Annotated in this window: 241 protein-coding genes, 4 tRNA genes and 7 pseudogenes (1 of these 252 only partly in view); 172 read left to right on the forward strand and 80 right to left on the reverse strand. The window is 63.0% G+C overall.

Annotated features, from left to right (window positions below):
• Window positions 1–293: 293 nt before the first annotated feature.
• Together ACWHYV_RS02025 and ACWHYV_RS02030 are read right to left on the reverse strand one after the other, a co-directional pair.
• A complete protein-coding gene (locus ACWHYV_RS02025; protein ID WP_447978997.1) occupies window positions 294–503 on the reverse strand; it encodes a hypothetical protein in 210 nt (69 codons plus the stop codon).
• 345 nt (window positions 504–848) lie between these two features.
• Entirely contained in the window at window positions 849–2,792 is a 1,944-nt protein-coding gene (locus ACWHYV_RS02030; protein ID WP_447978998.1) for a PAS domain S-box protein, read from the reverse strand.
• 122 nt (window positions 2,793–2,914) lie between these two features.
• On the opposite strand from ACWHYV_RS02030, the gene ACWHYV_RS02035 reads away from it, so the two are divergent.
• The 4 genes from ACWHYV_RS02035 (at window position 2,915) to ACWHYV_RS02050 (ending at window position 5,986) form a co-directional block, all read left to right on the forward strand.
• Entirely contained in the window at window positions 2,915–4,024 is a 1,110-nt protein-coding gene (locus ACWHYV_RS02035; protein WP_447978999.1) for a lytic transglycosylase domain-containing protein, read from the forward strand.
• A gap of 269 nt (window positions 4,025–4,293) precedes the next feature.
• Window positions 4,294–4,614, forward strand: a complete 321-nt coding sequence (locus ACWHYV_RS02040) for a hypothetical protein (protein WP_447979000.1) — start codon at window positions 4,294–4,296, stop codon at window positions 4,612–4,614.
• Between the two features lie 178 nt (window positions 4,615–4,792).
• Window positions 4,793–5,278 (forward strand): response regulator, encoded by a 486-nt coding sequence (locus tag ACWHYV_RS02045; protein ID WP_447979001.1) that lies wholly within the window; start codon window positions 4,793–4,795, stop codon window positions 5,276–5,278.
• 240 nt (window positions 5,279–5,518) lie between these two features.
• On the forward strand, window positions 5,519–5,986 hold the full coding sequence (locus ACWHYV_RS02050; protein ID WP_447979002.1) for a hypothetical protein: 468 nt from the start codon (window positions 5,519–5,521) through the stop codon (window positions 5,984–5,986).
• A gap of 433 nt (window positions 5,987–6,419) precedes the next feature.
• Here the strand turns inward: ACWHYV_RS02050 and ACWHYV_RS02055 are convergent, their stop codons facing one another.
• Window positions 6,420–6,911, reverse strand: coding sequence for a hypothetical protein (locus ACWHYV_RS02055; RefSeq protein ID WP_447979003.1), 492 nt, complete (start codon window positions 6,909–6,911; stop codon window positions 6,420–6,422).
• Window positions 6,912–7,187: 276 nt separating this feature from the next.
• Between ACWHYV_RS02055 and ACWHYV_RS02060 the strand changes: the two genes are divergently transcribed.
• The 16 genes from ACWHYV_RS02060 to ACWHYV_RS02135 all read left to right on the forward strand — a co-directional run bounded on the left by ACWHYV_RS02060 (window position 7,188) and on the right by ACWHYV_RS02135 (window position 20,077).
• Window positions 7,188–8,729 (forward strand): sigma 54-interacting transcriptional regulator, encoded by a 1,542-nt coding sequence (locus tag ACWHYV_RS02060; protein WP_447979004.1) that lies wholly within the window; start codon window positions 7,188–7,190, stop codon window positions 8,727–8,729.
• Between the two features lie 367 nt (window positions 8,730–9,096).
• Window positions 9,097–9,564 carry a hypothetical protein gene (locus ACWHYV_RS02065; protein WP_447979005.1) on the forward strand — a complete coding sequence of 156 codons (468 nt, stop codon included), beginning with the start codon at window positions 9,097–9,099 and terminating at the stop codon, window positions 9,562–9,564.
• Between the two features lie 54 nt (window positions 9,565–9,618).
• Entirely contained in the window at window positions 9,619–10,095 is a 477-nt protein-coding gene (locus tag ACWHYV_RS02070; RefSeq protein ID WP_447979006.1) for a hypothetical protein, read from the forward strand.
• Between the two features lie 247 nt (window positions 10,096–10,342).
• Window positions 10,343–10,915, forward strand: coding sequence for a hypothetical protein (locus ACWHYV_RS02075; RefSeq protein ID WP_447979007.1), 573 nt, complete (start codon window positions 10,343–10,345; stop codon window positions 10,913–10,915).
• A 169-nt stretch (window positions 10,916–11,084) separates the two neighbouring features.
• A complete protein-coding gene (locus ACWHYV_RS02080; protein WP_447979008.1) occupies window positions 11,085–12,116 on the forward strand; it encodes a PAS domain S-box protein in 1,032 nt (343 codons plus the stop codon).
• Between the two features lie 375 nt (window positions 12,117–12,491).
• Window positions 12,492–12,656 carry a hypothetical protein gene (locus tag ACWHYV_RS02085; protein ID WP_447979009.1) on the forward strand — a complete coding sequence of 55 codons (165 nt, stop codon included), beginning with the start codon at window positions 12,492–12,494 and terminating at the stop codon, window positions 12,654–12,656.
• Between the two features lie 53 nt (window positions 12,657–12,709).
• Window positions 12,710–12,874, forward strand: a complete 165-nt coding sequence (locus ACWHYV_RS02090; RefSeq protein ID WP_447979010.1) for a hypothetical protein — start codon at window positions 12,710–12,712, stop codon at window positions 12,872–12,874.
• 95 nt (window positions 12,875–12,969) lie between these two features.
• Window positions 12,970–14,055, forward strand: a complete 1,086-nt coding sequence (locus ACWHYV_RS02095; protein WP_447979011.1) for a hypothetical protein — start codon at window positions 12,970–12,972, stop codon at window positions 14,053–14,055.
• A gap of 380 nt (window positions 14,056–14,435) precedes the next feature.
• Window positions 14,436–15,641, forward strand: a complete 1,206-nt coding sequence (locus tag ACWHYV_RS02100) for a transketolase C-terminal domain-containing protein (RefSeq protein ID WP_447979012.1) — start codon at window positions 14,436–14,438, stop codon at window positions 15,639–15,641.
• Window positions 15,642–15,719: 78 nt separating this feature from the next.
• A complete protein-coding gene (locus ACWHYV_RS02105; RefSeq protein ID WP_447979013.1) occupies window positions 15,720–16,610 on the forward strand; it encodes a thiamine pyrophosphate-dependent enzyme in 891 nt (296 codons plus the stop codon).
• 230 nt (window positions 16,611–16,840) lie between these two features.
• Window positions 16,841–17,029 (forward strand): hypothetical protein, encoded by a 189-nt coding sequence (locus tag ACWHYV_RS02110; protein ID WP_447979014.1) that lies wholly within the window; start codon window positions 16,841–16,843, stop codon window positions 17,027–17,029.
• Between the two features lie 48 nt (window positions 17,030–17,077).
• Entirely contained in the window at window positions 17,078–17,365 is a 288-nt protein-coding gene (locus tag ACWHYV_RS02115) for a hypothetical protein (protein ID WP_447979015.1), read from the forward strand.
• A 42-nt stretch (window positions 17,366–17,407) separates the two neighbouring features.
• A complete protein-coding gene (locus tag ACWHYV_RS02120; protein ID WP_447979016.1) occupies window positions 17,408–17,749 on the forward strand; it encodes a hypothetical protein in 342 nt (113 codons plus the stop codon).
• A gap of 46 nt (window positions 17,750–17,795) precedes the next feature.
• The gene (locus tag ACWHYV_RS02125; RefSeq protein WP_447979017.1) at window positions 17,796–18,059 is read left to right on the forward strand and encodes a hypothetical protein; all 264 of its coding nucleotides are present in this window, start codon (window positions 17,796–17,798) and stop codon (window positions 18,057–18,059) included.
• Window positions 18,060–18,167: 108 nt separating this feature from the next.
• On the forward strand, window positions 18,168–18,962 hold the full coding sequence (locus tag ACWHYV_RS02130) for a substrate-binding domain-containing protein (RefSeq protein ID WP_447979018.1): 795 nt from the start codon (window positions 18,168–18,170) through the stop codon (window positions 18,960–18,962).
• Window positions 18,963–19,282: 320 nt separating this feature from the next.
• Window positions 19,283–20,077, forward strand: coding sequence for a class I SAM-dependent methyltransferase (locus ACWHYV_RS02135; protein ID WP_447979019.1), 795 nt, complete (start codon window positions 19,283–19,285; stop codon window positions 20,075–20,077).
• Between the two features lie 60 nt (window positions 20,078–20,137).
• Here the strand turns inward: ACWHYV_RS02135 and ACWHYV_RS02140 are convergent, their stop codons facing one another.
• From ACWHYV_RS02140 to ACWHYV_RS02150, 3 genes and pseudogenes are all read right to left on the reverse strand, one after another.
• On the reverse strand, window positions 20,138–21,751 hold the full coding sequence (locus ACWHYV_RS02140; protein WP_447979020.1) for an efflux transporter outer membrane subunit: 1,614 nt from the start codon (window positions 21,749–21,751) through the stop codon (window positions 20,138–20,140).
• A complete protein-coding gene (locus tag ACWHYV_RS02145; protein ID WP_447979021.1) occupies window positions 21,748–23,013 on the reverse strand; it encodes an efflux RND transporter periplasmic adaptor subunit in 1,266 nt (421 codons plus the stop codon). The genes ACWHYV_RS02140 and ACWHYV_RS02145 overlap by 4 nt, the downstream gene beginning before the upstream one ends.
• Window positions 23,010–26,214: pseudogene (locus ACWHYV_RS02150) on the reverse strand (efflux RND transporter permease subunit). Before ACWHYV_RS02150 ends, ACWHYV_RS02145 begins: the two are co-directional and overlap by 4 nt.
• A 392-nt stretch (window positions 26,215–26,606) precedes the next feature.
• Between ACWHYV_RS02150 and modA (ACWHYV_RS02155) the strand changes: the two are divergent.
• From modA (ACWHYV_RS02155) to ACWHYV_RS02195, 9 genes and pseudogenes are all read left to right on the forward strand, one after another.
• Window positions 26,607–27,401 carry a molybdate ABC transporter substrate-binding protein gene (gene modA, locus ACWHYV_RS02155; RefSeq protein WP_447979022.1) on the forward strand — a complete coding sequence of 265 codons (795 nt, stop codon included), beginning with the start codon at window positions 26,607–26,609 and terminating at the stop codon, window positions 27,399–27,401.
• A 517-nt stretch (window positions 27,402–27,918) separates the two neighbouring features.
• Complete coding sequence (locus ACWHYV_RS02160) at window positions 27,919–28,257, forward strand: type II toxin-antitoxin system RelE/ParE family toxin (RefSeq protein ID WP_447979023.1); 339 nt, start codon at window positions 27,919–27,921, stop codon at window positions 28,255–28,257.
• On the forward strand, window positions 28,254–28,607 hold the full coding sequence (locus ACWHYV_RS02165; RefSeq protein ID WP_447979024.1) for a helix-turn-helix domain-containing protein: 354 nt from the start codon (window positions 28,254–28,256) through the stop codon (window positions 28,605–28,607). The genes ACWHYV_RS02160 and ACWHYV_RS02165 overlap by 4 nt, the downstream gene beginning before the upstream one ends.
• 257 nt (window positions 28,608–28,864) lie before the next feature.
• A pseudogene (modA, locus tag ACWHYV_RS02170) lies at window positions 28,865–29,509 on the forward strand (molybdate ABC transporter substrate-binding protein).
• A gap of 444 nt (window positions 29,510–29,953) precedes the next feature.
• Window positions 29,954–30,400 carry a hypothetical protein gene (locus tag ACWHYV_RS02175; RefSeq protein WP_447979025.1) on the forward strand — a complete coding sequence of 149 codons (447 nt, stop codon included), beginning with the start codon at window positions 29,954–29,956 and terminating at the stop codon, window positions 30,398–30,400.
• A 255-nt stretch (window positions 30,401–30,655) separates the two neighbouring features.
• A complete protein-coding gene (locus ACWHYV_RS02180; RefSeq protein ID WP_447979026.1) occupies window positions 30,656–31,330 on the forward strand; it encodes a hypothetical protein in 675 nt (224 codons plus the stop codon).
• Between the two features lie 110 nt (window positions 31,331–31,440).
• Complete coding sequence (locus tag ACWHYV_RS02185) at window positions 31,441–32,862, forward strand: hypothetical protein (protein WP_447979027.1); 1,422 nt, start codon at window positions 31,441–31,443, stop codon at window positions 32,860–32,862.
• Window positions 32,863–32,887: 25 nt separating this feature from the next.
• A complete protein-coding gene (locus tag ACWHYV_RS02190) occupies window positions 32,888–33,379 on the forward strand; it encodes a hypothetical protein (RefSeq protein ID WP_447979028.1) in 492 nt (163 codons plus the stop codon).
• Complete coding sequence (locus tag ACWHYV_RS02195; protein WP_447979029.1) at window positions 33,376–34,065, forward strand: hypothetical protein; 690 nt, start codon at window positions 33,376–33,378, stop codon at window positions 34,063–34,065. Before ACWHYV_RS02190 ends, ACWHYV_RS02195 begins: the two co-directional genes overlap by 4 nt.
• On the opposite strand, the gene ACWHYV_RS02200 is transcribed toward ACWHYV_RS02195, so the two are convergent.
• From ACWHYV_RS02200 to ACWHYV_RS02220, 5 genes are all read right to left on the reverse strand, one after another.
• On the reverse strand, window positions 34,050–34,940 hold the full coding sequence (locus tag ACWHYV_RS02200) for an AbiTii domain-containing protein (RefSeq protein ID WP_447979030.1): 891 nt from the start codon (window positions 34,938–34,940) through the stop codon (window positions 34,050–34,052). The two genes, ACWHYV_RS02195 and ACWHYV_RS02200, sit on opposite strands and share 16 nt — an antisense overlap.
• A gap of 101 nt (window positions 34,941–35,041) precedes the next feature.
• Entirely contained in the window at window positions 35,042–35,518 is a 477-nt protein-coding gene (locus ACWHYV_RS02205; protein WP_447979031.1) for a hypothetical protein, read from the reverse strand.
• A gap of 92 nt (window positions 35,519–35,610) precedes the next feature.
• Window positions 35,611–36,471, reverse strand: coding sequence for an AlbA family DNA-binding domain-containing protein (locus tag ACWHYV_RS02210; RefSeq protein WP_447979032.1), 861 nt, complete (start codon window positions 36,469–36,471; stop codon window positions 35,611–35,613).
• 302 nt (window positions 36,472–36,773) lie between these two features.
• Window positions 36,774–37,670 carry an AbiTii domain-containing protein gene (locus tag ACWHYV_RS02215; protein WP_447979033.1) on the reverse strand — a complete coding sequence of 299 codons (897 nt, stop codon included), beginning with the start codon at window positions 37,668–37,670 and terminating at the stop codon, window positions 36,774–36,776.
• A 31-nt stretch (window positions 37,671–37,701) separates the two neighbouring features.
• Window positions 37,702–37,860 carry a hypothetical protein gene (locus ACWHYV_RS02220; protein ID WP_447979034.1) on the reverse strand — a complete coding sequence of 53 codons (159 nt, stop codon included), beginning with the start codon at window positions 37,858–37,860 and terminating at the stop codon, window positions 37,702–37,704.
• A 614-nt stretch (window positions 37,861–38,474) separates the two neighbouring features.
• Here ACWHYV_RS02220 and ACWHYV_RS02225 point away from each other — a divergent pair.
• From ACWHYV_RS02225 to ACWHYV_RS02260, 8 genes and pseudogenes are all read left to right on the forward strand, one after another.
• On the forward strand, window positions 38,475–39,092 hold the full coding sequence (locus ACWHYV_RS02225) for a hypothetical protein (RefSeq protein ID WP_447979035.1): 618 nt from the start codon (window positions 38,475–38,477) through the stop codon (window positions 39,090–39,092).
• 122 nt (window positions 39,093–39,214) lie between these two features.
• Window positions 39,215–39,418 (forward strand): hypothetical protein, encoded by a 204-nt coding sequence (locus ACWHYV_RS02230; protein WP_447979036.1) that lies wholly within the window; start codon window positions 39,215–39,217, stop codon window positions 39,416–39,418.
• A pseudogene (locus tag ACWHYV_RS02235) lies at window positions 39,415–39,585 on the forward strand (primase-helicase zinc-binding domain-containing protein); the annotation flags it as partial. The gene ACWHYV_RS02230 and the pseudogene ACWHYV_RS02235, both read left to right, overlap by 4 nt.
• A 57-nt stretch (window positions 39,586–39,642) precedes the next feature.
• Complete coding sequence (locus ACWHYV_RS02240) at window positions 39,643–41,823, forward strand: DUF3987 domain-containing protein (RefSeq protein WP_447980676.1); 2,181 nt, start codon at window positions 39,643–39,645, stop codon at window positions 41,821–41,823.
• Between the two features lie 191 nt (window positions 41,824–42,014).
• Window positions 42,015–42,227, forward strand: a complete 213-nt coding sequence (locus ACWHYV_RS02245; RefSeq protein ID WP_447979037.1) for a hypothetical protein — start codon at window positions 42,015–42,017, stop codon at window positions 42,225–42,227.
• Window positions 42,224–42,538 carry a helix-turn-helix domain-containing protein gene (locus tag ACWHYV_RS02250; RefSeq protein ID WP_447979038.1) on the forward strand — a complete coding sequence of 105 codons (315 nt, stop codon included), beginning with the start codon at window positions 42,224–42,226 and terminating at the stop codon, window positions 42,536–42,538. The genes ACWHYV_RS02245 and ACWHYV_RS02250 overlap by 4 nt, the downstream gene beginning before the upstream one ends.
• Window positions 42,539–42,557: 19 nt before the next feature.
• Window positions 42,558–42,785 (forward strand): helix-turn-helix domain-containing protein, encoded by a 228-nt coding sequence (locus ACWHYV_RS02255; RefSeq protein WP_447979039.1) that lies wholly within the window; start codon window positions 42,558–42,560, stop codon window positions 42,783–42,785.
• Between the two features lies 1 nt (window position 42,786).
• The gene (locus tag ACWHYV_RS02260; RefSeq protein ID WP_447979040.1) at window positions 42,787–44,145 is read left to right on the forward strand and encodes a tyrosine-type recombinase/integrase; all 1,359 of its coding nucleotides are present in this window, start codon (window positions 42,787–42,789) and stop codon (window positions 44,143–44,145) included.
• A gap of 96 nt (window positions 44,146–44,241) precedes the next feature.
• Here the strand turns inward: ACWHYV_RS02260 and ACWHYV_RS02265 are convergent, their stop codons facing one another.
• The 5 genes from ACWHYV_RS02265 to ACWHYV_RS02285 all read right to left on the reverse strand — a co-directional run bounded on the left by ACWHYV_RS02265 (window position 44,242) and on the right by ACWHYV_RS02285 (window position 47,928).
• Window positions 44,242–45,177 carry a hypothetical protein gene (locus tag ACWHYV_RS02265; protein WP_447979041.1) on the reverse strand — a complete coding sequence of 312 codons (936 nt, stop codon included), beginning with the start codon at window positions 45,175–45,177 and terminating at the stop codon, window positions 44,242–44,244.
• Window positions 45,167–45,736, reverse strand: coding sequence for a DUF6932 family protein (locus tag ACWHYV_RS02270; RefSeq protein ID WP_447979042.1), 570 nt, complete (start codon window positions 45,734–45,736; stop codon window positions 45,167–45,169). Before ACWHYV_RS02270 ends, ACWHYV_RS02265 begins: the two co-directional genes overlap by 11 nt.
• Window positions 45,737–45,848: 112 nt before the next feature.
• Window positions 45,849–47,033 (reverse strand): tyrosine-type recombinase/integrase, encoded by a 1,185-nt coding sequence (locus ACWHYV_RS02275; RefSeq protein ID WP_447979043.1) that lies wholly within the window; start codon window positions 47,031–47,033, stop codon window positions 45,849–45,851.
• Entirely contained in the window at window positions 47,020–47,415 is a 396-nt protein-coding gene (locus ACWHYV_RS02280; protein ID WP_447979044.1) for a hypothetical protein, read from the reverse strand. The genes ACWHYV_RS02275 and ACWHYV_RS02280 overlap by 14 nt, the downstream gene beginning before the upstream one ends.
• A 108-nt stretch (window positions 47,416–47,523) precedes the next feature.
• Entirely contained in the window at window positions 47,524–47,928 is a 405-nt protein-coding gene (locus ACWHYV_RS02285) for a helix-turn-helix domain-containing protein (protein ID WP_447979045.1), read from the reverse strand.
• 98 nt (window positions 47,929–48,026) lie between these two features.
• Here ACWHYV_RS02285 and ACWHYV_RS02290 point away from each other — a divergent pair, with 98 nt between their 5' ends.
• The 52 genes and pseudogenes from ACWHYV_RS02290 (at window position 48,027) to ACWHYV_RS02545 (ending at window position 85,677) form a co-directional block, all read left to right on the forward strand.
• Complete coding sequence (locus tag ACWHYV_RS02290; RefSeq protein WP_447979046.1) at window positions 48,027–48,254, forward strand: helix-turn-helix domain-containing protein; 228 nt, start codon at window positions 48,027–48,029, stop codon at window positions 48,252–48,254.
• A gap of 22 nt (window positions 48,255–48,276) precedes the next feature.
• The gene (locus ACWHYV_RS02295) at window positions 48,277–48,501 is read left to right on the forward strand and encodes a helix-turn-helix domain-containing protein (RefSeq protein WP_447979047.1); all 225 of its coding nucleotides are present in this window, start codon (window positions 48,277–48,279) and stop codon (window positions 48,499–48,501) included.
• Between the two features lie 77 nt (window positions 48,502–48,578).
• On the forward strand, window positions 48,579–48,809 hold the full coding sequence (locus ACWHYV_RS02300; protein WP_447979048.1) for a hypothetical protein: 231 nt from the start codon (window positions 48,579–48,581) through the stop codon (window positions 48,807–48,809).
• Window positions 48,810–48,811: 2 nt separating this feature from the next.
• Window positions 48,812–49,237: a helix-turn-helix domain-containing protein gene (locus ACWHYV_RS02305; protein ID WP_447979049.1), complete on the forward strand. Its 426-nt coding sequence runs from the start codon at window positions 48,812–48,814 to the stop codon at window positions 49,235–49,237.
• A 28-nt stretch (window positions 49,238–49,265) separates the two neighbouring features.
• Window positions 49,266–49,640 (forward strand): conserved phage C-terminal domain-containing protein, encoded by a 375-nt coding sequence (locus ACWHYV_RS02310; RefSeq protein WP_447979050.1) that lies wholly within the window; start codon window positions 49,266–49,268, stop codon window positions 49,638–49,640.
• Window positions 49,637–50,158: a hypothetical protein gene (locus tag ACWHYV_RS02315; RefSeq protein ID WP_447979051.1), complete on the forward strand. Its 522-nt coding sequence runs from the start codon at window positions 49,637–49,639 to the stop codon at window positions 50,156–50,158. Before ACWHYV_RS02310 ends, ACWHYV_RS02315 begins: the two co-directional genes overlap by 4 nt.
• Window positions 50,151–50,690, forward strand: coding sequence for a hypothetical protein (locus ACWHYV_RS02320; protein WP_447979052.1), 540 nt, complete (start codon window positions 50,151–50,153; stop codon window positions 50,688–50,690). Before ACWHYV_RS02315 ends, ACWHYV_RS02320 begins: the two co-directional genes overlap by 8 nt.
• The gene (locus tag ACWHYV_RS02325) at window positions 50,687–51,079 is read left to right on the forward strand and encodes a RusA family crossover junction endodeoxyribonuclease (RefSeq protein WP_447979053.1); all 393 of its coding nucleotides are present in this window, start codon (window positions 50,687–50,689) and stop codon (window positions 51,077–51,079) included. Before ACWHYV_RS02320 ends, ACWHYV_RS02325 begins: the two co-directional genes overlap by 4 nt.
• 18 nt (window positions 51,080–51,097) lie before the next feature.
• Complete coding sequence (locus ACWHYV_RS02330) at window positions 51,098–51,394, forward strand: hypothetical protein (protein ID WP_447979054.1); 297 nt, start codon at window positions 51,098–51,100, stop codon at window positions 51,392–51,394.
• A 41-nt stretch (window positions 51,395–51,435) separates the two neighbouring features.
• Window positions 51,436–53,448, forward strand: a complete 2,013-nt coding sequence (locus ACWHYV_RS02335; RefSeq protein ID WP_447979055.1) for a ParB/RepB/Spo0J family partition protein — start codon at window positions 51,436–51,438, stop codon at window positions 53,446–53,448.
• A complete protein-coding gene (locus ACWHYV_RS02340; RefSeq protein WP_447979056.1) occupies window positions 53,445–53,621 on the forward strand; it encodes a hypothetical protein in 177 nt (58 codons plus the stop codon). The genes ACWHYV_RS02335 and ACWHYV_RS02340 overlap by 4 nt, the downstream gene beginning before the upstream one ends.
• Window positions 53,622–53,631: 10 nt before the next feature.
• Window positions 53,632–53,955: a hypothetical protein gene (locus ACWHYV_RS02345; RefSeq protein WP_447979057.1), complete on the forward strand. Its 324-nt coding sequence runs from the start codon at window positions 53,632–53,634 to the stop codon at window positions 53,953–53,955.
• Window positions 53,952–54,182, forward strand: coding sequence for a hypothetical protein (locus ACWHYV_RS02350; protein WP_447979058.1), 231 nt, complete (start codon window positions 53,952–53,954; stop codon window positions 54,180–54,182). The genes ACWHYV_RS02345 and ACWHYV_RS02350 overlap by 4 nt, the downstream gene beginning before the upstream one ends.
• A gap of 289 nt (window positions 54,183–54,471) precedes the next feature.
• Window positions 54,472–54,684 carry a hypothetical protein gene (locus ACWHYV_RS02355; protein WP_447979059.1) on the forward strand — a complete coding sequence of 71 codons (213 nt, stop codon included), beginning with the start codon at window positions 54,472–54,474 and terminating at the stop codon, window positions 54,682–54,684.
• A gap of 64 nt (window positions 54,685–54,748) precedes the next feature.
• Entirely contained in the window at window positions 54,749–55,843 is a 1,095-nt protein-coding gene (locus ACWHYV_RS02360; protein ID WP_447979060.1) for a hypothetical protein, read from the forward strand.
• A 5-nt stretch (window positions 55,844–55,848) separates the two neighbouring features.
• Window positions 55,849–56,268, forward strand: a complete 420-nt coding sequence (locus ACWHYV_RS02365) for an ASCH domain-containing protein (RefSeq protein ID WP_447979061.1) — start codon at window positions 55,849–55,851, stop codon at window positions 56,266–56,268.
• A complete protein-coding gene (locus ACWHYV_RS02370) occupies window positions 56,268–56,504 on the forward strand; it encodes a hypothetical protein (RefSeq protein WP_447979062.1) in 237 nt (78 codons plus the stop codon). The genes ACWHYV_RS02365 and ACWHYV_RS02370 overlap by 1 nt, the downstream gene beginning before the upstream one ends.
• On the forward strand, window positions 56,497–57,459 hold the full coding sequence (locus ACWHYV_RS02375; RefSeq protein ID WP_447979063.1) for a DUF5131 family protein: 963 nt from the start codon (window positions 56,497–56,499) through the stop codon (window positions 57,457–57,459). The genes ACWHYV_RS02370 and ACWHYV_RS02375 overlap by 8 nt, the downstream gene beginning before the upstream one ends.
• Window positions 57,456–57,830, forward strand: a complete 375-nt coding sequence (locus ACWHYV_RS02380; RefSeq protein WP_447979064.1) for a hypothetical protein — start codon at window positions 57,456–57,458, stop codon at window positions 57,828–57,830. Before ACWHYV_RS02375 ends, ACWHYV_RS02380 begins: the two co-directional genes overlap by 4 nt.
• Before the next feature lie 400 nt (window positions 57,831–58,230).
• Window positions 58,231–58,437: a hypothetical protein gene (locus ACWHYV_RS02385; RefSeq protein ID WP_447979065.1), complete on the forward strand. Its 207-nt coding sequence runs from the start codon at window positions 58,231–58,233 to the stop codon at window positions 58,435–58,437.
• 13 nt (window positions 58,438–58,450) lie between these two features.
• The gene (locus ACWHYV_RS02390; protein WP_447979066.1) at window positions 58,451–59,272 is read left to right on the forward strand and encodes a hypothetical protein; all 822 of its coding nucleotides are present in this window, start codon (window positions 58,451–58,453) and stop codon (window positions 59,270–59,272) included.
• A complete protein-coding gene (locus tag ACWHYV_RS02395) occupies window positions 59,245–59,754 on the forward strand; it encodes a hypothetical protein (RefSeq protein WP_447979067.1) in 510 nt (169 codons plus the stop codon). Before ACWHYV_RS02390 ends, ACWHYV_RS02395 begins: the two co-directional genes overlap by 28 nt.
• 293 nt (window positions 59,755–60,047) lie before the next feature.
• Window positions 60,048–60,311: a hypothetical protein gene (locus tag ACWHYV_RS02400; RefSeq protein ID WP_447979068.1), complete on the forward strand. Its 264-nt coding sequence runs from the start codon at window positions 60,048–60,050 to the stop codon at window positions 60,309–60,311.
• Window positions 60,312–60,412: 101 nt separating this feature from the next.
• Window positions 60,413–60,550: pseudogene (locus ACWHYV_RS02405) on the forward strand (transcriptional regulator); the annotation flags it as partial.
• A gap of 364 nt (window positions 60,551–60,914) precedes the next feature.
• Window positions 60,915–61,724, forward strand: coding sequence for a DNA-methyltransferase (locus ACWHYV_RS02410; protein ID WP_447979069.1), 810 nt, complete (start codon window positions 60,915–60,917; stop codon window positions 61,722–61,724).
• A 50-nt stretch (window positions 61,725–61,774) separates the two neighbouring features.
• Window positions 61,775–62,278 carry a hypothetical protein gene (locus ACWHYV_RS02415; protein WP_447979070.1) on the forward strand — a complete coding sequence of 168 codons (504 nt, stop codon included), beginning with the start codon at window positions 61,775–61,777 and terminating at the stop codon, window positions 62,276–62,278.
• Window positions 62,271–64,169 carry a terminase gpA endonuclease subunit gene (locus tag ACWHYV_RS02420; protein ID WP_447979071.1) on the forward strand — a complete coding sequence of 633 codons (1,899 nt, stop codon included), beginning with the start codon at window positions 62,271–62,273 and terminating at the stop codon, window positions 64,167–64,169. Before ACWHYV_RS02415 ends, ACWHYV_RS02420 begins: the two co-directional genes overlap by 8 nt.
• 70 nt (window positions 64,170–64,239) lie before the next feature.
• The gene (locus tag ACWHYV_RS02425; protein WP_447979072.1) at window positions 64,240–64,668 is read left to right on the forward strand and encodes a hypothetical protein; all 429 of its coding nucleotides are present in this window, start codon (window positions 64,240–64,242) and stop codon (window positions 64,666–64,668) included.
• Window position 64,669: 1 nt separating this feature from the next.
• Window positions 64,670–64,873, forward strand: a complete 204-nt coding sequence (locus ACWHYV_RS02430) for a hypothetical protein (RefSeq protein WP_447979073.1) — start codon at window positions 64,670–64,672, stop codon at window positions 64,871–64,873.
• A gap of 8 nt (window positions 64,874–64,881) precedes the next feature.
• The gene (locus ACWHYV_RS02435) at window positions 64,882–65,169 is read left to right on the forward strand and encodes a hypothetical protein (protein WP_447979074.1); all 288 of its coding nucleotides are present in this window, start codon (window positions 64,882–64,884) and stop codon (window positions 65,167–65,169) included.
• A gap of 81 nt (window positions 65,170–65,250) precedes the next feature.
• Window positions 65,251–65,466 (forward strand): hypothetical protein, encoded by a 216-nt coding sequence (locus ACWHYV_RS02440; RefSeq protein ID WP_447979075.1) that lies wholly within the window; start codon window positions 65,251–65,253, stop codon window positions 65,464–65,466.
• Window positions 65,466–67,148, forward strand: coding sequence for a phage portal protein (locus tag ACWHYV_RS02445; RefSeq protein ID WP_447979076.1), 1,683 nt, complete (start codon window positions 65,466–65,468; stop codon window positions 67,146–67,148). The genes ACWHYV_RS02440 and ACWHYV_RS02445 overlap by 1 nt, the downstream gene beginning before the upstream one ends.
• On the forward strand, window positions 67,145–68,293 hold the full coding sequence (locus tag ACWHYV_RS02450) for a hypothetical protein (RefSeq protein WP_447979077.1): 1,149 nt from the start codon (window positions 67,145–67,147) through the stop codon (window positions 68,291–68,293). The genes ACWHYV_RS02445 and ACWHYV_RS02450 overlap by 4 nt, the downstream gene beginning before the upstream one ends.
• A gap of 53 nt (window positions 68,294–68,346) precedes the next feature.
• A complete protein-coding gene (locus ACWHYV_RS02455; RefSeq protein WP_447979078.1) occupies window positions 68,347–68,994 on the forward strand; it encodes a cytoplasmic protein in 648 nt (215 codons plus the stop codon).
• Window positions 68,995–69,055: 61 nt separating this feature from the next.
• Entirely contained in the window at window positions 69,056–70,006 is a 951-nt protein-coding gene (locus ACWHYV_RS02460) for a Mu-like prophage major head subunit gpT family protein (RefSeq protein ID WP_447979079.1), read from the forward strand.
• Between the two features lie 60 nt (window positions 70,007–70,066).
• On the forward strand, window positions 70,067–70,375 hold the full coding sequence (locus tag ACWHYV_RS02465; protein ID WP_447979080.1) for a hypothetical protein: 309 nt from the start codon (window positions 70,067–70,069) through the stop codon (window positions 70,373–70,375).
• Complete coding sequence (locus ACWHYV_RS02470) at window positions 70,375–70,725, forward strand: hypothetical protein (RefSeq protein ID WP_447979081.1); 351 nt, start codon at window positions 70,375–70,377, stop codon at window positions 70,723–70,725. Before ACWHYV_RS02465 ends, ACWHYV_RS02470 begins: the two co-directional genes overlap by 1 nt.
• A complete protein-coding gene (locus ACWHYV_RS02475; protein WP_447979082.1) occupies window positions 70,722–71,237 on the forward strand; it encodes a hypothetical protein in 516 nt (171 codons plus the stop codon). The genes ACWHYV_RS02470 and ACWHYV_RS02475 overlap by 4 nt, the downstream gene beginning before the upstream one ends.
• Window positions 71,238–71,705 (forward strand): hypothetical protein, encoded by a 468-nt coding sequence (locus ACWHYV_RS02480; RefSeq protein ID WP_447979083.1) that lies wholly within the window; start codon window positions 71,238–71,240, stop codon window positions 71,703–71,705.
• A gap of 22 nt (window positions 71,706–71,727) precedes the next feature.
• On the forward strand, window positions 71,728–72,156 hold the full coding sequence (locus ACWHYV_RS02485; RefSeq protein ID WP_447979084.1) for a phage tail tube protein: 429 nt from the start codon (window positions 71,728–71,730) through the stop codon (window positions 72,154–72,156).
• Window positions 72,157–72,206: 50 nt separating this feature from the next.
• The gene (locus tag ACWHYV_RS02490) at window positions 72,207–72,566 is read left to right on the forward strand and encodes a hypothetical protein (protein ID WP_447979085.1); all 360 of its coding nucleotides are present in this window, start codon (window positions 72,207–72,209) and stop codon (window positions 72,564–72,566) included.
• 66 nt (window positions 72,567–72,632) lie between these two features.
• A complete protein-coding gene (locus tag ACWHYV_RS02495) occupies window positions 72,633–73,076 on the forward strand; it encodes a hypothetical protein (protein WP_447979086.1) in 444 nt (147 codons plus the stop codon).
• A 56-nt stretch (window positions 73,077–73,132) separates the two neighbouring features.
• Window positions 73,133–73,354 (forward strand): phage tail assembly protein T, encoded by a 222-nt coding sequence (locus tag ACWHYV_RS02500; RefSeq protein ID WP_447979087.1) that lies wholly within the window; start codon window positions 73,133–73,135, stop codon window positions 73,352–73,354.
• Complete coding sequence (locus tag ACWHYV_RS02505; RefSeq protein ID WP_447979088.1) at window positions 73,347–76,532, forward strand: hypothetical protein; 3,186 nt, start codon at window positions 73,347–73,349, stop codon at window positions 76,530–76,532. The genes ACWHYV_RS02500 and ACWHYV_RS02505 overlap by 8 nt, the downstream gene beginning before the upstream one ends.
• A complete protein-coding gene (locus ACWHYV_RS02510) occupies window positions 76,529–77,962 on the forward strand; it encodes a hypothetical protein (protein ID WP_447979089.1) in 1,434 nt (477 codons plus the stop codon). The genes ACWHYV_RS02505 and ACWHYV_RS02510 overlap by 4 nt, the downstream gene beginning before the upstream one ends.
• Window positions 77,959–78,450 carry a hypothetical protein gene (locus ACWHYV_RS02515; protein WP_447979090.1) on the forward strand — a complete coding sequence of 164 codons (492 nt, stop codon included), beginning with the start codon at window positions 77,959–77,961 and terminating at the stop codon, window positions 78,448–78,450. The genes ACWHYV_RS02510 and ACWHYV_RS02515 overlap by 4 nt, the downstream gene beginning before the upstream one ends.
• On the forward strand, window positions 78,450–79,544 hold the full coding sequence (locus ACWHYV_RS02520) for a hypothetical protein (protein ID WP_447979091.1): 1,095 nt from the start codon (window positions 78,450–78,452) through the stop codon (window positions 79,542–79,544). The genes ACWHYV_RS02515 and ACWHYV_RS02520 overlap by 1 nt, the downstream gene beginning before the upstream one ends.
• A gap of 20 nt (window positions 79,545–79,564) precedes the next feature.
• Window positions 79,565–79,903 carry a hypothetical protein gene (locus ACWHYV_RS02525; RefSeq protein WP_447979092.1) on the forward strand — a complete coding sequence of 113 codons (339 nt, stop codon included), beginning with the start codon at window positions 79,565–79,567 and terminating at the stop codon, window positions 79,901–79,903.
• Between the two features lie 32 nt (window positions 79,904–79,935).
• Window positions 79,936–80,826, forward strand: a complete 891-nt coding sequence (locus ACWHYV_RS02530; RefSeq protein ID WP_447979093.1) for a hypothetical protein — start codon at window positions 79,936–79,938, stop codon at window positions 80,824–80,826.
• An 11-nt stretch (window positions 80,827–80,837) separates the two neighbouring features.
• The gene (locus ACWHYV_RS02535) at window positions 80,838–81,461 is read left to right on the forward strand and encodes a hypothetical protein (protein ID WP_447979094.1); all 624 of its coding nucleotides are present in this window, start codon (window positions 80,838–80,840) and stop codon (window positions 81,459–81,461) included.
• A gap of 11 nt (window positions 81,462–81,472) precedes the next feature.
• Window positions 81,473–82,231 carry a hypothetical protein gene (locus tag ACWHYV_RS02540; protein WP_447979095.1) on the forward strand — a complete coding sequence of 253 codons (759 nt, stop codon included), beginning with the start codon at window positions 81,473–81,475 and terminating at the stop codon, window positions 82,229–82,231.
• Window positions 82,168–85,677, forward strand: coding sequence for a hypothetical protein (locus tag ACWHYV_RS02545; protein ID WP_447979096.1), 3,510 nt, complete (start codon window positions 82,168–82,170; stop codon window positions 85,675–85,677). Before ACWHYV_RS02540 ends, ACWHYV_RS02545 begins: the two co-directional genes overlap by 64 nt.
• Here the strand turns inward: ACWHYV_RS02545 and ACWHYV_RS02550 are convergent.
• Window positions 85,609–86,205, reverse strand: a complete 597-nt coding sequence (locus ACWHYV_RS02550) for a PEP-CTERM sorting domain-containing protein (RefSeq protein WP_447979097.1) — start codon at window positions 86,203–86,205, stop codon at window positions 85,609–85,611. The genes ACWHYV_RS02545 and ACWHYV_RS02550 overlap by 69 nt on opposite strands.
• Window positions 86,206–86,290: 85 nt before the next feature.
• On the opposite strand from ACWHYV_RS02550, the gene ACWHYV_RS02555 reads away from it, so the two are divergent.
• The 8 genes from ACWHYV_RS02555 to ACWHYV_RS02590 all read left to right on the forward strand — a co-directional run bounded on the left by ACWHYV_RS02555 (window position 86,291) and on the right by ACWHYV_RS02590 (window position 89,546).
• A complete protein-coding gene (locus ACWHYV_RS02555) occupies window positions 86,291–86,818 on the forward strand; it encodes a hypothetical protein (RefSeq protein WP_447979098.1) in 528 nt (175 codons plus the stop codon).
• Between the two features lie 11 nt (window positions 86,819–86,829).
• Window positions 86,830–87,075 carry a hypothetical protein gene (locus tag ACWHYV_RS02560; RefSeq protein WP_447979099.1) on the forward strand — a complete coding sequence of 82 codons (246 nt, stop codon included), beginning with the start codon at window positions 86,830–86,832 and terminating at the stop codon, window positions 87,073–87,075.
• 11 nt (window positions 87,076–87,086) lie between these two features.
• The gene (locus ACWHYV_RS02565; RefSeq protein ID WP_447979100.1) at window positions 87,087–87,434 is read left to right on the forward strand and encodes a hypothetical protein; all 348 of its coding nucleotides are present in this window, start codon (window positions 87,087–87,089) and stop codon (window positions 87,432–87,434) included.
• Window positions 87,435–87,436: 2 nt separating this feature from the next.
• Window positions 87,437–87,745, forward strand: a complete 309-nt coding sequence (locus ACWHYV_RS02570) for a hypothetical protein (RefSeq protein ID WP_447979101.1) — start codon at window positions 87,437–87,439, stop codon at window positions 87,743–87,745.
• Window positions 87,746–87,759: 14 nt separating this feature from the next.
• Window positions 87,760–87,999: a hypothetical protein gene (locus tag ACWHYV_RS02575; protein WP_447979102.1), complete on the forward strand. Its 240-nt coding sequence runs from the start codon at window positions 87,760–87,762 to the stop codon at window positions 87,997–87,999.
• An 87-nt stretch (window positions 88,000–88,086) separates the two neighbouring features.
• A complete protein-coding gene (locus ACWHYV_RS02580; protein WP_447979103.1) occupies window positions 88,087–88,278 on the forward strand; it encodes a hypothetical protein in 192 nt (63 codons plus the stop codon).
• A 76-nt stretch (window positions 88,279–88,354) separates the two neighbouring features.
• Window positions 88,355–88,792, forward strand: coding sequence for a hypothetical protein (locus tag ACWHYV_RS02585; protein WP_447979104.1), 438 nt, complete (start codon window positions 88,355–88,357; stop codon window positions 88,790–88,792).
• A gap of 4 nt (window positions 88,793–88,796) precedes the next feature.
• Window positions 88,797–89,546 (forward strand): hypothetical protein, encoded by a 750-nt coding sequence (locus ACWHYV_RS02590; RefSeq protein WP_447979105.1) that lies wholly within the window; start codon window positions 88,797–88,799, stop codon window positions 89,544–89,546.
• Between the two features lie 295 nt (window positions 89,547–89,841).
• Here the strand turns inward: ACWHYV_RS02590 and ACWHYV_RS02595 are convergent.
• Window positions 89,842–89,917: transfer RNA gene (locus ACWHYV_RS02595), tRNA-Lys, on the reverse strand.
• 451 nt (window positions 89,918–90,368) lie between these two features.
• On the opposite strand from ACWHYV_RS02595, the gene ACWHYV_RS02600 reads away from it, so the two are divergent.
• Window positions 90,369–91,211 carry a hypothetical protein gene (locus ACWHYV_RS02600; protein ID WP_447979106.1) on the forward strand — a complete coding sequence of 281 codons (843 nt, stop codon included), beginning with the start codon at window positions 90,369–90,371 and terminating at the stop codon, window positions 91,209–91,211.
• Complete coding sequence (locus tag ACWHYV_RS02605; protein WP_447979107.1) at window positions 91,192–92,544, forward strand: hypothetical protein; 1,353 nt, start codon at window positions 91,192–91,194, stop codon at window positions 92,542–92,544. The genes ACWHYV_RS02600 and ACWHYV_RS02605 overlap by 20 nt, the downstream gene beginning before the upstream one ends.
• A gap of 36 nt (window positions 92,545–92,580) precedes the next feature.
• Here ACWHYV_RS02605 and ACWHYV_RS02610 read toward each other — a convergent pair.
• The 3 genes from ACWHYV_RS02610 to ACWHYV_RS02620 all read right to left on the reverse strand — a co-directional run bounded on the left by ACWHYV_RS02610 (window position 92,581) and on the right by ACWHYV_RS02620 (window position 93,879).
• Window positions 92,581–92,656, reverse strand: a tRNA-Arg gene (locus ACWHYV_RS02610).
• Window positions 92,657–92,719: 63 nt separating this feature from the next.
• Complete coding sequence (locus ACWHYV_RS02615; protein WP_447979108.1) at window positions 92,720–93,334, reverse strand: YkgJ family cysteine cluster protein; 615 nt, start codon at window positions 93,332–93,334, stop codon at window positions 92,720–92,722.
• A 5-nt stretch (window positions 93,335–93,339) separates the two neighbouring features.
• Window positions 93,340–93,879 carry a hypothetical protein gene (locus tag ACWHYV_RS02620; RefSeq protein WP_447979109.1) on the reverse strand — a complete coding sequence of 180 codons (540 nt, stop codon included), beginning with the start codon at window positions 93,877–93,879 and terminating at the stop codon, window positions 93,340–93,342.
• A 249-nt stretch (window positions 93,880–94,128) separates the two neighbouring features.
• On the opposite strand from ACWHYV_RS02620, the gene ACWHYV_RS02625 reads away from it, so the two are divergent.
• The gene (locus ACWHYV_RS02625; RefSeq protein WP_447979110.1) at window positions 94,129–94,416 is read left to right on the forward strand and encodes an HU family DNA-binding protein; all 288 of its coding nucleotides are present in this window, start codon (window positions 94,129–94,131) and stop codon (window positions 94,414–94,416) included.
• Window positions 94,417–94,520: 104 nt separating this feature from the next.
• Here ACWHYV_RS02625 and ACWHYV_RS02630 read toward each other — a convergent pair whose 3' ends face one another.
• On the reverse strand, window positions 94,521–94,793 hold the full coding sequence (locus tag ACWHYV_RS02630; protein ID WP_447979111.1) for a MoaD/ThiS family protein: 273 nt from the start codon (window positions 94,791–94,793) through the stop codon (window positions 94,521–94,523).
• Window positions 94,794–94,909: 116 nt separating this feature from the next.
• On the opposite strand from ACWHYV_RS02630, the gene ACWHYV_RS02635 reads away from it, so the two are divergent.
• Window positions 94,910–95,311 carry a hypothetical protein gene (locus ACWHYV_RS02635; protein ID WP_447979112.1) on the forward strand — a complete coding sequence of 134 codons (402 nt, stop codon included), beginning with the start codon at window positions 94,910–94,912 and terminating at the stop codon, window positions 95,309–95,311.
• A 99-nt stretch (window positions 95,312–95,410) separates the two neighbouring features.
• Here the strand turns inward: ACWHYV_RS02635 and ACWHYV_RS02640 are convergent, their stop codons facing one another.
• Both ACWHYV_RS02640 and ACWHYV_RS02645 read right to left on the reverse strand, forming a co-directional pair.
• Entirely contained in the window at window positions 95,411–95,617 is a 207-nt protein-coding gene (locus ACWHYV_RS02640) for an allantoinase (RefSeq protein WP_447979113.1), read from the reverse strand.
• Window positions 95,618–95,700: 83 nt separating this feature from the next.
• Window positions 95,701–96,486: a cyclase family protein gene (locus ACWHYV_RS02645; protein ID WP_447979114.1), complete on the reverse strand. Its 786-nt coding sequence runs from the start codon at window positions 96,484–96,486 to the stop codon at window positions 95,701–95,703.
• A gap of 96 nt (window positions 96,487–96,582) precedes the next feature.
• Here ACWHYV_RS02645 and rfbC point away from each other — a divergent pair, with 96 nt between their 5' ends.
• The 7 genes from rfbC to ACWHYV_RS02680 all read left to right on the forward strand — a co-directional run bounded on the left by rfbC (window position 96,583) and on the right by ACWHYV_RS02680 (window position 101,340).
• Entirely contained in the window at window positions 96,583–97,137 is a 555-nt protein-coding gene (gene rfbC, locus ACWHYV_RS02650) for a dTDP-4-dehydrorhamnose 3,5-epimerase (RefSeq protein ID WP_447979115.1), read from the forward strand.
• An 83-nt stretch (window positions 97,138–97,220) separates the two neighbouring features.
• A complete protein-coding gene (locus ACWHYV_RS02655; protein WP_447979116.1) occupies window positions 97,221–97,739 on the forward strand; it encodes a Fur family transcriptional regulator in 519 nt (172 codons plus the stop codon).
• Complete coding sequence (locus tag ACWHYV_RS02660) at window positions 97,736–98,164, forward strand: rubrerythrin family protein (RefSeq protein ID WP_447979117.1); 429 nt, start codon at window positions 97,736–97,738, stop codon at window positions 98,162–98,164. The genes ACWHYV_RS02655 and ACWHYV_RS02660 overlap by 4 nt, the downstream gene beginning before the upstream one ends.
• A gap of 7 nt (window positions 98,165–98,171) precedes the next feature.
• On the forward strand, window positions 98,172–99,452 hold the full coding sequence (locus ACWHYV_RS02665; RefSeq protein WP_447979118.1) for a heterodisulfide reductase-related iron-sulfur binding cluster: 1,281 nt from the start codon (window positions 98,172–98,174) through the stop codon (window positions 99,450–99,452).
• Window positions 99,449–100,060, forward strand: a complete 612-nt coding sequence (locus tag ACWHYV_RS02670) for a DUF3501 family protein (RefSeq protein ID WP_447979119.1) — start codon at window positions 99,449–99,451, stop codon at window positions 100,058–100,060. The genes ACWHYV_RS02665 and ACWHYV_RS02670 overlap by 4 nt, the downstream gene beginning before the upstream one ends.
• Before the next feature lie 54 nt (window positions 100,061–100,114).
• On the forward strand, window positions 100,115–100,435 hold the full coding sequence (gene erpA, locus ACWHYV_RS02675) for an iron-sulfur cluster insertion protein ErpA (RefSeq protein WP_447979120.1): 321 nt from the start codon (window positions 100,115–100,117) through the stop codon (window positions 100,433–100,435).
• A gap of 71 nt (window positions 100,436–100,506) precedes the next feature.
• On the forward strand, window positions 100,507–101,340 hold the full coding sequence (locus tag ACWHYV_RS02680) for a 6-carboxytetrahydropterin synthase (protein WP_447979121.1): 834 nt from the start codon (window positions 100,507–100,509) through the stop codon (window positions 101,338–101,340).
• Between the two features lie 15 nt (window positions 101,341–101,355).
• Here the strand turns inward: ACWHYV_RS02680 and ACWHYV_RS02685 are convergent, their stop codons facing one another.
• The 4 genes from ACWHYV_RS02685 to typA form a co-directional block, all read right to left on the reverse strand.
• Complete coding sequence (locus tag ACWHYV_RS02685; protein ID WP_447979122.1) at window positions 101,356–101,688, reverse strand: thioredoxin family protein; 333 nt, start codon at window positions 101,686–101,688, stop codon at window positions 101,356–101,358.
• 88 nt (window positions 101,689–101,776) lie between these two features.
• Window positions 101,777–102,250: a peroxiredoxin gene (locus ACWHYV_RS02690; RefSeq protein ID WP_447979123.1), complete on the reverse strand. Its 474-nt coding sequence runs from the start codon at window positions 102,248–102,250 to the stop codon at window positions 101,777–101,779.
• A gap of 147 nt (window positions 102,251–102,397) precedes the next feature.
• Entirely contained in the window at window positions 102,398–103,168 is a 771-nt protein-coding gene (locus tag ACWHYV_RS02695; RefSeq protein WP_447979124.1) for a hypothetical protein, read from the reverse strand.
• Window positions 103,165–105,051 carry a translational GTPase TypA gene (typA, locus tag ACWHYV_RS02700; protein ID WP_447979125.1) on the reverse strand — a complete coding sequence of 629 codons (1,887 nt, stop codon included), beginning with the start codon at window positions 105,049–105,051 and terminating at the stop codon, window positions 103,165–103,167. The genes ACWHYV_RS02695 and typA overlap by 4 nt, the downstream gene beginning before the upstream one ends.
• A 241-nt stretch (window positions 105,052–105,292) precedes the next feature.
• Here typA and ACWHYV_RS02705 point away from each other — a divergent pair, with 241 nt between their 5' ends.
• From ACWHYV_RS02705 to ACWHYV_RS02715, 3 genes are all read left to right on the forward strand, one after another.
• Window positions 105,293–106,048, forward strand: a complete 756-nt coding sequence (locus tag ACWHYV_RS02705) for a hypothetical protein (RefSeq protein WP_447978212.1) — start codon at window positions 105,293–105,295, stop codon at window positions 106,046–106,048.
• Window positions 106,049–106,091: 43 nt separating this feature from the next.
• Window positions 106,092–106,604 (forward strand): hypothetical protein, encoded by a 513-nt coding sequence (locus ACWHYV_RS02710; protein ID WP_447978213.1) that lies wholly within the window; start codon window positions 106,092–106,094, stop codon window positions 106,602–106,604.
• 141 nt (window positions 106,605–106,745) lie between these two features.
• Window positions 106,746–109,136 carry a penicillin-binding protein 1A gene (locus tag ACWHYV_RS02715; protein WP_447979126.1) on the forward strand — a complete coding sequence of 797 codons (2,391 nt, stop codon included), beginning with the start codon at window positions 106,746–106,748 and terminating at the stop codon, window positions 109,134–109,136.
• Window positions 109,137–109,170: 34 nt separating this feature from the next.
• On the opposite strand, the gene iscX is transcribed toward ACWHYV_RS02715, so the two are convergent.
• The 7 genes from iscX to ACWHYV_RS02750 form a co-directional block, all read right to left on the reverse strand.
• Complete coding sequence (gene iscX / locus ACWHYV_RS02720) at window positions 109,171–109,383, reverse strand: Fe-S cluster assembly protein IscX (RefSeq protein WP_447979127.1); 213 nt, start codon at window positions 109,381–109,383, stop codon at window positions 109,171–109,173.
• Between the two features lie 58 nt (window positions 109,384–109,441).
• Window positions 109,442–111,262 (reverse strand): molecular chaperone DnaK, encoded by a 1,821-nt coding sequence (dnaK, locus tag ACWHYV_RS02725; RefSeq protein WP_447979128.1) that lies wholly within the window; start codon window positions 111,260–111,262, stop codon window positions 109,442–109,444.
• Between the two features lie 43 nt (window positions 111,263–111,305).
• Complete coding sequence (gene hscB, locus ACWHYV_RS02730) at window positions 111,306–112,037, reverse strand: Fe-S protein assembly co-chaperone HscB (RefSeq protein WP_447979129.1); 732 nt, start codon at window positions 112,035–112,037, stop codon at window positions 111,306–111,308.
• 76 nt (window positions 112,038–112,113) lie between these two features.
• Window positions 112,114–112,470 (reverse strand): HesB/IscA family protein, encoded by a 357-nt coding sequence (locus ACWHYV_RS02735; protein WP_447979130.1) that lies wholly within the window; start codon window positions 112,468–112,470, stop codon window positions 112,114–112,116.
• A 13-nt stretch (window positions 112,471–112,483) separates the two neighbouring features.
• The gene (iscU, locus tag ACWHYV_RS02740; protein ID WP_447979131.1) at window positions 112,484–112,882 is read right to left on the reverse strand and encodes a Fe-S cluster assembly scaffold IscU; all 399 of its coding nucleotides are present in this window, start codon (window positions 112,880–112,882) and stop codon (window positions 112,484–112,486) included.
• A 31-nt stretch (window positions 112,883–112,913) separates the two neighbouring features.
• Window positions 112,914–114,131, reverse strand: a complete 1,218-nt coding sequence (locus ACWHYV_RS02745) for an IscS subfamily cysteine desulfurase (RefSeq protein WP_447979132.1) — start codon at window positions 114,129–114,131, stop codon at window positions 112,914–112,916.
• Window positions 114,128–114,601 (reverse strand): RrF2 family transcriptional regulator, encoded by a 474-nt coding sequence (locus ACWHYV_RS02750; protein ID WP_447979133.1) that lies wholly within the window; start codon window positions 114,599–114,601, stop codon window positions 114,128–114,130. The genes ACWHYV_RS02745 and ACWHYV_RS02750 overlap by 4 nt, the downstream gene beginning before the upstream one ends.
• A 201-nt stretch (window positions 114,602–114,802) precedes the next feature.
• Here ACWHYV_RS02750 and ACWHYV_RS02755 point away from each other — a divergent pair, with 201 nt between their 5' ends.
• The 4 genes from ACWHYV_RS02755 (at window position 114,803) to ACWHYV_RS02770 (ending at window position 117,002) form a co-directional block, all read left to right on the forward strand.
• Window positions 114,803–115,219, forward strand: a complete 417-nt coding sequence (locus ACWHYV_RS02755) for a 2Fe-2S iron-sulfur cluster-binding protein (RefSeq protein ID WP_447979134.1) — start codon at window positions 114,803–114,805, stop codon at window positions 115,217–115,219.
• Between the two features lie 91 nt (window positions 115,220–115,310).
• Complete coding sequence (gene gltX, locus ACWHYV_RS02760) at window positions 115,311–116,732, forward strand: glutamate--tRNA ligase (protein ID WP_447979135.1); 1,422 nt, start codon at window positions 115,311–115,313, stop codon at window positions 116,730–116,732.
• A gap of 37 nt (window positions 116,733–116,769) precedes the next feature.
• A tRNA-Gln gene (locus ACWHYV_RS02765) sits at window positions 116,770–116,843 on the forward strand.
• An 81-nt stretch (window positions 116,844–116,924) separates the two neighbouring features.
• A tRNA-Glu gene (locus ACWHYV_RS02770) sits at window positions 116,925–117,002 on the forward strand.
• 597 nt (window positions 117,003–117,599) lie between these two features.
• On the opposite strand, the gene ACWHYV_RS02775 is transcribed toward ACWHYV_RS02770, so the two are convergent.
• Window positions 117,600–117,938 (reverse strand): PilZ domain-containing protein, encoded by a 339-nt coding sequence (locus ACWHYV_RS02775; protein WP_447979136.1) that lies wholly within the window; start codon window positions 117,936–117,938, stop codon window positions 117,600–117,602.
• 284 nt (window positions 117,939–118,222) lie between these two features.
• Here ACWHYV_RS02775 and ACWHYV_RS02780 point away from each other — a divergent pair, with 284 nt between their 5' ends.
• Window positions 118,223–119,989, forward strand: coding sequence for an ATP-binding protein (locus ACWHYV_RS02780; protein WP_447979137.1), 1,767 nt, complete (start codon window positions 118,223–118,225; stop codon window positions 119,987–119,989).
• Between the two features lie 497 nt (window positions 119,990–120,486).
• Window positions 120,487–120,792 carry a hypothetical protein gene (locus ACWHYV_RS02785; protein ID WP_447979138.1) on the forward strand — a complete coding sequence of 102 codons (306 nt, stop codon included), beginning with the start codon at window positions 120,487–120,489 and terminating at the stop codon, window positions 120,790–120,792.
• A 130-nt stretch (window positions 120,793–120,922) separates the two neighbouring features.
• Here the strand turns inward: ACWHYV_RS02785 and ACWHYV_RS02790 are convergent, their stop codons facing one another.
• Entirely contained in the window at window positions 120,923–121,384 is a 462-nt protein-coding gene (locus tag ACWHYV_RS02790; protein WP_447979139.1) for a response regulator, read from the reverse strand.
• Window positions 121,385–121,996: 612 nt separating this feature from the next.
• Between ACWHYV_RS02790 and ACWHYV_RS02795 the strand changes: the two genes are divergently transcribed.
• A complete protein-coding gene (locus ACWHYV_RS02795; protein ID WP_447979140.1) occupies window positions 121,997–122,986 on the forward strand; it encodes a response regulator in 990 nt (329 codons plus the stop codon).
• A gap of 8 nt (window positions 122,987–122,994) precedes the next feature.
• Here the strand turns inward: ACWHYV_RS02795 and ACWHYV_RS02800 are convergent, their stop codons facing one another.
• The gene (locus tag ACWHYV_RS02800) at window positions 122,995–123,669 is read right to left on the reverse strand and encodes a Crp/Fnr family transcriptional regulator (RefSeq protein ID WP_447979141.1); all 675 of its coding nucleotides are present in this window, start codon (window positions 123,667–123,669) and stop codon (window positions 122,995–122,997) included.
• 195 nt (window positions 123,670–123,864) lie between these two features.
• Between ACWHYV_RS02800 and ACWHYV_RS02805 the strand changes: the two genes are divergently transcribed.
• Together ACWHYV_RS02805 and ACWHYV_RS02810 are read left to right on the forward strand one after the other, a co-directional pair.
• Window positions 123,865–124,239: a response regulator gene (locus ACWHYV_RS02805; protein WP_447979142.1), complete on the forward strand. Its 375-nt coding sequence runs from the start codon at window positions 123,865–123,867 to the stop codon at window positions 124,237–124,239.
• Between the two features lie 693 nt (window positions 124,240–124,932).
• Window positions 124,933–125,058, forward strand: a pseudogene (locus ACWHYV_RS02810) (winged helix-turn-helix transcriptional regulator); the annotation flags it as partial.
• Between the two features lie 293 nt (window positions 125,059–125,351).
• On the opposite strand, the gene ACWHYV_RS02815 reads toward ACWHYV_RS02810, so the two are convergent.
• The 4 genes and pseudogenes from ACWHYV_RS02815 to ACWHYV_RS02830 all read right to left on the reverse strand — a co-directional run bounded on the left by ACWHYV_RS02815 (window position 125,352) and on the right by ACWHYV_RS02830 (window position 128,988).
• Window positions 125,352–125,699 carry a 4Fe-4S dicluster domain-containing protein gene (locus ACWHYV_RS02815; protein WP_447979143.1) on the reverse strand — a complete coding sequence of 116 codons (348 nt, stop codon included), beginning with the start codon at window positions 125,697–125,699 and terminating at the stop codon, window positions 125,352–125,354.
• 159 nt (window positions 125,700–125,858) lie between these two features.
• Window positions 125,859–125,993, reverse strand: a pseudogene (locus ACWHYV_RS02820) (iron-sulfur cluster assembly scaffold protein); the annotation flags it as partial.
• A gap of 652 nt (window positions 125,994–126,645) precedes the next feature.
• The gene (locus ACWHYV_RS02825; RefSeq protein WP_447979144.1) at window positions 126,646–127,458 is read right to left on the reverse strand and encodes an IS1595 family transposase; all 813 of its coding nucleotides are present in this window, start codon (window positions 127,456–127,458) and stop codon (window positions 126,646–126,648) included.
• Window positions 127,459–127,587: 129 nt separating this feature from the next.
• Entirely contained in the window at window positions 127,588–128,988 is a 1,401-nt protein-coding gene (locus tag ACWHYV_RS02830) for a sigma-54 interaction domain-containing protein (protein ID WP_447979145.1), read from the reverse strand.
• 459 nt (window positions 128,989–129,447) lie between these two features.
• Here ACWHYV_RS02830 and ACWHYV_RS02835 point away from each other — a divergent pair, with 459 nt between their 5' ends.
• From ACWHYV_RS02835 to ACWHYV_RS02875, 9 genes are all read left to right on the forward strand, one after another.
• Window positions 129,448–132,111 carry a response regulator gene (locus ACWHYV_RS02835; protein ID WP_447979146.1) on the forward strand — a complete coding sequence of 888 codons (2,664 nt, stop codon included), beginning with the start codon at window positions 129,448–129,450 and terminating at the stop codon, window positions 132,109–132,111.
• 222 nt (window positions 132,112–132,333) lie between these two features.
• On the forward strand, window positions 132,334–133,440 hold the full coding sequence (locus ACWHYV_RS02840) for a deoxyhypusine synthase family protein (RefSeq protein ID WP_447979147.1): 1,107 nt from the start codon (window positions 132,334–132,336) through the stop codon (window positions 133,438–133,440).
• Between the two features lie 34 nt (window positions 133,441–133,474).
• On the forward strand, window positions 133,475–133,852 hold the full coding sequence (locus ACWHYV_RS02845) for a peptide chain release factor-like protein (RefSeq protein WP_447979148.1): 378 nt from the start codon (window positions 133,475–133,477) through the stop codon (window positions 133,850–133,852).
• 45 nt (window positions 133,853–133,897) lie between these two features.
• Window positions 133,898–134,542, forward strand: coding sequence for a DsbA family protein (locus tag ACWHYV_RS02850; RefSeq protein ID WP_447979149.1), 645 nt, complete (start codon window positions 133,898–133,900; stop codon window positions 134,540–134,542).
• A 29-nt stretch (window positions 134,543–134,571) separates the two neighbouring features.
• Window positions 134,572–134,841 (forward strand): hypothetical protein, encoded by a 270-nt coding sequence (locus ACWHYV_RS02855; RefSeq protein ID WP_447979150.1) that lies wholly within the window; start codon window positions 134,572–134,574, stop codon window positions 134,839–134,841.
• A gap of 1 nt (window position 134,842) precedes the next feature.
• Entirely contained in the window at window positions 134,843–136,297 is a 1,455-nt protein-coding gene (locus ACWHYV_RS02860; protein WP_447979151.1) for an aldehyde dehydrogenase family protein, read from the forward strand.
• 159 nt (window positions 136,298–136,456) lie between these two features.
• Complete coding sequence (locus ACWHYV_RS02865) at window positions 136,457–137,035, forward strand: pyruvoyl-dependent arginine decarboxylase (RefSeq protein WP_447979152.1); 579 nt, start codon at window positions 136,457–136,459, stop codon at window positions 137,033–137,035.
• Between the two features lie 27 nt (window positions 137,036–137,062).
• Window positions 137,063–137,992, forward strand: a complete 930-nt coding sequence (gene speB, locus ACWHYV_RS02870; protein ID WP_447979153.1) for an agmatinase — start codon at window positions 137,063–137,065, stop codon at window positions 137,990–137,992.
• A gap of 136 nt (window positions 137,993–138,128) precedes the next feature.
• Entirely contained in the window at window positions 138,129–138,845 is a 717-nt protein-coding gene (locus ACWHYV_RS02875) for a pseudouridine synthase (RefSeq protein ID WP_447980677.1), read from the forward strand.
• 35 nt (window positions 138,846–138,880) lie between these two features.
• Here ACWHYV_RS02875 and ACWHYV_RS02880 read toward each other — a convergent pair whose 3' ends face one another.
• The 4 genes from ACWHYV_RS02880 to ACWHYV_RS02895 all read right to left on the reverse strand — a co-directional run bounded on the left by ACWHYV_RS02880 (window position 138,881) and on the right by ACWHYV_RS02895 (window position 144,510).
• Window positions 138,881–139,654 carry an MCP four helix bundle domain-containing protein gene (locus ACWHYV_RS02880; protein WP_447979154.1) on the reverse strand — a complete coding sequence of 258 codons (774 nt, stop codon included), beginning with the start codon at window positions 139,652–139,654 and terminating at the stop codon, window positions 138,881–138,883.
• A 54-nt stretch (window positions 139,655–139,708) separates the two neighbouring features.
• The gene (locus tag ACWHYV_RS02885; protein WP_447979155.1) at window positions 139,709–141,388 is read right to left on the reverse strand and encodes a peptidase domain-containing ABC transporter; all 1,680 of its coding nucleotides are present in this window, start codon (window positions 141,386–141,388) and stop codon (window positions 139,709–139,711) included.
• Between the two features lie 81 nt (window positions 141,389–141,469).
• Window positions 141,470–142,960, reverse strand: a complete 1,491-nt coding sequence (locus tag ACWHYV_RS02890; RefSeq protein ID WP_447979156.1) for a TolC family protein — start codon at window positions 142,958–142,960, stop codon at window positions 141,470–141,472.
• A 116-nt stretch (window positions 142,961–143,076) separates the two neighbouring features.
• Window positions 143,077–144,510 (reverse strand): HlyD family secretion protein, encoded by a 1,434-nt coding sequence (locus tag ACWHYV_RS02895; RefSeq protein WP_447979157.1) that lies wholly within the window; start codon window positions 144,508–144,510, stop codon window positions 143,077–143,079.
• Window positions 144,511–144,736: 226 nt separating this feature from the next.
• On the opposite strand from ACWHYV_RS02895, the gene purE reads away from it, so the two are divergent.
• The 3 genes from purE to ACWHYV_RS02910 are packed head-to-tail and all read left to right on the forward strand — an operon-like array spanning window position 144,737 to window position 146,868.
• Complete coding sequence (gene purE, locus ACWHYV_RS02900) at window positions 144,737–145,300, forward strand: 5-(carboxyamino)imidazole ribonucleotide mutase (RefSeq protein WP_447979158.1); 564 nt, start codon at window positions 144,737–144,739, stop codon at window positions 145,298–145,300.
• Entirely contained in the window at window positions 145,297–146,475 is a 1,179-nt protein-coding gene (locus tag ACWHYV_RS02905) for a 5-(carboxyamino)imidazole ribonucleotide synthase (protein ID WP_447979159.1), read from the forward strand. Before purE ends, ACWHYV_RS02905 begins: the two co-directional genes overlap by 4 nt.
• Before the next feature lie 12 nt (window positions 146,476–146,487).
• Entirely contained in the window at window positions 146,488–146,868 is a 381-nt protein-coding gene (locus ACWHYV_RS02910) for a hypothetical protein (protein ID WP_447979160.1), read from the forward strand.
• Window positions 146,869–146,924: 56 nt separating this feature from the next.
• Here ACWHYV_RS02910 and ACWHYV_RS02915 read toward each other — a convergent pair whose 3' ends face one another.
• From ACWHYV_RS02915 to ACWHYV_RS02925, 3 genes are read right to left on the reverse strand one after another with little or no spacing between them, the layout of a single operon-like run.
• Window positions 146,925–147,647: a rhomboid family intramembrane serine protease gene (locus tag ACWHYV_RS02915; protein WP_447979161.1), complete on the reverse strand. Its 723-nt coding sequence runs from the start codon at window positions 147,645–147,647 to the stop codon at window positions 146,925–146,927.
• A gap of 57 nt (window positions 147,648–147,704) precedes the next feature.
• The gene (locus tag ACWHYV_RS02920) at window positions 147,705–148,586 is read right to left on the reverse strand and encodes a phosphoesterase (RefSeq protein ID WP_447979162.1); all 882 of its coding nucleotides are present in this window, start codon (window positions 148,584–148,586) and stop codon (window positions 147,705–147,707) included.
• A gap of 48 nt (window positions 148,587–148,634) precedes the next feature.
• A complete protein-coding gene (locus tag ACWHYV_RS02925) occupies window positions 148,635–149,732 on the reverse strand; it encodes an LOG family protein (protein ID WP_447979163.1) in 1,098 nt (365 codons plus the stop codon).
• Window positions 149,733–149,841: 109 nt separating this feature from the next.
• Here ACWHYV_RS02925 and ACWHYV_RS02930 point away from each other — a divergent pair, with 109 nt between their 5' ends.
• The 6 genes from ACWHYV_RS02930 to ACWHYV_RS02955 all read left to right on the forward strand — a co-directional run bounded on the left by ACWHYV_RS02930 (window position 149,842) and on the right by ACWHYV_RS02955 (window position 154,764).
• Window positions 149,842–151,317, forward strand: a complete 1,476-nt coding sequence (locus ACWHYV_RS02930) for a multinuclear nonheme iron-dependent oxidase (RefSeq protein WP_447979164.1) — start codon at window positions 149,842–149,844, stop codon at window positions 151,315–151,317.
• On the forward strand, window positions 151,314–152,480 hold the full coding sequence (locus tag ACWHYV_RS02935) for a tRNA dihydrouridine synthase (protein WP_447979165.1): 1,167 nt from the start codon (window positions 151,314–151,316) through the stop codon (window positions 152,478–152,480). The genes ACWHYV_RS02930 and ACWHYV_RS02935 overlap by 4 nt, the downstream gene beginning before the upstream one ends.
• Window positions 152,471–153,106, forward strand: coding sequence for a Maf family protein (locus ACWHYV_RS02940; protein ID WP_447979166.1), 636 nt, complete (start codon window positions 152,471–152,473; stop codon window positions 153,104–153,106). The genes ACWHYV_RS02935 and ACWHYV_RS02940 overlap by 10 nt, the downstream gene beginning before the upstream one ends.
• A gap of 85 nt (window positions 153,107–153,191) precedes the next feature.
• On the forward strand, window positions 153,192–153,851 hold the full coding sequence (locus tag ACWHYV_RS02945) for a hypothetical protein (protein ID WP_447979167.1): 660 nt from the start codon (window positions 153,192–153,194) through the stop codon (window positions 153,849–153,851).
• On the forward strand, window positions 153,848–154,201 hold the full coding sequence (locus tag ACWHYV_RS02950) for a hypothetical protein (protein WP_447979168.1): 354 nt from the start codon (window positions 153,848–153,850) through the stop codon (window positions 154,199–154,201). The genes ACWHYV_RS02945 and ACWHYV_RS02950 overlap by 4 nt, the downstream gene beginning before the upstream one ends.
• A gap of 146 nt (window positions 154,202–154,347) precedes the next feature.
• Window positions 154,348–154,764 (forward strand): hypothetical protein, encoded by a 417-nt coding sequence (locus ACWHYV_RS02955; protein ID WP_447979169.1) that lies wholly within the window; start codon window positions 154,348–154,350, stop codon window positions 154,762–154,764.
• An 84-nt stretch (window positions 154,765–154,848) separates the two neighbouring features.
• Here the strand turns inward: ACWHYV_RS02955 and ACWHYV_RS02960 are convergent, their stop codons facing one another.
• The 3 genes from ACWHYV_RS02960 to ACWHYV_RS02970 form a co-directional block, all read right to left on the reverse strand.
• Complete coding sequence (locus ACWHYV_RS02960; protein ID WP_447979170.1) at window positions 154,849–156,591, reverse strand: ABC transporter ATP-binding protein; 1,743 nt, start codon at window positions 156,589–156,591, stop codon at window positions 154,849–154,851.
• Window positions 156,592–156,689: 98 nt separating this feature from the next.
• On the reverse strand, window positions 156,690–156,920 hold the full coding sequence (locus ACWHYV_RS02965) for a DUF6812 domain-containing protein (RefSeq protein WP_447979171.1): 231 nt from the start codon (window positions 156,918–156,920) through the stop codon (window positions 156,690–156,692).
• A gap of 29 nt (window positions 156,921–156,949) precedes the next feature.
• Window positions 156,950–157,045 carry an AURKAIP1/COX24 domain-containing protein gene (locus tag ACWHYV_RS02970; protein ID WP_447979172.1) on the reverse strand — a complete coding sequence of 32 codons (96 nt, stop codon included), beginning with the start codon at window positions 157,043–157,045 and terminating at the stop codon, window positions 156,950–156,952.
• Window positions 157,046–157,227: 182 nt separating this feature from the next.
• On the opposite strand from ACWHYV_RS02970, the gene ACWHYV_RS02975 reads away from it, so the two are divergent.
• Window positions 157,228–157,722 (forward strand): hypothetical protein, encoded by a 495-nt coding sequence (locus ACWHYV_RS02975; protein ID WP_447979173.1) that lies wholly within the window; start codon window positions 157,228–157,230, stop codon window positions 157,720–157,722.
• Window positions 157,723–157,757: 35 nt separating this feature from the next.
• Window positions 157,758–159,479: an L-aspartate oxidase gene (gene nadB, locus ACWHYV_RS02980; protein ID WP_447979174.1), complete on the forward strand. Its 1,722-nt coding sequence runs from the start codon at window positions 157,758–157,760 to the stop codon at window positions 159,477–159,479.
• Between the two features lie 70 nt (window positions 159,480–159,549).
• Here nadB and ACWHYV_RS02985 read toward each other — a convergent pair.
• The 3 genes and pseudogenes from ACWHYV_RS02985 to ACWHYV_RS02995 all read right to left on the reverse strand — a co-directional run.
• A pseudogene (locus tag ACWHYV_RS02985) lies at window positions 159,550–160,032 on the reverse strand (lytic transglycosylase domain-containing protein); the annotation flags it as partial.
• 55 nt (window positions 160,033–160,087) lie between these two features.
• A complete protein-coding gene (locus tag ACWHYV_RS02990) occupies window positions 160,088–160,951 on the reverse strand; it encodes an aminotransferase class IV (protein WP_447979175.1) in 864 nt (287 codons plus the stop codon).
• A complete protein-coding gene (locus ACWHYV_RS02995; RefSeq protein ID WP_447979176.1) occupies window positions 160,948–162,423 on the reverse strand; it encodes an anthranilate synthase component I family protein in 1,476 nt (491 codons plus the stop codon). Before ACWHYV_RS02995 ends, ACWHYV_RS02990 begins: the two co-directional genes overlap by 4 nt.
• 236 nt (window positions 162,424–162,659) lie before the next feature.
• Here ACWHYV_RS02995 and ACWHYV_RS03000 point away from each other — a divergent pair, with 236 nt between their 5' ends.
• The 4 genes from ACWHYV_RS03000 to atpF are packed head-to-tail and all read left to right on the forward strand — an operon-like array spanning window position 162,660 to window position 164,487.
• The gene (locus ACWHYV_RS03000; RefSeq protein WP_447979177.1) at window positions 162,660–162,899 is read left to right on the forward strand and encodes an AtpZ/AtpI family protein; all 240 of its coding nucleotides are present in this window, start codon (window positions 162,660–162,662) and stop codon (window positions 162,897–162,899) included.
• 46 nt (window positions 162,900–162,945) lie between these two features.
• Window positions 162,946–163,701, forward strand: a complete 756-nt coding sequence (locus tag ACWHYV_RS03005) for a F0F1 ATP synthase subunit A (protein WP_447979178.1) — start codon at window positions 162,946–162,948, stop codon at window positions 163,699–163,701.
• A 33-nt stretch (window positions 163,702–163,734) separates the two neighbouring features.
• Window positions 163,735–163,965: an ATP synthase F0 subunit C gene (atpE, locus tag ACWHYV_RS03010; RefSeq protein ID WP_447979179.1), complete on the forward strand. Its 231-nt coding sequence runs from the start codon at window positions 163,735–163,737 to the stop codon at window positions 163,963–163,965.
• A 15-nt stretch (window positions 163,966–163,980) separates the two neighbouring features.
• Window positions 163,981–164,487: a F0F1 ATP synthase subunit B gene (atpF, locus tag ACWHYV_RS03015; RefSeq protein ID WP_447979180.1), complete on the forward strand. Its 507-nt coding sequence runs from the start codon at window positions 163,981–163,983 to the stop codon at window positions 164,485–164,487.
• A 62-nt stretch (window positions 164,488–164,549) separates the two neighbouring features.
• Here atpF and larE read toward each other — a convergent pair whose 3' ends face one another.
• The 4 genes from larE to rlmN are packed head-to-tail and all read right to left on the reverse strand — an operon-like array spanning window position 164,550 to window position 169,240.
• Window positions 164,550–165,362 (reverse strand): ATP-dependent sacrificial sulfur transferase LarE, encoded by an 813-nt coding sequence (gene larE, locus ACWHYV_RS03020; protein WP_447979181.1) that lies wholly within the window; start codon window positions 165,360–165,362, stop codon window positions 164,550–164,552.
• Window positions 165,363–165,364: 2 nt separating this feature from the next.
• A complete protein-coding gene (locus ACWHYV_RS03025; RefSeq protein WP_447979182.1) occupies window positions 165,365–166,735 on the reverse strand; it encodes a M16 family metallopeptidase in 1,371 nt (456 codons plus the stop codon).
• A complete protein-coding gene (locus ACWHYV_RS03030) occupies window positions 166,735–168,132 on the reverse strand; it encodes a M16 family metallopeptidase (protein WP_447979183.1) in 1,398 nt (465 codons plus the stop codon). Before ACWHYV_RS03030 ends, ACWHYV_RS03025 begins: the two co-directional genes overlap by 1 nt.
• Window position 168,133: 1 nt before the next feature.
• On the reverse strand, window positions 168,134–169,240 hold the full coding sequence (gene rlmN / locus ACWHYV_RS03035; protein ID WP_447979184.1) for a 23S rRNA (adenine(2503)-C(2))-methyltransferase RlmN: 1,107 nt from the start codon (window positions 169,238–169,240) through the stop codon (window positions 168,134–168,136).
• Between the two features lie 129 nt (window positions 169,241–169,369).
• Here rlmN and ACWHYV_RS03040 point away from each other — a divergent pair, with 129 nt between their 5' ends.
• The 9 genes from ACWHYV_RS03040 (at window position 169,370) to ACWHYV_RS03080 (ending at window position 178,532) form a co-directional block, all read left to right on the forward strand.
• Window positions 169,370–171,583, forward strand: coding sequence for a lytic transglycosylase domain-containing protein (locus ACWHYV_RS03040; protein ID WP_447979185.1), 2,214 nt, complete (start codon window positions 169,370–169,372; stop codon window positions 171,581–171,583).
• Window positions 171,584–171,656: 73 nt separating this feature from the next.
• Window positions 171,657–171,911: a cell division protein ZapB gene (zapB, locus tag ACWHYV_RS03045; RefSeq protein ID WP_447979186.1), complete on the forward strand. Its 255-nt coding sequence runs from the start codon at window positions 171,657–171,659 to the stop codon at window positions 171,909–171,911.
• Window positions 171,904–172,200, forward strand: a complete 297-nt coding sequence (locus ACWHYV_RS03050) for a cell division protein ZapA (protein WP_447979187.1) — start codon at window positions 171,904–171,906, stop codon at window positions 172,198–172,200. The genes zapB and ACWHYV_RS03050 overlap by 8 nt, the downstream gene beginning before the upstream one ends.
• 505 nt (window positions 172,201–172,705) lie before the next feature.
• Entirely contained in the window at window positions 172,706–174,271 is a 1,566-nt protein-coding gene (rny, locus tag ACWHYV_RS03055; protein ID WP_447980678.1) for a ribonuclease Y, read from the forward strand.
• 32 nt (window positions 174,272–174,303) lie between these two features.
• Window positions 174,304–175,083, forward strand: coding sequence for a TIGR00282 family metallophosphoesterase (locus tag ACWHYV_RS03060; protein WP_447979188.1), 780 nt, complete (start codon window positions 174,304–174,306; stop codon window positions 175,081–175,083).
• Between the two features lie 28 nt (window positions 175,084–175,111).
• Window positions 175,112–176,455 (forward strand): exodeoxyribonuclease VII large subunit, encoded by a 1,344-nt coding sequence (gene xseA, locus ACWHYV_RS03065; protein WP_447979189.1) that lies wholly within the window; start codon window positions 175,112–175,114, stop codon window positions 176,453–176,455.
• A gap of 55 nt (window positions 176,456–176,510) precedes the next feature.
• The gene (gene xseB / locus ACWHYV_RS03070) at window positions 176,511–176,768 is read left to right on the forward strand and encodes an exodeoxyribonuclease VII small subunit (protein WP_447979190.1); all 258 of its coding nucleotides are present in this window, start codon (window positions 176,511–176,513) and stop codon (window positions 176,766–176,768) included.
• 49 nt (window positions 176,769–176,817) lie between these two features.
• Window positions 176,818–177,600 (forward strand): TlyA family RNA methyltransferase, encoded by a 783-nt coding sequence (locus tag ACWHYV_RS03075; RefSeq protein WP_447979191.1) that lies wholly within the window; start codon window positions 176,818–176,820, stop codon window positions 177,598–177,600.
• Complete coding sequence (locus ACWHYV_RS03080; RefSeq protein WP_447979192.1) at window positions 177,597–178,532, forward strand: SDR family oxidoreductase; 936 nt, start codon at window positions 177,597–177,599, stop codon at window positions 178,530–178,532. Before ACWHYV_RS03075 ends, ACWHYV_RS03080 begins: the two co-directional genes overlap by 4 nt.
• 7 nt (window positions 178,533–178,539) lie before the next feature.
• On the opposite strand, the gene ACWHYV_RS03085 is transcribed toward ACWHYV_RS03080, so the two are convergent.
• Window positions 178,540–178,863, reverse strand: coding sequence for a rhodanese-like domain-containing protein (locus ACWHYV_RS03085; RefSeq protein ID WP_447979193.1), 324 nt, complete (start codon window positions 178,861–178,863; stop codon window positions 178,540–178,542).
• 128 nt (window positions 178,864–178,991) lie between these two features.
• Here ACWHYV_RS03085 and cutA point away from each other — a divergent pair, with 128 nt between their 5' ends.
• From cutA to ACWHYV_RS03100, 3 genes are all read left to right on the forward strand, one after another.
• A complete protein-coding gene (gene cutA, locus ACWHYV_RS03090) occupies window positions 178,992–179,327 on the forward strand; it encodes a divalent-cation tolerance protein CutA (RefSeq protein WP_447979194.1) in 336 nt (111 codons plus the stop codon).
• 99 nt (window positions 179,328–179,426) lie between these two features.
• A complete protein-coding gene (locus tag ACWHYV_RS03095) occupies window positions 179,427–180,407 on the forward strand; it encodes a M23 family metallopeptidase (RefSeq protein WP_447979195.1) in 981 nt (326 codons plus the stop codon).
• Between the two features lie 174 nt (window positions 180,408–180,581).
• Window positions 180,582–182,225, forward strand: a complete 1,644-nt coding sequence (locus tag ACWHYV_RS03100; protein ID WP_447980679.1) for a formate--tetrahydrofolate ligase — start codon at window positions 180,582–180,584, stop codon at window positions 182,223–182,225.
• Between the two features lie 26 nt (window positions 182,226–182,251).
• On the opposite strand, the gene hflC is transcribed toward ACWHYV_RS03100, so the two are convergent.
• From hflC to ACWHYV_RS03115, 3 genes are all read right to left on the reverse strand, one after another.
• Complete coding sequence (hflC, locus tag ACWHYV_RS03105; RefSeq protein ID WP_447979196.1) at window positions 182,252–183,112, reverse strand: protease modulator HflC; 861 nt, start codon at window positions 183,110–183,112, stop codon at window positions 182,252–182,254.
• Window positions 183,109–184,149, reverse strand: a complete 1,041-nt coding sequence (gene hflK, locus ACWHYV_RS03110; RefSeq protein WP_447979197.1) for an FtsH protease activity modulator HflK — start codon at window positions 184,147–184,149, stop codon at window positions 183,109–183,111. Before hflK ends, hflC begins: the two co-directional genes overlap by 4 nt.
• Before the next feature lie 90 nt (window positions 184,150–184,239).
• Entirely contained in the window at window positions 184,240–184,839 is a 600-nt protein-coding gene (locus tag ACWHYV_RS03115; RefSeq protein WP_447979198.1) for a VOC family protein, read from the reverse strand.
• Window positions 184,840–185,096: 257 nt separating this feature from the next.
• On the opposite strand from ACWHYV_RS03115, the gene ACWHYV_RS03120 reads away from it, so the two are divergent.
• Complete coding sequence (locus ACWHYV_RS03120) at window positions 185,097–186,629, forward strand: sensor histidine kinase (protein WP_447979199.1); 1,533 nt, start codon at window positions 185,097–185,099, stop codon at window positions 186,627–186,629.
• 19 nt (window positions 186,630–186,648) lie between these two features.
• On the opposite strand, the gene ACWHYV_RS03125 is transcribed toward ACWHYV_RS03120, so the two are convergent.
• Genes ACWHYV_RS03125 through soxC form a run of 4 tightly spaced genes read right to left on the reverse strand, consistent with a single transcriptional unit; the run spans window position 186,649 to window position 189,412 of the window.
• A complete protein-coding gene (locus ACWHYV_RS03125) occupies window positions 186,649–187,197 on the reverse strand; it encodes a DUF488 domain-containing protein (RefSeq protein WP_447979200.1) in 549 nt (182 codons plus the stop codon).
• Window positions 187,198–187,224: 27 nt separating this feature from the next.
• Complete coding sequence (locus ACWHYV_RS03130) at window positions 187,225–187,539, reverse strand: TfoX/Sxy family protein (protein WP_447979201.1); 315 nt, start codon at window positions 187,537–187,539, stop codon at window positions 187,225–187,227.
• A 54-nt stretch (window positions 187,540–187,593) separates the two neighbouring features.
• Complete coding sequence (locus ACWHYV_RS03135) at window positions 187,594–188,163, reverse strand: c-type cytochrome (protein ID WP_447979202.1); 570 nt, start codon at window positions 188,161–188,163, stop codon at window positions 187,594–187,596.
• Entirely contained in the window at window positions 188,156–189,412 is a 1,257-nt protein-coding gene (gene soxC / locus ACWHYV_RS03140) for a sulfite dehydrogenase (RefSeq protein WP_447979203.1), read from the reverse strand. Before soxC ends, ACWHYV_RS03135 begins: the two co-directional genes overlap by 8 nt.
• Window positions 189,413–189,654: 242 nt before the next feature.
• Between soxC and ACWHYV_RS03145 the strand changes: the two genes are divergently transcribed.
• Entirely contained in the window at window positions 189,655–190,029 is a 375-nt protein-coding gene (locus tag ACWHYV_RS03145; RefSeq protein ID WP_447979204.1) for a response regulator, read from the forward strand.
• Here ACWHYV_RS03145 and ACWHYV_RS03150 read toward each other — a convergent pair.
• Entirely contained in the window at window positions 190,012–190,767 is a 756-nt protein-coding gene (locus tag ACWHYV_RS03150; RefSeq protein WP_447979205.1) for a 5-formyltetrahydrofolate cyclo-ligase, read from the reverse strand. The two genes, ACWHYV_RS03145 and ACWHYV_RS03150, sit on opposite strands and share 18 nt — an antisense overlap.
• 69 nt (window positions 190,768–190,836) lie before the next feature.
• Between ACWHYV_RS03150 and ACWHYV_RS03155 the strand changes: the two genes are divergently transcribed.
• From ACWHYV_RS03155 to ACWHYV_RS03165, 3 genes are all read left to right on the forward strand, one after another.
• Window positions 190,837–192,060: a diguanylate cyclase gene (locus ACWHYV_RS03155; protein WP_447979206.1), complete on the forward strand. Its 1,224-nt coding sequence runs from the start codon at window positions 190,837–190,839 to the stop codon at window positions 192,058–192,060.
• Window positions 192,061–192,120: 60 nt separating this feature from the next.
• Window positions 192,121–192,360 carry a BolA/IbaG family iron-sulfur metabolism protein gene (locus ACWHYV_RS03160; RefSeq protein ID WP_447979207.1) on the forward strand — a complete coding sequence of 80 codons (240 nt, stop codon included), beginning with the start codon at window positions 192,121–192,123 and terminating at the stop codon, window positions 192,358–192,360.
• A 134-nt stretch (window positions 192,361–192,494) separates the two neighbouring features.
• Window positions 192,495–192,824, forward strand: a complete 330-nt coding sequence (locus ACWHYV_RS03165) for a glutaredoxin family protein (protein WP_447979208.1) — start codon at window positions 192,495–192,497, stop codon at window positions 192,822–192,824.
• Window positions 192,825–192,839: 15 nt separating this feature from the next.
• Here ACWHYV_RS03165 and ACWHYV_RS03170 read toward each other — a convergent pair whose 3' ends face one another.
• The 8 genes from ACWHYV_RS03170 to ACWHYV_RS03205 all read right to left on the reverse strand — a co-directional run bounded on the left by ACWHYV_RS03170 (window position 192,840) and on the right by ACWHYV_RS03205 (window position 199,911).
• Window positions 192,840–193,574, reverse strand: coding sequence for an SDR family NAD(P)-dependent oxidoreductase (locus ACWHYV_RS03170; RefSeq protein ID WP_447979209.1), 735 nt, complete (start codon window positions 193,572–193,574; stop codon window positions 192,840–192,842).
• A gap of 3 nt (window positions 193,575–193,577) precedes the next feature.
• A complete protein-coding gene (locus ACWHYV_RS03175) occupies window positions 193,578–194,378 on the reverse strand; it encodes a TIGR04282 family arsenosugar biosynthesis glycosyltransferase (protein ID WP_447979210.1) in 801 nt (266 codons plus the stop codon).
• A complete protein-coding gene (locus ACWHYV_RS03180; RefSeq protein ID WP_447979211.1) occupies window positions 194,378–195,079 on the reverse strand; it encodes a TIGR04283 family arsenosugar biosynthesis glycosyltransferase in 702 nt (233 codons plus the stop codon). The genes ACWHYV_RS03175 and ACWHYV_RS03180 overlap by 1 nt, the downstream gene beginning before the upstream one ends.
• A gap of 84 nt (window positions 195,080–195,163) precedes the next feature.
• Entirely contained in the window at window positions 195,164–195,571 is a 408-nt protein-coding gene (locus ACWHYV_RS03185; RefSeq protein ID WP_447979212.1) for a hypothetical protein, read from the reverse strand.
• Window positions 195,568–196,749 carry a 2'-deoxycytidine 5'-triphosphate deaminase gene (locus ACWHYV_RS03190; RefSeq protein WP_447979213.1) on the reverse strand — a complete coding sequence of 394 codons (1,182 nt, stop codon included), beginning with the start codon at window positions 196,747–196,749 and terminating at the stop codon, window positions 195,568–195,570. Before ACWHYV_RS03190 ends, ACWHYV_RS03185 begins: the two co-directional genes overlap by 4 nt.
• 123 nt (window positions 196,750–196,872) lie before the next feature.
• Complete coding sequence (locus ACWHYV_RS03195; protein WP_447979214.1) at window positions 196,873–197,991, reverse strand: KamA family radical SAM protein; 1,119 nt, start codon at window positions 197,989–197,991, stop codon at window positions 196,873–196,875.
• Between the two features lie 52 nt (window positions 197,992–198,043).
• The gene (locus tag ACWHYV_RS03200; RefSeq protein ID WP_447979215.1) at window positions 198,044–198,340 is read right to left on the reverse strand and encodes a glutathione S-transferase N-terminal domain-containing protein; all 297 of its coding nucleotides are present in this window, start codon (window positions 198,338–198,340) and stop codon (window positions 198,044–198,046) included.
• A gap of 92 nt (window positions 198,341–198,432) precedes the next feature.
• Window positions 198,433–199,911, reverse strand: a complete 1,479-nt coding sequence (locus ACWHYV_RS03205; RefSeq protein WP_447979216.1) for a hypothetical protein — start codon at window positions 199,909–199,911, stop codon at window positions 198,433–198,435.
• A 228-nt stretch (window positions 199,912–200,139) separates the two neighbouring features.
• Here ACWHYV_RS03205 and ACWHYV_RS03210 point away from each other — a divergent pair, with 228 nt between their 5' ends.
• Window positions 200,140–201,708 (forward strand): phosphatidylglycerol lysyltransferase domain-containing protein, encoded by a 1,569-nt coding sequence (locus tag ACWHYV_RS03210; RefSeq protein WP_447979217.1) that lies wholly within the window; start codon window positions 200,140–200,142, stop codon window positions 201,706–201,708.
• A gap of 126 nt (window positions 201,709–201,834) precedes the next feature.
• Here the strand turns inward: ACWHYV_RS03210 and ACWHYV_RS03215 are convergent, their stop codons facing one another.
• Window positions 201,835–202,041 carry a hypothetical protein gene (locus tag ACWHYV_RS03215; protein WP_447979218.1) on the reverse strand — a complete coding sequence of 69 codons (207 nt, stop codon included), beginning with the start codon at window positions 202,039–202,041 and terminating at the stop codon, window positions 201,835–201,837.
• Window positions 202,042–202,222: 181 nt separating this feature from the next.
• On the opposite strand from ACWHYV_RS03215, the gene ACWHYV_RS03220 reads away from it, so the two are divergent.
• The 4 genes from ACWHYV_RS03220 (at window position 202,223) to ACWHYV_RS03235 (ending at window position 206,958) form a co-directional block, all read left to right on the forward strand.
• Window positions 202,223–205,255, forward strand: a complete 3,033-nt coding sequence (locus ACWHYV_RS03220) for a PAS domain S-box protein (RefSeq protein WP_447979219.1) — start codon at window positions 202,223–202,225, stop codon at window positions 205,253–205,255.
• 101 nt (window positions 205,256–205,356) lie between these two features.
• Window positions 205,357–206,187 carry an AAA family ATPase gene (locus ACWHYV_RS03225; protein ID WP_447979220.1) on the forward strand — a complete coding sequence of 277 codons (831 nt, stop codon included), beginning with the start codon at window positions 205,357–205,359 and terminating at the stop codon, window positions 206,185–206,187.
• Window positions 206,188–206,198: 11 nt separating this feature from the next.
• On the forward strand, window positions 206,199–206,519 hold the full coding sequence (locus ACWHYV_RS03230) for a DUF167 domain-containing protein (RefSeq protein WP_447979221.1): 321 nt from the start codon (window positions 206,199–206,201) through the stop codon (window positions 206,517–206,519).
• 1 nt (window position 206,520) lies between these two features.
• Entirely contained in the window at window positions 206,521–206,958 is a 438-nt protein-coding gene (locus tag ACWHYV_RS03235; protein ID WP_447979222.1) for a glycine zipper family protein, read from the forward strand.
• 83 nt (window positions 206,959–207,041) lie between these two features.
• Here the strand turns inward: ACWHYV_RS03235 and ACWHYV_RS03240 are convergent, their stop codons facing one another.
• A complete protein-coding gene (locus ACWHYV_RS03240; protein ID WP_447979223.1) occupies window positions 207,042–208,316 on the reverse strand; it encodes a M28 family metallopeptidase in 1,275 nt (424 codons plus the stop codon).
• A 16-nt stretch (window positions 208,317–208,332) separates the two neighbouring features.
• A complete protein-coding gene (locus ACWHYV_RS03245; RefSeq protein ID WP_447979224.1) occupies window positions 208,333–208,746 on the reverse strand; it encodes a ferredoxin-thioredoxin reductase catalytic domain-containing protein in 414 nt (137 codons plus the stop codon).
• Between the two features lie 188 nt (window positions 208,747–208,934).
• Here ACWHYV_RS03245 and ACWHYV_RS03250 point away from each other — a divergent pair, with 188 nt between their 5' ends.
• The 5 genes from ACWHYV_RS03250 to ACWHYV_RS03270 all read left to right on the forward strand — a co-directional run bounded on the left by ACWHYV_RS03250 (window position 208,935) and on the right by ACWHYV_RS03270 (window position 215,361).
• Window positions 208,935–211,916, forward strand: a complete 2,982-nt coding sequence (locus tag ACWHYV_RS03250; protein WP_447979225.1) for a VWA domain-containing protein — start codon at window positions 208,935–208,937, stop codon at window positions 211,914–211,916.
• Window positions 211,917–212,010: 94 nt separating this feature from the next.
• Window positions 212,011–212,415, forward strand: coding sequence for a hypothetical protein (locus ACWHYV_RS03255; RefSeq protein WP_447979226.1), 405 nt, complete (start codon window positions 212,011–212,013; stop codon window positions 212,413–212,415).
• 335 nt (window positions 212,416–212,750) lie between these two features.
• Window positions 212,751–213,695, forward strand: coding sequence for an IS110 family transposase (locus ACWHYV_RS03260; RefSeq protein WP_447976880.1), 945 nt, complete (start codon window positions 212,751–212,753; stop codon window positions 213,693–213,695).
• A gap of 43 nt (window positions 213,696–213,738) precedes the next feature.
• Window positions 213,739–214,680, forward strand: a complete 942-nt coding sequence (mdh, locus tag ACWHYV_RS03265; RefSeq protein ID WP_447979227.1) for a malate dehydrogenase — start codon at window positions 213,739–213,741, stop codon at window positions 214,678–214,680.
• A gap of 75 nt (window positions 214,681–214,755) precedes the next feature.
• On the forward strand, window positions 214,756–215,361 hold the full coding sequence (locus ACWHYV_RS03270; RefSeq protein ID WP_447979228.1) for a urate hydroxylase PuuD: 606 nt from the start codon (window positions 214,756–214,758) through the stop codon (window positions 215,359–215,361).
• A gap of 69 nt (window positions 215,362–215,430) precedes the next feature.
• On the opposite strand, the gene ACWHYV_RS03275 is transcribed toward ACWHYV_RS03270, so the two are convergent.
• On the reverse strand, window positions 215,431–215,808 hold the full coding sequence (locus ACWHYV_RS03275; protein WP_447979229.1) for a DUF2294 domain-containing protein: 378 nt from the start codon (window positions 215,806–215,808) through the stop codon (window positions 215,431–215,433).
• Between the two features lie 430 nt (window positions 215,809–216,238).
• Between ACWHYV_RS03275 and ACWHYV_RS03280 the strand changes: the two genes are divergently transcribed.
• A protein-coding gene (locus ACWHYV_RS03280; protein WP_447979230.1) for a proton-conducting transporter transmembrane domain-containing protein crosses the window boundary here: on the forward strand, window positions 216,239–216,332 show its start. It continues 2,483 nt past the right edge of the window; 94 of the gene's 2,577 nt are visible here — the first part of the coding sequence; its start codon is at window positions 216,239–216,241; its stop codon lies beyond the right edge, outside the window.

Consider the following 216,332-nt stretch of genomic DNA (forward strand, 5'->3'; position numbering starts at 1 on the left):
GGATGGTTGAGAAGGTCACGGGCGCCGCTCCAGACCGGCCGACCGAGCGGGCGCCTCGTCGCCGCCCCGGTTCCCGGAGCCTGGCTCGGTTCTATCTGCGTCTGGTCTGGGTCCCGGCTTCTTCATCGAGCGGTCGGACACGTCTGCCAGAATCATCAGTGCAGGACTGAAAAATCTTTTCATCGAACCCATCTCCTCTTCATCGTCTCCCCGTCGGAGCCTGACGGATCGTCCGCTCCGCATCGGTTGGAGGTCAGGTGTTCCATGCGCCGCGCGGTAGCGAAAGGTCCGGTTCAGGCGGCGAGACCGTGTGCCGGAGACAACGTGTAGACGCCGCGACGCACCAGTTGCAGGCGAACGCTTCCCGCCCGGCTCAAGCGGTCGACTTCGAGGAAGACCTGACTCCAAGACCATTGCGGGCAGGCGGCGACGACGGCTTCCAGCGGACACCCCGGGTCCTCCGACACGATCGTGATGATGCGTTGCCTCAGTGATTCCGTCATGGTTGACCCTCCCGTGTTCCGACCGTTGGTGGACGGTCAATGCGCTGCGGGGAAGGGCGAAATAAAAACGCCCTCGGTCCCGTTATGCCGGACGGAGGACGTCGTTGTCCGCCGAATCGATGTCGTCGAGCTGCCCGAGGACGACCTTGTCCTCAGGACCGGCGCCCTTATACCACTTTTGGGGAATCGACGCGCATCCTAGTCTGATCGAAATCGATGTAGTACATGCACGACAGGGGTGACCGGGTCGGTGAAGAGTCGGGAAGGAATCGGTGGGCCGGGTTGGCGAGGAGCGGACGAGTCGAACGGCACGCTCGGCCGTCAGCACCGCCGGGGTATGCTGCGTCAGTCCTCGGGCCCGGCACGTGAACCGTCCGGGAGTGCTTGAACGATGCCCCCGATGTAACGCTGCCCCGTGCCGCCGTGGATCGGGAACTTGACGACGAGCCATTGGCGTGCGGTTCCATCGGAGCGGGGCTCGGTCTCGATGCTTTCCGTCACGCGCCCAAGCTCAAGGACGAGTCGGTCGCTCGCCCCGCAGGCCGCCGCAAGGTCGGGCGGCAGCAGGTCCTCGTCAGTCTTGCCGCTCCATTGCGCAGAAGTGAGCTGCGTGTGACGCTCCCACTGCCGGTTCGCGTAGACGTAGCGGAGGTCTTCGTCCTTCATGAACGCCAAGACCGGGCTGTGATCCATGAAGGCCCGAAAGCGGGCTTCGCTCTCGAGGAGAGCCTCCTCCGCCTGCCGTCGGGCGGTGATGTCCTGCGCGAACACGAGCACGCCCACCACCCGGCCCTTCGGGTCCCGGTAGGGGACCTTGTCCGTCTGCACCCATCGTTTGACCCCGGACGCTCCTTGGTACTGCTCGACGATGCCGAGCTTGGGGGCGCCGCCCCGGATCACCGCCAAGTCGTCCTGGTAATATTGCTCCGCCTCCTCGGGGTAGAGCTCGTACGTGCTCCGGCCTTCGACCTCGGCGATGGGGCGGTTGATCGACTCGGCGGCCAGGCGATTGGCGCGGATGATTCGATTGTGGCAGTCCTTGAACCAGACCATGGCCGGGATGAGGTCCAAGAGGACCTGCTGTTCGATCTGCTGCTGGAGCAATTGGACTTCGGCCCGCTTACGGGCCGTGATGTCTTGGACGGTCCCGAGCAGGCGGACGGGGCGACCCTCGGGATCGCGCAGTGCGCGGCCTTTGCATCCCAGCCAGCGGACCTCGCCATCGGACCGCACGATCCGGTGCTCCACGTCGTACGGCGCCCCTTCTTCGACGGCGAGCCGGAGGTGTCGATGGACGGCCGAACGATCGTCGGAATGCACCAATCCCAAGAACGCGGCGGAGGTGCCTCCGAAGGCGTCCGGTGAAATCCCGAAGAGGCCGAACACGTCCTCGGACCAGGTCACCCGGTCCGTGGCGACGTCCCAGTCCCAAATCCCCATGTTCGCCGCGGTCAGCGCGAGCCGGAGCCTCGCTTCACTCTCTTCGAGGCGAGCCTGCGCCTCCTTCCGCTCCGTGACATCCCGAATGATCGCGCTGTAGAACAGCCCATCGCTGCCCTTCCACAACCCAAGACTGAGCTCGGCGGGAAACTCGCTGCCGTCGCAGCGCCGGCCGTGGAGCTCCACGGTCCGCCCGATGACGGTGGAGTCGGTCGGCGTCGTCAAGTCGTCGACGCGGTAGGCCCCGTGGTAGCGTGCGGGGAGCAGAACCGTGAGCGGCCGGCCGATGATCTGCTCGGCGGGATAGCCGAAGAGCCGTTGAGCCGCGGGGTTCCAGGCGGTGACGCTGCCATGAGGGTCGGCGAGGATAATCGCGTCGGTCGCCGACTCCATCACGGATTGCAGGCGGCGTTCACTGTCGTTCAACGCCCGTTCGATCCGTTCGGCTTTCGACGCGAGCTCGCTGGCGCCGACCGCACGGGCGAGCGTCGCTTTCAGTTGGTCTCGGTTGTACGGCTTCGTGAGGAAGGCATACGCCCCTTGCCGCAGAAGTCCGACCGTGCGCTCCTCGCTCGTGAACGCCGTCAGGATGATGACTGGGAGGTTCGGCTGGCGGGTGGTCAAGGCGCGGAGCACGTCGGCCCCATCGCCGTCCGGCAGCCCGAGATCCAGAATCACGGCGCCGAACCGCGCTTCATCGGCCCGGCTCAACGCCGCCCGCGCCGTCCCCACCGCCTGAACGGCATAGCCGGCGTGCTCGAGGAAGTCGGAGAGCGCAAAGCAGATATCCGGGTCGTCATCGACGATCAGGACCGATGGGCGCCGGGCGTCGACGGGCTCGGTGGTCATCAGAACCTCTGGGGAAGCTCCTTCATACACGGTTACCGTGCGGATTGGAAGTGGTCGCGGTGCCGGATGACGAAAGCGTGCGCATGCTTCCAAGGAATCGCTGATCCACAGGGAGCGTGGACTTGCCGCTTCGGCTCTTTCTTGCTAGCTTTCTCTCCATGCGCTATCGACTTTTTGGGTGGCAAGACTACTTTACTCAGCCGCTCCGTCTCGTCGTGCTGGCCGTCGCGTGCTCCATCCTCTCGGGCGTGCTCGTGGGGGCGGTCCTCACCTTCAAGAACGGCGCGGGCTCGGTGAGGGCCGGGAAGACGGCCGCCTTGCTGCCGGGAGCCGGTGAGGAGCCGGAGATGAGCGACGATCCTGAACAGGTGGTGATCCTGCCCGAAGTGCAGCGACCGGGCCAGCGGCTCTTCCTCAGCTCGTTCAAGCTTCCCGACACGCTCACCTTCGCCGGAGAGCCCGTCCCGGTCGACCACTGGCAAGTGCGGGAGCGGATCGAATATGAGTTCTATCAGTTCCTGGCCGATGAAGGCGAGGCGATCATCCTGGCGAAACGGACCGGGCGGTGCTTTCCTCCGGTGGAAAAAGCGCTTGCCGAGGCGGGGCTGCCGGACGATTTGAAATACGTCCTCCTCGTGGAGAGCAAGTGCATCGCGGCCGCGTATTCCCGGGCCAAGGCCTCCGGCCCCTGGCAATTCATCAACTCCACCGGGAAGCAGTACAAGCTGTATACGACCACATGGCGGGACGATCGCCGCAACCTCGAGATGTCCACGGAGGCCGCGATCAAGTACCTCCGGTACCTGAAGGAAGAAATGGGGGATTGGTATCTGGCCCTCGCCGCCTACAACGCCGGGGAGGATCGGATCCGAAAGCTCCTCAAGGAGCAGCAGGTGACGGATTATTGGCGGCTGTCGGCGGTGCGCGAGACCATGCGGTACGTCCCGCGCATCATTGCCGTGAAGGAGATCTACTCGCAGCCGCAGAAGTACCTGGGCCTCACCAAAAAAGATCTCTACGCCCCCCTCGAGACCGAACAGGTCACCGTGCAGGTGAAGGAGCCTCAGCGCCATCTCGCCGCGATCGCGCATGACTACGGCACCTACTACTTGGAATTGAAGCTCCTGAATCCCGAGATCACCAAAGAATATCTCCCCCGAGGCACCCACCAACTCAAGGTTCCCAAGAACCCGTGCGCCGTTGGCTGCTTCAAAGCCGCGAAAACCTCTTAGCGACACCACGCCGCTCATCCCTCACTTCGTGCGTCGAGAGCCTGCCCGTCGCGACGGACCTGTAAGAGCTCGTAAGAATTCGCCGACCGGTGAAGCGAGCGGCGGCCGATACGCCCTCGCAAGGCGGCTGATAGGGCCGCCGCGGAGCCCAGTGCGACAATACGACCAGAGGCCGGCAGGACCAATGACGCCGAGGCGGATATCCTCGGCAGAGTGGGATCACATGCCGGCCTCTTTCTTTTTTGAAGAGAACCAGAAAGGAGGTCACCATGAGGAGAACATCCCTTCCGGCAATGCTCGCCTTGACTGCCCTCTGCAGCCTCGGGTCCGCGGCCTATGGCGCGATCGAGGACGAACCCATCGCGCAGCAAGGGAAAGTCCTCAGGGGCACGGTGTACGGAGAAGTGAAGAAGGTTCAGCCCGATGCGGTGATCGTGAAGGCGGACGGAGAAGAGCAGGAAGCCCGCTTGACGCTGCATCCGAGCACACAGATGGGACCGGTCAAGGAGGGCGACCGGGTGTATGCTTTTGTGACCCCGGGCGGGACGACGACGTCGATCCAGCCCGTTGATGCTCGGTGGTATCGGTAGCAGCAGCGGCCGGGGCAGGGCTCCTGCCCCGGCCCGTTCGGGGTCACCAGCATCACACGCGCCAAGCCCAAAGGGAATGGCGTCTTCGTTCCGTTCACGGACGTAACGGACCAAACGGACTCAACGGGTTTTTTCTGTAAAAGAAGCATGGTCCTCAGCTATGGCAATGGAGAGGTACGTGCGGCTGTTAATCGTTGAAGATCATCACCCGACGGCGATGGCGTATGAAGCCGTGCTGGCGCAGGAGTGGCCGGGGAGCGTGATCGATGTCGTGTCGTCGGCGGAGACGGCCCTGGTTGCGCTGACGGAGCATCAGTACGACGCGATCGTCTCGGACGTCAAGCTGCCTGGGCTCGACGGATTGGGCCTCTTGATAGCCGGCCGGTTGTTACAGCGCCGGGTTCCGTTCATCTTGGTGTCGGCCTATGGAGACCGAGTCCTGGAGGAAACCGGCGTCCGTCTGGGCGCGCATGCCGTTCTGCACAAGCCGGTTCGGGCGGAAACGCTGCGCGACATCCTCCACGGAGCACTCGAGCAATCGGGGCGCTCCGCCCTTGCAAACCCGTCTCTTCTCGAGGTGCCCCCCACGGTCCGCTCCCAACCCGGCGAAGCACGACCCTCCGAGTACCGGCTTTACCCCGACAGCAACCCGCCGCCTCGATAAGCCCTGACGGTGTCGTGATCCTTCGTGGTCCACCGTTGTATTTCCCGGTGAGCGCCTCCCTCCTCTGATCCTTCCGATCTTCATCTGTCCCTGCCGGATCACAATGACTTGTCCCACTGCAGCTTATGGCTGCCTTACACGGATGGTGCGGGCGCGGCCTCCTGGCACTGCCCTTGCTCACCCAGCCGGCATACAGCCGGCGGACGTTCCCATGCCGGTCTCACACCTAAGGAGGCATTCATGCAGAGATCTACGTGCGTAGTTGCCGCCCTCACCGGGCTGGTGCTCTTCAGCGCCGGCGAGCTGTCCTGGGGGAAGGACGTGCACTTCGTGGCCCGGGAGTTCGAAGGGGATCGCTCCGTCTGGCACACCGATACGGTGCTATTGGACCGTGCCGTCGACGCGACGGAGGACCTCACGTTCATCCTGGAGAACCCGACCCAGACGGAGCACGCCTTCGTCATGCCGGGAGTCGAGCGGATCGTCCGTGAGCAGGTGCTCACCCCCGAGCAGTCGGTCGACATTCCGGAGGCAATCCGGATCCCTTATGTGGAGCCGTTGACCGTGACGGTGAAACCGGGTGAGCGTAAGCACATCCGGATCCATGTGACGGATCTCCTCGCGGCCAAGTCGACGGGCAAAGCCTTTCGTTTCTTCTGCACGATTCACAAGGACGTCCATCAATCCGGCTCTCTGTACGTCATGTGATCCTGTCCGGGCCTGCGCCAGGGCGCGAAGTCGGGGGTCGTCGCGGCTGGCGGCGGCCCCCGTGTGCTTCGAGCCTCTCGACTTTTGCCGTCACCGCGATGCATGGCCTCATTGACAGTCCGGCGGGTGTCCCAACCGTGGCCACGACGGGGATCGCGTCGCTCTCTCAGGGCCTTCCCGCCGAGACCCTCTCGGAAGCCGAACCAGCAAGCGAGGCGACGTAGGCAGTCCATGCGGCATGGGGTGATCCCGGGAAGGCCGACGAGACCCTCTGTGTGCACGGGCGGGTGCCCGGTTTCGCCGGCCTGGGAGCGGTGTTCCTTCTTGAGGGGTTCGTTGGCGACCGCCGTCACACCACGGCCCGCGCGATGGAGCCGTGCTCAGCTTGCGGCCTCTGGCGAGGGCATGCGATAGTCCAGTGAGGCCGCGCGGATCAGAGGACGTACAACGGTCGTGCGAGATGGATGTCTTTATGGATCGAGCAGAAGTACCTAAACGCCCTGCCCACCGACCTCCGAGCGAACAGGTCCACGGCGTGCACGCGGACCTGCTTACGCTCGCCGGGGTTGATGGTGACGATCAGCGGCTCGACGTAGGCGACTCGGATGGGCTCCGGGATGTCGACCGACTGCTCGGGCCGCAGGACACGCTCGCGGACGATGCGCTGCACGTCGGGCATGACGAACGTATGTACCGTCTCCGTCGGGTTGTCGAGCACGAACACCAACCCCTCTTCAGGATCCACGGACCGCTCGAGGAGGATGGTGTCGGTGTGCCAGACCGAGTCAGCGCCCTGGAAATCGCGGGCGACGAAGTGCACGGCTTTGTTCCGGTCGAGCTCGTCGACCGGCCACTCTACTCCCAGACAACCGGACGACAGCAGACACGGGATCGTGACCAGCGCGGACAGTGTGAACCTCGGCATGAGAGAGGCCTCCTGTATGATAACGTGAGGCCAGGCATTCACCTGGCTCTGGTGCTCCACGGAATCAGCAATGGGGGTGCCAGGCGTGAAACTCGACACGCGGCCGATCGAGGCGTCGAAGTCGGCGTGAATACAAGGAGTGGTTGAATCGTCGAGGCGAGCAGGACCGGGCGATCGAGCGGTCCCGCCGAGAAACCGCGAAATCCAACGGTGGATCACGAACCCGTCACGGTTCAACGAGAAGGCGTTCCATCACGTGAGAGTAGGGTCGTCATCATGACCAAGGCAGAGCTGAACTATGAGGTGCTTCTCGAAGTCACGAACGTGCTGAACTTGCAGCGTGACTCCGAAGGTCTGTGGAAGGCGATCACCCGCCAGATCCAGCGCGTCGTCCCGTGGGACCGCGCGGGCATCCTGCTCTATGATCCGGTTCACGACGGCTTTCGCTTCTATGCCGTGGTGACGAACGTGGAGCGGCCCGCGTTGAGCCGGGAGACCATCATCCCGCGGGTCGGGAGCGCCATGGGCTGGGTCTACGATCGGAAGCAGCTCCACGTCCGCCCCAATTTGCATCAAGAGCAAGTCTTCCTCGAGGACAAGTTTTATTTGGAAGAAGGCTTGGGACGCATGATCAACTTCCCCTTGCTCGTCCAAGACGAGTGTCTCGGCACGCTGAACATCGGCAGCCGAGAGACGGGAGAGCCGGATCCCGAGGATCTCAAGTTCCTGCAACAGGTGGCGACGCAAATCGCGTACGCGATCGCCCACGTGCGGGCGTACGAGCACATCAAGCGCTTGAGCGAGCAGCTCAGCCGCGAGAACGAATACTTGGCGGAGGAAGTCCGGGTCAGCCGGAACATGGGGGCCCTGGTCGGTCGATCCCAAGGCTTCCAGCATGTCCTGGATCTCATCCGCGCCGTGGCGCCGACTCCCACCAGCGTGCTCCTGCTGGGCGAGACCGGTACCGGCAAGGAGCTGCTGGCGCGCGCGGTCCACGATCTGAGCCCGCGCCGTCACAAGCCGTTCATCCGGGTGAATTGCGCGGCGCTTCCGAGCGGGCTCGTGGAGAGCGAGCTGTTCGGGCATGAGCGCGGAGCGTTTACGGGCGCAAGCTCCCAGCGTCCGGGGCGCTTTGAGTTGGCGCACGGGGGCACATTGTTTTTGGACGAGATCGGCGAAATGCCGTTAGAGGCGCAAGCGAAGCTCCTCCGTGTCTTGCAGGACGGCATGGTCGATCGCATCGGCGGGACGACCTCGGTGTCCGTGGACGTGAGGATCGTGGCCGCGACCAACGCCGACCTCGGCGAAGCGATCAAGAAAGGGACGTTTCGATCCGATCTCTTTTACCGGTTGCACGTTTTCCCGGTCGTCATCCCCCCGCTGCGCGAACGGCGAGAGGACATTCCTCTGCTCGCGGACCATTTCCTGTCGCAGGCGGCCGCCAGGTTGAAACGGCGTGAGTTGCAGTTGAGCCGTCCGTCGCTCGACCGGCTCATGCGGTACAGTTGGCCGGGCAACGTGCGCGAGCTCCAGAATCTCATCGAGCGCGCGGTCATCCTCACGACCGGCGAGACGGTCGAGATCGATGACGGGCTGTTCCCGAAAACCCAGCCGACCGCTGACCTGTCACCGGGAATCGGGCGGACCACGTTGCAGCAGATCGAGTATGAGCACATTCTCTCGGTCCTCGAAAGAACCGGCTGGCGCATCTACGGGCCGGACGGCGCGGCGGCTCAATTGGGCCTCAACCCTGAGACCTTGCGCAGCAAGCTTCGCAAGCTGGGCCTCAAGAAACCTTCTCGCGCGACTCCCGGTTGATGGGGCATGGTGGTGCCGTCTCACTCGGCTGGATCCCTTGCACGAGTCGGCCATCGGCAGGCCCTCGAATCGCAGGCCCTCGACATGAGAGGGCCTGTGAAAGCCCCGCCGGCTGCATCATGACCGTGATCCTTCATGGTCACCGTTTTATTTCCCGGTGACCGCCGGGCATCCCTGATCCTTTCTTTCTCCCCTGGTGAGTCGTCCGCGCGTAAGTGCTTGTCCTGCTGAGAGATCCGGGCCGCTCCGGTAATCAGCGTCGAACCGGCCGCATGGCACCGCCCTTGCTGACTTCCTACGTGACAAAAGCCAGCCCGACCCTTGGCTGGCTATGACCACGAAGTCACAGAGCAGACGGGAGGGAGTCATGTACAGAGCGATGCGTATCCTGCCCGCGATCGCGGGGTTCCTGTTCTTTGCCGGCGCTGATCTGTCTTGGGGGAAGGACGTGCACTTCGTCGCCCGGGAGTTCGAAGGCGATCGGTCGGTCTGGCATACCGACACGGTGCTGCTGGAGCGGTCTTTGGATCCTGACGAGCACCTGACCTTCGTGCTGGACAATCCGACGAACACGGAGCATGCCTTCGTGATGCCCGGCGTGCAGCGTATCACCCGGGAACACGTGCGCACACCCGAGCAGTCCGTGGACATCCCGGAGCCGATCCGGATTCCCTACGTAGAGCCGGTGACCGTCACGGTGAAGCCGGGCGAACGGAAGCACATCCGGATCCATGCCGGGGAGCTCCTAGCGTCCAAGTCGGTGGGCAAGGCCTTTCGCTTCTTCTGCACCATCCACAAGGACGTTCATCAATCCGGCGCCATCTACGTGATGTGATGGAGGGGCACTGGGGCGATGGGGCGTTCAGTCATGAGCCTTGATGGAGAACCTATGGATGCGATTGCCAGACGGTTAGTGCTGTGGGTCGCGGCGGGGGTGTTCCTGGTGTCGGCGGCTCCACTCCCCAACGCCACCGGCGCCGAGTATCGGTTCGTGGCGCGGTCCCCGTCGACGGACCATCCCATCTGGGAGCCGGTCAGCGACGTGATCGACCTCTCGCAGGTGCCCAAGGAAGACATCGTGCTCGTCTTGGAGAATCCGACCGATACGGCGCATGCCTTCGTCATGCCACAACTGCGGTTGGTGACGCATGAGCGGGTCATCACGCCGGTCGAATCCATGGTGCCGGCCGATACCGTGGTGCAGTACACGGCCCCGGTTCGGGTGACGGTCGAACCTGGCACGGTGTCTCGCATTCGTCTGAGCGACGGGGGCTTCAAGGCCCGCCAAGACTATTCGGAGACGATCGTCTTCTTCTGCCCTCTTCACAAGAGCAGCAAGGCGGGATCGGTGTCCTTTGTGAAGTGACGATCGGCCGGGCTGAGCCGTAGTTTCGTCGAACGCGATGCGTTCGTGTTCAGGATACGGACGAAGGCGGAGGGCCGTCGCCGCGGTGTGGAAACGGGTGGGGGCCGATCCACGTGCCGGAGGAACAGCCTCTCTCTCATCCTCCGGGGAGAGGCGCCTCCACCCCTGAACCGCGTCGGCTCTCTGCGCGCGGCGGAGAGCCGGCGCGAAGGCGAGGCGGAGGTCAGGCTGAGCGGAGGTCAGGCTGATGCGATCATCACCGGCTCGGGGCGGGACCGGCGCCTCCGTCCGGAGCCATGCGGCAAACGGGGCGCCGGTGATTCGAGTCCTCCTTGCCAGCGCATTGCCGCGGCTTCGCGCAGCCGTGACGGAGCTCCTCGTCGAAGGCACGGATCTCAGCACGGCGGTGGTCGCCGCCGGCTCGGAAGACCTGCTCGAGAAGGCCGCCGTGTGTGGCGTGGATCTGCTCATTCTCGATCTGCGGTTCCCGAACACGACCAAGCGGCAGACGGTCAAAGTCTTGAAGGATCGCCTGGGGATTCCGATCCTGGTCCTTTCCCTTTCCCCCGTCGTCTCATCCTCACGATGGCGGGAAGCTGGTGCCAGCGGGCACCTCGATAAGAGGCTGTTGGCCGACCATCTCGTGCCTGCGGTGCGCGCGATCAGCCGCGGAAGGCACTATTTCATCGATCACACCCCCACGTTCGGCTCATCCTCATCCGGCTCGCATGACAGGTCGGTCCGTGCGATTCCTGCTTCCGTCCAATTCCCTCCGACATTCATGCTCCGACAGGAGCCGGCCGAACGGGGTAGCCGCTGAGTCCCTCGTTGGGCGCGGTTCCTTCCAACGGCCAGAGCGGCGGAGCGTGCAGCCGGCCGGCATTTCTCCCTCTTGCGACGGGTGGGGCGGTATGTAATAGTTGATCCTACAGACCGCCGGTCTGGCCTTTCCGAATAGTCGGCGCCTCGCCTGAGCTCGAAGGGGAAACATGACGAACGAAGGCACCGCGCCGACGCCAAAACCAAACCCAAAGCAGAGCGAAGAGCAGTTTCGCGCCCTCCTGGAATCCGCACCGGATGCGATGGTCATCGTCGATCATGAGGGGCGCATCGTCCTCGTCAATTCTCGGACGGAAACGCTGTTCGGATATCCGCGGGAGGAGCTGTTGGGGCAACCCGTGGAGATGTTGATCCCCGGCCGCTTTCATCAGCAGCACCGAAGCCATCGGACCGGCTATCTTGCCGATCCCGCCGTTCGACCGATGGGGAGCGGATTGGACCTCTTCGGGGTGAAAAAGGACGGCACTGAGTTTCCGGTTGAAATCAGTCTCAGTCCCTTCACCACGGCCGATGGCGTGTTCATTACGAGCGCGATTCGGGATGTGACCGAACGGAAGCAGGCGCAGGAAGCGCTCCAGGCGAGCGAAGCCCGATTGTCGGGTATCCTGGACATCGCGCAGGACGCGATCATCGCCGTCGACCAGCAGCAGCACATCACGCTCTTCAACCAGGGTGCGGAGAAAATCTTCGGCTACCGCAGCGATGAAGTCATGGGGCGACCGCTGACCCTGCTCCTCCCCGACCGCTTTGCAGACCAGCACGGCGCCCATGTGGCCGGCTTCGCGCAATCGCCTGAAACGGCTCGACGGATGGGCGAACGCCGGGAGATTTATGGCCGACGAAAGGATGGCACAGAATTCCCCGCCGAGGCGTCCATTTCCAAGCTGGTGCAGGATCACACGATCACGTTTACGGCGATCTTGCGTGACATCACCGAACGCAAACGGGCCGAGGAAGAGATCCGGCAACTCAACGAGGAGCTGGAACGACGGGTTCAGGAGCGGACCAAGGCGCTGGAGCGTGCCAACGAAGAGCTGCAGGAGAAGATCGCGGAGCTCGAATCCTTCCACGACATGGTCGTCGGGCGCGAGCTGCGGATGATGGAGCTGGAACGAGACAACGCCAAGCTGAAGCAAGAGCTGGAACGAGCCAAATCCCTTCGCTCTCCCAGTCGCCCCTAGCCCGCCTCCCCGGTCCCGACCGTCGCACCAGGCGAAAAATTTAAATATCAACAGAATCACTCACCTGCGGGGCTTCATGTGTAGAGCCCTTTGACACGGGGTATTTCGACCTGTAGGCTGATTGCAGCACCTCACGTCCTGATCTCCTGCGCCTCATTACTCCAGCGCGCCTGACTTCGACCCCGGATCGCTCCTCCGTCGGGTTCACAGACGAGCCAAGCCGTTCTTCGTGTGAAAAGGCCTCCGTCCGTGCGCTTCGGTGGTGGACTGGAGCGGGCGAGGGATGAGGAAACTGGCAGTCCAACACGCTCAGGTCAAGTGCCGCGGTACGGGGGAATGGCTCGGACCAAATGAAAAAGGGAAAGGAGTCTGCTCATGGCGCCATGGGGAATAATGATGACCGGGGTGATGATGCTGGCGATGCTCGTGCTGGTCATTTTGAAGGCCAGTCTCGATCCCGGCTCGCCGACGACTGAACTCGAGGGGGACGTTCTCGAGGCGGACGTTCTAAAGGAAGCTGTGGAAAAGAACGCGGCGTAGAGACCATTAGGGTTGCATGGTCGCTCAGCGCGGGAAGTCAAGGAGATCGAACCATGGTGATCGTGTTCGGCATCGCGTGCATGGTGCTCCTCGTGTGGCTGTTGGTCTTTAGCATGGCGACGGAGAGCAACGCAGAGCAGCGGCGTCTCAATGGTCGCCAGGGAACTGGTGGCGAAACACCGGGGGAGTACGGCACGAAGCCGCTGCACGCGGCTTAAACGGTGCCATACCGGCGGGAAAAAGGAACGCGACTACGAGAGGGGCACCCATGTTGACGGAATGCAATACAAGCCCTGTGCCAGCAACATCTGCCATGACGGTGACGAAGGGGACGTGTTACGTCCTCTTCGCTTACGACATCGGTCTCTCCATCAATCTCGACCAGGCAGAACGGCACATGACGGCGATCAAGCAGCGAAGTCGGATTCATCACAAGCGGCGCGCCCCGCACTATTTTGATTATCGCCCCGCCCCCTTGCGCGTGACCCAAGGAGCGGAGCCGCTGATGCTCGGCGAGTTTCGCACGGATGCCAGGGTCGATGTCGGGATTTACGATTTCGGCGCGGTATCCGTGACGTACCGTATTGCGATGGACGGGCCGTTCGAGCGTTTATTCGCCTTGAGCCAGGTCCTGTACGAGAATCCGCTTCTGTTGGCCGACTCCCACCGGCACGTACAAGACATACAAACTGCCCTAGAAGGGATGGTCGAAAAGCCGAAAATCTCGCCGTATGTGGAGGACTACGTCATTTATCACATCGATAGCGCTCCGCCGCCGGAGTTGCTGCCGTACTCGGACGACATGGCGCGTGTGCTGCGGTCGGAAGAGAAGGCCTTGTCGGAACAGCAAGTACGGGAGGCAACCTCATCGCGGCTGTCGTTCGGCAAGAACGATGCAGCCATCATTGACTGGAACGCGGCGTTGCTGTTGGGCAACGGCATGGAAGACGTGCAGGCGGTCCTGGAATTTGCCAACGTGGAACTGTTGGAAATGCGGTATCTCGACCAGCAGTTGGATGAGGCGCTGGACCAGGCGTACGACCTCTTATCGAAACGCATGGGACGCCGATTCAGAACGCCCGGGGCGCTGGAAGCGGACCTGCGGCAGATCGCGCAACTCCAAGTCGACGGTGCCATTATCTTTGAACGGGTCACCAATACGCTGAAACTCATCGGCGATCAATACCTTGCGCGGGTCTACCGCCTGGCGTCCGAACGATTCCATCTTCAGGCGTGGGACGCGGGCATTCTCCGAAAACTCGACACGCTCGACAGCATCTACGGGAAAATGGCGGGTCGCGCTGCGACGCGCCGGATGGAGGTCCTCGAGTGGATCATCATCATCTTGATTGCCGTATCCATTACCGTCTCCGTCATGCCTGGGTGGTCGGGGCATTAGAGCGGAGGGCCGTGGGAGCCGCCGCTCCAGGACGAGGCGGCACAGGAATACAGCTTGACGCGGCTGCCTGGTGGGCGTAGCATGCCGTATGACGTTGTGAGCTCCGACGACTTTCCTATCCCCCGCGCGTCTCCTCTCTCTCCGCGCGTGTGATTCCCTAGTCTCCGCCGCTTCCACGCCATAAGCCAACGGTCGTGTCGCGACGTTCGTGTGTGGACGACGACTCGTCCCTACCCTGTGCGACCGGCTACCCGTTTCGCGTCTTGCTCCGTGTCATCGGACGATGTGTTCGGTGCGCGGTGGGCCATTGGACCAGCCGTGCGAGTCCCATCGGGGAAACGATTGAGAACGCATGCCAACCTTTGAGGAGGGCCGCGGAGATGGAGACGACACCAATCATCGGAACGAAAAATAAAAAGGGGCAGGTCTTCACGGATACGGCCGTGATGATGAACGACGCGCCGCGTACGCCGTCATTCTTTACCGGCAGTGAAGTCATTAAAGAGGCCATCCGCCGCGCCAGCGTCGACGTCATGATCGCCTATCCGATTACGCCGCAGAGTGAAGCGGCGGCGTTGATCGGTGAACTGTTCGCGGAAGGATACATCGGCGAGTACTTCCGTGGTGAAAGCGAATTTGCGGTGATGTCGCAATGCGCCGGCGCCGCGTTCGGCGGGGCGCGTGTCTTTACCACGACGGCGGGGCCCGGAACCATGCGGGCGATGGAAAACTTTCCCATGTGGGCGGGCGCCAGGTTGCCGATCCAAATGATCGTGACGTGCCGAGGGATTAATTCACCGCTCTCCATTCAGCCGGATACGATTGAAATATCCTATCTGCTTCACACCGGCATGCTGGTGTGGCACGCGGAGACCGCACAGGATTTTTACGATTGGATCCTCAAGGGCTACATGGTGTCGGAGGAGCCGGACGTGCATTTGCCGCTGGCGCTCTGCTGCGACGGGTTCTTCGTCACGCATACCAAAGACGTGGTCAACTTGACTCCCGCCGACATGTGTTTGCCGCCGTATGACCCATACCGGTCGCCGGTACCATGCATGGATATGGAGTGCCCGCCGATTCGGATGATGCGTGACCCCTTCGTGATGAAGAGCAATTACATCAGCTATGCGACGCACGCCAGTTGGCAGCAAGAAGTGTGGGCGGCGGTCGAACGCTCGCGCAAGCATTGCATCAAATGGCTGGACGGATTGATCGAGACAGAAAACGTAGACGCCGAGATCCTGATCGTCACGTCTGGCACCGCGGTCTCTCAGGGGCGCGAGGCGATTCGTCTTCTCGATGAAGAGGGGATTCGGGTTGGCCTTGTGAAGGTCAAAACCCTGCGCCCGTGGCCAGGAGATGAGATTCGGGAGGCCACTCGGCACGCCAAGCACATCATCGTGCCGGAGTTTAACGTCATCGGCTGGATGGCGCGCGAGATCAAAGCCTCGATTCCCAACAGTGAGCGCGTGATCGCCGGCCCGCATGTCTGCGGGGGCATGACCATGCCGCCCGAAATCATCGTGGAAGAGATCAAGACGACGCTCGGCGTTCACCGCAAGGTGTTCACGGGACGTGGATGATACGCGCTCGCGCGAGCGGTGCGGGGGCTGACTGGAACGAGGAAAAGAGAGATCTGTTGCTCGAAGGGAGGACATCCGATGAGTCTTGATTACGTGAAGTTTACGCCCGGGCTCGAGCGATTCATGCCGAAGGAATATCGGGACATGGTGGAGCATGGCCCGTTCGGGAAGAAGGTGTCGGTCTCGCAAGTCGGCACCTTTAAGGAAATCATCGAAGAACACCCGATGTGTGCGGGGTGCGCAATGACCTTGTTCATTCGGTTGGCAATCATCGCGTTCCCGAACCCGGAAGATACCATTACGGTCGGCACCGCCGGCTGCGGCCGGCTCGCTATTTCCCAAGCGGCCATCCCCTTTGTCTATGGAAACTATGGCGATACCAACGGGGTGGCCAGCGGACTGTCCCGTGCCCTGCGGCTGCGGTTCGGCGACAGACCGAAGGATGTCGTCGTCATCGCCGGGGACGGCGGTCTGGCCGACATCGGCTTCTCCTGCGTGCTCCATTCGTGGTTCCGCAAGGAGCGGTTCACGACGATCATGCTGGACAATGAAGTCTACGGCAACACGGGCGGACAAGAGAGCGGCATGACGACGCGTGGAGCCGTCCTCAAGATGGCCCCACTCGGCAAGAAGTTCGAGAAGATGGACATGGTGGGCATGGCGAAGCTAGCCGGCTGCGCCTATGTCGCCACCGTCGTGCCGAACAATCCACGCCGAGTGGAAAATGTGATCAAGAAGGCCGTCTTGGTCGCCCGAGAGGTGGGCCCCACCTATATCCAGGCTTACACTTCCTGCAACATTGAATATGCCATCCCAACCGACAAGGTGATGGAAGATGCGAAGGCTGTCGAAGATGACCGGTACAAGTTCACCGAGTACATCAGCGACGAGGCGAAAGAGTACTTGGCCGACCGTTATGGGTACAAGAACCTTGGGGCCCACCCCAAGGCGGCCGCAGTGGAGGCCTGAACGGGTTTGACTGGATGGAGATGGCCCGGCCGTGTGCCGGCGGGCGTTCCGTCGTGAACGGGAGATCGGGCGTCGTCAAGATGAGCTGGTTCGCACGCAAGGGCAGAGGATCAGTGTCGCTTGCTGCCGGTTCGGACTCAAATGAGAAGAGCGGAGGCGATCCATCACCTGCCGTTGAAAGAGAGGGATGAATGCCGAACCGCCGAGGCGGCCGAACCAGGAGCGGGCAGATGAGCTGCGGACGCTGTCAGGGCCTGATGGTGAGGATGGAGATGGAGGATGCGGGAGGCTCGTCCTCGGTGTTTCCCGGTTGGCACTGCTTGATCTGTGGTGACGTGATCGATGCGGGGATCGAGGCCAATCGAAAAGCGCCGCAGGATCCGATCAAGAGTCGAGCACGTCCCCGAGGGACGTATTAGCGCTGATTCCCGCCCCGCCGCTCCATGATGCACGTCGGAAGGTGCAGGATGGACATCGTGCTCGCAGTGATCATCACCCTCACGGCATTCGTCGTTCTGATGCCTGTGATGGTGCTGGGAACGTGGTTTCTTCTGATCACCGCGCTGATTGGAATGGCAGACGCAACTTTCCGGCTGCTGGACGGTGGGTGGAGGAGGGCGGGCCGAAAGCCCGACGGACACGAGTCGAGCCCGTCTGATGAGCGTTCGGAGACACGCCGTCTCAAGGCCGTTTCGCCGCAGCCGGCTGTTGCCGAAATGCCGCCGCGGTCGTCGTGGAAAGCGGGGTCGATCTGATGCGACCGAAAGACAAACGACCTCAATGTCTCGAGGTGTACCATGAGAATTCCTCTCTGGGCTCTTGTCATCGTAGCGCTGCTGCCGATCGAAATCACGCCGGCCGACGGCCTCGTGCGGGCCGAGACACGACAGGTCGCCGGCGGACAAGGCCGCAGTATGGCCCCCGAGCGCGGGCCCGTGCCGGCCGAGGCGGAAGCCCCGCCATCCCGTATGGATCCGGGCATGCAACACCGGCAGGAGGGGGACGCCGATCCACGTGCATCGGTCGCACCGCCGAACCGCGATCCCAGTATATCGTCTAACCCGGACGCGCCTCCGGCCGGGGCCGGCACCCGTGACATGCCGCGTGCACCCCAAGCAGGGAGGGAAGGCAGTCAGTAATCCCGTGCCGTCACACCGCCAAGGGAGCAAGACACAAGGAGCTGCGATGACTTCCAAAGTCTTTCTCGTGAACATCCCCGAGGCGATTACCCACTTGAAGGTAGAGGACTGGCTCGACCGACTTCCCGCTCATGCCGTCACATGGGCCGTGCGTGAGCAAGAGCGGTATGTCCAGATTGAGACCACGACGAGGGCGGCCGCGAACCTGATCGCATGTGCGCTCGAATCGTTCTATGTCCCCGCCGGCCCTTTTGCCGTCATACGGGGTGATACAGAAGAAGGCCACGCGCTGGAGCATCTCTTTGCCTGACAGGCGCACCGCGACCCGATCACACCATTCTGGTCTCCTGTCTTGGCGTGACGTGATCCGGCAGGCACTGCGTGGATGACCCGATCGAGAGACGACATGTGCATCAGAATGGCGACCATCCACCTCGTGACAATCGGCTTATGGCTGCTCTCGACGAACGCCATCGCCGGCTTGCTCGTTATTGCAGGCAACGGCCCCGAGCTTCCCGCAATTGAACGGCTGGCTCTCGCGTTTGAGAAAGGGCATCCGGGAACGGCCATTGAGATTCGTTGGGATAGATCGTCGAGGCCCATTCAGATGGTGACCGCCGGCGAGGTGGATTTTGCCGTGACGGGGGAAGAGGTGCCGCCATTGCACGCGACCCCCGTGGCTTGGGACGGCATCGCCTTCATCGTCAACTTCGGCAATCCGGTCAAAGATGTCTCCACAGGGCAACTGGCAGCGATTCTTTCGCGCAAGACGACGCGGTGGTCTGAAGTGGGAGGTTCGAACACCCCACTTGCCCTTGTCGATCGTCCTCACAGCGAGCACATCCGCCATCGTATTGAAGAGGCTCTTGGCATTCGAGGTGAGAGGTCGAAAGCACGGAAGATCGTCCACTCCGACCAAGACGCGATCAGCACGGTGGCAGGCGATGTATCGGCGATGTCCTATGTGTCACTCGGCGTCGCGTTGGAGGCGGTCAAGTACGGGGTGGGAGTCGCCGTGCTGACCATTGACGGCACTGAGCCCGCTGACCACACCGTGAAGGATGGTCGATATGCCTTGCGCCGACCGGTCTTTCTCGTCTCGCGGAGAGGATCGAACTCTACGGCGGAGGCTTTTGTTGCATTTGTCCGGTCGCAAGCAGGACAGTCCATTATGGAAGAACTCTTCACCGCATACATGGGAGTCGATCACTGATCGTCCGTGCTTTGCAAGGGCCTATGCCGTTGCTTCGTCCACGCCATGCCGCCGATTGAGTCCTCCGCTGTGACCTGGTGTTTCAAGCCACTCCTGTCCTATTATTGATGTCTGTCCCGCCTTACCACTGCCGACTACACCTGATCAGCTTCGTTTGGGTACTGCCGCGGAAGTTCACATAGCGATAGGGTCGGATCGGCTCAAGCTGGTCATTGACAACCGTGCAGCGAGGTTGGACACTGGCGCTCAAAGTGTCATCTCTGTGATGCGAGCATGTAGGGTGGTCGGGGCGATCAGCCTGTGAGAAGGGAGAGCCGAGGATGGATGCGTTGGCGAAGTTCAAGGAAAGCCAGAAGCAGTCGTGGGCGAGTTTCATTCCGTTTGAGCTGCTGACGACGGCGCCGGCGGCGCAACTCGTGCACTTCGCCGGAATCCGGTCCGGCCAGCGGGTCTTGGACGTGGGATGCGGGACGGGTGTCGTCGCCATCACCGCGGCCAACAAAGGGGCGGTGGTGACCGGATTGGACCTGACGCCTGAGCTGCTGGCTCGGGCCAAGGACAATGCCGCGACCGTGGGCGTCACGGTCACCTGGCAGGAAGGTGACGCAGAGGCGCTCCCGTTCGAGGATGGCGTGTTCGACGTCGTGGTGAGCCAGTTCGGTCACATGTTTGCGCCAAGACCCGAGATCGCGACCCGGGAGATGCTGCGCGTGCTGAAGGCCGGCGGCACGATTGCGTTCTCGACGTGGCCCCCCGAGCTGTTTACGGGAAAGATGTTTGCGCTCGTCGCCCAGTATCTCCCGCCGCCGCCGATTGAGGTCTCGCCGCCACCGCAGTGGGGGAACCCCGAGATCGTCCGGCAACGTCTCGGCGCCGCCGTCCGCAATCTGACGTTCGATACAGGCCGGCTGGCGTTCCCGACGTTAGGCCCCGCGCACTTTCGCGCGTTCGTCGAACGGAATGCAGGGCCGGTGCTCCGGGTGGTGCAAACGCTGGCGGGGGATCCCGCGAGGCTCGACGCGTTCCGCAAAGAGTTCGACGCACTGGCCCGTCTCTACTTCGATCAGAACGTCGTCCACCAGGACTACCTGATGACCCGAGCCGAAAAAGCCTGACGAGGGCGGGCGCCGGCTCGCGATAGAAAAGAAGGAGACGGCTGGGCTGCTGAACGACGGTCAACGGACGGAGGGCTTCGTCAGATCGTTGTTCACCCAATTGTTCTCCGCATTGACGTCGATGCCTCCCGCGGCCGGCGGCTTCTTGAGATTGGTGTATTGGAACGTGCCGAACGGCTGGATCTGCTCGTCCCTGGGCAGTTGGTTGCGGTTCCAGCCGCCGCCCAGCGCCCGGATGAGCGCGACCGAGGCTCGCAGCAGCTCGGCCTTGATCTGCACGGCGTCGATGCGCGCCGTGAGCGTGTTGACCTGCGCGAAGATGAGCTCCAGGCTGGACGCCAGCCCGCCCTGGAAGAGCTCCGTCGTGAGATGTTGCGCCTTGACGTTGGCCCCGACGGCGGCGTCTTGCCGGTCGGCCGCGACCGTCAGCCGGTTCGTCAGCGTGAAGGCGTTCTCGACCTCTCGAAAGGCGTTGAGGACGGTCGAGCGGTAGAGGTCCTCGGTCTCACGGTACTGGGACCAGGACCGCTGCAACTGGGCCCGGCGATAGCCGCCCTGGAAGACCGGCAGCGACACCACGGAGCCATACGACCAGAACCCGCCGGCCAGCTTGACGACATCGAAGGCGACGTCGAGGAAGCCTCCGTCCGCGGAGAAGCGCACATCCGGGAAGAAGGCGGCGCGAGCGATGCCGATCGCGCGATTGGCCTCCGCCATCCGGCGTTCCATCCCGGCGATGTCGGGCCGCCGCTCCAGCAACGTGGAGGGAAGGCTTCGCGGGACGGTGAACGTCGCCATGCGAAGCTCGTCCACCGGCTCGACGTGAAAACTGGCCGGCGCCATGTTGATGAGGACGGCGATCGCTTGCTCCGTCACTTGGCGCTGGCCTTGGATCTGCGCGTATTTCGTCTCCGTGGCGTACAGGAGGGATTCGACGCGGGCGACGTCGAGCGCCGAGGCGATCGCGCCGGCGAACTGGGCCTTGACGAGGTCGAGCGACTGTCGGTAGAGGTCGATCGATTGCTTGTAGATGGCCGCCTGCGCGTCGTAGCCGCGCAGCGTGAAATAGTCCGCCGCGAGCTCGGCCTGGAGGCTCAGGCGGGCGAGGCCCCAGTCGGCGGCGCGCTCTTGCGCCCGATAGGTCTCGACGCGCGTCGCATTGCGGATGGCCGACCAGAAGTCCGGCTCCCAGGACGCGAGCCCGGAGCCGGCCACGCCCGGCCCGGTGATCGGAATGTCGGGGTCGCGAGCCAGCGTATCGACATGATTCCGGCTGTCCGTCGCTTTCCCGCCCAACCCGATCTGCGGGATCCGCTGCGAGCGGACCTGCATCATCACATCGCGGGCCTGGACGAACCGCTCGGCCGCCGCCTGTAGGTCCGGATTGGCCGCCATGGCCTGTTCGATGAGCGTGTTCAGCACCGGATCGTTGTACAGCCTCCACCAGTCCGGACGCAGCTCACTATCGGACGGCCTCGCCTCGACGAACGGGCTCGAGCCATGCCACGAGGCGGGGACGACGTATTGGGGCGGCTGATAGGGCGGCGCCAGATCGACGTGCGGCAGCCAGTCACTGCACCCGGACACGGTCAGCACGAGCAGGACGGCGCAGCGGGCACCGTGACGGCGAACTCCCGACCATCGACCTCCAATCGAAACGCGCGCCGACATCATGGCTGGATCTGCGGGGGCGGTTGCGGCGCCTGTCCCGGCTGAGACGTCTGTGGCGGCCGGGGGTGTGCCGGCGGAGGGGCCTGCGCCTGCGCCGGGGCGTTGACGAGATCGTAGCCGGGCGCCGGCGTGACGACGCGCACCTTGTCGCCTTCGAGCAGGGCGGCGCTGGGATTGTTGATGATGCGGTCGCTCGCGGACAGCCCCTCCGCCACTTCGACGAATTGATCCATGAGCTTGCTCACCGTGATGGGTTTCAAGTGGACGCGGTCGTCCTCGGTCACCACGGCCACCTGCGTCCCGTGCTCCTGGAACACCAGGGCGGTGGACGGCATCGTGAAGGCTTGGCGATCGACCGGCGCCGTGAGGTGGACCTCGGCGTAGGAGCCGGGCCAGAGCGCCCGGTCCTCGTTGTCGATCGTGAAGACGGTGGTCGCGGTACGCGTGCTCACGTCGAATCCGCGGGCGACGGTGAGGAACTTGCCGGTCCAATGGCGATGGGGCAACTGCGGCACCGTCACGTCGGCGTTCAGGCCGGGCTGGAGAAAGGGCCCGAACGACTCCGGCACGTTGACGAAGAGGCGCAACATATCGACCACGGCCACCGTATAGAGGTTGGTCTTCGCATTGGGGGTGGCGAGCGTGCCCTCCTTGCTGACCAGGTCGCCGACGTTGATGTTGCGCTGGATCACCACGCCGTCAAACGGGGCGACGATCCGCTTGAACCCGATGAACGCCTCGATGTTCTTGACCTTTTGCTCCGCGGCCTTGACCATCGCCGCCTGGGCTTTCATGTTTTGTTCCTGCACCGTGATCGACTGCTCGGAGACCGCGTGCGTGTTGCGGAATGCGCCATACCGCTGGGCGGTCACCTCGGCGAGCTTGTACTTGGCGATCTCCGACTCCAGATCGGCCTTGGCCTGGCGATATTCGGCGTCGAGATCCGGCGTGTTGATTTCCGCGAGGATGTCGCCCTCCTTCACCTGGTCCCCGTAGTCCTTGTACCACATCTTTACGTAGCCCGTGACGCGGGCGTAGATCGGCGCCTCGTACCAGCCGACGATGTTGCCGGGGAGCGTAATGCTCTCGGTGGCCGGCACCGGCGTGGGATGGACGACGGCCACGGTGGGAACGGCGTCTTCGAGCGTATGAGAGCGGAGCGACGCGGCGTCGCTCCGGCTCTCATGCACCCGGTAGCCGAGATAGCTCGCGCACAGCAGGACCGCGAACAGGATGATGTGTCGCCCGCTGAGCGTCTTCATCATGCGGCGTGTCCCTTTTGCCGCGCCATTCGCCGGCCGTAGATGATCGCGTACACGCAGGGCACGAAAAACAGGGTGAAGACGGTGGCCACGAGCAGGCCGCCGATGACGGCGCGCCCCAGCGGCGCGTTCTGCGAATACCCCGTCGCCATCGGGACCATGCCGATGATCATGGCCGAGGCCGTCATGAGCACCGGACGGAAGCGGGTCTTCCCCGCTTCGATCGCGGCCCGCACCGCGTCGCCGTGCTCGTGAAGCCGCTCGCGCGCATAGGCGACGACGAGGATTGAATTGGCGGTCCCCGTGCCCATGGTCATGATGGCGCCCGTGAGCGCGGGCTCCGACAGCCGCGTATGGGTCAGGAACAGGGACCATGCGATACCCGCGAGCGCGCCGGGCAAGGCCGTGATGATGATGAAGGGATCGAGCCAGGATTGGAAGTTGACGACGATCAGCAGATAGACCAGCACGATCGCGCCGAGCAGTCCGAAGATCAGCTCGACATAGGCCTCGTGCATCAGTTCGGCCTGCCCATGGATTTCAATGGCGGCGCTCCGGGGCTTCTCGTGCTCCATGCCGTGGGTCACCTTCTCGACGTCCGCCAGCACCCCGCCGAGGTCACGCCCTTCGGCGGAGACATAGATGTCAAACAGCGGCATGATGTTCCCATGCGTGATCACGCCCGGCGTGCCGACGGGTGTCATGCTGGCCAAATTGCCGAGCAGCTGGACGTCATCCGCTCTCGACGAATCGTTCGAGGCGTCGACCGGGATGGTCTTGAGACTGTTCACGCTGTTGATCTGCGGCTGCGGCGTGTAGACGTTGATCAGGTAGGACATGCCGGTGGAGGGATCGAGCCAATAGATCTGATCCACCTGCTGGCTCCCGGCGGTCGTCATGACGAGATTATCGGCGATGTCGCTGAGGGTCCTGTTGACGCCCAGTCCGAACGTCCGGTCGCCTTCGACCATGAGGGTCGGCGTCCGCATCGTCTGCTGGATGACCACGTCCGCGGCGCCGGGGATCTCCCGGAACTTGCTCGCCAATTTCCGGGCGAACTCGTAGTTGGGGTACATGTCCGGACCGTTGACCTGCACGTCGATCGGCGCGGGCGCGCCGAAGTTGAGGATCTTGGCGGTGAGGTCGGACGGCTGGAACGTGAATTCGGTTCCGGGATAGCGCTCCTTCAAGCCCTTCCGGAGAATCCGCCGGTACTCCCACACGGGCGACTTTTCATCCTTCAACAGGATCGTCAGATCGCAATCCTGTGAGCCGATCGTCGGCGTCGGGATGAACGCCAGGTTGTGCGGTCCGACCGGCAGACCGCAATTACTCACGATGTTGTCGACCTTGCCGGGCAGCAACTCGTCTTCAATCGTCTTGGAGACCAGCGTGGCGATGCGCCCGCTCACCTCGATCCGTGTCCCGAGCGGCGCCCGCAGGTGCATCTGAATGACGCCCGACCGGATCTCCGGGAAGTAATCGCGCCCGAGGACGAAGAAGAGGCTCAGGGAGCTCAGCGCGATCGCCAGCGAGATCTTGACGAAGGCGCTGCGCCGGGCGACCGCGTGTTCGAGCAGCAGGCCGTAACCCTCCCGGAGTTGATTGAAGCGGCGCTCGAACCCCTGCTGAAAGCGGACGAACGGATTCCGGGAGCGTCGCTCGGCTGCGGGCCGGGGGGTGGGTTCATGCGCCGGCGGCGTGCGGGGATCGTCCGTCATGGTGACTCGTCATCATGTATTTCGCCATCGTCGGCACGAGCGTGCGCGACAGGATGAAGGAGGCCAGCATCGCGATCATGACGGCCTCCGCCATGGGCTTGAACAGGAAGCCGGAGGTGCCGCTGAGCCCGAGGAGCGGGAACCAGGCGATCGCGATGCACAGGGTGGCGACGAACGTCGGGACGACGATCTGATTGGCGGCGTCGATGATGGCCTGCTCCAGCGGCTTGCCCATGTCGAGGTGGCGGTCGATGTTCTCGATCATCACGGTCGCGTCGTCGACCAGAATGCCGACGGCCAGCGCCAGACCGCCCAGGGTCATGACGTTGATCGTCTCGCCGAGCCAATGCAGGCCGAGGATCGCGGTCAGGATGGACAGCGGGATCGAGGTCCACACGATCACCGTGGCCCGCCATGAGCCGAGCAGCAGCAGCACGATGAGGCCGACCAGCGCGCCGGCGGTCAACATTTCATGCAGGACGTCCGAGATCGCGTCCTTGACGAAGGTCGACGCGTCGTCGAGGAGCCTGATCTTTACGCCCTCCGGGACGATCTGCTCGGCGCGCGGGATCATCTTCTTGATCCCATCGACCACGTCCAGCGTCGAGGCCTCGGTGCTCTTCATCGCGACGATGATGACGGTCTGCTTGCCCTTCACCAGCACGGCGTTCTGCTGGACGCGGCCCATGAGGCGCACCGTGGCGACGTCGCGCAAATAGACGAACGCGTTGCCCTCCCGCTTGACCGGGATATTGGCAAAATCGTCGATCTGCAACGGTGACGCATTCGTCTGCACGATCCAGTCGGTCGGCATGATCTTGATGTCGCCGGACGGCAGCACGCGGTATTGCTGCATGAGGGTTTCGTGCACGTCCCGCGGCGTGAGGTGGCGGGCGAGCAATTTCTGCTGATCGAGGTTGACCATGACCTGCATGTCCTGGCCCCCGTAGGGATGCGGCAGGACGATCCCCGGGACCGTGACGAGCAGGGGGCGGATCCGCATGTAGGCGAGGTTATAGAGCTCCGCGGGCGTCATGTGGTCGGCGCTGATTTGGAGCATGGCCACCGGGATGGAGGACGGCGCGAGACGCATGACCATGGGCGGGGAGATATCCGGCGGCAGCGCCTTCACGACGTTCTGCGCAATGCCGACGATATCCGCTTCGGCCCTGGCCACGTCCACTCCGTCCTGGAGAAAAATATTGGTGATGCTGCTGCCGTAGTAGGAGTGGCTCTGAATGTACTTGATGCCTTCCACCGTCGAGGTCAGGAAGCGCTCGAACAGATACGTGATGCGCCCTTCCACCTTCTGCGGCAGCATACCGGAGTAGACCCAGACGACGGAGGTAACCGGAATCGTGATATTCGGGAAGACGTCGGTCGGCATATGGAGGACCGTGAGGCCCCCAAACAGCACGATGAGGATGGACATGACGACGAAGGTGTACGGCCGGCGCAGGGCAATGAGAACGATCTGGTTCATACGTGGGCTTTCTGCATCGTAGTAGCAACTTTAGTTCCATCGAGAACTCCGTCGAGAACCTGGCCTTCAGCACAAGCGGAATCAGTCTTGCCTTTTAAAGACATCGGCCACGCTCGCCCCTCGGCTGATGCAGTACCCACGAATACCGACTGTGCTTTTTCGCACGTGCGGTCTGAGCGAAACTAGACAGCTTCCGCTGACGCGCCAGATGCTGGCCCTACGGCTGGGTAAGAAGTCAGAGAAAATTGCGACCGTTGGCTGGTTTTCTCCAGGCCATGGAATGAACACAACATGGTATTGATCTTGCGGTTTGGTCCACGTCGGTGCCGCTCCGGCAGGAGGGGCGCCGCGATCAGCAGGCGTCTGGATCACTTCTACGGGAGGACTCTCTCATGATGGCGGGAATTCGGATATTCGGGACGGCGATGGCGCTCGTCGGTGGACTCGCAGGCGTCGTCGGGAATCCCGAGCAGGTTCGGGCTGAAACGTTGACGATTGGGGCGGCCCCGAGTTTGAAGCCGGCCCTCGAGCGGATCGTGCCGATGTTCGAGAAGGAATACGGCGCCACGGTCCACGTCGTGTACGGGCCGTCGCAAACGCTTCGCCGGCAAATTGAACAGGGCGCGCACATCGACGTCTTCCTTCCGGCCTCGGTCGAGGACGTCGAGAAACTGCACCAGCAAGGACTCACGCTCAACGGAGGCCCTCGGGTGTACGCACAGACCTCCCTCGTGCTCGTCATGTCGGCGAGCTCTCCGGCCCTGGCGGTCTCCTTTCACGACGTGCTGCGCGACCGAGGGGTACGCCTCGCCGTCGGCGATCCGAAGGCATCCGCGTTGGGAGCCATCACGGCCCGGACGCTCGCCAAGCTGGATTCCGCGTATCACGATCGTTTCCGCCTGCTTCGAGCGCAGCATAGTGACGAGGTCGTGAATCTGGTCCAGACGGGGAAGGCCGACGTGGGCATCGTCTATCGCGTGGATGCGATCAACAGCGGCCAAGTCCGCATCATTGACGAAGCCCCCGGCGGAACGCATACGCCGGTCCAGTTTGGCGAAGCCGTCGTCTGGACCTGCCGAAAGGCCTCGCTCGCCGTCGCAGAAGAGTTTCTCGATTTCGTCATGAGCCCGCGCATCCGCAAGCTGCTGGTCCAATACGGTTTCGATGCCGTCCCAACGAATGGATGAGGGGCGGGAGTCAGAAGCGATGAGCCGGAATCGTCGACCAGGCCCGAGCTGAAGAAGAAGCTTCGGACTGTTCGGATTACCGGTCGGGGCTCTTGAGTAAGTCCGAGGTTGGTAAGTATCGAGGCTTTCAGATGGTGAAAGAATTGGTGGGCCGTGTAGGGATCGAACCTGCGGCCCGCTGATTGAGAGCTTGAACAAGCCCATTTTCACAAGGGCTTGATCCGCAACGGTTTCCGTTCTTCCGTCAAATCAGCTTCCGGATGCTCTATCGATTCTCTTGAAATCGATAGACTCTGTGATTTCACCCCTTCTATCACAAATTATCGCAGCGACGGCCCGTCGGTTTTCAATCGAAAACGCCGAAAGTCAACGGGCCTTTGTGCTAAAACCCGTCAAATTGCGATAAGCATAGCCCGCGTCCCAACAATCGACGGGCCTCTTGCTGATATGCCAATTATGGCATACTATCCTATAGGGTACAGTAGGCTACAGTAGGGCGCCGTATGGCAGGAACTGAATGAAGCCAATTCATTTTGTGGGGTCTTCGAGGGAGGATCTCCGGGAACTGCCCGAAGATGCCAGAGAGACGGTGGGGCATCAACTTTTCAAGGTGCAGCAGGGGAAAGAGCCGGATGATTGGAAGCCGATGCCGAGAGTCGGCCCCGGCGTGAATGAAATCCGGGCGCGCGATGAAAGTGGGGGCTATCGAGTGCTCTATGTGGCGAAGTTTGAAGAGGCTGTCTACGTGCTCCATGTCTTTGAGAAGCGGTCTCAGAAGACCCCGAGGGGCGATATCCAGCTGGCCAAGGGGCGATATGCCGACTTGTTGAAGTGGAGGAAGGAGCAACGGCTATGACACGCGCAACGGTGACCAAAGGTAGCGGCAATGTATTTCGGGACTTGGGATTTTCCGAGGAAAAGTCCGCGGAGCTGATTCTGAAAAGCAGCCTGCTCCAAGCGCTGCAAGAAACGATTAAAGGGCGCGGATGGAAGCAGGTCGAGACAGCCGCCCAGTTAGGGATCGACCAAGCCAAGGTATCGAAACTGCTGGCGGGACAGATGGCAGGGTTTTCGATTGAACGCCTCGTGCATTTCCTGTCCCTACTCGGGCAAGATGTGGAGGTAACCGTTCGCAAGGCTCCACGTGGTAGACAGCGGGGAACCGTGCGGGCGAGACTGCGCAGGACGGATAGCATATCTGCCTAATGCCCACAGAAGTCTCTGTTGCCCTGTATTCTCAAGGAAACTAAAAAGCTCTAGCACCATTCCAGCTAATAGCTGCAGGCCTGCACGCCGTGTCAGGATCGAGCCTAGGCACGCTGATGAGGAGAAATGGCACGGGGATTGTCGAAGTTAATGACACAACCGTGATCCCCCGCCAAGCTCATCGAGAATGTTCGTGCTGAAACATTCTCGATTGGGGCGGCCCCAGTTTGAAGCCGGCCCTCGAGCGGATCGTGCCGATGTTCGAGAAGGAATACGGCGCCACGGTCCACGTCGTGTACGGGCCGTCGCAAACGCTTCGCCGGCAAATTGAATAGGGCGCGCACATCGACGTCTTCCTTCCGGCCTCGGTCGAGGACGTCGAGAAACTGCACCAGCAAGGACTCACGCTCAACGGAGGCCCTCGGGTGTACGCACAGACCTCCCTCGTGCTCGTCATGTCGGCGAGCTCTCCGGCCCTGGCGGTCTCCTTTCACGATGTGCTGCGCGACCGAGGGGTACGCCTCGCCGTCGGCGATCCGAAGGCATCCGCGTTGGGAGCCATCACGGCCCGGACGCTCGCCAAGCTGGATTCCGCGTATCACGATCGTTTCCGCCTGCTTCGAGCGCAGCATAGTGACGAGGTCGTGAATCTGGTCCAGACGGGGAAGGCTGACATGGGCCTCGTCTATCGCGTGGATGCGATCAATAGCGGCCAAGTCCGCATCATTGACGAAGCCCCCGGCGGAACGCATACGCCGGTCCAGTTCGGCGAAGCCGTTGTCTGGACCTGCCGAAAGGCCTCGCTCGCCGTCGCAGAAGAATTTCTCGATTTCGTCATGGGCCCGCGCATCCGCAAGCTCTTGGTCCAATATGGCTTCGATGCCGTCCCCTCGAATGGATGATGCCTGGAGTCAGAAGCGATGAGCCGGAATCGTCGACCAGGCCCGAGCTGAAGAAGAAGCTTCGGACTGTTCGGATTACCGGTCGGAGCTCTTGAGTAAGTCCGAGGTTGGTAAGTATCGAGGCTTTCAGGGGTTGAAAGAATTGGTGGGCCGTGTAGGGATCGAACCTACGGCCCGCTGATTAAGAGTCCCGCCGACTCAGGCCTTCCTTCCGAACAAGACGAGCAATCACAAGGTAAGGACAGCAATGAGGGATAAGTCCCATGGCCTTAGTTTGTCTTGGATCAGCGTGTTTTGGCACCAACTGGGCACCAAACCGGGGGGGGAGATATTCCAGCAACGGCTACTGAGGAGAGGAATTCCGCTGATGCGCTATCAGGTGCCGGATTCTAAGCGTTTGTTTTTAGGTCTGTTCCTGCCTATGGTGCCAAGCCGGTGCCAACGATGAGCGATCAAAAATCAACCCGGCCTTATGTTCGCCATGGACTGCATGCGTTGGAGAGCGCACTCAAGACCGTGAGCACGGAAGAGAACTGGGTCAAGGACCTCGGGGAAGTCGGCCAGGCGCTTCAGGCCTGGCGAGAGGCGATCATCCAGGATCTCGGCGGTGAGGAGAACATCAGCGCCATGGAGCGCAGCATCGTGGAGCTCGCCACCAAGACCCATCTGTTGCTGTCGTCGATTGATCGCTTTCTGCTGCAACAGGACAGCCTGATCCACAAGACCAAACGCCAGTTGTTCCCGGTCGTGGTTCAGCGCCAACAGCTTGCCGACTCTTTGGCTCGTTACATGAACCAGCTAGGGCTCAAGCGAAGGCCTAAGCCGACTTCTTCCCTCGGCGATTACCTGGCCAAGAAGCAGGTCAAGGAGGAAGTACGGAATTCAGAATAGGCAAGACTGATCTGGGTAGCCCCTATGAAACCGTTACCGACACCGACACTTAGCGTTTTCCCCGCGCTGGAAGCGGGGTTGACCGTCGGTACGGCGTTTACCGACACTTACCGACACTTAAGGAGGTCACAATGAACTGACGGCGCGAACAAATCCTCCTCGGTTGCACTGCCTGCCTGTGAAAAAAGGGAACGGAAACAAGGGAGGTGCTGCCATGAAGAAACGAGCAGTCAACCACACCACAAGGAGGCGCCCGTGAGTGAAGAAGTTACCCTGCTGAAGCAAATCTCTCTGAACGGCTTGAAGCAACGAGAGGAGGCCCACCCGGATCTCATCGAAGGCCTGCGACCTCGTCTGGAAAGGGTCGAACGGGTCATGATCGACTTTGAAAAGGAGCGTCGACGGATCGATGAGGATCCGCGCTACAGCTCGGTGGGCCAACTTGAAGCCAAGGAGAAGCTCGTTCAAGCCACCATCAAGGAGCTCGACCAGATCCGCAGCGATGCTCGTCACTACCCTGACCAGATCTCGCAGGTCGAGCGGCAGATGCAGATCGACCCGCAAGACGACAATCCGGTCCTGGCCTTCATCAGGGAGCAAGAGATCAGGAGCCAGCTCAGGGGGATGGATCCACTGGAGGTCGAGCGCCTCTACAAAGAGGCGGCCCGTGGCGGGGACATTGAATTCATGCGAGCGGTCGAACGGGCGCCCCGGGCCTTCCCGATCGTCAAGCCTGATCTAATCCAGGAAGGCCAAACGATCCTTCGACAGGCTCGGTTCCCGGAGCTGACGAAAAAGGTTCAGGAGCTACGGCGTATCGATGAGACCCTGAACAGCCTTCTGGCGACGGCCCGCAAGGTGCTCTCGGATGCGATCAGCGGCCGGCCGCTGGACGATCGGCTCGCACAACAAGCGAAGGCCGGCGCCTAACGATCTTCCGATCCGCCCGGGCTCACAACCCACGGCGCATCGGACGGCGGGGAGAGCAGGTTACCGCCCTCCTCTCCCCGCATCAATTTCTTCATGATGGAGCAAACCCCGTGACAATCATTGAGGCGATCGAGGACCGCAATCTTTTCCGGCCGTTTTTTCGCGATCTCACCATCTGGAGCAGCTGGCTGACGTTCCTCAAAGCCCTGTTCGCCCTCCAGATGACGGAGCCCGAGCTCCTTCTTTACCGGCAACTGACGGGGCGACAGCACGGCCCGACCAGTCCAGCCGAAGAGGCCTGGCTTGTGGTCGGTCGGCGCGGCGGGAAGTCATTCATCGTGGCTCTCATTGCGGTCTACCTGGCGGCGTTCCGCTCGTATGAGCAATACCTGCAACGCGGCGAGCGCGGGACGGTCGTGGTGATCGCCACCGACCGGCGGCAGGCCCGGATCGTGATGCGGTACGTCCTGACCCTGATCGATCAGGTCCCCATGCTGGCTGATCTGGTCATGCGCAAGGAAGCGGAGTCGATCGACCTGAGCAACCGGATCACCATTGAAATCCACACGGCGAGCTTCCGGACGGTGCGCGGTTATACGATCGTGGCAGCCATCCTGGACGAGATCGCGTTCTGGTTCGGGGAGGACTATGCGAACCCTGACAGCGAGATCGTGGCGGCCGTGCGGCCGGCCATGGCGACGATTCCCGGCGCCCTTCTACTGGGCTTGAGCTCCCCGTATCGGCGCAGCGGGGTGCTCTACGAGGCGTACCGGCGCCATTTCGGCCAGGACGACGACCCGATCTTGGTCCTTCAGGCTGGCACCCGGATCATGAACCCCACCATTCCGGAGCGGGTCATCAGCAGCGCCTATGAACGGGATCCGATCGGGGCGGCCGCCGAATACGGCGCCGAGTTCCGATCCGACGTCGCCGGCTTCTTGTCGCCCGACTGGATCGACCGCGCCGTCCTGCCGGGCCGCCATGAGTTGCCGCCGGCCTACGCGGTCAACGGCCAGGCGATCGCATACCGGGCCTTTGCGGATCCTTCCGGGGGCGGCCGTGATGCGTTCACCCTCGCCATTGCCCACCAGGAGGGGGAATCGGTGGTGCTGGATATGTGCCGGGGTCGCCGGCCGCCCTTTGATCCGTCCAGCGTCGTCGCGGACTTTGCGGCGCTCCTCAAGCAGTATCGGTGCTTCACGGTCGTCGGCGATCGCTATGCCGGTGAATGGGTCGTGGAGGCCTTCAGGAAGCACGGCATCACGTACCGGCCGGCCGAGCTCAGCAAGAGCGAGCTCTACCTCGAGGCGGAACCGCTGTTCGCCACGGGTGCGGCCCGGATTCTTGATCAGCGGACCCTGCACACCGAGCTGCTCCAGCTCGAGCGGCGAGCAGGGCGGGCAGGACGGGATAGTGTCGATCATCCCCCCGGTGCACATGATGACTTTGCGAATGCCGCCTGTGGTGCGTTGGTGGAAGCGGACAAGGCACAGCGACAGGTGGCCAGGATGGTCAAGCTCATAGGATTCTAGCGCACCAAACCAAACAGGAGGAGTTATGTCGGAACTGACAGCACGCTACGGGCCCGGCTCGGACCTTCGCGTGATCGCCTGCCCGCGGCCGTTTTCAGTGGATCGAATCGACGTGACCGTTCAGGCCGGTGGCTCGATCGCTCAGATCATGCGCGAGCGCCTTGGCCTGGATCCGGACGTCATGTTCGCACGCGTGTTCATCGATGATCGGCTCGTCGAAAAGGCCCACTGGGAGCGGGTCAAGCCGAAGGCCGGCCACGTGCTGACCGTGCGGGTCGTGCCGGCCGGCGGAGGCAGCGGCAAGAACATCCTCCGGATAGTCGCCGTCATCGCGGTGGTTGTTATTGCCGCGGCGACCGGAAATTATGTGGCCGGCCTCAGCGGTGTCCAAGCCCTCGGGCCGGGTGTCGCGGCGGCGATCGGGGCCGGCACCACGGCCGCCGTCAGTATTGTCGCAATGCTGGGCGTCAACGCCTTGCTCCCGCCTCCGGCTACCGATCCACGAGGTGCGCAATGAGCCACCAATACCCGAGTCTGAGTCCGATCCAGCTCCAGCAGCACCCAGACGGGACCTGTACAGTTGCCGGCATGCCGGGCATTACGGTCGAAGTCAACCAGGATCCGGAGCCAGTGCGGGACTGGGTGAGCGAGTTGCAGCTCCCCGCGGACCTCGGCGACTACAGCTCGCCAGAGCTCCGCCGGCGCTATGAACCGCTGGCGCGGCCCCGCGGCCTCAGCAACCGCCGCCTGTGGCTTATTGTGGTCGATGAGACGCCGCCTCGGATCCCGGCGGCGCGTCAGCACCCGCATCAGTTGAGCTTCGCCCTCGGTGGCCAGCTCTTGACGCTTGAGCACCTGGGCTTTGCGATTGGGGTCTGTGAGGACATCGTGCCGGGCGTGCCGTCGTCTGACGAGTGGTACGAGCACGCCGCTGCCATCCAGCGGGTCCCGGAAGCCGTCGGCGCGTTCATCGTAGGAACAGCGAGACTCTACAACTCGGCCTTGGCGGACGCCGCGTGGCTCGGGCTCGAGCGCGGCATTTTTGGCCATGTCTGCCCGGTCATCTTTCGGGCAACGGGCGAGCCGGCGGGCACCGGGGAGCTCGTCGAGATCGCCTTGACCCATCGGCCGGTGTTCCCAGGATCGCGCGTCCTGAAGTGGTGGGAAGGAGATGTCGGCGCTCGTTCTTACCAACCGAAATAGTCTTTGAGTAGCTGTAGACCAAGACCTCCTGTGACGCTTTCCATTATCCGTCTGATGGACTGCAACGACTCGCTGATGATCGGCTTTTTTGGCTTAGGGGAAGCTAACTGAGACTTGATAGTCTCAATTTCCGACTTCAATTCCTGTTGTCCATCTGCATCCAACTTCAGCTTGTCGAAAGCGCTTTCAACCGCTGCAATAAAAGCCTGTATTTTCTCAATGTTCAGGTCGGCATTCACAACCACCTGAGCAGAGTAGGCCGAATGCTGTTGGATCTGCGAGACCCCAATGGGGCCATAGAAGTTGTTGATCGTCTGAGGAACACCAGTAGCAAGTTGCTTTTCCTTTTTTGAGAAAGACAGGGAATCGCCCAGAATGCCGTCTTGTTCAAGCTCGATGGCCCAATTGAGGATGATCATCCGGACTGCGTTGACGATTTTTATCAGCGCCGACTTTTGAACATGGAGCCTTGGTTGAATAAGCGGGTCGATCGATTTGAGTATGTCTGCCTCGACTTTCTTCGGATACGCCATCGCGAAGATCTTGTCGTCTCTTTGGCCATCGATCAGGCTTTCGAGTTCCGGGATTGATTGGCCGCACCCTCTCTTGGACATCAACTTGGCCATATCGACGTCATTGCAATAGACAGGGACCCAGCCCAAATACGGATTCAGCGCAACAAACTCCCCGGTCACCATCCGGTAATCGGGCGTTTTGTCATTTGCGGTATAGCCCTGATATTCCTTCGAACTCCAACACTCAAATTCCTTTGCCCCCAACTTTTTCGCGGCAAAAAGCCCCTTTCGCAAAAGGTCAGTAGTCTTGACTTGGGGATTCAACGCCTCTTGTTGAAGATCCTGCACGATCGAGCCCATCGGTCCCTCCCCTGCTCAGATTACTTCCCCTTCGGCAACAGCCCCTTGCTCTCGAGCCCATCGATCCGGGCCTCTGATTCTGTCCTTGGGCTGAGCCGTGATCAACCGCCGCCTAGGGTGCCTTCGATCCGCCGGCCGCGGTGATCTTCCTGCCAGGTAACCCCGTGCTCCGAGCATCGCACGGTTCGGATATTGGTCTTTTCTGCGTGGAGCGCGACAACTTCCTCGACAAACCGGCCATGATTGCACTGCGGGCAGATGTTTTCGTGGAAGATCGTCTCTTTGAGGTGCTTGAGGAATGTGGTCTGTCCAGGACCAAGATCGCCCGGCAAGATGATGTCGGAGACTTCCGCGCGGCCCTTATCTACGCACCACTCCACCGCCGCTTTCATGACCGCGTCTTGAAACGCGATCTGGTCAACTCCCCTCCACCCCAGCTCCTTCTTCCAGGACACGAGGGTGGGTTCCTGGAGCACGACCTTTCCTTTCTTCTCGCCGTACTCCCAATCGCGAGCCGGATGCCTTCCGGTCTCAAGAGGCCTCAGGGTCAGCTTTACGGGGCTCTTTCGATTTTCCATCCCTACCCTCCCTCTTTGCTGGGTGCGGGGCCGGCTTGAAGGAATGAGCCCGGCAATAGGCGGGGAGTTCAATGGTTCCCTGATCCCGCCAACTAGTCGGAGCGACTGCTCAATTTTCCAAGGACGTAATCCACGAGGTCTGCGACTCTTGCGATATTCCCAATCTCAAACTGCTTCGCCAGTCCGGACCCAATTTCAAGAGCCAGATGACAGTCTATTTTCATGGGCGAGATCAAATCCTTGATTTCCCCATGAAGCACTACAGGTGTGCGCAAACGAAATCCTACATCGAAAACTTCGGTGAGGTGGCGTGCGGGAAGAATTGTATTACTGAGTCGAATTCCACGGCTCTTACCTTTCTTCACTGGGTACGCAGCTCTATCAAAAAAATAATCTGCCTCCCGCCCCTCAGCACCGACAGCAGTCGTTATCTGCAGTCCCCATTGGTTGGCTGCGATCTGCCCTGTGTTCTCAATATCAAAGACAAATTCTGTTTCAAGGAAAACACCGCCTTCGTAGGTGTAAGCGTCAATGGGACGGACTTCGGCTAACCGAAAATCCAAGATAGGCAGTAGGCGCTGTCGACGCCTCTCGAGGTAAGAGTGCCTTGCGATTTCGGAACGTCCTCCGGCTCGATAGTAATACCTGCCATCTCTCGCCTGGTGGAGTTCTGGGCTGTCCTCCACGTCGATGACGATGACTTGTCGCCCGGGAGGGATCAGAGACGATGCCGTCTTCTCCACCGTATGGACACGAAACTCCCTAAGGGGAGCATCGACGAGGTTGGGTATCTGTTGCTCAAGCCACTCTCGGCTTGACGTTGATCCAACTCGTTCCGGTACGCCATCGACGCTTCCGTCATCGGCCACACCAAGCACCAAGTGCCCACCCTCAGTGTTCGCAAACGCCGACAGCGCCTTTGAAATGGTGATGAGGATCGCATCTTTGTTCAAGACGCCATTAGTTGTGAAGAGGCGTCCACTCTTTCGGTCGAAATACTCGTGCTCTCCTTCCGGCAAGGCCAAGACCTCGGCCTCTGTCCATCGTTCACGTCGTCGCACCGTCTTGTCCCTTCGCAACCCGACCGGGGCACCAGCAGGCTGGTTGTCCCTCTGCATTAACCTCCATAGCAGCATTCACTAACCTTCGCAGGTTACTTCCCCTTGCCATCCACGGCCCTCAATCCGCCCACGGCGAGCTTGATCAAGAAGTCGTTGAAACTTAGGGCCTCAGAGTCGTCAGGGCATAGCTCCCATTAACCAAGGGCCTGAACGAGCTGAGTGACAAGCTGAGCAGCGAGAGTTCCGCCGGCATTTTCGAGGATTACCTGAACCGTCTCCAAGGCATCGGTAATGATCGACGTTTTTGGGTTCGGCGATTCTAATTGGGCCTCCACCGTCTTCACTTGGGCGGCCAGCTCTTTTTCCGTCGCTGCATGCAATTTCAGCTCGCCGATGGACTTCTCGAGAGAGACAATGAAGGCGCGGACCCTCTCAAGATCTAGGTCATTTTGAATCGACACCTGGACTGGATTCAGTGAGCTTTGCTGTATTTGAGATTGACCAACCGGTCCGTAGAAGTTGGTGATGTGATACGACGTGCTGGCCGCAGCTTCCTTCTCCTTAACCGAGAAGCTCAGGCCTTCTCCAAGAATCCCATCTTGCTCAAGTTTGATCGCCCAGTTCAGAACGATGTTCTTCACTCTGTCCAGAATCCCGGGGACACTCGCACTATTCACATGAAGACACGGCTGAGTAAGACCGGATGCTTGCACCAGGGCAATCTCAGTCTCTTTCGGGTAGTCCATCGTGATCGGTCCAGAATTATTCCCTTGTCGGTCTGCTACTGCTTCCAGCTCGGCAACCGACTGGCCGCACGCACGCTTTGACAACGTTTCTGCCGTCTTTGGATCCTTCGAAAAGATGGGAACCCAACCGTGGTAAGGGTTCCAGATCATCGGTGATCCCTGAAGGAGGCGATAAGGCGGCACACGATCGTTAGGCTCATAGCCATTTAATTCTTTTGAGATCCACACCTCAAACTCTTCCAGCCTCAGTTTTTTAGCTACAACGAAGGCCTTCTTCAGCAAGTCGGATGTCTTTGTCTTAGCGTCCAATGCATCACGTTGAAGTTCGAGAACAATCGAATTCACTCTGTTCCACTCCTTACGTCTGGATCCGCAGTCAGGCATCACCGAGATCACTTCCACCCTTCGGATGTCCGCTGAACGCGCGCCCCACTTTCACGACTCCCGCCAAGATCGTCAGGCCGACGAAGATTGACGAGAAGAAGCCGACCGTCCATAACCCCGCCTCAAGCCCCCTGGTCAGTGCATCAATCATAGTATTACCTCACCCTCTTCAAGGGCCTCCGATTGCCCGGCGACGAAGGTCCAATGGATAGTGGAATATATGTTGGCGGCGGTTCCGCAGTGATACCGAGCGTATAGCCAGGGATCGCGCTCGTTGAGCTTGGTCAAGTACAGGGTGAGCTCTCGTCCCACGTCATCCGAAACAGTCGGTGTTCCCTCAAACAGTTGGACCGGGAACATGCGGCCACGCGGCCGGCCGACGAGCGCCACTGTTCGGCCGGTGTCGCCATACACCAACGCAAAATGATCATGATCCTGGCTGACGGGCGCTTCGACCCATCGCCAGCTTCGGCGTCTCGCCATAACGCCCTTCAGGTCTTTGAGAGCTGGCCCCGTCGCTCGAGCTCTTCCCAGCGCTGATCGATCAGCTCGATCAGCAAGGCCTTTATTGTTTTGCCTTCGACCGTGGCGGCGATCTTCGCACGACGCATGGTCTGAGCTGGGATGCCCCGAAAGTTCCAGGTGCCTGAAGCATTGGTGCCTGTCCTGCTCTGTTTCCCCATGGCAGTATGCTATCATAGGAGTGATAACATTGCAAGCGGTGTTAGCTTTGGTATAGTATGAATCTCCCACTCAGGAAGCATCATGTCAGGGAAGCTCCACCGTACAGAGCTGAGCGCAGCGGAAAGAGTATTGGCGGATCTCCTGCTATCCCAGCCGGATGCGGATGCTGTCCCAGAGGCACCGCCCCTTTTAACGGCCGTTGTCCGGGCCCTGCTGGCACGGCTCGAGCGGGTTAGTCCGGCGGATAGAAGAGATGCCCAGCATCTGATTGCTCTAATGTCAGCGGCTGAGCGATTCGAGCCGCTCAAAAAAGTACCGGAGCTACAGTGGAAGCTCTATGAAGATGTATTCATGGCCATTGCTCTAGGCCAAGCAGCTTCCAGTGGTCATAACGTTTTCAGTCTCAAACTTCAGAAAATAGTGTTGGCAAATTACTTAAGGGAAACCAATCCTTACCCGCAGGAGAAACGATTCTGGAGGCGCTGGATCAAAGAGTCCTGGAGCGATGTACTGAAGCGACTGGAAAGGTTCCCATGCTGGTGCAACTATGACCGTGAACTGACCGATGACTCTGTTAACAATCTCGTCAGGAAGTGGAACCCTCGAACCGATGCCCAGATTCTTTATTCATTTCTAGCCCACCTGCATAACACCACTCCGGAAAACATTAAGAGAGAGCTGAAGCAAGCCGCTAGATAACGCGCGCTCCTCTCTTTTTGCAGCTCCCCCACATTCAGGGACTTTTTGACTTCTCAATTGTCCCGCAATCAGCGGGTAAAGCTATGCCAACATGACCCTCCGTCAGCCAACGGAGGTAATAAATGCCCTATGAACTGGTCACGGCAAAGGTTCTTGACGAGCGGCGGATACTGTCGCGGTGGACGGCGTATCGGATGGCCAGGCTCAAACTCATCCCCTGTTACTACGTTGGGCCCAAGCGCAAGGGCATACGCTTCAATCCCCAAGAGGTCGTTCAGGCCCTCAGACAGCGCCCTCTTGAAGAGCCAGAGGTCTCTGTCAAGTGACGACGACTCCGCAGGCTTCTGAGATCAGAGAGCTTGCCCGAGGCCATTGGCGTTCAACTGTCTTCCCCGGCCTTGGAATTCCAGTTCCAGATAAGGCGACCGTTCATGGGCCCTGTCCTGACTGCGGAGGGAAGGATCGCTTTCGATGCGATGACCTAGAAGGCCGCGGCACTTGGTTTTGCAATCAGTGTGACCCTCGGGCTGGAGATGGCTTTGATCTGGTAATGAAGGTGCGCGATTGCAGTTTCGAGCGTGCCCTCGAGCTCGTGGCCGGGGTTCTGGGAACTTGCCCACCTTCTGAAACTAGGAGAAATCCTCCGTCGTCGGGTAAGCGTTCTGCATTCGCCCTCTGGGCGGCATCCGAGGCGGACTCCGGGCGCATCCGGGAGTATTTAAAGCACCGCGGGCTCTCGGGAAACGTGCCGCCATCCCTTCGCTTCGTTTCCTCCGTGCTGTATGCCGACGCTAATGGCAGGGCTCAACAAGAGCCGCCAGCTTTCCCGGTAATGGTTGCAAAGATCGTCGCTCTCGACGGGCAGGATCTCGGCGGACACGCCACCTATCTCAGCAACCAAAAACCCGGCAAAGCTGAAGTCTCGCAGCCGAAAAAGACAAAAAAGATCGCCGATACGATCAGTGGCGGTGCTATTCATCTTTTCGAGTACACCCCCGGCAACCCGCTTGTGCTGGCCGAAGGCGTCGAAACTGGCCTCGCCGCCCACGAGTCAACCGGCTGGCCTGTCTGGGCTTGTGTATCGGCTGCCGGCTTGGAAGCCGTTCGCGTGCCAACTGACGTTGGCCCGATTTACATTGCGGCGGATCTCGATCGCAGCGGCGCCGGCCAGCGGGCCGCTGAGAAGCTAGCCGAGCGGCTTTCTAATGAAGGGCGAGATGTTCGTGTCGTGCTGCCCGCCGGGCCGATTCCCGGAGACTCGAAGTCGCTCGATTGGCTCGACATTTTGAACCGTGATGGACTCCAGGCAGTCGCGGCCGCGTTTGACAGTGCGCCGCGATGGGATGCGGAGCCGGCAATTTCATCGTCGATCGAAAAACTCTCCGCCCAGACCGTTCCGCCGTTCCCGCTCGAAACCCTCCCGCCTTCGATCCGTCGGTTTGTCGAAGAAGCCGCGGCCTCCTTCCCCGCACCCGTCGATATGATTGCGGTCCCGGCGCTGGTGTGTGTGGGAGCCGCGATCGGGTCAGCTCGTCTGATTCGCCTCAAGCCTGGATGGGTCGAGCGACCTGCGCTGTACGCGGCGATAGTCCAGCCGCCCGGCACGTTGAAGACGCCAGCGCTCGAAAAAGCAGCGGCCCCGGTTCGCAGGCGGCAAGACCAACACGAGGCTGAATATCAGCGAAGGGTGGAGGAATACGAAACCGTCAAGTTGGTCGAGTATACCCGGGCACTTGAAGAACACAAAAAAGGGCAGCGGCCGGGTGCTCCATCAAGACCCGAAAAGCCCTATCGCGTCCGAACCTGGACGGCCGATGTCACGGTGGAGCGGTTGGCCGCGATGCTGGCAGAAAATCAAGCTGGGCTCGTCATCATCCGGGATGAGCTGTCCGCGTGGGTCCGTTCGCTGAATCAATATCGGGCGGGCAAAGGGGCGGATCGGCAATTTTATCTGTCGGCCTGGAGCGGAGCGGCCGTTGCGGTTGATCGGCAGGGAAAAGATCCGATCCTCATCGGCCGACCGTTTCTGGCGATTGTCGGCTGTGTCCCGCCCGATGTATTGCCCGAGTTGGATGATGAAGGCGGCCGCGAGGACGGCTTCCTCCACCGCCTGCTGTTCGCCTATCCGGACAACGTTCCGATCCGGTGGACCGACGCCACCATTTCAGATTGCGCCTTCACGGCTTACTGTGCCCTGTTCGAAAAGCTGTATGGACTCAGGGCACAAAACCTAAACCAAGAGCTGCCCCTCACACCTGCGGCCGGCAGGATGTTCACGACCTGGCATGATCAGCACTGCCGGGAAACCGAGGATCCCGGGCTCAGTCCCGCGCTGCGCGGGTTCCACGCAAAGCTCAAAGGCTATTGCGCGCGGCTCGCCCTGATTCATGCGCTTTGCCTCAATCCGGACTCCAGCGAGGTCGGGATTGAGTCGATCGTGGCGGCCGCCGATCTGGTGGATTACTTCAAAGCCCATGCGGCCCGGGTCGCCCCGCTATTGGTTCGACAAAGGGAGTCCGCACACGAGCGATGCGAGAAGCAAATCCGGCAGGCCCTGATGAGCGGGCGCGCTCTGACCCGGCGAGAGCTGGCCCGGACGGGTAACAGTCCGGCCAGAATCTTTAATGAAACGCTCGATGCGTTGGTGCGGGCTGACCAGCTGGTAGAGGTCGAGAAGGCGGGAACTCGCCGAACCCTGAAGGCGTATCGGCTGGCAGATCATGGCGAATAGGTACCGACACTTAAGATTTTCTCCGCCCCAGCAGCGGAGTTAAGTGTCGGTACCGCGATTTACCGACAGTTACAGCGATGTCTAAGTGTCGGTGAAGTGTCGGTACTGCCGTACCGACGCTCAACCCCGCTTCCAGCGCGGCGATCAGGCCATTTTTGCAAGTGTCGGTAACGTTCCTAAAGGAGATCAGGATGGGACGGTGGATGGAGATGGTGAAGCCCAAGGTGGAGTGGAAAGCCGCCTGGACGGAGTTGGCCGTCCTTACGGATGGCCTAACCCGTGAGGACCGGCGCTTCTCCCAGGTCCTGGAGGCTCTCGATGCCTGCGATCGTGCTTATCATGAGAGAAATCCGAAGACATTCCTGAAGTCGGCCGATCTGGTCAAGGATCTCATGAGGCAATGAACGAATCAGGACCTCTTTTAGATCGGCTTGAAGAAGCCATCCGGACCGCGGGTGCGAACGAGTGCGCCCTCCTGCTGGGCCACTTGGAGCGGATGAAGTTTCTCGCTTTGACCAAGATGATGAGTGGCGGGGGCGAGAGAGCATCTGTCACAAAGCTTACGATGCAGCAGGTTGCACAGCGCCTGAACATCCCGGTGAGCTGTGCGTATGAACTGGTCAGGCAGGGGAAACTCAAGGCCGGCAAGGTGGGAAAGTATATTCGGGTCACTGAGGCCCAGTTGAAAGAGTATGAGGCGTCGCGAGGCCTGTGAATGGAGCTTGACTCCCAGAATGTACCGATGGTACAGTCAGCCCGTGACGGGAGAGGAATTGAGAAGGCGGCGGAAGGAGCTCGGTTTGACGCAGGCCCAATTGGCGGCTGATCTTGGGGTGACTGTTACGACGGTCGCGCGCTGGGAACGAGGCGAGCGGGGGATCAGTGAACCGATCGGTCGACTGGTTGACATGTTGGTAAAGGAACGAATCGGGAAAGTCAGGCTCAAGAAGGGCAGGGGCTGACGTGGCGACCATCTGGAAACGCAAAGATCGAGACGTGTGGGTGGTCGACTATCGTGACGCGACAGGGAAGCGGATTCGCCTTACCGCCTCCACCCGACAGGACGCCGAAACGTTGATGGCCGACAAGATCAAGGAGGCGAAAGAACCGGGTCTCCTGAATGCCGCCGCACGGGATCTCACGCTCAAGGAGTACACCGCCGAATGGCTCGATCGGGTAAAGGGCGACCTCGAAGAGAAGACCTGGCGCAGCTACAAGCAGAACCTCGAGCGCCACGTGGTCCCGGCCCTCGGCCACCTGAAGGTGCGGGAGATCACGGTGTCTCATGTGGCCCGGCTCCTGGCCGATAAACGGAAGGCGCGCTACGGGAAAGGGGAAGGGAAGCCCTATTCCCGGACAGCCCTCCGCCTGATGAAGGCCTCGCTGTCGAGTGTCCTCACTGATGCCGTGGAGTTGGATGGGTTGCTGAAGAGTAACCCGGCGCTGGCGATCACGTCGCGCAAGAAGCGGAACCGGGCCGGCACCAGTCAGCCGGAAGCGAACCCGATGACTGCCAAGCAATGGAATGCCTTCTTGGCTCATGCGGTACTACGTGAGCAACAGGGACTGCTGCCATATCGGTTGAGAGTGATGTGGGACCTCCGGGTGAAAACGGGACTCCGACCGGAAGAGGCCTACGCCCTGCACGTGGGGGACGTGGATCAAAGGACCAAGACGCTCCGGGTGGAACGGGCCGTTAGTTTCGGTCGCATCAAGCCGACCAAAACCCACGAACGGCGGATAGTCGACCTCACCGATGAGCTTGCTGACCTCTTGGGCGACTATGTGGACTTCGTGAAAGCGGAGGCACTGGCCGGTAATGTTCCGGAACCGTATTGGCTCTTTCCCGGTCGAGAGGGGGGATTGGTGACCGAGGCCGACGAGCGATGGCATCGGGACCTGTTCAAGCAAATCCTCAGCGCCGCCAAACTTCCCGACTTCACTCCTTACGATCTGCGTCACACCTTTGCGAGTCTACTCCTCTCCAACTACGCGCCGCTCCTCTATGTGTCGAAACAGATGGGCCACGCCAAGCCCACGACGACCCTCACCAACTATGCCAAGTGGGTTCCAAGCGGGGAGCAGCGGTTCGTCAACCTGCTGGATCAGCTTTCGAAAAAAGTTGGCACCAAGAGTTGGCACCAAGTTGACATAACAGATGGGGAAGACTCGGAAGTGCTTGAAAAAGATGGTGGGCCGTGTAGGGATCGAACCTACGGCCCGCTGATTAAGAGTTGTACCGGAACCGTTTCACCTTTTGCTTTCCATCGTCCTCCATTGTCCTTCAACGTCTTCAACAGAGCGACAAGCAATGGGTTTTGAGCGGGGAGATGATCAATGGATCGAAGACAATGCGGGACGATGGAGGAGCAAAAAGTAGAATGCGGGGTGTCACCTTTCGGGTCACCTGACAACCCCTCACTTAGCCTCTCGGTTCAGCGGATAGAATTTCATAAGTCGGTATGCAAGACGCGTAGGCTTATTGAGGGAGCGGACAGATCGTATAGTTATCCCGGCCGAGCATCGCTTTCCAAGCGCGACTTCACCGCTTCGGAATTGCTCAACGGCCTCTTTCGTCACAGCGCCGTAGTATGGGTGACCATCCAATCCTTTTAACTCAAATCGGCGGTGATCGGGCAGGAAGCCTTCCAAGACGCCCTCAATTTGGACTGGTGATTCTTCAATTTCTGTGGCCTCAGTCCGCATGCGGCCGCGACGAATTGCAGAGGCGTCCAACGCCAATTCGCGGTCATCCTCCACGATTCTAACCGTCGCGCCCTCGCTATCCAGATCACTTAAAAATTTCTGCAGAGCTGCAAGAGTCCGAGCGTCCAGCTCACAAGATACCTCTTCAAACGTTCGTTCATTTATCGCGCTAACGCCCTCCAGTAGTGCAGATGCCGAGCTTACAGCTTCCTTGAGGGGGGTGTCATGAATTTCGGTTTGATCTGAAATTTCATCGAGGACAAAGCCAAAGGAGCCATGAGCAACACCTGTAACCATCAAGGTGGTATTCTGCTTCAATGGTACAGGCCCTCTCTCCCCCATCCCACCGAGCTCTGCTTTCACGAACGCCTTAGCAATCAGATCCTGATAACCTCGAAGGATACGGCCGGCAAAATCAGATGAAATGCCTACCGAACCTTGTACTGGCTTGCCGCTGAAAAAGAGAGCAACGCTCGCCGTTGGAGGCTGGGCAAGTTGTAACCGTTGTACCTGTTCCTTGATCTCCTCCAGACGATCCTCGTACTGCATCTCTCCAATCGGATCATTGACTCTTTGCGCTTCTGTTAACAAGACGCGGAGCCCTGCCTCTTCTGCCAAAAGACCATCAATCTCTAATTTACGAGGCATTGCTACCTCCATCAATTAACTGACGAGCAGCAAGATCGTCTTCTCCAAGCGACACCTCGATCAGTCCTTTCCATATCGCGGTAGCCCGCTGATGCGAGAAAAGCCCGAACCAATAGCGGGTATAAGCGACAACGGTCTCAGCGGGCAGCGAGAGATCGACAAAATAGGCATCGCATTTGTGCTTGGCCTTAATTGCCCTGGGTCTGAAGAGGGGATTTCCATTTGTAAAACTCCGCCACTCATCAGGAGAATAACCGTCCAACCTTCTTGCGAATGTTACCACGTCAAGATCTTGAGGGGGCCGAGATCGGATCGCTTCACAGTCTTCAACAAAACTCCCACCAATCCACTGGAACCCTTGGGTAAATCCTGCCGATCGCAGTTCGGATCTGTAATCCAGTAAGCCGCTGAACACTTCCTTTCGATTCAAGGAGGTGACGAAGCGCGTCGCCACATCAGCTATGCCTACCCGGTATGGTGCCATTGCTCCGTCCTTGTCAGGAGACAAGTGCGGATAGAAAGGGGGTAGCACACCTGATTGGGTGAATTCCGGGATCATTATATTCCGAGTAAAACTTGTGGAGCCATCAACCCCAAAGCACGTAAAGACAAGCCCCTATGGGCTATTTTGCCAGAACTATTAGGATTAGTCACAGGGGAAAACATTCACGTTACCCGGCTGCGGTGTCGTGCGCGTCGAGGCGGTCGACGGCCGCCCGGTTGGAGCCGGGGACGAGGTGCCCGTAGAGATCGACCGTCACTTGGATGGAAGAGTGGCCGGCCTGGTCTCGGATGTACGTGAGGCTCTCGCCGTTCTCGATCAGGCGGGTCGCCCAGGTGTGCCGGAGGTGATGCGGGCCGCGCCGGCGGATGGGGGAAAGGCCCTGCTTGACCCGCTCCGTGCTCACGCGATCGATGAGCGCATAGAAGACGTCCTCTCGCCAACTCTTCACATCGAGATAGCTGCCTCGCTTCCCGGGAAACACGAGACGAGGGGGCGGAACATTCTTGAGCGCCGCCTCGAGGTCCTGCGTCTGGAGATGCGCCTTCAGCACCTCGACGAGTCGCGCGGACATGTCGACGCGGCGGCTCTTGTTGTTCTTGGGGTACGCCTCGAGGTGGCCGTTCGTGAAGTTCTTCGAGACGATGATGGCGGGGTTGGCGAAGTCGAGATCCGGGCGCTCGAGGGCGACGGCCTCGCCGATCCGCAAGCCGGCCCGGACCAGGGTGAAGAGGAGGGGGAAGTCTTCGGGTTTGAACGCCTGCATGCCTGCGAGCAGGGCTTGCTGTTCGTCTCGCGTGAAGGGGTCAATCTCTGATTTCCGGCGCCGCACGGGGGTGATACGGCCGGGGCGAAGGCAGGGGTTGAGGGACACGAGGCCTTCGTCGATCGCGTCGGAGAACAGCTTGCTCAGGGGTGCCAGCACAAGCCGCAGGGAATTGGGGGAGAGTCCCTGGCGCTTCTTGGCGAGCAAGAGCTGCTTCACGTGGTCGCGGGTGATCTCCTGCAGCCGGAGGTGCCCGAGCGCCGGCACAACGTGGGCGTTCAGATTCATCCGATACGAGCGGAGCGTGTTGTGCTTGAGCTGCCGGAGTTCGCAGGAGGTGAGCCAGCTCGCCGCATAGTCCTTGAGCGTGGGCGCGGTCTTGACCGTGCGCTCGGGGAAGAGTCGCTGCTCCACCTTCTGTCCGTGGATTTTCTTGACGTAGTCCCGCGCCTGCTGGAGCCCGCGAATCCCGCCTTTGCGATAGCTGCGATCGCGGTGCTTGAACCGCACGCAGTAGCGGAGTGAGCCATCGGCCGCCCGGTACTTGTAGATATTCGGCTCGACGTACTCGAGATCACGAAACGGCATCTGAGACTCCTTGCTGGACGGGGACGGCCGCGGGTTGTGTTCGGCCGCAGTGCGGACACTGCCGGCTGCCTGCGGGGATCCGCCGGGCGCATCGCTCGAACGCACACACGTCGATCTCGTCCTCGTCTTCGATGGCGCCGGCACGGCTCACGGGCTTCCGGCAGTGGGGGCAGATTCTCGCCTCGCGGTGGAGCAGCTCGCGACAGGACGGGCAGGGGCGCCGGTTTCGATAGACCGCGAGCACGATGAGGAGCCCGAGGAACCCCAAGCCAAACCCCAGCAGCGCGCCAACGAGCCCGCGCTGCCGCTTGGCCGCAATGGTCGTCGCCAAGATCCCGGGACCGAGCCACAGCAGCAGCATCACGAGCAGGATCTCGTTCATGGTCTCACTCTGGGGCGCGCGCCTGCCCCACTGGAAAGAGGAGCAGGCGGCCACGGGGGGAGCGCAGCCAGTCCGGTCCTCGGTCCCTCCCCGCAATGGAAGACCTGACTAAGGGGCCGCGCGGTGCTTCTTTCCGCCGTGGATCGCATCCAGCAACACCTGAAACTGCGTCCGCAGACTTCTCCGGATCTCGGGCGTCCCTTCCCGGAGGAGCTCCGCGCACATCAACAGTGTGCGCTCACCCTCCTCATCCAAGCCCTCGGCGACGACGGAGAGGCGGTCGAGCCGATGGGCATCCGGATACGATTTCGATTTCTGCGGCATGGCGTCATCCAAGAGCTCACCCGGATTGACCCGAAAGTACCGCGCGAACTTGACCAGCGTGTCGTGCCGAGGGGTGAGCCCGAGCACTATATTACTCACGGTTGCGGGGGAGACGCCGACGCGGGCGGCGAGCTCCCGCGCGGTGACGCCAGTTTCTAGCAGTTTCTCAATGCGTTGCCGCAAGGTCATGGCCCACTATGAGGCATGCAAAAACCTCTTGACAAGGATTAAGCAAGTTGATAAATCGAGACTATCACGTAGGATACGCACCGACGCGACCATCCCGCATGACCTTACAGCGATCACCCAAGTCCACCTTCGATCCCATGAGCCTCGAACGTCTCCGGCGGAAACGCGGCCTGACCAGGCAGCAATTCGCCGAGCAGGGTGGGATGACTCGGCAAAACTACAGTCTCCTGATCCGGGGCAAGACACGACCCATGGTGCAGACGCTCGAACGGCTGGCGGCGGCGCACGGCGTCCCGTTCAGCTATTTTTTTACCCGCTCTGTTTAGCAAGTTGGTGAACGGAGGAGCTATGGAGACGCCAGACCTGGTCGATGCGGAGACGGCGGCGAAAGCGATCGGGGTGACGGCCGATACGCTGAAGCGCTGGGCGCGCCGTCACGAGATACCCTGCCATCGGTTCAGTCGCAAGACACTCCGCTTCAACATCGACGAAGTCATCCGCGCGCGTCTTTCGGCCGCCGCGCCGCCTGAGCGCGTGACGTTGCCCCCGCCGAAGCCGCGCCTCCTCCCATGACACGCACGTCCTCGCATGACCGGGGCAACGCTGTCCATCGGACTAAGGTCTTTGGACTAAAGACTTGGGGGGACCCGATGACGCCGCTCGACGCTCGCATCGCCGACTGCCACGAGATGTGGCTCCACGCACGGACCGACGAGGATCGAGACGCGTATGCCGCTGAGCTTCTCGGGCTCACGGATGCCCGCGCCGGCCGGCCCTGCCGCCCGGAGCAATGCCCAACCTACCAGCACCGGTACGCGATCGGCTACCGGGACGCGCTCGACATTCAGCGCATCATGATGCGCGAGGAGTCGGCCCGGTGAGCATGGCCGCCCTCACGTGGGCGTTCGAGCAGAAGCTCGAACCCGTGCAGAAGCTCATCCTGCTCGCCCTGGCGGACCAGGCGGATCCGTGGGGGCGCTGCTATCCCGGCCTGCCGAGCGTGAGCGAACGGACGGGCCTCGCCGTGGAAACCATCCGCCGGCACATCGCCCGGCTGCGGACACAGGGGTTGATGCGGGTGATCGAACGTCGGCGTGCCGACGGCAGCCGGACCACGAACGAGTACCGGCTGATGCTCCCGCACGTCGAAGTCACCTCTCCAGACCCGGTGGGGGGGGCCCCTCTGGGAGAGGGGGGGTCTGGGCTGATCAGCCCACCACCCCCCTCTGTGAGTGGAGGGGGCCCCCCTCTGCCAGTGGAGGGGGCCCCTCCCTGGGAGAGGGGGCCTCCTTATAGAACCCAAAGATGAACCCATCTCTGAACCCAAGATACAGGGGGTGGGTGCGTTTGCGTTGACGCCAGGGGGAGGGGAGGAGCGGGCGAGGATCTACAAAGACGCGGAAGACGTCCTCGCCTTTCTCAACGAACGCACCGGTCGCCAATACCCGCCGCGCGAGCCACGGACCAACAAGCCGACTGCCAACCTCGAGCTGATCGCCTCTCGCTTGAAGGCCGGCTACACGGCCGACCAGTGCCGTCAGGTCATCGTCCGCAAGGTGCACGCCTGGAAGGGGCGGCAGACGGGGGACGGGGTTCGGATGGAGGACTTCCTCCGGCCGGCGACGCTCTTCGGGCCGAAGAATTTCTCGGGCTACGTCGGGGAGCTCACGTTGCCGGCGGCGGCGGACGCGAAACGGGGAGGGCCGAGATGAGCGTCACGCTGTGCCCGGACTGCAAGAGCCACCTCCAAGACCTCGATCGCTGCGCGTGCGGCTGGATGCGTGAGCTCGCCGGCGACGGACGCCGGGGCCGCTGCGATTGGCGCAGTCATGGCCGCGCCTGCACGATGCTGGCGAACAGCAGCCGCTCGCCGCTGTGCTCGTGGCATTACCACTGGAGCACGATCGCTCAAGACGATCGGCACGAGCGCGTGGAGTTCGCCACCTGGCTCAAGAAATTCCGGCCGGGGGGCGACTATGGCCACAACCCCGGGCAGTGGTGGGCGGATGAGGACCTCCTCTGGGAATGCGTGAACGGTCTCACGATGCCGCCCAAGCGCACGGAGGAGATCGCGGTCGAGCTCCTCATGCGGGACAACGAGTACTGGTACGCGCGCCGGGGGCTCACGCCACCGCCGCACTACGCGCGCCACCGCTTGAGCGGCTATCCGCTGCCGCCGTGGTACGGGCCCGAGCTCGAGGCCGAGGCACAGGAGGTGCGGCATGGCTAAGCGCGTGTCGCTGTCCGGGGCCTACGCCGAGCGCCACTATCTCCGTCACATCCGCGATCACTTCCTGACGCCCAACGGGATCCACGTCGTGGCGCGATGGCTCGACTCGCCGGTCGAGGGGGACGATTACTTGACGGACACCGAGAAGGCGACTTGGTCGCAGATCTGCCTCGAGGACATCCTCGCGTCGCATCTGCACCTGTACTTTCCGTCCGAGCGGGTGAGCTGCGGCCGCCACAGCGACTTCGGGATCGCCTTCGGCCTGGGCAAGCCGATCCTCATCGTCGGCCCGCGCGAACGAAACATCCACCACTACCACGCGCGAATCCGCCAGGTGGAGCTCCCGCGGCTCGTCGAGGCGATCGGCGACTGCCTGGCCGCGGGACCGGCGGTGTCGCAGGACGGCGTCATGACCACCGAAGAGATCAGCGCCGCGCTCGAGGATCCGGACCCGACCTGGCATGACCAGCAGGCGCTGCTGCGACGGCTCGCGGCCTCGCATGAGGCACTGCGGCGACAGGCGTTCCGATGACCCGCACGATCCTCGTCGAGGGGGACCCGGTGCCCAAGCCGCGGATGACCAAGGCGGACAAGTGGAAGCAGCGGCCGTGTGTCGTGCGCTACCGGGCCTGGGCTGATCTCGTCCGAGCGTGCTCCGGCCGCACGACAAAGCTTCCCATGCCCGCCGGCGGGGTGATGCTGCGCGTGGAGGCCTTCTTCGGGATGCCGGAGGCCTGGGGCTCCCGCGAGCGGGAGGTGATGACGGGGAAGCCGCACCTCCTGGATCCCGACGGGGACAACCTGCTGAAGGCGGTGCAGGACGCGCTCTGGCAGGAGGACAACCGCGTGTGGGACGCGCACGTGACGAAACGATGGGATGACGGCAAAGGCGCCAGGACCATCATCACCATCACCACCTAACTGGCGCATGGAGGAAACATGGTCAGAGCCAAGTTCAAAGTGACGCGCATCGAGGCCGGGATGGGGATGCAAGCCAAACGGGATCCGGAGGGCCGGCCGCTCAAGAACGAGAAAGGCTACGGCGTGTACGCGCCAGCGGAGATCCGCACCATCGTGATGAGTCCCGTGTACAGCGACGATCCCGCCTCGGAGAACAAGCGGTTCTGGGATGCGTCGCCCTCGGGGGAGATCCGCCTCGGCACGGTGAATCCCGAGGCGTGGAAGCAGTTCGAGTTGGACAAGGAGTACTACATCGATTTCACGCCGGCCCCGTAGCTGTCGGGGAGGCCGAAACCTCTGTTGACCAGGAGGGACGAATGACCGCGCACACACAGCCGGCCGCTGACCAGGCCGGACCATCGACCCCGCCGCTGACCGGATTCTTGGATCTCCCCATCGGAGATCTCTACGAGTCGTCGACCAACCCACGGAAGTTCTACGACCAGGACGCGCTGCTCAAGTTGACCCACGATGTCGCGCGCCGGGGCATCCTGCAGCCCATCCTCGTGCGGCACCGGCCGACGGCGGACGGGCTCTACGAGATCATCGCCGGCAGCCGGCGCTTCCGAGCCGCGAAAGCCGCGGACCTCGCCACCGTGCCCTGCCGGGTCGTGCAGATGACCGACGACGAGGTCGTCGAGACGCAGGTGGTCGAGAATCTCCAGCGCGAGGACGTGCACCCGCTCGATGAGGCGGACGGCTACCACGCGATGATCACGCGTCACGGCTACGACACGGCTGCGATCGCCGCGAAGATCGGGAAGTCGGAGAGCTACGTCCTGAAGCGTCTCAAGCTCCAGGCGTTGATCACGGCCGCGAAGCAGGCGGGGTGGGCGGGCACGCTCACCGTCGGGCACTTGCTCTTGCTCGCGCGGCTGCAGCCCAAGGACCAGGAGCGGGCGCTTACGGAATGCCTCGAGAACGAGTACGGCTTCGGCTCGGGTCGTGACGCCGAGCCGATGTCCGTCAAGGCACTCGCTCGCTTCATCCAGGAGGAGATCATCCTGGACCTGACGTCCGCGCGCTGTGTGTTCGACAAGGACGATCCGAGCCTCCTGCCGGGGGCGGGGAGCTGCGTGGACTGCCCGAAGCGCACGGGCCACAACCTGGCGCTGTTTGAGGACATTGGCAAGCACGATCTCTGCACCGATCCCACCTGCTTTACCGCCAAGACGCACGCCCACTTCGAACGGCTCAAACGCGCGGCCGCCACCGAGACCAAGAACAAAGTCGTCGAGCTCTCCACCGACACCTATTTCGGCTTCGGGGAGAAGAAACCGAAGCACCTGCTGCTCAAGGACGACTGGGCGAGCGCAAAGCCCGGATCCTGTACGCACCTCGTGACCGGGGTAGTCGTGCACGGGGAGAAGAGTCTTGGGCAGACCCTCACGGTCTGTACGGACAAGCAGTGCAGCACGCATTTCAAGCGCCAGTACGGCCAGACCATGCCGGTGGACAGGCACAGTAAGGTGCCGCCGACCGCGCAGGAGAAAGCCGCTCGATCCCGGGAGCAGCGCAAGGCCAAGGTCGAGGCCGCGTACCGCCGGCTGCTCTTTGGGGCCGTGAGCGAGCGGGCGGCCATGAACGGCCTCGACACCGAGGCCCTCCGGCTGGTCGCGCGGCAATTGCTCTTCCGGACCTGGCATGAGCACCGGAAATGGCTCTGCCAAGTCCTCGCGCTCGAGCCGGCGACAGGCGGGTTCGGCAAGGATTATGAAGCGCCGCTCGAGCAGCTCGTCGCTCAGGCCGATCGCAAGGCCCTCGAGGTGTTCCTCGTGCAGCTCTGCCTCGCGGGGGATCTTCACGGGGGGTCGGATTTCCGGGGCGGCGGAAAGGATGTCCTCGAGGAGACGGCGAAGCGCTACCGGCTCGACCTGGGCGGGGTGAAGCGACAGGCCGAGGAGCTCGTTGAGGGGGAAGAAGGCCGGGCGGGCGACACCGGCCTCGGGGGCCGCGAAGAAGCCCGAGACGGGCAAGAGCCGGAAGAAGAATCTGCGGGACGCGACGATCACCGTCAACGGCAAGGCCATCGGGGCCAGTCGATCGAAGAAGACCGCGGGCGGGAAGCGCGGTGCACGTGCGCGAGCCCGACGATGAACGGGTGGGTGCGGTTCAAGTGTGCAATCGGGGCGCACGAGATGCGCGAGGCTTGGGCGGTGCTGCCCTGCGCCAGCGACTTCGACGGCCTCCCGGATCTGCTCGCGGCCGCGCTCCCGATCAAAGCCATCCGGGTCCACCAGCCCAGATTCGGGATGGTGACGTTGACCTACGACAAGTGCCGCCATTGCGGAGCCCTCGCCATGGCGGCCTCACCGTGGAGGATGCCATGACGCGAGACAACCGACACCTGACCGACGACGAGATCCAGGAGCTGCTGATTCCGCGCACGACGGAGTCGCCGGCGCCTGTCCCTCGGCACGATCTCTTGCTCAAGCTGCTGGCTTCCGGCCTGGGGCTCGCGCTGTTCATCTTCGCGATGCTGTCGGATCTGCGGATTCTCTAACGGGGGGCACATGGACGAGCTGACCACGGAGCTAGAGACCCTCGAGATGCTGCGCCTCGCCGAGCCGATGTGGGAACAGGCCGCGAAGCTCGGCTACAGCCCGGAACAGATGGTGCTGGCGGGCCTGGGGATGAGCATCGGGACGTTGGAAGCGGTGGCGCCGGAGTGGGACCGCGCCGGGTGGGAGCCGCTACCGACGAAGGAGGACGCGGCGGAGTCCGCGGTGAAGGCGATGCATGCGGGGCCTGACGGCGTCCAGCAGCTCCTCAATGCGCTCGCCTGCTGCCTGTTCCACGCGTGGCCGGCGCACCGGCGGGCGAAGGAGCCGTCATGAGGCTGGGATTTGAATTTCTCCGAATCGCCCTCCAGGCCGCGGCGCTGACCCGCGAGCTGCGGCTCATCGGTCGACGCCGGCCCTTGGGGGTGGACGATGGGCGCCTGCGTCGCCGACCGCATCAATCGAGTTCCCGGTCGCGCCGGGTCCTGAGGAAGGCCCGCCGGCGGATGGCACGCCTGAGCCGGCGCCGGAATCGGGGGATCAAAGGGAGAACGAAACGATGACGAGCATGGGGCAGGGGGGCCATGGAAGAGGTCAACAGGGGCGCGATGGTCGAGACCCCGAAGTCGCGGGGTCACGCCGGATCAACGTCGCGTCATGCCGGTCGGAAATCCGGTCCCTGCCCGATGTTGGTTCGTCCTTTGGGGCGGCCTGTCCGCCTCACCTCTGGTGAGCGTCCAGGGGCCAGCGAAAGGGCCGCGGAATGAGGCTCGTTCCGCGTGGCGAGGAGGGTCTGCCGGTCAACCCTTCCCGGCAGATCCCTCCCGCGCAATTGAGCCATCAGGAGGACCTATGTTGCTTAGCCAGCGAATTGGATTACTGACCGTGCTGCTCCTCGCGATCGGGCTGTCGGGGTGCTCGATCGGCAATCACCGGTGCGGCCCACTGAGTGCGCAAGAGTTTCGGACGTGCAAGTACGACGTCACGTGGGAGCCGGCGACGCCGGTCGCGCGGTGGTTCTCGCCGGCGACGGATCCCAGCTTGCCCGTGCCGCCGCCGCGGTAACCGTGTGGGGCGCCTGCTCGTCGGGCGCCCATTGTGTGAGTCCTGAGCGTTACGAGGGGTGTCCATGCAGATTGAAGACGTGCCGAATCGCATCCTGGCCCTGGAATCCGCGGTCGAGTCCCTGCGCGCCGAGATTCGGGCGCTGACCAAACCGGAGGGGCCGTCGGCGCCGGCGACGCCTCCGCTTGAGATGCAGGCGCAGTGGGAAACAAACCTGCTCGCCTACGGGCGGGTCCACGGAGCGGATTTGCTCGCGGCGGAGCCGTTCCTGAATTACACCGAGCCGCAGATGTACGCCTGGCGCGCGGATCACACCTACTACGACGGCCTGTGGGTGTTTCTCCAGATCGCCCAGCGCGCGGGGCCTGATCCCTGGCAGCTGTATGTGGCGGAAGCTGTCGTGCTGTATCGCGACAATTACGTGCTGAAGCATCAAGGGAAGGTCGCGGGCTACTGGAACTTCGGCCGGGGCCTCTATGAGCACTGGCGGGCCTACGATGACCCGCAGAGCCGTGAGGCGCTCCTGTTGCTCGCGAGGAACGGGCTCTACGGGCACGGGGATTTGCGGTCCACGGAGAACCCCAGCCCGACGGTCCCGAACCAGCCCGGCAGCCGCGAGGTGGCCTACAACGCGCTGACCCAAATTCTCGCGATCAACGTCGGGTACGGAGACGACCAGCAGATCGATCGCCTCTGCGAGCAGATCCTCCGCCATTTCGATCAGTGGTTCGTGGAGCGGACCGCCGCCTATGTGCGGCCCTTCATGGTGGCCTTGTCGGCCCGGTCGCTGATCACCGCCTGCAAATATGGATTCCTGCCACGGAACCGTGTGTCCTCCGTCCTCACGCTGGCGTGCGACGAGCTGTGGGAGACCTGCTGGGACGACGCGGCGCGGGCCATGCGGTACACCGATCGGCCGGATCCCGACGGCAGCCATCAGGGCGGGACGGATCCCAAGCCGGATCTTAACCTGCTGATCGCGCCGATGTACGGGTGGGTCTATCAGGAGACCCAAGACGTCCGACACCGGGAGCGCGGCGATGCGCTGTTCAACAGTGGCGTCCGCCAATCGGCCTGGCTGGCCGATCGGCGGGCCTATAAGCAATTCAACCAGGCCTATCTCTGGAGCGCCGACTACCTCATCTGGCGGGGGCGGTGAGCAGCATGAAGGCACTGACGCTCTGGCAGCCGTGGGCGAGCCTCGTCGCGTTCGGGGAGAAAAAGTACGAGACGCGCGCGTGGCCCACCACGTACCGCGGGCGCCTGGCGATCCATGCGGGGGCGCATTGGACAGTGGCACAGCGGAGGCTGTGCTGGCAGTCGGCGTTCGCGCGCGCTTTGAGCCGGCACGGCGTGGGGCAACCCGAAGACCTGCCGCTCGGCGCGGTCCTCTGCGTGGTGGAACTCCTGGACGTGGTGGAGACGTGGGGGCATCGATCTCAGGTAAGTGAGCAGGAGAAAGCTCTCGGGAATTGGGAGCGTGGTCGGTACGCCTGGCGCCTGCACGTCGTGGAGGTCTTCCGCGTGCCGATCCTCGCGAAGGGGCGCCAAGGCTTGTGGGAGTGGTCGGAGCGGAGCGTGTGATGGCGGGACCGGCGTATCTCCGCACCCTCGTCAAGAAAAATCCGGATCCCAATCGTGACGTCCACTACGCGATCACCATTGAGGACCGCCGGCCACGGCTGCCACGGCCACAGGATCATCCGGACTCGATGCGGCTGGGCGGACTACGCGGCGGCCGCGCGAAGGCCGCCAAGGCCCAGGCGAAGCTCGTGCACGCCTTCTGTGATCGGATGTTCAGGAGAGAGGACCATGGGTGACCGCTCAGCGATTGAGTGGACGGACAGTACCTGGAACCCGGTCACCGGGTGTACGCGCGTCAGCGAGGGGTGCCGCAATTGCTACATGGCGCGCGTCGTTCCGAGACAGAAGCAGGATCCGTGGACCGTCGTGCTGCATCCGGAGCGCCTTGAGCAGCCGCTCCACGGGAAGAAGCCTCGCCGCATCTTTGTCAACTCGCTCTCCGACCTGTTCCATGAGGACGTGCCGTTCGAGTTCACCGACAAGGTGTTCGCGGTGATGGCGCTGTGTCCGCAGCACACCTTTCAGGTGCTCACCAAACGACCGGAGCGGCTGCGTGCCTACAGCGAGCGGATCGCGGCCGCACCCGAGATCCTGGGCTGCCACGTTGATCCGCGTGACCGTAAGACGATCACCAAGGTCCTGCACTCATGGCCGCTCCCGAACGTCTGGCTGGGCGTGAGCGTCGAGAATCAGCGGACGGCCGACGCGTGGATCCCGCTCCTGCTCCAGACGCCGGCGGCCGTGCGGTTCCTGTCGTGCGAGCCGCTGCTGTCAGGTGTAGATCTCAAGGCGTACCTGCCACACAAGTTTAACCGCGAACCGCACTGTCCGTGGTGCGAGGACTGTATCTCCGTAAGCGGCCATGCAAGCAATTGGAGAGAAACACGTGAGGATAATCACGGCCCATTCCTCGATTGGGTCATCGTGGGGGGTGAAAGCGGACCCGGGGCGCGGCCGATGCACCCGGACTGGGCGCGGTCGATTCGTGACCAGTGCCAAGCCGCTGGCGTGCCGTTCTTCTTCAAGCAGTGGGGGGAGTGGAGGCCAGGCTACTCTCACAACCCGAAGCAGATGGCTGTTTCGGCGACACCCGGTGTCGCGGGAGTGAACGAGATTTGGATGGAGCGTGTCGGCAAGAAGGCCGCTGGCCGCGTGCTAGACGGCCGGACGTGGGAGGAGTTTCCGCGATGAACGAACCGCGAGACGATTTCGAAGAGATGACGAGATACCTCACTCATGAGGCCCGCTGGTTTGCCCTCGATTCGATGGCCTGCGTGTTCCATAACCACGGCTATGACCTGCAGGGGAACACCGAAGCGAACGATGCGCGCTGGCTTGCCGACCGCTTGAGCCGCCGCTTGGACGATCGCTCGCTAGAGTTTGGGCCGGAGGCTCGCCAGCAGGAGCTCCTCAAGATCGCGAGGGCCGCCATCCCGTGCCTTGCTGACCTAGCGGAGCGGATTGGCTGTCGTTACAGCCGGATCTCGAAGGCGATCCGCTGCATGGAGACAATTTCCCGCGAGCAGGCCAGGCAGATGCAAGAACAGAAGAGGCATGGCTGATCGTGAGCTCGCAGCGCGCCGACCTTGATCAATTGGCTGGTATTGCACCGGAGCGATGGAGTGACACTTGACGAAGGCCGGAGTCGGTTTCTCGCTGTTACCACACGGTTATTTGCTGCTTGGTCCACACATAGGAGGCGCCATGCACCTTGGCTCTTACCCGCACAAGTCCCGCCGTTCTTCGAAGACCCGATGCCTGGTCGCCGTCCGTTGTATCGCTATGATCCTACTTTTGTGTGCTGGGACAAGCGTCGGAAGTGGGAATATCGCCCGCGCGCAAAACCCCTCCCCACCGAGCGTCGTCGGTAAGAACTGCACCGTCTCTTGGGAGCATGCTGGCGCGCCGGATCTCGCCGGCTTTCGGCTCTACAAGACGTTTGCGGGGCAACCCGAGCCAAGTGTGGATCTACCGGCTGATGAACGCGAGGTTCCGTGCTCGGGCGCCGGTATCGCGAAAGAGGGGAGTTGGACCATCCAGATGACGGCGTTCGACACGGCGAAGAACGAAAGCGCCAAGTCTGCTCCAGTCAGCTTCACACAAGACCTCACCGCGCCGTTACCACCAGGGCTGCGGATTCAGGCGACGTTCACGGTCACCATTCCGTAGGCGAAGGGGCTTCATGACATCGACCGACGTCGTCAAAGCTCTCCGCGATCGTTTCCCCAAGCAGGAGTACGCTTTCCTGCCGCAGGTGCGGAACGGCACCGGCTTCTCGAAGATGCCTCGGACCGCGGATGTCATGGTGATGGGGTTATGGCCGAGCCGCGGCCTCGAACTCCAGGGCTTCGAAATCAAGGTGCACCGGGGCGACTGGCTGCGCGAGAAGCGGAATCCCGAGAAGGCCGAAGAGATCGCTCAATACTGCGATCGCTGGTGGATCGTCGCCGACGATGCCACTGTAGTGCAGAAGGAAGAAATGCCGCCTGGGTGGGGGCTGCTGGTTTTGGATGGGGGCAAGCTGCGGGTCAAGAAAGAGGCGCCCAAGCTGAAGGCCAAACCGATCACCCGCGAGTTCTTGGCCGCCATGCTGCGGAAGGCGCAAGAAGTGATCGTCCCACGTGCGGAGATCGAACGGGAGCTCCGTGAGCAGTACGACGCTGGCCTGAAGGACGGGGCCGAGAGTGCGAAACGCTCCATGCAATACGACCTCAATCGCTACGAGGACCTGAAGCGATACGTGAAGACCTTCGAGGAATCGTCTGGCGTGTGTATCTCTGCTGCCTGGAACGCGGGAGAGATCTGCCAGGCCGTCAGGTTTCTGCTGAATGGCGGAGTCGAGCAGTACAACCGGGAATTGATGGAGCTGAGGGATAAGGCGGCGGCCATCACCACTGCGATCGATCAGGCGCTGCGCGCCAGTACGTGTGAGCATCTTACCTCTGAGAGTCAGGCCAGGGTGGGTGAGGAGGCGGATTGTCCTGCGGCAAGTGCGGTGGACTGATCCTCGGGATCTTCGAGGAGGGGGCGCTGTATCGCTGCGCCATCTGTGGTCGACGGGGGCTGACGAGGACCGAGGTCGAGGCGATACCACAGGAGAGGGAGCACATGGCTAGCGCACAACAGCTAAGTGAGGAGCAGGGACGGGACGAGCCGGCTGCACAAGGGGAACCACGCCGGCGGCGCCGTGGGCCTCCATCCAAGGAGACACGGGAGAAGATCTCGCGATCGCTGACGGGAAAGCGGAAGCGAGGACGTCCCAGGAAGAGTGTTCCACTACTCGAGGCAGAGCACGGCGGTGTGGTCAACGAGGCAGGGCAGGGAGGCGCGCCCTCGCCGATCGAAGCAGTCAGGGGGATCGAAGCGTTGATAGAAAAGCTCCAGGACCGACGCGCCAGGCTGGCAACACAACTTGATGATCTCGATCAGAAGATCGAGCAGCTCCGGGAAGCGAAGGGCGTAGTGGTCACGGTGGCAAGTACATAGCCCTATAGCGGCTACAGCACGCACATGGGGCCCCAGGGGCAAGGTTCATGCCGCGGGTCCTTCCTGAGCCGCCGCCACGTGCGGGGCGCGCTGGGCGCACTTTTTGAGTGACCGCATAAAAGTTTTATGACTGGTCGGATACTAAATTCCAGAAGAGGCTTTTGGCCGTTCATCTGGCGCGTCAAGACGCGGCATCCGGAGTGGTACCGACAGCGGTGCCGGATCGTGGCGCGTGGCGCGCTCAACTCGGTGCTGGTGCAATTCCCGGATGGGTTCATGACGGTGACCAGCGGATGGAACGTTCGCAAGCAGAAGGGATCATCGCAATGAATTGCCATGCCTGCGGGGACGATCTCGAGGGCTTCCCATCATACGGGGGGCTGTGTCTCGACTGCGCGATGGAAGCTGATGGCTGGTGCGCGAACGCGCCGGGCGAGGCGACGTGCCGGGTCTGTGGCTGTACCGAGCTCGCCGCCTGCCCGGGCGGTTGCGTCTGGGCCGAGCCGGATCTCTGCAGCCGGTGCGTGCGAATAGAAGAGGAGACCGACGTCGCATGAAGCATTCGCTCAAGGCCCTGCCGGCGCCGGAGAATCGGACGTGGAAGATCACCGAGGTCGCGATCGAGAAACTGAAGCCGGCGCCGTACAACCCGCGCGAGATGTCGGCCGACGAGATGGCTGCGCTCAAGCGCTCGATGATGGAGTGGGGCTGCGTGGATCCGCTGATCGTCCAGCGCAGCACGCATCTGGTGATCGGCGGGCATCAGCGGCTGACGGCCGCCCAGGAACTTGGCTGGAAGCGGCTGCCGGTCGTCTACGTCGACATCACGGACGCCAGCGCCAAGGCGCTCAATATCGCGCTGAACAAGATCGGCGGGCGATTCAACGAGGCGAAGCTCCGCGACCTGATGAAGATGCTCGACAAGACCGGCATGGACATGACCATCACCGGCTTTCTCGAGGTGGATCTCAAGAAGCTGCTGGCCGATCCGCCGAGGCTCGAAGAGGAGCGCGGGCCCGCCGATACCGTCCTGCCGCCTCCCTCCAAGCCGCGCACGAAACCCGGTGATCTGTGGATCCTCGGCTCGCACCGCCTGTTGTGCGCGGACTCGACGGTGGCCAAGAACGTCGATCTCCTCATGGGGGGGGGCCAAAGCCTCCATGGTGCACACCGATCCACCCTACGGCGTCAGCTATCAGGCGCCGAGCGGCAAGCACAAGCCGATCCGCAACGATCATCTCCGAGACGACGACCTGGTCAAGAGGATCCTGATCCCGGCCTTGCGACTCGCCGTCCGGCACACGCTGAGCACGGCCGCATTTTACATCTGGCACGCCTCGTCGACCCGGGAAGATTTCGCCTACGCGATGAAGGCCGTCGGCCTCGTGGAAAAGCAATACATCATCTGGGACAAGGGGCAGTTCGTGTTGGGGCACGCCGATTATCAGTGGGCGCATGAGCCCTGCTTCTATGCCGGCAAAGATGGGGAGCAGACGGCTTTCTACGGTGACCGGAGCCAGGCTACGATCTGGAACATCTCCGCAACCACGGAGAAGGCGGTCATCACCGCGATCGGCAAAGGCCTCCAGCTCGTGGACGGCGCCGGCGGCCGCCTCACGGTCCTGCCTCGCAACAAGACGAAGAACAAGCTCCGGGTCATTCGCCTGGAAACCGGACAGATCCTGCAGCTCGCAGAGAGCGGGGCTCAGAGCACCGTGTGGAAGGTGCAGCGCGACAGCGACCCTGAGCATCCGACTCAAAAGCCCGTCGCCTTGGCGCAACGCGCGATCGACAACTCCAGCCAACCGGGGGACATCGTCTACGATGGCTTCCTGGGCTCTGGCTCGACGCTGATGGCGGCCGAGTTTTCCGGACGTCGATGCTTCGGGATGGAGCTCGAGCCGCGGTATTGCGATCAGACGATACGGCGATGGGAAGAGTTCACCGGCGAAAAGGCACAAAAGCAGTAGCGCGCCGGCCAGGCCGGCCGGTCAAACCGCCACCGACTGACCACGCGTATGTGTCCAGTCTCCGCGAGCTCGCCGGCGCCCTGGGGATCCCATACACGACGATCGCCGTCCACCGGCGGAACGGTCTGCCGGCCGAGCCGGACGGCAAGTTCCACGTAGAACGGAGCCGCCAGTGGATCGCCGACTATAAGGCCAAGGGCGCAGGCGGGGCGGACGGCAAGGGGAACGAGTGGGACGAAGAGCTCAAGAAGGCCAAGGCCCAGAAGGCCATGCTCGATCTCGCGCAGAGCCTGAGCAAGGTAGTCGAGAAGAGCAAGGTGATCGAAGCGCAGGTCCTGCACGACCTCGAGATCAAGCAGGCCCTCATGACGTTTCCACGGGACGTCGCGCCGCGCCTCTTGGGCTGCGGCATTCGGGAGATCGAGGCCATTCTCACCGAGCGGATCTTCGGCATTCTCCGGAAACTCTCGCGCGATGAATACAAGGCGTGGGTGGACCGGGCCGAGCAGATTCTCAAGGACGCCGGGTTGTTCGAGGTGAGCGGCAATGCCTGAGATCGACTTCAAGCGCGAGCACTGGGAGCCGGAGCCGCCGCTGACTGTGAGCCAGTGGGCGGACAAGAACCGCGTGCTCACGAGCCTCGCTGGCGACGCCGAGCCGGGGCCCTGGGTCACCGACCGCACGCCGTATCTCCGAGAGATCATGGACTCCCTCTCGGACCCGGACGTCGAAGAGGTCACGCTGCAGAAGGCGACTCAGGTCGGCGGGACTCAGGCGGCGCTCAACTTCATCGGCTACGCCGTCGAGCACGATCCCTCGCCGACGATGGTAGTCCTCCCGCGAGATGAAGACGCCAAGGCCTGGGGCGCGAAGCGGGTCAAGACCATGGTCCAGTCCTCGCCGGCGCTGCTGCAGGAGACCACCGGCAAAGAGGACGATCTGGCGGGGAAGCTGTTCAAGTTCCGCCGCATGTGGGTGAAGCTCGCCGGCGCCAACTCGCCGGCCGATCTCTCGAGCGATCCGATCCGGTTCGTGATCTTCGACGAGACGGATAAGTATCCGCCCTTCTCCGGTCGCGAGGCCGATCCCATCAAGCTCGGCGGAGAGCGGACGCGCACGTTTCCCTACACGAAGAAGCTCTTCAAGCTCAGCACGCCGACGACCTCGCGCGGGTACATCGCGCGCGACTACCAGCGGAGTGACAAGCGCCGCTTCAATGTGCCGTGCCCACACTGCGGCACCTATCAGCCGCTGGCGTTTAGCGCCGAGTACGGGCCCGGGGGCGGCGAGATCGTCTGGCCGGACGGGGCCGAGTCCATCGAGATCAAAGCCCAGCGGCTGGCCAAATACAAGTGCGGCCACTGCCACGAGCTCATCCCGGAATCCTGCAAGCTGTCCATGCTCGCAAAGGGCGTCTGGTGTCCAGAAGGCTGCACCGTGGATCTCCACGGCACCGTGCACGGCGAGTCGCGGAACGCGCGCCACCGCGGGTACCACCTCTCCGCGCTCTATTCTCCGTGGGTCTCCTGGTCGGATATCGCCGCGGAGTTCCTGGACACGAAGGATGTGCCCAGCGAGTTCATGAACTTTGTCAACTCCATGCTCGCCGAAGTGTGGCGCGAGAAGGTCAAGAAGACCACGGAGGACTACCTCCGGTCTCGACGCGAGCCCTATCCGATGGGCGTAGCCCCGGCCGGCACCCTCGTGCTGACCGCCGGCATCGACGTCCAGGAGGGCTACTTCGTCTACGTGCTGCGTGGCTGGGGCTTCTATGAGCGCTCGTGGTTGGTCCGGTACGGCCGGGCGGAGACCAAGGAGGAGCTCCTCCACGTGCTGTTCGCGACCCAATACGAGGTGCGGGGCGCGCAACCGCTCATGGTCCGCCTGGCTTGTATCGACTCGGGGTACAAGACCGACGACGTGTATGCGCTCTGCCGCCAGCGGCTCGAAGTGCTCCGGCCCGTCAAGGGGCAGCAGCAGCTCTCCGGCATGCCGTACCGGGCGTCACTTATCGACAAGGACGCCCGGGGTCGGTCGATCCCGGGTGGCCTGACGCTCTGGCACCTGAACACGACCTACTACAAGGACAAGCTCAATCGGTTGATCCACAGTGAGCCCGGGGCCTCGAGCGAGTGGAGCCTGCCGGAGGATATCGCGGACGAGAGCGAATACTTCCGCCAGATGACGGCCGAGCACAAGGTGCTCGTCAAGGACAAGCGCAGTGGCCGGATCGATGAAGAATGGCAGCTCGTCTCCGACGGTCGCGCGAATCACTACTGGGACTGTGAGACCTACAACGTCGCCGCGGCCGACATGCTCAAGGTCTACTTGCTGCGGCCGGCCGGGTCCGTGGAGACCTATCGGCCGAAGTCCTCGACCGGATGGTTGCGCCGCGACGGGGGAGGACGCGAGCGCCCTGGCGGGGGCGGATGGATGAAGCGATGAGCATCACAGAAAGGGGGAAGCGATGAACGTGCCGATCATCGGTGAGGAGACTGAGCATCGGATGTGTCCCATGTGCGGAACAAAGGTCGCACAGCACGGGATCCTCCGCGAAGAGATCGCGAAGGAACGAGCGCTGGTCCAGGGCTTCGGGCCGTTGATGGATATTGACATCCTGGTGATGGGTCGTACCGGAAAGCCAGCCTTGAATCGGGTCAAGGGGTATCGGCTCACGCTCCCCGGATGGGAGTCGGTCGAGCTCTGGCTGCACCGGCCTGAGGTGACCGACCCGGTCACCGGCCACTACCATCAGGACATCTTCTGCTGGAACATCACGCTCGCCGAGACCGGGCACATCATGGCGGGCCCGGAGGCAACCATCGAGTCGGTGATCCAGAGCTTTTACGCGCGCGCGGGATCCCGATTTGAAGAGTCAGAGCGATTCAGCAAGGCGCTCGAACGCGGCCGGCTGCAGCGTGCCGGCGCCGAGCTGGAGGCCTGACATGTGGTGGGGCTTGACGATGATCGGGGCCACGCTCTTCATCCTCGTGCTCATGGGGAAGAACGGCCTGCTGAAGGGCCGGCTCGCGGTGCTCGAGCGCGAGAACGCCCGGCTCAAGGGCCGCGTTGAGCAGCTCGAGCGCGAGAGCGGATCGGGTCGCTGTCCCATGGCGCGGTACGACACGGTCAAGGTCCACCTCAACTGAGCCTGGCTGTGACCTGGAACGACCGGCGTCGGAAGGGGTGGATCCGCGAGCGCCCACGCACCGCGCCGCCGGCCGCCCCGGAGCCCAAGCCGCCGGGCCCGCTCGTGATTCCCGCGCAACCAACCTTCTCCGAAGCCGACGTCGCCTATCTGCTGAACAAGCAGCAGTCGCTCGTGCAGTGGTGGATCACGAACGGGAAGCTCGACAGCCGTCTCGACTTCCGGGGCCGGCGGTACGTCACGCGCGAGGAGCTCGTCGCCTTCGTCCAACGGTACCTAGGATTGACGGTGTCCTAAAGCAATCACCCCCTCGCCTGTAGAAAACTACAGTCAACCATCTTGTCCGCTGGCGTGGTTCAGAGTATTTGACCACGCCCAATGGCGACACCCGACTACGAAGCCCTCCGCACCGCGGCCGAGCAAGCCTACAAGGACCTCATCACCGGCAAGATCCGCTCGTACACGATCAACGGCCGCACCGTCACCTATCACGATCCCTCGGCCCTGCTCGACGAAATCACGAAGCTCAACGCGCTGATCGCCGGACAGACGGGCGCGCGGAACTTCGCCGGCTTCTCGCGGAGGCCGAGCTGATGACGCGCGGCCAGCGGATCGAGCGGGAGCGCCGGTACCAGCAGAGCCAAAGCTGGCCGGCTCGACTCGGACAGGCCCTCGATCGTGCCATTCTTGCCGTGGCGCCGGCCTGGGGCATCAAGCGGCTGCAGGCCAGGACTGCGGCCTCCCTGCTGAGCGCCTACGTGGGCGCCGAGGGCGGCCGACTCCGGAAGGACTGGAGCGCGCTCGGGGCCTCCGCCGACGCCGATATCTTGAACGACCTGCCGACCCTCCGGAATCGGAGTCGCGACCTCAACCGCAACAACGCGCACGCGGCCGCCATCACGAACGCCGTCGTCGTCAACGTCGTCGGCTCCGGGATCCGCCCGCAAGCCCGTCCTGATGCTCAGGCCTTGGGCCTCACCCCCGATCACGCTCGCCGGTTCACGCGTCAGGCCGAGCGCGCGTGGCGGCACTGGGTGCCGTGGGCCGATTCGCAGGGCCGCCTCAGCTTCTACGGCATCGAGAGCCTCGTCCAGCGCCAGATCCTCGAGAACGGCGAAGTGCTCGTCCTCCCGCTGATGGTGAAGGACGAACCCTGGCGGCCCTTCTCGCTTGCGCTCGAGGTCATCGAAGCCGATCGCTTGGAGACGCCGCCGGAGAAGCGGAGCGACCTGAATATTCGGGACGGGGTCGAGCTCGGCGCGCGCGGCCAGCCGGTCGCCTACTGGATCCGCAAGCGCCATCCCGGGGACCTGTTCCTCGGTCGGCCCGGTGCGCGCCTCGCTCAGTCCGCCGAGTACGTCCGCTATCCCGCGTTCAACGCCGCCGGCCGCCGGAACGTCTTTCACCTCTACTGGATGTTGCGACCGGGGCAGACGCGCGGCGTCCCGTTCTTCGCCCCCACCATGGCCATGTTCAAGGACTTGGCCGACTACATGGAGGCCGAGCTCGTCGCGGCGCGTGTGGCCGCCTGCTTCGCCGCGTTCGTGAAGAAGAACGATCCCATGGGGTCCGCGCTCGCGAACGCGACCGGCACCACAGAGCAGGGGCAGCGGGTCGAGGAGCTCGAGCCGGGGATGATCGACTACCTCCAGCCCGGGGAGGACGTGGTCTTCGCGAACCCGAACCGGCCTGGGGGCACCTACGAACCGTTCCTCCTGTCGATCCTGCGCGCCATCGGCTCGGCGCTGGGGCTCCCGCTCGAGCTCGTGCTCAAAGACTTCTCCAAGGTCAATTACGCGAGCGCCCGCGCCGCCATTCTGGAGGCTCGGCGCTTCTTCAAGGGCTATCAGGAATGGCTCGCGCAGAACCTCTGCCAGCCGATCTGGGAGATGGTCCTCGAGGAGGCCTGGCTGCGGGAGCGGCTCGACGCTGTGAACCTGTTCGGCGACGAGCGCGAGGACTGGATGCGGACGCGGTGGATCGCGCCGGGGTGGGGCTGGGTCGACCCCGTGAAGGAAGTCACCTCATCCAAGCTCGCCATCGAGAACAACCTCTCCTCGCTCGCCGATGAGTGCGCCTCGCAGGGCCGCGACTGGGAGGAGGTCCTGGAGCAGCGCCAGCGCGAGGTGGAACTGATGCGGGAGTTGGGAGTGCCATCGGGAGCCGCGCCCGGGCCAGCACCGGCCGCGCCGACGCCGTCGACCGAGGACGAGCCCGAGCGGGAGCGCGAGGACCCGGACCAGGAGACTCAGCCGGAAGAGGAGGCCGTGCGATGACCCTCGACGAGCTGCTCGACCACGAACTGCGGCTGGGGCTGACCGCCACCTGGTGTCGCTCCGATCTCGCGACCGGGGTGGAGCTCAAGGACGGGAAGCCCCGCGTCGATCGGGAGGCGCGAATCATCTACGGCTTCAGCGTCGTCACGAAGAGGCCGGCGCTCGGGCACAACATGCTGATCGATGACACCACGCTCGATCAGGTGGTGGAGCACGGGAACAAGGCCAAGCGGGGCATCAAGGCCCGCTTCGATCATCCGAACGCGAGCTCCACGAGCATGGGGACCACGATCGGGCGCGCGGTGAATTTCCGGCGTGACGGCAATCGCGTGCGCGCGGATCTCCACCTGCTCGCGGCCACCGCCAGTGCGCCGGGCGGCGACCGCGCCGAACATGTCCTGGATCTGGCGGAGGAAGCACCGGATCTCTTCGGGGCCTCGATGGTCTTCGAAGGCGAACACGAAATGCAGAAGAACGAGGACGGGAGCCAGAAGACGGACAGCAAGGGGCGGCCGCTCCCCAAGCTTGCGCGCGTGTCCAAGCTCTGGGCGACCGACGTCGTCGACGAGCCGGCCGCGAACGCCGGGGGCTTCTTGAGCGCGGAGAGCAGCCTCGCCGCGAAGGTGACGGGGTTTCTCAATCGATGGGCCGAGCACGATCTGCTCCCGAAGGTCTCGGCGATGTTTGCTCAACTCACTACACGCATGGAGGCACTCATGAGCGAGTCGACAGCACAGACATTCTCGCAGGAGGACATCAACAAGGCCCGCGCCGAGGGACAGAAGGCCGAGCGGGAGCGGATCGCCGGGGTGCAGAAGGCGCTGTTGAGCGTCTGGGGCTCGGCCGAGAAGGTGCCGGCCAGCGAGCGGGCGGCCGAGGCCGAGCTGATCGCCATGGGGGCCTCGGTCGACGAGGCCGAGCGCACCTTCAAGCTGCGAAAGCTGTCTGTGATCCAAGCGGCCGCGCCGCCGAGCTCCGGGGGCTCCGTGGAGACCTCGGTTGGCGAACTGACCGAGGAGCAGCGCTGGGAGCGGGACTGGGAGAGCCAGGCCGAGCTCCGGACCGAGTACCCGAGCAAGGAGGCCTTCCTGGCCTTCAAGCGCCGCGAGGCGCAGGCGCCGAAGACCAAGCCGGCCAAGAACTGAGCGGCCGAGGCCCGATAAGAGCGACTCATCACTGATCACTGAAGGAGGAACCGATGGCCGCACTAGCTGAGAGCAAGCAGAGGGCCTTTGAGAAGGCGGACTACAACGAGCTGCCGGTGAAGGGGGCCACGAAGATCTACATGGGCTCCGCCGTCGGCGACACCGGGGGCTACGCGCGGCCGCTGAACGCCGGGGACAAGTTCTACGGCTTCGCCCTGGCGGAGGTGGACAACGCGGGGGCGGACGGGGCGAAGCGCGTCCGGGTCATGTGTCATGGGCGCGTCGTCGCCGATGTCACCGGGGTGGTCGGGGTCGCCGACCTCGGCAAGGTCGTCTACATGTCGAGCGACAACGACTTCACGCTCACCGAGGGCAGCAACACGCCCATCGGCCGCATCGTGCGGCACGAGTCCGGCACCCGGTGCGTCGTGGAGTTCACGGCGCCCGCGATCGCCTTCGCCGATGCGGCGGCCGCGACCGCGGCGGCGCTCACCGACAACACGGCCGGCACGGCGAACACCACGCTCCAGGCGATCCCGGATCCGGCCGACACGCCGGCCTCGGCGGATGCGCTCCGGGACGATCTCGTCGCGAACGCGCTTCCCGCGATCCGGAACAACTTTGCCGACGTCGCCGCGCAGATCAACGCGCTGATCACGGACGTCGCGGCGATCCGGACCGCGCTAAACACCGCGATCTAGGCGGAACGCTGACCTTCAACCTTAGGGTTGATTTCACCGGCTCACTGAGAAGGAGGGAACAATGCCACAGGATACGCAGATCCTCAGCCCGAACGGGTTCAAGGGTCAGTTCTACCTGGAATACGAACAGCGGCTCGCGGAGCCGAGCGTCCTGAACAACGTGACGCTGCGGGTCGAGAGCAACTCGGCGGTCGAGGAGTACCCGTTCCTCGGCGGGCATGGCGACATGCGGGAGTACGTCGGGGAGCGCCAGGTCCGGGAGTTCGGGGCGTACAAATTCGAGATCCGGAACAAGTACTGGGAGTACTCGATCGCCATCAAGAAGACGGATCTGCGTCGGGACAAGACCGGCCAGCTCATGCGGCGGGCCGCCGAGCTCTCCGTCGTGGCACTGGACCACCCCTTCTCGTTGATCACGAGCCTGGTCAACTCCAACGGGAATGCGTTCAACGGCCAGACGTTCTTCTCCACCACGCATAGCTGGGGCGACAGCGGCTCGTTCAAGAACGACATCGCCGCCGGCGACTACCCGGTGCTGAACGTGGCGGATCCGGTCAATCCGACCGCGGACGAGATGGCCGACATCATCATGACCATGATCCAGCACCAGTACACGTACACGAACGACCGGGGGCGCAAGGTGAACGGGCGGGCCCGGGCGTTTCAGCTCTGGGTGCCGATCAACATGTGGGGCGCCGCCGCGGTCGCGCTGACCAAGAGCCTGTTGAATACCGGCAGCGGCACCCGGGAGAACCCGTTGATCGGGCTCGGCATGCAGTTCGAGCTCGTCCCGAACGGCGATCTCACCGCCAATGACAAGCTCATCCTCTTCCGGACGGACGGCCTCACGAAGCCGTTCGTCTGGCAGGAAGAGGTGCCGATCGAGCTGCTCACACTCTGGCTCGACAGCGAGTACGCGAAGCAGCACGACCACGTCCAGGCCTGGCTCGAGGGTTGGTACAACGTCGGCTACGGCAATTTCATGAGCGCGACGAGGGCGACTCTCAGCTAGTCCCGCGACTAGCTGGAGGCGGAGCGCGGGCGGTCACAGGACCGCCCGCATGGAGCACACATGCTGGTCGTCATGCATCCACGCGGCGCCCTCAATGCACGGGGGCGCCACTTTCCGCAAGGCAGCGACGTCGAGGGGCTGCCCGGCTGGGATCCCAATCACGTGGCCATGTGTCTGAAGCGGGGGATCCTCGAGGCGCGGCCGGCGCTGCCGGACCTTGTCACCGACACGGACCAGACCGAGGAGCCGGCCGACGGGGTGCCGTCCACCCTCGACGTGCCCGTCGGGATGGCGCGCGCGATCGACCAGGTCCAGACGGTGCTGCAAACGACCGGGGGCACGGGGAAACCGACCAGGAAACGCCGCTGATGCCGAGCGACGCCACGAGGATGATCGCCGCCCTGGGCGGGGAAGTGATCGGCTACCGGCCGAAGGGCGGCGCCGCCCTGTCGATCCTGGGGATCGTGGACCGGAGCCGGCCGGAGGCGGCGGAGACGCAGGGCGGCCCGAAGTACGCGCGCCTGCAAATCCGCCTGACCGTGGCGAACGATGCCACCGAAGGCGTGACCGCCGTGACGGTGGGGGAGGACCTCGTCGAGTGCAAAGCCGACGTCGATGACGAGGCGGTCAGCATCTTTCGGGTCACCGGGATCCTGAGTCAGGACAAGGGCCTCACCGCCGGCGACGGCGGCATGTGGCACTTGGAGCTCACGCGATGAGCACGGGCCTCATGCGGGTGGTGAACCTGCCCGAATTCGTGGAGGGCATCGCCGAGGGGCACAAGCTGCAGCTCTCGTTTCAGCGCGGCGAGCTGAAGCGAGGCGGCAAGCGGGTCCGGCGGCAATTCATTCGCGAGTCCCTCAGCGGCCGCCCGGGCATCAAGGGCGGCGCGTTCAAGAAGGGGAAGCAGATTTTCTCGTTCGTGAAGGGCGCGAGCGCGTCCGATCTGGCGGTGCACGTGGGGATCTCTCGAGCCATCCGGGTGCACGAGGAAGGCTACACGTTCAAGCCGCTGCACGGAGACCGCCTCTACATCCGGGCGGCGGCCAAGGGTGGGGGCAAGGGGGAGATCGTCGCCACCGCGGCCCAGGTGACGATCCCGAAGCGCACGCGGTTCCGGGCGGTCGCCAAGGAGCTCGCACCGGCGATTCTAGAGAAGACGGCCCAAGCCGGCCTGCGCGCCTACGACGTCGCGATCACGAAACATCTCAAACAGTCGGTGGGGCTCTAGGTGGACTCAGTCCAGGAACAGATCGTCAAGAAGGCGGTGCAGGTCTTCGCCGGGATCCGGACGGCCGACGGCTACGCCAACACCGTGCAGTCCGTCCAGCGCTTCTCGCTCAGGGGCGTCAATCTCTCCGCGCTGCCGGTCGTGCTCGTCATGGAAGGCGAGGCCGAGCCGGAGCTCGACAAGTCGCCGGCGCCGTGGACACAACGCCGCTTCGAGCTCTACGCCGTCGTGCTGGCGATCGAGGTGGAGGGCGACAGCCGATCGGGGGGCGAGATCCTGAACAGCCTCGTGGCCGATGTCGAGCAGGCGGCCATGCGGAATCCGACCTGGGGCGGGCTGGCCCAGCGCACGGATCCGCCGGCGTATCTCGAGGCGACGGTGGAGGCCAGCCAGCCGGTGCTGTCCAAGGCCCTCCGCTTCGACGTCGTCTATCGGCATCTGCGGGACAATCCCGCGTCGCAGGGGTAGGTCAAACACAGGAGGATGAGCGATGCCAAGTAATGCGATTGCAGCCTACGGAACGCTGCTGAAGCGGGGCGACGGCGGGTCACCGGAAAGTTTCACGACGGTCGGGGAGGTCAAGAGCATCAGCGGCCCGAGCACCGAGGTGGACTCGATCGACGTCACCACACACTCCTCGGCCGCCGCGGGGGCGTATCGGGAGTTCATCCCGAGCTTGATCGATCCGGGCACGGTCGAGTTCGACCTGAACTACGTCCCGAGCGACGTGACCATCCATGGGATGCGGAACGACATGGTGAACCGGACCAAGCGGAACTTCCAGGTGGTCCTGCCCGGGGGCATTCAGACGATCAGCTTCGCCGGCTACGTGATGTCGTTCCCGCTCGAGTTCCCGACGGACGACGTCGCGCAGGCCAGCGTCACGATCAAGATCACCGGGGCGGTCACCTTCTCGTAAAGGATCGCCATCGTTCTTAGAGTCGTTACGAGCGTCACAAGGAGGACAGCATGCCACGAACCGCACTCACCGTGCAGACGCCGAAAGGGCCGTACCCCGGGACGGTGTCGGCCAACGACCTGGACTTCACGCTGGCGGCGGGCGACGTCGCGAACGGGAACGAGTTCTCGTTCACCGGCCGCGAGCTCATCATCGCGCAAAACACCGACGTCGGCGCGCAGACGATCACGCTCACGAGCGCGAACGACGAGCGCAACCGGAAGGGCGACATCAACGCCTACTCGATCGGGGCCGGGGAGTTCGCGATGTTTTGGGCCGGCTCCGTCATCGGCTGGGACCAGAGCGGCAAGTTCCACATCAACGTGAGCAACGCGGGGATCAAGCTCGCGATCATCCGGATCCCGGCGTAGCCCTGCGACACCCAGGGGATCCCGCGCGACCACGTGGGATCCCCATTCCATACGGAGGACCAACGTATGAGCGAATCACCGACGCCGGCGCCAGCCGGGTTGTCCCGCGAGTCCATCTTCAAGTCCGATGACATGGTCATCGAGCGCGTCGAGGTCCCGGAATGGGGCGGCGCGGTCTATGTCCGCAGCGTGAGCGCCAAGGGGCGCGACGCCTGGGAGGGGTCCCGCTACCGGCTCCAGGGGGACAAGGTGGTGCCGGTGTACGAGAACACCCGGGCAAAGCTGCTCGTCATGTGCGTGTGCGACGAGCAGGGGAAGCTCTTGTTTACCGAGGCCGACGTCGAGCGACTGGGGCAGAAGAACGGCGCCGTGCTGGACCGATTGTTCGATGTGGCCATGCGCCTCTCGGGGATGCGCGACAAGGCCGTCGAGCAGGCCGCAAAAAACTCCGCGGCCGTCCAGACCGACGGTTCCTCTTCCTCCTCGCCGGACACCTCGGGAAGACCGTAGAGGAGCTCCTGACGGGGGAGCGCCGGCCGCTCTCCTCGCAGGAACTGACGGAATGGATGGCCTATTACACGATCGATCCGTTCGGACAGCGGCGCGGGGACCTGCAGGCCGCGATCGTCGCCTCGACCATCGCCAACGCCTATGCCCCGAAGGGCCGCCGGTACAAGCGGGCCGACTTCATGCCGACGTTCGGGGAGGCGCCGGCCGCGCAGTCGCCGGAGCAGATCCTCTCCATGTTTCAGGCGATCGCGCAACGTCAGGAGACCGCGCGTGGCTGACATCGGCTCACTGATCGTCAAGATCGGGGTGAACGCCAAGGAGCTCGAGCAGGCCTTCGGGAAGCTCAGCCGCGACGGGCAGAGCTTCGGGGACAAGATCCAGCAGGCGGGGAAGGTCGGCGCCCTCGGCCTCGCCACGATCACCACCGCCGCCGTCGGCGCCGGAGCGGCGATCTTCGCGATCACGAAGTCCGCGGCCGACACGGGGGATGAGCTCTTCAAGATGAGCAAGAAGGTCGGGGTGTCCGTCGAGGACCTCTCGGCCCTCCGCCATGCCGCGGAGCTCAGCGACGTCGATCTCTCCACGCTCCAGATCAGCTTCAAACAGCTCTCGAACAATCTCTTCGAAGCGGCCCAGGGGACCAAGGAGCAAGCGGATCTGTTCCGGCTCATGAACATCGCCGTCACGGATTCCACGGGGGCGCTCCGGCCGGCGGCGGACGTGATGCTGGAAGTCTCCGATCTGTTCGCCGGCATGGAGAACGAGACCGAGCGGGCCGCCTTGGCGGTCAAGGTGTTCGGGAAATCAGGCCTCGACATGATCCCGCTGCTCGAGCAGGGGGCCGCCGCCATCCGCGCGCAGATGCAGGAGGCCGAGCTGCTCGGGGTCACGTGGGACACGAAGACGGCTAAGGCGGCGGAAGAGTTCAACGACAACCTGACGCGGATGGGGAAGGTCCTGGAAGGCGTGAAAAACATCATCGCGCAGGCCTTCCTGCCGGTGCTCAACGACATCGTCGTCGATGTCCTGGAGTGGTTCAAAGCGAATGAGAAGGTCATCAAGCAAGAGCTGAAGCAGTGGGCCGAGGGCGCGGCGGCCGCGCTCCGGGACATGGCGACCCACGCCAAGAGCGTGACGGAGGCGCTCGGGCTCATGCGCCAGGCCTGGCAAGAACTCAAGGCCCTCGGCATCGTGCAATTCCTGGGGGGCGTGGTCGACGTGCTGACGGCGTCCGTCCGGATCCTCTTCAACTTCTTCGTCAAGGTCGCGAACGACTTCGCGGCCGGCCTGATCGCGCCGTTTCTCCTGTTGCCCGGGGCGGCCGGGGACGCCATGCAGCAGGCCCACGATCAGTGGTTCAACGCGGCGCGGCGCGCGCAGGCGGACATGGATCAGGCGAGCCGGGATCTGCTCGTGGCGCTTGGCATCATGGAGCGGCAACAGCAGCAGCAGACGATCCAGTCGACCAAGGAGACCACGACCGAGGTCGTCGAGACCAAGAAGAAGGGCGGCAAGAGCATCCTGCACCAGGAGCAGGAGGTCGTCGACAAGATCCGCCAACTGCAGCGCGAGCTCACCGCCGATCTCGCCGGCGAGAGCCTGAAGAAGCTCGCGGCGATCGAGGCGGAAGAGGCCAAGCGGATCGATCTCGTCAAGGGCACGAAGCTGTCGGAGCAGGAGCGGGGCCGTCTGCTGGTGGACATCACGCGCGTGTCCGTGCTGAAGCGGGGCGAGCTCGAGCAGGAGCTCCGCGATCAGATCGTGCAGGGCACGCGGACCAGCGAGGAGCAGCAGCGCGCCGAGGCGCAGAAGACCTACCGTGAGCGGGTCGGCCTCATCCGGGCGATCGTCAAGGACGAGAAGGACCGGGAAACGCTGATCCTGCAGGCCGCCCAGGCGAGGGACGAGGCGATGTTTGCGGCGTCCAAGGGGAAGCTGACTAAGCTTCTCGAGCTCGAAAAGTCGCTGACCGATGGCACGCTGACGGCCGAGCAGAAGCGTCTCCGGGCGATCGTGACCACCGCCGACGAACGGAAGCGGCTGGTCGAGCAGAGCGTCGCGGATGAGACGCGCCGGGCCGAGCTGCTGGCCGAGATCGAGCGCGTCAAAAACCACGAGCTCCTAGGCTTCGTGCGCGAGCGGGTCGGCCGCGAGCGGGAGCTCATGGAGTCCGTCTCGCGGGACGTCCTGGGGGCGGAAGAAGGCCAGCGGCTCGCCATTCAAAAGACGTTCGACGACCGCATGCGGCAGGTGCAGGAGCTCAAGGCCCTCGAGCAGTCGGCCGCGGAAGCGAACGCGACGAACAGTCAGGCCCTCGCCGCGGCACTGGATGCGCTGACTGTCCGATACGCGGGGCTGGAGACGGCCATCCGGGCGGCGCGCGACCGCCAGATGGAGCTGCTCCACCAAGACATCGCCAAGCGGCAGAAGAGCTTCCTCGATCAGCTCACCGCGGACACGCTCAGCGGGGAGCAGCGCAAGCGCTTCGAGATCCAGCGGACCTACGAGGAGCGGATCCGGCAGATCGACGAGCTCAAGCTCAAGGAAACCGAAGCGTCCCGGGCGAGCGTGCTGGCCGAGCAGGCCAGGCAGCAGCAGCTCCGGGAGCTCGCCACTCAATACCCCTCGTTCTGGCAACGCCAGCTCGACCAGGTACAGCAGAGCGCCGTCTTCACCTGGTCCTCGATTCAGCAGCAGTTCTCGAGCACGCTCGCCGGCCTCATCCAGGGGACCTCGACGCTCCAGCAGTTCTGGGACTCCATGCTGAACACCATCCTGCAGGCCACGATCAACACCGGGGTGCAGCTCGCCGTGCAGTGGGCCAAGGACCTGTTGTTCAAGAAGGCCCAGGACACGGAAGCGCTCGCTTCCCATACGGCCATGGAGACGTCCAGGACCGCGATCACGACCGCACAGGAGGGCGCTCGGCTAGCGGCCGTGCTGGCGACAAACAAGGCCATCGAGGGCGGGGCGATCGCCACCCTGGCGTCGATCGGGGCGGTGGGGAAGGCGGCCATCGGGGTGATGGAATCGATCGTGATCGCGACCGCCGGGGTGTTCACCGCGATCAGCGCGGCCCTGGCGGCGTCGATCGTGGGGGCGCCCATGGCGCCGGCCTATGCGGCGGCCGCCGCGGCCGTCACCGCGTCCGGGACGGCGGCGACCGTGGCCGGCCTGGCCGCCATCGAGGTGGCCCTCGGCTCGGCGATTGTCGCGGCGACGGCCTCGCTCGCGACGCCGTTCGCCGAAGGCGGCATCGCGATGAAGCCGACCTTCGGGGTGTTCGGGGAAAAGGGCCCGGAGGCGATCCTGCCGATCGACCGGCTGAGCGACTTTCTCGGGGGCGGGGGCGAACAGCGGATCATCTTCCTGATGGACGGCCGCCGCTGGGCGGAATACCTGCTGAGCAAGGCGCCGGGTGAAGTGCGCCTGCGTTTGGGGACCGCGTCGACATGATTCCCGACAGCCTGACGATCGGGGGCGAAGAGCGCGTGGATCTGCTCCAGGCGTCCACGCTCGAAATCACGGATGAGCTCAACGCGCGCAATATTTGCCGTCTGACCCTGATCGACACGCGCGGCTGGTATCGGCCGGCGATCGGGCAGACGCTCGTGGTCAGGCACATGGGGGAGACGATCTTCGCCGGCACGATCGACCGCCTGAAGGAATCGCGGGCCGCGGGGACGAATGCTTTGACGCTCGAGCTCGACGCCGTTGACTACAACCAGATCGCCGATCGGCATCTCGTGGCGGAGGTCTATGACGATCAGACGATGAAGCAGATCGTGCAAGACATCGTCACCGAGCACCTCGCGGCCGACGGGGTGTCGCTGGCCCCCGACTTTCCGGACGGCCCCACGATCGAGCACTTGCCGTTCAACTACCTCGACGCCGGCCGCTGCTTCAACGAGCTCTCCGAGATCACCGGCTATTTCTGGAACATCGGCTACGACAAGGTCCTGCGGTTCATCGATCGCACGACCATGCAGGCGCCCCATGAGCTGATCACGGACAACGGGGTGGCGCTCGCCGATTCCGTGAGCGTCGAGCGCTCCCGCGACCGGTACCGCAACGACCAGGTGGTGCGGGGCGGCCAGGCCGTGACGGAGAGCGTGGTGGTCGAGGAGCTCCACGGGGATGGCAAGCAGACGACCTTTACCGTTGCGCTGCCGATTGCGGAGCAGCCCGTGATCAAGGTCAACGGGGTGGCGAAGACGGTCGGAATCCGCGAGGTCGACGCCACGTTCGACTGGTACTGGCAGGAGGGTGATGAGCAGCTCTCCCAGGACACCGGGGGCACCCGGCTCACAGCCTCCGATACCTTGCGGGTGGAGTACATCGGCTACACGCCGCTGGTCACCGCGGCCCAGGACCGGGACGCAATCGCCGAGCGGATCTCAGTCGAAGGCGGGAGCGGGATCTATCAGGCGATCGAGGACAACGAGGAGATCACGCGCCTGAACCTGGGAAACGACAAGGCAATCGGTCTGCTCAAGCGCTTCGGGGCGATCGAGGCCAAGCTGACCTTTGCCACGCGCAAGACGGGGTTTGCCGCCGGCCAGCTCCTCCGCGTCTACGTACCCGAGCACGGCCTCGACGGGGAGTACCTGATCTCGTCGGTCCGTTTCCGCGAGCGCGACCTGACCGAGTTTCACTATGAGATCACCGCCGTCGAGGGCGACGCAGTGGAGGGGTGGGTGGCCTTCTTCTCGAAATTGATGCAGGCCGGCCGCAAGCACGTGATTCGGCCCAACGAAGTGGTGAACCTGCTCCGGGCCTTCCGCGAGCCGCTCACCGTGAGCGAGGCGGCGAGCACGGTGACGGGGACGGCGGATCCGGCCAAGGTCGGGGATAAGTTGTGGTCGGGGCTCGTGGGGGCCGGATGAACTGTCCGCATTGCCAACGCGCGATCGATGAGCTGCTCGAGCAGCTCGATAAGGGACGGCTGCTGGTCCGCGAGAACGTGGTGATCCAGATCCGGGACAGCAGCTCGGACGCGCTGCTCGAGGAGCTCCGCACGGGGAACCTGGTCGTCGACGCCGGGTTGGATCTCATCCGGGATTGGAGCGATGGCACGCAAGGAGGCATCACGCAGGGTGCGGTCGGAACGGATGGCACCTCGCCGGCGAACGCCCAGACGGCGCTCGTGGCCGAGGTCTACCGGACGAACATTTCCCAGCGCCTCAAGGTGGCGGCCGAAATCACGCACCGGATCTTCGTGCCGAAGGGATCCGCGAACGGCAACACGCTCCGCGAGGCCGGGCTCTTCAACGCCAACAACAAGATGTTCAGCCGCGTGGTGCACGATCCGATCGCGAAGAGCGTCTCGAATACCGTGACCATTGCCTGGACCCATTCCTTCGCGAGGGCCTGATGCCGCAGGTGACTCTCACCGCCCACGTCTTCCCCAGCGCCAACGACCTCGAGGGCGCGCAGCCGAACGGCTACGGGGAGACCATGTTCGAGACGAATTTGGCCGATCGGTGGATGGCGTTTCTGTTCGCACGAAACGTGGTGATAAGCGGCGGCGGGCTTCCGGGCTCCGATCCCGATCTGATCATGCAGATCCCGACGGGCAAGGCCCGGATCGACGGCCGGTTCATCGAATGGTCGGCGCAGAACGTAACGTTTCCTCCGAGCAGCACGAGCCATGTCTGGGTCCGGATCCTCTACGACGTCGGCGGGCTCGCAAGCTCCGTGGTGATCGAGCACAACACGACGGGTGTCGCGCCGGCGAATGCGGTGAAGCTGGGCACCGTGACCACGAGCGGGTCCGCCGTCACGAGCACGACCGATGCCCGTGTGTTCACCTGGATCGATGGCACCCAGATCATCGCACAGTCGATCACCCAGGCCCTGCTGGCCAAGCCCTGCGTGGGGACCCCGGAGCTGAAGATAGCCCCGGGGGCAGCGTCAACGGGCCCTGGGGGCATCGTCGATGTCACCATGAACGGTACAAGTTTTTTCCCGAGCGTCACGGGACAAAGTAGTGGAGTGCCAGCTTCGCCAACCTGGGATGGACATGGTGGAGTCAACGGTGATCCAGGAGACTTTATCGGTCGCTTGCGCGTTGACGCCAGCGGGTTCGGTGCGCCTGGCGGTGCATGGGTTCGCTGGCAGTACATTACCGCCTCCGACGAGCCGACCATCTGGGTCGCCATTGACCCGGGAACAGGCGACATTAAGGCCACCTGGGCCGCCGACGACCCAACGCCGGGCGATATCCCGGGCGTTCAAGTGGCCGGCTGTGTGAGCCGCAAGCTCCGACCGATCCATCTCGCCCGCTTGGCGCTCGCCGCCTCCGCGCTCACCGATGCCGATCGAATCATCGCCGAGCGCAACCTAAAGCCCGCCCACCGTCTCTACCGCGCGCTCCAAATCATCGCCGGCGATGAGGCGCCATCGCGGTGGCTGCTCGAACAGTGTCGCGTAGACCCAGTCACGAACCAATTGCTGAGAAAATCCTAAGTCGAAGGGAGGATGACCCGATGATCACACGCCTGCTGCTGATTCTGCTCTTGCTCGTCACGCCGCCGGCGTGGGCCATCAAGGGGGCGCCGGTCGCCGAGGAGACCGTGACGGTCTCCACCGTCTCGATCGGGCTCACTTCGAACGTCTGCAAGGTGGGGACGAACAACACCGACGTGCTCCTCCAGGTGAAGGACGCGGCGATCTACTGGAACCTGGACGGGGTGGCGCCGAACAGCGACGACTACGAGGCGAGCCCGGGCGACGTGATCGAGCTCGACCGGCTCGCCTGGCCGAAGTTCCGGGCGATCCGGTCCGGGGGATCCGACGCGAAGATCAAGGCCACGTGCTTCTGGTGAGCGGCCGCGCCGCGCAATTGAGAGGAGACTGCATGCACACCTTCATCGTAGCGATCTTGCTGGCCCTCCTGATCCACGGGCCGGCCGCCGGGGAAACGACGTTCACGAAAAAAGGCGGCGCCGGGGGCGGCGCACCGACGGACGGAGAGTACTGGACCGGCGCGGCCAACGGCACCCTGACCGCCGAGAAAAACCTCGGGGCGCTGGGCACGGGGCTCGTCATTAACACCGCCGGCGCGCCCTCGATCTACGCGGGGGCCACCTGCACCAATCAGGTGATCCGGGTCCTGAGCGCCTCGGGGGCGCCCACGTGTCAGACGATCACCAGCGCGTATGTCGATACCTCCATCTGGACCGGCACAGCAGTGGCCGGGATGGTGAAAGCCGCCAGCCAGGGGGTGCTAGCGAATGCGGTGGGGGGCGTGGATTTCGCCGCTCCCAACACGGCCAACGCGTGGAGTGATGGCATTAAGCAGACCTTCAACCCGAACGGCACGACCGCCGGCGTCAACGTCGGGGCGCACACCGCCGATCCGTCAAGCCCAGCCAACGGGGACATTTACTACAACAGCACGTCGCACAAGTTCCGCTGCTATGAGAACTCGGCCTGGAAGGACTGTGACACCCAGGGTGGCACCTCTACGTATGCCGTAGCCACGAAGACCGGGGCCTATACCCTCACCACCAGCGACAAGGTCATTCTCTGCGACGCCTCGGCGGGCGGCTTCACGCTGACGCTGCCGCCGGTCACCGGCAACACCGGCGTCTTCTTCATCATCAAGAAGACGGATTCTAGCGCGAACACCTGCACGGTCGATGGGAACGCCTCCGAGACGATCGATGATGGGCTCACGGCCGCGATCACGATTCAGTACAACTCGATCTCCATCGTCACCGATGGGGTGAAGTGGCACATCTTCTAAGGGAGGCTCTCGTGAAGAAGACACTCGGGGATCGGCTCTATGTTCTTCTCCTGACGCTGACGATCGCCGTCGGTCTCTCAGGCATTGGATACACCGCCTACCAACAGTACATCACCGGGGATGTCGCTCACGATTCGCCGGATGGGAGCACCAACCCAGTCAAGATCGGCGGCAAGGCCTCCGCCTCGGTGCCGGCGGATGTGACGGACGGGGATCGGGTCAATGCATCCTTCGATCTGAAAGGCCGACAGCGGATGATCATCGACACCGCCGTCGCGCCGACCAACTACACGCCAGCAGATGGCTGCACCCGGAACATTCGGGAGATCGAGATCAGTTCGGCCACGACCACGACGCTTGAGTCGGTCGGAGCTGGCAACTACGGCAAAATCCTCGGCGGCTGGCTCAGGGTCGATCGGACGGGCGTCGCGACGACGATCACGATTCAAGATGCGGCGGGCAAGAAGCTCCTCGGATCGCCGTGGGACTTTGCGGCGGGTGATTCATGGAGCGAAAAGGATAGTCCCAACATCTTGGGTCATGGGGCAAGTGGACAGAATATCCAAATCATCACAGGCGCGGCTGGCCCAGTGCGCGGCGTGATCTACACCACCAACTGCGCTGTCGCGCCATAAGGAGTTGCACGATGAACCCTGTTTATATTGTCGCCCAGGAAGGCGTTGCGCGACTCTGGGAGCCGACCAAGCGAGGACTGGACCATCCCTCCCATGCCTATGTCGAGCAAATGCGTGAGTTCTTTGCTCTCTTCAACATCCAGATCGTCGAGGATCGCAAGCAGGCCTACGAGCATCATCTTGGGCTGATCGTGGCGGGCGTCACTGGGCTTGCTGGTCAGGATCTCTCGTTCTCGCGGCGCGGGCTCTTTAAGCTCCTTGGGCTTGGAGTCGCTGGGCTCTCGATGGCCCATCTGCTACGTGTTGACGAAGCCCTGGCGGCGTTCAACACCCGCGGCGGCGGTATTGACACAACAGTGTATCCCATCATTGGAGCCACGGGGGGGTGGGCTCCTGCGAATGGCGCGACGTTCTACCACGGGATGGCTACGTCACTCCAAAGCACGGGCGGCTTCAAAATCTGTCGCCAGATTCTCCCCGCGGGCGGGACCATGACCGCGGCGTACTGGTCCAACTACATCGGGACGAACGCCGGGTCCGCCGAGACGGTCACGCACTCCATCACGATCAACAACACCACCGATGTGGGATCGGCGACGGTGGCGTTCAATCCGGGCGCCACGAACCATGCGAATACCAGTGCTACTGGGCTCTCGCAAGCCATTTCAGCCGGGGATGACGTGATGGTCAAGCAAGTGTGTCCGACATGGAGTGGAACATTGCCCGGCTCGGTGCGCTCTCACGGGGCAATCAAGCTGACGGTGAGCTAATGATCCAGTACTTAATCTTGGCCATGCTTGTGATCGCGTCTCCGGTGTTCGGAGCTGCATCTGTCTCCGTCTGGACGCAGGACGAGTTTCAGAAGGTCAAGCCGAATGATGTGGCCGGAACCGGCACGGCGATTAGTGCCACCACCCCGAAGCTCTCCTATGCCTCCGGACAAATCATCGTCCGGTGTAGCGATAATGCTGGGAGTACGACGTGCACCGGAGCCGATCTCACATTGCCGCATCTAATCGGAACGGCGACCGGGCTGACAATTGCCTCCACGACCAATACGGCCCCGGTTCAGGTCAATTTCACGACCGCGCACGGTCTCTCCCATCGCGCCATGCTCGAAATCAGCGGGACTGGCATCGGGGCTTTGGACGGGAATGTCTACTACGTGACGGTGGTCGATAGCGACAGCGTGACCCTGGATGGGACGAGCGCGCCGGGCTCCACCGCAGTCGCGGGAACCGCCAAGCACGCGATCCACAAGAACAACATCGTCGCTTACAAGGGCGACACGATGCATGTCTTCTCGCCGAGCGCGCCGCCGACGTTGAACACTCGGGGTGAGTTCCCGTGGCGGCTGATCCCTGGGATGGTCGGGGCCGAGAAGAAAGACCCCTATTACATGGAGACGCGGACAGTGTTTCCGGTGTCGATCCCCACCATCTCGAAGGTCTATCGCGAGTGGTGGCCGATGCCGAATGTCCAGCATCAGACGAACATCAACAGTCCGCACAATTTGCTCACGAACGGGTCACTGGCGCGGAACCTCACCGGGTGGACAGCCACGCAGACCGGGACCGGATCGGTGCCTTCATGGATCACAGATGGCAACGACGGGGCGGCGCGGTTGGTTGGGGGTGCGTCGGGGACTTCGAAGATCGAGCAATGCATCCCGACGTTTGCCGGGTGGTACTACTCTGTATCGTTCTTAATTCCGTCGGGAACCGGCACCGTACAAGTCCAGGTGGGCTCGGCCAGCGGCCTTGCTGATCGTGTGGCGAAGACGGGTTTTACCACAACCGGACAAGTCGAGTGGGCCGGAGCTGACGGGAATGCGTGTGTCCAGTTCTTTGGTGAGAACGCAAGCGGGACCGTTAAAAAGATCTTCCTTGGTCGTGCGATCAGTCCGGACTGGACGATGCGGGCCAACCCTACATTGTCGAATTGGACGGATGTTTCATCTGGTGGGACGGTCTCATGGTCATCAACGAACGGCGGGACGCTCACGTTGAACGGGACTGGCGGGATGGCTGCAATTGAGGCGCAGATCACGGTTGAGGCGAACACGACCTATGTCGTTTACGGGAATAACTCAAGCATCAACTTCCAAGTCGGCACCTCATCAGGAGGCACGCAGATCAAGGCAAGCACGGCGCTTGTCGCTGAGAGTATCGTCTCCTTCACGACCGGCGCGACGAGCGGGACGGCCTATCTGCGGCTGACCAAATCAACCGCGGGCGGTGCAAGTCTGACTGAATTCTATGTGACGACCGGCCTCAGTCCTGGCCGGATTACGGTCAGCGGCACCTACAACCAAACGGCCCGAAAGCAGTATGTGGTGGAGATCACCCGGTCAGGCGGAGCGAGCACGACTCCCGTCGGGCAGTTCCGGTACAGCGACGACGGCGGAGCAACGTGGAGCGCGGCGACCAACATCGCCGCCTCCGTGGCGATTAACAACGGCCTCACGCTGAATTTCTCGAACAACTTCAACGACGGGGAACGGGTCACCTTCTACGCCGATAGCGTTCGCAATCAGCCGTTCTGGCTGGACATCTATGCGGACTCATCCGTGCCGGCCGGGGTCTACAAAGGAACAGCGACCGTCATCACATCCTCTCCGGTGTCCTCCAATAACGTGCCTATCACGGTGACCGTGTTGCCGCTCACGATTCCGGCTGAGAACGACTACATCCGCACCTACTACGCGCTCGGGGAATTGTTGCTGCCGTCCGTCCATACTGGAGGGTCGGTGCAGAAGGAGTTGCATAAGCTCTATGCCAAAGGTTGCCTCCGAAACCATGTGACGTGCGGCTCGAATCTCCAGCGGTACGTTACTTGGAACTGGGATGTGGCGACTGGAGCGGTGACAGGTATCAGTGCCGGAGTTGCGACTGTGAATGAGATCGGCAAGATCTTCATGGACGGCGTGGATACCTACGGCAGTTTGGGGATTCACACAACACCCAAGGGCGCCAAGTGGACATCGTTCCTGTTCCCGCGCAACGCGGCCGGAGGATCGAATCCGCCAACAGCCGACACAAGCTCCTCGTATGATCTCGGTTCGGTGAGTCTGGCAAAGTACCTCAATATGTTCAATGACGCGACGTATGGGTGGAAGGCGAGGGTGTTGTCCTGTACGACCGTCGGTTGCGATGCGACCAATAACCATGAGGACTGGGCAGATGACGGAGCACGGAACCTCGTCTACGGCATTGATGAGCCAGGGTTGAGCACATCGCTCGGGAGTTCGGAGACGAGTGTTGGGCAGACATTCCGTGAGTTTCATGACAATGTGCTCGAAGCCCTCCCCGGCTATAGCTACGTGTTTGGCACAACAAAGGATCTCCTCCGTGCCGGTGCAAACGACGGTCCGAGTGTCCGTGGAAAGTGGGAAGTGTGGTTTCCGATTGGGGCCAACACGACTGCAGCCTATGGAAAGACTGGGGGGCCGTTTGCCACTGATGGATTGTATGCAACACGGCAGGACTACCTGGACGCTGGGGTGACGCGGATTGGAGTTTATGAAGCCTGCTATGTGAATGCTTGTACCGCCGCGAACGGGTTGGAGAATGTCCAAAACGTCGACTTTCGAGCGAACACGATTGCGAACACGCCAGGCCCTGGCACCTACGACGGGTATTCTCGATGGACTGTTGATGAGACGATGGTCGCTTCACGCCTGTGGGCGTGGCAGATGTTCCACTGGGGGCGCGCCGATTACTTCTTGTACTACAGCATCTCCGACGGGCTGGATAACTATAAAGGGTGCGTGACCGGGTCCGGCTTCTATGCCGGCGTGGCGGGTCGCGGGCAGAACAACGCGGCCGACTGCGTGAAACTTGATGAGTCTGTTTTCCAGTTTAGCGGTGCCGGGGACGGGACGTATCTCTACCCAGCTCTCATCGCGGACTATGGCGGCACGAACGATTTTGTCATCGAGACCTATCAGATCAAGGCACACCGCCAAATGATCCGGGACATGACACTTCTGCACATCGCTTGGGCAAATGCCCGCGATGGTGGAACGGAAGTCACGAAGTTAGTTGAGCGTGGGCTTATCAGTTCGACGAAGCTGACGATTAGGGACTCCCCGGATGTCATGCGCTACATGGTCCGCGATCTTGAGACGCTGGCCGCTCGAACGGTGTCACAGAACAGGAGGCGGTTGACGTCCTATCCGCGAGCGACGACCGAGGTGTTGTACCCGAAGCCCTAGCGCAAGGACCCCCGTGAGCAACAGGGCAATCGTCGATGGTTCTGGGATGGGATTGGGAAGGCTGAAGTCGGCGAACGTGAATCCTGGGTACCGAAGAGTGCCAATGCCGCGGATCGATGTATCTGAGACGAATGTAACCACTCCATCGATCTGGCCGTATCCTTTGCAGGGATACCTGAACTCCATCCACCGTTCCCAGCAGAGCGTTGCGCCAGGGACGGTATTCGTGCCGAAGCCAATGAAGAAAGAGGAGCCGATGGTCAGAGGGATCGAGGCTCCAAGCGAGGTTGGATCATGGTCCACAATTGGTGGCGCTGAGACGAACAGGATGCCGTCTGTGATGCCAAGGTTGTAGAAGTCCAGGGCAGGAACGAAGTGGCTGAATATTGGAAGGCCATCAACAAAGCGATCAGGCCCACAGCAAGAATACGTCAGGTCGAGAATATACGGCTCGTAATATTCGGTTGCTAGGCCTAAGGGTGGAACGAGTAACAGAGCGAGCATGAGCGTCAGAATCAGCGCGCGCATAAGGACCTCCTCGGTATGCTACGTAGGGTGATCTGGGGCCGGTCGGAAGTCCATTGTTCGAAAGGCGTACAGACTAAAGTCTGAGATGAAGACGATCGACGAGCTCGACCTCCACCCCACCGCGAGAATTCCCGCCGAGCAGTTGCAGACCCGCTTTCCGTTTATCCGATTTCTCAGCGGCCGGCGCTCGCTCGAGGAGCAGGCCCGGGCCATGGCCGACAACGTGCTCCAGCAGCGGGACTGGGTACGGGCGACGTACCGGCGGCGCGATCGGCCGTCCTTCGCGATCGCGCAAGAGGTGCAGGGCTGGATCGACGCGCATCCGGAGGTGACGAACGTGCACGCCCTGGCCAAGGGGATCTACGGGGTGCTCGTCTCTAATCCGCACGGGGCGCTGATCTCATTCCACCCGGCCGGCCTCGCGTTCGATTTCGATCTCTGGCGGCCGGAGCCGCTCGTGAAGCGTGAGAACGGGGCGGTCGTGCTGACGGAGCTCGGGCGCGAGGTGCAGGCCTTCATCCGGCAGCTCCCGAACTACGATGCTTTTGTGACGCGCGAGGGGAACCTGATCATCGGCCACGCGCAGTTTTTGGAACGGGCGGTCCAGGTCTAGGGAGGAGGGGGATGGACGGACTGACGGATCCGCAGCCGCACAATGCGTTCGAGATGATCACCCGCGAGAAGTTGTCGGCGCTCGAGGCCCGGATGACGGAGGCCCTCGAGGATCTCAAGACCCAAATGGTGTCCCTCCAGCGCACGCTCGAGAAACTCCAAAACCGGCCGACCGTCTGGGCCGCACTGGTCATGACCGGGCAGGGGTGGGTCATCGGGGCGCTGATGGCCACCGTGGTCGCGCTCCTCACGAAATGAAAGGAGACGTCATGCTCACGATGCTGTTCACGATTCTCGCACGCCTTGGGCCGGTGCTTGCGCCGATGATCGATCGAGCGTTCCGCAATTGGCGGACGTCCGTCGCCGGCGCCGGCGCGAGCGCGACGACTTACTACATCGTGCACGAGCTCCTCCAGGCGGCCGGCTGTCCGATCGAGACGCTTCAGGTCGGGGCGCTCGCGGCCGCGGTGCCCTCCTTGGTCGTCGGGCTCGCGAGCATGGACAAGAGCCGCCTCCTCGAGCTCTCGAAGGTTACGAAACCGGACGGCAGCACGATCTACACCGCCGTCGATGCCCAGCAGACGGACGCGAACGGAAACCCCATCCCGAGGAGCTGAGCATGCCGTGGATCCTCGCGCTCTGGCTCGCGAGCATCTCGTTTCGGGACGTCACGGATTGCATGATCCAGGGCTACGTGTACGCGAACCCGGGCGAAGGGCCGTCGTTCAAGCGCGCCGATGGTTGCGCGGACGTGAAGGATGACGTCCAGGAGAACGTGCTGATCCTGAACACCCGGCACTTCTGGGTGCGGATCGTGCTCCCGAGCACCGGCGGCCATCAGCCCTTCTGGTATCGCTGGGGAAGCGACCACGCGCAGATTGAGACGATGTCCTGGCCTATCGCGTTCGGGCCCATTCGATCCGGCTAACAAGGAGGAGCCTCATGCATCTGATCATGGCGCTGTTGATCTTGGGACTCACTGGGTGTGTCTCGGGCGGGGTGAAGCTCTGCACCGAGATGCCGAACATGGTAAAGGGCCTCGTGCCGGATTCCTGGCCGAAGTCCGGCTGTCCCGTGAACCTCACAATCGCGAGCGACCCGACGGGGGAAGGGGGCAAGACGGGTTCCGCGCCGTCGGCCTCGCCACCGCCGGCCGAGGGACCCGGCACCCGCGTCCGGTAGTCGCTCTCTCGAGCCCACCCCATCAAGCCAGGGTCGGTCTGGTCAACCGGCCCTGGCCCTCCCGCCCGGGCAAGCTCAGGAGGATCCGTGGCCCGACGTCAGCGCATCGAGGTCCCAACGTTCAGTGAAGAGGAAGAGACGATCGTGGAGGCGATCGCGAGCGACCTCTTTGCCCGCCTGGGGGACGAATGGTTCCCGAAGCTCCAGGCCACCGGCATGCCCGACGTGAAGATCCGGAACCTCTTCAACGCCGCCCTCCAACGGACGATGACGGACTGAGGACACGTCAAGCGTTGGCTAGTTGGTCAGTCCTACCGAATGGACGTCTTGTTGGCTTCGGTGCTATAGTGGCCTTATGAAGAAAAAACACGGTCGAGAAAGTATCGTTCTTGCTGCCCTTGCCGCCGCGCATGGTGGTTCATATACCCCCGTGCAGGTTCAAAAGCTGTTCTTCCTGATAGACCGGAATGCCGCGGACCTTGTCGGCGGGCCGTTCTTCGACTTTGAGCCCTACAACTACGGCCCGTTCGACGCCGAGGTGTATCGGACTCTTGAGCGCCTCGAGGCGCGGGGGCTGGTCGAAGTCACGACGGATGGACGGCTGAAGAGTTACGGCCTGACGGCGGATGGACTCAAGAGGGGGCAAGAAACCCTTCAGGCCATCGATGCGAAGGCGGCGAAGTATTTCGTCCACGTGTCCGACTTCGTGCGTAGCCTCTCGTTCAGCCAACTCGTCTCCGCCATCTACAAGGCCTACCCCGAGATGAAAGAGAACAGCGTCTTCCAATCATAATTCCATGACCGCGATCGTCGGCATCTCTTGCACCGACGGCGTCGTCATCGGCGCCGACAGCTCTGCCACCTTCACATCAGGCGGGCAGTTCAGGACTATCGAGCAGCAAACTCAGAAAATCGAGCTGATCGGCGATTATTGTATCCTCGCGGGTACCGGCCAAATTGGCCTTGGTCAACGATTTGCCGTATTGGTCGACAAGGGGAACAAGGCGGAGTACTTTGGCGGCAAACTCTCCGCGATGGATGTGGGTCGAAAGCTATGCCAGGACGCAATTGCTGACTTCAGTCAGACGGGAGCGTCAAAAGGTACGTATGGGGCGCTTCTGGCGTACGGAATCAAACACGAGCCGTTCCTGTGTGAGTTTGCATTGGATGATTTCCAGCCCGAGCTGAAAACCAAGAACTTGTGGTATGTCTCCATGGGCAGCGGCCAGCATATCACCGACACGTTTCTCGGCTTTATCAGGCGGGTATTTTGGAAGGATGGACCGCCGAATGTGAATGGCGGGATCTTCGCCGCCATGTGGACGTTGCAGATGGCAATAGAGCTAAACCCAGGGGGCATCAACCACCCTATCAGCCTCGCCGTTCTTGAGAAGGACCGAACCGGAAAATTGAAAACGCGGATGCTGGGCCCGACTGACCTCCAAGAGCACGACCAGAAGATATGCGAGATGATCGACTACATCGGGGACTTTTCTCGTCGGGACCGGCCAGAGACTGCCCCTGATATCCCGACAATTCCTAAGTAGCGACCCTCCTCCATCACGGTGGAATTACATTCTGGATTACCCGTCAGCGTCCTGCCGCGGGTCATCGGCATGGGGACTTGTCACCTTGCCGACTGCCCCAGCTAAGAACGCACAGAATTGACCCATGCGAGGCCATCATTCGTCTGCTGGCCCAATCTCTGGACCGAGGGGCGATCTCGGCGTAGCGGCCAGGAGTGCGCGAACGAGGGGGCAGGATTTTCGATGATCTGGGTGTCACCTTTCGGGGCACCGCCAGCCGTCACCAGGGGGGGAATCTGTCTAAGTCTTTGAAAATTGGTGGGCCGTGTAGGGATCGAACCTACGGCCCGCTGATTAAGAGTCAGCTGCTCTACCAGCTGAGCTAACGGCCCACCGGGTATGAGGAAGAATGGTCGAGAGGTGACCAAAAACGAGAGACAGATTGTAAACGATCCATCGGGCGAGTTCAATTCCTCCGCAGAAAAAGTCGGGCCCTCGGTTCCGGGCTTCACGGTGGTACCCGACTTCCCTTCCTGATCCTTCGAGACGCGGTCCTCCACACCATCGATCGACCCAGATCGAACCTGAAAGATTGCAACGGGCGATCCCTTTGCGCGCGGCGCTCGGCCCGCTGACCTCGGGCTTGCCTCTCGGAGCGAGCAAGAGCCACCGGTTTGTGCGTTCCGCGTCCACTTGCCGCTCCTTGTTCCAGACCGCATCCGCCAGGGGAGGTGCTCGCGATATTGTCGAGGTCGACCCACAGGCGCCGTAGGTCGCCGGAACCCGCCGGACTCCATCACGCTCCGATAGACGGCTTCATCCGCTCCCGGGCACAGTGACTGTGTGAAACCTCTAGGTGGCCGTATCAGGGCCGCGTCGGCCTTTCTCCTGAGTGCGCTCCTGGCGACGGGGTTCGCTCTTGCCGCCGACCTGGCTCACGCCGGCGCCGTCGGCGTGCACTTTCCTGAAGGGGTGACGCAGGGCTTTCTCGTGATTCGGTCGCTGGATGGACGCACCCTGGGGCAAGGGGAACTGCGCCAGACGGCGGCGGGGAAGGATCGTCTCGTGAGCCGCCTGGTGTTTCATTTCCATGACGGGTCCCTGCACGACGAAACGGTGGTCTTCTCGCAGGAGAAGGTCTTCCGCCTGCTCCGGTATTCCCTGGTGCAAGAAGGCCCGTCGTTTCCGTCGTCGCTCAGCATTTCGATTGATCGTGAGACCGGTGAGTATCGCGTGCGCAGCCGCCGCCCTGACGCCGTTCGCGAGACCGTGCTGGCCGGCACCCTGTCGCTCCCCGAGGACGTCTACAACGGCATGACGGTCACGGTGCTGAAGAATCTGAGTCGCTCCCCCACCGGGTCGATTCACATGCTGGCGTTCATGCCCGAGCCGCAACTGTACGAGGTGTCCATCGAGGCGGCGGAGAAGGAGCCCGTCAGGGCCGGGCGGGTCGAGAAGCGTGCCAGACACTATGTGTTGACGCCGAAGCTCGGCGGCTTCATCCGGTTCTTTGCCCGGTTGCTGGGGAAATCCCCGCCCACCTATCACGTCTGGATCCTCGCCGACGATATCCCGGCCTTCGTTCGATTTGAAGGACCGCTCGGCGCTGATGGGCCTACGTGGCGCATCGAGGTGCAACCGCCGGCGCTTCCCGACTCCGACGGGCATGAGGGGCGAAAGGGCTGAAGCCGCCGGTGGTGTGACCGGGATGGACGCGAGAGGAAGCGTGGCGCTGGCGCGGTGGGGTTGGCTGATCGTCGTGTTCGTTCTTCTGTGGCCGCTCCCGGTGCAATCGGGCGGCGACGAGACCTATCAGACGCCGTTGGCCGGCGAGGAGGTTCACACCGAGGTGGCCGGCCGGCCGGTGGACGTGCCCCCGCGCGACCGGCGTCGCGTCACCGCGGCGAACGTCGGCGTTCAGTTCATCCCCAACGGTCCCAGCTTCTATGAGGTGCTGCCCTTCGGTGCGCTCTACGTCTGGCGAAGCTGGGACGACGATCGCCGCCGATTCCGGGGGACCTTCTCGGGCGTCGTCAACGACGTGAACTACAACGTCGCGCTGCGAGGGCTGACCGGCTGGGAGCTGTTGTTCACGCTCGATACGTTCATCATCCCGTTCGGCCGGTCCGAGTTCGTGGAAGGCCAGCGCATCAGCGAGGTGGAAGTGGAATGGAACCAGGCGTATGCGGGGATCGGCCTCGCCTACCGCAAGCTCATCTCGCCCTATCATCAAGATACCGCGGTCGAAGTGTCACTCTCCTACGAGCCCGGATTCATCTGGTTCAAGCGGGGAGCGGAAGCCTCCCGCGAGTTCAAGGTGCCGGTGGACACGTATGAGGGGCGGGTGCACCTCCGTGTTCGAGCCGATTCACTCAAGCGGAACCTGCTCGAGCTGCCGCACCGCGGGTTCGCCTTCGGCGGCGATCTGCTCTACGGGCATCGGCTCAAATGGGAGCCCTGGGGCGGGGTGGTGTTCGATCGGCCGGACGCGGCTCGCGAGCAGACCTATCTGTTGGGAAGCGCCTACGCCGTCGTGGCGGGGGGCCTCCCGTACGTCAGGAGCGAGCGGCATCGCCTGGTGGCGTCCTTGTACGGCGGGATCGGGAAGGACCTGGATCGGTTCTCGACGTTTCGTCTGCCGGGCCGCCCGACGGGCTATGAATGGGAAGCCCTGCCGTTGCCCGTCATGCCGGCGGTTGCGTTCAACGAGCTCTTCCCCCGGCGCTACGGCATCGTGGATTTGGTGTATCGTTACGAAGCGCTCTTCTTTCTCTATCCGTACGTACGGGGTACGTATGGCCTGGTGGAGCGGCCGCGGTTCGTGGGGAACGGGGCCGTCAAACAGCAGATGGACGGGCTCCCGGCGGTAGGCGGGGGCGTGGTGAGCGGGGCGCCGTGGCGGTCGCAGATCGAGCTGAACTACAGCTACAACTTCGGGATCTTTCGCGACCCGGGAGGACGGCCGGAGAAGGGCGGGCACGGCGTCTTCGTGTTCTGGTCGAAAGAGCTGCTATGGTGAGCCGGCGTCGGCTGGCGTGATGGGACAAGAAGGGAATGGTGCGCCTGACAGGATTTGAACCTGTGGCCCTCAGCTCCGGAGGCTGATGCTCTATCCACTGAGCTACAGGCGCAACCGCCAGTGACTTACCACAGCCCCGGCGCCGATGTCCAGGGATGGCGGGCCGTCCCTCGCCTCATTGCTCGCCGACAAAAGCGTAGGGAAGCAGCACTTCTTCCTCGGGCTCCCCGGTCTCCCGCTGCAGCGCTTCGATGAGGTCGGCCTCCTCGCGCGCGAGTGCCTCTTCCTGGTCTCTGAGCACCGCCGAGGGCTTGATCAGCGGCACAAAGGTTTGCACTTCACAGGCGCCCTGGATGACGCCGCCGGTCTCGATGGGGAGCCCGGTCATCCGACAGGTGATCGGGCGGTGCGCATAAATCAGGCAGCGCCCGTCGGCGGCGAGGGCCGGGCACGGGACGTCGGCCAAGCGCGTGACCAGCTCGTCCACCTCGGCGTCCGTCCAGCGGTCGCCCGGGGGATCCACGCGTCCGGGGAAGAGCTCCTCGATCGTCGCGATCTGCTCGCGTGCGCGCGTCTGGATCTCACGGCGGGTGGCGGCCGGCACCGCGTCCAGCCCCGCCTGTATTTCGAGCCGGTCGAGCACGGTGACCATGAACGGGCCGACACAACAGCGGGTGCAGCCGAGGCGGCAAGGGACCGCTCCGAAGAGCGCGCGCCCGCGCTCGAACCAGTGGTCCGCGTGCTCGAACAGCCGTCGATGGGAGAGGGCCTGGCGGCACGGGCCCGGCATGGAGGTCAGTCCTCTATTTCAACGATGAGGTCGCCTTTCGGAGAGAAGAACCCTTGGCCGTCGATCTGGACGATGCCGTTACAGTTGTCTTGGAAGAACTCGAGGATCCACCCATTGAAGTCGTAGCCGTCCTCGGTGATGTCCTGCTGGACCATGCGGGTGGTGACGATGAAGCGGCTGCGGCTCACGCATTCGCGGGCCAGTTGCGCCTCGAGATCGTCGAAGACCGACAGGCGCTCGAGAAAGGCCTCCCGCTCCTGCTTGTGCACGTCTTCATAGCTGCCGCGGTCGCGCGCGCAAAACACTTGGATGGGCTTCCGCTCCCGGTTGTACCCGATCGAAATCTGCACCCAGGCCCAGTCGTCCAGCGCCGCGGGATCCATCTTGGGAATCAACGGGATCTGGCCTTTGGATCTCAAGAAATCGAGCAACAGGCGGAGCGGCGGCGAGTTCTCGCGCGCGCAAAACACCCGTGAATAGATGAAGGACTCTTGCGGTTTCGCCTCTTCGGGGGGCGAGGGAATGATCGGGAGCTCTTTCGCCATGGCAGATGACTCCTCTCGGTCGGCACGCTGGGTTCCTTGCACTCTACTCTCACGACTGGAGCGAGATCAAGACGCTCGACCCTCACGTTCGCCAAGCCAGACGCGCTTTTTTGTGGTTGACAGGGTAGGGGACATTCGTTACACTCCGCTCGGCTTTGAGCCCGCTGAACGCCGCTCAGCGCATGTTGCCGTCGATCCTGTGCCGCGTACTGGCACTGCACCGAGGTCAATCTCTACAGGAGGGTTTCTATGGCAAAAACGATGACGAAGTCGCAGATCGCCGATCACCTGGCGAACCGGGCCGGGATCACGAAGAAGACCGCCGCCCAGGTCCTCGATGATCTTGCGGCCTTGGCCTACAAGGAGGCCAAGAATACGTTCGTGGTTCCAGGCATCGGCAAGCTGGTGTTGGCGAATCGCAAGGCCCGGATGGGCCGCAACCCGCAGACCGGGGAAGCCATCAAGATCCCGGCCAAGCGCGTTGTGAAATTCCGAATCGCGAAGGCTGCGAAGGACGCCATTCTCGGCAAGAAGTAACCCGCTCCCACCTCCAGTTCCGTCACAGGTCATGCAACCCGCGTGAAGGGCCGGCGGCGACTCCGGCCCTTCTTTTTGGCTCGTCGTCGTCGACCGCTCCGCGTTCAAAAGCTCGGTGCAAGCCCGGTCCCGCCCATCCCGTCGTGCGCGACGAGCTTGATCGCATCGCCGTCCTGAACCTTCGTGTCCTCGCTGGCGATCCGCTTGTTCACGGTCACCAAGACCTTCTTCTCGCGCAGCAGTTGCAGCACGGGCCGGAGGGCCTGCCCTTGCCGCTGGATGAGCTGTCGCACGGTCATCGGCTCGGGAAGCGGGCAAGCAAAATCACGTTCTCCGTCCGCAGTCTGGAGTTGCCCCATCAGCGTGATCGTCACCATCGGACCGGCTGGCCTCCCTTCTCATCGCGCTTCCTTGTCTTCCTCATCATCACCGCGCCTACACCGCCTATGGACGGCCGATTGATTCTCCACGGGCCGTCTGCTATCAAGGTCGCATGCAATCGCTCGACATCCATCGTCCCGGCATGCCGGATCTGCAGTTCGTGCTCATGGTGATCGCACTCTGTACCTCGGGACTCTCCACGCTCAATGTCCCGGAGCCGCTTCGCGACGAGATCTTCAACCGGTGCTGGGCGTTGCTGCACGAGGAGCCGCCTCCCAGCCGGCGCGAGGAGCGGGTGCTCGACTTGCGCAGCGGGACGGAATTGACGCTCGACGCGATGGTCGCGACCATTCGTGGCCTGCTCACCGAGGCGGGGATCCCCGTGCTCACCTGGGACCACCCCGTCAGCCCCCCGACGCTCTCCAGCACGCCGGCGGCCGAGCCGCTCATCGAGCGCCTGCAACAGCTCTATCCGCCCGAGCCGCGTACCGACGGCGATCCGCCTGCACGATGACCCGGCGGCGGCGCGGTGGCTCTGGCCCGATGGGGCGCGCTCGACGGTCCAGCCCGAAAAGACCTGGCGATCGTGCGGTCTTCGCGCGCCCGGTGCCCGTCAGTCTTGCCCATAGATCTCGAAGAACGCGTCGATGCTCTCGAGCAGTTGCGCTTTGATCTCCTCGGCCGTGCCGTTGATCACGTGCAGAGCCATCGTGCCCTCGGTGCCGTCGGGCAGGAGGACCGGCACGTGGGGGTGGCGTCGCTCGGGACCGGTGCCCTTGTCGAGGCGCATGCCATAGCAGAGCGTATAGTGCGGCTTCACCAGCTTCAGGTGCGACCTACCCTCACGGCTGGGGGTCGATCTCGATGCGCCGCGCCGGCTTTTGCGATCTTCGAAGCGAGCCATCAGGGCACCCCTGCGATGATGCGGACCGGTCCCCCGGTTCCGCCTTTGATTTTCATGGGCAGCGCCGAGACGAGTGCGCCCCGGCGCGGGAGCTGCTCCAGGTTGGCGACGTTCTCGAGAATGTAGACGTTGGCCCCGTTCAAGATCCGGTGTGCCGGAAAATCAACGGCCCGACCCGGGTCGATGCTCGCCGTGTCGATCCCCACCCCACGGATGTGCCGCTGGGCGACGAGAAATTCGGCCGCGGTCGGGGAGAGGCCGGGGAAGTGGAGCGTGCGCGGGTCGTCGGGCGTCGGCGTGCCGAGGTACCGCACGCGATCGGGCCAGAGCCTGCTCCAGCCGGTCAAGATGAGGACGATCGCCTCCGGAGGCATCGCGCCCTCGGCCCGCTCCCAGGCGTGGAGATCGGCGACCGTCACCTCATAGTCGGGGTCTCGGCGGCTCTGCGCTCGCACGTCGATCACGACCGCCGGGCCCACCAGCCGATCCGGAGGAATTTCATCGAGGGCCGCCCGGCCCTCGGCAAAGTGAATCGGGGCGTCCATATGGGTCCCGCCATGCTCGGCCGTCGAGAACTTCGCCGCGGCGTACCAGTACCCACCGGCCGTCCTCCCCCAATCGGTCTTCTCCCACGTGAACCCCGGGTTGTTCGGCCAGTACACGGTTGTCTGGTCGAAGGGGTGCGTGAGGTCGACGTATCGAGTGGGCTGAGCCGGCGTGCAGCCGACGCAGAGCAGCAGCCCCATGCAACCGACGGTCGAGACCTTTACGGCGCGGTGCCTCATCCTCATGCCTCGAGGTGTCAACGACCTTAACAGGTTCAGATCCGCGAAAACAATTCTCTTGCTTTTTCCCTGATCGACCGGAGATAACAGGCGGCCATGCGCTTCATCGAAACCGACTTCCAAGGGCTCATCCTCGTCGAACCCGACGTCTTCGGCGACCCTCGCGGGTATTTTCTCGAGACCTATCACGCCAAGAAATACGCCGAAGCCGGCATCCCCGGCCCGTTCGTCCAGGACAATTTCTCCCACTCGGTTCGGGGGACGCTGCGCGGGCTGCACTATCAGAAACGCCGGCCGCAAGGGAAACTCGTCTACGTCGTCGAGGGGGCGGTCTTCGACGCGGTCGTGGACCTCCGTGCCGGCTCCCCCACGTTCGGGCGATGGTTCGGGGTCGAGCTGTCGACCGAGAACAAACGCCAGCTGTACGTCCCTCCGGGCTTCGCCCACGGTTTCTGTGTGGTGAGCGAGCGTGCGAGCTTCGCCTATAAATGCACGGACTTCTACGCGCCGCAGGATGAAGGTGGCGTCCTGTGGAACGACGCCGCGATCGGCATTCGGTGGCCGGTCACCCAGCCCCTGCTGTCCGTCAAAGATCAGGGTTTCAAGTGCCTCGCGGACATCCCTGAGTCCGATCTGCCGCGCGCCCGCTGACCGGTCCCGTCCTCCCCTTGAGCGCCTCTTGACGGCGAGCGCGTCCGTCGTCTATATAGGAATGGTTCCTATTCAGGAATGACATGAAGTTGGACCTCGATACGATCCGCCGCCGCTTTCACGAGCGCGGGCTCAAGCTGACGCCCCAGCGTGCCGCCATCTACCGGGCGCTGGCCGAGACCACCGGCCATCCGACCGCCGAGGCGCTGTATCGCCAGGTGCGGGCGATTCACCCGATGATTTCCCAGAACACGGTCTATTACACGTTGGGGGCGCTGAAAGCCGCGGGGCTGGTGCACGAGGTCAATTACTGGCACGACCGGACGCGGTTCGATGCGAACCTCCAACCGCATCACCACCTGATCTGTCTCGGGTGCCGCCGCATCGAAGACCTCACCGACGCAGCCTTGGACCGGTTGCCGGCGGTGCTCGAGTCGCCGGCCAAGCACGAGTTTGAAGTGCTGGGCCACCGGGTGGAGTTTCATGGCTATTGCGCGCGTTGCCGGAAGAAAGCCGCGGGCGCTCACGGCCGGCCGACCGGCCGCCGTCATCATCACCCATCATCAACCCGTCATCCACGCAAGACAGGAGGAGCATCATGAGCAAGAGTCTCAAGGGTACGAAGAGTCACGAGAACCTGAAGCAGGCCTTTGCCGGGGAGTCACAGGCCAACCGCCGCTATCTCTACTTCGCCCGGCGTGCCGACATCGAAGGTTACCCGGACGTCGGCGGCCTGTTCCGCGACACCTCCGAGGCGGAGACCGGCCATGCCTTCGGCCATCTCGACTTCCTCAAAGAGGTCGGCGATCCGGCGACCGGCGTCCCGATCGGCAACACCGAGGCCAACCTGAAGTCCGCGATCGAAGGGGAGACCTACGAGTACACGCAGATGTACCCGGGCATGGCGAAGACCGCGCGGGAAGAGGGGTTCCCCGAGCTCGCGGAGTGGTTCGAGACGTTGGCCAAGGCGGAGCGCTCCCACGCCAACCGCTTCGCCAAGGGCTTGGAGAGTCTCAAGCAGGTGTAGAGCGATCATGAAGAGCCTCGACTTGCTCACGCCCGGCTGGGACAAGGCCCAGCTCGAGAAGGAGACCCAGCGGGTCTTTGAGATTTGCGACGGGTGCCGGCGATGCTTCAACCTGTGCCCGTCGTTCAATACCTTGCTGGACCGGATCGATCGGGTGGACAGCGACGTGGCGAAGCTGACCGCGGCGGACCGTGAGCAGGTCGCAGACGAGTGTTACTATTGCAAGCTGTGTTTCAATCATTGTCCCTACACGCCCCCGCATCAGTACGAGATCGATTTCCCACGGCTGATGGTGGCGTGGAAAAAACAGCTCGTCGCCGAGCGCGGGGCCCGGTGGCGCGATCGGCTGTTGATCCGGACGGATCTGATCGGGACGCTCAGCAGCCGGTTCGCCGGTCTGGTCAACCGCGCGCTCACCACGCGCGTTGTCCGCGTGCTGATGGAGCGCGTGCTCGGCGTTCACCGGGACCGGCAGGTCCTGCCCTTCGCGGCCGAGACGTTTCCGACCTGGTGGCGCAGGCGGGCGGCACGACCGACGACCGGGACGGATCGGCCGAACGGGAAGGTGGCCTTGTTTTCCGGCTGCCTGATCAACTACCAGGCGACCGATGTCGGAAAGGCCACGGTGCAGGTCTTGGAAAAGAACGGGGTCGACGTCGTGGTTCCCGAGCATCGGTGCTGCGGGATGCCGTCGTTCGACCTCGGCGACACGGCGGCGATGGCTCAGGCGGCCTTGGCGAACCTCAAAACGCTGGAGCCGTGGCTCGAGCAGGGCTACGACGTCGTGGCGCCCGTCCCAAGTTGCAGCCTCATGCTCAAGCGCGAATATCCCTCTCTCGTGCCCGGCGCGGCGATGGCCGGGCTGGCCGAGCGCACCTTTGACATTTGTGAATACCTCATCCGGTTGAAGAAAGCGGGACGGCTGGCCACGGACTTCGTCCGCCGGCCCGGCCGCATCGCCTATCAGGTGCCGTGTCACCTGCGGGATCAGAACATCGGGTTCAAATCGAAGGAGCTGATGGAGCTCGCCGGCGCCGAGGTCGAGGTCATCGAGCGGTGCTCGGGCCACGACGGGACGTGGAGCGCCAAAACCGAATTTTTCCCGCTCTCCATGGGGATCGCCAAGAAGGCCGTGCGGGAGGTCGGTGCGGCGCAGGCACAGGTGGTGGCATCGGATTGTCCGTTGGCGGCGCTGCAGCTGGATCAGGCGGGCGCCTCGGCCGGCGCGGCCGCGGCCACCCGGCATCCGATTCAGATTCTCCGTGATGCGTATGGGCTTCCCGCATGACGCCGCTTAGGCTTACCGACGTCATTCCATACGCGGAGTATGAGCGCCAGAGGGACGCCTTCCGTCGCGAGATCATCGCGCTCAAGGGCCGGCGGCGGATTTCCATCGGCGAGAAGGTCACCCTGCTCTTCGAGAATCGGGACACGATCCGGTTTCAAGTGCAGGAGATGATCCGGGCGGAGCGCATCTTCGATCCCGCCAAGGTGCAGGCCGAGCTTGACGTCTATAACAAGCTCATCCCGGCCGAGGGGGAGCTGAGCGCGACGCTGTTCATCGAGATCACGGACAGCGCCGATCTGCAGCGCGACCTCGATGCGTTTCAGGGCATCGATGGTCCCAAGACCCTGTCGCTCGTGGCGGGAACCGACGTCGTGTACGGGGAGTTTGAAGCCGGACGGAGCAAAGAGGACAAGATCAGCGCGGTTCACTTCGTCACCTTCCGACCCAGCCCGGCCTGGGTGGCGGCGCTGACCCGTTCTGATCGCGCCGTCGCCATCCGAATCGACCATCCGGCTTACCGGCGCGAGGTGATGGTCCCGTCGGTCCTTCGAGAGGAGTGGTGCAAGGATCTGGGGGTGCCGCTGCCGCCGGCTTCGCCGTCCGATTGACTCGGGCTCCCCGGGGACTTATATTTTCTCTACGCCCGCGGAAGGAGGTACAGCATGGTGACGATTACGTCGGTGGCGGAGCAGAAGATCCGCGAATTGATGAAGGAGGAGCAGGAAGCCGTCGGCCTGCGGATTTATGTGCGCGGAGGCGGCTGCCATGGCTACCAGTACGGGATGGCGTTCGAGAACAAGATCGGTGAAGACGACAGCGTGATCGAGAAGGGGGACATCAAGGTCATTCTCGATTCGCAGAGCGCGCCGCTGTTGAGCGGGGCGGAGGTCGACTACGTCGACAGCCTGCAAGGCTCGGGCTTCTCGATCAAGAATCCGAACGCGAAAACGACCTGCGGCTGCGGCAGTTCCTTTGCGACCTGAGGCGTTCTCGCCGGGGAGAGTGAAAGGGCCGGGGTTGTGAGGACTCCGGCCCTTTGTGCTTTCAGGAGCCGATGGCAAACGTCAGGCTGACCAAGCGCGTCGAGTTTTCCGCGTCGCATCGCTATGCCAACGAAGCGTGGGATGAGGCACGCAATCGCGCCGCGTTCGGTCCGTGCTACCGCGCGCCGGGGCATGGCCACAATTATCTGTTGGAGGTGACGGTGGCCGGCGAGGTGGACGAGCAGACCGGAATGGTCGTGAACCTCGTCGATCTCAAGCATGTGCTCAAGGACGTGCTCGCCGAGTTCGATCACAAACACCTGAATCTCGATACCCCGTACTTCACCCAGCGCATCCCTACCACCGAGAACATCGCCGCGGTCTTGTGGTCGCGGCTTTCCGGACGGATGCCGGCCGGGTCGCTGGAACGCCTCCGCCTGTTCGAGGACGAAGACCTCTTCGCCGAGACGACCGCCGAGCAGATCCGGGCGGGGGAGGCCACGGTGACCCGCCGGTATCACGTGTCCGCCGCCCATCTCCTTCGTTCCTCCCACCTGAGCGATCCCGACAACCAGCGGTTGTACGGTTCGTGTTCGGCCGGTCTGCATGGGCACAACTTCGTCTTGTCGGTCGCCGTGCGGGGCCCGATCGATCCGGATACCGGGATGGTGACGGACCTTGTGACCCTCGACCGATTCGTCCACGCCTCGGTGCTCCCGCGTCTTGCGTCGTTGAGCCTCACCGATGATCCGGAGCTCGGCCAGCCGGTGCCGACGGGGGAGGCGGTGAGTCGATGGGTCTGGGGGCTGTTGGAGGGGCGACCGGCCGGCGGCCGACTGGAACGGATCGGCTTGGTCGAGACGCACGACCGTTCCTATGAGTACGCAAGGCCCGCGGGCGGCTAAGCGAATCCGGCCGAGTTAGCGGAGAAGGTGGTCTTGGATGAGAGCCGCGAGCTCGTCGGCCTCGACCTTGCCTTCTCGGGTCAAGACCAACTCGCCTTTGGAGAACAGGTGGGTGGTGGGGTAGGTCTCGAAGCTGTGCTGCTTCTTGATCTCACGGCACCGCCCGGGCACGTGCATCTTGGCCTTTCCGACCCGCACCTGGGGAAACCGAGCGGCGGTCTGTTCGAGAATGGGATCGTACTCGTTGCATGGCTCGCAGGACGCGATGCCATAGGCCACGACGGCGGCGGCCGCCTGCCTGAACTCGTCATAGTTCGCGTCGCTGACGTCTTCCACGGTTCCCGCCATCGTGCTCTACGGACGTGTCGAGGGTTGAGTGGGTTGAGCGGCCGGAAAGCCTCCGAGGGAGGCTTTCCGGCCTGATCGCGTCGCGGGCCTAGCTCAGCTTCTTCAGCTGCTCGAGGATCTCCTTGTCGTCACGCGCGGTCTTGATCTCTTGCACTTTGACGTAGGCCACCTTGCCGTTCTTGTCGACGATCACGGTGGCGCGCTTGGCGCAGTTCAGCGGCTCGAAATACAGTCCATATGCCTTGGAGACGGTCCGATGCATATCGGCGAGCAAGCGGTGCTTGAGCCCGAGGGCGTCGGCCCACGCCTTGTGCGAGAAGAAGCTGTCGGTGCTGATCCCGAAGACCTCGGCGTTGGACGACTGGAAGCTCGGGAAGTCGTCCGTGAGGCACTTGTTCTCACCCGTACAGACCGGGCTCCAGTCGAGCGGGTAGAAGGCCAAGACGACATTTTTCTTGCCGCGGTAGTCGCTCAACTTCACGTCCTTCTGATCCTGGTCCTTCAGGGTAAAGTCGGGCGCCATATCGCCCACTTTGATTTCCGGTGCCACATCAGTAGCCATCGAACCCTCCTCCGTTAGAGATCATGACTGGCAAAGGCAGTTTGGTAACACGCGCTCAAAAACCTTGTCAACGGGTCAAAAGCCCTATGATGCTCGGGTCCCTCGAGGCAGGGTGTGTTGTCTAAGTGTAAGGAGAACAGAGAAAAATCAGTCCGCCTCGGCCCAGGTAATTTCCCGGAGGATCACCATGGTGTCGGCGGAAGGGACGGTGCGATGTCGGACAACGCGGACGTCGAGGTGAAGCTCGGGAACGTGCAGGCGGCTTCCGACCGTCGGGGCCCGTCCTTGGCGCAGCACTTCTTCCGCGATCGTCAGGAGCCGTTCGGTCGCGTGACGAGCCGGGAGCCCGATCGGCTGGAACACCTCCAGCTCCTCGAGGCCGAACTTGCTCAGCCCCCTGGTCGAGAACCAGTCGAGGGTGGGCTCGGGGGCCTCGGCTTGGACGGCGCGGACATGGTCGTCGAAGACGAACTGGACGAGGGATCGATCCAGCCAATCCGAAGGATTGAGGTAGGTCTCCGTGACGACGTCATAAGCCGTTCCTTGTGTGAGCAGGGTGAGCCCCCGTGTCAGGCGGGCGGCGTGGAGGACGGTGTCGAAGGCCTGACCGGGGGCCAGCGCCGGGCGATAGACGGCGGCGGCGTGGGGATGGCTCCACTGCAGCCGGTCGCGCCAGTGCTCGGCCTCGGTCGCCGTGAGCGAAAGAGACACCGGGACGGTCCAGGGGCCGTGGCCGGCGAGGACCAATGGTGGCGAGGACGCCGGTTGCGGAGTGGTGGGTTTGAGCGTGAGCGGCCCGCCGTAGTCTCGGTCGAACCACGCCTTCAGGGCCTGCGCGTCGGCGGGCGCCGAACACCCGATGAGAAAGAGCGGAACGCCGGCACGGGCGGGTTTCGCGGCCTTCCGCTTGATCTTCACCGACGATCCTTGCGCGCCTTTCGACGGTCTTCGGGGTTCAACAGACGCTTGCGGATCCGGAGACTCGTTGGGGTCACCTCCACCAACTCATCCGGCCCGATGTACTCGAGCGCGTATTCGAGCGTGACCTGCCGCGGCGGCGTGAGCGTGAGAGCTTCGTCCGAGCCCGAGGCCCGCATGTTGGTCAGGTGCTTGGCTTTGCAGACGTTGACGTCGAGGTCTTCGTCCCGGCTGTTTTGCCCGACCACCATGCCCTGATACACGTCGACCCCGGGACCGATGAAGAGACTGCCGCGCTCCTGGATCATATAGAGCCCGTAGGCGTTGCTGGTTCCGTCCTCATACGCGACGAGGGAGCCGTGCGCCGACGCCGTCACCAGTTTTTCGTCCAGCGGCTGATAGCGCTGGAAGACATGGTGCATGATGACCGTGCCGCGGGTCTTCGCGAGCAGCACGTTCTTCAGACCGATGACGCCGCGCGTGGGGATGGAAAATTCCATGTGGGTGTCGCTCGCCGCGCCCTCGGAATGGATCACCTTCATGTGCCGCAGCTCGCCGCGGCGCTGCCCGACCTCTTCGATGACCGCGCCCTGGTATTCGGACGGAACTTCCACGGTCAGCTCTTCGAACGGTTCGGTGACGACCCCGTCGTCGCGCCGCATGATGACCTCGGGCTGCGATACCTGCAGCTCGTAGCCTTCCCGGCGCATTTGCTCGATGAGCACGGCCAGATGCAATTCGCCGCGTCCGGCGACCAGGAAGCGATCGGGGCTGTCCGTCTCCTGGACCCGGAGCGACACGTTCGTTTCGAGCTCCTTGAACAGGCGCTCGCGCAGATGGCGTGAAGTGAGAAATTTTCCTTCTCGGCCGGCGAACGGGCTGTTGTTCACGCCGAACGTCATCTGGACCGTCGGCTCATCGATCGTCACCGGAGGCAATGCGACCGGCTGGTTCGCGTCGGCGATCGTCTCCCCGATCCCGATCTCGGGCAGGCCGGCCACGGCCACGATCTCCCCGGCCTCGGCCTTTTCCACGTCCTGTCGCTCGAGCCCGGCGAACACCGAGAGATCGCTCACCTTGCCCGGCGCCAACGTGCCGTCGCGCTTGATCTGCATCACCGGCTGTCGTCGGGAAATCGACCCGGATTGGATCTTCCCGATGCCCATCTTGCCCTTGTAGGAATCGTAGGCGAGGGCGAGCACGAGCATCTGCAGCGGCGCCTCGGCATGGATCGCCGGGGCGGGAATCTGGGTGAGAATCGTCTCGAAGAGCGGCCGAATGTCCGTCCCGGGTTTGTTGACGTCCAGCGTCGCGATGCCTTGGATGGCCGACGTGTAGACGATCGGGAAATCCAGTTGCTCGTCGCTCGCGCCGAGATGGACGAACAGGTCGAACGTGCGGTTGACCACGTCGTCGATCACCGCGTCGGGCCGGTCGATCTTGTTGATCACGACGATCGCCTTGTGCCCGAGCGCCAGGGCCTTCCGCAGGACGAACGTCGTCTGCGGCATCGGGCCTTCCTTGGCGTCGACGAGCAGCAGCACGCCGTCCACCATCCGGAGCGTGCGCTCGACCTCGCCTCCGAAATCCGCGTGCCCAGGCGTGTCGACGATGTTGATCTTGACGCCCTCGTAGGTCAGGCTCGCGTTTTTCGCGCGGATGGTGATGCCGCGCTCCCGCTCCTGGTCCATCGAATCCAGGATGCGCTCGCCCATCTCCTCGATCTTGCGGTGCACATGGGCTTGCCGCAACATCGCATCGACCAAGGTCGTCTTGCCGTGGTCGACGTGGGCGATGATGGCGATGTTCCGGATGTCGGCGCGGCGGCTGCTCGGCGTCCGCCGGATCGTCTGCGCCGTTTGGGCGCTCAGATGGGTATCCATACTGCGTTCACTCCACGGGGCAAAAAAAAGACGCCGGACCACCTCGGCGTCAGAAGCAGTATAATTCACCAGGGCGCCGATTACAAGGGAACGTATTGAGTCATCTCAAATGTTACCCAGCGACAGCTCGTTGAGTCATGTAGACACGTTACCCTCCAAGGTTCAGGGCATCGGGCCTCAAGGAGGGGACGGATGGAGGCAACGGGCATGGCGCGACAGTCGCCGGTACGAGTATCTCCGCGTGATGTGGCAACGGTATCAAGGCGCGAGAGGGCGGGAGCGGTCGACGATCCTAGACGAGGTGGCGCAGGTGTGTGGCTATCACCGCAAGCATGTGATTCGGGTGCTGAGCCGTCGAAGCCCACCCCGGCCGCCGGTGCGCCGGGTCAGTCGACGGCGCCCGACCTATTCGGCGGAAGCGCTTGACCGGCTCGCGCAAGTCTGGGAGGCCTCGGGCTATCTCTGTGGCGTGCGTCTCAAGGCGGCGTTGCCCATGTGGCTGCCGTGGCTGCGACGCCAGGCGCCGCTGACGCCGGCGTTGGAGGCCCAGTTGCGGCGGATCAGTCCCCGGCAGATGGATCGGCGCTTGCGGGACCGCAAGCAGCACGTAAGGCGCCGGCTGTATGGGACGACGCGGCCGGGGGCCCTGCTGAAACACCTCATTCCCATGAAGACCGAACACTGGGACGTCGCGCAGGCGGGGTATCTGGAGCTGGATCTCGTGTCGCATTCCGGCGCCTCGGCAGCGGGCGAGTTCCTCCACACGCTGGATGGTGTGGATATTCACACGACGTGGGTCGAGCGTCGCGCGATCATGGGGAAGAGTCGGCACGAGGTCGTCGGGGCCATGCGGCGCATCGAAGCCGATCTGCCGTTTGGCTTGCTGGGGGTGGATTCGGACAATGGCAGCGAGTTTCATCAACGAGCCCCTATGGGCCTTCTGTCCGGAGCGGCCCGCCGGCCAGCGCGTGCAGTTCACCCGTTCCCGGCCCTATAAGAAAGATGACAACGCCCATGTAGAGCAGAAGAACTGGACACACGTGCGCAAGCTCGTGGGCTGGGATCGCTATGACAGCGTCGCGGCGCTGGAGGCGCTCAACGCGTTGTATGCGGACTTGCGGCTCTTCCAGAACCTGTTTCAGCCCTCGATGAAGCTGGTGCGTAAGGTCCGGATCGGCTCCCGCCTCCGTCGCCAGTACGACCGGCCGCAGACGCCGTTCGAGCGGGTGCAGGCCTGCGGGCAGGCGGATCCGACCCGGCTGGCCGCGTTGCAGCGGGTGCGGCGGACGACGGATCCGTTTGCCCTCTCGCGGCGGATTGATCAGCAGCTCGAGCGGCTGTGGGCGCTGGCCAATCGCGTGACCCGCACCCCACGCGAGCAGGTGCCCCGGTCGCCCCACGCCCGTACGCCGTGGCGAGGCTGGACCTTTAGCCCCCGGCTCCACGAGCAGAAGCGACAGATCGCGGGCTCGACCCGCGTGTCAGGCAAGGGCGCAAACGGGGTGTCGAGCCCGGCGGCGAAGAGCCCGGCGGTGAGGACTCGGCGCGGGTAACATTGACCAATGACTGAACGATGCCGATCGGTAACATTGACAAATGGCTCAACAGGGGGAAGCCCCGCGCCTTGAGTTTCAGCGTCTCTTATTGTAGGGTGATGCGGCCTCCCGCCCGAGCTGCAGTGGAGTACCCCCGCGATGTCATACCCTGATCTCTTCGAGGCGCCGAACCGTCGCCGGCGATGGCCGTGGTGGGCGAAGACCCTCATTGTGCTGGTCTCGTTCGTCCTGCTGGTCGGACTCGCCGGTGCCGGCGCCGTCTGGTACATCGCCCAGGACCTGCCCTCCCTCGACTCGGTCACCTCCTATCAACCCAGCCTGGTCAGCCGCGTCTATTCCGACGACCGCCAAATGGTCGGGCAGTTCTTCGTCGAGCGGCGGATCCTGACCCCGCTGGCCGACATCCCCCAACACTTCATCCAGGCCGTGATCGCCGTTGAAGACGTGCGCTTTTTCGAGCACCCGGGGTTGGACGTTGTCGGGATCGCCCGCGCGGCGTGGACGAATCTCCGGCGAGGCGGGAAGGTCGAAGGCGCCAGCACGATCACCCAACAGCTTGCCCGCGCCCTGCTGCTCTCGCCCGAGCGCACGTACATGCGCAAGTTGAAAGAGCTGCTGCTGGCCTACAAGATGGAAACGGTCTTGAGCAAGGAACAGATCCTCGAGACCTACCTGAACCAGATCTACTTCGGTCAAGGCGCGTACGGCGTTCGCGCCGCCGTCCAGACCTATTTCGGGAAACCCCTCGCGGAGTTGACGCTTCCCGAGGCGGCGCTCCTGGCGGGGCTCCCGAAATCTCCGAACAACTACTCTCCCTATCGAAACCCCGAACGCGCCAAGAAGCGCCAAGAGCACGTCCTGGCGCGCATGGAGGAAGCGGGCTTCATCGATGCGCAGACCCGGCAAGACGCCGCGGCGCAGACGCTCACGTTCCGGCACGGCCTCCCGTCACAGACGGCCCCCTATTTCATGGAGTACGTGCGCCAACACGTGATGGCGAAATTCGGTGAAACGGCGGTCTACAAGGGGGGGCTCGAGATTTTCACGACGATGAATCTCGCGTTGCAGGAGGCCGCCGAGCAGGCCGTGCGGAATAGGTTGCGGCAGCTCGACAAGCGGCAGGGGTGGCGCGGTCCGCTGCGGACCGCGGAGCCGGTGAAGGCGGTGGAGTCGACCTCGGCCCAACCTGATTCGCTGCCGAAGCCCGGAGAGATCCGCGAAGCCGTCGTGACGAAGGTCGGCAAGGATCATGTGCTCGTGCAGGTGGGGACGCTCCAAGGCAAGCTCTTGTTCGATGACATGGCGTGGGCCAAGCGCCGATTGCGCGGCAAGGACTTGAAGGATGTGACCGTGCTGCCGACGGTCAAAGGCTTGGTGAAGCCCGGCGACGTGATCGAAGTCTCCTTCAAGGCCGTCGACCGGGATACCGTGCTGTTTCAACTCGACCAGACACCCGTGGTCGAAGGCGCGCTCGTGGCGATCGACCCCCGCACGGGCGCGATCCGAGCCATGGTCGGCGGGTACGACTTCAGCCGGAGCGAGTTCAACCGGACGGTGTTGGCCCATCGGCAGCCGGGGTCGGCGTTCAAGCCGATCATCTATGCCACGGCCTTCAATGCCGGTCTGAGCCCGGCGACCATGGTGCTCGACACGCCGGTGGTCTATGAGCAGCAGGACGACCCCGACAAGACGTGGAAGCCGGAGAACTATGGGAAGCGGTTTTACGGCGCCACCTCCCTTCGCAACGCGCTCACGCACTCGCACAATCTGGCCACGGTCCGGCTCTTGGAGCGGATCGGGGTCAAGAGCGTCGTCGATTTTTCCCGCATGCTCGGTATCAGCAGTCCCTTGAATCACGACCTGTCGCTCGCTCTCGGTTCCTCGAGCGTGACGCTCCTCGAGCTGACCTCGGCATACGGTGTGTTCGCCAATCAAGGGCTCAAGCTCGACCCCTATGCCGTCGCCCTCGTACAGGATCCGAGCGGCCAGATTCTGGAGCAAGCCTTGTTCGCGCCGCGGCAGGCGATCCCGGCCGAGACGGCCTATTTGATCACGAACGTCCTCGAGGACGTGGTGCAGCATGGTACCGGGCAACAGGCGAAATCGCTGGGGCGGCCGCTTGCCGGGAAAACCGGCACCACCAACGATTACACCGACGCCTGGTTCATCGGCTATACGCCCAACCTGGTGGTCGGGGTCTGGGTGGGGTTTGACGACATTCGGTCGCTCGGCGAAACCGAGTCGGGCGCGCGTGCGGCGCTCCCGATCTGGATCGATTTCATGCGGCAGGCGCTGGCCCAACTGCCCGAGATCCCGTTCGAGATCCCGGAAAACATTCTCTTCGTCCGCATCGATGCCGAGACCGGGCTGCTGGCTGCGGACCATGGCGAGGCCGGCACGGTCGAAATCTTCGCCAAAGGGACGGAGCCGACCCAAACCGCGCCGCCGCGCGTCGATTCGACGCGGTTCTATCAGTTCGACCAGGAGCCCCTAGGTGGAGGAAGCACCCCGGCGGTTCAGATCCAGTGACTGCGGGTAGGGGCGGCGGCTTCGAGCGGGACAGTTAGGACTTCGAGTCCTGGTACTCCTCGTGCCAGGCCATCTGAATCGCCTCGAGGATTTTCTCGTTGGATTTGGCAGGATCATCTTTGAACTCCGGCAACTCGGTGATCCACCGGTGCAGATCGGTGAACCGCACGGTCAACGGGTCGATCCCGGGGTGAGTCTCGACCAGGCGAATCGCGATTTCTTCGGCATCGTTCCACTTCAGGTCCATTCACGCCTCCAGCCACGCTTCACGATCGGTACGCGATCATTCGGAACAGCGGCCTGCGTCATGGGAGCTCGGACAGCTTCTTGTTCTCGAGCGCTTCCTTGAGCGAATGGTCCATCAGGACCTCCGCGAGGTGGTGCGTCGTCTTCTCGACCTCGGCGATGCGCGCCCGGATGGCCTTGTGATCCGTCGCACCTTTCGCTTCGCGCAGCCTCGCAAGCGAGGCCTCGATCGCGGCCCGCTCTTCCGTGGTGATCAAGCCCCCGCCCTGCGCCATCGCCTTCTCCGTCGCGTTCACGATCGCATCGGCTTCCGTTCTCGCTTCAATCAACTGTCGAGCCAGTAAGTCCTCGGCGGCGAATTGGAACGACTCCCGGATCATCCGCTCGACTTCGTCGTCCGACAACCCATAGGACGGCTTGACCTGGATCGACTGGACCTGTCCCGTCCGGATGTCCTTGGCCGTGACATTCAAGATGCCGTTGGCGTCGATGAGAAACGTCACTTCGATCCGTGGGACCCCGGCCGGGAGCGGAGGGACTTTGAGCTGGAAGCGCGCCAGGCTGCGGTTGTCCTTGGCCAGCTCGCGCTCACCTTGAAGGATGTGGATGTCGACCGACGTTTGGCCGTCCACATACGTGGTGAACATCTCCTTGGCGCTCGCCGGGATGGTGGTGTTGCGCCGGATCAAAGTGCTCATCACCCCGCCCATCGTCTCGATCCCCAGCGACAGGGGCGTGACGTCGAGCAGGAGCATGTTCTGGATGCCCCCGCTCAGGATATCCGCTTGCACGGCCGCCCCGAGCGCGACGACTTCATCGGGGTTCAGGTTGCTGTGCGGGACCTTCCCGAACAGCTCTTCAACCCGTCGCCGCACGAGCGGCATGCGGGTGGAGCCGCCCACCAGCACCACCTCGTCGATATCCGAAGGCTGGAGGCCCGCATCCTTCAATGCCATGCGGCACGGGAGCATCGTTTGTTCGACGAGGTCTTGCGTGAGGGACTCCAATTGATCGCGGGTGAGCTCGCTTCGGAACTCCCCTTTGCCGTCGGGAAGGTCGAGGCGAACAGCCGTCTTCTGCTCGTCCGACAAGCGAACCTTGGCACGCTCGGCTTCCAATCGAAGCGACTGGAGCCTGTCGGGATCGCCCGAGAGATCGAGGCCGTGGCGGGCGCGGATCTGCTCGAGGAGGTGATGCACGATCCGACGGTCGAAGTCGTCTCCACCCAGGTGCGTATTCCCGTTGGTCGCCAGGACTTCGAAGATCCCGTCCTTGAGCTTGAGGATCGAGATGTCGAACGTGCCGCCACCCAGATCGTACACCGCGATCAACCCTTGGGTTCGTTTCTGAAGGCCGTAGGCGAGCGAGGCGGCCGTGGGTTCATTGATGATCCGCTGCACTTCGAGGCCGGCGATCATTCCCGCGTCCTTCGTCGCTTGCCGCTGGCTGTCGTTGAAATAGGCGGGAACGGTGATGACGACTTTGGAGACCGCCTCCCCGAGCGCCTCCTCCGCCCGCCGCTTCAGCTCCTTCAAGATCATGGCTGAAATCTGGGGGGGCGAGTACCACTTCTCCCCGAGCTGGATGCGGATGACTCCCTGTTCTTCCTTGAGGCGGTACGGGAAGTAGCGCTGCTCCTCGGCCACGTCGGCCAGGCTCTTGCCCATGAAGCGCTTGACCGAGTACACGGTGCGGTCCGAGCTCCGAACGAGATACTCCTTCGCGGCGTCGCCGACGATGAGCCCGTTGTCCGTCAGCGCGACGACGGAGGGCACCATCGACCGGCCGTTGGGCCCGGGAACGACCCGCGGCGTCTCGCCGTCCATGTACGCGATCAATGAGTTCGTGGTGCCGAGGTCGATGCCGAAAATCCGTGCCATGCTTGCCACTACCCCTTCGGTTCCGCAGCCGTCCTCACGCGCCTCACGCGCCGGCCTGGCTCGTCGCGTTCACGAGATCCGTGACGATATTCCGCAGATAGGTCCGGTTCGATAAAATTTCACGCATCCGTTTGAGCACCAGCTGCTTCTCCGCACGGACCCCTTCGTCGTCCGGGCGGCCCTGAAGATCGTCCCATTTGTCGAAGAACCCGATGAGCTGAGCCTCCATGTCGCGCTGCCGCTGCTCCAGGCTGGCACGATCCGCTTCCAGTTTCCGTCGCAGCGGCTCGATCTCCGATTCGTCCCCGTCCGGTCCGAGCGATCGGAATTGTTCCAGGTCTTCCTGCAGCGACAGAATCTCCTCGAACAAGTCCGCCGGGGGGGAGCTGCGGATGTCTTTGACGGAGCCCGCTTCCAACTGCACGAGGTACTCGGCGCGACGGATCGGGTCCTTGAGCGTGCGGTAAGCCGAGTTGAGCAGCGCCGCATTTCCCAGGCTGATCTGTTGCTCCGTCGGCGTCTTACTCTGAAAGAAATCGGGGTGGAACGTGCGGCTGAGCTGATAGAAACGGCTCTCGAGTGCGGCCGGGTCGATCTTCAACAGGCGCGGCAGGCCAAGGCAGGCAAAGTAGTCGAGATCTTTGGAGAGCGGCTGGACCTTGACGCACTGGTCGCAGAAGTACTCTCCGGTGATTTCGGACTGGCAGTGCCAACACATGCTCCGAGCCATCTGCAGCTCGGATCGTTTGCTGGACGTTTTCGGTGTCTGCTCCATGGCCCTCGACGGACGTAGACCGCCTCCCCGGGCGCCTGCCCGGACCCGTCACATCGTGAGGTGATCAGGGAGATGATCAGGCTGAGAAGGACTCTCCGCACCCGCAGGTCTTCTGGGCGTTGGGATTGACGAACTTGAATGCACCTCCCATGAGATCCTTCTGGAAGTCGAGCTGCGTCCCCTGAAGATAAATCGCGCTCTTGGCGTCGACGATGATCTTCACGCCTTCGATTTCGTAGACGGTGTCGTACGGGCCGATCTTCTCGTCGAAATTGATCGTGTAGCTCAGGCCTGAGCATCCGCCGCCTTTCACGCCGAGGCGAAGACCGCCCTCGGTCAAGCCTTGGACGTTCATGAGGCGCTTGACTTCCTTCAGCGCCGTTTCGCTGAGCGTGACGACGGGGGCGTTCGCCGTGGTCTCCTGAGGATTCATTGATCCGCTCCTTTTAGCCTTGAACGTCCTTCTTTCCCTCGGCTTTTTTCTTGTAATCACTCAACGCCGCCTTGATGGCATCTTCGGCCAACACCGAGCAGTGGATCTTCACCGGCGGCAGATTCAGCTCCTGAACGATGTCCGTGTTCTTGATTTGATAGGCCTGTTCGATCGTCTTGCCCTTGAGCCATTCGGTGGCCAAGCTGGAACTGGCGATGGCCGAGCCGCAGCCGAACGTCTTGAACTTGGCGTCCACGATCGTGTCATTCTGCACCTTGATCTGGAGCTTCATGACGTCCCCGCACTCCGGCGCCCCGACGATCCCCGTGCCAACCCCCTCCTCGTCCTTCTTGAAGGATCCGATGTTCCGAGGATTGTTGAAATGATCAACGACTTTCTCGCTGTATGCCATGATCTTCCTCCACCGTGCCCATTATAGATTTTTAGTGAGCCGCCCATTGAACGGACTTGAGATCGATCCCTTCTTTGGCCATCTCGTACAGAGGCGACATTTCGCGGAGCCTGGTTACGACTTCAATAATGCGCTTCGCCGTATAGTCAACTTCTTCTTCCGTATTGAATCGACCAAGGCCGAACCGAATCGAGGAGTGTGCCAGATCCGACCCGACGCCCAGGGCCCGAAGGACGTAGGACGGCTCGAGCGTGGCGGACGTGCATGCGGAGCCGGACGACAGCGCGATTTCCTTCACGCCCATGAGGAGCGATTCTCCTTCGACGTAAGCAAACGACAGGTTCAGGTTGTTCGGCAGACGTTCGGTCGGATGGCCGTTCAAGTACACCTCCTCCAGCGCGCCCGTGATGCTCGCTTGCAGCCGGTCGCGCAGGGCGGCGAGTCGCTTCGATTCCGCCGCCATCTCCTGCTCGCACAGCTCGATCGCCTTGCCGAACCCGACGATCAAGGGAACCGGCAAGGTTCCGGATCGCATGCCGCGCTCATGGCCGCCGCCGTCCATCTGCGCCGCGATCCGCACCCGAGGACCTTTCTTTCGGACGTACAGCGCGCCGACGCCTTTCGGCCCATAAATCTTGTGGGCGGTAAAGGACATCAGATCGATGCCCATCTCCTGCACGTTGACCGGGATCTTCCCGACGCCCTGCGTCGCATCACAATGGAACAGGACGCCCTTTTCCTTGGCGATCTTTCCGATGGCCGCGACCGGATTGATCGTGCCGATCTCGTTGTTCGCGAGCATGATCGAAATAAGAATGGTCTTCTCGGTCAGGGCGTTGCGGACGTCGTCGGGGCTCACCATCCCGTACTTGTCCACGGGCAGATAGGTGACCTTGATGCCCTTCTTCGACTCCAGCGCCTTACAGGTATCGAGCACGGCTCGATGCTCGGTCGAACTCGTGATGATGTGGTCGCCTTTTTCGTGATACATCTCGACCACACCCTTGATCGCAAGATTGTCCGATTCCGTGGCGCCGCTCGTGAAGACGATTTCTTTCGGATCGGCATGGATGAGCCGGGCAAGCTGTTTACGGGCGTTTTCGACGGCCTCTTCCGCCTCCCACCCGAAGGCATGGTTGCGGCTGGCCGCATTGCCGAATTTCTCGGTGAAGTACGGCAGCATCGCTTCGACCACGCGGGGGTCCGCGGGAGTTGTCGAATGGTTGTCCATGAAGATCGGAAATTTCATCGCTCCACTCCTTCTGCGGTCAACGATTGAACGGTGATTAGCGGCGAACCGCCCATCATGTCCTGGACGGTCATGCTGTTCAGCAATTGATAGATGCTGTCTTGAACCTTCAGCAGCGGCGTTCGGATGTTGCATCGGTCGCGTTGCTCGCAGGCCGATGAGTCCTTTTCGTGGTAGCATTCGGTGATGCCCAGTGGTCCCTCGATGGCCTCGAGAACCTGAGCAATCGTAATCTCCCGCGCATGACGTGCCAGGAGGTACCCGCCCTTTGGGCCATTCTGGCTTTCCACGATGCCGTGTTTCGCAAGCGTCTGAAGGACCTTCGCAAGCAGCTCAACGGGGATGTTGTGCTCCTCGGCGATCTCTTTGGTATTGACGATCCGGGCCTTTGTCACATCGCCGAACTGAACCGACGCGATGTACTGGAGCGCCATCAGGCCGTAATCCGCTTTCTTGGAAAATTTGAGCACGAGCCCTCCGAGTCTTTTAGTCGGAGATCGAAAAGATCGCCGATCAAATTGGTCGGACTCAATCTAGCATCGAGGTCGTCGGTGTGTCAAACAAAAAATAGCATTGACGTTTCAATGTCTTGCATTTCAACTTTCAGGGCTGAATTCTCGTCGTCGCGTGTGTTAAGCTGACACCCGTTTGAGTCTAAAAGGGGACCTATTATGGGTGGCACCAATCCCTACATTGAAAAGGTCGACGTCGCATTACCGACGAAGCCGTACACGATCACCTTCATTTCTCCTGACGGTACACGAAAGACGGTCGAGGTCGAGCCGACCAAGATCCCTTATGGCCAGACGGGCTTGCCGGGCAGCATCTTGGACATTGCCCTGGCCGCCGGCATCGATTTGGAGCACGTCTGCGGGGGGGTGTGCGCCTGCTCGACCTGCCATGTCATCGTCAAACAGGGGCTGGATTCATGTAATGAAGGTACCGACGACGAGTTCGACCAGCTCGAAGAAGCCCCTGGGATCACCCTGCAGTCGAGGCTGGGTTGCCAGTGCGTGCCGAACGGGACAAAAGACATTGTCGTGGAGATTCCCGCCGTCAACAAGAATCTGGTGAAAGAAGGTCACTAGGCGTCCTTCGCCTCTGGCCCTCCTCACAGACGGTGCCCCACCACTCCTGATGTTCGACGTCCATCTTCAGTGAACCTGAAGGGTTGAAGGGATGACTCAGGTCCGAGTGCGCTTTGCGCCGAGCCCCACCGGCTACCTCCACATCGGTGGTGTGCGCACGGCCCTCTTCAACTGGCTCTTTGCCAGGCGGGCGAAGGGGGTGTTCATCCTGCGCATCGAGGACACCGATCAAAGCCGGTCGACCGACGAGGCGATCGAGGCGATCATCGAGGGCATGCGGTGGGTCGGCCTCGATTGGGACGAGGGGCCTTATCGCCAGACTGAGCGCATGGACCTGTATCGGGAGCACGCCTACAGGCTCTTGGACCAGAAGCAGGCCTACTGGTGTGTGTGCACTGCCGAGGAGTTGGAGGCGCGGCGGAAGGAAGCCGTCGCCCAAGGGTTACCGCAGAAGTATGACGGCCGGTGTCGCGAGAAAGGCGTTACCCAACCCAGTGGGGAAGCGGCCCTGCGTTTCAAAGCTCCGCAGAGCGGGCACACCGTGGTGGACGATTTGATCAAGGGGCAAGTGGTCTTCGACAACGCCGTGCTCGATGATCTGATCATCCTCCGGTCCAACGGCTATCCCACGTACAACTTTTCCGTCGTCGTCGACGATGCGCTCATGCGCATTACTCACGTGGTGCGGGGCGACGATCATCTCACCAATACGCCCCGGCAGATCCCGTTGTTCCAAGCGCTCGGGTTTGCCGTGCCTCGCTTCGGCCATCTGCCGATGATCATGGGGCCGGACAAGACGCGGCTGTCGAAGCGGCATGGGGCGACCTCGATCCTGGCTTACCGGGACATGGGGTACCTCCCTGAGGCGATGATCAACTACTTGGTGCGCCTGGGATGGTCGAGCGGCGATCAGGAGATCTTTACCGTCTCGGAGCTGATCGAGAAGTTTTCCTTCGACCACGTGCAGAAGTCCGCCGCAGTCTTCAACCCGGACAAGTTGCTCTGGGTCAACGCCCACCACCTGCGCCACGGCGATCCGGCGCACATTGCTGGTCAGTTGCGGCCGTTCCTGGAACGAGCCGGATTTGGCGCGGCCGTCGAGGCGGCGCCTCCGGGATGGCTCGCCAAACTGGTCGTGATGCTTCGGGAACGTGCGCAGACGCTCGCCGACATGGCGAAGGCCGCCGAGCCGTACCTGGTCGAATCGCCGGACATGGACGCCGACGCCCTCAAGAAGTTCCTGACCCCGTCGGTGGCGCCGACACTCGAAAAACTGGCCGCCCGTCTTGCGTCTCTCCCGGCCTTTTCGAGGGAAGCTGCAGAGGCGGCCTTCAAGTCGTTGCTGGAAGAAGTGGGTATGAAAATGGGCCAGCTCGCACAGCCTGTCCGGGTGGCGCTGACCGGCCGGACCATCAGTCCCGGGATCTTTGAAATGATGGATCTTCTCGGCCGTGACGCGACCCTCGCGCGGTTGCAGCGTGCGATCAGGCTCGCGCAGCAGGCCGATTCTTGACTCTCCGGCCGGATTTCGATTACGCTGCACCGAGGCTTGGGGGATCGTCTAGTGGTAGGACGTCAGACTCTGGATCTGACTACCTAGGTTCGAATCCTAGTCCCCCAGCCATCATTCTCATCAATCGGTCGTGAGCAGAGTCGGTCCACCAGGCTGGCTCTACCCTCATCGGCATCCTCGCATGACCCGGCTGGTCCCATCGTCTAGCCTGGCCTAGGACGGAGCCCTCTCAAGGCTCAAACACGGGTTCGAATCCCGTTGGGACCACCACATTGGTTTTATTGATGAATTCGGCTCCATGTTTGAGGAACATTCGAATGTTCCTCAAACATGGAATGACCGAGCCCTCCTGACTCCTCGACGAGCTGTCTCGCCGACTCCTCATAAAACGACACCGCCTGCTTGAGCGTGGCCGGCCGGATCATTGTGTAGATCCGTGTCGTATCGATCCGTGCAGAAATGGCATGAAGAGATGGTGGCCCTTCTACTGATGGAGCCCTCGGAGGTCTCCTCATCCTCGCACTGAAATATCCGCACCAAGCGTTGAGGTGGATCGAGGGGAATCTTTGGGCGCCAACCCATGACACCAGCTGACCCGACAAGGACCGATACCCAAGAAACCGAACAGCCAACCAGTAGCTCTGCGCGGTCTCGTCCCATTCGTCGCAACAAAGACGCGAACGTCGCCTCCGGGTGGGGAATCCCCATGGGATGAACCTGCGAAGTCGAAGACTGAGGATAGCGGCCAGTGTTGACCACAGAGAGGCTGATTTGTTCGTTGAAGTCGGCGTTACGGCGGCTGGGTCGAGTTAGAGCCCTAAAGTCTAAGTAAGTCGATGCGTCATGCTCAACCGGGTCTGCTCCAGGTCATGGCAGCTCTCCGGCTTGGTCTTCGGCCTCAAGCTGCTGGATCACCGCCTTCAGCCGTTCTTGATTCCGAAGGCTCATGGATGCGAACTGGACGCCCACCAGGTCGTCCTTGATCCAACGAATCAGACCGCGCTCGACCTGAATTGGTTCACGCGAGCGGGGCACTTCTAGCTTGAGAATCACGGTGCTTCCCTTTGTCAGTCCCGTTGTCAACGTTGCGATGGCGCAGCCACCGAGCGACAGATTTAAGAGGACGCCTTCATGTTCGGGGCGATCAGACGGGGTTAAGAAGACCTTGAATCGAACTGAGAAGCGCTGATGCTGGCGTAAGTCCACGGTACTCCTATTGCGGTTTCTGTTGGCCTTTGAACGGGGCACCAAGATAATGACGTTGATCAGCGGAGACCAGGGCCATTGAGTCTCTCATCGTGTCTATTGTGCCCTAGGATTACATCCATCATGCTCTACCGTCTTAAAAGCCACCGCTCTATACTCTTTCGCGTCTTTTCATTTTCATCGTAACAGAGTAGCAGAAAGGAGTACTTCCGGACATTAGAGCCCACTGTTGGGCCTCGAACGCGATGCCAGAAAAGCTGACACCGGAAGCCCTGATCCAGGAGTTGGAGTATCTGCGCGAGCGTTGCGCTGGGCTCGAACAAACAGAACGGGATCGACGTCAGGCTGAAGAGTCGCTCAAAAATAAAGCCGTTCAGTTAGAGGCGATCTACAAGGGCTTGGTCACCTACCTGGGAAGCGGAAACTGGCGAGAGGCGAGTGCCTGTCTTCTTCGCGCCGTCCTGGAACAGACATCAAGCGAATACGGTTTCATCGGGGTGATGGTCGAGGGCCCAACCTTACGCATCCTCGCCCATGAAGGCATGGTGTGGGATCGCCATACCAACCGCGAGTTTTATGACCACGCGATCAAGGGATATGAGGAGCTCGGGTTTCTGGAGTTCAGACGATTCAACAATCTATTCGGTCACGTCATCACAACCGGTCGGCCGGTTCTCGCGAACGACCCGTCCACGGACACTCGCGCGGGCGGCCTCCCGCCGGGACACCCTCCCCTCAAGCATTTTCTCGGCGTTCCCGCGATAAGAGGCTCCGAGGTCGTCGGCTTGATCGGCGTCGCGAATCGGCCCGGTGGTTATACGGGAGCCGAGCAGACCCAGCTCGAAATCCTGACCGAGGCAGTCGGCGCGCTCTATGAATGCTATCGGCGTCACGAACGCGAGGTCGCGTTGGAGGCAAAGCTCCGGCAACGGCAGAAGATGGAAAGTCTCGGTCAACTGGCGGCAGGCATCGCACATGACTTTAACAATCTCCTGACCGTCATCAACGGCTATTCGGAGCTCCTTCAGGTCGGGATGAAATCGGACGATTCCCGGCACGAGGAGCTAGAGCAAATTCGAGCGGCCGGGCGTCGGGGGGCGGCGCTCATCCGACAACTCCTCGCGTTTAGCCGTCTCCAGCCGATGAGCGTCCAAGTCATCGATGTGAATACGGTTGTCACGGAGATGATGGCCCTACTGCAACGGGTGCTCGGAAAGGGTATTGATATTCAGCTGGATCTCGCTCGCGATCTTGGCACGGTGAGAATGGACCGCATACAGCTCGAGCAGGTTCTGATGAACCTGGTCGTGAACGCGAAGGACGCGATGCCGAAGGGAGGCCGAATCACGATCACAACTGGCAACGTCTTGATCGACGAGCCGTTCACCCAGTGTCATCCGGGGAGTCGTATGGGGATGCATGCGGTGCTGACCCTCAAGGACACTGGCACCGGCATGGATGCGGCCACTCAAGCCCGAATTTTCGAACCCTTCTTTACCACCAAGGAGCCTGGGAAAGGGACAGGACTGGGATTAGCCACCGTGTTCGGCATCGTGAAGCAGAGCGGAGGCTACATCGATGTGGAAAGTGCGCTCAACCACGGGAGCACGTTTCGCCTCTACATTCCCTGGGCGACGACAGAAGCCAAAAGGGAGATCGTAAGCGCTACGCCCACCTCGAAACCTGTCACGATTCTGTTGGTCGAGGACGATACGATGATCCGAACGATTCTCCGGGAGACCTTAAGCAAGCAAGACTACCAGGTGCTTGAAGCGGCGAATGGTGCGGAGGCACTCGAAGTGGTAAGAGCCCACCATGGAGAGGTCGCCTTGTTGATCGCTGATATCGTGTTAGGTGATGTCAACGGGCTCGAAGTAGCTCAGTCCATCAAGACGCTGGAACCGGCGGTCAAGGAGCTGTTTATCTCGGGCTATACAGAGGATGTCCTCGCGCACCACGGTGTGCGACTCTCCTCACTCAATTTCCTTCCAAAGCCCCTGATGCCATCGACGTTCGTCAGCCGAGTCCGCGAAGTGCTGACAAGCCCGTGACCCATCGGCACATGATGTTCTATATCCAAAAGCAGCTTCTGGTATGCGCCCGCCCCATAGATAAGGATCGGCGATAATCAGCACGCCGTCCTGCTTGGCAGCCTCCTGGAGGCAGGCCCTGATTCCACTCACCGCCCCGTCGCGAAGCTCGCACCAGTCTTCGGCTCTGCTTGCCCGTGCCATCAAAGCCTATCTTTGCCGCAATAAGCGACAATGTCGGCGTTACGTCCGATATCCCCTGGCATGCAGCGGCACAGAGGATCCGATACACGGCATCTTGCTCACCCCGGCGGTACATTCCGTACTTCGCCAATATCGAAACAGTTGTTGAAGAACAGGTCCCTGCAAGCCGGACGATCACCCTAGTCATTGACTCGTTCCTCCTGGTCATCTGCACTGTCTGGTGCTAATGGCTTAAGCCTCCAGCACAGTTTTGCTAGGCACTTCACCTTATTGGGAGCCACGAACACACCCCTATAATTCATATAATTCATCGGATGATACTCGCGGTTTCCCGATTCAAAGTTCTCCCTGGATTTGAAGCTCCCACGACAGCGGCCTTCCAGCAGCGGCCGGGACTGGTCGAGTACTGGCCGGGCTTCCTCGGGTTGGAAACCTATCTCGACGAGCAGGATCGAAGCATCTTGTACTTGCACTCCACACCCTTCGCTCCCGTTGTGCTCATGAGCGGCGATCATAGCCACGCCCGAAAGATCAAGGAATACGGGGCGGCCGGGTTCTTGCCGAAACCGATCGACCGGGGCGCGTTCGTCGCTCTCGTCCGCGATCTCGTTAGGACTTAGCCGGGTTGTGGCACGGGAACTGAAGATGATGGAAACGGAGAATGCGCGACTGCAGCAGGAAATTGATCGGTTAAGCGCCCGGATCATGAGAGGTCGTGGTCAAGCAGGACCTTTCGTCTCCTGTCTTCCTTCAGGACGGTTTCGCATTTCCTGATCGTCCTCCGGCTCCGCCTGTGATCACACCGGCACTCACGTCTAAAGCGTTCGCGAGAATCTCAGCGAGAACCGTGCACAATTCCGAAAACCGAGTCGGCTTGAGAAGCAATGCAGTCAGTTTCAGACGGATAGCGTGCTCTTCATAGTCCTGTACCTCGTGGTCTCCCATGACAACGATGGCGACCTCCGGCTGGGCAATGCGGAGCTGCTTAATGAAGGTAAATCCTTTGCTGCCAGGTATGCTCCAATCGACGATTAGGGCATCGTAGTGCCGAGAGCCAGCCAAAATTAGTCCCGCACTGACGCAGTCGGCGTGTTCGACCTCAAGCCTCTCGCTCCGGAATGTACATCGAAGGCGCTGCCCCAGGGTGGTGTGGTAAGCTCGATCTCGATCACCGTCAACCAGTAGGATACGGGGCGGCATTGAAGTCCTCATCCCATCTTCCCAAGTCTTCGCCCATGCTGCCGCTCACTCGTTGCAATCTCTGACCAACTCTGACCGAGCCGAATCGAGCCGTGAGGTCGCGTAACAGCAATGTGGTGTAGCACCTTTCTTATCTTACGGCCGCGAGTACTACAGCGCAGTCGGCGAATAGGTCCGCGCTTGACCAGATGACCTGAGCGAGGTATGTGAGAGAAAGCAGGACAGCTCTGAAGGCCTAAGGACATCTGTATCACCGTACCTCGTACAACAGGCCTATCCGTAGAAGGTGTCCCGTAGAAGGTGTCGTGTGTAGCGGACAAAGAGGAGCTGATGGAGCGTCACCGACTTATGGTGCCAGTTCTGGCGCAAATCGGTCGGGAACCACCTACACGGAATGCAAAAAGCGACTACGTGGAGCAGGCGCGAGATGCGTCTTCACACGCTGTCTACGTCGGTATACCGTGCCTTTCGCAACGGTCTGTCGGTTCGCTGTATGCGAGGTGGTCTCATGTCGCTGTCGGCTGCCACCGTTCCAGGTCTCTTATCCGAACCGCCTGAAAACATCCCCCGTACGTCGGTTCCTCCTTTCGTCACTGTCTCCGTCTCATGACCGCCGAGCGTCCCTTGAGACGGAAGAGCACGGCGACGATTCTCGCCGTGGATGATGAACCGCATAGCCTCGTCGCTCTCCGAGCGCTCCTGACCGAGGATCACTATCGCATCATCACCGCTGAATCGGGCGAGCAAGCGCTTCGGATGCTGCCCGAGCATGACGTGGACGTCATCTTGCTCGATATCAAGCTGCCCGGCCTCAATGGGTATGAGACAGCCCAGCAGATCCGCCAAGATCAGCTGTTGCGAGGCATCCCGATCATCTTCGTCACCGCCTATTACCGGGACGACGCGGACATTGCACGCGGCTATGCGGTTGGTGCAAGCGACTACCTCATTAAGCCCTTTCCGCCTCAGCTTCTCAAATCAAAGATCACGTACCTTACGCAACTCGGGCCGAGGCCACAGCGGGACGAATCCGCTCGTCCACTTGATCAGCTCCAGGAGCTGAGTTCCAGCGCCAGTGAATTCCCTGGTCGGGTCATGCTCTTGACCGCTGATCCGCTTCTACGAAACCAGATCACGGAATCGCTCCGCGTTCAGTTACCCTCTGTGACAACCGACACGTACCATGACACGGAAGCGGCCATGCGGCGCTTGGTCAGCACGCACTATGAAGCCTTGATCCTGGATGCCAGTGCGGCGCCGGGAGAATCGGCACTGCTTCGGTATACCCGTGAGGTTGCGGCAGTGACGCCCGTGATCCTCCTCACGCATGACATGAGCATGCCGGCCCTCGGCCGCGCGCTCGAAATTGGAGTGTACGACTGCCTGCCGAAGCCGGTGGAGCGCCACGCCCTCGCCTTCGTCATCCGGCGGGCCATAGAGACCTATCGGCTCAAGAAAACGTGTCTTCGCTCAGAGCATGCCCTTGAGACGCTTGCGCTCTCATTACGCGCCATGACCCGAGAGGATGCCTCGGATAATCTCAAGTCGCTCGTCGCGAAGCTGCTCCAGTTGATCGATGAGCAGATTGCGGATCTGCGACGGCACACCGGCTAAGAAGGTCGTCAGGCAAGGTGTAAATGGGTGCTCACAATGCCATAACATTCGCACGCCACTTGCTCGAGACCGCGGCGGTCTCGAATCCGGATCTGTTTGCGTTGGTTGTGAATCAAGCCCTTTTCTTCGAGGACGGTGAGCACGATCGCAGCGGTTTGCCGCCGGACCCCCAGGATCTCGGCGACAAATTCCTGCGTCACCGGAAACGCTCCCGTTTCACAGCGATCGCTGAGCGTCAGCAGCCATCGTGCACATCGTTGCTCGACCGAATGGAGCCGGTTACAGGCCGAAGAGCGGGTCACCTGAAACAGATAGGCATGGGCATACCGGCGTACTTCACTGCTCAAGATCTGATCCGCTAAGAACTCGGCCTCGAAGACCGGCGCTTGCATCCGCCAGGCCTCCCCGGGGACGAGAACCACCGCCCGGGCAATAGCCCGTTCTTCGCCGTAGAACCGGCAGATTCCCAAGATGCCTTCCTTCCCCACACTCGCGACCTCGACGGAGTCCCCCTCGGAGGTGACGAGCACAACCGAGATAATCGCGGTCTGAGGAAAATACACCTCGCCGATGATATCCCCTTGTTCGTACAGGACTTTTCCGCTCGTGAGCTGGACGCGTTCCATCTTCCTCCTCAGGCGCTGTTGGTTGTCGACCGGAACGGCCCGCAGTATTTGATTCATGCTCGTTCCTCCCTGGTAAGGTGCAGGCGGAGCACCACCTCTTGCTTGCCACGGGTCACCGGCAAGCAAGCACCAGCAGACACGGAAGGAGCGCGGTCAGAAGTTCTTACAGAGGGTGCAATCCTATGCACTGCGTATCGGGAACTGTCATCTTTATGGAAGAACTGCCTACAGGCTTGTGCTAGCCTCGCGCCCGTGTCCGGTCACGCGGTCCTGCTCATTGATGATGACGAAGCCTTACTCCAGGCGCTGCCCGGGCTGCTGGAGTTTCATCTGCCCGCCGTACAGATTGATATCGCGAGCAGCGTCGACTCGGCTCTCAATCAGGCGGCACGCAAGAATTATGATGTGATTCTCACCGACCTGCGGATGCCCCGCGTGGTCGGCCTGAGCCTGTTACGGCAACTGCGCGACCTCCGGCCGAACACTCCCATTGTCGTCATATCGGGACATGCCGACGAAGAAACCGCTCGATCGGCCCTCCTTGCCGGGGCCGACTCGGTCCTTCACAAGCCTTTAGACCGAGACTGTTTGATCGCCAAGTTGAAACGGTTCTTGGCGCCTGCTTGAGACACGATGGCCGACCACAGGTTACGGCATGACTTCGGCGGCTCGTTGGCGTCCCTGAGGTTGAGGGGCCGGCTCCTACGCTTGGACGGCTCTTCGGAGAGGAACTGTCGAGAGGAAAGAAAAGAATTGCCGGGACGGGAGACGGGACACGGGACACAGAGATAGGGTTCAATCCTTGCCTTCCACCAGAGATCTGGGGCAGGTGAGACACCTGTCCCGGCCTGTGCTCCTCCTTCGGCGTCAACGGGATGAATCGACGTGGTCGTACCCCTCCGAGATGCGATGGCTCCACTTTATCCTTCTGGGCCATGCTCGTTGAGTTCCGTTGCCACATCCATGACTCTATTCTCACCATCGACCGATCAGCACGGCCGCGTGGCCCTTTCCAAACCTTGTAAGTTTCTGCTGGGCAGAGCCCCCACTTTGTAGGGCTGCCGCAGACTCTCAACGGTCTGAATCGTGATCCTGTCCTTCTGCAGCGGTTCGACGATCGTCCCTTCGACCCGGCGGTGCCCCCTTGATCAGAGACTTGTGTTCAGGTGCAGCCTGGGCCTCACGCAGGGCCTGTCTGCTGGCCAACATCGCACCAGCGATGCGGGCGGATTCATCCAGAAGGAACTCGCTGTCCAGCCCAACGGGAATGGACGGATTTTGCTGCGCGCCTGTGGAAGCACCCCGAAACTCGGTACGCCGAGGAAGGTGTATCCCCAGGTGCCGCCAAAGGTGGAATACTCACTGACTCCTTTGGGGCGAAGTCTCAGGCCGGTTGTCAACGCGATGCACCGCTGGGGTCTGAAGCGGGCTGGAACGAGCTTTTAAGTCGTACCATCCAACCGCGAGCTCGGGTGAGCGCGTCAATGGCCGGCACGGGCCAAGCGGCTCATCATCTCCACCCGTCGCTGCTCCGACAGTTCGGCTTAATGGAAGAGGCAGGAGCCTGCACACTACCGTGGTGCCTGATCAGGTGCACGAGTCGCTGCCTCCCGGAGCGGGTGCCTCTCTCTCCATCCGGCCGAGGAGCTTCAAAGGGTTGGTCATAAAGACATGGCCTAAGGCAGCGAGAACCCTGCAGTCAGGATGCCGTAACGGCCCCGATCGTCATCGGCTTACCTCTACGCGCGTACACCGCTCCAGACCTTGTCGGGGTGGATCTCTTTGTCGGGATTCAAGCGCTTTGCCTTCTCGAGCAAGGCGTCCGGTGATTCCGGATACGCAGGGTCCGGGACGCAGCAGTTATCCACGGGGCAGACGGCGGCGCACTGCGGCTCGTCGAAGTGGCCCACGCATTCGGTGCAGCGCTCGTGGGTGATGACGTAAATGCTGTCGCCGACTCCCTGGCCCTCGCCCACGTGATATCCCTTGGCTTCCGCCTCACTGCGCGTTTCAAAAATTGCCTCGTTCGGGCATTCCGGTAGACAGGCTCCGCACGAGATGCATTCGTCTGTGATGAGCAATGCCATGGCGCGCTATCTCCTATGGTCTTGGATCATGGGAATGAACGTCTGCGCCGGACCTGATGCGTGGACGTCTTTCACCGCTGAGCCTGAATGGCGTCCAGGGGCCTCGCCGTGTCCTGCGCTGTCCGTTGAGCGACGGTTCCCTCGCGAGCAGGCTGGGGTTCACTTGAAGCCGGCCAGAGTGGCTTTGATGGCCTCCTCCGCCAGCACCGAGCAATGGATCTTGACCGGCGGCAGGTTCAGTTCCCGCACGACATCAGTGTTCTTGATCGCGGCCGCCTCATCGAGCGTTTTGCCTCTTGCCGGAGATTTCATCATCTCCGAACCCCACGCCAGGAGGGGTCCTCACCAAGGACAACGACCCGTTCGGAGGTCAGTACCTGGCGCTGTTGTCGGTTCTCGAACGTCTCTGACACCCACTCCACCGCGGCTCGGCCCATGGCGGTCCCGCCTGAGAGAATCGTACAAGCAGGCCGAGCGCGACCACGCCGGCCCCATACAGTACCCACCACGGGACGTCCATCAGTCCCCTCATCAATCGGCCCTTTCTTGCAACACACAAATCATGCTGAAGCCAAGCTGATGGGAGCTTTCAACCGTACTCGACTGTCAAGCGGTCGAGGTCGATCAAGACGGCGTTGAAGAATGACAGGGTCGACGACTTCGCCGCAGTTCAAACATCGAAGGCCCGTAAATGCCAGTCCGATAGTGGCGTCCGTGTCATCAAAGCGCTCTTCCACCATGAATCCATGGCAGCGCGCGCAGGTCGTAGTCATGCCATTTCCTCCCACGATGGTTCGAGCCCCAATTGTTGAAGGGGCCTTGATCAGGCGGACCGTCTAGCCGAAATATGGGTCAACGTGAGCAAAGAGCGAGCCGTCAGGCAGAAGGACAGGACTTGATAATAATCAGGGTGATTGCTAAATCTTGGGCCAAGGCCTCTTTTTCCTTAGGTGGAATAGCCAATCGGATACTCGAACAAGACCTTCAACAAGTGAGTCCCAAGCAACTCGAACAGATCATCCCGGCGATGATTGAACCGAAATTCCATTTCCTTCAGATAGAGCGGGAAGTGCAAGCGGCTGACGCCATGATACTTGCGCAAGCGTTCCTTGGCGTAGCTCCAGAACCCTTCAATGCCGTTGATGTGGCGAAGGTAATGACGCCCCCGCTGCACATAGGTCTGCCCATGGTCGACCGGCAGGTGTTTGCCATAGCGCCGCAGGGATTTATAGCTGCTAAAGCGATCCGTGTAGAAGACGGCACCTTTGAGCGCTCGACGTTCGATTTCCCGCATCAGCGTCGCTTCATCGGCCTGGGGGACGACGACGGTGCTGACCCGGCCCTGCCGTTCCAAGATGCCGAAGACAATGACTTTTTGGCCACGGGCGCGCCCCCGCCGCCCTCCGCGGCGACGGCCGCCGAAATAGCTCTCATCGCATTCCAGTTCCCCGGTCAGCGGCCGGGCTTCCGTCTCGGCCATCGTGGCCATCCAGCGGCGGTAGGCCATAAAGCGCTGCCAGATCGGCAAGGGACTCATGCGCAGTTCTCGCGCCGTCCGCAGCGCCGAGATCTCCAAGCAGAAGAGCTGCAAGATCTGCAGCTCACGGGCGACCCGATCGGGTCGATACCGCCACCGGCAAGCGAGGCAGCGGGTGCGCGCCCCCGGACGATACTGCCGATGCGGTGTCCCGCACCGCACACACTGATGTCGTCTCAATCGTTCGTCGACGAGCCGAACCGACAGCGCCGTCTGTGTCATGGGCCAAGGCCTCCATTTTAGGCCTGGCCCAGAAATTAGTAATCACCATAATCAGATGGTTGGAGGGAATGGCAAAGATAAATCCGGCTATCGATTGATCAAATTGACACCATTTAGTGTCAAAATGAGTCAAGTTCGTTCCATTCTGACCTTTCTCTTGGTGGAAAGGCCGAATTCCTTGAGTCTTCGAAGCAAGGTTGATCGACTGATGCCGAGGATGCGGCAGGTCTCCGAATAGTTCCAGCCGGTCTTTGCGAGCGTTCCTTGAATGGCTTGGCGTTCCAGCGAGAGGAGCTTGGGCTCCTCGGTTATCCGAAGGTCTGAGCCGAGTGCGCCGGACTGGCCTTTCTCTGCCGTTACATACTCGGGTAAGTGCTCCAGGCGGATGGTATGACCGGGGCAGCGGATATAGGCGTGCTCCAGGATGTTTTCAAGTTCCCGCACGTTTCCAGGGTACGTGTACGACTCCAGGCAGTGTAACGCCGGCCCATCGATGTCCCGCACACTCTTTTCCATGGTGCGGTTCAGACGCGAGAGGCAATGTTCAATCAACGGCAGGATATCATCGGGCCGTTCGCGCAGCGGCGGAATCTTCAGCGGGAAGACTCGAAGCCGATAATACAGATCGTCACGGAACCGTTCTTCCTTGACCAGTGCATTGAGGTCCTTGTTGGTCGCCGCAATGACGCGTACATCGACCTTGATCGTCTTATTGCCGCCGACCCGCTGGAACTCCTCTTCCTGGAGCACACGCAACAGCTTGGCTTGCGTCATCGGAGTCATTTCGGCAATCTCGTCGAGTAAGATGGTCCCTTCATGGGCCATTTCGAAGCGTCCGATCCGGTCCGACACGGCCCCCGTAAAGGCTCCCTTGACGTGACCGAACAACTCGCTTTCCAGCACCCCCTCGGCGAGCGCCGCGCAATTGACCGCCACGAAGGGCCTGTCACGCCTCTTGCTCAACCGGTGAATTTCCCGCGCGATGAGTTCCTTGCCCGTTCCACTCTCACCTTCGAGCAGCACCGTAGCTTTTGAGGCTGCAACCTGCGGAAGAAGGTTCATGATTGACTGCAAGGCCTTGCTCTTGACGATGAGGCGCCCGGACGCGCCTCGGGCAGACTCCTGCTCGAGCTTGTCCTTCAGCTCCTTGATCTGGGTGACATCCCGGTAGACTTCCACGACCCCGATGAGGTTTCCCTCGTCGTCCCAAAGCAAGTCCGTATTCAGCTTCACGGGAATCCGCCGGCCGTCTTTGTTCTGGATCATCGTTTCATAATTGGAAACCTTCTCTCGATTGCGGATGGCCCGTTCGAGAATACAGTCGTGCGTCGAGCAGATCGGACTCTGTACCAGCAGGTGGCAGCCGAGGGGAGCCTCCAGCAGTTCGCCCTCCTCATAACCGAGCAGGTCACGCATCGCGTGATTCATGTACCGGACCCGCATGTCCAGCCCGATCGTCACCACGCCGTCGCTGATGCAGTCGAGAATGACCGCCTCTTCGCAGCGCTTCTTGGTCTTGATTCCATCCATTGCAGCGTCATTGTAGGCTTCATCGCATCGGGGCCGCAAGCGCCGTCCCGCTACGGAAGGAGTGCCGCCTTCTTGAGAGAGAGCCGAAGCGAACCTCATGAGCGAGATCGTGATCCCCGGACGAACAGGAGCGGTAGAGCTGTAGCGCTGCCACGACGAGCGGAGCCAGGCGCTCCCTCAGCCGCAAGCTAACGTATTGGAAGTGTGTGTCTTTCGTATGCCGACCTTGGCGTCGAGCGAATAGGCTTCGCCTCGCCCCGGCGAGAGGAACCATGCTGTCGCTGGCGGTCTGCACTCGACTCCTCCGGAGGATTTACGGACACCGACTATACTTAACTTAACAGAGGTCCGTTCGGCTTCTCTTCATGACCGATTGTCCCAGTGACGAGTGGGCGCCGCTGCGATGAGCGTCCGGATGAAAGAGCGCGTGTTCTCTAGTTGCCGATATTGCCTCTAGCCATGGATCGTCAGCTCAGCCAACCCGACCGGCCGTTGTTTCCCACGACGGTTCATTTCCATCAAGCCCGTTCGCAAGTCGTTCTCCTGCAGAGCTTGGTGTCTGTGGTGCTCAGCTACCAGGTTTTGTTCACCGCAGAAACCGTCATGGCGCGGCCCGTGCAGGAAGTCTTGGTGCTCGGTCTTCTCTCCATCGTGGCGGCGGCGGTCCTGCTCCCGGTCCGGTTGGTGGAAAGCCGGGCCTTTACGATTATTCTTCTTCTCGTCGATACCGCCGTCACCTCGTGTGTCATCTACGTCACCGACAAAATCAGCTCGGATTTGTATCTGGCCTATTTCCTGATCATCCTGATTTCCGCGTCGGTCAGCACGCTTCACAACAAGATCGGGATTTGCGCCTTCATCGCAAGCTCCTACGCGGTCATCCTCTACGGCTCCATCGGGGAGGCGTTGTGGGCGGAAGGCCATCTGATCCGGATTTCCATTCTGCTGATCATGGGCATCGTGTACAGCATCATGAGCGACAGCCTGCAGGAAGAGCGGCAGGGCAAGCTGGCCCTCCTGGCGGAGATGACCGAACGGACACGCGCCGAGGAGACCCTACGGACCAGTGAGCGGCTGCTTCGATCCCTGAACGAGATCGCGGTCAGCCAAGCCAACTTGGAAGAACGGATCACGGACGTGTTGGACCTTGGGATCAAGAACCTCGGGCTGGAGTCCGCCATGGTCGTCCGTCTCGATCAGGATCGCTATGAAATTCTGCACGTGCGAGGGAGAGAGACGAGATTCCGATGCGGCGACCGGGTGCCCTTGCCGGGAAGCTACTGCGAATGGGTCGCCCAGACCCACGAGCCGATCAGTTTTTCCACCCGTGACCAATCGGATTGGATCCCGCCCTCTGACGATCCGACCTTTTGCCCGCAAGCGTTTGCAGGGGTCGCCATCGTCGTCAACGGCGCGGTCAACGGGGTGTTGTGTTTCTACAGCTCGTCGCCGCGACGGCTGTTCGTCGGCTATGAAAAGACGTTTCTCAAGCTCGCCGCCCAGTGGATCGGCCATGAGCGCGAGCGACAACAAGGGGAAGCGGACGTCAGGCGAGCCAAGGAGCAAGCCGAAACGGCGAGCCGGGCGAAGAGCGAGTTCTTGGCCACGATGAGTCATGAGATTCGAACCCCGCTCAACGCCATCATTGGAATGACCGACGTCCTCTGGGAAGGCCCGCTCACGTCGGAGCAGAAAGAATACTTGGGGATCGTGCGGCGCTCCGGCATCAGTCTCCTGAACCTGATCAACGACATCTTGGACCTCTCCAAGGTGGAAGCGGGGAAGATCACGCTCGAGCGCGTCGAATTCGATCTCAACGACGCACTTGATAAGACGGCCGAGCTCATGGGGCTGAGGGCGCAGGAGAAGGGGCTGAACCTTCTGGTGTCGATCGCCCCCGATGTGCCGACGACCTTGATCGGCGATCCGCATCGCCTTCGGCAAGTGATTTTGAATCTGATCAGCAACGCGATCAAGTTCACCGACAAAGGGGACGTGACGCTTCGGGTCCTCCATGAGCAGACCACCGACACGATCACGGTCCTGCGCTTCGTCGTGGCGGACACGGGGATCGGGATCTCGCCCGAGAAGCAGCAACTCATCTTCGACGCGTTTTCCCAGGGGGATTCCTCCACGACGCGCCGGTTCGGGGGCACGGGCTTGGGTCTGTCTATTTCAAAGCACCTGGTCGAACTGATGGGGGGATCCCTCGGGGTCGAGAGTACGCCCGGAAAGGGAAGCTCGTTTTACTTTACCGCTCGGTTCGGCATCGGCCGGCAGGACACGCCGGGCGACGCCGCATTGAAGGCCCAATTGAGCTCGCTCCGGATTCTTGTCGCGGAGGACAACCAGAATACGCGGGAGTTGCTGCAGCAGGCGTTGAGCGACTACGGCGCCACGGTGTCCGGGGCGAAAACCAGGGAGGAGATCGAACGGCTCCTTTTCCAGGCAGACCAGCCCGGGCCGCCGGTAGGCCTTCTCCTCCTAGACAGCGACATAGAAGGCGCCAAAGACAGCGAGGCCAGAGATCGGATCTTGGTCCGGGCCACGTCCAAGGGGATCCGGGTCATCCTCCTCGTGTCCGATGTTCGGAGTACGGAGATCGCCAAATGCTATCGCTTGGGGCTGGCCGGATACGTCACGAAACCGATCACGATGAACAAGCTTCATCAAGCGCTCGCGCTTGCGCTCAATCGTCCCAACGGCATTGCCAGTGAGAAGCCCGCCGCCGGCCTCGGTCGGCCGCTCGACATCCTTCTCGTCGACGATTCGGCCGATAATCGCCTGCTCGTCCAATCGTATCTGAAGGGGTCCGGGCATCGGGTCGAGGTGGCCGAGAACGGTCAGGCCGCCGTCGAGCGGTACAAGGCCCGGCGCTACGATCTCGTCCTCATGGACATTCAAATGCCCGTGCTCGATGGCCTGAGCGCGACGAGCATCATCCGTCAATGGGAACGGGAACAGAAGCGCCCTCCGGCGTCCATTGTGGCTTTATCGGCATTTGCGATGAAGGAAGAAATCCAACGGAGTCTCGAGGCCGGGTGCTCCGCGCATCTGACGAAGCCACTGAGAAAAGCCGCGCTGCTCGACGCGATTGCACAGCTCACGACAAGCGACCCCTGAGCCGGGCGCTGTCGTAGGAGCCCTTCTCCCCGCAACCGTCGGTTCTTCAACGAGCAGGCGTGCACCCGCCGACCCGCCGAACATTCTTGCCCGCAGTGCGCGAGACTGTGACCCAGTCGTGTGGAGGACGAGAAGATTCCGTCCCGCTGAATTGACGCACCCCGCCTCGTTGTGCCATAAGTACAAAGAGATCGGTGACGCGATGATTCGATGAAGGATGCCATGTACGGACGCGAATTTCACGACGGCGCGCAGGACGGTCTGAACGCGTTGGAGCCCTTGGACCCCGAGAAGGTGAGGTCCTTTTCGGACTTGCTGGCCGCCATGCGAAAAACCGCCTTCGGCGGGCGGCGGGTGGGCGAGGCCTTCGAGGTGTTGGCGGAGATGATCGAAGACCCCGACTGCTTCGTGGTGATGACCTTGTCGGGTGCGATGACGATCGCGAAAATGGGGAAGATCATCAGTACGATGATCGACCATGGGATGGTGCAGGCGATCGTGTCGACCGGTGCGCTCGTTGCACATGGGCTGAGCGAGTCGGTCGGTAAAATCCACTATCGGTATGATCCCTCGATGAGCGACGAGGAGCTGTTCCGCAAGGGGTACAATCGGGTCTACGATACACTCGAGATGGAAGCCAACCTGAATTACGTCGAGCACGTCGTGGCCCGAACGTTGAAGCGGATTCCCGTGGAACAACCCTTGTCCTCCGAATTGCTCACTCGGGAGATCGGCCGGACGCTCGTGGACGAACAGCATGGAAGCGGGATTCTCAAGAGCGCGTATGTGAAAGGGGTCCCGGTGTACATCCCCGCGTTCACGGATTCCGAAATGGGGTTGGACGTGGCCACATGGGCCATGGGCCGCCAGATCGACCGGGCGCGAAGCGGTCCGCCGGGGCACGATGGGGACATCGGCGTCCTTCGCCGGCTTCACGAAGTCCTGCCCAATTTCAATCCCTATCTCGATCTCAACAGCTACACCGATCTCGTGCTCTCCGCGAAGCGCCTCGGCATCTTCACGATCGGGGGCGGGGTGCCGAGGAACTGGGCTCAACAGGTGGCGCCGTACGTCGAGATCGGCAATGTCCGTTTGGGATTGAACGTCAGGCCCCCGCGCTTTCAGTACGGGGTCCGGATCTGCCCGGAGCCGGACTACTGGGGCGGGCTCAGCGGATGCACCTATACCGAGGGGATTTCCTGGGGGAAGTTCGTCTCGCCGGCGGACGGCGGGCGCTTCGCCGAAGTGCTCAGCGACGCCACGGTCGTGTGGCCGTTGCTGATGATGGGTCTTTTGGAACGAGGTCGGTCGAAACAGAAGCCGTCCTAACGGGTTGCCAGCCTTCTCTCCGTGAGGCCGGAGGATGACGTTTGCACCCGGGCCTCGCCAACCTCCGTACAGCCTCGACCGCACCGTCTTGGAACGCGAGGTGATGATCGAGGTCTTCCGGGCCGGCGGCCCGGGCGGCCAGCACCGCAATGTCACGGACAGTGCCGTCCGGCTGCGCCATCTGCCCTCGGGCGTGCAGGTTGTCGCCGCGGATTCACGGTCGCAGCATCGGAATCGGGAAACGGCGTTCGAACGCCTGATCGAGCGGTTGCGGCGTTTGAACCGGATTCGCAAACCGCGGGTGCCCACGCGCGCGACGCCAGGCTCCAGAGAGCGGCGGCTGGAGGGCAAGCACCGTCGCCAGGCGATCAAGCGGCGCAGGGGACGCGTGGAAGGCGAACGAGAACAGTAGGCCTGGATCGAGTGGACGCGGCGGCAACCGTCCGGCGCTGACCGTATGAAGACATCTGGACGCGGAAGGAACTGGCTGGCAGTGGTTGCGGTCGCGGCCCTCTGCACGCTCGGCAGCGTGGCTGGAAGCAAGGAAGCGGTCACCGAGAAGATCGACTTCCGGATGCGAGGGAACCCACACGCCCCCGTCACGCTCATCGAATACTCCGATTTCACCTGCGGATACTGTCGCAAATTCTTCTACGAGACCTGGCCGCGGCTCCAGGCGAAATACGTGGACACCGGCAAACTCCGCTTCGTCTACCGGGATTTCCCACGAGCCTCCCAAGGCCCGGCCGTCAATGCGGCGCTGGCCGCACGGTGTGCCGGCGACCAAGGCCGATATTGGCCGATGCACGATCGTCTCTACGGGGCCCGCCTGGAGTTGGCGGAATTCCAGCGACAGGCGGCCACGCTGGGGCTCGATGTGCCGGTGTTTACCAAGTGCTACCAGGAAGCGCGCCATGCGGAGGCGATCTTTCGAGACAAGGAAGAAGGCCTGTACCTTGGATTTCGCGGGACCCCGGGGTTCGTCTTGGCCCTCACGGCCTCCTCCTCGAAGGAGCCGGCGCTCCTGATTCCCGGGGCTTTCCCGTTCGACGTGTTTGAAGAGCAGATCGATCGGTTGCTGAAGTTGCAACACGTGCAGTAACGACCCATTAAGCAGAGAGAAGGGACATCATGTCACAGCACCAGACTTTCTGGCCGGTGGATTCAGAAGAGGGCGGCGCCGAATTTCTCGTGTGCATGTCGTGCTTGGGCGAGGTCTTCCGGCGCAAGATCCCGATGCCCGATTGTCCGAGCTGTCATGGCGTATCGACCTACGAGGCCTTCACGCTCGATTCCATTCGCGATTGGGGAACGCCGGAATTGATCGCGAAGGCGGAAGCCGCCGCCTCCGAGGAGGAACCCGCGGTTCCGCGCAGCACGGTGGCCGATACCGAGCATTGACGTGCAGCGACCGGCCGCTTCAGAAGTCAAGCCGTTCTTGGTCGGGCGCGAATGGATGAGGACCGCCCGGTCGCTGCCGGTGACGAACCCCTACACCGGCGGAGTCGTCGCCAGCGTCTCCCAGGCGGGCGCCGATGAGGTAGAAGCCGCGATCCGGGCGGCCGTCTCCTCGTTTCCCGTCATGCGCCGCCTGCCGTCCCATGCCCGGGCCGCCGCCCTCGCCCGCATCGCCGCCTCTCTCTCCGATCGACAGGACACCTTCGCCCGCACGATCGTCGCCGAGGCCGGCAAGCCGGTCGCTGATGCCCGCCGCGAAGTGAGCCGCGCGATCCAGACGTTCACGCTCGCGGCGGAAGAGGCCAAACGTGTGCCGGGTGAGGTGTTGCCGCTCGACCTGACCCCCGGGTCGGAGTCCTACCTCGGCCTCACGCGCCGCGTGCCGATCGGGCCGGTCCTCGGCATCACCCCGTTCAATTTTCCGTTGAACCTCGTCGCGCACAAGGTGGCCCCGTCCCTCGCCGTCGGCAACCCGATCGTGCTGAAACCGGCCCCGCAAACCCCGCTCACGGCGCTGCTGCTGGCCGAGGTGATCTACGAGACCGATCTGCCGCCGGGCGCCTTCAGCGTGGTCCCCTGCGACAACGCGCTCGCGGAGCGAATGGTGACCGACCCTCGCTTCAAGCTGCTCAGTTTCACGGGCAGTGCGCCCGTCGGCTGGATGCTGAAGGCGAAGGCGGGGAAGAAGCGCGTCGTGCTCGAGTTGGGCGGGAACGCGGGCGTCATCGTCGAGCCGGATGCCGACCTTGAGCTGGCCGCCCAGCGGTGCGCGGCGGGAGGCTACAGCTATGCCGGGCAGACGTGCATTTCCGTTCAGCGGATCTACGTCCACCAATCGGTCTACGAGCTGTTCCTCACGATGCTGAGCGCAAAGGTGGCGGCGCTGCCCAGCGGGGATCCCGAGGACGCCGCCACCGTCGTGGGACCGGTGATCGACGAACGGGCGGCCTCCCGCATCGAGGCCTGGGTGCAGGAGGCCGTGGCTCAGGGCGCACAGGTCTCCGTTGGCGGCACCCGGCGGGGCCAATTGATCGCCCCCACGCTGGTGACGAATGTCCGTCCTTCGATGAAGATCGCCTGCGAAGAGGTGTTCGGACCACTGGTGGCGGTCACGCCGTACGCCCGCTTCTCCGAGGCGATCGACGCCTTGAACGACTCGGCGTACGGTCTGCAAGCCGGAGTCTTCACCCGCGACGTCCACAAGATCTTCCAGGCGTACCAGGATCTGGAGGTCGGCACGGTCTTGGCGAACGAGATCCCGACCTTTCGGGCCGATCACATGCCCTACGGCGGCGTTAAGGATTCCGGGCTCGGGCGCGAGGGGGTCCGCTATGCCATGGAAGAGATGACCGAGCTCAAGCTGCTCGTCTTGAACCTCAAGGAAGACCGGCGGGACTAGGGCCGCGGCGGGACGGAAAGAAAGTCGCCGAATCTATTGCGGAATGGGCGGCAACTTGGTACAACAGCGGCCCTGTGTAGGGCGCCGGGAAGCGTGGTGTAAGACGGCCGGGCAGGGGCTGGAGGTCATTCCCCGGCTTCGCATGCCAAGGGAGGAGAGATGGTACCAACGCACATGTTCCTCACCCGAGGGGTCGGGGTCCACAAGGAGAAGTTGGCGTCGTTCGAGCAGGCGTTGCGCAGCGCCGGCATCGCCTACTGTAACCTCGTCAGTGTGTCCTCGATCTTTCCTCCCGCATGCAAAATCGTTCCGCGCAAGATCGGTGAGAAGTTGTTGAACCCCGGGGAAATCACCTTCTGCGTGATGGCCCGATCCGAAACCAACGAGCGGAACCGGCTGATCTCGGCCTCCGTCGGCCTGGCGATTCCCACGGACCGGCAAACCTACGGTTACCTGTCGGAGCACCATGCCTACGGCGAGACCGACGAGGAAGCCGGTGAGTACACGGAAGATCTGGCCGCCCAAATGCTGGCGACGACGCTGGGCGTCGAATTCGACCCGAATATCGCCTGGAAAGAGCGAGAGCAGGTTTTCAAGATGGGCGGCAAGATCGTCAAGACGATGAACATCACCCAATCGGCCATCGGCAAGTCCGGCAAATGGACGACCGTGGTCGCATGCGGCGTCTTCATCCCTGAAGAGAACATTCCCAAGACGATGCGCTCCCGGCGGAGCTAATCGTCGCCTACCCTAGGTCGGTCCGCCATGACGCTGCCCCCGGGCTGGCTCGGTCCAGACGCGAACTTCCTCGCCCTCGAAGAGCCGTGGTGTCACCCGGATCACGCCGGCGTCTACGTCCTGGCGGCCCCCTACGAACACACCTCCAGCTATATTCAAGGCTCCGATCGGGGTCCCGACGCGATCCTCGAAGCCTCCCGGCAGGTCGAATTGTACGATGAGACGTTGGGGTTCGAGACCTATCGTGAATGTGGCGGGATCGCAACGGCCAGCCCGTTGGCGCTCCAGGGAAAAGTGAATGCGGCGGCGGTCGAGGCGATCGAGGATTATGTTGCCTCTCGACTCGTCCCGCGGCGCTTCATCGTCACGCTGACGGGCGAACACACCGGCGCCTTGGGCGCCATTCGTGCCCACGCGAAAGCCTACCCGAACCTCTGCGTCGTCCAGATCGACGCCCACGGCGATTTGCGGGACGCGTTTCAGGGCAACCCTTACAGCCACGCCAGCGTCATGGCGCGGGTCGTCGGCGACGGCCTTCCGCTCATTCAAGTCGGAATCCGCTCGATTTCGCCCGAGGAAATCGACCTGATCCGACGGATGCCGACGGTGACGACTTTTTTTGCCGATCGGATCCTCGATCCCTCCGGCCCGTACGGCGGGCACGCGGCGCGGTGGATCCCCGAGGTCGTCAAGGCGTGCATGGGCCCTGTCTATCTCACCTTCGACTGTGACGGCCTTGATGCCTCGATCGTGCCGGCGCTGGGGACGCCCGAACCCGGCGGGCTGGGATGGTATGATACGCTGGCATTGGTCACGGCGCTGGCGAACGGTCCCGGCATCATCGGGATGGACGTGAGCGAGATCGCGCCGATCCCCGGCTTTGCCGCGCCACAGTTCACGGTCGCGCGGCTCATCTATCGGATGCTCGGTCGTATCCAGGCCGCCCGGCGGCGGTGAGGTCCAGCCGGCATCGCCTGCTCGGGCCGCTTGTCGGCGTCCTGTCCATCCTATGCCGTCGCGTCGTCTCATCAAACGTGTTCGGCCCTCTTCACCGCCCGCGGCTGACGTGCCGGGGAGCGGCCGGAAGGGCGGCATCCGCATCAACAAGTTCTTCACCGAGCAGGGACGGTGCTCGCGGCGGGAAGCCGACCGGCTGATCGAGGAGGGGCGGGTGACGATCAACGGCCGGATCGCCGTGCTCGGCGACCGGGTCGTCCCCGGCGACACGATCGCCAAGGACGGAGTCGTCATTCCGTGGGGCGCCGCTCCCATCTACATCAAATTTCACAAGCCGGTCGGGGTCACCACCACCAGCGAACCGCACATCAAGGACAACATCATCGCGTCCATCGGGCATCCCGAGCGGATTTTCCCGATCGGCCGGCTGGACAAGGACTCCTCCGGCCTGATCCTGCTCACCAATGACGGCGACATCGTCAACAAGATTCTTCGTGCCGAGTACGCCCATGAGAAAGAGTACATCGTTCGGGTGGACCGTCCCTACAGCCAGGCCTTCCTCGATCATATGGCGCGCGGCGTCGTCATCCTTGGAAAGCCGACGCGGCCGTGTCGGATCCGCCGGACCGGCCCGCGCGAGTTCACGATCATCCTCACCGAGGGCCGGAACCGACAGATCCGGCGGATGTGCCAGGCGCTCGGCCATCGCGTCGTGGCGCTGCACCGGGTGCGCATCATGAACGTGAGGATCGACGGCTTGCCGGTGGGGCGGTGGAAGGACCTGACGGAGCAGGAGCGGGACGGGCTGTTCCGGGCCATCGAGGCGGCGGAGACGACGCGGGAAGCAGAGTAAGGTTCGACTGCTCGAGCGACCGGTGACGCTGCCGATCAGAGGCGGCTGGCCGGGGGGTGCGCCGAGGCGGAGGCCGGCTCGAGCCTTCTGCTCTCAGCGGGGGATTCCGACGGAGCCGACGTCCGCGGGCGCCCGGGACTCCCGACAAAGAGGTTCAGTACGGCAAGGAGGAGGCTCCCTCCCATCAACAGAGCGCTCGCTCTGCGAATCGTCCTCGTGCCCTCGTCGCGCATGTCTTTGGCGACATCCGCCACCGTCTCCAACAACCGATCGAGCGCCAGGCTGACCTGGATCAACTTCGGCCCGGCGTTGTCCGCGGCCTGGACCTCGGCTTTGGACCGCAACTCGGCCGCTTCCTGGGCCGATCGCGCCCCCCACAGTTGCACCAGCAGGTTCACGGTGCGGTTCGACGAGGCGATGTAGGCGTCCAAGCTCTCGCGGACCGCCTGCAGGTCCTCCGGTTCGCTCCGCCCGCTCCGGGACACGCGCAGGCTGGCCGCGGCATAGCGATCGATCGCGTGCTGAATGCGAGCCCGCTGGTCGGGAAGCGACGCCGTGATCCGCTCGAAGTCCTTCTTGGTCGGCGCCTCGAGCGCGCGGATCACGGTGGTGCGATAGCGAATGATGTCCGCCGAAATGTGGGCGAGGTCGGTGGCGGCCAACGTATACTCGGTGTACATGATCCGGAGGTCCTGATCGATCTCGCTGAGCGCGCGGCCCCCCATGAACCCGAGCCCGATGACCAGCAGGCTGATCATCACTTGGCCGAAGGACGGGCGCAGACGTGTCAGGCGTGTACGGAGGTCCATGGTGATCAGTGTCCCGGCATCATCGGTCTCTCGTGCACGCGCGGCCGCGGCGATTCAATCCAGGATGAACCGACGGTCCACGTGCGTCGTCAAGCTCGGATCGTTCGAGATGAACAGCACCGACCACGGCTCCTCTTTCGAGCACAGGCGCCGCAGGATCGTCTCTCGGGTGCTCGGATGCAGGCTGTGCAGCGTGCCGTCGAAGATCAGCAACTGCGGCCGGGTGACGATCGCGCGGGCGACGAGGATTTTTTGAACATGGCTCGTGGTCAAGGCCTTCCCCTGGGGCCTGACCGGCGTCTTCAGCCCCAAGGGGAACGTATCGACGTCCTCTTCCATCTCCACGAACCGCAGCGCCCACAGAATGTCCTCATAGGTGATCGACGGCCGATCCAAGGTGATGTTCTCTTCCAACGTGCCTTCGAACAGGGAGAGGTGAGAATCGAGGACCAACCCGCGGTGACTGTTTAGGGAAGTCATGTCCAGGTCGCGGACGTCCACCCCGTTATACCGAATCACGCCCGACGTGGGCATGTAGAGGCCGGCCAGGACACGGGCCAAGGTCGACTTGCCGGTGCTCGTGTTGGAAAAGATGGCGACCTTTTCGCCCGGGGGGACGTCGAGGTTGAAGTTCTCGAACTCCGGGGCCGAGTTGGGGAATGCGAACGAGAGATCTTTGCACGTCAGCCGCAAGCCGTGAATGCGGGGATCCGGCAGCTTCACGGTCACCGCGCCGGCCGGCGCATCCTTGGGCAGCGAGAACAGGAAGTCCAACTCGGCCAGCGCCGTCAGGAAGTAGAAGACATAGCTCATGCGCTTGACGACCGACTCGAAGTTGATCAACAGGCTGCCGACGATCACCTCGGCCGCGACGAGCTGACCGAGGGTGAGCTGCCCGATGGCGAGCAGCCAGCCGGCCGTCCCGATCAGACCGCTGTGGGCCAAGGCCTGCCAGCCGACGGAGCCGAGATACTGCCGGATCAAGACCTGGAAGCGTCTCCGGCGGGCGGCCAGGTAGGCCTCGACGAGGCCGTCGGTTTTCTTCAACAGGAGCGGCTCGCTGACCGACGCCTTGAAGTGCGGCAGATTGAAGGCGACGTCCTGGAGCCAGTGCGCCGTGTCGTACTTCGCGTGCGACATTTCGATCGTCGCCTTCAGCCCGCCATGGCTCAGGACCGTGACGATGATCGCAAACCCCAGGACCAAGAGGGCGTTGAAGACCAAGAAGTACGGATGATAGAAAACCAGGATGCTCATGCCGACGATCCCGCCGACCAGCACGTTGATCACGTCCACGAGCAGGACCGAGAGGGCGCGCTGCATGAAGATGGTATCGAAGAACAGGTTGGCATAGCGGGGGCGGAACCCTTGGACCTTCAGGCGGGGCAGCAGTTGCGCCATCCCCAAGGCCACCCGCGCGAAGATCCGGCGCTCGAGGATTTCCACCGCATAGAACTGGAGCGCGCGAAAGGCGCCGACCGCGAGCAGCGTGAGGACCATGATCCCGGCCAGCGTGACGATCATGATCGGCTGGATCGCAAAGGCAAACGTGTTGACCAGCTCTTGAACGGTGAGGGGGATGATCAGCGAGAAGAGACCGATCGCGAGCGCGTAAGAGACGATGAGCCCAAACACCCGCCGCTCGAGACGAAACAGGACGCCCAAGCGTGCCAGGGTGTCCTTGAACAACTGAGCGGTCAGCGCATGGCCGCTGTCAGAGGTTGCTGTCGCCACGGTATCTCATCGGGACGCCGATCGAAGGCCGGGATCGCGTTTCAGCGTATCAGAGGCCCGGAGCCAATTACTACGGCGCATCTAGGGGCTGGGCCGATAAGAGGTCGGGACGGCCACGGCCGTACCCTTCCCCCACGCGCCGATTGCCCACTGGTAGAACGCCAGGGCCTTCTGATAGTCCGCTTGCGCCCTGATCAATTGCGCCTCGGAATCCACGGCGTTGCGCTCGCGCAGATTGACGAACAGCACGCTCGTGGCCCCGAGACTGAACCGGAAACGCTCCCCCTCCTCCAAGGTTTTGGCAAGCTGCAGGGACTGGCTGGCGGCCGCGATCCGCTCCTTGGCCCGTTCGATGGCGGACAAGGCGTTGTCCACGTCCACCATCACCTGCTGCTCGCGGAACTTCTGGACGAGGACAAAGCGATCGGCCTTCCCCTGCGCTTGGAGCACCTCGCCGCGCGCCCGACGCTGCATGAAGGGGATCCGCATCTCGAGGCCGAAGCGATAGCCGAGACCGAGGACGAACTTTTCCGGAGTCCGCGCCGGTGCGGCTTCGGCGTTCAAGCTGGGAAGGAGATTGTTCTTGGCGAGCTCCAGGTCGATCTTGTTGATCCTGGCCTCGATCTCGATTTCCCGTACTTCCGGACGGAAGGCCCGCGCGGCCAGCTTGTCCGCCTTCACGATCTCGGGCGGTGGTGAGTCGGCGGGCTTCGGGAAGTCGCCGACACGCTCGGGTCCGGGGGCGGCCGGGGCGTTGCGTTCCCAGAGGAACATGGAGAGCCGGAACTGCTCCTGCTCGATGAGCCGCGTGGCCGCAATGAAGCTTTCTTTTCGGCGCTGCACCTCCTGGTTGGCCTCGACGGCGTCCAACGGCGCGGCCGCGCCGGCTTTCGCCCGCTGCTCGACCTGTTTGTAGCGATCCTCGGCCACCCGGAGAGCTCGCTGCTGCACATCCGCCAGTTTCACGGCGGCGACCCACTCCCAGTATTGATTGGCGGCCGCGAGAAAGAGATCTTGACGCGTTTGCGCGATCTGAATGTCGGCTTTGGGATCGGCCAGGCCGGAGCGTTGGAGCTCCGCGTTTTCGGGGTTGACGAGGAGCCCGCGCAGCAGGGGAATGAACCCGCCCAGGATCACCTGGTTGTGACCGTTGTTGAATCCGAGGTCGGGAATCTGAGCCGGACCGTTGATCACTTCACGAATCCCGGCCTCGCCGCGGAATCCCCAGGGATGGCGGGCTTCGATGAAGGTGTCGTTGAAGCCCACGGTCTTGGTCTCCTCAGGGCCGGTTCGTGGGATGAACCGTTCCACCTCGGCATCGTTGACGAGCGTCGGCTCGAACGCGCCCAGCGCGCGGAGCATCTTGCCGCGCGCCACGATCTTCTCGGTCTCCGCGCCCTTCAACAGCGGATGGGAGCGATCCACCCAGGCAAGCACCTCGTCGAGCGACAGCGGGATGGGTGGGAGCGGCTTGACGGGGGGATCCGCCGCGGCCGTGAGCCCCGGCGCGAGAACACCCGTCAGGACGAACGCGAGAAGGCGCAAGCAGGACCGACTACGCGACGGCGTCATACGCATCTCCTTTGCAAGACAAGCATCGATGGCGGCCGTGGAGCGGCGCGACGCACAGGGGTTCGGGCGACCGGGGAGAAGAGGCTCCGAGCGGGTCGGACTCGCCATTGTGTCGGTTACTTGGCTCCTCTCCCGGCCTTCGGCAAGAGTGTGTCGAGCAGCGACGGCGGGCCCTCTTGATAATCGGGCGGGAAGAGATTGAAGCGTCGCCACATCTCATACCAGAGTGGAACCCGATTCAGGATGACCCATCCCATCACCTTCGTCCCCTGGCGGACGTGCGACTGCTCCGGCCACGGGCGATCTTCAGGGTCGGGTACGACCCAAAAGCGATAGTTGCCTTTACCGTCGTCCACCTGATCCACGACCTTGATGATCCCGCTGTACGTCCCGGCCATGAGCTCCGGCCATGCGGGCAAGGGGATGGCGGGGATTCCATAGAAGAGCAAACGGACCTTGCGCCCGACGTTGAGGAGCGGAGCATCGATCCCATCGGCCTTGAACTCCACGGCCTTGTCGGAGCTCATCGGTGAAATCCTGACGAGTCGGTCTCCCGGGCGTACGGTTTCCCCGACTCCGACCTCGGCCATGCGCACGACCGTCCCGTCAATCGGAGCCAGGATGCGACTGGCGGCGCGTCGCTGCAAGGCGTTCGACAGGCGCAGTTCCACGTCGGCGAGCTGGTCGCCGGCGCGCGCCGCTTCCGCGAGCGCGCCGGCGCGCGCCGCTTCGGCCTCGAGCAGACGCTGGAGCACTTCGGCGCTTACCTGGTCGCGCCCGAACCGCAGCGCCTTCATCGCCTCTTGTGCAGCCTTCAGGGACGCTTCGGCGCCTTGCAGATCCGCTTTGCTCGCAATAGCGCCCTGGATGGCCAGCTCCAGTTCCCGCTGGGACACCAAGCCCTGCTTCGCCAGTTGCTCGTGGCGTGCGACGTTCAGCTCCGCCGTGTCGACGCCGATTCTGGCCGCGTTGATCCGCTGTTCGGCCTCCCGAACCTTGTTCTCGGCCTCGACGACGCGCGCTTGAGCCGAGGGCACCGCCGCCCGGACGAGGCCTTGCATTTCCTTGATGCGCTTCTCCAATTGGTCGGCGCGGTCCAACGCCGCCTTGCGATTCTGTTCCAAGGCCAGCTTTCGTTGTTCGAGGAGCGGCAAGAGGTCGGGCGACATGAACTGCGGGTCGTAGTCGTCCAGTTCGAGGATCAGTTCCCCCTGCTTGACGCGCACGCCTTCGTACACGTGCCACTTCTTGAGGCGTCCGGTGATTTGGGCCTCGATGTCCTGCGGCCGCTCATAGGGCGAGTAGGCCGAGAGCTGCCCCGTTGCGGTGATGGTCTGCGTCCAGGGGACGAAGGCAATCATCAATGCGAACAGGAGGAGGAGCTTGATGGCCAGACGGGCCGAAAATCGGAGGCGGTCTGGGATCTGAACCGCTTCCCAGGACTGAAGTTTTGTGGAGACGGCGAAGTTGTCGACCTCGATCTCGTCGAGTCCGGTAGGCCGATCGACGAGGGACCGAATCTTGTTGCTGAGGGCGGGAAGCCGGTCCATAGGTCCTCGCCCGCGCATTATATGAACTTTTCAAGGCTTTGGTCAATTTCGGTGGGAGTTGGCTCTTGATTGTCGACCGGGAGCGGGGCTAAGGTGTGACCCTTATATTATGAAGAAGGTTGAGGCTGAGGCCAAGGTTAAGGTTGAGACGGCGAGGCGAGCATTCACAACGTACTTCGACCCTCAGCCTTAGCCTCAATCTGAACCTTTCCTGAGTGGAGGCGCGATGACGGCTCGGCGAGGACGGAAGACAACGGAGAGTTGGAACGGAGGCCGCCGCGGTCATCAACCCTTGGTCGGGGTGGTCGGTGGGAGTCGGAGCGACTTCCCGACTCTGGAAAAGGCCGTCGACATTCTCAAGTCATTGGCCATTCCCTGCGAGCTGCTCGTCGTGTCCGCCCATCGGACGCCGGATCGTTTGTTCGCCTATGCCGAACAGGCGCCGACGCGGGGGATCGAAGTCATCGTCGCCGGTGCCGGCGGGGCCGCGCACCTCCCGGGCATGCTCGCCGCGAAGACGCATTTACCGGTCATCGGCGTCCCGATTCCCACCGAACATCTCCGCGGGCTCGATTCCCTGCTGTCGATCGTGCAGATGCCGAAGGGTATTCCGGTCGCCACGGTTGCGATCGGAGGCGCAGAGAACGCGGGCCTGCTCGCGGCTCAGATCCTCGCCGGACGGTACCCCGACATCCGGAAGCGCCTCATCGAATTTCGCAGCGAGCAGACGCGGGCCGCCATCGCGTCTTCACCTGAACGACAGAAGGCCGCCCCACTTGCCGAATCATGAGCACGGTGATCGAGCCGGGGCGGCTCTTGGGCGTCTTAGGGGGCGGTCAGCTCGGGGCGATGTTCACCGCCGCGGCGCAGCGCCTCGGCTATCGGGTGGCCGTGTGGGATCCCGACCCGGATGCTCCCGCCCACCGGACCGCCGACCGCTCCGTTCCCGCCTCCTTTCTCGATCCCGCAGGTCTGGCGGCCTTCCGCTCCGACCTCGAGGGAGTGACCTACGAGTGGGAAAACGTCCCCGTTTCGCTGGCCGAGGAGTTGGAGGCCGCCGTGCCCGTCCGCCCGGCGGCCCGCATTCTCCGGTTGATCCAAAACCGGCTCACGCAGAAAACCTTCCTTCTTGATCGCGGATTTCCTGTCGCACGGTTTTGCGGGCTCACGGAACCCGGTCAGATAAGGCGGGCCGCTGAGCAGATCGGGTATCCCTGTCTGTGCAAGACCGCCACGTTCGGCTACGACGGCAAAGGCCAGTGGCGATTGACCCATGTCGGGGAAGCCGCAATCCTGGAGACGCAATTGCCGCCGCGAGCGGGCGAAGGGAGTCAGTGGATCCTCGAGGAATTCGTCCCATTCGAAAAGGAGCTGTCGGTCCTGGTCGTACGCGGGGCCGATGAGTACCGGACTTACCCGGTCGTCGAGAACATCCATGAGGGCGGCATCCTGCGGATGACGTGTGTGCCGGCGACCGTGGCGCCGAACGTCGCGTGCGAGGCGCAGCGCCTCGCCGCATCCGTCGTCGAGGCGCTCCAAGGCCTCGGTGTTTTTTGTGTCGAGCTGTTTCTGATGGCCGATGGCCGGCTCTTGATCAACGAAATCGCGCCTCGCCCGCACAACTCCGGTCACTATACGCTCGACGCGTGCACGACTTCTCAGTTCGAACAGCAGGTGCGCGCGCTGTGCGGCCTGCCGCTCGGCGAGGTCGTCCTCACCCGGCCGGCGGTCATGGTCAACCTGATCGGCGAGGACCTGGCGCGTGTCATCAACCAGGCGAATGTGCGGGACCTTCTCCGCACACCGGGCGCCAAACTCCACGTGTACGGGAAGCGAACGATGCGTCCGGGCCGCAAGATGGGCCATGTGACCTTCCTCGCCGAGGACCCGGAGGAAGCGTTGCGGAACGCGCACCGACTCGAGCACGCGCTGAAGGAACGACCTGGCACCCGTCAGGAACCGTAGAAAGGACGACCGATGACACGTCGGCTGCTGACCCGTTTCCCGCTCACCGTCGTCACGGCACTGTTGTCCGGATGTCTCAACGTAACCTGGACCGGTCATGAGGTGCCGGCCGGATCATGGGAAAAGTTCGTTGCGCACAAGACGACCAAGGACCAGGTGGTCGCCGTCCTCGGGAAGCCGGAGAACATCGTGCACAAGCCGGCCGACGGGATGACCGTCTACGTCTATCAGTACGTACAGAACATGCAAGCCGGACTGGCGACCATTCCCTTCCCCGTGTTTTTCATCGGCCGGGCCAGACAGTCGGGGATGATCTTGAGCATATTTTTCTCGGACGATGTCTTTCGCGGCTACGAGCTGGTCGAGCTGAATCAGAAGCTCTTGTGGAAGTAGGGAAGCCAGACGACCGCGTCACGGAGCCGAGGCCGATCCCTCTTGGCGGGCGTCCCTCACCACTCCGATTCTTCCCAGGCGCGGTGGTGCGCGGGGGCGAAGAATCGGACGTCCGGGCGCTTGAAGAGGCCGATCAGGACCATGCCGGCCACGAAGCCGCCGACGTGCGCAAAGAACGCCACTCCTCCACCGGAACGCCCGAGGCTCATCCCTCCGCTCAGCACCTGCATGACGAACCAGAGACCGAGGACAAAGCCTGCCGGGACATACATGAGTCGGGTGAAGAATCCCAACGGGATCAAGACCAGGACCTGGGCGCGCGGAAAGAGCAGCAGATAGGCGCCGAGGACGCCCGAGATGGCGCCGCTCGCGCCGACCAGCGGGATGGTCGAGCCCGGATCCGTCAAGGCATGGGCGTAGACCGCCAAGATCCCGCAGACGATGTAGAACACGATGAACCGGGCATGGCCCATCACGTCCTCGATGTTGTTCCCGAAGATCCACAAATAGAGCATGTTGCCGATCAGATGCATCCAGCTTCCGTGCAGGAACATGCTCGTGATCAAGGTCAGAAAGGGTGGAATCACTTCGATCTGAGGGGGCAACGCGGCCTGACCGAAGACTGCGGCCGGGATCGCACCGAAGCGGTACACGAACAGTTCCCCGGGCTGCGGCGGCAGGGCGGCTTGATAGAAGAAGACGAGCGAGCAGAGCACGATGAACGCGACGGTGACGACCGGGGTGATCTGCGTCGGATTATCGTCGCGTAGCGGGATCATCGACCGAAGACACGGACCAGACGGGCCGGTGAGACGCTCCTGACCACGGTCCGCCGGTCAGTTGCGACCCGTGCTCGGGGTCTTGGACAGCAACGGCGCCAGCGGTGACGGCGCATCGGAAGGCAAGACGACCGAAAACCCGGCGGCATGCCGATGCCCGCCCCCGCCGTAGGAGGCGGCAATGGCGCCCACGTCCGCTCCTCCTTCACGAGACCGCATGCTGTAGTAGCGCCGGCCGTCCCGGTCGTGCCAGATGATGCAGAACGCATGGTCCTTTGAGAGGCGCTCGCCGATCTGACTCGTCAAGGTGGCGCTCTGCACCACCGGCACCATCACGCCGTGAAACGGCAAGAGCACGGCCGCCGCGGCGATCTTCGTCACCAACTCGTTTTCATAGCGCAGGATCGCCCGGCCTTCGGTGACCAGCGTGTCGGCTCTGAGTCCATCCCAGACGTGGAAGTCATATGGATACGAAGAGAGGGCGGCGCTGACCTCCCGGCTGTCCGGCAGTCCCCAGGTCCACAGGTCCTTGTCCTGCACGTACTGCAGCAGCCACGGCACCGGCTCCTGGTGCGCCCACTCCCACGCCAGCACCGCGCCGGATTTTTTCTGATCGAAATACGCAAACGGGAGATCGGCCAACGCTTGTTGCGCCGTGATGTGGTGGTCGAGCACGAGGAGCCCGGCCGCTTGCTCCGCAATGTGCTCCAGCGTGGCTCGATCGTAGGAAAAATCGACGATGAGGACCCGGCGTCCGTGAACCGGCGGCGGCGGGTACCCGTGTTTGACGGGGAGGTATTGGGCCGACGGGTACTTCTTCCACAGCGCCCAGGCCGCGCCGAAGCCGTCGGGGCAGTCGGCATGATAGAGCACGAGATCGGGCGTCAGTCTGTGAGGGCGGCCGGTCGTCATCGCGTCCGCCACCAGCTTAACACGCACCTCGGCGCCGGGAAAATGGAAAAGTCGGCACGGGAGGACCGAAGCTCGTTACAGGCCGGCCGGGGAGGGGATGGCCCCGACCGGGGCCGCGGCGGTCGCTTGCGGCAACGAATTGAGCCGGTCGATGAGTTGACGCAGCCGGCCTGCGCTCCGGCGGTTGTAATGGAAGACGAGACGAGGCAGGTCCTTGGTCGTGATTTCGTCCATCTCCTCGGGGAACGGTTCCCGCTGGAGAAAGGCGCCGTCGGCGAGCATGTCGTGAAACTCGGTGTTGACGGCCGACACTTGCTCCTCCGTCAGAGCGTGCCGGAGCCGGATCACCAGATATTGGTGGACGAAACGGCTGGAATGGTACGTGCGATAGAACGAATGGATCTCCTCGACCGCCGCCTCTTCCGACTCCAAGATCTTGAACAGGCTCAAGTCCTCCGGGCTGATCAGGTGCTGGGCCAGCAGTTCGTCGGTGATGAAGGCGTGCCACTGATTCCAATAGTGGCATCCCGGTGCTTGCAGGCAGACGATGGGCTGCGGATGGCTTTTCCCGGTCTGCAACAGCGTCAAGACCTCGAAGCATTCGTCATGGGTACCGAACCCGCCCGGAAAGAGCGCCGTCGCGTGCGATTCTTTGAGAAACATCAGCTTGCGGGTGAAAAAATACTTGAACGTAACCAGCTTCGGGTCGTCGGCGATGGTCGGGTTCGCACCCTGTTCGAACGGGAGCAGAATGTTCAGCCCGAAGCTGTTCTCGCGTCCCGCGCCTTCCTGCGCCGCCCCCATGATGCCGTCGCCACCGCCGGTGATCACCATGAACCCCCGTTCGACCAGGCGCCGGGCGAACGCACGGGCGAGCTGGTAGTTCGGGTCATCCGGCTGGGTGCGGGCGGAGCCGAAGAAGCTCACCTTCGGCCGATCCCGGTAGGGGTAGAACACCTTGAAGGCGTAGCGCAACTCACGAAGCGTGCGATTGAGGATTTTCAGATCGAGCGTGTCGAGATAGGAGTCGTTGAGGCGCAACAGCGTCACCAACATCTCCTTTCGGAGCAACTTCCGGAGATCCCCGTTCGTGTCCTCCAGCAGTCCCCGGACCTGCTTGAGAATCTCTTCGTTAGTGAGGCCTAATCGAGCCGCCGAATCGAATTCCTTCATGGTTCTTCCGACCTCGTAATCTTATCAGCCGCCCGGTACCTGGTCAAAACCTTGCGCGCTCGCCGCCGCTATTGTCAAAGCTTCCCGCCGGCCGGTAGACTGACCGGTCATGCCGTCACGATCGTCCACCGTCGAGCAGGAGTTTCACCGGAGACTGTCAAGAATTCCGGCGCTCGGTCTCGGTCTCTCCGTCGATGTCTACACGCCCGATCTACTCGAGCTGGCGAGGGAGCTCGAGGCGCACCGGATACCGTACGGCTATCTAGAGGTCTTCAAGGCTTCGCAGGCGGCTCTCCGACAGGTCCGAAATCGCCTGCATGGGCCGTTGGCCTACCATGCCGAAGGCCTGTGGCTCACGCAGCCGCATTGGGAGCGCGACTATCCCGTGGAGTCGGAAATCCAGGAGGCGGCTGAGCAACTCGCCATCTTGGGCAGTCCCTGGCTCAACCATGAATGCGCGGCGAAGCAGATGGCGGGCTACGCGTTCGGGACGTACCTCCCCCCGTTGTTCACGAGAGAAAGCGCCGATGTCGCGGCGATGAACGCCTCCCGGCTCCAGCGGCGGCTGGACGAGACGGACTGTGTCGGCGCGGGCGGCGCGCCTTTGGTCCTGCTGGAGATCCCACCCTTGACCTATTTTGGCCTGGGGGACATCTCGGTGGCGGCCTTTTTCCGCCGTCTCATCGAGCGGACACCCTGCGGCCTCGTCCTCGACCTCGGCCACATTTGGACCCACTATCGCTATAGCGGAGCCTGGCGATACCAGTCTTCGGACGCCTTTCTCTCGGAATTTTTGGATGCCTTCCCGCTCGAGCGCGTGGTGCAGGTCCACGTCGCCGGCCTTGCCGAGCAGGATAGGGAAGGCGACGTGGCGTCCGCGGCCGGCTGTCCCCTGCCCTGGTGGATCGACACGCACAGTGCACCGATTCCGGGGGCGTTGTGGAGCATGCTGGCTCAAGTGCTGGCGCATCCGAACCTGTCGGCGCTCCGAGGCGTGGCGCTCGAAGTCGACACCAAGTCGATTGCGCTGATCGCCGCCGAGCTGGAGCACGCTCTTGCTTCGTTTGGCCCCTGGATCGAGGAGGTTGAGCGGGCCTCGGTGGCGTCCGGGGCGGCGCCGGTCGCGGAGCATGAGCCGGTGACACGGGTGGACGAGGCGTCGCTCGTTTCGCTCGACGAGCACTACGCGATGTTTGCGCGTTGTGCGGCGGGCCGGATCGAGCGGGTCCCCCCGGCTCTGCCGTCGGCGTGGCTCGATCTCGAAGGATTGGAACGCTACCGCCGGGCCTATCTCCCGCAGGAAATTCTCACCTGGGGCGGCGACGTGCGGGAGATGTTTCCTGAGACGTGCCGCCATCTGGAGCGCCAGGGCGTTCCCGTGTCGAGCTTCGCGGCCTTTTGGTTTCGCACCCCCCGGCGTGCGGACTCCGGCTATGATTTCTTCCTCTTGAAGCTTGAGCGATTCACGGAGTTTGCGATCGAGGCGCATCCGGCCGTGAAAGACATCGTGGAACGTGAAGCGGAGTACCTTCGCGACGGCTACCGAGTCGCCAGCGAAGCGGTGACCGAGGACGTCGGCCGATGAATTGGTGGAGGCGACTGCCGCAGCCGGTGATCGGACTGTCGCCCATGGATGGTGTCACCGATGCCGCCTTCCGCCGCGTGGTCGCTCGGCAAGGCCCGCCGGACGTCGTCTTCACGGAATTCACGAACGTCTGCGACCTCTGCCGCGGCCCGGAGGCCTGTCTCTCGACCTTCCTCTACTCGGAGGTCGAGCGGCCGATCGTGGCGCAGTTGTATGGCAAGCATCCCGATCTCTTCTATCAGGCCGCCCACATCGTCTGTGAGCTGGGCTTCGACGGTCTCGATCTCAACATGGGCTGTCCCTCCAAGAACGTCGCGTCTTCCGGCTCGGGCGCCGGCCTCATCCGCACGCCGGACCTCGCGCACGAGATCATCCGCGCTGCGCGTCAGGGCGTCCTCGACTGGGCCGGCGGGCAAAGCCTGGCGTCGGCGGGCATCAAGACCTCGCGTGTGGACGCCATCCGCGCGATGAATCTCGCCCGCTGCGGGCGGCCCGATGCGCTTCGCCGCCCGATCCCCGTGTCGGTCAAGACGCGGATCGGTTACGACGACGCCATCGTGGAGCAATGGATCCCGCATTTGCTCAAGGAGCAGCCCGCCGTGATTTCCGTCCATGGCCGGACGCTGACGCAGATGTACCGGGGAGAAGCCGATTGGGACGCGATCGCCCGAGCGGCCGACTTGGTCCGGGGCACGGACACCCTGGTGCTCGGGAACGGCGATCTCGAGTCGATGGAACACGTGGTCCGCCGCGTTCGGGCGAGCGGGGTCCACGGCGTGCTCGTCGGTCGCGGGTCTTTGGGGGCTCCCTGGTTCTTCCGAACCAAAGAAGCGGCTCGCCGAGCGGTGTGCGAGCCCGGACAGGAGCTCACCGGCCTGGTCCCCGACGTGCCGCGCCAGGAGCGGTTTCGCGTCATGCTCGATCATGCACGCCGGTTCGAAGAGCTGTTCGGCGTGCGGCGCTTCCCTCGCATGCGGAAACACCTGGGGTGGTATTGCACCGCCTTTCCGCACGCCGCCGCGATGCGGGCCAGCATGGTCCGCGCGTCGTCCAGCGCGGATGTCGAGGCGATCGTGGCGGCGTACGATTCGCGGTCCTCTCCCGCCGCGCCCGACAAGTCGGACTCGCCGGCTCCCTTCTCCGTTCCTCTTTCATGCGGCTGATCCTCGCCTCGACCTCTCCGCGCCGCCGGGAGCTGCTCGCGCTGTTGGGCCTTCCCTTCGACACGCTCGATCCGCGGTTCGTCGAGGTGACGCGCCCCGAGGTTCCGCCTCGTGACCACGCGATGGCGTTTGCGGAAGGAAAAGCGCGGTCGGCAGCGGAGGCCGTCTCGGCGGAGGCCGCGGTGATCATCGGATGCGACACATTGATCGAGATCGACGGCGCCGTCATCGGGAAACCGGTTGATGCCGCCGAGGCCAGGCGGATGCTCCGCAGGCTGAGCGGCCGCCGGCATGTCGTCCATACCGGCGTCGCAGTGGTGTCGACGGCGACGGGCGCGTGCCGTCGTGGGGTGGAGAGCGTGCGCATCCGGGTCGCCTCGTTGCGCGATGATCAGATCGAGCGATACGTGGCAAGCGGCGAGCCGTTGGACAAGGCCGGAGCCTACGCGATCCAAGGAGCCGGGGCCGAGCTCATCGCTGGCATCGAGGGCGACTACACGGCGGCGGTTGGCTTACCGTTGCGCCTCTTGGCCGCGTTGCTGGAGGCGCATCACGTGGCCGTGCCCGTCGACGTCGACGCGCTCTATCGCGAAAAACCGTACCGCAACTGGTCCCGCTTCGCCTGATGCCTGCGCCCGTCGGATTGCATTGGCTCGGACCTTTCCTTACAATGGCCGCACACCGCGACGCGAGTCGCGCGAAGGAGGCCTTATGCGGGCGAGTAGGATCGGCTTTTTTGTCCGGTGGATGGTTCCCGGGATTGTGGTGTGCGCGCTGGCGACAGCGGCTCCGGTTCATGCGATCGACGTCAAATTGACGATGGACGACGCGAAAAAGGCGCTTGCGGCCGGCCGGGAGCCGATGGAATCCGCGAACAATCCCGACGACGTGAAGAAAATATTGCAACAGGCCGCGACGGTCACTCGAGTCGGGGCCGATCCCGAGAAGGATCCGTGCGGTCCGAACGCCGTGCTGCGGACCAAGCGCTATTGGCTGGAGTCGTTCGGGCGCCAGGAGGCCACGGAGAGCAAGAAACAGAAGCGCGACGTGAGGATGCCCGAGGATAAGATTCAAAAGATCCTCGACATGCCCAACCTGGAAATGTCCATTCAGTTGTGCGGGGACGATGAGTATTTCGCCGAAGGCGTCCAAGTGGCGCTTCAGCAGGGGAACAAGACGATCAAGCCGATCGACGTGAGTCCAGCCGACAAGGGGCGGAAGAATGAGAGCCAGGGGCCCGCCTATCGGTCGCGCTTCACGGCCCGGTTCGCGTATGACAGCTTCGATCCGAATGCCAAGACCAAAGTACTCGTCTATTTTCAAGACGGCAAGATGCTCGAGTTCGATGCGGATTTCTCGAAGGTCAAGTGACGGCCGCTCGTGTCTCTCCATCTGATCCTGCTGATCCTGCCGTTGGATGCCTGAATAGCCGGGCTTCGGCGGCTGCGGCCGGTCCGGCGGTCCTCCGGCTCTTCGTCGTCTTGCTGCTGTGCCTCTGCGTCACGATGCAGGCGCTTGGAGCTCCGATCACCCTCTGGGAGCCTCATGGGAACGATGATCTGCTGGGAGCGTCGATCCTGGAAGGCTTTTCGATTCCGGCTGATCTTCTGACCGTCGTCGTGTCCGCGCCGGAGTGGGTCGCCTTCGATCACCTGTCCTTCGTCCGATCCGCCGTCGTCCTGCACGATGTCTTTCATCCTCCCTATTCCGTTTTCCTGTAACCCAATCCCCGTGAAATAACCGATCGATTCGGCTGTGCGGGCCGTGGGCATGTGCAGCCGAATCTCAAGCTTCTCCCTTCACCTCGGGCGACGGCGACTCGAGGCCTTACAAGAGCGAGAGGTCGGAAGCCATCAGAGGAGGTCCCATGACGCGAAGATTCATCGTGGCGTTGGTGACGGCGATCGTCTCGGGAGGCGGCTGTGCTGAATGGCGTCAGCATCATGACCCGCCACGGGTACACGAGGTCGAAATCCGGGAAGGCGTCCAGCCGCTCCTGCTCTACGCTGGTGTCGGTGATGAAGTGCGGTGGCACAATCGTACCGACGATCCGGTCCGCCTGTCGTTCCTGGGTACGACCAATTTGGAAACCGTGCGGTGTCAAAAAGGGTTTTCCTGGTTCGGCGTGATGCGTGACTACGCCAAGATCAAGCCCGGCCACTTCGTCAGCCTTTGCTTTGCCAAACCCGGAACGATTCGATTCAACGTGTGGATGGACGCCAACAACCTCCGCCAAGGAATCAGCCCGACCGCGACGATCCGGGTGACTGACGAATCGGGGTAGTACGGCGCTGGATTGAGGCAGCGAGCTCCTACCGTTCCGTGCCGAGGTCGATAGAAGCGGGTTGAGATGCCGGAGGCGCGGCTTTCACGTCGTGACTTGGTGTTGGTCCTCGGCCAATCGCAGCGTGTAGAGATAATGATAGAGGCCCTTGCGGGCCATCAAGGAGATGTGGTCCCCCTGCTCGACGATCCGTCCTTTGTTCAAGACGAGGATGCGATCGGCCCGCTGGATCGTGCTCAGCCGGTGCGCGATCACGAACGTCGTCTTCCCGGCCATGAGGCGCTCGAGCGCGTCCTGCACCAGCCGTTCCGATTCGGTATCCAGCGATGAGGTGGCTTCGTCGAGCATGAGAATCCGCGGGTTCTTCAGCACGGCCCGGGCGATCGCGAGTCGTTGTCGCTGCCCGCCCGAGAGGTTGACGCCTTTCTCACCTACGATCGTTCGATAGCCGTCCGGGAGCGCGGTGATGAAGTCGTGCGCGTTGGCCGCGCGGCTGGCTTCGATCACCTCGGCCTCGGTCGCGTCTTCACGACCGTACCGGATGTTCTCGGCTATCGTGCCGCCGAACAAGATCGTTTCTTGGGGCACCAGGGCGATTTGCCGATAGAGGCTCTCGAGGCGCACCGAACGAAGGTCATAGCCGTCGATCGTGATCCGGCCATCGGTCGGATCGTAGAAGCGGTGGAGGAGATTGAGGAGCGTCGTCTTGCCCGCCCCGGTCGGCCCTACCAGGGCCACCACTTCGCCGGGCCGTGTGTCGAACGTGACGTCGATGAGCACCGGCTGACGGGGATCGTAGGCGAAGGACACGTGGGAGACGGCGACGTGGCCTGCGATCGGCGGCATGGCCCCGGCATTGGGCACATCGTGCACCTCGGGCTCGGTGTCGAGAATCTCGAAGACCCGCCGCATCGCCCCTTGGGCTTCTTTGATCTGCGCGAACACGCGGGCCGTGGAGCCGAACGGACCGATGAGGATGCCCGCAAACAGGACGAACGCGAAGAGATCGCCCGGCGAGACGCTCCCCTCGACGACCTGTTTGCCGCCGTACCACAGGACGGCGCCCGCCGCCGTGAAGGTCAAGAGCGTGATCGTGGGAATGAACACGGCCATGACGCGGGCACGGCGCAGCGCCAAGTCCAAGGCATTGCGGACTTGCCCCGCGAAGCGGACTTCTTCGCGACGGGTCTGCACGAACGATTTCACGACGCGAATGCCGCTGATCACCTCTTCGACCAAGGTCGTGATCGCGGCGGTCCGATCCTGTATGTCGGTGGACAAGGACTTCAAGCGCTTGCCGAACCACCGGGCAACGAGGACGAGGAGCGGCAGCAGCAGTACGATGAGCAGGCAGAGCCGCCAATTCATGACCAGCAGAAAGGCGACGCCGCCGACGAGTGTGACGAGTTGCTTCGTCGAATCGATCGGCGTTTCGGTCACCGTGGTTTGGATGACGCTGATGTCGTTCATCAGGCGTGAGAGCACTTCACCGGTCCGCCGTCTTGCAAAAAAACTCAGCGACAGCCGTTGAAGGTGTGCGAAGACGTGGGTTCGGAAATCCGCCATGACGTGCTGTGAGACCCAGGCCGTGAGATAACTGTGTCCTACCGAGAAGAGGCCCTGCAGAATCACCAGCCCGAGAAACAGCCCCAAGGAGCTCGTCATCGCTCCCAGGTTTCGTTGAACGGTGATCTCGTCCCAAAGAACCCCGGCGAGCCTGATCAGCGCGAGGTTCAGGACGGCGACTCCGACCACCAGTCCGGCGGCGCCGACCATCGCGGGCAGATAAGGACGAATGAACGGGTAGAAGCGAGGATAATAGGACATCCGACCTCCCCCTTCGGCTCCACGCGGCGTCCGTCTCGGCCCGTAGAGCGGCCGGCTGCCGCCAAAGGAGAGGGGCTGCACCTGGGACCCGGCGCCGTTCAGAGTTGGGTGATGGAGACGATGAGGTTCTTGTTCAGCGAGACGAAAGGTGCGCGGTCGTGGTCGTTGATGACGACGTCGGTGAGGTTGATGAACATCCGGGACTCTTCATTGATCGCGTCCGAGACGCGATTTCGCATGGGGGGGATGAGAAAATCGCCGACGTAGCTGCCGTTGACCGTCCTGACCTGGATACGAACTTTCTTGCCGTCGTTTTTCGCTTCGGCCACATCGCCCTCCGTTCTGGGGTGAAGCGCGGTCAGCTACGTCGTCGCAAGAACTTTTGTCGTTTGCGCAATTTTCGGTGCTTGTGCTTGCGCATCTTCTTCTTCCGTTTCTTCAAGACACTCGACATGCAGGCTCCTGACTCCGTAATGGCTCACGTCCGGTGCGGCCCTTCGCCGCTCAGCTGCTAAAACCGTGCACTGGTAACATAACTCGCGGAAGGCTGTCAAGGATGAGACGGACGAGGGCGATGCCACCGTGGCCGCGTGGAGCGGGATTGACGAGCTTCGAAAGGCGTTTCTATACTGCGTCATGTCGTTGCATCTTCACGCGCGCCTCGGCTCGCTGCTCGCGCTTCTCCTGATCGTCTCCGCCTGCTCCTCGAAGGGCCCGCAGTATCCGGAGGATCACGCGCGCTATGTTCGTCTCGACGAGGCCGTGGAGGCGCTGCGGCAAGCCTATGTTCGCAAGGATCTTTCCGCCGTCGAGGCGCTGGTCCTTCCCTCCAATGCCACCGACCGCCTCGTCTCCGACATCAGGAAGGACTTCGATCAGTTCCAGGAGATGGCGTTGGACTTTGCCATCGAGCGCGTGGTCATCGACGGCGATCAGATCGACGTCTTCTTGCATTGGCAGGGGCAGTGGAAGGCGGCGCCGTCGGAGGCGAGGTTTCGCGAGCGAGGCCATGGCGTGCTCCGGTGGACCGGCATGCAGTCGATCCTCCTTGCCGGCGTAGGGGGCGACGTGCCCTTCGGCATGGCGACTCGGCGTCCAGTGCCCCAGGCCCCCCATGCTCCCGCCTCCTAACGTGGCGCACCCCGCTTGCCGTCGTGTCCGGATCCATGAACCGTAGAAGCCGGAACGTCCCCCTCGGCCGCCGGCCGATCGCCGCTGACTTTCTCGTCATCGGCAGCGGCGTGGCCGGGCTTCGGGCGGCGATTGAGCTGAGCCGGCATGGCGACGTCTTGATGCTCACGAAAGGGCACCCGCTCGAGAGCAGCTCGATCTACGCTCAAGGCGGCGTGGCCGTGGCGCTCAGCGAGGAAGACGACGTCTCGATCCACTTCGCCGATACGCTCAAGGCGGGGCGGGGGCTGTGCCGAAAAGACGCGGTGCGTGTGCTGGTTGAGGAGGGGCCGGCACGGATTCAAGAGCTGATCCGATGGGGAGCGCGGTTCGACAAGATCGGGGGCAAATTCGCCTTTGCCCGGGAGGCGGCGCACAGCCGGAGTCGAATCCTTCGCGCTCGCGGGGACGCCACCGGCAACGAAATGGTCCGGGCGCTGATGGCTCACGCCCATCGCCAGAAGTCGATTCGGTGGCTCGAACGGCATTTCACGGTCGATCTGATCGTCGCGGAAGGGGTCGTCCGAGGGGCCATGGTGTTGGATGAGGACCGCGGGGTCCGGATCGCTGTCCCGGCCTCTGCCGTCGTCTTGACGACGGGCGGCTCGGGGCAGGTGTATGCGCGAACGACAAATCCGGCCAATGCGACCGGGGACGGTATGGCCATGGCGTATCGTGCGGGTGCGGTGCTCGAAGACATGGAATTCGTCCAGTTCCATCCCACCGCTCTGTATCTGCCGTCGAGCCCGCCGTTCTTGCTGTCGGAGGCGATCCGCGGGGAAGGCGGCATCTTGCGCAACATCAAGGGCGAACGCTTCATGGCCCGGTATCACGCGGACGCCGAACTGGCGCCCCGCGACGTCGTCGCCCGGGCCATCTGGTCGGAAATGGCCGTCACGCGGTCGCGTCACGTCTATCTCGACGTGACGCACCTGAGCGCCGCGTTCATCAAGACCCGCTTCCCGACGATCTATGCCACCTGTCTCCGCTACGACATCGACATCACCGAAGAATGGATTCCCGTTTCACCGAGCGCTCATTACCACATGGGCGGGGTGCGGACGGACATCGACGGCGCGACGACGTTGCCGGGTTTGTTGGCGGCCGGTGAGGTGGCGTGCAGCGGCGTGCACGGGGCAAATCGCCTGGCCAGCAACTCGCTGCTCGAAGGCCTCGTGTTCGGGGCCCGTGCAGCTCACGCGGCCGTGGAGTTCGCGAGGCGGCTGCCGACGGGAAGTCCCCCGCTTCCGGGCCTGCGCGATCTTCCCGGCGAGGCGGGCGCCGTGCTGGATGACGCCGAGAAGCTTCGCAGCTCGCTCCGCAGGCTGATGTGGGGAAAGGTGGGCCTCATTCGGACCGGTGATTCACTGACGCGGGCGCTCGCGCAACTCTCCCGGTGGGACCGCGTCGTCTCGCGCTCGTTCTCGGCGCGTCGCGACCTGGAAGTGAAGAACATGGTGCAGGTGGCGCGGTGCATCGCGGAGGCCGCGCTGTGGAGGGAAAACAGCGTCGGGGCGCACTACCGAGCGGATTTTCCCGAGAGCAATCGACCGGGGTGGAAGCAGCACAGCCGGCTGGTGCGCGCGGACCTCAAGGATTCTGAAACGACGACAGGGCGACCGGGCGCGGCCACGACGGTGAGGAAAGCGACCGGACCGACGAGGGCTGAGCTACCCGCCGCTCGCCGAACATCCGATAAAACCGCAGCACCTTCTTGACGTAGCGACGCGTCTCTCGAAACGGAGGGAGCGTCTCGTACTGCTCGACCCGGGTCGCCCCGGCATTATAGGCCGCCAGTGCGAGGGGTAAATTTCCGTTGAAGCGGTCGAGCAGATACCGAAGGTAGCGTGCTCCACCCGCAATGTTTTCTTCGGGATCGAAGGGATCACGGATAGCGAGCCTCTGGGCGGTTTCCGGCATCAACTGCATGAGGCCGATGGCACCGGCGCGCGACACGGCGTCGGGATCGAAATCCGACTCCGCCTTGATGACGGCGCTGATCAACGCCGGATCGAGCCGGTGCTGACGCGAGTGATGTGCGATCGTCCCCTCCAATTCCTCCAGAGGGACCCTCGTGCGGGGATGAAATGACCCGAGATCGACCTTCGTGAAGCGCTCGTCGGTGGGGACGTTCGTGAACGAAAGAACGCCGTTGCGATCGACCTTTCGATAGAGATCGTGCGTCTCGGCTGCTCGACTCTCAAGGCAGAGCAGCCACAAAGCCACCGCAGACAGAGCCAGCATCAACACGCGGGGCATGGGGCGAGGCATGGGGAAAACCTTAGCAGCCAGTGCCCAAGCTGTCAAAATGATTGAGAAAAAAGGCTTATTCGAGGAAGCGAGAGAGGTTGGCGCGGAAAAGTTCTTGCAAGCGCCTTGTCAGAGCGCCTGGGGCTTGCAGGGCCAACGGGATGCGATCGATGGCCTTAACCGGGAGGATTTCCAGCGTCGTATTGGTCAAGAAGCATTCATCAGCATCGGCCATGGCGTTCGGTTGATACGCGCCCTCCTCGACCTCGATCCCTGCTTCACGAGCCAGCGTGAGAACCGTCTCTCTCGTGATCCCATCCAAAAGCCCGCACTCAATGGCCGGGGTGCGCACTCTTCCGCCCGTGACGAAAAAGATATTGCTCGTCGTGCACTCGGTGATCTCACCCTCGAGGTTCAGCATCACGGCATCGAATGCGCCCCGCTCGAGCGCCTCTTGTTTGGCCAGGATATTGTTCAAGAAGTTCAGTGACTTGATCTTTGGCGAGAGCGTGGACGGGTGCGTGCGGCGAGTCGTGGCGACGGTGAGGCGCACCCCCGTTTCGAACCAGTCCACGGGAGACGAAGGGAGGGGCAGGGCCAGGATCACCAGGGTCGGCTTCGAGCACAGGTGGGGATCGAGGCCAAGACGGCCCGGGCCGCGCGAGACGGTCACGCGGATATAGGCATCATCGAGTGTATTGCGGGTAAGGAGGTCATGGAGCAGGAGGGACCACGGCTGGTCCGGGATCGGAAGGTCCAAGCCGATCAACTTTGCCGAGCGCTCCAGGCGTTCCAGATGGCGGTGGAGCAGGAAGATCCGGCCGCCGTAAGCCCGCATCGTCTCGTAGACCCCGTCCCCGTAGAGGAACCCATGGTCGAACACCGAGATCCTCGCGTCTTCACTCCGGACGAATCGGTCGTTGAGAAACACCCAGATCATGCGTCCAACGCTTGGAGTGCCGCCTGGGCCTTGAACAGCGTTTCTTGGTATTCGCGTTCGGGGTCCGAGTCGGCGACGATTCCGGCTCCGACTTGCAGGTAACCGGCTGTGTCGGTCAAAAGCAGCGTGCGGATGAGGATGTTGAAATCAAGGTCTCCGGTCCAACTGATGTAGCCGAGTGCCCCGGTATAGGGACCGCGCCGCACGGGCTCCAATTCCTCGATGACCTCCATACAGCGGATCTTCGGGACGCCGGTAATGGTCCCGCCCGGGAACACCGCCCGGATGAGATCGAAGCCGTCCAGGTCATCCCGTAACGCCCCGGTGACGTTGGAGACGATATGGCTCACGTGCGAATACGCTTCGATCGTCATGAATTCATCCACGCGAACCGTTCCGTACCGGCAGACGCGCCCCAGGTCGTTCCGTTCCAGATCGATGAGCATGATGTGTTCGGCGCGTTCCTTGGCGTTGGCCAGTAGCTCCGCCCGCAGTCGCTCGTCTTCACCTGGCGACCGCCCGCGTGGGCGCGTGCCGGCGATCGGACGCGTCTCGGCGATCCGCCCCTGTAGGCGTACCAGGCGCTCAGGCGAAGAGCTGACGAGGGCATAGTGCTGGCCTTGCATGAGCGCGGAGAAAGGAGACGGGTTGACCGACCGAAGCCGTTGGTAGAGGGCCACGGCAGAGTCCGAGAAGGGGCGCCGGATCGCTGAATCGAGACCAACCGTGAAGCGATGTGAGAGATTCGCCTGGTAGATGTCTCCGGCCTTGATGTAGTCCTTACAGGCGGTGACGCGGCTACGATAGGCCTCCGGGGTCTGATCCGGCGTGATCGTCAGGTGGGGCAGGAGGGAGGATGCCGGCGCCGGGTGCCCGGCCGTGACCTTCGCCGCCCATTCCCCGAGGCGATCGCATCCTTCTCGATACAGCTTGTCGCGTGATTCACCGACAAACCGTTCCATCGGCGGGGCAAACAACAGATGGAGCGTCCGGGTCTGATGATCGAATGCGGCGACCTGATCGACGAACAAGAACTCGATGTCGGGCAGCGCCAAGTCGTCCTGAGCCTGCGAGGGAAGTGACTCGAACTGGCGTACCAAGTCATAGCTCAAGCATCCGACCCCGCCGCCGACGAACGGGGGAAGGTCGAGCCGCCGGCCCATGGTGGCCGGCCGCAAGCGTTCGACGAGGCAAGCCCATGGGGCGCGATCCACGACCGTGACGCCGTCGCAGGACGCGAGAGCGGTTTCCTTCCCTCGTCCGGACAGCACCAGATAGGGGTCGGTTCCAAAGAAGGAGTAGCGGGCGGTCGAGAGGGGGCCGCTGCCGCTTTCGAGGAGGAAGGAGGGCCGGCTCGGCACGGCAAGTCGCCGGTAGAGATCGAAGGGATCCGCCGCCGGCATGGCGAGCGAGATGACCAATGGCTCGGGTGCCGGTCCATGAAGAAAGCGGGATGGAGAAGGACGAATCATGGGAACGGTCCGTTCCGGGCCATGGCCGGCATTCTGCCGTCTGATGCCCGAAGAGTGCAACCATGTCGGGGGGAGAGGGGAAAGGAAGAATGCATGACCCTCGGCGTCTCCGTCCATGAGCTCGGTTGCTCTTGACGTCAATGCTTCGTCCTCGGTCCATCCGCCTTGACAAGCCCCCTTCAATTTTGATTGAATGACGCGCCCTTTGACCCGACGTCCTGGGTCGTCTGATCGCAATGCCCTCGACTGATCCGTTTTATGCGGGCTTGGGGCAAGCCGTTCGTCTCGGGACGGAGGTGCTTGCCGCGCTCGTCGTGGGTGGAGGGCTGGGCTGGTTGGCTGATACCTACCTCTTTGCATCTGGGCCCTGGGGCTTGGTGGTAGGACTGGTCCTCGGTTCTGTCGCCGGGGTGCTGAACGCCTACCGCGCGGCTCAGCGTTGGGGCGTCACTCACGATCGAGAGCGGGGCGGGTGAACGTCAGGACACCCCGGGGCTCGAGTGATCATCACAACTGACTGCTATGGAAAATCCGCTTCATCCGTTCGAGCTACATAACTATGTCGAACTGTCCCTCTTCGGACTCGATATCTCGATCAACAAAGCCGTCGTGATGATGTGGGTCGTTCTCGCCCTGGTCTCCGGCCTGCTGATCATGGCCGCGTCTTCTCGACAGCTCGTGCCGACGAAACTGCAGAGCCTGGCCGAGCTCCTCGTTGAATTCATCCGCGGCATGATCTTGGATACGATGGGTAAAGATGGCCTCCGGTTTTTCCCGTTCATCGCGGCGCTGTTCTTGTTCATTCTCTTCAGCAACCTGCTCGGGCTCATCCCAGGGTCCTACACCGTGACCAGCCAGATCATCGTGACGGCGGCCTTCGCCGTCGTCGTCTACTCACTGAGCCTGATCGTCGGGTTCATCCGCCACGGCGTGAAGTTCTTGGGTATCCTCGTCCCCCCCGGGACTCCCGGCTGGCTGCTGCCCTTGATGATGCCGATCGAGCTGATCAGTCAATTGGCTCGACCGATCTCCTTGGCGGTGCGACTCTTCGCCAACATGACCGCCGGGCACGTCATCCTCGGCGTGCTCTTCGGCCTCGCCATTGCCGGCGGCGCGTTGATCGGGTGGTTGCCGTTTGCCTTCACGATCGCGATGAATGCCCTCGAAGTCGGTATTGCGTTCATCCAAGCGTACATTTTCACCGTGCTGACCTGCGTGTACCTCGGTGATGCCTTCCACCTGCACGGGCATGAGGGGCACGAGGCGCACACACACTGAGCGGCGTTACGAGACAAGGAGGAGATACAGACGATGGATTCTGCAGCGTCAGCGTTGTTGGGAATGGGGATGGCCGCCGCCGGCTTCGCCGGAGCGGGCGTGGGGATCGGCTACATCTTCGGCAAGATGATCGAAGCGGTCGCCCGTCAGCCCGAGGCCGAAGGCCGGGTCGGAAAGTACATGTGGATCGGGTTCGCGCTCGTCGAGGCCATCGCTCTCTACGGGCTCGTCATTGCCTTCATCATCATGGGGCTGCGGAAGTAGTCCCAGGAGCCGGCGATGCCACAATTCGAAAGCCACTTTTTTTCGTCGCTCCTGTTTTGGGAGCTCGTCTCCTTCGGGATTCTCCTTTGGGTCCTGTACAAGTTTGCGTTTCCACCCATCCTCGAGATGCTCGAGACGCGCGAGCGCAAGATTCGCGAAAGCCTGGAGCAGGCCGAACGGCACCGGCTGGAAGCCGAGCGACGGATGCAGGAGTACGAGGCCAAGATGGCGGCGGCCTCACGGGAGGCGGAAGCGGTCTTGGCTCAGGCCAAGGAACGGGCGCAACGGCTGTGGGATGAGAACGAGCAGCGATTGTCGGCCGAAGCGGAACGGGTCAAGGCCGAGGCGATGCGCGAGATCGAGCACCAGCGACGGAAGGCCATTCAAGAGATTCGCAACCAGGCGACCGACCTCGCCCTGCTCGTCGCCGAAAAGGTCGTGGAACGCAGCCTGACCGACGCCGATCACCGGCGTTTGGCGGACGAGGCGCTCGCGGCGGTCGCAAAGACCCAGTTGTCCTGACCGCGTCAGCTCCGTCTGGACCGCGCCACGCAGGTCCGAGGCGGGCCCCGCAAGAGCCGGGCTCACGATGGAGGCCTGTTGCCCCCTCCCTGCCGATACCCGTCGGGATCGACGGTGACGAATCGGAACCCCGCCTTCTTGACCGCCTCGCTGACACGAACCCGCCGCTCCGTGTCCCCCATCAGGGCCAGTCCGTGCGCGTCCAACTCGAGTCTGGCCACGTCGCCGTGGTCTCGGACGCGGAATTGATTGAACCCTTCGTCGAAGAGCACCCGTTCGGCGCGTTCAACGCGCCGGAGCTTCTCCACCGTGATCGTCGTTCCCCTGGGGATCCGGCTGGACAGACAGGCGGCCGCCGGCTTGTCCCAATTGGAGAGCCCCAACGCCCTGGCCAGGTTCCGCACGTCCGCTTTGCAGAGGCCGGCTTCGACCAGCAGGCTGCGCACGCCCCATTCGCGGGCGGCTCGAAGGCCCGGACGGTCGTCGCCCAGATCGTCCAGATGCGTCCCGTCCACGACGGCCCTCGCTCCGACTTGACGCTGCACGCGATCCAAGGCCTGGTAGAGATCGGTCTTGCAGTGATAACACCGTGTCCCGTCATTACGGATGAAGTCGGGAAGGCGGAGTTGATCCGTTTCCAGAATCAGGTGGCGAGCTCCGATCTCGGCGGCCAGGCGGCGGGAGAGCTCCAGCTCGATCTCCGGGAACGTCGGTGATACCGCCGTCACGCCGATCGCGTGTTCGCTCAGGCAGTCGCGGGCGACCTTCAGCACCACCGTGCTGTCGATGCCGCCCGAGAACGCGACGACCACCGACCCCATGTCGGTGAGAAGCGACTCCATCGCGTGCAGTTTGTCCGAGAGGTCCGCCGGCATGGTCAGGATTTGACTTTGGCTTTGTTCTGATTGGCGACGACGACGAGTGCATAGCGACCGGGATGGAGATATTGCTTCGCCACGCGGAGCACATCGTCCTTGGTAACCTGATCGATCAGCTTCGGGTACCGGCTAAAGTAATCGAGGCCCAACCCGTAGAACTCGACCAAGCCCAGGACTTCCGACAGCTTTTGAATCGTGTCGAGCCGGAGGGGAAAACTCCCGATCAAGTAAGCCTTCGCTTCGGCCAGTTCCTGGTCGGTCACCGGCGACTCCCGTATCCGATTCAGCTCGGCGAGCACGCCCGCGATCGCCTGATTGGCTGCTTCGTTGCGGGTCTGCAGGGTGACGACGAACGGCCCCGGCAGCAAGGTCGCCTCGAAATGGCTGCCGACATGGTAGGCCAGGCCTTGGCTGTCCCGTATCGAATCCATGAGACGTGAAGAAAAGCCGCCGGCACCCAGGATATAGTTCATGACCGTCACGGCGTAGTAATCGGGATTCGTTCGGCTGATCCCCACATGGCCCATGACCACCGTCGCCTGGGTCAAATCCTTGTCGATCAGCTTGACGAGGGGTTTGTCCAAGGCCTGGGGCGTCGCCGCCTGCCGCGCGCCCGTCTCGGTTCGCTTCCAGGTCCCGAACCGCTTGAGGACCTGCGTCTTTGCCTGCTCCACGGTGAGGTCGCCCACCACGGTCAGAATCGTCTGATTCGGCACGTACTCGCGGGCATAGAATTGCTGAATGTCGGCGCGCTTGATCTTGGGGACCGTCTCTTCCGTGCCGTTTACCGGCCATCGATACGGATGGGCCGGGTAGATCATCTGTTTGAACGCCTTCGCGGCGACTTGGCCCGGATCTTCCCGTTCGCTCTGGATTTCCCCGAGCACCTGGTTTCGCACCCGTTCCAGTTCCGTCTCGGGGAATGTGGGATGCAGGAGGATATCGGCGAGGATCTCGAATCCGAGATCCATGTCCTTCTTGAGGACGCGGGTCGACGCCGTGGTGAAATCCTCCGTTGCCTTCGTCTGGAGCAGTCCGCCCACGAACTCGATCTGCTCCGCGATCTGTTTGGCCGATCGAGTGGCGGTCCCTTCATCCAGGAGACTGGCGACGAGATTGGCCAGCCCGGCCTTATCGGCCGGATCGTGGGCGGCGCCGGCCTTGATGAGCGCGTGCACCTGGACGATCGGCAAGGAGTGCTGCTCCAACACCAAGACGGTCAGACCGTTCGGCAACACGAAGCGGACCGGGGTAATCTCGGCAGCCTGGGCTGGCGTGGCCGCGGCCCAACAGCCGACCAGGAGCACCGCCTGCCCGATGACACAAGCAAGCCGTCGCCACGGGGAGTTCCTGCCGCCGGTTCTCCTCATCAGCGGCTCTCCATAGATACGCTTGCTTCGCGGGGCTCGGCCATGGGCACCAGGATCCCGACCGTCCGGTTGTCGGCGGTGAGGTACTGCCGGGCGACGCGCTGGACGTCTTGAGCGGTGACGCCGCGGATTTTTTCCAAGAACTTGTCGATGTGTCTCCACCCGGCGCCGACCGTCTCCGCTTCGCCGAGCAACATCGCCTGCCTGAAGTTGGAGTCCTGTCCAAAGATGTATTCGGCCTCGACCTGATTCTTCGCTCGCTGGAGCTCTTGCTCGGTCGGCGCCGCCTGCTGCAGACGCTCGAATTCCCGGTAGACCGCCTGCTCGACCTCCTCCGTCTTGGCCCCGGGTTTGACCACGGCGAAGCAATAGAACAGCTGCGGTTCGGCCTGGAGCAGACTGTACTCGGCGCCGACCGCGAGCGCGATCTTCTGCTCGTAGACCAGGCTGCGGTAGAGCCGGGAGGTCTTGCCGTGCGACAGGATCGACTCGAGGATGGTCAGTGCGTACGCATCCTCGCTGGAATAATTGGGCGTTCGGTAGCCGAACATGACGAACGGCAGCTCGGCCGTGCGCTTGAGCATGAAACGGCGTTCACCGCGCTGCTCGGGTTCGACCACCCGCTGGGGCGGGGCGGCCGGCCCCTTGGGGATCGGCTCGAACAGCCGCTTGATCGTCGGCAGCAACGTCTCGGCCTTGATGTCTCCGACGATGATCAGGGTCGCGTTGTTGGGGCTGTAGTGAGTGTCGTAGTAGCTCTTCAGGTCCTCGAGGGTCATCGCTTGCAAATCGGAGAACCAACCGATGACCGGCCAATGGTACGGGTGCGCCATGAATGCCTGGGCGAACAACATCTCGACAAGCGAGGATTGAGGGTCGTCCTCGATCCGCAGGCGGCGCTCTTCCTTGACGACCTCTCGTTCCAACTGAAATTCCTTCTCATCCAGCAGGAGGCCCTGCATCCGGTCCGCCTCCAAGGCCAAGGCGAGCTCGACGCGGTCGGCGGCGAGGTTCTCGAAGTACGCGGTGAAGTCTTGGCTGGTGAACGCATTGTCGTTGCCGCCGTTCTTGCGAATCGTTCGAGAGAACGTGCCCTTCGGATTCCGTTCCGTCCCCTTGAACATCATGTGCTCGAGCATATGGGACAGCCCGGCCCGGCCCATCACTTCGTTGCGGGAGCCGACCTTGTACCAGATTTGGATGGTGACCACCGGGGCTTTGGTGTTTTCGACGAGGAGCACTTTGAGCCCGTTGCTCAGGACGTGCTCGTGCACGCTCGACGCGACGTCGGTGGCACGGAGAGTCGCGGGCATCCACACGCCGAACAGGACGACCGCGAGAAAGACGACAACCGTGCTGCGGGACCGCATACGATACCCCCAAGGAAAGCCGCGCATGCTAACCACGGCCCGCGAGAGGTGTCAAGCCGATGAGACGGGCGTGCGGAGGCTGTCCCAACTGCCCGCATGCGCCCAACACGTCGCGCCCCTTGCTCTTCCGGATGAAGACATCGAAGCCTGCCCGCCTCAGCACCGCTTGAAATTGAAGAACTCGCTCGTCGTCGGGGCGGCGGTAGCGGCTCCCTACGAACTCATTGAAGGCGATGAGATTGATCTTGCATCGCAGGCCGGCCAGAAGTCTGGCCAGGCGTTTGGCGTCCTCCATCGTATCGTTCACGTCCCTGAGCAGCACGTATTCAAACGTCAACCGGCGATGCGGCGGCAGCGGGTACGCCCGACAGGCATCGAGCAGGGAAGCCAGGTCATGCAGCTTGGCGGCCGCGGGCATCAGTCGGGCACGTTGCTCCTCGGTCGTCGCGTTCAGCGAAATGGCGAGATTGACGCCGAGGTCGGCAATCTCTCGGAGGCGAGTCGCCAAGCCGGCCGTCGAGAGCGTCATACGGCGCGGGCTGATCCCAAGTCCCCACTCGGGATTGCTCAACCGCCTGATCGCCTCGCGTACCGCGGCGAGGTTCGCCAGGGGCTCGCCCATCCCCATGAACACGAGTCCCGTGATCTGTTCGGCTTCCTCCAATCGGTCCTGAACGGTCAACACTTGGTCGACGATCTCCGCTGCCGTGAGGTTCCGCTTCAGCCCCATGGTGCCGGTGAGACAAAAGCCGCAGTCGAGCGTGCAACCCACCTGGGTCGACAGGCACAGCGTCAATCGGCCGGCGTCGGGAATCAAAACACTCTCGACCCTGAGCCCGTCGCGCAATCCCAGCAGAAATTTTCGTGTCCCGTCCGCTGAGCGAAGAACCTGCACGTCCTCGGCGCGGACGATCGCCGCCTTGGTCGCCAATTCCCGTCGCTCCTTCTGCGAGAAGTCCGTCATCTCTTCGATCCGCCTGATGCGCTTTTGATAGAGCCAGCGAAGCAATTGGACCGCACGATAGCGCGGCCAGCCGAAGGCCTCCGCCAGGCTCCGGGCTCCGGCGAGATCGAGGGCCAGCAGATCGAGAGGGGGAGAGAATCCAGTGGAATGACAGGCAGAGGACCGCGGCATGGTTGAGCGTAACACAGCGTAAAATTCGTTGACAAGCAACGCGCTGCGTGGACCGCTCCGCAGGCGTTTGTTATAATCCTCCTGCCCTCGCGCTGTGTCCGCCTGGCGTCCAACGTGTTCTGAGACTTGATGAGAGTCACGCTTCTTCCGATCCTCCTGCTCCTCGGAGCCATTCCCACTTCAACACTCGCCGACCCCCTTCCTGAGGCACTCGCCGAATCCGCGTGCGAAGCTGCGCTCGAGGTGTGTTTTCGAAAGGCGCTGGCTGTGCGGGACGGCGGGTCGCCCGAGGAGCGGTCCCGGCTGATCCTCGATCGGCTTCAGTACCTTCAAATGCGCGCTCCGGATTCCATCTGGTCGAAGCGCGCGGCCCTCGCGAGCGCGCTCGTGCTTCGCGAGACCCGGCCCGCTGAGGCGTTACACCGGCTGGACGCCGTACGCAGCGACTTTCCGATCCTGGACGACTACATCAGGCTGTGGATCGGTGAAACCCTCTATAAAGCCGGCGAGACATCCAAGGCGGCGGAGCAGTTTCAACGGATCCCGGCGGAGGTGCCCGATACCCTTCTTGCCGCGCGCTCCGCATTCCTCAGCGGCGAAGCGTGGTACCGGGCGGGTCAGTGCGGGAACGCGATCGACCCCCTGTCACGGAGCGTGGCATTGGCTCCTTTGGATCCGGCGGCTCCGACCGCATACTATCTGCTCGCCGACTGCCTGCTTCGCGAGGGGCGGCATGCGGAAAGTGAGGCGGCATTTCGGTATCTCTGGGTTCGCTATCCCAATGCACCGGAAGCTCGCGAAGCTCAGGGGCGGTTGTCTCTGGGTCTCAACGGTCAGCCTTGGCGCCCGACTCCCGAGGACCTATACGCCCGGGCGGCCGCTTTTCAGACGCTGGCGCTCCATGCAGAGGCGGTGGAGGAACTCCAACGGTTTCTCTCTGCGGCTCCGCAGCACCCCAAGCGAGATGAGGCCAAGTTCAAGCTGGCCCTCTCCCTCGTCCGCTTGAAACGCTATGACCAGGCCCGCGAGATGTATCGCGCGCTTCTTGGGACACCGGCTCCGCAGGGCGGCGAAGCGGCCGTCTGGTTGGCGCGGGTCTTTCTGCGACAAGACCAAGGCGATCGACTCCTAAGCCTCTTGTCGTCCCTGCCTTCCATTCCCGTCACCGTCGATCAAAAGGCGACGATCACGTTGTTGGCGGGTGTTTGGCTGGACGATCAGGGCCAGGTGGAAAAGGCGATCACGAAGTACCGACAGGCGATGGCGACGGCCGAGGCGAGCGGGCTGCGATTGGAAGCCCTGTGGCGCATCGGGTGGGCGCACTACCGGGCGGCGCGCTATCAGGAGGCCGCCGCGTCCTTCCAAGCGATCATGCTGCTACCCGACGACGCACTATGGACTCCGCAAGCGCTGTACTGGCTGGGGCGAGCGAGAGACCGCCTGCAAGAGCCGTCTGAGGAGGCCTACACGACGCTGTGCCGGCGCTACCACTTCTCGTACTATTGCCAGTTGGCGGAGAGAGGCGGCAAGGTGACGGCCTCCGTCACGGTCGGCTACGTCGGCGAAGCTCCTTCGAACGGTTTGGAGCCGGCGGGCGGGCTGAGGAACGACTCTCGATATCTGAAAGCCACGGAGTTGGCCCTTTTGGGCTTTCGGCAAGAGGCGGCCAAGGAACTGGACGCGCTCTCGGAGCGGTACGCCAAGGATCGCTCGATGATCATGGAGCTGTGCGGAATCCTGGCGGAGGCAGGGCAGCACCACCAGGCGCTCCGACTCGCCCGCGTGCATTTTCGCGATCCGATTGAACGCGGCAACGGGGAGCCGGTCCCACGGGTCTTGTGGTCCGTGGCTTACCCGACGGCGCATCTGCCCATCATTCGGGGGTACGCGGGTTCCGTCGACCCGCTCCTTGCCGCGGCCATCATCCGTGAGGAAAGCCAGTATGATCCTCGTGCGCTGTCCCGGGTCGGTGCGATCGGGTTGATGCAACTCATGCCGGGGACAGCGCAGACGCTGGCAAAGAAAGCGGGCACCGCCGAGCTCACGCGCGAGGATCTGTTCGACCAGGAAACGAACATCAAGCTCGGCGTGCGGTACCTGGAGCAATTGCTGCAAGAGTTCTCGAGCAATATCGCCTACGCGGTTGCTGCTTACAATGCCGGGCCTCAAGCGGTCTCTTCATGGATTCAGAAATATGCGGGAATGGAGCAGGATGAATTCATTGAGATGATCCCGTATCAGGAAACCCGCGCCTATGTGAAGCGCGTGCTCCGCAGCTACCGTGAATACGCCCGCCTGACCCCCCCCGCCTGCAACGTCCCCTCGCTTGACAAGGCCTGCTGAAGCCCCTATAGTTCGCCTGTTTTATTAATAACTTCGATCACTTTGCGACACCACTTCTATGGCGGAGTCTAGCATGGCATTGGAGAAATTAGAGGCCTTGGAGGCGCGTATCCGAAGCTTGGTTGAGATGGTTCAGGAGCTGAGACGGACAAATGCAGCCCTGCAAACCGAGCTTCGGGCGACTCGTGAGCGCCTGCTCAAGCAGGAGGAGCTCGGGCGCCGGTGGGAAGAAGAACGAGTGGACGTCAAGGCACGGATCGAAAAGGTGCTGGATGAGTTGGAAGTTCTCGATTCTTTGGCAGAATCGAAGGAGGTGGCGCTTGACTAAGACGACGGAGGTCGATATCTGCGGCCAACGCTACACGATCAAGGGCGATGCGGACGAGGACTACGTGAGGCGGTTGGCCGCCCACGTGGATGCTCAGATGCGCGCCGTCGCAAAAGGCATGAAAACCGTCACCGCTTCGAAGCTTGCGGTGCTCGCCGCCATCAACATCACCCATCAGCTCTTCGAGTCCGAGCAAGTTCGGAAACAGGGTGAGGCCGACCTCGATCGCCGGGCGACGAGTTTGATGGAATCCATCGAGGAGCACCTCCAGGTTGGTCAGAAAGGCTGACCGCGAGTGTTGCAATCCCTTGATGGTTTTGATACCGTGCCATTGTCCCTAAGGAAAAAGGGAAGTGCACGGAGGGACGAAGCACTGGGCTGTGACGTTGGATGACTGAGATTGTCGAGCTGACGACGTGATCAACGTATTGCTTGCCGTGGTGATGCTGATCGACCGGCTGGTGTGGTCTAGAAGACCCGTGCGCCGAAAACTGGTATCGTTGGAGATGAGCCGGATGGTGCTCGCGCGCCGGGTTTTTGGATTTGTCCGAAGCAAGTGGGGCCGGGGACACCCGGTGGAGGAGCCTGCGTTACTTCTACCCGGGAGTCGGTCCGGGCCCGTAGTGAGTCTATGCTCGACAAGTCGCGGCCGCCCCTGCTCGCTTCGCCCGATACGTTGATCGTCCGCGTCCGCTGACCGCCGCATCTCTTCATTACTGCGCTCCCGTCCATCGTGCGTCGTCCACCCGGCGCGGACGTCCACCCGGCGTCCGAACTGAAAGGGGGTGGCGACGATTCTTACCACCATCATATACGTGGTCGTGGCGCTGCTGGGGGCCGCTCTCGGCATCGGCGCCCTCGCCGTCTTGCAACGGAACAAATGGGCCGTTCAGCGCCAGCAGGCGGATGAACATGCGCGGCAGACCGTCCAAGGAGCCGAGCGGGAGGCCGAGAATCTGATCAAGGAGGCGAAGCTCGAGGCCAAGGACTTACTGCTTCAAGCCAAGAGCGACATTGAAAAGGAGCAAAAGGCGAGGCTGGCGGAGTTTGCGAGCCAGGAGAAGCGCTTGCTCCAGCGTGAAGAGCATCTCGATCGTAAGTTGGGAGCGATCGAAAGGCGGGAGGCGGAGGCGCAAAAGCGGGAAGCGCAGTTGGCCAAACGCGAAGAGGCCTTGGCTGGCCAGGAGTCCGTCAGTGAGCGGTTGCTCAAAGAGCGGCGCGCGGCGCTCGAACGCGTGTCCGGTATGACGGTCGAGGAAGCGAAACGGCAATTGATCAGTGAAATCGAAGGTGAGGCCAAACGGGAAGCCGCGGGGATGGCGAAGCGCATCCTCGACGAGGCCAAGGAAAACGCCGAACGGGAAGCGCGTGAAGTCATCACCCGTTCAATTCAACGGGTGACCCGGGACTACGTCTCCGAAGCGACCATCTCCGTCGTGCCGATCCCGAACGACGGGATGAAGGGCCGCATCATCGGCAAGGAAGGGCGCAACATCCGCGCGATCGAGGCGGCCACCGGTATCGATCTGATTATCGATGAGACTCCGGAAGCGGTGATTATTTCCGGATTCGATCCGCTCCGTCGCGAGGTCGCGAAGGTCGCGTTGGAACGGTTGATGCACGACGGCCGAATCCATCCCACCCGGATCGAAGAGATCGTCGAAAAGGTCAAGACGGACCTCGACAAGCTGATGGTCGAGGAAGCCGAGAAAATCATTTTCGAAGTCGGTCTGTCCGATTTTCATCCGGACTTGATCAAGATTCTTGGCCGCTTGAAGTACCGCACGAGCTATGGTCAAAACAACCTGTACCACGCCCGGGAAGCGGCTTATATCTGCGGCATCATGGCGTCCGAGCTCGGGCTCGATGTCAAATTGGCCAAGCGCGGGGCCCTGCTCCATGACATCGGCAAAGCGGTCAGCCATGAGGAAGAAGGTCCGCATGCCTTACTGGGTGCGGACATCGCCAAGCGATACGGGGAGTCGGCGAAGGTCGTAAACGCGATCGCCGCACACCATGAGCAGGTGGAGCCGATCTGTCCGGAGACGGTGCTGGTTGCCGCTGCAGAGGCGCTCTCAGCGGCGCGACCCGGCGCTCGCCGGGAGGCCCTTGAGTCGTACGTGAAGCGCTTGGAAAAGCTCGAGTCGCTGGCGATCGCCTTCGGCGGGGTGCAGAAGGCGTACGCGATCCAAGCCGGCCGGGAGATCCGGGTGATCGTGCGGCATGACGAGGTCAGCGATGCCGAGTCGGCTCTGATGTCCCGGGAGCTCGCGCGGCGCATCGAAGACGAATTGACCTATCCCGGTCAGATCAAGGTGACGGTGATCCGAGAGAGCCGGTTCGTGGATTTCGCCAAGTAGTGGTCCAAGGACCAGGAGGAGCAATCAGGGGCATGAAGGTGCTCTTCATCGGAGACATCATGGGAGAGCCTGGGCGCCGGGCCATTGCCCGGCGTCTCCCGAAGCTCGTGGACGAGCACGGCATCGACGTCGTGATCGGGAATGGCGAGAATGTCGCCGGGGGCTTCGGGATCACCCCGGAGCTCGCCCAGGAGTTGTTCGATTACGGCCTCGCCGCCATTACGCTGGGCAACCATGCATGGGACAAGAAAGAGATCGTCGACTACATCAGGCGCGAGCCGCGCCTCCTGCGCCCGGCCAACTATCCCGAAGGGGTTCCAGGCCGTGGGGCCTTCGTGATCGAAACGGCAGCAGGGGAAAAGCTCGGTCTCGTCCAACTGATGGGCCGCGCCTATATGCCTACGCTCGACTGCCCGTTTCAGGTCGCCCGCCGTGAAGTCGCCCGCTTGAAGACCCACGCCCCTGCCATCGTTGTCGATATGCATGCGGAGGCGACGTCCGAAAAAATGGCGATGGGGCATTTCCTGGATGGGGAGGTGTCGGCCGTCGTCGGGACTCATACCCACGTGCAGACTGCGGACGAGCAGATTCTCCCCAAGGGGACCGCCTACGTCACGGACATCGGGATGACGGGCCCGGTTCACTCGGTGATCGGGATCAAAAAGGAACTTGCGATCGAGAAGTTTCTCACGGGGATGCCCCGGCGCTTCGAAGTGGCGTCCGGCCCCGCGGTGCTCTGTGCCGTCCTCGTGGAAGTGGAAGGCACATTGGGAAAAGCGGTCAGCATCCGGCGGTTTCGAATCCCCGATTAGCGCTATCGATTCCTCCGACGTCCGTTCGATGGCCCTTTCGCTACAAAGAATCCTCACAGTCTCAGAATTGACCTTCCTGGTTCGTGAGCGCCTCGAGCAAACTTTTCCGGATGTATGGGTCGAGGGCGAGGTGTCCAACGTGCGGACGCCCGGCTCCGGACACCTGTACTTCACGCTCAAGGATCATCAGGCTCAAATCAAAGCCGTGCTCTTTCGGTCGTCGGCCTCCTGTCTTCGCTTCACGCTCGACGAAGGGCTTCACCTGATCGCCCGTGGCCGGCTCACGGTGTACCAACCGCGCGGAGAATATCAGCTCGCGGTCGATTACCTCGAGCCCAAAGGACTCGGCGCGCTGCAAATCGCGTTCGAGCAGCTCAAGGAAAAGCTCGCCAAAGAAGGCCTGTTTGCGCTCGAGCGCAAGCGCCGCTTGCCGCTCTTGCCGCGGCGCGTCGGACTCGTCACCTCCCCGACGGGCGCGGCGATCCGGGACGTCTTGACCGTCCTTCAGCGGCGTTGCCCGATCCTCTCGATCCTCGTCTATCCCGTCCCCGTGCAAGGAGACGGGGCAGCCCAACGCATCGCGGCTGCCATCGACGAGCTGGGCGGCTCGGGAGAGGTCGACGTGATGATCGTCGGCCGAGGCGGCGGGTCGCTCGAGGACCTGTGGTGTTTCAACGAGGAAGTCGTCGTCAGGGCGATTGCGGCGTCACCCGTTCCGGTGGTATCGGCCGTCGGTCACGAAATCGACTACACGCTCGCCGACTTTGTCGCGGACTACCGCGCGCCGACGCCGTCAGCAGCCGCCGAAGCGGTGGCCCCTGTCCTCCAGGATCTGCTGCGCACCGTCCAGGAGTTCAGCGCACGTCAGTATCGCGCCTTACGCCAGCAGCTCGACCGTCTCGAACGAACGGTCGCGGGCTGTTGCCAAACGATGAGCGGCGCCGTGTTCCGAGTTCAGCGAGAAAGCCAACGACTGGATGACATCGCCGGGCGGCTGGAAGCGGCGATCGCCGACTCGATCAGACGATCGGAACGGCGCCGGGCCCTTGCCGAGCACCGTGTCCTGGTGGCGAGTCCCAGGGGGACCATTCGAACGCTGAAAACGCTGCTGCCTCATACGACCACTCACTTGCAGCAGGCCTGGTCCCGTGCCGTGAGCTTCCGGCGGCAACGGGTGCAGGTGCTGCTGGCCGCCCTCCATACGCTCAGCCCGCTCGCGATTCTCGCCCGTGGCTACAGCATCGTGCAGACTGTCTCCGACGGCAAGGTTCTGAGGCGTAGCAAGGATGTCTCGGTGGATGAGGAGATCAGCGTGAGGTTGACGGAAGGGCGGTTGCTCTGCGGGGTGCGGAGGATCCTACCAGATCCCTAGCGCTTGATTTGAAGCCACGTCACGGTATAATACCGTTCTTTCTCCAAGGACTTGCATGGCGATGATCAAATTTGAAGAGGCGCTCGCTCGGCTTGAAACGATTGCAACCGAATTGGAGCGAGGAGACTTGCCTCTGGACGAATCCCTCAAGATCTTCGAGGAGGGGATTCGATTGTCGAAGACGTGCCTGAAGATGCTCGATGAAGCCGAACGGAAGGTCGAAATCCTGATCCAGGACAAGGATGGCAAGAAACGGCTTCGAGCCTATAATCTAGGGGCTGAGGAGGCCGATGATCCCGTGTCCTCCGTGTAGGCCGCTGCGCGCCCCCCGATCTTCCCCTCCCAGTCTTCTCCGGATTCCCATGGTAGACAAGGCCGGCCGCGTTCGCCTCGATCAAGCGCTTGTCCTTCGCGGCCTGACACCGAGCCGTGAACAGGCCAGTCGGCTGATCATGGCGGGCAGCGTCACGGTAGACGGCCTGCCCGTGGACAAGCCGGCGAGGCTCGTAAGCCGGGAGGCCGAGATCCATGTCGTCGGGAACCCGGAGCCCTACGTGAGTCGAGGCGGACGGAAATTGGAGGCGGCGCTCGACCGCTTTCACATCCATCCAGCGGGCCTCGTGGCGATGGACGTCGGAGCCTCGACCGGCGGGTTTACGGATTGCCTTCTGCAACGCGGAGCCCGCCACGTCTATGCCGTGGATGTCGGCTATGGACAGCTTGACTGGCGGTTGCGGCAGGACCCGCGAGTCACCGTCCTCGACCGGCAAAACATTCGGTACTTGCCGAAGGACGCGGTCGCGGAGCGGATCAATCTTGCAGTCATCGACGTTTCATTCATTTCTTTGACCCTGGTGATTCCCGCCGTGCTCCGATTCCTCAACAGCCCGGCCTTGGTGGTCGCCTTGATCAAGCCTCAATTCGAGGTGGGCCGCGGCCAAGTGGGTCGGGGAGGCATCGTCAGCAACGACCAGCACCGCCAAGCTGCCGCAGAGAAGGTGATCGAGGCCGCGACACGACATGGCTTGAGTTGTCTCGGGACGGTTGACTCTCCGGTCACCGGCCAAAAGGGTAATCGGGAAATTTTGGCGGCGTTTCGGTACGTGGGAGACTCTGTTGAGCAGGACCAAAGGAGACCGGCATGAAAATCTTGGTCACAGGCGGCGCGGGCTTTATCGGTTCCCACCTGGTGGATCGGTTGGTCCAGGAGGGCCATGATGTGGTCATCGTGGACAATCTCTCAACCGGAAAGCGACGAAACGTCAATCGCGCGGCAGAGTTCTACAAAGTCGACATCCAAAGTTCTCGGTTGGAACAGGTCTTTCGAAAGGAACGGCCTTCGTTGGTCGTGCATTTGGCGGCGCAAATGAACGTCCGTCGATCGGTCGAGGATCCGATTTTCGATGCTCAGGTCAATATCATCGGGATGCTCAATCTTCTCGAACAGGCCGTCAAGCATGGTACGCGGAAGGTGATTTTCGCCTCATCGGGCGGGGCGGTCTATGGGGAGCAAGAGATCTTTCCGGCCCCCGAGTCCCATCCCACTCGGCCTCTATCCCCGTACGGCATCAGCAAACTGACGGGCGAACACTATCTGGCCTACTACCAACATGTCAGCGGCATTCAGTACGTCTCGCTTCGGTATGCGAATGTGTACGGGCCGAGGCAGGATCCTGAAGGCGAGGCCGGGGTCGTCGCGATCTTTGCGAGAAAGATGTTAGCCGGGGAGCAGCCGATCATTAACGGAAATGGGCGCCAAACAAGAGATTTTGTCTTCGTTGAAGATGTGGTGGAAGCGAATCTCGCGGTCATGGGCCAAGACGTGCAAGGGATCTACAATGTTGGGACCGCGACGGAAACGACGATCAACGAGCTCTTCCGGGTGTTGACAGAGATGACCGGGGCCGGATTCAAGGGCATTCACGGCCCGGCCAAGAAGGGGGAACAGACACGCAGCGTGGTCGATATCACAAGGATCCGTCACGACGTGGGCTGGGAGCCCAAGGTCGACCTCCAGGATGGTCTCAAGCGGACCGTCGAGTTTTTTCGCCAAGAACTGGAACGAACCTCTCATTGAGCGGGCGTCAGCGATAGCGCGGGACGGAAGGATCGACCTGAACCGACCAGGCATCGATGCCGCCGATGAGATTCTTTACGTTCGTAAAGCCTTGCTGGGCCAGGAAACCCACTGCATCAGCACTTCTCATCCCGTGGTGGCAATACGCCACGATTTCGGCGTTCCGGTCCAGCTTATCCAAGGACTGGGGAAGGGTTCCAAGAGGAATCAGGATCGATCCCTCGATCTTGGCCAGTGAATACTCATAGGGCTCCCTCACATCCAACAAGACCGGCCGGTCACCCTTGTCCAGCCGCTGCTTCAGCTCTTGTACCGTAATCGTGTATCCCATGACCTGGCCTCCTTGACGGAAGTAATATAAGTACCGCTTTTCGGACCTGTCAATGGTGGGGGATATAGGCTATGCGAAAGCGCTGAACCCGCCCACCCTTCGTACCCGAACCAGAAGGAGCAGAATCGATGGATCCCAGTCCAGAGAAGGCCATTATCGTCCTTGTCACCGCCTCATCCCAGGAAGAAGCGACCCGGATCGGACGCGCCCTCGTGGATCAGAAGCTTGCCGCTTGTGCCAACCTGGTCCCTCATGTCACCTCGATTTACCGTTGGGAAGGAAAAGTATCAGAAGACGTTGAATGCCTGATGCTTATCAAGACCAGACCTGCCTTGTTTAATCAGCTTGCCGCCGAGGTGCGGCGACTGCACAGCTACCAAGTGCCGGAGATTATTGCGATCCCGGTCATGGCCGGCGCTCAGCCCTATTTGAACTGGATTCATGAATCAACCGTAACTGACTGAAAGATAAGAGCTCTTAAACAAAATTGTTGACCGTCACCATGCCATTGGCTACACTTGGCCCGGTAGCGCTTAGAGGTAATCGCGCACAGGAGTGATGCCATGGATGAGCCGAAAGACGCCTATACGGTGATGATCTTCAGAGGGTCAATGGCGGGGCCTTTGAAGTTCAGCTTCTCTCGGACGCTTGTCCGGAAGGCGGCGGTGGTCGGCCTCGTACTGGCCATTGTTCAAGTCATCCTCCTTTCACAAGCCGTGATGCGCATCGGGGAGATTTGGGAGCTCAAAGCCCTGCGTGCGGAGATGGCGAGCGTCCGCGAGCAGACGACCTCGTTTTCGAATACCGTCAATGAGCTGAAACGGCGCTTGTTGGCGATGAAAGAGGTGAACCAGCGCCTTCGACTCATGCTTGGAATTGAAGCGCCCAAGCCTGAAGCTGTCTTGGATGGCAAGGGCGGAGACAGCGAAGAGGTCAACCTCAAGAATCCTTTTAATTCAAGCGAGCTTATGATCTCTGACGGGGAAGAGCGCCAGATCTCCCGGGAAGGCGCGGAGTCGAACGACCGTCAACAAAATGACATGCTCTCCAAGGTCCAGGAGAGCTTGCAGTGGCTTCAGACCGAAGCGGGGTCAGAAGAGCGGTCCTTGCAAGATCTCGCAAGTGTCGTGCAAGGAAAACAGGCTCGATGGGATGCAACGCCGTCCATTTGGCCGGTGAAGGGATGGGTGACGTCCGGATTTGGGAAGCGAGTCTCTCCCTTCACGGGCCAATTGGCTATGCATGACGGGCTGGATATCGGGGCTGCACCGAATACCCCGGTTCAGGCGCCAGCCTCGGGGCGGGTCGTTGTAACCGGCTTCGATCCTCGGATGGGCAATATGATCGCCCTAGATCATGGCTTTGGGATGGAAACCCAATACGGGCACCTTGCAAAGGTATTGGTCAAGAATGGTCAAAAGGTCAAACGAGGAGATGTCATCGGCCTGGTAGGCAATACCGGTCTTTCCACGGGCCCACACCTGCATTATCTCGTGAAGTCCAATAATCATCCCGTCGATCCCCAACGCTATATCCTCGATTAACGTCCCAGTCAGCTTTCTGGTCTGCCCGCCGCGTTTCCCCTGCCGTCCTCAAACCACCCTTTCATCCCGCCCGTTGCCTCTGCGAATGTGGTACACTGCGCGCCCGAAATGATCTAACGGGAGGCGCTCGTGACCGATTTGGATATCTCGCGTTCCGCTCGACTCCGTCCGATCATGGAAATCGGAGAAGCGATGGGTCTGTCGGCGGATGAGCTCATCCCCTATGGCCGCTTCAAGGCGAAGGTCACGCTTTCGGCGCTTGAACGGCTGAAGGCCCGGCCGTTGGGGCGGTATGTCCTCGTCACCGCGATCAATCCGACTCCGCTCGGAGAAGGGAAGACGACAACCTCAATCGGCTTGGCGATGGCGCTCTGCCGTAAAGGACAACGCGCGATCGTGACGTTACGGCAACCCTCCCTGGGGCCGGTCTTTGGCATGAAAGGCGGTGGGGCTGGAGGGGGGCGGGCCCAAGTGGCTCCAATGGAGGACGTCAATCTCCACTTGACCGGGGATGCTCACGCCGTCGCTGCCGCACACAATCTGCTCTCTGGCTTCACCGACAATCACCTCTTTCACGGGAATGGGTTGGGCCTCGACCCAAACGGCATCGTCTGGCCCCGAGCGCTGAGTGTCAACGACCGTGCGCTCCGGCGGGTCACCCTGACCCCGCCGCACGTGCGTGAAGGTCGAGCAGCCGAGTTCGTCATCACGGAAGCCTCAGAAGTCATGGCGGTTCTCGCGCTGTCGGAGGGCCACGCAGATCTGAAACAGCGGCTGGAGCGCATCATCGTGGGGTTTCGGCGTGATGGACGACCGGTCAAGGCCGAAGACCTCAAGTGTGGAGGATCAATGGCCGTCCTGCTCAAGGAGGCCCTGTGCCCGAATCTTCTCCAGACCCTGGAAGGCACCCCGGCCGTCATCCATACCGGACCCTTTGGGAACATCGCCCATGGAAACTGCTCGATCCTCGCCGATGCCCTGGCACTCCGATGCGGCGACTATGTCGTCACGGAAGCGGGGTTCGGCAGCGATTTGGGCGCCGAAAAATTCTTCAACATTAAATGCCGTGCGTCCGGGTTCCGGCCCGACGTCGCCGTCGTCGTCGCGACCCTCAGGGCCTTGAAGCTTCATGGAGGCGGCGGCCTGGTCAAACCGGGGAAGCCGCTACCCAACGCGCTGAGCGGGCCGAATCGCGAGGCCCTCGAGAAGGGGCTTGCGAATTTACAGCAGCACCTGGAAAACGTGGCCGCACACGGCATCCCCGCGGTCGTGGCGGTCAACGCCTTCAGCGAGGATCCGGAAGAGGAACTGGTCTACGTGACCCAGTGGGCTCGTCGTGCGGGGGCGGTGGGGGCCGCGGTTTCCACGCACTGGCAGGACGGCGGCAAAGGGGCGGAGGAACTCGCGGAAGCCGTCGTCTCCGCCTGCCGCCAGCCGGCTAAGTTTCGCCTTCTCTATCCTGATTCGGCAGGGATCAAGGAGAAGATCGAAACCATTGCGACGAGCATGTATGGCGCGCGTACCGTGTCCTACGAGGACACGGCCGAGCGACAGATCGGACGAGCCTACGAGCTGGGGTTCGGGTCCCTGCCGATCTGCATGGCGAAAACGCCGTTGTCGTTGTCGCATGATCCGGCATTGAAAGGCCGGCCCACGGGATTTACTTTGCCCATCAAAGAGGTTCGCCTGCTGGCGGGTGCCGGATTTCTCACCGCGATCGCCTCGGGCATCCAGCTGATGCCCGGTCTTCCGGCCCATCCTGCCGGGGAGCATATCGATCTCGACCCGGACACCGGACACGTTGTCGGGCTGTCGTGAAGAGGGTCGGTGCCCGCTAGGCTGGCTCAGCGCTGTCTGAGATACTTCAAGAACTCGGCGTCGGGACTCAAGACCAAGGTGGTGCCGGAGGCAAAGGTCTTCTTGTACGCTTCCATCGACCGAATGAATTCAAAGAACTTGGGGTCCTGGCGGTAGGCTTCGGCATAGAGTCGAAAGGCCTGAGCGTCCCCCGCTCCTCGCAGTTGCTCGGCGGTCTTGTAAGCTTCGGCCAGGATGATTTCTCGGTCTTTCTCGGCGTCTGACCGGATCTTCTGGGCCTCCTCGGCGCCTTCCGCGCGGTACTGTTTGGCTTCCCGCTCACGTTCCGCCTGCATTCTCGCGAACACGGCCTTCTCATTCTGTTCCGGCAAATCCGCCCGCTTGATGCGGACGTCGACGATCTCGATTCCATACGGCTGCGCCTTCTCATTCGCTCGTTGCGCTACCACGGACATCACATCGGAACGGGTCTTCGACACGATTTCGGAGAGGGTGTGCCGTCCCACCTCGACCCGCAGCTCCGAGTAGATGATGTCGTCGAGCCGCTTCAAGGCGCCGCGCTGAGTTTGGAAGGCTTGAAAGACCTTCAAGGGATCGGTGATGCGCCACTTGGCAAAATTGTCGATCAAGAGCGTCTTCTTGTCCTGCGTGATAACGTCTTGGGCGACGGAGTCGTAGTCGAGAAGGCGCTTGTCGAAGTAGGTGACTTCCTGGATGAACGGCACCTTCAATTGAAGACCAGGCTGGGTAATCGACCGAACGGGCTTTCCCAACTGCACGACAATTGCGGTTTGGGTCAGGTCGACCACGAAGAACGGCGACGCGCCGAGGACGATCAACAACAGCAGGACCCCGACAAACGCGACGATGAGCGTCTGCTTGCTCATCGATTCCCCTTCTCCTCGGTCTGTGACGCGGGGCCCGAGCCGGCGGCGCGCTGAAGCGGGAGATACGGAAGCAGTCGGTCGCCGGCTTTGCCGTCGATGATGATTTTCTCCACGCCCGGCAGGATCTCTTCCATCGTCTCGATGTACAAGCGTTTGCCGATGACGTCCTTGGCTTGGCTGTATTCCTTGAGCATCTTCACAAAGCGATCGCTCTCGCCCTGAGACCGTGTAATCCGGGCTTGTGCGTAGCCCTTCGCCTGGTTGACGATCTGCGCGGCCTCGCCTTTCGCCTTCGGGATGATATCGTTGCGGTAGCCCTGCGCCTGGTTGATCAGCTTCTCACGGTCTTCTTTGGCGCTCGCGACGTCCTTGAAGGCCGCGACGACGGCCTCGGGCGGGTCGACGTCTTGGAGCTGCACGGCCGCCACGTGGATCCCCGCCTGGTAGCCGTCCAAAATTCGCTGGATGAGCATTTGGGTATCGGCCTGGATCTGGGCCTTGCCGGTCGTGAGGACCTCGTCGATCTTGCTCTTTCCAATGACTTCCCGCATCGAAGCCTCGGCCGCCTTTTGAATCGTTTCCTCGATTTCATCGACCTGGAAGAGGTAGTCCTTGGCGCTCTTGATCTTGTACTGAATGATGAATTCCACCCCGACGATGTTTTCGTCGCCCGTGAGCATCAGCGCTTCCTTCGGCAACATGTGTTGGCGTCCCTGCTGATCAGTCCGAAAGCCGATCTCCATGCGATGTAGTTTCTCGACCTTCGGCTTGGCCACCGACTCGAGCACCGGGATCTTGAGATGAGGCCCCGGACCGGCCGTGCGAACGACTTCGCCGAAGCGTTTGACGACGCCTTCTTCATCGGGTGCCACGATGAAGGCGCTTTGCCAGAGGAGAAAGAGGAGGGCGAGCGTCAAGAGGAGCGGGCGCAGCCCTGACGCGGGCATCATGTGCTGCAAGCGGGAACGTGCATCGCGGAGGGCGTCATCGAGGCCATCACCTGTTCGCGACCACGGGTCCTTGGGGTCCCAGACCATTCGCCTCCTTCTGACGCCGCACCATAGCAGCTTTTCCGGAGGGCGGCAACGAACCTCCCGGGCGTCTCGACAGCAGCGCGTCCGGCCGGGCTAGGCCTTCTTGGCCGTGGACCGCATGAGCCCATCGGCCTGAGGCGGGGAGAATCCCAAGAAGCCCTCGTGGCGTTCGGTGAGCTCGAGCACCGAGAAGGCCTTCCCGCCGACTTCCTCGGGCTCGGTGAAGATCTGGCGGAGGGCGCCACCGGGTTGACCGACGATGTTCCCGGCGAAGCGGATGCCGTCACGGGCCAGACGGTCCATCGCCACCTCGATATTCTCGACCCGTACCGCCACATGGTGCAGCGTGCGGTCGCCGAAGGAGGTGACCCAATCCGGGATAATGCTCGTCCGGCCTCGTGCATCGGCGTAGGCCTGATCGATGAACAAAGGCGGGTAGCCGGGTCTTCGATAGACCTTGGCAAACCAGTCCTGATACTCGATCTGTTCGGAAAAGTCGTACCCGAACGGGATGAACTCCTCGGCTCGTCGATCGATATCCATGGTTCGGAACGTGAGGTGATCGGCCACCGGCCAGAGCCCGATCCCGAGGTCGTCCAGGTGCGTCTTCAGTGTGCGCGCGGCCCGGTTGCGCGAAACAAAATCCGTCAAATAACCGGCAAGCAGTTCATCGAGGCGGCGTTCCGGTGTCATTGCATCATCCCAGCACCGTCTTTATCATCCTCGTTCAGCATCAGCAGGGTAAGAATGGACAGTTGATCCGGCCCTGTCAACCATCGGAGGGCTCGGCGATCGTCCCTCGCTGAAAGAGGCGGTGAGGACAAGCTGGCAGGCGGCCGATTCCGCCCGCTATACGTAGGCTATCGTCTGATAGACGAGGGAACGGCTTCCGACGAAAATGGGGCCCCCGAGGCTGATGCCCTGGGCCGACCACAGGATTGCTGGTCCTTATGAATTCAGCGCACTCCCCATTGTGGCTTCGGCTGGTTGCGGCGGGGACCATCGGTCTGACCGTGGTCGTCTTCGTCATCGATTTTCTCTCGCCCTTGGGCTTGGCCTTTTGGGTCCTGCATCTGTTTCCCCTATGGGTTGCATCCCGGCTCTATCGCGACTTTCCCCGCCTGCTCCCCACCGTCAGCTTCCTGGCGATCGCGCTGATCGCCGCCGGCCTCTTCTTCGCGACGGAGGGAGTGCCGTTCTGGATGGGCCTTGGGAACCGTGTGCTGTGGATCGCGGTCATCTGGACCGTGACGCAGCTCTTGCTGCGAGCGGCCAGGCGGGAACAGGGGATCGAAGAGCGGGAAGAGCGTCTGAGTCTCGCCTTGGACGGCGCGCAACTCGGCACCTGGGAGGTGAGCCTGAGGACCGGACGGATCGGGCTCTCCGCCCGCATGCGGGAGATGGCCGGGTTGCCGCCCGAAGGGCCGCCCCGCACGCTCGCGGAGTGGCGTGAACGGATTCATCCTGACGACGTCGAGCGGGTGCAGCGAGAGTTCGCCGCCGCCCTGCAAGCGCTCGATGTATTCGAAGCGCAGTTCAGGCTGGTGCGTCCGGACGGCGGCCTTCGCTGGATTTTTTCAAAAGGGAAGATCGTGCGGGACGGGAGCGGCATGCCGGTCCGGTACGTCGGCATTGCCATGGACATCACCGAGCGGCGCCTGGCCGAAGAGGAACGGCTGAAGCTTCTCAAGGATGCCGAACGGCGGGAGCAGGAGTTGCGCGAAAAGCAGGCCCAGCTCGTCCAAAGCGCGAAGCTGGCCAGCCTCGGCGAGCTGACGACCGGCATCGCGCACGAAGTCAATAACCCGTTGAACAACATTAGTCTGATCCTCGGCAACCTGATCGACCATCTGGAGCTCAGGCCGATGGAGCAGGAGCCGTTGCTCTTTCGGCTCAAGCTCGCGCTTGCGCAGGTGTCCAAGGCCGCGACCATCATTCAGCACTTGAGAACGTTCGGCCGGCTCGCACCCGTCGAACGGGAGCCGGTCTCCGTCCATGACGTGCTGCAATCGGCGCTGGGGCTCATGCAGGAACAACTCCGCTTGCGGAACATCGAGCTGACGATGACCTTGTCGCCGGCGGAGCCGTTGGTGTTGGGGAACCGGATTCAGCTCGAGCAGGTCTTCATCAACCTGCTGACCAACGCCCGTGACGCCGTGGCCGAGGCGCCGCGCAAGGCGATCATGTTGAGCAGCCTGGTCCGCGAGGACCGTGTCGAGCTCGTGTTTCGGGACACCGGAGTGGGAATTCCTCTGGAGATCCAAGGACGGATCTTCGATCCCTTTTTCACCACGAAGCCGGTCGGGCAGGGGACCGGCCTGGGGTTGTCGGTGAGCTATGGGATCGTCAAGGAGCACGGCGGCCAGATCACGGTGATGAGCGGCGCGGGAGAAGGGACCACATTCGTCATCCAACTCCCGCTCGCGTCTCCGCCGGCCGAGGAGCTCGCGGAGCTCGATCTCTTCTCCCAGGTCCACCGCTGACCGCGCCGTCGCCGCCCGCTTAGAAGAGCTTCAGCTCGATTTCCGCCCCCTGCGCGGGATACAGGAGGCGGCCCCCCTCTTCCCTGGCAAACGCCGTCAGCCGGTGCGGCTCCGTTCTCGATGGACCGAGGATGTGCTCCACCCGCCAGCCGTGGACGACCAAGGCATCGGCGATCAAGGAGCGATGGCACCGCCACGGGACCGCTTCCGCGCACATGACGGCGCTCGGCTCTCCTTTCGCGAGGCGCATGAGCTCGTCCAACGCACCCTGAAATTCCTCCGTCTGCATGTAATCGGCGTATCCTCGAAAACCGCGATGGCGCCACCCCGTGTTGACTGAATCGGCCCGCGGCGTCCGCCGGCCGCCGAGCGCCGGCAGGTGCCGATAGTCGATGGCCTGATCCCGGAGGCGCTCCGCAAGCGGGTCGGTGTGAAACTGGGGATGGCGACGCGAGTACGGGAACCGTCGAACATCGAGCAGCCGGCGCACGCCGCGGTCCTGCAACAGAACGAGGAAGGACTGGAGGTCTCTCGTCGAGTGGCCGATCGTCCAGATCGTCGCAGCCATGACTCAGTATGCCATGTGCCGACCGCGTCAGTCCTCGGTGCAGCGACTCGCGCGGTCCGCCCAGACGCCGAGCGTCTCGGGATCCTCGACGACTTCGAGGGGGACGGCATAGTAGCGCGTCAGCGTCTGCTTCTTGTTGGGCCGAAACGGCTTCATGCCATGCTGCAAGAACAGCGCGCGGGTGGCCCGATCGGTTTTCAGGTACAAGCGGTCGCGATGGAGGATGCCGAAGAAGACACGGCCGCGGTACAGCCCGTATCCTCCGAACATCGCGCGGCAGGAAACGTCCTTGAGGCTCTTCAGTTGATCGAGGACGAAATCTTTGAACGTCGAATCCGCCATTCTCTCCGTCCCAAGGGAGGTTCCGTCGACGCGCTTCGTCGTCGGCGGTGAGGATCACCTCGGTCGATGCGCCGCGCCTGGCAGGTTGCCCTCGGCTTCGACGAAGCCATGGCGATTCGGCATCTGGACCGCCGCCAAGGTGCCCGCATCCAGCGCGGCCTCCTCGGGGATGATGCCGTTGCGGTAGAGGATCCAGGCGACGACCGCATAGACTTCGTCGGACGTGAGGGACTGCGGCGCAGTGAGGGGCATGGCGCGGCGGATGTAGTCGTACAGCGTCGTGGCATACGGCCAGTAGCTTCCCACGGCCTTGAGCGGCTGATCGCTCTTCAAGGTGCCTTGGCCGCCGACGAGGCGATCTGCGGGCCCCTCGACCCCGGTCGCCCCGTGGCAGGCGGCGCACTTGGCCGCGTAGACGGCCGCACCCTGGCGGACGGTCCCCCGGCCTGGCGGGAGCCCCTCTCCGCTCGGCGAGACGTCGATGTCCCAGGCGTTGATGTCCGCCTCGGTCGCCGGTCGGCCGAGATGATACACGGGCGAGCCCCGTTCGCCGGCCTGCACCAGTCCGAGGCCCGCCACAAGGCAGGCGGCCGCCATCCCCGCCCGCCGAGTCGTCTTAAGCATGGATATTCTCGATCCGTCCATCGCGCGTGACCTTCCAGCTTTGGAGGGCATGATAGTGATAGACGGAGTGGACGCCGCGTTCGGCGACCAAGCTCTCTCGGGTGGGCTGCGTGTAGCCGGTCTCGTCCGTACACCGGCTCTGGAGAACGGCTTCCTGGCCGTCCCACTGCCAGCCCAACCGAAAGCGCGTGTGACACTTGGGTAGAACCGGCTCCTGCAGCACCGCCGGGTGCCACGTTCGGCCGGCGTCCGTGCTCACGTCGACGCGAACGATGCGCCCGCGACCGCTCCATGCGAGACCACGGATCTCGACAAATCCGCGCTGGATCTGCTGGCCTCCGGAAGGCGCGGTAATGACCGACTTGGCATCCATGACGAACGTGAACTGCCGGGCGGTCCCGTCCGGCATGAGGTCCGTATAATGCGAGGTTTCCTCTCGCGTCATGAACGGGGCGGTGCCGAGCTTCAACCGCCGCAGCCACTTGATACACGTGTTGCCCTCCCATCCGGGCAGCAGCAGTCGGACGGGATACCCCTGTTCGGGCCGCAACGCCTCGCCGTTCTGCCCGTAGCAGAGCAAGGCCTCATCCAGGGCGGACTCGAGCGGGATGCTCCGCGTCATCGCGGCGGCGTCGCCGCCTTCTGCGAGCATCCACCGTGCCTCGGGCTTGATCCCCGCCTCGGCCAGGACGGTGGAAAGCCGGACCCCGGTCCACTCGCTGGTGCTCGTCAAGCCGTGTGTCTCTTGCGCCGTCCGGCCGATCGGGCCCCGCCATTCTCCGGCGGAATTGCCGGAGCATTCGATGAAGGCCAGGCGCGAGACGGCGGGAAATCGTTTCAGGTCCTCCAGCGCGAAGATCAACGGCCGGTGGACGAGACCGTGGATCAACAAGCGGTACTGAGCGGGAGCGATGACCGGGACGCCATTGTGATGGCGCTCGAAGTGCAATGAGGAGGGGGTGAGGATGCCGTGCAGATCTTGGAGCGGGGTGAGAGAGACCATTCCTCGTACGAGCCGATGCGCCCGCTCGAAGTCCGACCGCGCGCCATGGGCGGTGGGCGGATGGCCCGGCACGCGCGTGGGATCCTGGGCCTCGTCGCCCAGGACATTCCGAGGAGTCAGGCCGTGCGCCGCCCAGATCCCCACGGCCCCTGCCGCTGTCAGCAAGGCTCGGCGGCTCATCCCGTGATCGGATGGATCGCGATCCGCGCCGGCCGCGTCTGTGTCGGCTCGAGGATCCGGGTTCATCGAGGCTCCACGAAGAGGGACACGGTATTATCGATGGATGCCGGGGCCCTTGTCTACCGAGGAGGCGAGGCGAGCGCGATTGAGGTCCGTGAATCGGTCGGGACGCGAGATCCGATCCAGGGTCGAGGGGAGCGAAGGCTTCCTCTTCACTCGAGAAAACGGCGTGCCGCCGTGAGCTTCAGGTTGACGGTTCGGCCGCCATCAGGTATGAGAAGGAAAGGCGCGCCTAGGACGAGAGTGCCATGGCCAGAATCCTTATCATCGACGACGACAAGATGGTCTTGGATATGCTGCGGCAGGTCTTGGAGAGCGCGGCGCATACCGTCATGGAGGCCCAAAATGGAGAGGTGGCCTTGAAGCTGTGGCGGGAGAAGCCCGGCGACCTCATCATCACCGACATCCTGATGCCCGAGAAAGACGGGTTGGAGGTCATCCGCGAGCTGCGCCGTGAATTTCCCGCCGCCAAAGTCATCGCCCTCTCCGGGGGCAGTCGCCGCATCCACTTCGACGCTCTGGACGTCGCCAAGCGCTTCGGCGCCGTCCATACCCTCACCAAGCCGTTCGAGCTTCGAGAGCTGCTCGAAGCCGTCGAATCGGCCCTAAGCTCTCGGCTGTAGCCTTCCCGATCGCCGGCCGACCGTTGTCCGTGACTTGAGCTCCTTCAGCACCGGCATGTCCTCGAGGTCTCGCCCCGAGAGCCGGCCCCAGTCGACGCCGGCGGGAGCGGGCGGGGGCTTTCGAACCCGGATGACCCGCTCTGGCGTCACGATGACCGAAAGCGGGAGATCGGTCGGGTCACGCGGAATCGCCTCGACGATCTGCACCTCATGGACCGTCGTGGCGACCGGCACGGGTGGATGGCCGAGCTCACGAAGGATCGCATACTCCAGATCGCTGTAGCCTTCCCCCTTTCCGCAACGGTGCCCCGCCGCAGAGACCGCAACGGAGCCACAGACGATGCCGTCGACGGGCGGCAGGTCGGCCAGGGGCACCGCTCGAGCCCAACGACGGCCCTTCGAGAGTCCGGCGGCCTCGCGCAGCTTGTCCCGGGGAATGACGCTCGGATCCAAGCAGAGGAACCCGCCCCGCAGCCGGGGAGTCGGGACGAACACCGTGATCCCGCGGCGGAGCGCTTCTTCACGCACCCACCGTTGCGGAGCATCGGGATTGATCTTCAGCCGTCTGGCCGATGCCCATGGCTTGAGCCTGAACAGCCGGAGCGCGGCTTCCCGAGCGCCGTGGAAATTCGGAATCCGGCCGTGGGGCGGAAACGGAAAGCGTGCCAGTCGTTCCCGCTGCAGGCGGTCCCATATCGCCTGCCGGATCTCCGCCTTCCCCGGTCGTCGTCTCCGCATCGCTGCCCCCGCCTGATCGTACTCTATACTTATCGCTGGAGCAGGGAAATCGACGGGAGGAACAAAGCGATGAAGCGGGAATGGCGGGCCGCGGTCTGGCGCTTCCTCGTGCCGGGTGCGGCGCTCGTGCTCGCGGCCGCCGTCATCAGTGCGCGCCCGTCGGCCCTCCCCGCCGCCTTCCATCCCCTGGCCGCCGCCGCGCCCGCGGTCTCGCTGACCGTCGGGCTCCTGCTCAGCGCCTATTTCCATCGCAGCCGTCTGGTCTTTGCGCTCCTGCTGATCGCTCTGGGCTACGCGGGCGTGACCCATCCCTGGCTCAGCCAGAGTGCGGGCCGTGCGGCGGCGACGAGGTCTTTTCCACTGATCGGGTTCGTCTCCGTGCTGGTCCCGGCGAACCTGATTCTGCTCGCCCTGGTCAAGGAGCGAGGCGTTCTCACCCGCAAGGGCGTCTGGTTGCTCGGGGTCATCGTCGTCCAAGCCATCGTCGCGGTCGTCGCCGTGCGGCAGGGCCTGCGCCTCGATGCGCGCCTGATCCTTCCCGACTGGGCGCATCGGGCGACGATCCCGCAACCGGGGCTCGTGGCCTGGCTGCTCGCCGGCCTGGTCTTCCTCGTTCGCTTCATGATCGCTCGCGAGGCGGTGGATGGGGCCTTCTTCTGGACGGCGGTCTCGGTGTTTCTCGCCCTCGAGCAAGCTCCGGGTTTGCCCGCCGGCTGGTATTGGACGGCGGCGGCGGCAGCCCTGTCGCTCGCCGTCCTCCAGTCCTCCTATGTCATGGCCTACCACGACGAGCTCACCGGGCTGCCGGGGCGCCGGGCGTTCAACCGGATGCTGCTTCAGCTCGGTGACCGCTATACCATTGCGATGGTCGACGTGGATCATTTCAAGACGTTCAACGACGTCTACGGCCACGATGTCGGCGATCAAGTCTTGCGCATGGTGGCCGCCCGCCTGGCCGGGGTCGAGGGAGGCGGGAGGGCCTTTCGGTACGGAGGAGAAGAGTTTGCGGTCGTGTTCGACGGCCTGCCGGCCGGCCAGGCCTTGCCGTTCCTCGAAACGCTGCGGCGGACGATCGAGGAGGCGACGTTCACACTCCGTCGCCGTTGGCGTCCGCCGAAAAGACTGCGACGCCCACGGACCCGGAGGCGCCCGAGCCGAGTCGTCTCGGTCACCGTGAGCATCGGAGCCGCGGAGGCCGATGCACGGGGTGTGTGCCCCGAGCAGGTGGTGAAGGCGGCCGATCAGGCCCTGTACCGGGCGAAACAGGCGGGACGCAATATGGTGAAAACGTGAGCGTCCGGGCGCATTGCCTTTCTCGGAAGCAGTACGCTATCGTAATGCGCGGGAGGGATCGTGATCACCACGGACGTGCTGACGAGCTACCTCAAGCGCGCGCTGCCTGACGCCGAAGTGACGGTGACGGATCGCACCGGGACGATGGACCACCTGTCGGTCCGGGTCGTCTCGGATCTCTTCAAGGGCAAGAACCTGCTGGACCGGCATCGGATGATCTACCAGGCGCTCGACGAGCCCATGAAAGACGGCCGGATCCATGCGCTGGAGCTGAAGGCGGAAACACGCGACGGAAGCTGAGGCGACGTCCGTCCATACCCATGACCGAGGGGAGCATTCGATCGTCCGGCGATACGCTCCGTGGGGATCGAGCGCAGCGAGCGATGGCCTGCGTCCGTGAGACGCGTCGCACGGCTCTCAAAGGGGAGGAAAGCATGGCGACTCCAATCGAGGAAGAGATTCAGAGGGAGATCAAGGCGCACAAGATCCTGATTTATGGCAAGGGCACCAAGACGATGCCGATGTGCGGGTTCACCCGCGAGACGATGCAGTTCTTCGACAAGTACGGGTATCCGTACGAGATCATCGACGTGCTCCCGAATCCCGCGAAGCGGGAGGCCCTGACGAAAATGACGAATTGGCCCACGCTCCCGAAGGTCTTCATCAACGGCACCTTCTACGGCGACACCGACATCCTGGAGCCGATGGAGAAGAAGGGCGAGCTGGAGCCGCTGTTGAAAAAGGTCTTCGGACAGGCGGGCTGATGACCTCGGCGTCCGCTAGATTCCCCACGCACCGCTCACGTGAATGTTCGTTCCGTTGACGTATTGCGCCTCGGGGGAGAGCAGAAACCGCACGGCCGCTACGGTATCCTGCACGGTTCCGATCGTCCCGGCGGGGATGCGTTTGGCCATGGGCGCGAGCTCTTCCGGTGGCGCGCTCCCGCTGTCGATGAAGCCCGGGGAGATGGCGTTGACCGTGATGCCGTGGGGGGCGAGCAGCTTGGCAAGCGTGCGGGTGAGGATCAAGACGCCGGCCTTGGCGATGTAGTGCGCGGTGATCTCGGGCTGCGCGATCATCTGGTCGGCGTTCGCCATGCTGAAGGTGATGATCCGCCCGGACTTCCGCGCCTTCATCCCGGGGGCGGCCGCCTGCGTCACGTAGAACACGGGATGGAGATTGTTCGCGAACATCTCGTTCCAGCCTTCCGCCGTCTCCTCGAACAAGTTCCGGCGATGGTAGGGGCCTGCGCCGTGGATCACCGCGTCGATCCGCCCCCAGGTCTGCTCGACCCGCTCGATCAACGCCCGTGCCGCGGCCGGATCCGAGACGTCGCATCGGATCGCCAAGCCTCGACCTCCGGCGGTGGTGACGGCCTGGGCGGTCTCGGCGCCCTCTTTCTCGCTGGTCCGGTACGTGACGGCCACCGACCAGCCTTGCCGCCCGAGGTCGAGCGCGATCGCTCGACCGATCCCCTTGGCTCCCCCCGTGATCACTGCCACCTGCTCAGTCATGGATCACCCTTCTCCTCGAGATGAACGTCGCTCCTTCAGCCGTGAGGCAATCAGCCGCAGCGCACCGGCGGTCCGCGCGGAGACGAGCGGCGCGGCCGCTTTGGTTCGCCCCGGCGTGTCCAGGCCGCACGCCGCGATGGTCGCCTCCAGGTCTTGAATCGTATCGATGTCCCGCATGCCGGGCAAGAGGGCGATGCGGAATCCCAGCGCGCGGGCCTTCTCCTCCGTGCGGCGACAGACCTCCGAGGTAGACCAGGCGACGTCACGAAACAGCTCGGGAACCGGTCGGGTGAGCCCGATCAGGTAGTATCCGCCGTCCAGCGCGGGCCCGAGCACGAGATCGTGATCGGAGAGGGCGGCAAAGGCTTCGGTGTAGCGGGTCTCGGGAAGCGTCGGCACGTCCGTCCCGACGACGACGACGGGCCGATGGCCCCGGTCGAAGGCCTCGACGAAGGCGCGGTGCATCCTGGCGCCCAGGTCCGGGCCGACCTGGTCGATGAGGTGGACGCCGTGGCGTTCCTGGAGGACCTTGAAAAACACGTGCGTCGAGGCCGGGGCGCACGCGACGATCCGGGAAAACCGCGGGGACGCACCCTTCGGCAGCCCGCGCCCGGCCGCGGCCGCGCTTCGTTCGAGGACATCGAGCACAAAGGTACCGTGCAAGCTCGCCGACTCGTCGGGCGTCAGCGGCGGGCAGAGCCGGGTCTTGACCTGACCGGGGACCGGCGCCTTGGCGAAGATGATCAGCGCGGCGGAGGAGCGGGTGGGAAGTTGAGCCGTGGTCGTCGACGGCTTGGTTCCCATCACCGAACCTCGGCGTAGAGCCGCGCCAAGCGCTCCGGGCTTGCCCCACACCAATACAGCGCGCGCAGTGCCCACATCAACACAATGGTACGAATGGGTCCGCACTGCTGCCATCGGCGAGAAGACGTGACGACCCGAAGCCGCAGCGCCGCAAGCCGGCCGTGCTGTTTGAGCCGTCTGGTGAGCTCCACGTCCTCCATCAGCGGAACATCAGGAAAGCCGTCCAGCCGCGCGAAGACGTCGCGACGAACGAAGAGCGCCTGGTCGCCGGTGGAGATGCCGGTCCATCGGGATCGCCAGTTCATCAAGGCGGCGATCACGGGCGCCAACCCCCGGCGAGTGTCGAACTGCACGTCGAAACGGCCTCCGATGCATCCCTGGTCGCCGCACGCTCGCGTGACGGCCGCGATTGCGCCTTCCGGTAGCCTCGTGTCGGCGTGGAGGAACAGCAGGATCTCTCCGTGGCTCGCCGCGGCGCCCACGTTCATCTGACGCGCGCGACCCGCTGGGGAAGTGAGAAGGTGAATCGGATGAGTGGAGCCGAGTCTCCGCGCGGTCTCTTTCACCAGAGCCTGGGTGCAATCCGATGACCCGCCGTCGACGACGATGATTTCACTCACGTCCGATCGCGTGGTTCGTGCCAGCGTGTCGACGATCAGCCGTTCTTCGTTCAGAGTGGGAATGATGACGCTGACGCGCATGGGGTTGACGCGCTGAGTGCGAAGTGCTGAGCAGAAGAAGTCGGCTCGCTGAGGTCGTCGGTCCTCAGCACTCGTGACTCAGCCCTATCGACTGGGCGGGGCGGTCTTGAACATGAAGAAGACGACCATGGCAATGGTCCCCCAGAACACCGCCTGCTTGTGCCAAAACAGCACTTCGCCGTAGTGGAAGATGGCGAGGGCGAGCACGATCGCCGTCCCGACGACCAGATAGCGCAGGGTGGGATTGCCGATCGTCGCCTGCGCCCACAGCGCGAGCCCGGCGAAATAGAGGAGGAGGGGAATGACGCCCGCCAGCTCGAAGCCGCCGCTGATCGACAAGAAGACGTCGAGGAACCCGACGAACATCATCGCGACGCCGACGAACATCATCGCGACGTTGAATTGGCGGTCTTCGTGGGACCCGGAGGAGGCGTCGTGCCCCGGCGCGTCCCGTCCTGGCTGGTCGTCCTTGCCGATCATCCGATCGCTCACAGGCCCGCCACGGGCCGGGCGCGCTTGAACTGCTTGCTCAACGCCAACCCCTGTCCTTGGTAGGACGAGCCGATGCCCAGCCCGTACACCTTATCCGATTGGGCCAATAGACGCTCGTAGATGAGGCGGCCGACGACCTGGCCGTCCTCGACGAGGAACGGGACCTCGTGCGACCGGACTTCGAGAACGGCGTGGGTGCCCTTGATGTCGCTCGCCCCGTAGCCGAACCCGGGGTCGAAAAAGCCGGCATAGTGGATCCGGAACTCGCCCATGGAGGGGTCGTAGGCCACCATTTCGGCGGCGTAGCCGGGCGGAATGCGCACCCGTTCCTTCGACAACAGGATGTAGAAGTCATTGGGGTTCAGGATGATGCGGCGGTTGCGCGGCGCTTCGAGCGGATCCCAGAAGTCGTCGGGGTCGTAGTAGTCGCGCTTGAGGAGATCGATCGCCGGCGTATTCTGCTTGGCGCGATAGCCGATGACCGCGCTGCTCTTGTCCGGCTGCAGATTCAACGAGACCATGAGCCCGCCGTTGATCTGCGCTTCCTGCGGCAAGTCGTGGTCCACGTAGACCAGCCGCTCCTCGGCGTCGAGCTTCTTGTGGCTGGCCTCCGTCGGAGGAGGGGACCCGCGGACGAACCGCAACTGGTTGAGCTTGACCCCTTCCTGCACGATCACCGTGAAAGTCCGGGGGACCACCTCCGCGTACAGCGTGCCCTTGTACCCCGCCGGGACGCGTTCGAACTCGGTGCCGCCGTCACAGATCAACCGGGTGAACACGTCGAGACGCCCCGTCGTGCTCTTCGGGTTGGCCTTGGCGGACGTGTCGTGCGGCAAGGCCAAGCGCTCCATCAACGGCACCAGGTAGACGCACCCCTTCTCGAAGACGGTCGGCCTGGTGAGGTCGATCTTCGTCATGACCAGGTCCGTCAGCTTCGTCTCGACCTGGGCGTTGGGCCCCGGAAGGAAGCTGGCCTGCATCCGATACGCGACCGGTCCGAGCCTGAGGTCGATGCTCGACGGCTGGATCTGCTCTTCGTCGATCGGCGTGGCCGCGGCGATGCGCCCGTGGTCGATGAGCTCGCGGATCTTCTGCGAGGGCAGGATTCCGGTGGTGAACGCCAGGCTCTGCAGGTCGCGTTCGAGCTCCGGGAACAGGGTGTAGAGTCGGTCCGTCATGCCGTCACCGAGCGGGCGCCCACGGTCGGGGAGGCGCATGAGAGGAGCATGATAGATGAAATGACGGCCTGAGACCAATTCAAAATGAGGAGGCGGAAGCTGGCATGCAGCACCGGCCCTGTGTCAGGCCTCATCGAACACGCCGTTCCCACAGCCGGAGCTCGGGGCGCCGACCATCGGCAGCTCACGCCGGCCGTTCTTTTGAGGCTGCGGGTAGTGGTACGTCTTCTGCTCGTAGTTTTTCAGGACGGCCCCGTCCTCATCCAAGTGCACGAGGTAGTCTTGCGGCAGGACCGGAATCTTGCCTCCACCCCCGGGGGCGTCGATGACGAAATGCGGGACCCCCATGCCGCTCGTGTGGCCTTGCAGCTCCCGGATGATCGCCATGCCGGTTTCGACGGTGGTCCGGAAATGATTGGTCCCCTTCGTCAGGTCGGCTTGGTAGAGGTAGTACGGCTTGACGCGCGCGAGCAAGAGTTGATGGACCAGCCGCTTCATCACCGCGGGGTCGTCATTGACGCCCTTGAGCAGCACGGTCTGCGCGCCCAGCGGTACGCCCGCGTCGGCGAGCAGGCCGCACGCCGCCTTGACGGCGGGCGTCAGCTCGTCCGGGTGGTTGAAATGCAGGTTCATGTAGAGCGGATGGTACTTCTTCAGCAGCTCGCAGAGCCTCGGGGTGATCCGCTCCGGCAACGATCCCGGCACGCGCGTGCCGATCCGAATCAGCTCGATGTGCGGGATGCTCCGCAAGGCTTTGAGCACCCGTTCCAGCAGGGAGTCCGGGAGCAGCAGGGGGTCTCCGCCGGAGAGGATGACGTCCCGCACTTCCGTGTGCTCCCGGAGATAGGCGATGGCGCGGTCCAACTCGCCCTTCTTGAGGAAGCCGGGTTTGCCGACCAGCCGTTTCCGGGTGCAGAAGCGGCAGTAGATGGGGCACTGATTGGTCACCATCAACAGCACGCGGTCCGGGTACCGATGAACGAGGTGGGGGACCGGGCTCATCACGTCTTCTTCCAGCGGATCGTCCTCGGCGTCGAGGTCGTCCAATTCCACGGCATCCGGCACGACCTGCTTCCAGATGGCGTCGCCCTTTTCTTTGATCGTCGCCAACACGGTCGGCGTGATCCGCATGGGATAATTGCCGACCACCGCTTCGATCTCGCGCGGATCGACCCCCAAATGTTCGGCGAGATCCTTAGGCTTGACGATACTGTCAGCGAGGATGCGTCTCCAGTCTTCCATCACTCACCCCTGGCAAAGAACCGGTCCGTCGGGTCCGGCCGCGTGCGGCGGATCACAAGGAACAGCAGGGCCCCTCGTCCTCCCGCCGGCGCCGTCCCGCCCCGCCATTCCCACCCGCGGGCTTTCCATAGCGTTCCTCGAGGTACGCGAGAATGTCGCGGGTCTCGGTCAAGACCGTGTCACCGTCTTTGAGCACCGGGACGTAGTACTGACCGGAGACGTCGAATACCTGGCGCCGCAACGGCCGAACATCGGGCACGACGACGTCCTCATAGGCGACGCGCAACGCCGCGAGCTTCTCGCGCACGAGCGCACATTCCGGGCACCAATGGACGTGGTAGAGGGTCATCTTACCGACGAGTGCTGAGTGTAGAGTGATGAGTGATGAATGGAACCGTTGGAAAAGTCACGGTCCCTCGTGTCGTACTCATCGTTCATCGCTCATCGTTCATCACTGTCTCGAATCGCGCAAGGCACCATGACGGCGTCCCGCATGCCGTGGATCACTTTCTTGTCGAGCGAGCACACCGTGGCGAGAATCCCCGCGAGCTCGGCCTTCCCTTGAATGACGAAGTAGTAGGGCGAGAGCCGGGCACGCCCCGGCATGGCGATCATCTCGTCACGCTCGGGGTCGTGATACGTCAGATCGAACTGCCGGCCTTTGTGAAACTCCTGCACAATGTAGGGGGACGCCGGGAATGCCGTCAAGGCGGCATCGATCGCGGCGGCCCACTCGGGTTGGGGCAGGTCGTGGCCGACGGAGACGCCGCGGCTCCCCCAGGCCAACTCGGAGAAGCCCGACGGCTTGACGACGTAACGCCGTTCCTTCTGGGAGAGAGCGGCGAGCTCGCGCCAGTCGGCGGCCGGCCGGCCGCCGATGCTCAGGCCCGGGATGACGGCCGTCGGAGGGATCGGGCGGGGGTCGAGCACCCAGGTCCGCGGCATCAACCGTCTCAAATCGGCAAAGGTCCGCTCCCCGAGGGACGCCTCCCAATACCCAGCCAGCCGAGGATGGTGCAGCAGCGCGAACGCCAACTTTTCCTCGAGCGCCGGTTTGAACGGGGGCGTCACCGCGACGTGCCCCTTCTTCGCGCTGTACATGATGAGCTCCGCTTTCGGAATGTTCTTGAGGTCGAACAGCTCGAAGAAGCGGTACACGACCGCGATGCGGTGCTCATGTCCCTCCACGGTGAGCCAGAGCCCTTCCTCGGTGAACCGGACGTCCCGCGGGCCGACGCAGTAAGCCTGCAGCCCGAGACTCTCGAGTCGAGCGGCGAGCCAGGTCATTTCGGGGCGATACTCCTTGGCCTCCTCCGAGACGACGATCGCGACGCAGCCGGGCCGAGACGCGGCCACGTCTTGGATCATGCGCGCGAAGCCTTGCACGATCCCGTCCGTTCCGCCGACCATGGGACTCCCGCGGCCGCCAGAGGCCGGGCCCGAGTAGGCCTGCGCCAGAGCGCCGGTCAGTCCGATCCCGCCGGGCACCGAGTCGAGCTCGGTGATGACCATGCCGTGATCGGTGGGAATGATGTCCGGACGGATGACGCCCGGGACAAGGTCGCGGAAACGCTTCATCCGGCTGTAAGCGACCAGCGACTCGGGTTTGCCTTGATCCAGGTAGGCGGCCGCCCAGGGCGGCTGGACGCCCCGCACGCTCTCGAAGTAGAGGGTATTGAGCGCACGCGAGAAGGACAGGAGGTCCTGCCCGAGGGTTTGGAAGAAGGCCAACTCCTCCGACGACAGGAGCAAAGGGTCGGGGGCGATGCGCCAGGTGGTGGCGTGTGCGCCCGAGGGCGCCTCGGCTTCCGGGGTGTCATAGACCCCAGCCGCGATCAACGCCTGCCGGATGGTGCGGCAACGCTCGGTGGGGCTGATCACACGGGGGTCGTTGGAGAGGTCGGGCGCGAGTGCCAACACCCTACCCTACGAAGTCGGCACGGACCGAATGCCGCGCATGCCAAAACGGGTTGGTCGAACAGAATCCATGCCGGATGGTACAGCGGGAGCTTGCTGGGGCGTCTCGAGCATTGATTTGACTCGATCGTAGCACGGCGATTTGCGACGAGACAAGAGGACCGCGTGCTGCGTGCCGCGGGAGCATTGTGCCGATCGAGGCGCGCCACGTAAGATACCGGGAGAGACGCCATGGCGACCGAACTCCCGCTCGTGCAGCTCGACGGCCCGTTCCCGCAGCACGTCCCGTCGCGTGCCTGTCTCGAGTGCCCCGTCTGCTGCCATTTCCCGGAGGCCGACAGCTTTCTCCGTCCCTATTTCACCGAGGAGGAGATCCGGGGGGCGGTGGCTCGGGGCGTTCCCTCGGGCATGTTTCCGAACCCCCGGGGCGGCCAGATCGAGCTCGTCCCGCACCCGTCGGGCGAGGGCTTTCTCTGCCCGGCCTTCGATCCGGAGGCATCACAATGCCGGATCTATGACGCGCGGCCTCTGGACTGTCAGCTCTATCCGCTGGCGCTGATGTGGTCGAGCGACGGCGCCGAGGTCCTGCTTGGATGGGACGCCAAGTGCCCCTTCCTGGCGGAGCGAGGGGGCGCGCGCGGCGATGAAGCCGGAGACGAGACGATGCCCGGGGCGGCAGGGAGGAGCGGCGAGACGCTCGAGCAGTACGCCGAACGGGTCGCGGCACGGCTGGAACGCGAGGAGATGATCGAGCCGCTCGCGGCCCATCCCCGGCTGATCGGTCCCTTCCAAGAGGATGTCGTCGTGCTGCGTTCCCTTCCTCGGCTGACGGCACGGCTCCGTTCGGCACCGACGATGCCCTCGCCCGCCTCGGCCTCGTCCTCGGGGCTGCGCCCATTGACGCCTGCGGACGCCCCGTGCTTCACGACCGCTTTGTCCGAGGTTCCGACGCCATTGGCGGCGTTCGCGCTCCCGACCCATCTGCTGTGGCGCTCGCTGTTCACGTACCGATGGGCCGAGCTCGAGGGGCGGTTGTGTCTCTTTGCCGAGTATCAGGATGGGCTGTTCATGCCGCTCCCTCCGCTCGGCGACGCTCCCCTGGCGCCCGCCGCCGCCCATGCCTTCGCCGTCATGCGGGAATGGAATCGTGGGACCGCGGTGAGCCGGATCGAGAACGTGCCCGAGCAATGGACCGCCGACCTGGAGGCGCTGGGGTATCGGCTGTCTCCCAAGGATCCGGACTATCTCTATGACGTCCGGAACCTGGTGACGTTGCACGGCGACCGGTACAAGTCGCAGCGTGCGCTCTGCAACCGCTTCGTGCGCGAGCAGCGGTTCGAGTATCGCCCGTACACCAGGGCCCTGGCCCGAGCCTGCCTCGATCTCTATCGGCGCTGGACGTCTCAGAAGGACAACCGCCGGGTCGATGGGCTCGCCGCCGCGCTCCTCGAGGATGCCCGGTCGGCGCACGAAGAGGCGCTCCACCATCACGACGACTTGGGTCTCGTCGGACGCATCATTACGATCGAGAACCGGGTGGTCGCCTACACGTTCGGATACGCGTGCAGTCCGGGCGTGTTTTGCATCGCGCTCGAGATCGCCGACCGCACGATTCCCGGCCTGGCCCAGTTCCTGTTTCGCCGTTTCTGCGAAGAGGCGGCCGAGCAGGGCGCGACCTGGGTCAACACGATGGACGACTCGGGGCTGGCGTCGCTGCGGCGGAGCAAGCTCGCCTACCGTCCGGAACGCCTGGTACCCAGCTTCATTGCGACGGAAGCGAGGCTTCCCCGTCACGCGTAGGTTTTTGACTGACATCGGCGAAGGGAGTACTATGCCGGTCTGGTCATCCTGAGCCCGCCCTCGATGTCGCACCTGCAGGCGTCACAGCCTTCGCTCCCTGCACCCGCTCGCCGTCCCTACTTTCGGTTACCGATCCTCATCGTCACGATGACGCTCGTGGCGCTCGTCATCGGGAGCCTCGTCCTTCATTACGTGGAAGGCCGCTTGGTCGCCGCGACTGGCCACAACCTCACGCTGGCGGCCGCCGAGATCGCCGACAAGGTCGATTGGCTCGTGTTCGAGCGGTATGGCGACATGCTGATGATGGCCCGAGCCTTCAAAGGTCGTCTGCATGATCGCGCCTACCTCGAGACGTACCTGCAATCGATGAAGGAGGCCTACGCCCCGGTCTACTCCTGGTTGGCGGTGACGGACGATCGAGGCGTCCTGATCGGGTCCACCGAGTCGACCATGATCGGGCGGGACCATAGCGCCGATCCCTGGTTCACCGAGGTTCGGGCCACGGGGCAGGTCTATGTCGGAGACGTGGGGCTGCACGAAGGTGGGCGGGTTCGACAGCGTGGCGTTCACCGCCCCGATTACGGGGCCCCGCGGCGAGTTCGCCGGGGTCGTGACCGCGCGCGTGGCGACCGTAACCTTGGAGCAGGTGGTGACGCAGACCCTGCGAGGCATCAAATCCAGGCCCGGGCTCCTTCCGAACATCGAATACGAGTTCCTGACCGGTACGGGCGAGATCTTCGTCGATTCCGACCTGGACCACAAGGGCGGGATCAATCTGAAGGAGCTGGGCCTCCCCTCCGCCCGCTTGAGCGAGTCCGGTGAGCCGGGATACGTCGAGGAGCAGCATGCGCGGCGCCATGTTCGGGTCGTCACGGGCTATGCCCGGACGCAGGGCGAAGGGACCTTCCGCGGACCCGACTGGACGATCTTGGTTCGCATGGACCGCCGCGACATTCTCGCCCCTGTTCGGATGGTCCTCATCAACATCGGGATCGCGGGAGCCGTGATCTGGACGCCGATGTTGATCGTGCTGCTGTGGGCGACCGGCCGGCTGCACCGGGAGTGGGCGCAGACCCAACTGGAGACGGCGCGGGCGCGTGCCGCGGAGGCGGCCCGGCGGGAAAGCGAGGCCCGTACCCGAATGATCATTGAAACCGCCCTGGACGCCGTGATCGTCATGGATGAAGCGGGACGCATCACCGACTGGAATGCGCAGGCGGAGACGATGTTCGGGTGGAGGCGGCACGAGGCGGTCGGGCTGTCGCTCGGGTCGATGATCATCCCGCCGCCGGGTCGCGAGGCATACGAAGAGGAAATGCGCCAGATCGTCCACGCCGGCGAGCGGGCCGGCGAGACCCGCCGCGTCGAGATGACGGCGTGCCGGCGGGATGGAACCGAATTTCCGATCGAATTGTCGATTTCCCGCGCGCGCGTCGGAGAGGTCTCCACGCTCAACGCGTTCGTGCGGGACGTCACCGAGCGCAAGCTTGCCGAGATGCAGCTCCGGGAGAATGAGGAGCGGTATCGATCCGTCGTGACCGCGCTCAACGAGGGGGTGATGCTCGTCGATGCGAAGGGCGGCATCCAGGCGTGCAATACCAGCGCGGAGCGGATGCTCGGCCGAGGCGCCGAGGTGCTGCTCGGGCACAGTATCCGGGAGGCCGCCCGGCAGATGGTGCGCGAAGACCGCTCGCCGTTCCCGATCGACGCATTCCCGGTGGTCGTCACGCTGGCGACCGGGCAGCCGTGCTCCAACGTCGTCATGGGCGTTCAGACTCAGACGGGCGGCGTGCGCTGGATCTCCATGAACTGCCGTCCGCTGACCCACACCGAAGAGCAGATGCCGTTCGCCGTGGTCGTCTCGTTCACCGACATCAGTGAGCAGAAGCAGGCCGAGCAGCGGCTCCGTGTCCAGCACGCGATCAGCCGGGTGCTGGCCGAAGCCTCGACCCTCCAGCAAACGGCCCCCCTGATCCTCGAAACCATCTCCGAGCCGCTCGGTTGGTCGCTCGGCGTCCTATGGGTCCTCGATCGCCACGCGTCCGTCCTCCGGTGCCTGGAAAGCTGGGCCGCGCCCCATGCCGGCATGGCCCCGTTTGAAGCGGCCAGTCGGGAGCGGACCTTTCAGCGCGGCGTCGGGTTGCCCGGCCGGGTCTGGGAGACGGCCCAACCGGCGTGGATCTCCGACATCCCGAGCGACGCGAACTTTCCGCGCGTCCCGATGGCCCAACAGGTCGGCCTGCACGCGGCGGCGGCGTTTCCGATCCTCGTGGGCGGCGCGGTCGAAGGAGTCATGGAGTTTTTCAGCCGCGACAAACGGCCCCCGGACGCGCACGTCTTGGCTCTCATGGCGACGATCGGCAGCCAGGTCGGGCATCTGATCGAGCGCAAGCAGTTGGAGGAGCAGCTCCGCCAATCGCAGAAAATGGAGGCGATCGGCCGGCTGGCCGGCGGGATCGCGCATGACTTCAACAATCTCCTTACCGTCATCACCGGCTACACCCAGGTCGCGTTGGCCCACGTGAAGGACGATGAGCCGTTGCGGGCCGAACTGGAGGAGATCCGCCAGGCGGGCGACCGTGCGGCCGCGCTCACCAGTCAGTTGCTCGCCTTCAGCCGCCGGCAGGTCGTTCAGCCGAAGCTGCTCGATCTCAACGGCATCATCGTCAACCTGGAAAAGATGTTGCAACGCCTCATCGGGGAGGACGTGAATCTCATCGTCACCCTCGAACCGTCGCTCGGACGGATTCAGGTCGATCCGGGGCAGATCGAACAGGTCATCGTGAACGTCGCGATCAACGCCCGGGACGCCATGCCCAAAGGCGGCCGGCTGGTCATCGAGACGCACGACGTCGAGTTTGCCGACGGGTCCGCCTGGCGTCCCGTGAACCTCCCGCCCGGTGCCTATGTGGAGCTGGTGGTCAGCGACACGGGGTGCGGCATGGACGAGTACACCCGCAGCCACATGTTCGAGCCGTTCTTCACCACCAAGGAGCATGGGAAAGGGACGGGGTTGGGCTTGTCGACGGTCTACGGGATCGTCAAGCAAAGCGGCGGGGAGATCGTCGTGGACACCGCTCCCGGTCGCGGCACGACCCTCTCGATGTTCTTCCCCCGCGTCCGGGAGGCCGACCCGCGGCCCGAGGGACCGGGCCTCGGGGGGGCGGTTCAACCCGGCACCGAGACCCTGTTGCTCGTGGAAGATGAGCCGGCGATCCGGGCGCTGGCGTGTGACGTCTTGCGGCAGCAGGGGTACCAGGTGCTCGAGGCGCGCCATGGCGTGGAAGCTCTCTTGACCGGCAGCCAGTATCTCGGGCCGATCCATCTTCTGATCACGGATGTCGTCATGCCTCAGATGAGCGGCACGGAAGTCGCCGAACGTCTCCTGCACGAGCGGCCTCAGCTCAAGGTGATGTTCATGTCCGGCTATACCGACGACGCCATCGTCCACCACGGCGTCAGACAGGAAGGGACGGCGTTCCTGCAAAAGCCGTTCACGCCGACGGCGCTGGTCCGGAAAGTGCGCGAAGTCCTCGACGGTCCGTAGCCCGAGCGCCGGCGGGCCGTGATGCCCGAGGAGCAGTGCTCCGGCGCGGCCCTTGCTTCGCGCCCTTGCTATTTCACGCATGTTTCGGTTATTCGTGGTCCATGCCGGAGGCCGTGCACAAAGGCCAGGAACTGGAGATCGACCGGTACCGGATCGAGCGGGAGCCGTACTATGCCGAGGTGAGCGGTGAGGTCGGCCTGTTTCTGGTCGCCGCCGAGAGCCGAATGCCGGTCATGCTCAAAGGGCCGACCGGATGCGGCAAGACCCGGTTCGTCCAGTACATGGCGTACCGGCTTGGTCGGCCTCTCATCACGGTCGCGTGCCATGAAGACCTCACCGCCTCGGACCTCGTCGGCCGGTATCTGCTGAAGGGCGGCGAGACCGTCTGGGTGGACGGTCCGTTGACGTTGGGCGTGAAGCACGGCGCCATCGTCTATCTCGATGAAATCGTCGAGGCGCGCAAAGACACGACGGTGATCATTCACCCCCTGACCGACGACCGACGGCTGCTCCCAATCGAAAAGAAGGGGCAGGTGCTCCCCGCCGTCGATGAGTTCCTGCTCGTCATCTCCTACAACCCCGGTTACCAGAGCGTGCTCAAGGATCTGAAGCAGAGCACCAAGCAGCGATTCATGGCGATCGAATTCGGCTACCCGCCTGACGACACCGAGATCCGGATCATCCGGCATGAAGCCGGGGTCGACGAGGACACGGCGCGTCGTCTGGTCAAGCTCGGCGAGAAGGTGCGGAACCTGCGTAACCATGGGCTCGAAGAAGGCGTGAGCACCCGCCTGCTCATCTATGCCGGCGCGCTCATTCGGAACGGCGTTCCGCCGGTGGCCGCCTGCGATGCCGCGATCGCCCGTCCGATCACCGACGACGCCGACATGCAGCGGAGCATCCAAGAGCTCGCCAAGGCGATCTTCGGCTGAACCAGGCGGCTGTGCCGGCTCCGTCCCCGTCACCCATTCACCAGACCCCCGACGGCGTCATCCTGACCGTTCACGTCCAGCCCAATGCGGCCCGCTCCGAGTATGCGGGCCTCCATGGCGACGCCGTGAAGATCCGCATCGCCGCGCCGCCGGTCGAAGGAGCGGCGAACGAAGCCGTCCGTCGCTTCCTGAGCGAGCGCTTGGGTGTTCCCCTGCGGCGCGTCACCCTGCTCGCCGGACAGACGGGACGGCGAAAACGGATCAAACTCATCGGCGTGCACGCCAAAGAAGTGACCGCGCGGCTCACGAGCGGCGGAGAGAAGGAGCGATGACATGATGCGACGCGTGCGAGGCATCCGGTGGCTGATGTGGATCCTTCTCCCGGCCGTGGCGATGGCCGGCTGCGGCGGACCCAAGCCGGTGCTCTATCCAAATGCCCACCTCGAGCGGGTCGGAAAGGAGGCGGCTGAGCAGGACATCAAAGACTGCCGGCAGATGGCGGAAGCGGCGGGGGCCCGTCCGGGCGAGAGCAAGGCCGGTCAAGTGGCGGGCAGCACGGCGGTTGGAGCCGGGGTCGGGGCAGCGAGTGGGGCGGTCGGCGGGGCGATCAGCGGGGCAGCCGGGAGCGGGTCGGCGATCGGCGCCGCAACGGGAGCCACCTGGGGACTGCTGAGCGGCCTGTTCCGGCGCCCGCATCCCGGTCAGGCGTACATCAACTTCGTGAATCGATGCCTGCGAGAGAAGGGGTATGAGCCGGTGGGTTGGGAGTAGTGGTGAGTAGGGGTAGGGGATATGGGGTAGAGGGATGGGTGAAGAGGTGAAAATGGGAAATGGGATTGGAATTGATACGGCTGTCAGAACAAGAAGCAGCCGGGGAAATCGGCGAGTAGACACTGCATTCGGATCGAGAGACGCTCCAGCCGCTTGATGTCATCCGAGGTCGGGTGGGTGATGTTCACCGTCCGCAGCCACCGATCATCCTGCCGTAGCTTCCACAAGGAGAGGCGTGAGGTGCCCGGGATCGCCGTCGCTTCGTCGGCGGCCTGCGCGACCAGCGGCCGGAACGTCTCGACCTCGTCGGCCCATTCGATCCGGCGGTCTTCGAACCCATAAGGACCGGGATCGTCGTCGAGTGCCTGCAACAGGTGCGCGAGCCATTCGACCGTGGCGGCCATCCGCTCATAATGGAGCGTCCCGGGGAGGTCGGTCGGCCGGTGATAACGCGGCGTTCGGCCGGCGGATAGAAAGACGAACGGAACCCCGGCGTTGCGAAACGCGTCGTAGTCGCTGAACGGCGTCTGCCCGACGAGCGGGATCTCTTCGACGAGATGCAGCCCGACCGGGCGCACGGAGAGCCTGGGGCCCGCTGAGGCGGCTCGGACACTGAGCGCCGGAGATGAGGCGGCTTCCATCACCTGTCGGTACAGGCCGGGACTTTTCTCCGCCCCGGCGGCAAAGATCGTCTGGGCGAGAGGTCCCCAATGCACCCCGCCCATCAGGTCCATCACGATGATCGCATGGAACGCGGAGGGCGAGCCGATCTCCGGAGGCAGGTGCGAGACGAAGTGCCGGGATCCCATCTTCCCGGTTCGAAGATAGGGGGCCTCCTCGGTATTGAACGCGACGAAGAGCACCGGATGGTGCCGGAGCGCGGGCAGCCGCCGCGCCGTCTCCAGGAGGATCGCGACGGCGGAGGCGTTGTCGTCCGCGCCCAGGTAAGGGCCGCCCAAATGGTCGTAGTGGGCCCCCAGCAGGATCCAGCGAGGCGCGGCGGATTCCATGCCCGCCCGGCGGAGGCCGATTAGATTGTCCCCCAGGTCCGGGGAGACCGGTTGCCCGTAACCATGGAGCGACGGCAGCGACTCGAGGCCGATTTCTGCGAATTGCGCCATGATGTATTCGGCCGCTTTGCGGTGCCCGGGTGTCCCCGGCTTCCGCCCACGCAATTCGGGGGCCGCGAGGAACTCGACGTGTCGGTGCAAGCGTCGGGCGAGATCGCTGACCACCGGCAAGGAGCTGGGATCGATTGCCGCCATAGTGCCCAAGGCATGCTCTGCCAGCGTCAGGGTGATGAAGAGGACCACAAGGCGGAGGAGGGTGGAGCCAGACGGCCGGAATCGTACTGCCACGAACAGGTCACCCGGCTCACGGATCGCTTCCGGGCGAATCGGATTTCGCCCGATGGCGGAGGGCGCGGCCTTTGTCGGGGGTAGGGTCGGGGACCAGGCCGTAGATCTGCCGGCCTTCGTGGTCGTCCGGGAGGTATTCGGTGATCGGCAGGCCGTCCTCTCGAACGAACAGAAGGCAGTGGCAATACTTGTAGATCTGCATCTCGTCGCAGGCGCAGATCCAGCGCCGGAGCTTGGCCTCGGCCTGCTTGTCTTGGTAGAAGTTGCAAGGGCAGAGCGGCTTTCCGAGCTCATCGACGTGCGCCGCCAGACCGTTCACGACGGCGTCCGTCACCGCGGGATTCGGGTGAAAGGTGGTGCCGCTCTTTTCGGCGAACCCCTTCACGAACTTCCGCATCTTCTCCAAGCTGTGTTCGCTCGGTCCTGCCATGTGTCCGTCTCAGCGCCAGCGCAGATCGGCTTCAGGCCTTGCTCAGTGATCGCGTCGGCCCTCGGCACAGTAGTCGATTGCTTGTAGAAGCGTCAAGAACCGCGTCGGGCGGCGAGGCCCAGTTTACAAAGCGCCGACGCCTTCTTTACAATCCACCACTTTCAGAGCATCAGCGTGCTGGTTGAACCGTGGAACGACTCATCGAGCGCCTGACCAAGCACATGGAACGCCGTGAAGCCGTCGCGTGGGTGACGGAGGTCCAGCGGTCTGCCGGCTCACCGGCGCTGTCCGGGATCCTCGTGCTGTTGGACGAGCTCGAGGAGCTGTCGGCGAAGTGCGCGGCCGCAGCCGTCGAGGCGTTCGCGGCGCTCCGGCGACGCGAGGCCCTTGCCTCGATCCTACCATGGCTGGATCTCGGTGTGGCCATCTCGGCGGCCTCGGGGGCGGCCGGGTTGAAATATTTCAAAGAAAGCCCCCCTCTCGTGGCTCTCATGCCCGCCTCCGTGCGCGGAACCGCGCTCGAGCACGCGTTGGAATTGGCGGAGGCCGACTCGAACGTGGCGCTTGAATTCATGAGACAGGCTCAAGACTTGCTGGCGGTGTTGCCCGCCGAGGCCTTGGCACGCTGGTGTGAGCTGGGGCTGGAGCTCACGCGGGCCGACTATGTGCTCGGCATGGAGTTCTTCCGTCAAAGCCCGCGGATCGCCGAGGCGGTCCCCGAGGATCATCTCAGGTCGTGGATCGCTTTCGGGACGAAGTTGATCACGCAGAACAGCCTGGGGAAGCCGGATTACGTCGGTACGCTCGAGTTTTTTCGCCGAAGTCCCGGCCTGTTGCGTGAGATCACCGGTGCCGCTCCCCGCAAGGGAGTCATCGATCTGGGCTCGGCCTTGGCCGATCGTGACCCCGCCGCGGCTGGCGCGATGCTTGCCGAAAGCCCCCAGATTCTCGCCCGCCTCCCTTCCGAGGAATGGCGCACCCGCGTCCTGCAGTACGGACTCTTCGTCGCCGGGCGGGACAGCGAGGCGGCGCTTCATTATTTGCGGCGCTGCCCCGAGGTGTTGGAACGAGCAGGATCCGCCGAGGCGCGGCTGGTGTTCGAGGAATGGTATCGAGGCGGGATGACCGTCCTCGAGCTGAGCGCCGAAGGCGGGCGCGCCTACTTCGCGTTGGAGACACGAAAGGCCCTGACCGCCCTGGAGGAGGCGGGGAGCGCGGTGCCGCTGCGGCGCGTGACTCGCATGTTGAAGCTGTTCGCCGAGGGGCTGTGTGGACGGGAGATCAGCATCCGAGCGCAGGTGGACACGGCCGGCTCGCCACCCCGGCCCCGGCTGTCGCTAAGCGCGGAGACGGCCGTCATCGGCCTGCCGGAGATGCTCCAGCGCTATCCGACGCGCGAGGGGAACATCCGGCTGTACACGGTGATGACCGCCCATGAAGCGGGCCGACTCGTGTTCGGTACGTACCAGCTCTCCTGGCCGTCGCTCGGCGACCTGATCACCGAGGTCCGGACGCGATATGGCGGGGGCGACTCCCAAGTCCACACGCTCGGCGAGCTGTTTCGGCTCTATCCCCAACCGGCCCTGATCCGCGACCTCTGGATGATTCTCGAGGATGCGCGAATCGAGCATCACTTGCAGGACGAGTATCCCGGGCTGGCGAAGGACCTCGCGGTCTTGGCTCGGGACCTGGTCGCCACGCGGACGTTGGATCATGGCATGACGGCCAAAGAGATGGTCGTCGATTGCCTGCTGCTGATGACGACGGCCGAGCCCGGGACCGTACGGATCCCGGATGCCTTGACCTCGGTGGTGGTTCCGGCTTGGGATCTTGCGCGACAGGTCTTGACGCGGACCGCGACGGCGGCCGATGCCGTCCGGACCGCCGATCGGCTGTACGTCTTGCTGGATCGGATGGTCGCCGGGGCTGCGCCACGCGAGGGCTCGGACGGCGCCGATGCGCAGCCGGCGAGCGCCGGTGGACCGCCGGCGTCCGAGGACAGCGGGGCCGCTTACCGGCCCGTCACGAACTGGTCGTATCGCGGTGAGATGGACCCGGACTGGGTCCAGGACCGCGGGGCGCGGGACGGGGATCGGATTGGCGCGAGCAGCGCCGGCACGACGAGCGGGGAACGCGACGAGCCCGGCGAACGGGAAGACAGCCCCCGGGCCGTCCCGCAGGGCGAAGCCCGGGAGGGCGCACGCGGCGAGGATGAGGCTCAGGGGGACGGCGGGCGAGAGGCTCTGCTCGGGGACGAGGGACGTCCGCGGCTACCGGCGGGCCAGGCCTTCCTCTACGACGAATGGGACGGCTCGATGCAAGACTACCGATCGGGATGGTGCCGCGTGACCGAGCGGCTGCCCGGCGCATCCGACAGTGATTTCGTCGACAGGACGCTCTCCATCCACGGCCCGAGCATCCGCGTGCTCCGTCGCTACTTCGAAAGCCTCAAGCCCTCCGGCCTTCGGCGGCTCTTCGGGCAGGCGGACGGTGAGGAGCTCGATCTGGACGCGGTCGTGCGGCGTCTGCTCGAGCACGCGGCGGGCGTGGAAGGCACCGAGCGCGTCTACCTGCAGCGGGACAAGCGCGAGCGGGAGGTGGCGGTCGCCTTCCTGGTCGACCTCAGTGGCTCGACCAGTCGGCAGATCGATTCCGCCGGGCGGCGAATCATCGATGTGGAAAAGGAAGCGCTCGTGCTACTCAGCGAGGCCGTCGAAGCCATCGGCGATCAATACGCCATCTACGGCTACTCCAGTCGCGGGCGTCGCGCCGTGGATTTCCTGCTGCTCAAGGAGTTCGACGAGTCGGTCGTCCGTTCGTCACCGAGGATCGGGGCGATCGCCCCGCTCCAGCAGAATCGGGACGGAGCCGCCATCCGCCACGCCGCGCGGAAGCTGATGGCACGGGATGCGCGCGTCCGGCTGCTGATCCTGATCAGCGACGGGAAGCCGCTGGACGAGGGCTATGCCGACGAATACGCCTTGGAGGACACGAAGAAGGCGCTCCGGGAGCTGCGCGGGCAGGGCATCCATTCGTGCTGCATCACCGTGGATCAACGCGCGGACCACTATCTGAAGCGGATGTACGGCGACGTCCGCTACATCATCATCGATCGCGTGGACGCGCTGCCGGCCCGGCTGCCCCGGATCTATCAGCGCCTGACGGCGTAAGAAAGTGATGAACGATGAACGATGAGCGATGAATAGGGAACCAGCGCTCGTTGAGCATTCTTCGTTCATCACTCTGCATTCATCACTGGTAACGATGGCTCATTCTGCCGAACATACCGTGCCGCCCTGGCTCTACAAGTTGTTCACGGGGCATCAGTACCCGTATGTCCGGCGGTTGGCGAAGTTTGCCAAGCCCGCGAAGCCGGGCGAAGAGCGCAACGAGCCGACCAAGGAGGAGATCGACGCGAAGTTCTGGGAAGTCTTCCCCCGGTGCTCGGTGAAGGTCCTGGAGGAAGTAAAATCGGGAATGATCGTCACGTTCCACGAGCTCGGGGCCTATCCGCCGGGGGGCTACCAAGCGCTGATCGACCAGCCGGAAGCGTTCTTGGCACGGACCTATGGGAAGAAAAAGATCAAAGTCAATTTCTATGACGGAGAGAATTTCGTCTGCACGATCAATTTCAAAGTCGGCGGGTGGACGGGACACGACGAACAGTGAATTAGGTTAAGGTTGAGGTTGAGGTTCAGGAGGGATCTCTCGTCACGGCTTCATCCGTCTTACCTCAGCTTTTCAGGCCCGAGCGGAACGTGGGTGGAAAGCAAGACTCTCGCCGCTCTCGCTCAGCCTTAACCTTGTATCTTTCACCTGATCTTTTACTATGACGCGAGCATGAACCCCGGACGTGATAGGCCGATGAACCTTCGGTCCCGTAGACCGTGGTTGAGCGTGGTCGTCACGTCCTTGCCTCCCCAAGCTCGTACAGTTGCCTGGGCCGTGAGCCCGCATCGTGGCAAGGCCGAGCGAGTCGGAGGCCTTCACGAGGAGGAGCACCCATGACTGACACGCCTCGCTTTGTTGGCATTGACGTCTCCAAGGAGCAGCTTGACTGCGCCGAGCGGCCGTCGGGGGCGCGGCAGGTGGTGCCGTACACCGAGGCCGGTCTCAAGGCGTTGGTGGAGCAGTTCCAAGCCGCGCGTCCGGTCGCCATCGTGGTCGAGGCGACGGGGCGCCTCGAACTGCCGCTGGTGAGCGCCCTGGCGGCTGCGGGGCTGCCGGTCTGCGTCGTCAATCCGCGGCAGGTGCGCGATTTTGCCAAAGCCACCGGGCGGTTGGCCAAGACCGATGCGCTGGACGCCGCCGTCCTGGCGCAGTTTGCCGAAGCGGTCCGGCCGGCGCCCCGGCCGATCGCCGATCAGGCCACCCAGGAGCTGCGGGCGCTGCTGACCCGCCGGCGGCAGCTCCTGGACATGCGGACCGCCGAGCAGAACCGCCTGGGGACGGCGCCCCGGCGTGTGCAGCGCCAACTCGAGGCCCATCTCGCCTGGCTGGACCGCCACCTTGCCCAGGTCGATGAGGAGCTCTCGCAGTTGATCCAGTCGCTGCCGCTGTGGCGCGCAAAGGAGGATCTGCTGCGCAGCGTGCCGGGCGTTGGCCCGGTGATGAGCCGCACGCTCCTGGCGGAACTCCCGGAACTCGGCACCCTGAGCCACAAACACCTGGCGGCCTTGGTCGGGGTGGCGCCGCTCAACCGCGACAGCGGCACGCTGCGCGGCCGGCGCACCTGCTGGGGCGGCCGCGCCCCCGTGCGGCAGGTCCTCTATATGGCGACGCTGGTCGCGGTGAAGTGGAATCCGGTGATCAAGGCGTTCTATGGCCGACTCCGGGCCGTCGGCAAGGCGCCCAAGGTCGCCCTGGTCGCCTGCATGCACAAGCTCCTGACCATTCTCAACGCGATGGTCAAACATCAATCACCGTGGCGAGTCAGCTCGCCCGCTTGACAATCAAGACAGTTGCTCAACCTCAACCTTCTGTGAGGGCGCTATGGGGCGGCCAAAGATTACGGTGGTGGGGGCCGGGAACGTCGGCGCGACGGTGGCGCAGCGGTTGGCGGAAAAGAACTGCTACGACATCGTGCTCGTCGACATCGTGGACGGCATTCCACAAGGCAAGGCGTTGGACCTCTCCCAAGCGGGGCCGATCTGCGGCTATGGCTCGCGGGTGAGCGGGACGACGAGCTTCGACGGCACGGAGGAGTCGGCGATCGTCGTCATGACCTCCGGGGTTCCACGGAAGCCCGGGATGAGCCGGGACGAGCTGCTCTCCACGAACGCCAAGATCATTGAAGGGGTCGCGAAGGAGGTCGCGAAGCGCTCGCCGCAGGCGGTCCTCATCGTCGTGACGAACCCGCTCGACGCGATGGCGCACGTCGCGCACCGGGTGAGCGGGTTTCCCAAGCAGCGCGTGATCGGCATGGCGGGCGTGCTCGATTCCGCGCGCTTCCGTTCGTTCATCGCCGCCGAGTTGCAGGTCTCGGCGAGCAACGTTCAGGCGATGGTGCTCGGCGGGCACGGAGACACGATGGTGCCGTTGATCCGCTATACGACCGTGGCGGGCCGTTCTCTGGATGAGTGGCTGCCGAAGGATCGGCTCGAGGCGCTGGTGGCGCGGACACGCGAGGGCGGCGCCGAAATCGTCAACCTGTTGAAGTCCGGCAGCGCCTATTACGCGCCGTCCGCGGCCGTCGTCGAGATGGTCGAAGCGATCCTGCAGGACGAAAAAAAGATCCTTCCGTGCGCCGCGCGATGCGACGGAGAGTACGGGATCCAGGGGCTGTTCGTAGGAGTGCCGGTCAAGCTCGGACGCGCGGGCGTCGAGGCCATCCTGGAATACCGGTTGACGCCGGAGGAGCGCGCGGCGTTGACGGCCTCGGCCGCGGCGGTCAAGGATTTGTGTGAGGCGGTGGATCGCCTGATGAGGCCCTAATGGCTCATTGACTTTGCGTGTGGCGTGGGGTAGAGAGATTTGCTTAGCATCAAACCGATCGACTGAGGTGAGTCCATGAAATTTCTGGAAGATCCGTATCAGACTTTGGGGGCGGGTTTCGTGGCGACGCTGATCCTGGCCGTGTTGTGGATCGCGATCGTCGGCATGCCGTCGGACGCCGGGGCCTGGCTGGAGCAGCTTCTGCGATGGACCCATTTCCTCGCCGGGATTACCTGGATCGGGCTGCTGTACTTCTTCAACGTGATCAACGCCGGGTTCCTCAAGGGGCTCGACGCCGCTCAAAAGGGGGTCGTGGTGCCGCGGTTGATGCCCAACGCCCTCTGGTGGTTCCGGCATGGCGCCACGGTCACCGTCCTCGCCGGGATCGGCCTGATCCTGATGCTGCACCCCACCCCGACCGGGACCGGAGACATCGCCATCTGGATCGGCGGCCTCCTCGGGATCATCATGATGATCAACGTCCACGCCATCATCTGGCCTTGTCAGAAGGAGATCATCCGGATGACCAAGGAGTCGGCCGAGACGGGAAAGCCCACCCCGCCCGAGATGGCCGCGCTCGGGCGAAAAGCCCTCCTCGCATCCCGGGTCAACTTCATGCTGTCGATCCCGATGCTGTTCTTCATGGGAGCCGCCAGTCACCTGGCTCAAACGGTCAAGTAGGACACGCGCCCTGAGACCCGTGAGCAACAGCCGGCGACCGTCGCCGGCTGTTGTGTTTCCGGGCCCTGCTCAGCCCTGTTGCAGGGTGGATTCCAAATCGCGCTCGAGGGTGAACACGATGATCCGCTCGCCCAGATGGGCATCGATGTCCGTGTACAGCGCCGTCGCGTTGATGCCGGTGATCTCGGCGATCTGCTCGCACAGTCTCTCGCGACCTTGAGCGATCAGGTTTTGGCGCAGGCGCTTGACCATGTCGACGCCCTCGACGGTCTTCGCCAGTTGCCGCTCGGCTGGGGTCAGGACTCCCTTCAGCCGGACCAAGACGATGTCACGGACGATGAACGCTCGAACGTCGTCGGGGCCGCGCCCCATGAACTCCTGCTCGAATCGGATCACCGCGTTCCGGATCGCCGCTTCGGTTTCGCCCTTTTTCCGCCCGTTTTTCATGACCATGCTCTGCCGGGCCGACGGCCGAACAGAAAGGGTTGGATGAGGGAGTGGATTATAGAGAGATCCATCGCGCCGGAACAACCGTCCTGCTCCAGCCGCCCTCTTCCAGCGTCGGCGCCATGCCTCCGTTGCCGTGACCTATCCCGGGTCTTCCCTAGGTCCACCAACCGGAACAGGCTGAGCCGGGCGGGCCCTCGCATAAGCCGAAATTCTTGGCGAGATTGAGCCGAAAGGGCTCTTTCTCGCCCGAGCGAACCTTGGTATAACCCGGCGTGAATGGTCCCGGAGGCTTGTGAGAGGCGGCCGGGGTCTTCCGACACATGGCTGTAGGGCGATCGGTTCTGAAGGGGGCCGAAAGCAGTGCAAGCCAACCGAATCTCTCCGGTGAGAGCGGTTGGCTTTTTCTTTTTGTGAGGCCGGACGCATCATGATGACCGTGGCACTGTTGATCCCCGTCCTGCCGAGTGTGGCCGCGCTCGTCATTGCCGCACTCGGGGCTCGTCGCGCGGACCTCGGTGCAA

Source organism: Candidatus Nitrospira bockiana (assembly GCF_965152565.1).

What these genes read in the sequence shown, in the direction of transcription:
- ACWHYV_RS02025 (WP_447978997.1), bottom strand. Translation starts at nt 503, where the DNA reads ATGACGGAATCACTGAGGCAACGCATCATCACGATCGTGTCGGAGGAC.
- ACWHYV_RS02030 (WP_447978998.1), bottom strand. Translation starts at nt 2,792, where the DNA reads ATGACCACCGAGCCCGTCGACGCCCGGCGCCCATCGGTCCTGATCGTC.
- ACWHYV_RS02040 (WP_447979000.1), top strand. Translation starts at nt 4,294, where the DNA reads ATGAGGAGAACATCCCTTCCGGCAATGCTCGCCTTGACTGCCCTCTGC.
- ACWHYV_RS02050 (WP_447979002.1), top strand. Translation starts at nt 5,519, where the DNA reads ATGCAGAGATCTACGTGCGTAGTTGCCGCCCTCACCGGGCTGGTGCTC.
- ACWHYV_RS02055 (WP_447979003.1), bottom strand. Translation starts at nt 6,911, where the DNA reads ATGCCGAGGTTCACACTGTCCGCGCTGGTCACGATCCCGTGTCTGCTG.
- ACWHYV_RS02060 (WP_447979004.1), top strand. Translation starts at nt 7,188, where the DNA reads ATGACCAAGGCAGAGCTGAACTATGAGGTGCTTCTCGAAGTCACGAAC.
- ACWHYV_RS02065 (WP_447979005.1), top strand. Translation starts at nt 9,097, where the DNA reads ATGTACAGAGCGATGCGTATCCTGCCCGCGATCGCGGGGTTCCTGTTC.
- ACWHYV_RS02070 (WP_447979006.1), top strand. Translation starts at nt 9,619, where the DNA reads ATGGATGCGATTGCCAGACGGTTAGTGCTGTGGGTCGCGGCGGGGGTG.
- ACWHYV_RS02075 (WP_447979007.1), top strand. Translation starts at nt 10,343, where the DNA reads ATGCGATCATCACCGGCTCGGGGCGGGACCGGCGCCTCCGTCCGGAGC.
- ACWHYV_RS02080 (WP_447979008.1), top strand. Translation starts at nt 11,085, where the DNA reads ATGACGAACGAAGGCACCGCGCCGACGCCAAAACCAAACCCAAAGCAG.
- ACWHYV_RS02085 (WP_447979009.1), top strand. Translation starts at nt 12,492, where the DNA reads ATGGCGCCATGGGGAATAATGATGACCGGGGTGATGATGCTGGCGATG.
- ACWHYV_RS02090 (WP_447979010.1), top strand. Translation starts at nt 12,710, where the DNA reads ATGGTGATCGTGTTCGGCATCGCGTGCATGGTGCTCCTCGTGTGGCTG.
- ACWHYV_RS02095 (WP_447979011.1), top strand. Translation starts at nt 12,970, where the DNA reads ATGACGGTGACGAAGGGGACGTGTTACGTCCTCTTCGCTTACGACATC.
- ACWHYV_RS02100 (WP_447979012.1), top strand. Translation starts at nt 14,436, where the DNA reads ATGGAGACGACACCAATCATCGGAACGAAAAATAAAAAGGGGCAGGTC.
- ACWHYV_RS02105 (WP_447979013.1), top strand. Translation starts at nt 15,720, where the DNA reads ATGAGTCTTGATTACGTGAAGTTTACGCCCGGGCTCGAGCGATTCATG.
- ACWHYV_RS02110 (WP_447979014.1), top strand. Translation starts at nt 16,841, where the DNA reads ATGAGCTGCGGACGCTGTCAGGGCCTGATGGTGAGGATGGAGATGGAG.
- ACWHYV_RS02115 (WP_447979015.1), top strand. Translation starts at nt 17,078, where the DNA reads ATGGACATCGTGCTCGCAGTGATCATCACCCTCACGGCATTCGTCGTT.
- ACWHYV_RS02120 (WP_447979016.1), top strand. Translation starts at nt 17,408, where the DNA reads ATGAGAATTCCTCTCTGGGCTCTTGTCATCGTAGCGCTGCTGCCGATC.
- ACWHYV_RS02125 (WP_447979017.1), top strand. Translation starts at nt 17,796, where the DNA reads ATGACTTCCAAAGTCTTTCTCGTGAACATCCCCGAGGCGATTACCCAC.
- ACWHYV_RS02130 (WP_447979018.1), top strand. Translation starts at nt 18,168, where the DNA reads ATGGCGACCATCCACCTCGTGACAATCGGCTTATGGCTGCTCTCGACG.
- ACWHYV_RS02135 (WP_447979019.1), top strand. Translation starts at nt 19,283, where the DNA reads ATGGATGCGTTGGCGAAGTTCAAGGAAAGCCAGAAGCAGTCGTGGGCG.
- ACWHYV_RS02140 (WP_447979020.1), bottom strand. Translation starts at nt 21,751, where the DNA reads ATGATGTCGGCGCGCGTTTCGATTGGAGGTCGATGGTCGGGAGTTCGC.
- ACWHYV_RS02145 (WP_447979021.1), bottom strand. Translation starts at nt 23,013, where the DNA reads ATGATGAAGACGCTCAGCGGGCGACACATCATCCTGTTCGCGGTCCTG.
- modA (WP_447979022.1), top strand. Translation starts at nt 26,607, where the DNA reads ATGATGGCGGGAATTCGGATATTCGGGACGGCGATGGCGCTCGTCGGT.
- ACWHYV_RS02160 (WP_447979023.1), top strand. Translation starts at nt 27,919, where the DNA reads ATGAAGCCAATTCATTTTGTGGGGTCTTCGAGGGAGGATCTCCGGGAA.
- ACWHYV_RS02165 (WP_447979024.1), top strand. Translation starts at nt 28,254, where the DNA reads ATGACACGCGCAACGGTGACCAAAGGTAGCGGCAATGTATTTCGGGAC.
- ACWHYV_RS02175 (WP_447979025.1), top strand. Translation starts at nt 29,954, where the DNA reads ATGAGCGATCAAAAATCAACCCGGCCTTATGTTCGCCATGGACTGCAT.
- ACWHYV_RS02190 (WP_447979028.1), top strand. Translation starts at nt 32,888, where the DNA reads ATGTCGGAACTGACAGCACGCTACGGGCCCGGCTCGGACCTTCGCGTG.
- ACWHYV_RS02195 (WP_447979029.1), top strand. Translation starts at nt 33,376, where the DNA reads ATGAGCCACCAATACCCGAGTCTGAGTCCGATCCAGCTCCAGCAGCAC.
- ACWHYV_RS02200 (WP_447979030.1), bottom strand. Translation starts at nt 34,940, where the DNA reads ATGGGCTCGATCGTGCAGGATCTTCAACAAGAGGCGTTGAATCCCCAA.
- ACWHYV_RS02205 (WP_447979031.1), bottom strand. Translation starts at nt 35,518, where the DNA reads ATGGAAAATCGAAAGAGCCCCGTAAAGCTGACCCTGAGGCCTCTTGAG.
- ACWHYV_RS02220 (WP_447979034.1), bottom strand. Translation starts at nt 37,860, where the DNA reads ATGATTGATGCACTGACCAGGGGGCTTGAGGCGGGGTTATGGACGGTC.
- ACWHYV_RS02225 (WP_447979035.1), top strand. Translation starts at nt 38,475, where the DNA reads ATGTCAGGGAAGCTCCACCGTACAGAGCTGAGCGCAGCGGAAAGAGTA.
- ACWHYV_RS02230 (WP_447979036.1), top strand. Translation starts at nt 39,215, where the DNA reads ATGCCCTATGAACTGGTCACGGCAAAGGTTCTTGACGAGCGGCGGATA.
- ACWHYV_RS02240 (WP_447980676.1), top strand. Translation starts at nt 39,643, where the DNA reads ATGAAGGTGCGCGATTGCAGTTTCGAGCGTGCCCTCGAGCTCGTGGCC.
- ACWHYV_RS02245 (WP_447979037.1), top strand. Translation starts at nt 42,015, where the DNA reads ATGGGACGGTGGATGGAGATGGTGAAGCCCAAGGTGGAGTGGAAAGCC.
- ACWHYV_RS02250 (WP_447979038.1), top strand. Translation starts at nt 42,224, where the DNA reads ATGAACGAATCAGGACCTCTTTTAGATCGGCTTGAAGAAGCCATCCGG.
- ACWHYV_RS02255 (WP_447979039.1), top strand. Translation starts at nt 42,558, where the DNA reads ATGTACCGATGGTACAGTCAGCCCGTGACGGGAGAGGAATTGAGAAGG.
- ACWHYV_RS02265 (WP_447979041.1), bottom strand. Translation starts at nt 45,177, where the DNA reads ATGCCTCGTAAATTAGAGATTGATGGTCTTTTGGCAGAAGAGGCAGGG.
- ACWHYV_RS02270 (WP_447979042.1), bottom strand. Translation starts at nt 45,736, where the DNA reads ATGATCCCGGAATTCACCCAATCAGGTGTGCTACCCCCTTTCTATCCG.
- ACWHYV_RS02275 (WP_447979043.1), bottom strand. Translation starts at nt 47,033, where the DNA reads ATGCCGTTTCGTGATCTCGAGTACGTCGAGCCGAATATCTACAAGTAC.
- ACWHYV_RS02280 (WP_447979044.1), bottom strand. Translation starts at nt 47,415, where the DNA reads ATGAACGAGATCCTGCTCGTGATGCTGCTGCTGTGGCTCGGTCCCGGG.
- ACWHYV_RS02285 (WP_447979045.1), bottom strand. Translation starts at nt 47,928, where the DNA reads ATGACCTTGCGGCAACGCATTGAGAAACTGCTAGAAACTGGCGTCACC.
- ACWHYV_RS02290 (WP_447979046.1), top strand. Translation starts at nt 48,027, where the DNA reads ATGACCTTACAGCGATCACCCAAGTCCACCTTCGATCCCATGAGCCTC.
- ACWHYV_RS02295 (WP_447979047.1), top strand. Translation starts at nt 48,277, where the DNA reads ATGGAGACGCCAGACCTGGTCGATGCGGAGACGGCGGCGAAAGCGATC.
- ACWHYV_RS02300 (WP_447979048.1), top strand. Translation starts at nt 48,579, where the DNA reads ATGACGCCGCTCGACGCTCGCATCGCCGACTGCCACGAGATGTGGCTC.
- ACWHYV_RS02305 (WP_447979049.1), top strand. Translation starts at nt 48,812, where the DNA reads ATGGCCGCCCTCACGTGGGCGTTCGAGCAGAAGCTCGAACCCGTGCAG.
- ACWHYV_RS02315 (WP_447979051.1), top strand. Translation starts at nt 49,637, where the DNA reads ATGAGCGTCACGCTGTGCCCGGACTGCAAGAGCCACCTCCAAGACCTC.
- ACWHYV_RS02320 (WP_447979052.1), top strand. Translation starts at nt 50,151, where the DNA reads ATGGCTAAGCGCGTGTCGCTGTCCGGGGCCTACGCCGAGCGCCACTAT.
- ACWHYV_RS02325 (WP_447979053.1), top strand. Translation starts at nt 50,687, where the DNA reads ATGACCCGCACGATCCTCGTCGAGGGGGACCCGGTGCCCAAGCCGCGG.
- ACWHYV_RS02330 (WP_447979054.1), top strand. Translation starts at nt 51,098, where the DNA reads ATGGTCAGAGCCAAGTTCAAAGTGACGCGCATCGAGGCCGGGATGGGG.
- ACWHYV_RS02335 (WP_447979055.1), top strand. Translation starts at nt 51,436, where the DNA reads ATGACCGCGCACACACAGCCGGCCGCTGACCAGGCCGGACCATCGACC.
- ACWHYV_RS02340 (WP_447979056.1), top strand. Translation starts at nt 53,445, where the DNA reads ATGACGCGAGACAACCGACACCTGACCGACGACGAGATCCAGGAGCTG.
- ACWHYV_RS02345 (WP_447979057.1), top strand. Translation starts at nt 53,632, where the DNA reads ATGGACGAGCTGACCACGGAGCTAGAGACCCTCGAGATGCTGCGCCTC.
- ACWHYV_RS02350 (WP_447979058.1), top strand. Translation starts at nt 53,952, where the DNA reads ATGAGGCTGGGATTTGAATTTCTCCGAATCGCCCTCCAGGCCGCGGCG.
- ACWHYV_RS02355 (WP_447979059.1), top strand. Translation starts at nt 54,472, where the DNA reads ATGTTGCTTAGCCAGCGAATTGGATTACTGACCGTGCTGCTCCTCGCG.
- ACWHYV_RS02360 (WP_447979060.1), top strand. Translation starts at nt 54,749, where the DNA reads ATGCAGATTGAAGACGTGCCGAATCGCATCCTGGCCCTGGAATCCGCG.
- ACWHYV_RS02365 (WP_447979061.1), top strand. Translation starts at nt 55,849, where the DNA reads ATGAAGGCACTGACGCTCTGGCAGCCGTGGGCGAGCCTCGTCGCGTTC.
- ACWHYV_RS02370 (WP_447979062.1), top strand. Translation starts at nt 56,268, where the DNA reads ATGGCGGGACCGGCGTATCTCCGCACCCTCGTCAAGAAAAATCCGGAT.
- ACWHYV_RS02375 (WP_447979063.1), top strand. Translation starts at nt 56,497, where the DNA reads ATGGGTGACCGCTCAGCGATTGAGTGGACGGACAGTACCTGGAACCCG.
- ACWHYV_RS02380 (WP_447979064.1), top strand. Translation starts at nt 57,456, where the DNA reads ATGAACGAACCGCGAGACGATTTCGAAGAGATGACGAGATACCTCACT.
- ACWHYV_RS02390 (WP_447979066.1), top strand. Translation starts at nt 58,451, where the DNA reads ATGACATCGACCGACGTCGTCAAAGCTCTCCGCGATCGTTTCCCCAAG.
- ACWHYV_RS02400 (WP_447979068.1), top strand. Translation starts at nt 60,048, where the DNA reads ATGGAACGTTCGCAAGCAGAAGGGATCATCGCAATGAATTGCCATGCC.
- ACWHYV_RS02410 (WP_447979069.1), top strand. Translation starts at nt 60,915, where the DNA reads ATGGTGCACACCGATCCACCCTACGGCGTCAGCTATCAGGCGCCGAGC.
- ACWHYV_RS02420 (WP_447979071.1), top strand. Translation starts at nt 62,271, where the DNA reads ATGCCTGAGATCGACTTCAAGCGCGAGCACTGGGAGCCGGAGCCGCCG.
- ACWHYV_RS02425 (WP_447979072.1), top strand. Translation starts at nt 64,240, where the DNA reads ATGTGCGGAACAAAGGTCGCACAGCACGGGATCCTCCGCGAAGAGATC.
- ACWHYV_RS02430 (WP_447979073.1), top strand. Translation starts at nt 64,670, where the DNA reads ATGTGGTGGGGCTTGACGATGATCGGGGCCACGCTCTTCATCCTCGTG.
- ACWHYV_RS02440 (WP_447979075.1), top strand. Translation starts at nt 65,251, where the DNA reads ATGGCGACACCCGACTACGAAGCCCTCCGCACCGCGGCCGAGCAAGCC.
- ACWHYV_RS02445 (WP_447979076.1), top strand. Translation starts at nt 65,466, where the DNA reads ATGACGCGCGGCCAGCGGATCGAGCGGGAGCGCCGGTACCAGCAGAGC.
- ACWHYV_RS02450 (WP_447979077.1), top strand. Translation starts at nt 67,145, where the DNA reads ATGACCCTCGACGAGCTGCTCGACCACGAACTGCGGCTGGGGCTGACC.
- ACWHYV_RS02455 (WP_447979078.1), top strand. Translation starts at nt 68,347, where the DNA reads ATGGCCGCACTAGCTGAGAGCAAGCAGAGGGCCTTTGAGAAGGCGGAC.
- ACWHYV_RS02460 (WP_447979079.1), top strand. Translation starts at nt 69,056, where the DNA reads ATGCCACAGGATACGCAGATCCTCAGCCCGAACGGGTTCAAGGGTCAG.
- ACWHYV_RS02465 (WP_447979080.1), top strand. Translation starts at nt 70,067, where the DNA reads ATGCTGGTCGTCATGCATCCACGCGGCGCCCTCAATGCACGGGGGCGC.
- ACWHYV_RS02470 (WP_447979081.1), top strand. Translation starts at nt 70,375, where the DNA reads ATGCCGAGCGACGCCACGAGGATGATCGCCGCCCTGGGCGGGGAAGTG.
- ACWHYV_RS02475 (WP_447979082.1), top strand. Translation starts at nt 70,722, where the DNA reads ATGAGCACGGGCCTCATGCGGGTGGTGAACCTGCCCGAATTCGTGGAG.
- ACWHYV_RS02485 (WP_447979084.1), top strand. Translation starts at nt 71,728, where the DNA reads ATGCCAAGTAATGCGATTGCAGCCTACGGAACGCTGCTGAAGCGGGGC.
- ACWHYV_RS02490 (WP_447979085.1), top strand. Translation starts at nt 72,207, where the DNA reads ATGCCACGAACCGCACTCACCGTGCAGACGCCGAAAGGGCCGTACCCC.
- ACWHYV_RS02495 (WP_447979086.1), top strand. Translation starts at nt 72,633, where the DNA reads ATGAGCGAATCACCGACGCCGGCGCCAGCCGGGTTGTCCCGCGAGTCC.
- ACWHYV_RS02500 (WP_447979087.1), top strand. Translation starts at nt 73,133, where the DNA reads ATGGCCTATTACACGATCGATCCGTTCGGACAGCGGCGCGGGGACCTG.
- ACWHYV_RS02510 (WP_447979089.1), top strand. Translation starts at nt 76,529, where the DNA reads ATGATTCCCGACAGCCTGACGATCGGGGGCGAAGAGCGCGTGGATCTG.
- ACWHYV_RS02515 (WP_447979090.1), top strand. Translation starts at nt 77,959, where the DNA reads ATGAACTGTCCGCATTGCCAACGCGCGATCGATGAGCTGCTCGAGCAG.
- ACWHYV_RS02520 (WP_447979091.1), top strand. Translation starts at nt 78,450, where the DNA reads ATGCCGCAGGTGACTCTCACCGCCCACGTCTTCCCCAGCGCCAACGAC.
- ACWHYV_RS02525 (WP_447979092.1), top strand. Translation starts at nt 79,565, where the DNA reads ATGATCACACGCCTGCTGCTGATTCTGCTCTTGCTCGTCACGCCGCCG.
- ACWHYV_RS02530 (WP_447979093.1), top strand. Translation starts at nt 79,936, where the DNA reads ATGCACACCTTCATCGTAGCGATCTTGCTGGCCCTCCTGATCCACGGG.
- ACWHYV_RS02540 (WP_447979095.1), top strand. Translation starts at nt 81,473, where the DNA reads ATGAACCCTGTTTATATTGTCGCCCAGGAAGGCGTTGCGCGACTCTGG.
- ACWHYV_RS02545 (WP_447979096.1), top strand. Translation starts at nt 82,168, where the DNA reads ATGGAGTGGAACATTGCCCGGCTCGGTGCGCTCTCACGGGGCAATCAA.
- ACWHYV_RS02550 (WP_447979097.1), bottom strand. Translation starts at nt 86,205, where the DNA reads ATGCGCGCGCTGATTCTGACGCTCATGCTCGCTCTGTTACTCGTTCCA.
- ACWHYV_RS02555 (WP_447979098.1), top strand. Translation starts at nt 86,291, where the DNA reads ATGAAGACGATCGACGAGCTCGACCTCCACCCCACCGCGAGAATTCCC.
- ACWHYV_RS02560 (WP_447979099.1), top strand. Translation starts at nt 86,830, where the DNA reads ATGGACGGACTGACGGATCCGCAGCCGCACAATGCGTTCGAGATGATC.
- ACWHYV_RS02565 (WP_447979100.1), top strand. Translation starts at nt 87,087, where the DNA reads ATGCTCACGATGCTGTTCACGATTCTCGCACGCCTTGGGCCGGTGCTT.
- ACWHYV_RS02570 (WP_447979101.1), top strand. Translation starts at nt 87,437, where the DNA reads ATGCCGTGGATCCTCGCGCTCTGGCTCGCGAGCATCTCGTTTCGGGAC.
- ACWHYV_RS02575 (WP_447979102.1), top strand. Translation starts at nt 87,760, where the DNA reads ATGCATCTGATCATGGCGCTGTTGATCTTGGGACTCACTGGGTGTGTC.
- ACWHYV_RS02585 (WP_447979104.1), top strand. Translation starts at nt 88,355, where the DNA reads ATGAAGAAAAAACACGGTCGAGAAAGTATCGTTCTTGCTGCCCTTGCC.
- ACWHYV_RS02590 (WP_447979105.1), top strand. Translation starts at nt 88,797, where the DNA reads ATGACCGCGATCGTCGGCATCTCTTGCACCGACGGCGTCGTCATCGGC.
- ACWHYV_RS02605 (WP_447979107.1), top strand. Translation starts at nt 91,192, where the DNA reads ATGAGGGGCGAAAGGGCTGAAGCCGCCGGTGGTGTGACCGGGATGGAC.
- ACWHYV_RS02615 (WP_447979108.1), bottom strand. Translation starts at nt 93,334, where the DNA reads ATGCCGGGCCCGTGCCGCCAGGCCCTCTCCCATCGACGGCTGTTCGAG.
- ACWHYV_RS02620 (WP_447979109.1), bottom strand. Translation starts at nt 93,879, where the DNA reads ATGGCGAAAGAGCTCCCGATCATTCCCTCGCCCCCCGAAGAGGCGAAA.
- ACWHYV_RS02625 (WP_447979110.1), top strand. Translation starts at nt 94,129, where the DNA reads ATGGCAAAAACGATGACGAAGTCGCAGATCGCCGATCACCTGGCGAAC.
- ACWHYV_RS02630 (WP_447979111.1), bottom strand. Translation starts at nt 94,793, where the DNA reads ATGGTGACGATCACGCTGATGGGGCAACTCCAGACTGCGGACGGAGAA.
- ACWHYV_RS02635 (WP_447979112.1), top strand. Translation starts at nt 94,910, where the DNA reads ATGCAATCGCTCGACATCCATCGTCCCGGCATGCCGGATCTGCAGTTC.
- ACWHYV_RS02645 (WP_447979114.1), bottom strand. Translation starts at nt 96,486, where the DNA reads ATGAGGCACCGCGCCGTAAAGGTCTCGACCGTCGGTTGCATGGGGCTG.
- rfbC (WP_447979115.1), top strand. Translation starts at nt 96,583, where the DNA reads ATGCGCTTCATCGAAACCGACTTCCAAGGGCTCATCCTCGTCGAACCC.
- ACWHYV_RS02655 (WP_447979116.1), top strand. Translation starts at nt 97,221, where the DNA reads ATGAAGTTGGACCTCGATACGATCCGCCGCCGCTTTCACGAGCGCGGG.
- ACWHYV_RS02660 (WP_447979117.1), top strand. Translation starts at nt 97,736, where the DNA reads ATGAGCAAGAGTCTCAAGGGTACGAAGAGTCACGAGAACCTGAAGCAG.
- ACWHYV_RS02665 (WP_447979118.1), top strand. Translation starts at nt 98,172, where the DNA reads ATGAAGAGCCTCGACTTGCTCACGCCCGGCTGGGACAAGGCCCAGCTC.
- ACWHYV_RS02670 (WP_447979119.1), top strand. Translation starts at nt 99,449, where the DNA reads ATGACGCCGCTTAGGCTTACCGACGTCATTCCATACGCGGAGTATGAG.
- erpA (WP_447979120.1), top strand. Translation starts at nt 100,115, where the DNA reads ATGGTGACGATTACGTCGGTGGCGGAGCAGAAGATCCGCGAATTGATG.
- ACWHYV_RS02680 (WP_447979121.1), top strand. Translation starts at nt 100,507, where the DNA reads ATGGCAAACGTCAGGCTGACCAAGCGCGTCGAGTTTTCCGCGTCGCAT.
- ACWHYV_RS02685 (WP_447979122.1), bottom strand. Translation starts at nt 101,688, where the DNA reads ATGGCGGGAACCGTGGAAGACGTCAGCGACGCGAACTATGACGAGTTC.
- ACWHYV_RS02690 (WP_447979123.1), bottom strand. Translation starts at nt 102,250, where the DNA reads ATGGCTACTGATGTGGCACCGGAAATCAAAGTGGGCGATATGGCGCCC.
- typA (WP_447979125.1), bottom strand. Translation starts at nt 105,051, where the DNA reads ATGGATACCCATCTGAGCGCCCAAACGGCGCAGACGATCCGGCGGACG.
- ACWHYV_RS02715 (WP_447979126.1), top strand. Translation starts at nt 106,746, where the DNA reads ATGTCATACCCTGATCTCTTCGAGGCGCCGAACCGTCGCCGGCGATGG.
- iscX (WP_447979127.1), bottom strand. Translation starts at nt 109,383, where the DNA reads ATGGACCTGAAGTGGAACGATGCCGAAGAAATCGCGATTCGCCTGGTC.
- dnaK (WP_447979128.1), bottom strand. Translation starts at nt 111,262, where the DNA reads ATGGCACGGATTTTCGGCATCGACCTCGGCACCACGAACTCATTGATC.
- hscB (WP_447979129.1), bottom strand. Translation starts at nt 112,037, where the DNA reads ATGGAGCAGACACCGAAAACGTCCAGCAAACGATCCGAGCTGCAGATG.
- ACWHYV_RS02735 (WP_447979130.1), bottom strand. Translation starts at nt 112,470, where the DNA reads ATGAATCCTCAGGAGACCACGGCGAACGCCCCCGTCGTCACGCTCAGC.
- iscU (WP_447979131.1), bottom strand. Translation starts at nt 112,882, where the DNA reads ATGGCATACAGCGAGAAAGTCGTTGATCATTTCAACAATCCTCGGAAC.
- ACWHYV_RS02745 (WP_447979132.1), bottom strand. Translation starts at nt 114,131, where the DNA reads ATGAAATTTCCGATCTTCATGGACAACCATTCGACAACTCCCGCGGAC.
- ACWHYV_RS02755 (WP_447979134.1), top strand. Translation starts at nt 114,803, where the DNA reads ATGGGTGGCACCAATCCCTACATTGAAAAGGTCGACGTCGCATTACCG.
- gltX (WP_447979135.1), top strand. Translation starts at nt 115,311, where the DNA reads ATGACTCAGGTCCGAGTGCGCTTTGCGCCGAGCCCCACCGGCTACCTC.
- ACWHYV_RS02785 (WP_447979138.1), top strand. Translation starts at nt 120,487, where the DNA reads ATGATACTCGCGGTTTCCCGATTCAAAGTTCTCCCTGGATTTGAAGCT.
- ACWHYV_RS02790 (WP_447979139.1), bottom strand. Translation starts at nt 121,384, where the DNA reads ATGAGGACTTCAATGCCGCCCCGTATCCTACTGGTTGACGGTGATCGA.
- ACWHYV_RS02800 (WP_447979141.1), bottom strand. Translation starts at nt 123,669, where the DNA reads ATGAATCAAATACTGCGGGCCGTTCCGGTCGACAACCAACAGCGCCTG.
- ACWHYV_RS02815 (WP_447979143.1), bottom strand. Translation starts at nt 125,699, where the DNA reads ATGGCATTGCTCATCACAGACGAATGCATCTCGTGCGGAGCCTGTCTA.
- ACWHYV_RS02825 (WP_447979144.1), bottom strand. Translation starts at nt 127,458, where the DNA reads ATGACACAGACGGCGCTGTCGGTTCGGCTCGTCGACGAACGATTGAGA.
- ACWHYV_RS02830 (WP_447979145.1), bottom strand. Translation starts at nt 128,988, where the DNA reads ATGGATGGAATCAAGACCAAGAAGCGCTGCGAAGAGGCGGTCATTCTC.
- ACWHYV_RS02835 (WP_447979146.1), top strand. Translation starts at nt 129,448, where the DNA reads ATGGATCGTCAGCTCAGCCAACCCGACCGGCCGTTGTTTCCCACGACG.
- ACWHYV_RS02840 (WP_447979147.1), top strand. Translation starts at nt 132,334, where the DNA reads ATGTACGGACGCGAATTTCACGACGGCGCGCAGGACGGTCTGAACGCG.
- ACWHYV_RS02845 (WP_447979148.1), top strand. Translation starts at nt 133,475, where the DNA reads ATGACGTTTGCACCCGGGCCTCGCCAACCTCCGTACAGCCTCGACCGC.
- ACWHYV_RS02850 (WP_447979149.1), top strand. Translation starts at nt 133,898, where the DNA reads ATGAAGACATCTGGACGCGGAAGGAACTGGCTGGCAGTGGTTGCGGTC.
- ACWHYV_RS02855 (WP_447979150.1), top strand. Translation starts at nt 134,572, where the DNA reads ATGTCACAGCACCAGACTTTCTGGCCGGTGGATTCAGAAGAGGGCGGC.
- ACWHYV_RS02865 (WP_447979152.1), top strand. Translation starts at nt 136,457, where the DNA reads ATGGTACCAACGCACATGTTCCTCACCCGAGGGGTCGGGGTCCACAAG.
- speB (WP_447979153.1), top strand. Translation starts at nt 137,063, where the DNA reads ATGACGCTGCCCCCGGGCTGGCTCGGTCCAGACGCGAACTTCCTCGCC.
- ACWHYV_RS02880 (WP_447979154.1), bottom strand. Translation starts at nt 139,654, where the DNA reads ATGGACCTCCGTACACGCCTGACACGTCTGCGCCCGTCCTTCGGCCAA.
- ACWHYV_RS02890 (WP_447979156.1), bottom strand. Translation starts at nt 142,960, where the DNA reads ATGACGCCGTCGCGTAGTCGGTCCTGCTTGCGCCTTCTCGCGTTCGTC.
- ACWHYV_RS02895 (WP_447979157.1), bottom strand. Translation starts at nt 144,510, where the DNA reads ATGGACCGGCTTCCCGCCCTCAGCAACAAGATTCGGTCCCTCGTCGAT.
- purE (WP_447979158.1), top strand. Translation starts at nt 144,737, where the DNA reads ATGACGGCTCGGCGAGGACGGAAGACAACGGAGAGTTGGAACGGAGGC.
- ACWHYV_RS02905 (WP_447979159.1), top strand. Translation starts at nt 145,297, where the DNA reads ATGAGCACGGTGATCGAGCCGGGGCGGCTCTTGGGCGTCTTAGGGGGC.
- ACWHYV_RS02910 (WP_447979160.1), top strand. Translation starts at nt 146,488, where the DNA reads ATGACACGTCGGCTGCTGACCCGTTTCCCGCTCACCGTCGTCACGGCA.
- ACWHYV_RS02915 (WP_447979161.1), bottom strand. Translation starts at nt 147,647, where the DNA reads ATGATCCCGCTACGCGACGATAATCCGACGCAGATCACCCCGGTCGTC.
- ACWHYV_RS02925 (WP_447979163.1), bottom strand. Translation starts at nt 149,732, where the DNA reads ATGAAGGAATTCGATTCGGCGGCTCGATTAGGCCTCACTAACGAAGAG.
- ACWHYV_RS02930 (WP_447979164.1), top strand. Translation starts at nt 149,842, where the DNA reads ATGCCGTCACGATCGTCCACCGTCGAGCAGGAGTTTCACCGGAGACTG.
- ACWHYV_RS02935 (WP_447979165.1), top strand. Translation starts at nt 151,314, where the DNA reads ATGAATTGGTGGAGGCGACTGCCGCAGCCGGTGATCGGACTGTCGCCC.
- ACWHYV_RS02940 (WP_447979166.1), top strand. Translation starts at nt 152,471, where the DNA reads ATGCGGCTGATCCTCGCCTCGACCTCTCCGCGCCGCCGGGAGCTGCTC.
- ACWHYV_RS02945 (WP_447979167.1), top strand. Translation starts at nt 153,192, where the DNA reads ATGCGGGCGAGTAGGATCGGCTTTTTTGTCCGGTGGATGGTTCCCGGG.
- ACWHYV_RS02955 (WP_447979169.1), top strand. Translation starts at nt 154,348, where the DNA reads ATGACGCGAAGATTCATCGTGGCGTTGGTGACGGCGATCGTCTCGGGA.
- ACWHYV_RS02960 (WP_447979170.1), bottom strand. Translation starts at nt 156,591, where the DNA reads ATGTCCTATTATCCTCGCTTCTACCCGTTCATTCGTCCTTATCTGCCC.
- ACWHYV_RS02970 (WP_447979172.1), bottom strand. Translation starts at nt 157,045, where the DNA reads ATGTCGAGTGTCTTGAAGAAACGGAAGAAGAAGATGCGCAAGCACAAG.
- ACWHYV_RS02975 (WP_447979173.1), top strand. Translation starts at nt 157,228, where the DNA reads ATGTCGTTGCATCTTCACGCGCGCCTCGGCTCGCTGCTCGCGCTTCTC.
- nadB (WP_447979174.1), top strand. Translation starts at nt 157,758, where the DNA reads ATGAACCGTAGAAGCCGGAACGTCCCCCTCGGCCGCCGGCCGATCGCC.
- ACWHYV_RS02990 (WP_447979175.1), bottom strand. Translation starts at nt 160,951, where the DNA reads ATGATCTGGGTGTTTCTCAACGACCGATTCGTCCGGAGTGAAGACGCG.
- ACWHYV_RS02995 (WP_447979176.1), bottom strand. Translation starts at nt 162,423, where the DNA reads ATGATTCGTCCTTCTCCATCCCGCTTTCTTCATGGACCGGCACCCGAG.
- ACWHYV_RS03000 (WP_447979177.1), top strand. Translation starts at nt 162,660, where the DNA reads ATGCCCTCGACTGATCCGTTTTATGCGGGCTTGGGGCAAGCCGTTCGT.
- ACWHYV_RS03005 (WP_447979178.1), top strand. Translation starts at nt 162,946, where the DNA reads ATGGAAAATCCGCTTCATCCGTTCGAGCTACATAACTATGTCGAACTG.
- atpE (WP_447979179.1), top strand. Translation starts at nt 163,735, where the DNA reads ATGGATTCTGCAGCGTCAGCGTTGTTGGGAATGGGGATGGCCGCCGCC.
- atpF (WP_447979180.1), top strand. Translation starts at nt 163,981, where the DNA reads ATGCCACAATTCGAAAGCCACTTTTTTTCGTCGCTCCTGTTTTGGGAG.
- larE (WP_447979181.1), bottom strand. Translation starts at nt 165,362, where the DNA reads ATGCCGGCGGACCTCTCGGACAAACTGCACGCGATGGAGTCGCTTCTC.
- ACWHYV_RS03025 (WP_447979182.1), bottom strand. Translation starts at nt 166,735, where the DNA reads ATGAGGAGAACCGGCGGCAGGAACTCCCCGTGGCGACGGCTTGCTTGT.
- ACWHYV_RS03030 (WP_447979183.1), bottom strand. Translation starts at nt 168,132, where the DNA reads ATGCGCGGCTTTCCTTGGGGGTATCGTATGCGGTCCCGCAGCACGGTT.
- rlmN (WP_447979184.1), bottom strand. Translation starts at nt 169,240, where the DNA reads ATGCCGCGGTCCTCTGCCTGTCATTCCACTGGATTCTCTCCCCCTCTC.
- ACWHYV_RS03040 (WP_447979185.1), top strand. Translation starts at nt 169,370, where the DNA reads ATGAGAGTCACGCTTCTTCCGATCCTCCTGCTCCTCGGAGCCATTCCC.
- zapB (WP_447979186.1), top strand. Translation starts at nt 171,657, where the DNA reads ATGGCATTGGAGAAATTAGAGGCCTTGGAGGCGCGTATCCGAAGCTTG.
- ACWHYV_RS03060 (WP_447979188.1), top strand. Translation starts at nt 174,304, where the DNA reads ATGAAGGTGCTCTTCATCGGAGACATCATGGGAGAGCCTGGGCGCCGG.
- xseA (WP_447979189.1), top strand. Translation starts at nt 175,112, where the DNA reads ATGGCCCTTTCGCTACAAAGAATCCTCACAGTCTCAGAATTGACCTTC.
- xseB (WP_447979190.1), top strand. Translation starts at nt 176,511, where the DNA reads ATGGCGATGATCAAATTTGAAGAGGCGCTCGCTCGGCTTGAAACGATT.
- ACWHYV_RS03075 (WP_447979191.1), top strand. Translation starts at nt 176,818, where the DNA reads ATGGTAGACAAGGCCGGCCGCGTTCGCCTCGATCAAGCGCTTGTCCTT.
- ACWHYV_RS03080 (WP_447979192.1), top strand. Translation starts at nt 177,597, where the DNA reads ATGAAAATCTTGGTCACAGGCGGCGCGGGCTTTATCGGTTCCCACCTG.
- ACWHYV_RS03085 (WP_447979193.1), bottom strand. Translation starts at nt 178,863, where the DNA reads ATGGGATACACGATTACGGTACAAGAGCTGAAGCAGCGGCTGGACAAG.
- cutA (WP_447979194.1), top strand. Translation starts at nt 178,992, where the DNA reads ATGGATCCCAGTCCAGAGAAGGCCATTATCGTCCTTGTCACCGCCTCA.
- ACWHYV_RS03095 (WP_447979195.1), top strand. Translation starts at nt 179,427, where the DNA reads ATGGATGAGCCGAAAGACGCCTATACGGTGATGATCTTCAGAGGGTCA.
- ACWHYV_RS03100 (WP_447980679.1), top strand. Translation starts at nt 180,582, where the DNA reads ATGGAAATCGGAGAAGCGATGGGTCTGTCGGCGGATGAGCTCATCCCC.
- hflC (WP_447979196.1), bottom strand. Translation starts at nt 183,112, where the DNA reads ATGAGCAAGCAGACGCTCATCGTCGCGTTTGTCGGGGTCCTGCTGTTG.
- hflK (WP_447979197.1), bottom strand. Translation starts at nt 184,149, where the DNA reads ATGGTCTGGGACCCCAAGGACCCGTGGTCGCGAACAGGTGATGGCCTC.
- ACWHYV_RS03115 (WP_447979198.1), bottom strand. Translation starts at nt 184,839, where the DNA reads ATGACACCGGAACGCCGCCTCGATGAACTGCTTGCCGGTTATTTGACG.
- ACWHYV_RS03120 (WP_447979199.1), top strand. Translation starts at nt 185,097, where the DNA reads ATGAATTCAGCGCACTCCCCATTGTGGCTTCGGCTGGTTGCGGCGGGG.
- ACWHYV_RS03125 (WP_447979200.1), bottom strand. Translation starts at nt 187,197, where the DNA reads ATGGCTGCGACGATCTGGACGATCGGCCACTCGACGAGAGACCTCCAG.
- ACWHYV_RS03130 (WP_447979201.1), bottom strand. Translation starts at nt 187,539, where the DNA reads ATGGCGGATTCGACGTTCAAAGATTTCGTCCTCGATCAACTGAAGAGC.
- ACWHYV_RS03135 (WP_447979202.1), bottom strand. Translation starts at nt 188,163, where the DNA reads ATGCTTAAGACGACTCGGCGGGCGGGGATGGCGGCCGCCTGCCTTGTG.
- soxC (WP_447979203.1), bottom strand. Translation starts at nt 189,412, where the DNA reads ATGAACCCGGATCCTCGAGCCGACACAGACGCGGCCGGCGCGGATCGC.
- ACWHYV_RS03145 (WP_447979204.1), top strand. Translation starts at nt 189,655, where the DNA reads ATGGCCAGAATCCTTATCATCGACGACGACAAGATGGTCTTGGATATG.
- ACWHYV_RS03150 (WP_447979205.1), bottom strand. Translation starts at nt 190,767, where the DNA reads ATGCGGAGACGACGACCGGGGAAGGCGGAGATCCGGCAGGCGATATGG.
- ACWHYV_RS03155 (WP_447979206.1), top strand. Translation starts at nt 190,837, where the DNA reads ATGAAGCGGGAATGGCGGGCCGCGGTCTGGCGCTTCCTCGTGCCGGGT.
- ACWHYV_RS03165 (WP_447979208.1), top strand. Translation starts at nt 192,495, where the DNA reads ATGGCGACTCCAATCGAGGAAGAGATTCAGAGGGAGATCAAGGCGCAC.
- ACWHYV_RS03170 (WP_447979209.1), bottom strand. Translation starts at nt 193,574, where the DNA reads ATGACTGAGCAGGTGGCAGTGATCACGGGGGGAGCCAAGGGGATCGGT.
- ACWHYV_RS03175 (WP_447979210.1), bottom strand. Translation starts at nt 194,378, where the DNA reads ATGGGAACCAAGCCGTCGACGACCACGGCTCAACTTCCCACCCGCTCC.
- ACWHYV_RS03180 (WP_447979211.1), bottom strand. Translation starts at nt 195,079, where the DNA reads ATGCGCGTCAGCGTCATCATTCCCACTCTGAACGAAGAACGGCTGATC.
- ACWHYV_RS03190 (WP_447979213.1), bottom strand. Translation starts at nt 196,749, where the DNA reads ATGACGGACCGACTCTACACCCTGTTCCCGGAGCTCGAACGCGACCTG.
- ACWHYV_RS03195 (WP_447979214.1), bottom strand. Translation starts at nt 197,991, where the DNA reads ATGGAAGACTGGAGACGCATCCTCGCTGACAGTATCGTCAAGCCTAAG.
- ACWHYV_RS03200 (WP_447979215.1), bottom strand. Translation starts at nt 198,340, where the DNA reads ATGACCCTCTACCACGTCCATTGGTGCCCGGAATGTGCGCTCGTGCGC.
- ACWHYV_RS03210 (WP_447979217.1), top strand. Translation starts at nt 200,140, where the DNA reads ATGGCGACCGAACTCCCGCTCGTGCAGCTCGACGGCCCGTTCCCGCAG.
- ACWHYV_RS03215 (WP_447979218.1), bottom strand. Translation starts at nt 202,041, where the DNA reads ATGCAGACGACCTTTGAAGGCTCGGGCCATCATCAGCATGTCGCCATA.
- ACWHYV_RS03220 (WP_447979219.1), top strand. Translation starts at nt 202,223, where the DNA reads ATGTCGGAGACGTGGGGCTGCACGAAGGTGGGCGGGTTCGACAGCGTG.
- ACWHYV_RS03225 (WP_447979220.1), top strand. Translation starts at nt 205,357, where the DNA reads ATGCCGGAGGCCGTGCACAAAGGCCAGGAACTGGAGATCGACCGGTAC.
- ACWHYV_RS03235 (WP_447979222.1), top strand. Translation starts at nt 206,521, where the DNA reads ATGATGCGACGCGTGCGAGGCATCCGGTGGCTGATGTGGATCCTTCTC.
- ACWHYV_RS03245 (WP_447979224.1), bottom strand. Translation starts at nt 208,746, where the DNA reads ATGGCAGGACCGAGCGAACACAGCTTGGAGAAGATGCGGAAGTTCGTG.
- ACWHYV_RS03255 (WP_447979226.1), top strand. Translation starts at nt 212,011, where the DNA reads ATGGCTCATTCTGCCGAACATACCGTGCCGCCCTGGCTCTACAAGTTG.
- ACWHYV_RS03260 (WP_447976880.1), top strand. Translation starts at nt 212,751, where the DNA reads ATGACTGACACGCCTCGCTTTGTTGGCATTGACGTCTCCAAGGAGCAG.
- mdh (WP_447979227.1), top strand. Translation starts at nt 213,739, where the DNA reads ATGGGGCGGCCAAAGATTACGGTGGTGGGGGCCGGGAACGTCGGCGCG.
- ACWHYV_RS03270 (WP_447979228.1), top strand. Translation starts at nt 214,756, where the DNA reads ATGAAATTTCTGGAAGATCCGTATCAGACTTTGGGGGCGGGTTTCGTG.
- ACWHYV_RS03275 (WP_447979229.1), bottom strand. Translation starts at nt 215,808, where the DNA reads ATGAAAAACGGGCGGAAAAAGGGCGAAACCGAAGCGGCGATCCGGAAC.